Annotated in this window: 200 protein-coding genes, 2 tRNA genes and 2 riboswitches; of the genes, 93 read left to right on the forward strand and 109 right to left on the reverse strand. The window is 65.6% G+C overall.

All coding sequences use genetic code 11. The annotated features are described in order from the left end of the window. Positions 1–377 precede the first annotated feature (377 nt). Complete coding sequence (locus tag ACZ52D_RS06330) at positions 378–1,790, reverse strand: methyl-accepting chemotaxis protein (RefSeq protein ID WP_464442873.1); 1,413 nt, start codon at positions 1,788–1,790, stop codon at positions 378–380. 214 nt (positions 1,791–2,004) lie between these two features. Here ACZ52D_RS06330 and ACZ52D_RS06335 point away from each other — a divergent pair, with 214 nt between their 5' ends. Next, on the forward strand, positions 2,005–5,136 hold the full coding sequence (locus ACZ52D_RS06335; RefSeq protein WP_464442874.1) for a Hint domain-containing protein: 3,132 nt from the start codon (positions 2,005–2,007) through the stop codon (positions 5,134–5,136). A 589-nt stretch (positions 5,137–5,725) separates the two neighbouring features. Further along, a complete protein-coding gene (locus tag ACZ52D_RS06340; protein ID WP_464442875.1) occupies positions 5,726–8,683 on the forward strand; it encodes an ATP-binding protein in 2,958 nt (985 codons plus the stop codon). 38 nt (positions 8,684–8,721) lie between these two features. Here the strand turns inward: ACZ52D_RS06340 and ACZ52D_RS06345 are convergent, their stop codons facing one another. The 3 genes from ACZ52D_RS06345 to ACZ52D_RS06355 form a co-directional block, all read right to left on the reverse strand. Next, positions 8,722–9,561 carry an EamA family transporter gene (locus ACZ52D_RS06345; RefSeq protein WP_464442876.1) on the reverse strand — a complete coding sequence of 280 codons (840 nt, stop codon included), beginning with the start codon at positions 9,559–9,561 and terminating at the stop codon, positions 8,722–8,724. Positions 9,562–9,602: 41 nt separating this feature from the next. Beyond that, positions 9,603–11,279, reverse strand: coding sequence for a Na/Pi cotransporter family protein (locus ACZ52D_RS06350; RefSeq protein WP_464442877.1), 1,677 nt, complete (start codon positions 11,277–11,279; stop codon positions 9,603–9,605). 82 nt (positions 11,280–11,361) lie between these two features. Next, the gene (locus ACZ52D_RS06355; protein ID WP_464442878.1) at positions 11,362–12,123 is read right to left on the reverse strand and encodes a DeoR/GlpR family DNA-binding transcription regulator; all 762 of its coding nucleotides are present in this window, start codon (positions 12,121–12,123) and stop codon (positions 11,362–11,364) included. Between the two features lie 298 nt (positions 12,124–12,421). Between ACZ52D_RS06355 and ACZ52D_RS06360 the strand changes: the two genes are divergently transcribed. Then, the gene (locus ACZ52D_RS06360) at positions 12,422–13,681 is read left to right on the forward strand and encodes a glycerate kinase type-2 family protein (protein ID WP_464442879.1); all 1,260 of its coding nucleotides are present in this window, start codon (positions 12,422–12,424) and stop codon (positions 13,679–13,681) included. Positions 13,682–13,702: 21 nt separating this feature from the next. On the opposite strand, the gene hpaR is transcribed toward ACZ52D_RS06360, so the two are convergent. Next, positions 13,703–14,149: a homoprotocatechuate degradation operon regulator HpaR gene (hpaR, locus tag ACZ52D_RS06365; protein ID WP_222454682.1), complete on the reverse strand. Its 447-nt coding sequence runs from the start codon at positions 14,147–14,149 to the stop codon at positions 13,703–13,705. A 437-nt stretch (positions 14,150–14,586) separates the two neighbouring features. On the opposite strand from hpaR, the gene ACZ52D_RS06370 reads away from it, so the two are divergent. Both ACZ52D_RS06370 and ACZ52D_RS06375 read left to right on the forward strand, forming a co-directional pair. Continuing rightward, entirely contained in the window at positions 14,587–15,999 is a 1,413-nt protein-coding gene (locus ACZ52D_RS06370; protein ID WP_464442880.1) for a pyridoxal phosphate-dependent decarboxylase family protein, read from the forward strand. Positions 16,000–16,215: 216 nt separating this feature from the next. Next, positions 16,216–16,986: an aldolase/citrate lyase family protein gene (locus tag ACZ52D_RS06375; protein WP_464442881.1), complete on the forward strand. Its 771-nt coding sequence runs from the start codon at positions 16,216–16,218 to the stop codon at positions 16,984–16,986. A gap of 9 nt (positions 16,987–16,995) precedes the next feature. Here ACZ52D_RS06375 and ACZ52D_RS06380 read toward each other — a convergent pair whose 3' ends face one another. From ACZ52D_RS06380 to ACZ52D_RS06390, 3 genes are all read right to left on the reverse strand, one after another. Beyond that, on the reverse strand, positions 16,996–17,352 hold the full coding sequence (locus ACZ52D_RS06380) for a hypothetical protein (RefSeq protein WP_464442882.1): 357 nt from the start codon (positions 17,350–17,352) through the stop codon (positions 16,996–16,998). Between the two features lie 124 nt (positions 17,353–17,476). After that, a complete protein-coding gene (locus ACZ52D_RS06385) occupies positions 17,477–18,499 on the reverse strand; it encodes an aspartate-semialdehyde dehydrogenase (RefSeq protein ID WP_222454678.1) in 1,023 nt (340 codons plus the stop codon). An 82-nt stretch (positions 18,500–18,581) separates the two neighbouring features. Further along, complete coding sequence (locus ACZ52D_RS06390; RefSeq protein ID WP_369930188.1) at positions 18,582–19,754, reverse strand: MFS transporter; 1,173 nt, start codon at positions 19,752–19,754, stop codon at positions 18,582–18,584. Positions 19,755–19,872: 118 nt separating this feature from the next. Between ACZ52D_RS06390 and ACZ52D_RS06395 the strand changes: the two genes are divergently transcribed. After that, complete coding sequence (locus tag ACZ52D_RS06395) at positions 19,873–21,051, forward strand: DUF3095 domain-containing protein (protein WP_464442883.1); 1,179 nt, start codon at positions 19,873–19,875, stop codon at positions 21,049–21,051. 22 nt (positions 21,052–21,073) lie between these two features. Here ACZ52D_RS06395 and ACZ52D_RS06400 read toward each other — a convergent pair whose 3' ends face one another. Beyond that, the gene (locus ACZ52D_RS06400) at positions 21,074–21,724 is read right to left on the reverse strand and encodes a carbonic anhydrase (RefSeq protein WP_222454675.1); all 651 of its coding nucleotides are present in this window, start codon (positions 21,722–21,724) and stop codon (positions 21,074–21,076) included. 178 nt (positions 21,725–21,902) lie between these two features. On the opposite strand from ACZ52D_RS06400, the gene ACZ52D_RS06405 reads away from it, so the two are divergent. From ACZ52D_RS06405 to ACZ52D_RS06415, 3 genes are all read left to right on the forward strand, one after another. After that, a complete protein-coding gene (locus tag ACZ52D_RS06405) occupies positions 21,903–22,262 on the forward strand; it encodes a hypothetical protein (protein WP_222454674.1) in 360 nt (119 codons plus the stop codon). A gap of 109 nt (positions 22,263–22,371) precedes the next feature. Continuing rightward, positions 22,372–23,754 (forward strand): leucyl aminopeptidase family protein, encoded by a 1,383-nt coding sequence (locus tag ACZ52D_RS06410; protein ID WP_464442884.1) that lies wholly within the window; start codon positions 22,372–22,374, stop codon positions 23,752–23,754. Between the two features lie 5 nt (positions 23,755–23,759). Beyond that, a complete protein-coding gene (locus ACZ52D_RS06415; protein ID WP_464442885.1) occupies positions 23,760–24,584 on the forward strand; it encodes a C40 family peptidase in 825 nt (274 codons plus the stop codon). Between the two features lie 114 nt (positions 24,585–24,698). Here ACZ52D_RS06415 and ACZ52D_RS06420 read toward each other — a convergent pair whose 3' ends face one another. The 3 genes from ACZ52D_RS06420 to ACZ52D_RS06430 form a co-directional block, all read right to left on the reverse strand. Then, positions 24,699–25,043 (reverse strand): DUF2794 domain-containing protein, encoded by a 345-nt coding sequence (locus ACZ52D_RS06420; protein ID WP_464442886.1) that lies wholly within the window; start codon positions 25,041–25,043, stop codon positions 24,699–24,701. A 104-nt stretch (positions 25,044–25,147) separates the two neighbouring features. Further along, complete coding sequence (locus ACZ52D_RS06425) at positions 25,148–25,849, reverse strand: ArsR/SmtB family transcription factor (RefSeq protein ID WP_464442887.1); 702 nt, start codon at positions 25,847–25,849, stop codon at positions 25,148–25,150. A gap of 71 nt (positions 25,850–25,920) precedes the next feature. Next, positions 25,921–27,618: a Y-family DNA polymerase gene (locus tag ACZ52D_RS06430; protein ID WP_464442888.1), complete on the reverse strand. Its 1,698-nt coding sequence runs from the start codon at positions 27,616–27,618 to the stop codon at positions 25,921–25,923. Between the two features lie 123 nt (positions 27,619–27,741). On the opposite strand from ACZ52D_RS06430, the gene ACZ52D_RS06435 reads away from it, so the two are divergent. Further along, the gene (locus ACZ52D_RS06435; protein ID WP_369930174.1) at positions 27,742–28,218 is read left to right on the forward strand and encodes a c-type cytochrome; all 477 of its coding nucleotides are present in this window, start codon (positions 27,742–27,744) and stop codon (positions 28,216–28,218) included. Positions 28,219–28,254: 36 nt separating this feature from the next. On the opposite strand, the gene ACZ52D_RS06440 is transcribed toward ACZ52D_RS06435, so the two are convergent. Beyond that, on the reverse strand, positions 28,255–28,872 hold the full coding sequence (locus ACZ52D_RS06440) for a TetR/AcrR family transcriptional regulator (RefSeq protein WP_222454667.1): 618 nt from the start codon (positions 28,870–28,872) through the stop codon (positions 28,255–28,257). Positions 28,873–29,059: 187 nt separating this feature from the next. Here ACZ52D_RS06440 and mbfA point away from each other — a divergent pair, with 187 nt between their 5' ends. The 5 genes from mbfA (at position 29,060) to ACZ52D_RS06465 (ending at position 34,294) form a co-directional block, all read left to right on the forward strand. Then, positions 29,060–30,034 carry an iron exporter MbfA gene (gene mbfA / locus ACZ52D_RS06445; protein WP_464442889.1) on the forward strand — a complete coding sequence of 325 codons (975 nt, stop codon included), beginning with the start codon at positions 29,060–29,062 and terminating at the stop codon, positions 30,032–30,034. A gap of 356 nt (positions 30,035–30,390) precedes the next feature. Beyond that, positions 30,391–31,335: an AEC family transporter gene (locus ACZ52D_RS06450; RefSeq protein ID WP_222454665.1), complete on the forward strand. Its 945-nt coding sequence runs from the start codon at positions 30,391–30,393 to the stop codon at positions 31,333–31,335. Positions 31,336–31,471: 136 nt separating this feature from the next. Next, a complete protein-coding gene (gene fghA, locus ACZ52D_RS06455) occupies positions 31,472–32,305 on the forward strand; it encodes an S-formylglutathione hydrolase (protein WP_464442890.1) in 834 nt (277 codons plus the stop codon). A 28-nt stretch (positions 32,306–32,333) separates the two neighbouring features. After that, positions 32,334–33,839, forward strand: a complete 1,506-nt coding sequence (gene sthA, locus ACZ52D_RS06460) for a Si-specific NAD(P)(+) transhydrogenase (RefSeq protein ID WP_222454663.1) — start codon at positions 32,334–32,336, stop codon at positions 33,837–33,839. After that, positions 33,836–34,294, forward strand: coding sequence for a YaiI/YqxD family protein (locus ACZ52D_RS06465; RefSeq protein WP_222454662.1), 459 nt, complete (start codon positions 33,836–33,838; stop codon positions 34,292–34,294). Before sthA ends, ACZ52D_RS06465 begins: the two co-directional genes overlap by 4 nt. A gap of 56 nt (positions 34,295–34,350) precedes the next feature. On the opposite strand, the gene rpiB is transcribed toward ACZ52D_RS06465, so the two are convergent. Then, positions 34,351–34,800 (reverse strand): ribose 5-phosphate isomerase B, encoded by a 450-nt coding sequence (rpiB, locus tag ACZ52D_RS06470; RefSeq protein ID WP_222454661.1) that lies wholly within the window; start codon positions 34,798–34,800, stop codon positions 34,351–34,353. A gap of 288 nt (positions 34,801–35,088) precedes the next feature. On the opposite strand from rpiB, the gene ACZ52D_RS06475 reads away from it, so the two are divergent. Next, positions 35,089–36,051: a DMT family transporter gene (locus ACZ52D_RS06475; RefSeq protein WP_369930161.1), complete on the forward strand. Its 963-nt coding sequence runs from the start codon at positions 35,089–35,091 to the stop codon at positions 36,049–36,051. A 10-nt stretch (positions 36,052–36,061) separates the two neighbouring features. After that, entirely contained in the window at positions 36,062–36,709 is a 648-nt protein-coding gene (locus ACZ52D_RS06480; RefSeq protein ID WP_464442891.1) for an HAD family hydrolase, read from the forward strand. A 75-nt stretch (positions 36,710–36,784) separates the two neighbouring features. Here the strand turns inward: ACZ52D_RS06480 and ACZ52D_RS06485 are convergent, their stop codons facing one another. Continuing rightward, on the reverse strand, positions 36,785–38,038 hold the full coding sequence (locus tag ACZ52D_RS06485; protein WP_464442892.1) for an MFS transporter: 1,254 nt from the start codon (positions 38,036–38,038) through the stop codon (positions 36,785–36,787). A gap of 178 nt (positions 38,039–38,216) precedes the next feature. Here ACZ52D_RS06485 and zapE point away from each other — a divergent pair, with 178 nt between their 5' ends. Beyond that, positions 38,217–39,290 carry a cell division protein ZapE gene (gene zapE / locus ACZ52D_RS06490; protein WP_464442893.1) on the forward strand — a complete coding sequence of 358 codons (1,074 nt, stop codon included), beginning with the start codon at positions 38,217–38,219 and terminating at the stop codon, positions 39,288–39,290. Further along, on the forward strand, positions 39,287–40,192 hold the full coding sequence (locus ACZ52D_RS06495; RefSeq protein ID WP_464442894.1) for a bestrophin family protein: 906 nt from the start codon (positions 39,287–39,289) through the stop codon (positions 40,190–40,192). The genes zapE and ACZ52D_RS06495 overlap by 4 nt, the downstream gene beginning before the upstream one ends. A gap of 191 nt (positions 40,193–40,383) precedes the next feature. Here the strand turns inward: ACZ52D_RS06495 and ACZ52D_RS06500 are convergent, their stop codons facing one another. From ACZ52D_RS06500 to ACZ52D_RS06510, 3 genes are all read right to left on the reverse strand, one after another. Beyond that, positions 40,384–41,652 (reverse strand): bifunctional folylpolyglutamate synthase/dihydrofolate synthase, encoded by a 1,269-nt coding sequence (locus tag ACZ52D_RS06500; protein ID WP_464442895.1) that lies wholly within the window; start codon positions 41,650–41,652, stop codon positions 40,384–40,386. Between the two features lie 115 nt (positions 41,653–41,767). Further along, on the reverse strand, positions 41,768–42,724 hold the full coding sequence (gene accD / locus ACZ52D_RS06505) for an acetyl-CoA carboxylase, carboxyltransferase subunit beta (protein ID WP_222454654.1): 957 nt from the start codon (positions 42,722–42,724) through the stop codon (positions 41,768–41,770). A 63-nt stretch (positions 42,725–42,787) separates the two neighbouring features. Then, on the reverse strand, positions 42,788–43,696 hold the full coding sequence (locus ACZ52D_RS06510) for a lysostaphin resistance A-like protein (RefSeq protein WP_464442896.1): 909 nt from the start codon (positions 43,694–43,696) through the stop codon (positions 42,788–42,790). A gap of 205 nt (positions 43,697–43,901) precedes the next feature. Here ACZ52D_RS06510 and ACZ52D_RS06515 point away from each other — a divergent pair, with 205 nt between their 5' ends. From ACZ52D_RS06515 to ACZ52D_RS06525, 3 genes are all read left to right on the forward strand, one after another. Then, positions 43,902–44,699: a hypothetical protein gene (locus tag ACZ52D_RS06515; RefSeq protein WP_464442897.1), complete on the forward strand. Its 798-nt coding sequence runs from the start codon at positions 43,902–43,904 to the stop codon at positions 44,697–44,699. 82 nt (positions 44,700–44,781) lie between these two features. Beyond that, a complete protein-coding gene (locus ACZ52D_RS06520) occupies positions 44,782–45,543 on the forward strand; it encodes a DUF6478 family protein (RefSeq protein WP_222454651.1) in 762 nt (253 codons plus the stop codon). A 12-nt stretch (positions 45,544–45,555) separates the two neighbouring features. After that, on the forward strand, positions 45,556–45,933 hold the full coding sequence (locus ACZ52D_RS06525; RefSeq protein WP_464442898.1) for a hypothetical protein: 378 nt from the start codon (positions 45,556–45,558) through the stop codon (positions 45,931–45,933). A gap of 23 nt (positions 45,934–45,956) precedes the next feature. Here ACZ52D_RS06525 and ACZ52D_RS06530 read toward each other — a convergent pair whose 3' ends face one another. From ACZ52D_RS06530 to ACZ52D_RS06555, 6 genes are all read right to left on the reverse strand, one after another. Further along, on the reverse strand, positions 45,957–46,700 hold the full coding sequence (locus ACZ52D_RS06530) for an isocitrate lyase/PEP mutase family protein (protein ID WP_464442899.1): 744 nt from the start codon (positions 46,698–46,700) through the stop codon (positions 45,957–45,959). Further along, positions 46,697–47,761 (reverse strand): bifunctional transcriptional activator/DNA repair enzyme AdaA, encoded by a 1,065-nt coding sequence (locus tag ACZ52D_RS06535; protein WP_464443120.1) that lies wholly within the window; start codon positions 47,759–47,761, stop codon positions 46,697–46,699. Before ACZ52D_RS06535 ends, ACZ52D_RS06530 begins: the two co-directional genes overlap by 4 nt. A gap of 473 nt (positions 47,762–48,234) precedes the next feature. Further along, entirely contained in the window at positions 48,235–49,566 is a 1,332-nt protein-coding gene (locus ACZ52D_RS06540) for a S41 family peptidase (protein WP_222454647.1), read from the reverse strand. Between the two features lie 7 nt (positions 49,567–49,573). Continuing rightward, positions 49,574–50,707, reverse strand: a complete 1,134-nt coding sequence (locus tag ACZ52D_RS06545; protein ID WP_464442900.1) for a murein hydrolase activator EnvC family protein — start codon at positions 50,705–50,707, stop codon at positions 49,574–49,576. Beyond that, complete coding sequence (gene gpmI, locus ACZ52D_RS06550; RefSeq protein WP_464442901.1) at positions 50,704–52,221, reverse strand: 2,3-bisphosphoglycerate-independent phosphoglycerate mutase; 1,518 nt, start codon at positions 52,219–52,221, stop codon at positions 50,704–50,706. Before gpmI ends, ACZ52D_RS06545 begins: the two co-directional genes overlap by 4 nt. Before the next feature lie 86 nt (positions 52,222–52,307). Then, positions 52,308–55,295, reverse strand: a complete 2,988-nt coding sequence (locus tag ACZ52D_RS06555) for an error-prone DNA polymerase (protein ID WP_464443121.1) — start codon at positions 55,293–55,295, stop codon at positions 52,308–52,310. Positions 55,296–55,513: 218 nt separating this feature from the next. Between ACZ52D_RS06555 and ACZ52D_RS06560 the strand changes: the two genes are divergently transcribed. Continuing rightward, the gene (locus tag ACZ52D_RS06560) at positions 55,514–55,978 is read left to right on the forward strand and encodes a DUF1203 domain-containing protein (protein WP_464442902.1); all 465 of its coding nucleotides are present in this window, start codon (positions 55,514–55,516) and stop codon (positions 55,976–55,978) included. Positions 55,979–56,059: 81 nt separating this feature from the next. Here the strand turns inward: ACZ52D_RS06560 and ACZ52D_RS06565 are convergent, their stop codons facing one another. Both ACZ52D_RS06565 and ACZ52D_RS06570 read right to left on the reverse strand, forming a co-directional pair. Then, positions 56,060–56,989: an ABC transporter ATP-binding protein gene (locus tag ACZ52D_RS06565; RefSeq protein ID WP_222454642.1), complete on the reverse strand. Its 930-nt coding sequence runs from the start codon at positions 56,987–56,989 to the stop codon at positions 56,060–56,062. 89 nt (positions 56,990–57,078) lie between these two features. Continuing rightward, a complete protein-coding gene (locus tag ACZ52D_RS06570; RefSeq protein ID WP_464442903.1) occupies positions 57,079–58,125 on the reverse strand; it encodes a mechanosensitive ion channel family protein in 1,047 nt (348 codons plus the stop codon). A gap of 160 nt (positions 58,126–58,285) precedes the next feature. On the opposite strand from ACZ52D_RS06570, the gene ACZ52D_RS06575 reads away from it, so the two are divergent. The 4 genes from ACZ52D_RS06575 (at position 58,286) to ACZ52D_RS06590 (ending at position 62,663) form a co-directional block, all read left to right on the forward strand. Beyond that, entirely contained in the window at positions 58,286–58,480 is a 195-nt protein-coding gene (locus ACZ52D_RS06575; RefSeq protein ID WP_222454640.1) for a zinc-finger domain-containing protein, read from the forward strand. Positions 58,481–58,547: 67 nt separating this feature from the next. Further along, positions 58,548–59,033 (forward strand): flavodoxin family protein, encoded by a 486-nt coding sequence (locus ACZ52D_RS06580; protein WP_464442904.1) that lies wholly within the window; start codon positions 58,548–58,550, stop codon positions 59,031–59,033. A 153-nt stretch (positions 59,034–59,186) separates the two neighbouring features. Beyond that, positions 59,187–62,003 (forward strand): DNA polymerase I, encoded by a 2,817-nt coding sequence (gene polA, locus ACZ52D_RS06585; RefSeq protein ID WP_464442905.1) that lies wholly within the window; start codon positions 59,187–59,189, stop codon positions 62,001–62,003. Positions 62,004–62,399: 396 nt separating this feature from the next. Further along, on the forward strand, positions 62,400–62,663 hold the full coding sequence (locus tag ACZ52D_RS06590; protein ID WP_464442906.1) for a hypothetical protein: 264 nt from the start codon (positions 62,400–62,402) through the stop codon (positions 62,661–62,663). Positions 62,664–62,767: 104 nt separating this feature from the next. On the opposite strand, the gene ACZ52D_RS06595 is transcribed toward ACZ52D_RS06590, so the two are convergent. From ACZ52D_RS06595 to ACZ52D_RS06605, 3 genes are all read right to left on the reverse strand, one after another. Further along, positions 62,768–63,001: a DUF2798 domain-containing protein gene (locus ACZ52D_RS06595; protein WP_464442907.1), complete on the reverse strand. Its 234-nt coding sequence runs from the start codon at positions 62,999–63,001 to the stop codon at positions 62,768–62,770. 158 nt (positions 63,002–63,159) lie between these two features. Further along, positions 63,160–63,912 carry a hydroxypyruvate isomerase family protein gene (locus ACZ52D_RS06600; RefSeq protein WP_222454635.1) on the reverse strand — a complete coding sequence of 251 codons (753 nt, stop codon included), beginning with the start codon at positions 63,910–63,912 and terminating at the stop codon, positions 63,160–63,162. 109 nt (positions 63,913–64,021) lie between these two features. Then, the gene (locus ACZ52D_RS06605) at positions 64,022–64,642 is read right to left on the reverse strand and encodes a DUF1285 domain-containing protein (RefSeq protein ID WP_464442908.1); all 621 of its coding nucleotides are present in this window, start codon (positions 64,640–64,642) and stop codon (positions 64,022–64,024) included. A 64-nt stretch (positions 64,643–64,706) separates the two neighbouring features. Here ACZ52D_RS06605 and ACZ52D_RS06610 point away from each other — a divergent pair, with 64 nt between their 5' ends. Genes ACZ52D_RS06610 through ACZ52D_RS06625 form a run of 4 tightly spaced genes read left to right on the forward strand, consistent with a single transcriptional unit; the run spans position 64,707 to position 71,456 of the window. Further along, complete coding sequence (locus ACZ52D_RS06610) at positions 64,707–65,714, forward strand: AAA family ATPase (RefSeq protein WP_222454633.1); 1,008 nt, start codon at positions 64,707–64,709, stop codon at positions 65,712–65,714. Next, positions 65,711–66,604, forward strand: a complete 894-nt coding sequence (locus tag ACZ52D_RS06615; RefSeq protein WP_464442909.1) for a DUF58 domain-containing protein — start codon at positions 65,711–65,713, stop codon at positions 66,602–66,604. Before ACZ52D_RS06610 ends, ACZ52D_RS06615 begins: the two co-directional genes overlap by 4 nt. After that, positions 66,601–69,402, forward strand: coding sequence for a DUF4159 domain-containing protein (locus ACZ52D_RS06620; RefSeq protein WP_464442910.1), 2,802 nt, complete (start codon positions 66,601–66,603; stop codon positions 69,400–69,402). The genes ACZ52D_RS06615 and ACZ52D_RS06620 overlap by 4 nt, the downstream gene beginning before the upstream one ends. Positions 69,403–69,413: 11 nt before the next feature. After that, positions 69,414–71,456: a hypothetical protein gene (locus ACZ52D_RS06625; RefSeq protein WP_464442911.1), complete on the forward strand. Its 2,043-nt coding sequence runs from the start codon at positions 69,414–69,416 to the stop codon at positions 71,454–71,456. 185 nt (positions 71,457–71,641) lie between these two features. On the opposite strand, the gene pbpC is transcribed toward ACZ52D_RS06625, so the two are convergent. After that, positions 71,642–73,660: a penicillin-binding protein 1C gene (pbpC, locus tag ACZ52D_RS06630; protein ID WP_464442912.1), complete on the reverse strand. Its 2,019-nt coding sequence runs from the start codon at positions 73,658–73,660 to the stop codon at positions 71,642–71,644. Between the two features lie 128 nt (positions 73,661–73,788). After that, positions 73,789–79,248: an alpha-2-macroglobulin family protein gene (locus ACZ52D_RS06635; RefSeq protein ID WP_464442913.1), complete on the reverse strand. Its 5,460-nt coding sequence runs from the start codon at positions 79,246–79,248 to the stop codon at positions 73,789–73,791. 151 nt (positions 79,249–79,399) lie between these two features. On the opposite strand from ACZ52D_RS06635, the gene ACZ52D_RS06640 reads away from it, so the two are divergent. Beyond that, positions 79,400–81,748: an ATP-binding protein gene (locus ACZ52D_RS06640; protein ID WP_464442914.1), complete on the forward strand. Its 2,349-nt coding sequence runs from the start codon at positions 79,400–79,402 to the stop codon at positions 81,746–81,748. A gap of 320 nt (positions 81,749–82,068) precedes the next feature. Here the strand turns inward: ACZ52D_RS06640 and yaaA are convergent, their stop codons facing one another. The 3 genes from yaaA to ACZ52D_RS06655 all read right to left on the reverse strand — a co-directional run bounded on the left by yaaA (position 82,069) and on the right by ACZ52D_RS06655 (position 85,423). Beyond that, entirely contained in the window at positions 82,069–82,833 is a 765-nt protein-coding gene (gene yaaA / locus ACZ52D_RS06645) for a peroxide stress protein YaaA (protein ID WP_464442915.1), read from the reverse strand. 41 nt (positions 82,834–82,874) lie between these two features. Next, positions 82,875–84,932 carry a DNA helicase RecQ gene (gene recQ / locus ACZ52D_RS06650; RefSeq protein WP_464442916.1) on the reverse strand — a complete coding sequence of 686 codons (2,058 nt, stop codon included), beginning with the start codon at positions 84,930–84,932 and terminating at the stop codon, positions 82,875–82,877. A gap of 203 nt (positions 84,933–85,135) precedes the next feature. Next, a complete protein-coding gene (locus tag ACZ52D_RS06655) occupies positions 85,136–85,423 on the reverse strand; it encodes a YggT family protein (protein ID WP_222454624.1) in 288 nt (95 codons plus the stop codon). Between the two features lie 133 nt (positions 85,424–85,556). On the opposite strand from ACZ52D_RS06655, the gene ACZ52D_RS06660 reads away from it, so the two are divergent. From ACZ52D_RS06660 to ACZ52D_RS06705, 10 genes are all read left to right on the forward strand, one after another. Further along, entirely contained in the window at positions 85,557–86,105 is a 549-nt protein-coding gene (locus ACZ52D_RS06660) for an acyl-CoA thioesterase (RefSeq protein ID WP_464442917.1), read from the forward strand. Positions 86,106–86,155: 50 nt separating this feature from the next. Further along, the gene (locus ACZ52D_RS06665) at positions 86,156–87,520 is read left to right on the forward strand and encodes an MFS transporter (protein WP_464442918.1); all 1,365 of its coding nucleotides are present in this window, start codon (positions 86,156–86,158) and stop codon (positions 87,518–87,520) included. Further along, positions 87,517–88,386, forward strand: a complete 870-nt coding sequence (gene mepA, locus ACZ52D_RS06670) for a penicillin-insensitive murein endopeptidase (protein WP_464442919.1) — start codon at positions 87,517–87,519, stop codon at positions 88,384–88,386. Before ACZ52D_RS06665 ends, mepA begins: the two co-directional genes overlap by 4 nt. After that, entirely contained in the window at positions 88,359–89,273 is a 915-nt protein-coding gene (locus ACZ52D_RS06675) for an esterase-like activity of phytase family protein (protein ID WP_464442920.1), read from the forward strand. The genes mepA and ACZ52D_RS06675 overlap by 28 nt, the downstream gene beginning before the upstream one ends. Positions 89,274–89,504: 231 nt before the next feature. Further along, complete coding sequence (locus ACZ52D_RS06680) at positions 89,505–90,140, forward strand: queuosine precursor transporter (protein ID WP_464442921.1); 636 nt, start codon at positions 89,505–89,507, stop codon at positions 90,138–90,140. 260 nt (positions 90,141–90,400) lie between these two features. Continuing rightward, a complete protein-coding gene (gene arfB / locus ACZ52D_RS06685; protein ID WP_464442922.1) occupies positions 90,401–90,820 on the forward strand; it encodes an alternative ribosome rescue aminoacyl-tRNA hydrolase ArfB in 420 nt (139 codons plus the stop codon). 176 nt (positions 90,821–90,996) lie between these two features. Continuing rightward, on the forward strand, positions 90,997–92,025 hold the full coding sequence (locus tag ACZ52D_RS06690) for a P1 family peptidase (protein WP_464442923.1): 1,029 nt from the start codon (positions 90,997–90,999) through the stop codon (positions 92,023–92,025). Positions 92,026–92,134: 109 nt separating this feature from the next. Then, the gene (locus ACZ52D_RS06695; RefSeq protein WP_369930092.1) at positions 92,135–92,596 is read left to right on the forward strand and encodes a c-type cytochrome; all 462 of its coding nucleotides are present in this window, start codon (positions 92,135–92,137) and stop codon (positions 92,594–92,596) included. 147 nt (positions 92,597–92,743) lie between these two features. Continuing rightward, a complete protein-coding gene (gene idi, locus ACZ52D_RS06700; protein WP_222454616.1) occupies positions 92,744–93,286 on the forward strand; it encodes an isopentenyl-diphosphate Delta-isomerase in 543 nt (180 codons plus the stop codon). 88 nt (positions 93,287–93,374) lie between these two features. Further along, complete coding sequence (locus ACZ52D_RS06705) at positions 93,375–94,631, forward strand: flavin-dependent oxidoreductase (RefSeq protein WP_464442924.1); 1,257 nt, start codon at positions 93,375–93,377, stop codon at positions 94,629–94,631. A gap of 253 nt (positions 94,632–94,884) precedes the next feature. Here ACZ52D_RS06705 and glpK read toward each other — a convergent pair whose 3' ends face one another. From glpK to panB, 3 genes are all read right to left on the reverse strand, one after another. Then, positions 94,885–96,375, reverse strand: coding sequence for a glycerol kinase GlpK (gene glpK, locus ACZ52D_RS06710; protein WP_369930088.1), 1,491 nt, complete (start codon positions 96,373–96,375; stop codon positions 94,885–94,887). 153 nt (positions 96,376–96,528) lie between these two features. Beyond that, the gene (gene panC, locus ACZ52D_RS06715; RefSeq protein ID WP_464442925.1) at positions 96,529–97,389 is read right to left on the reverse strand and encodes a pantoate--beta-alanine ligase; all 861 of its coding nucleotides are present in this window, start codon (positions 97,387–97,389) and stop codon (positions 96,529–96,531) included. Between the two features lie 8 nt (positions 97,390–97,397). Further along, on the reverse strand, positions 97,398–98,228 hold the full coding sequence (panB, locus tag ACZ52D_RS06720; protein WP_464442926.1) for a 3-methyl-2-oxobutanoate hydroxymethyltransferase: 831 nt from the start codon (positions 98,226–98,228) through the stop codon (positions 97,398–97,400). Between the two features lie 164 nt (positions 98,229–98,392). Here panB and ACZ52D_RS06725 point away from each other — a divergent pair, with 164 nt between their 5' ends. The 4 genes from ACZ52D_RS06725 (at position 98,393) to ACZ52D_RS06740 (ending at position 103,428) form a co-directional block, all read left to right on the forward strand. Further along, a complete protein-coding gene (locus ACZ52D_RS06725) occupies positions 98,393–99,871 on the forward strand; it encodes an ABC transporter substrate-binding protein (protein WP_464442927.1) in 1,479 nt (492 codons plus the stop codon). 193 nt (positions 99,872–100,064) lie between these two features. After that, a complete protein-coding gene (locus tag ACZ52D_RS06730) occupies positions 100,065–101,012 on the forward strand; it encodes an ABC transporter permease (RefSeq protein ID WP_464442928.1) in 948 nt (315 codons plus the stop codon). Continuing rightward, positions 101,009–101,824: an ABC transporter permease gene (locus ACZ52D_RS06735; RefSeq protein WP_369930077.1), complete on the forward strand. Its 816-nt coding sequence runs from the start codon at positions 101,009–101,011 to the stop codon at positions 101,822–101,824. The genes ACZ52D_RS06730 and ACZ52D_RS06735 overlap by 4 nt, the downstream gene beginning before the upstream one ends. Further along, entirely contained in the window at positions 101,821–103,428 is a 1,608-nt protein-coding gene (locus ACZ52D_RS06740; RefSeq protein ID WP_464442929.1) for an ABC transporter ATP-binding protein, read from the forward strand. The genes ACZ52D_RS06735 and ACZ52D_RS06740 overlap by 4 nt, the downstream gene beginning before the upstream one ends. Before the next feature lie 158 nt (positions 103,429–103,586). On the opposite strand, the gene pncB is transcribed toward ACZ52D_RS06740, so the two are convergent. The 3 genes from pncB to pncA all read right to left on the reverse strand — a co-directional run bounded on the left by pncB (position 103,587) and on the right by pncA (position 107,896). Then, on the reverse strand, positions 103,587–104,876 hold the full coding sequence (gene pncB, locus ACZ52D_RS06745; protein WP_464442930.1) for a nicotinate phosphoribosyltransferase: 1,290 nt from the start codon (positions 104,874–104,876) through the stop codon (positions 103,587–103,589). A 62-nt stretch (positions 104,877–104,938) separates the two neighbouring features. Beyond that, positions 104,939–107,236: a PAS domain-containing hybrid sensor histidine kinase/response regulator gene (locus ACZ52D_RS06750; protein ID WP_464442931.1), complete on the reverse strand. Its 2,298-nt coding sequence runs from the start codon at positions 107,234–107,236 to the stop codon at positions 104,939–104,941. A gap of 57 nt (positions 107,237–107,293) precedes the next feature. Beyond that, positions 107,294–107,896, reverse strand: a complete 603-nt coding sequence (gene pncA, locus ACZ52D_RS06755) for a bifunctional nicotinamidase/pyrazinamidase (RefSeq protein WP_464442932.1) — start codon at positions 107,894–107,896, stop codon at positions 107,294–107,296. A 178-nt stretch (positions 107,897–108,074) separates the two neighbouring features. Here pncA and trhO point away from each other — a divergent pair, with 178 nt between their 5' ends. After that, complete coding sequence (trhO, locus tag ACZ52D_RS06760; RefSeq protein ID WP_464442933.1) at positions 108,075–108,986, forward strand: oxygen-dependent tRNA uridine(34) hydroxylase TrhO; 912 nt, start codon at positions 108,075–108,077, stop codon at positions 108,984–108,986. Positions 108,987–109,033: 47 nt separating this feature from the next. Here trhO and htpX read toward each other — a convergent pair whose 3' ends face one another. The 3 genes from htpX to ACZ52D_RS06775 all read right to left on the reverse strand — a co-directional run bounded on the left by htpX (position 109,034) and on the right by ACZ52D_RS06775 (position 113,363). Further along, positions 109,034–109,957 (reverse strand): zinc metalloprotease HtpX, encoded by a 924-nt coding sequence (gene htpX, locus ACZ52D_RS06765; RefSeq protein ID WP_222454603.1) that lies wholly within the window; start codon positions 109,955–109,957, stop codon positions 109,034–109,036. A 309-nt stretch (positions 109,958–110,266) separates the two neighbouring features. Next, complete coding sequence (gene gyrB, locus ACZ52D_RS06770; protein WP_222454602.1) at positions 110,267–112,684, reverse strand: DNA topoisomerase (ATP-hydrolyzing) subunit B; 2,418 nt, start codon at positions 112,682–112,684, stop codon at positions 110,267–110,269. A gap of 85 nt (positions 112,685–112,769) precedes the next feature. After that, a complete protein-coding gene (locus ACZ52D_RS06775; RefSeq protein ID WP_464442934.1) occupies positions 112,770–113,363 on the reverse strand; it encodes an NAD(P)H-dependent oxidoreductase in 594 nt (197 codons plus the stop codon). A gap of 107 nt (positions 113,364–113,470) precedes the next feature. Here ACZ52D_RS06775 and ACZ52D_RS06780 point away from each other — a divergent pair, with 107 nt between their 5' ends. Further along, a complete protein-coding gene (locus tag ACZ52D_RS06780) occupies positions 113,471–114,064 on the forward strand; it encodes a TetR/AcrR family transcriptional regulator (RefSeq protein WP_464442935.1) in 594 nt (197 codons plus the stop codon). Positions 114,065–114,070: 6 nt separating this feature from the next. On the opposite strand, the gene ACZ52D_RS06785 is transcribed toward ACZ52D_RS06780, so the two are convergent. The 9 genes from ACZ52D_RS06785 to ACZ52D_RS06825 all read right to left on the reverse strand — a co-directional run bounded on the left by ACZ52D_RS06785 (position 114,071) and on the right by ACZ52D_RS06825 (position 125,804). Then, complete coding sequence (locus ACZ52D_RS06785) at positions 114,071–114,691, reverse strand: LysE family translocator (protein WP_464442936.1); 621 nt, start codon at positions 114,689–114,691, stop codon at positions 114,071–114,073. Beyond that, complete coding sequence (recF, locus tag ACZ52D_RS06790) at positions 114,688–115,785, reverse strand: DNA replication/repair protein RecF (protein WP_464442937.1); 1,098 nt, start codon at positions 115,783–115,785, stop codon at positions 114,688–114,690. The genes ACZ52D_RS06785 and recF overlap by 4 nt, the downstream gene beginning before the upstream one ends. Positions 115,786–115,882: 97 nt before the next feature. Further along, on the reverse strand, positions 115,883–117,004 hold the full coding sequence (gene dnaN, locus ACZ52D_RS06795; RefSeq protein ID WP_222454597.1) for a DNA polymerase III subunit beta: 1,122 nt from the start codon (positions 117,002–117,004) through the stop codon (positions 115,883–115,885). A 228-nt stretch (positions 117,005–117,232) separates the two neighbouring features. Then, positions 117,233–119,683 (reverse strand): GcvT family protein, encoded by a 2,451-nt coding sequence (locus tag ACZ52D_RS06800; protein WP_464442938.1) that lies wholly within the window; start codon positions 119,681–119,683, stop codon positions 117,233–117,235. An 81-nt stretch (positions 119,684–119,764) separates the two neighbouring features. After that, complete coding sequence (locus tag ACZ52D_RS06805; protein WP_464442939.1) at positions 119,765–120,781, reverse strand: GlxA family transcriptional regulator; 1,017 nt, start codon at positions 120,779–120,781, stop codon at positions 119,765–119,767. Between the two features lie 26 nt (positions 120,782–120,807). Beyond that, on the reverse strand, positions 120,808–123,258 hold the full coding sequence (locus ACZ52D_RS06810) for a GcvT family protein (RefSeq protein WP_464442940.1): 2,451 nt from the start codon (positions 123,256–123,258) through the stop codon (positions 120,808–120,810). 70 nt (positions 123,259–123,328) lie between these two features. Then, entirely contained in the window at positions 123,329–123,901 is a 573-nt protein-coding gene (locus tag ACZ52D_RS06815; RefSeq protein ID WP_464442941.1) for a helix-turn-helix domain-containing protein, read from the reverse strand. A gap of 196 nt (positions 123,902–124,097) precedes the next feature. Beyond that, on the reverse strand, positions 124,098–124,553 hold the full coding sequence (locus ACZ52D_RS06820) for a GAF domain-containing protein (protein ID WP_222454592.1): 456 nt from the start codon (positions 124,551–124,553) through the stop codon (positions 124,098–124,100). 78 nt (positions 124,554–124,631) lie between these two features. Further along, positions 124,632–125,804: a thiolase family protein gene (locus tag ACZ52D_RS06825; protein ID WP_464442942.1), complete on the reverse strand. Its 1,173-nt coding sequence runs from the start codon at positions 125,802–125,804 to the stop codon at positions 124,632–124,634. A gap of 94 nt (positions 125,805–125,898) precedes the next feature. Here ACZ52D_RS06825 and ACZ52D_RS06830 point away from each other — a divergent pair, with 94 nt between their 5' ends. The 3 genes from ACZ52D_RS06830 to ACZ52D_RS06840 all read left to right on the forward strand — a co-directional run bounded on the left by ACZ52D_RS06830 (position 125,899) and on the right by ACZ52D_RS06840 (position 128,561). Further along, positions 125,899–126,243, forward strand: coding sequence for an STAS domain-containing protein (locus ACZ52D_RS06830; protein WP_222454590.1), 345 nt, complete (start codon positions 125,899–125,901; stop codon positions 126,241–126,243). A 35-nt stretch (positions 126,244–126,278) separates the two neighbouring features. Next, the gene (locus ACZ52D_RS06835; protein WP_369930044.1) at positions 126,279–126,728 is read left to right on the forward strand and encodes an ATP-binding protein; all 450 of its coding nucleotides are present in this window, start codon (positions 126,279–126,281) and stop codon (positions 126,726–126,728) included. Between the two features lie 258 nt (positions 126,729–126,986). Continuing rightward, on the forward strand, positions 126,987–128,561 hold the full coding sequence (locus tag ACZ52D_RS06840; protein WP_464442943.1) for a gamma-glutamyltransferase family protein: 1,575 nt from the start codon (positions 126,987–126,989) through the stop codon (positions 128,559–128,561). Between the two features lie 92 nt (positions 128,562–128,653). Here the strand turns inward: ACZ52D_RS06840 and hspQ are convergent, their stop codons facing one another. Then, positions 128,654–128,980 carry a heat shock protein HspQ gene (gene hspQ, locus ACZ52D_RS06845; protein WP_369930039.1) on the reverse strand — a complete coding sequence of 109 codons (327 nt, stop codon included), beginning with the start codon at positions 128,978–128,980 and terminating at the stop codon, positions 128,654–128,656. A gap of 86 nt (positions 128,981–129,066) precedes the next feature. On the opposite strand from hspQ, the gene ACZ52D_RS06850 reads away from it, so the two are divergent. Continuing rightward, entirely contained in the window at positions 129,067–129,954 is an 888-nt protein-coding gene (locus ACZ52D_RS06850; protein ID WP_417475379.1) for an AEC family transporter, read from the forward strand. 71 nt (positions 129,955–130,025) lie between these two features. Beyond that, entirely contained in the window at positions 130,026–130,613 is a 588-nt protein-coding gene (locus tag ACZ52D_RS06855; RefSeq protein ID WP_464442944.1) for a transglycosylase SLT domain-containing protein, read from the forward strand. 233 nt (positions 130,614–130,846) lie between these two features. Here the strand turns inward: ACZ52D_RS06855 and ACZ52D_RS06860 are convergent, their stop codons facing one another. The 4 genes from ACZ52D_RS06860 to ACZ52D_RS06875 form a co-directional block, all read right to left on the reverse strand. Beyond that, positions 130,847–131,422 (reverse strand): LolA family protein, encoded by a 576-nt coding sequence (locus tag ACZ52D_RS06860; protein WP_464442945.1) that lies wholly within the window; start codon positions 131,420–131,422, stop codon positions 130,847–130,849. Between the two features lie 81 nt (positions 131,423–131,503). Continuing rightward, positions 131,504–134,572, reverse strand: coding sequence for a DNA translocase FtsK (locus ACZ52D_RS06865; RefSeq protein WP_464442946.1), 3,069 nt, complete (start codon positions 134,570–134,572; stop codon positions 131,504–131,506). A gap of 112 nt (positions 134,573–134,684) precedes the next feature. Beyond that, positions 134,685–135,863 (reverse strand): aminotransferase class I/II-fold pyridoxal phosphate-dependent enzyme, encoded by a 1,179-nt coding sequence (locus ACZ52D_RS06870; protein ID WP_222454583.1) that lies wholly within the window; start codon positions 135,861–135,863, stop codon positions 134,685–134,687. A gap of 109 nt (positions 135,864–135,972) precedes the next feature. Further along, positions 135,973–137,304, reverse strand: a complete 1,332-nt coding sequence (locus ACZ52D_RS06875) for an amidase (protein ID WP_464442947.1) — start codon at positions 137,302–137,304, stop codon at positions 135,973–135,975. Between the two features lie 110 nt (positions 137,305–137,414). On the opposite strand from ACZ52D_RS06875, the gene ACZ52D_RS06880 reads away from it, so the two are divergent. Next, positions 137,415–138,641: an FAD-dependent monooxygenase gene (locus ACZ52D_RS06880; RefSeq protein WP_464442948.1), complete on the forward strand. Its 1,227-nt coding sequence runs from the start codon at positions 137,415–137,417 to the stop codon at positions 138,639–138,641. Between the two features lie 27 nt (positions 138,642–138,668). Here ACZ52D_RS06880 and ACZ52D_RS06885 read toward each other — a convergent pair whose 3' ends face one another. The 5 genes from ACZ52D_RS06885 to ACZ52D_RS06905 all read right to left on the reverse strand — a co-directional run bounded on the left by ACZ52D_RS06885 (position 138,669) and on the right by ACZ52D_RS06905 (position 142,342). Beyond that, positions 138,669–138,872, reverse strand: a complete 204-nt coding sequence (locus ACZ52D_RS06885; protein WP_222454580.1) for a Trm112 family protein — start codon at positions 138,870–138,872, stop codon at positions 138,669–138,671. Beyond that, entirely contained in the window at positions 138,869–139,513 is a 645-nt protein-coding gene (locus ACZ52D_RS06890; protein ID WP_369930022.1) for an LON peptidase substrate-binding domain-containing protein, read from the reverse strand. Before ACZ52D_RS06890 ends, ACZ52D_RS06885 begins: the two co-directional genes overlap by 4 nt. 27 nt (positions 139,514–139,540) lie before the next feature. Next, entirely contained in the window at positions 139,541–140,467 is a 927-nt protein-coding gene (locus tag ACZ52D_RS06895) for a tetratricopeptide repeat protein (protein ID WP_464442949.1), read from the reverse strand. Between the two features lie 210 nt (positions 140,468–140,677). After that, a complete protein-coding gene (locus ACZ52D_RS06900) occupies positions 140,678–141,466 on the reverse strand; it encodes an exodeoxyribonuclease III (protein WP_464442950.1) in 789 nt (262 codons plus the stop codon). 189 nt (positions 141,467–141,655) lie between these two features. Beyond that, positions 141,656–142,342 carry a response regulator transcription factor gene (locus ACZ52D_RS06905; RefSeq protein ID WP_039164198.1) on the reverse strand — a complete coding sequence of 229 codons (687 nt, stop codon included), beginning with the start codon at positions 142,340–142,342 and terminating at the stop codon, positions 141,656–141,658. Positions 142,343–142,513: 171 nt separating this feature from the next. Here ACZ52D_RS06905 and ribA point away from each other — a divergent pair, with 171 nt between their 5' ends. After that, a complete protein-coding gene (gene ribA, locus ACZ52D_RS06910; protein WP_417475386.1) occupies positions 142,514–143,602 on the forward strand; it encodes a GTP cyclohydrolase II in 1,089 nt (362 codons plus the stop codon). Next, positions 143,602–144,111, forward strand: coding sequence for a L,D-transpeptidase family protein (locus ACZ52D_RS06915; protein WP_464442951.1), 510 nt, complete (start codon positions 143,602–143,604; stop codon positions 144,109–144,111). Before ribA ends, ACZ52D_RS06915 begins: the two co-directional genes overlap by 1 nt. 51 nt (positions 144,112–144,162) lie before the next feature. On the opposite strand, the gene ACZ52D_RS06920 is transcribed toward ACZ52D_RS06915, so the two are convergent. Then, complete coding sequence (locus ACZ52D_RS06920; protein WP_417475388.1) at positions 144,163–144,813, reverse strand: YggS family pyridoxal phosphate-dependent enzyme; 651 nt, start codon at positions 144,811–144,813, stop codon at positions 144,163–144,165. A 122-nt stretch (positions 144,814–144,935) separates the two neighbouring features. Further along, complete coding sequence (locus ACZ52D_RS06925) at positions 144,936–145,919, reverse strand: porin (protein ID WP_464442952.1); 984 nt, start codon at positions 145,917–145,919, stop codon at positions 144,936–144,938. 293 nt (positions 145,920–146,212) lie between these two features. Here ACZ52D_RS06925 and ACZ52D_RS06930 point away from each other — a divergent pair, with 293 nt between their 5' ends. The 5 genes from ACZ52D_RS06930 (at position 146,213) to ACZ52D_RS06950 (ending at position 151,557) form a co-directional block, all read left to right on the forward strand. After that, a complete protein-coding gene (locus ACZ52D_RS06930) occupies positions 146,213–146,701 on the forward strand; it encodes a DUF3576 domain-containing protein (protein ID WP_464442953.1) in 489 nt (162 codons plus the stop codon). Positions 146,702–146,789: 88 nt separating this feature from the next. Then, the gene (gene leuS / locus ACZ52D_RS06935) at positions 146,790–149,354 is read left to right on the forward strand and encodes a leucine--tRNA ligase (RefSeq protein WP_369930006.1); all 2,565 of its coding nucleotides are present in this window, start codon (positions 146,790–146,792) and stop codon (positions 149,352–149,354) included. Beyond that, a complete protein-coding gene (lptE, locus tag ACZ52D_RS06940; RefSeq protein WP_369930004.1) occupies positions 149,341–149,853 on the forward strand; it encodes an LPS assembly lipoprotein LptE in 513 nt (170 codons plus the stop codon). Before leuS ends, lptE begins: the two co-directional genes overlap by 14 nt. Then, positions 149,850–150,878, forward strand: coding sequence for a DNA polymerase III subunit delta (gene holA / locus ACZ52D_RS06945; protein ID WP_222454568.1), 1,029 nt, complete (start codon positions 149,850–149,852; stop codon positions 150,876–150,878). Before lptE ends, holA begins: the two co-directional genes overlap by 4 nt. Before the next feature lie 88 nt (positions 150,879–150,966). Further along, complete coding sequence (locus ACZ52D_RS06950; protein ID WP_369930000.1) at positions 150,967–151,557, forward strand: glutathione S-transferase family protein; 591 nt, start codon at positions 150,967–150,969, stop codon at positions 151,555–151,557. Here ACZ52D_RS06950 and ACZ52D_RS06955 read toward each other — a convergent pair. Beyond that, entirely contained in the window at positions 151,530–152,738 is a 1,209-nt protein-coding gene (locus tag ACZ52D_RS06955) for a TIGR03862 family flavoprotein (RefSeq protein WP_464442954.1), read from the reverse strand. The two genes, ACZ52D_RS06950 and ACZ52D_RS06955, sit on opposite strands and share 28 nt — an antisense overlap. 79 nt (positions 152,739–152,817) lie before the next feature. Here ACZ52D_RS06955 and ACZ52D_RS06960 point away from each other — a divergent pair, with 79 nt between their 5' ends. After that, a complete protein-coding gene (locus ACZ52D_RS06960; RefSeq protein ID WP_222454565.1) occupies positions 152,818–153,123 on the forward strand; it encodes an HNH endonuclease in 306 nt (101 codons plus the stop codon). Positions 153,124–153,131: 8 nt separating this feature from the next. On the opposite strand, the gene ACZ52D_RS06965 is transcribed toward ACZ52D_RS06960, so the two are convergent. Together ACZ52D_RS06965 and ACZ52D_RS06970 are read right to left on the reverse strand one after the other, a co-directional pair. Then, positions 153,132–153,743 carry an enoyl-CoA hydratase/isomerase family protein gene (locus tag ACZ52D_RS06965; RefSeq protein ID WP_464442955.1) on the reverse strand — a complete coding sequence of 204 codons (612 nt, stop codon included), beginning with the start codon at positions 153,741–153,743 and terminating at the stop codon, positions 153,132–153,134. Further along, positions 153,740–154,489 carry an SDR family oxidoreductase gene (locus ACZ52D_RS06970; RefSeq protein WP_464442956.1) on the reverse strand — a complete coding sequence of 250 codons (750 nt, stop codon included), beginning with the start codon at positions 154,487–154,489 and terminating at the stop codon, positions 153,740–153,742. The genes ACZ52D_RS06965 and ACZ52D_RS06970 overlap by 4 nt, the downstream gene beginning before the upstream one ends. 135 nt (positions 154,490–154,624) lie before the next feature. Here ACZ52D_RS06970 and ACZ52D_RS06975 point away from each other — a divergent pair, with 135 nt between their 5' ends. The 5 genes from ACZ52D_RS06975 (at position 154,625) to lpxK (ending at position 160,704) form a co-directional block, all read left to right on the forward strand. Continuing rightward, positions 154,625–156,148 carry a DUF2125 domain-containing protein gene (locus ACZ52D_RS06975; RefSeq protein WP_464442957.1) on the forward strand — a complete coding sequence of 508 codons (1,524 nt, stop codon included), beginning with the start codon at positions 154,625–154,627 and terminating at the stop codon, positions 156,146–156,148. A 123-nt stretch (positions 156,149–156,271) separates the two neighbouring features. Further along, complete coding sequence (locus ACZ52D_RS06980; RefSeq protein WP_464442958.1) at positions 156,272–157,618, forward strand: TldD/PmbA family protein; 1,347 nt, start codon at positions 156,272–156,274, stop codon at positions 157,616–157,618. Further along, on the forward strand, positions 157,605–158,408 hold the full coding sequence (locus tag ACZ52D_RS06985; RefSeq protein ID WP_464442959.1) for an inositol monophosphatase family protein: 804 nt from the start codon (positions 157,605–157,607) through the stop codon (positions 158,406–158,408). The genes ACZ52D_RS06980 and ACZ52D_RS06985 overlap by 14 nt, the downstream gene beginning before the upstream one ends. Before the next feature lie 114 nt (positions 158,409–158,522). After that, positions 158,523–159,716, forward strand: coding sequence for a 3-deoxy-D-manno-octulosonic acid transferase (locus tag ACZ52D_RS06990; RefSeq protein WP_464442960.1), 1,194 nt, complete (start codon positions 158,523–158,525; stop codon positions 159,714–159,716). Beyond that, positions 159,703–160,704 (forward strand): tetraacyldisaccharide 4'-kinase, encoded by a 1,002-nt coding sequence (gene lpxK, locus ACZ52D_RS06995; RefSeq protein ID WP_464442961.1) that lies wholly within the window; start codon positions 159,703–159,705, stop codon positions 160,702–160,704. The genes ACZ52D_RS06990 and lpxK overlap by 14 nt, the downstream gene beginning before the upstream one ends. A gap of 63 nt (positions 160,705–160,767) precedes the next feature. Here the strand turns inward: lpxK and ACZ52D_RS07000 are convergent, their stop codons facing one another. Continuing rightward, complete coding sequence (locus tag ACZ52D_RS07000) at positions 160,768–161,439, reverse strand: DsbA family protein (protein WP_222454557.1); 672 nt, start codon at positions 161,437–161,439, stop codon at positions 160,768–160,770. Next, positions 161,436–161,963 carry a DUF721 domain-containing protein gene (locus ACZ52D_RS07005; RefSeq protein WP_222454556.1) on the reverse strand — a complete coding sequence of 176 codons (528 nt, stop codon included), beginning with the start codon at positions 161,961–161,963 and terminating at the stop codon, positions 161,436–161,438. Before ACZ52D_RS07005 ends, ACZ52D_RS07000 begins: the two co-directional genes overlap by 4 nt. Positions 161,964–162,047: 84 nt before the next feature. On the opposite strand from ACZ52D_RS07005, the gene mutY reads away from it, so the two are divergent. After that, complete coding sequence (mutY, locus tag ACZ52D_RS07010; protein WP_464442962.1) at positions 162,048–163,112, forward strand: A/G-specific adenine glycosylase; 1,065 nt, start codon at positions 162,048–162,050, stop codon at positions 163,110–163,112. A gap of 85 nt (positions 163,113–163,197) precedes the next feature. Then, entirely contained in the window at positions 163,198–164,331 is a 1,134-nt protein-coding gene (locus tag ACZ52D_RS07015; protein ID WP_464442963.1) for an alkane 1-monooxygenase, read from the forward strand. A gap of 19 nt (positions 164,332–164,350) precedes the next feature. Here the strand turns inward: ACZ52D_RS07015 and ACZ52D_RS07020 are convergent, their stop codons facing one another. The 4 genes from ACZ52D_RS07020 to ACZ52D_RS07035 form a co-directional block, all read right to left on the reverse strand. Then, on the reverse strand, positions 164,351–165,778 hold the full coding sequence (locus ACZ52D_RS07020; RefSeq protein ID WP_464442964.1) for an adenylate/guanylate cyclase domain-containing protein: 1,428 nt from the start codon (positions 165,776–165,778) through the stop codon (positions 164,351–164,353). Between the two features lie 187 nt (positions 165,779–165,965). Next, on the reverse strand, positions 165,966–167,069 hold the full coding sequence (locus tag ACZ52D_RS07025; RefSeq protein WP_464442965.1) for a DNA methyltransferase: 1,104 nt from the start codon (positions 167,067–167,069) through the stop codon (positions 165,966–165,968). 107 nt (positions 167,070–167,176) lie between these two features. Continuing rightward, positions 167,177–167,794, reverse strand: a complete 618-nt coding sequence (locus ACZ52D_RS07030) for a ribonuclease HII (RefSeq protein ID WP_464442966.1) — start codon at positions 167,792–167,794, stop codon at positions 167,177–167,179. Between the two features lie 124 nt (positions 167,795–167,918). Then, entirely contained in the window at positions 167,919–168,401 is a 483-nt protein-coding gene (locus ACZ52D_RS07035; RefSeq protein ID WP_464442967.1) for a hypothetical protein, read from the reverse strand. 167 nt (positions 168,402–168,568) lie between these two features. Between ACZ52D_RS07035 and ACZ52D_RS07040 the strand changes: the two genes are divergently transcribed. Then, positions 168,569–168,862, forward strand: a complete 294-nt coding sequence (locus ACZ52D_RS07040; protein WP_464442968.1) for a hypothetical protein — start codon at positions 168,569–168,571, stop codon at positions 168,860–168,862. After that, entirely contained in the window at positions 168,834–169,535 is a 702-nt protein-coding gene (locus ACZ52D_RS07045; protein ID WP_222454548.1) for a winged helix-turn-helix domain-containing protein, read from the forward strand. The genes ACZ52D_RS07040 and ACZ52D_RS07045 overlap by 29 nt, the downstream gene beginning before the upstream one ends. Positions 169,536–169,649: 114 nt before the next feature. Here ACZ52D_RS07045 and ACZ52D_RS07050 read toward each other — a convergent pair whose 3' ends face one another. From ACZ52D_RS07050 to ACZ52D_RS07085, 8 genes are all read right to left on the reverse strand, one after another. After that, a complete protein-coding gene (locus ACZ52D_RS07050; RefSeq protein WP_464442969.1) occupies positions 169,650–170,684 on the reverse strand; it encodes an ACP S-malonyltransferase in 1,035 nt (344 codons plus the stop codon). After that, on the reverse strand, positions 170,681–172,870 hold the full coding sequence (locus ACZ52D_RS07055) for a dehydrogenase E1 component subunit alpha/beta (protein ID WP_464442970.1): 2,190 nt from the start codon (positions 172,868–172,870) through the stop codon (positions 170,681–170,683). The genes ACZ52D_RS07050 and ACZ52D_RS07055 overlap by 4 nt, the downstream gene beginning before the upstream one ends. A gap of 172 nt (positions 172,871–173,042) precedes the next feature. Further along, positions 173,043–174,971 (reverse strand): 1-deoxy-D-xylulose-5-phosphate synthase, encoded by a 1,929-nt coding sequence (dxs, locus tag ACZ52D_RS07060; RefSeq protein WP_464442971.1) that lies wholly within the window; start codon positions 174,969–174,971, stop codon positions 173,043–173,045. Positions 174,972–175,021: 50 nt separating this feature from the next. Continuing rightward, the gene (locus ACZ52D_RS07065; protein WP_464442972.1) at positions 175,022–175,906 is read right to left on the reverse strand and encodes a polyprenyl synthetase family protein; all 885 of its coding nucleotides are present in this window, start codon (positions 175,904–175,906) and stop codon (positions 175,022–175,024) included. Positions 175,907–175,909: 3 nt separating this feature from the next. Beyond that, positions 175,910–176,152: an exodeoxyribonuclease VII small subunit gene (locus ACZ52D_RS07070; protein WP_222454543.1), complete on the reverse strand. Its 243-nt coding sequence runs from the start codon at positions 176,150–176,152 to the stop codon at positions 175,910–175,912. Then, a complete protein-coding gene (locus ACZ52D_RS07075; protein WP_464442973.1) occupies positions 176,149–177,087 on the reverse strand; it encodes a histone deacetylase family protein in 939 nt (312 codons plus the stop codon). Before ACZ52D_RS07075 ends, ACZ52D_RS07070 begins: the two co-directional genes overlap by 4 nt. Before the next feature lie 128 nt (positions 177,088–177,215). After that, positions 177,216–177,911, reverse strand: a complete 696-nt coding sequence (locus tag ACZ52D_RS07080) for a response regulator (RefSeq protein WP_369929965.1) — start codon at positions 177,909–177,911, stop codon at positions 177,216–177,218. An 11-nt stretch (positions 177,912–177,922) separates the two neighbouring features. After that, entirely contained in the window at positions 177,923–178,426 is a 504-nt protein-coding gene (locus tag ACZ52D_RS07085; RefSeq protein WP_369929964.1) for a MarR family winged helix-turn-helix transcriptional regulator, read from the reverse strand. 160 nt (positions 178,427–178,586) lie between these two features. Between ACZ52D_RS07085 and ACZ52D_RS07090 the strand changes: the two genes are divergently transcribed. The 3 genes from ACZ52D_RS07090 to ACZ52D_RS07100 all read left to right on the forward strand — a co-directional run bounded on the left by ACZ52D_RS07090 (position 178,587) and on the right by ACZ52D_RS07100 (position 181,726). Then, positions 178,587–179,453 carry a branched-chain amino acid aminotransferase gene (locus ACZ52D_RS07090; RefSeq protein WP_417475412.1) on the forward strand — a complete coding sequence of 289 codons (867 nt, stop codon included), beginning with the start codon at positions 178,587–178,589 and terminating at the stop codon, positions 179,451–179,453. A gap of 120 nt (positions 179,454–179,573) precedes the next feature. Further along, positions 179,574–180,047 carry an MgtC/SapB family protein gene (locus ACZ52D_RS07095; protein ID WP_222454538.1) on the forward strand — a complete coding sequence of 158 codons (474 nt, stop codon included), beginning with the start codon at positions 179,574–179,576 and terminating at the stop codon, positions 180,045–180,047. 122 nt (positions 180,048–180,169) lie between these two features. Continuing rightward, a complete protein-coding gene (locus tag ACZ52D_RS07100; RefSeq protein ID WP_464442974.1) occupies positions 180,170–181,726 on the forward strand; it encodes an alkaline phosphatase D family protein in 1,557 nt (518 codons plus the stop codon). Here the strand turns inward: ACZ52D_RS07100 and ACZ52D_RS07105 are convergent. Next, on the reverse strand, positions 181,695–182,567 hold the full coding sequence (locus ACZ52D_RS07105) for a LysR substrate-binding domain-containing protein (protein WP_464442975.1): 873 nt from the start codon (positions 182,565–182,567) through the stop codon (positions 181,695–181,697). The genes ACZ52D_RS07100 and ACZ52D_RS07105 overlap by 32 nt on opposite strands. 102 nt (positions 182,568–182,669) lie before the next feature. Between ACZ52D_RS07105 and ACZ52D_RS07110 the strand changes: the two genes are divergently transcribed. After that, entirely contained in the window at positions 182,670–183,368 is a 699-nt protein-coding gene (locus ACZ52D_RS07110; protein WP_464442976.1) for an SDR family oxidoreductase, read from the forward strand. Between the two features lie 33 nt (positions 183,369–183,401). On the opposite strand, the gene ACZ52D_RS07115 is transcribed toward ACZ52D_RS07110, so the two are convergent. Together ACZ52D_RS07115 and ACZ52D_RS07120 are read right to left on the reverse strand one after the other, a co-directional pair. Beyond that, positions 183,402–184,337, reverse strand: a complete 936-nt coding sequence (locus tag ACZ52D_RS07115) for a DMT family transporter (protein WP_464442977.1) — start codon at positions 184,335–184,337, stop codon at positions 183,402–183,404. Positions 184,338–184,445: 108 nt separating this feature from the next. Then, complete coding sequence (locus ACZ52D_RS07120; protein ID WP_222454533.1) at positions 184,446–185,081, reverse strand: cation efflux transmembrane domain-containing protein; 636 nt, start codon at positions 185,079–185,081, stop codon at positions 184,446–184,448. A 73-nt stretch (positions 185,082–185,154) separates the two neighbouring features. Here ACZ52D_RS07120 and ACZ52D_RS07125 point away from each other — a divergent pair, with 73 nt between their 5' ends. Beyond that, positions 185,155–185,571 (forward strand): MerR family transcriptional regulator, encoded by a 417-nt coding sequence (locus tag ACZ52D_RS07125; protein WP_417475417.1) that lies wholly within the window; start codon positions 185,155–185,157, stop codon positions 185,569–185,571. Between the two features lie 44 nt (positions 185,572–185,615). Here the strand turns inward: ACZ52D_RS07125 and aroC are convergent, their stop codons facing one another. Further along, positions 185,616–186,719, reverse strand: coding sequence for a chorismate synthase (gene aroC, locus ACZ52D_RS07130; protein ID WP_222454531.1), 1,104 nt, complete (start codon positions 186,717–186,719; stop codon positions 185,616–185,618). Between the two features lie 171 nt (positions 186,720–186,890). Next, positions 186,891–186,982: riboswitch (TPP riboswitch) on the forward strand. Positions 186,983–187,014: 32 nt separating this feature from the next. Here aroC and thiB point away from each other — a divergent pair. From thiB to ACZ52D_RS07145, 3 genes are read left to right on the forward strand one after another with little or no spacing between them, the layout of a single operon-like run. Further along, positions 187,015–187,992 carry a thiamine ABC transporter substrate binding subunit gene (gene thiB, locus ACZ52D_RS07135; protein WP_464442978.1) on the forward strand — a complete coding sequence of 326 codons (978 nt, stop codon included), beginning with the start codon at positions 187,015–187,017 and terminating at the stop codon, positions 187,990–187,992. Beyond that, positions 187,968–189,524, forward strand: a complete 1,557-nt coding sequence (locus tag ACZ52D_RS07140) for an ABC transporter permease family protein (RefSeq protein ID WP_464442979.1) — start codon at positions 187,968–187,970, stop codon at positions 189,522–189,524. Before thiB ends, ACZ52D_RS07140 begins: the two co-directional genes overlap by 25 nt. Next, positions 189,511–190,203, forward strand: coding sequence for a thiamine ABC transporter ATP-binding protein (locus ACZ52D_RS07145; RefSeq protein WP_464442980.1), 693 nt, complete (start codon positions 189,511–189,513; stop codon positions 190,201–190,203). Before ACZ52D_RS07140 ends, ACZ52D_RS07145 begins: the two co-directional genes overlap by 14 nt. Here the strand turns inward: ACZ52D_RS07145 and ACZ52D_RS07150 are convergent. Beyond that, on the reverse strand, positions 190,200–190,637 hold the full coding sequence (locus ACZ52D_RS07150; RefSeq protein ID WP_464442981.1) for a 6,7-dimethyl-8-ribityllumazine synthase: 438 nt from the start codon (positions 190,635–190,637) through the stop codon (positions 190,200–190,202). The genes ACZ52D_RS07145 and ACZ52D_RS07150 overlap by 4 nt on opposite strands. Positions 190,638–190,715: 78 nt before the next feature. After that, positions 190,716–190,865, reverse strand: a riboswitch (FMN riboswitch). A gap of 164 nt (positions 190,866–191,029) precedes the next feature. Between ACZ52D_RS07150 and ACZ52D_RS07155 the strand changes: the two genes are divergently transcribed. From ACZ52D_RS07155 to ACZ52D_RS07170, 4 genes are all read left to right on the forward strand, one after another. Then, positions 191,030–191,632, forward strand: a complete 603-nt coding sequence (locus ACZ52D_RS07155) for a glutathione S-transferase (RefSeq protein WP_464442982.1) — start codon at positions 191,030–191,032, stop codon at positions 191,630–191,632. Positions 191,633–191,857: 225 nt separating this feature from the next. Continuing rightward, the gene (petA, locus tag ACZ52D_RS07160) at positions 191,858–192,418 is read left to right on the forward strand and encodes a ubiquinol-cytochrome c reductase iron-sulfur subunit (protein WP_222454525.1); all 561 of its coding nucleotides are present in this window, start codon (positions 191,858–191,860) and stop codon (positions 192,416–192,418) included. A 12-nt stretch (positions 192,419–192,430) separates the two neighbouring features. Continuing rightward, a complete protein-coding gene (gene petB, locus ACZ52D_RS07165) occupies positions 192,431–193,762 on the forward strand; it encodes a cytochrome b (RefSeq protein WP_222454524.1) in 1,332 nt (443 codons plus the stop codon). A gap of 19 nt (positions 193,763–193,781) precedes the next feature. Then, positions 193,782–194,567: a cytochrome c1 gene (locus ACZ52D_RS07170; RefSeq protein WP_222454523.1), complete on the forward strand. Its 786-nt coding sequence runs from the start codon at positions 193,782–193,784 to the stop codon at positions 194,565–194,567. A gap of 343 nt (positions 194,568–194,910) precedes the next feature. Here the strand turns inward: ACZ52D_RS07170 and mtaB are convergent, their stop codons facing one another. Then, positions 194,911–196,173 (reverse strand): tRNA (N(6)-L-threonylcarbamoyladenosine(37)-C(2))-methylthiotransferase MtaB, encoded by a 1,263-nt coding sequence (gene mtaB, locus ACZ52D_RS07175; RefSeq protein ID WP_464442983.1) that lies wholly within the window; start codon positions 196,171–196,173, stop codon positions 194,911–194,913. After that, positions 196,170–197,012 carry a diaminopimelate epimerase gene (gene dapF, locus ACZ52D_RS07180; protein WP_464442984.1) on the reverse strand — a complete coding sequence of 281 codons (843 nt, stop codon included), beginning with the start codon at positions 197,010–197,012 and terminating at the stop codon, positions 196,170–196,172. Before dapF ends, mtaB begins: the two co-directional genes overlap by 4 nt. Before the next feature lie 187 nt (positions 197,013–197,199). Between dapF and ACZ52D_RS07185 the strand changes: the two genes are divergently transcribed. Then, positions 197,200–197,275: transfer RNA gene (locus ACZ52D_RS07185), tRNA-Lys, on the forward strand. Positions 197,276–197,399: 124 nt separating this feature from the next. Here the strand turns inward: ACZ52D_RS07185 and cobA are convergent. The 9 genes from cobA to ACZ52D_RS07230 form a co-directional block, all read right to left on the reverse strand. Next, a complete protein-coding gene (gene cobA, locus ACZ52D_RS07190) occupies positions 197,400–198,164 on the reverse strand; it encodes a uroporphyrinogen-III C-methyltransferase (RefSeq protein ID WP_464442985.1) in 765 nt (254 codons plus the stop codon). Between the two features lie 10 nt (positions 198,165–198,174). Beyond that, positions 198,175–200,805 carry a molybdopterin-dependent oxidoreductase gene (locus tag ACZ52D_RS07195; RefSeq protein ID WP_464442986.1) on the reverse strand — a complete coding sequence of 877 codons (2,631 nt, stop codon included), beginning with the start codon at positions 200,803–200,805 and terminating at the stop codon, positions 198,175–198,177. Then, a complete protein-coding gene (nirD, locus tag ACZ52D_RS07200) occupies positions 200,805–201,137 on the reverse strand; it encodes a nitrite reductase small subunit NirD (RefSeq protein WP_369929933.1) in 333 nt (110 codons plus the stop codon). Before nirD ends, ACZ52D_RS07195 begins: the two co-directional genes overlap by 1 nt. Further along, on the reverse strand, positions 201,134–203,575 hold the full coding sequence (gene nirB / locus ACZ52D_RS07205) for a nitrite reductase large subunit NirB (RefSeq protein ID WP_464442987.1): 2,442 nt from the start codon (positions 203,573–203,575) through the stop codon (positions 201,134–201,136). The genes nirD and nirB overlap by 4 nt, the downstream gene beginning before the upstream one ends. A 4-nt stretch (positions 203,576–203,579) precedes the next feature. Beyond that, positions 203,580–205,262, reverse strand: a complete 1,683-nt coding sequence (locus tag ACZ52D_RS07210; RefSeq protein WP_464442988.1) for an ABC transporter ATP-binding protein — start codon at positions 205,260–205,262, stop codon at positions 203,580–203,582. Between the two features lie 6 nt (positions 205,263–205,268). Continuing rightward, on the reverse strand, positions 205,269–206,342 hold the full coding sequence (locus tag ACZ52D_RS07215) for an ABC transporter permease (protein WP_464442989.1): 1,074 nt from the start codon (positions 206,340–206,342) through the stop codon (positions 205,269–205,271). Between the two features lie 78 nt (positions 206,343–206,420). Beyond that, entirely contained in the window at positions 206,421–207,788 is a 1,368-nt protein-coding gene (locus tag ACZ52D_RS07220) for a CmpA/NrtA family ABC transporter substrate-binding protein (protein ID WP_464442990.1), read from the reverse strand. A gap of 259 nt (positions 207,789–208,047) precedes the next feature. Then, positions 208,048–209,226 carry a CmpA/NrtA family ABC transporter substrate-binding protein gene (locus ACZ52D_RS07225; protein ID WP_464442991.1) on the reverse strand — a complete coding sequence of 393 codons (1,179 nt, stop codon included), beginning with the start codon at positions 209,224–209,226 and terminating at the stop codon, positions 208,048–208,050. After that, positions 209,223–209,807: an ANTAR domain-containing response regulator gene (locus ACZ52D_RS07230; protein WP_369929922.1), complete on the reverse strand. Its 585-nt coding sequence runs from the start codon at positions 209,805–209,807 to the stop codon at positions 209,223–209,225. The genes ACZ52D_RS07225 and ACZ52D_RS07230 overlap by 4 nt, the downstream gene beginning before the upstream one ends. 553 nt (positions 209,808–210,360) lie before the next feature. Between ACZ52D_RS07230 and ACZ52D_RS07235 the strand changes: the two genes are divergently transcribed. The 4 genes from ACZ52D_RS07235 to ACZ52D_RS07250 all read left to right on the forward strand — a co-directional run bounded on the left by ACZ52D_RS07235 (position 210,361) and on the right by ACZ52D_RS07250 (position 214,027). Continuing rightward, the gene (locus tag ACZ52D_RS07235; RefSeq protein WP_464442992.1) at positions 210,361–211,404 is read left to right on the forward strand and encodes a TRAP transporter substrate-binding protein; all 1,044 of its coding nucleotides are present in this window, start codon (positions 210,361–210,363) and stop codon (positions 211,402–211,404) included. 81 nt (positions 211,405–211,485) lie between these two features. Then, positions 211,486–212,067, forward strand: coding sequence for a TRAP transporter small permease (locus tag ACZ52D_RS07240; protein ID WP_369929919.1), 582 nt, complete (start codon positions 211,486–211,488; stop codon positions 212,065–212,067). After that, positions 212,064–213,569 (forward strand): TRAP transporter large permease, encoded by a 1,506-nt coding sequence (locus ACZ52D_RS07245; protein WP_369929917.1) that lies wholly within the window; start codon positions 212,064–212,066, stop codon positions 213,567–213,569. The genes ACZ52D_RS07240 and ACZ52D_RS07245 overlap by 4 nt, the downstream gene beginning before the upstream one ends. A 17-nt stretch (positions 213,570–213,586) precedes the next feature. Beyond that, positions 213,587–214,027, forward strand: coding sequence for an acyl-CoA thioesterase (locus ACZ52D_RS07250; protein WP_369929916.1), 441 nt, complete (start codon positions 213,587–213,589; stop codon positions 214,025–214,027). Positions 214,028–214,030: 3 nt separating this feature from the next. Here the strand turns inward: ACZ52D_RS07250 and ACZ52D_RS07255 are convergent, their stop codons facing one another. Beyond that, a complete protein-coding gene (locus ACZ52D_RS07255; RefSeq protein WP_464443122.1) occupies positions 214,031–215,134 on the reverse strand; it encodes a winged helix-turn-helix domain-containing protein in 1,104 nt (367 codons plus the stop codon). 101 nt (positions 215,135–215,235) lie between these two features. After that, complete coding sequence (locus ACZ52D_RS07260) at positions 215,236–216,261, reverse strand: LacI family DNA-binding transcriptional regulator (protein ID WP_222454505.1); 1,026 nt, start codon at positions 216,259–216,261, stop codon at positions 215,236–215,238. A 146-nt stretch (positions 216,262–216,407) separates the two neighbouring features. Here ACZ52D_RS07260 and ACZ52D_RS07265 point away from each other — a divergent pair. The 5 genes from ACZ52D_RS07265 to queF all read left to right on the forward strand — a co-directional run bounded on the left by ACZ52D_RS07265 (position 216,408) and on the right by queF (position 218,854). Further along, positions 216,408–216,484 (forward strand) — tRNA-Arg (locus ACZ52D_RS07265). Positions 216,485–216,614: 130 nt separating this feature from the next. Further along, a complete protein-coding gene (queC, locus tag ACZ52D_RS07270) occupies positions 216,615–217,316 on the forward strand; it encodes a 7-cyano-7-deazaguanine synthase QueC (protein ID WP_464442993.1) in 702 nt (233 codons plus the stop codon). Further along, a complete protein-coding gene (queD, locus tag ACZ52D_RS07275; RefSeq protein WP_464442994.1) occupies positions 217,316–217,669 on the forward strand; it encodes a 6-carboxytetrahydropterin synthase QueD in 354 nt (117 codons plus the stop codon). Before queC ends, queD begins: the two co-directional genes overlap by 1 nt. After that, positions 217,666–218,373, forward strand: a complete 708-nt coding sequence (gene queE, locus ACZ52D_RS07280; RefSeq protein ID WP_369929910.1) for a 7-carboxy-7-deazaguanine synthase QueE — start codon at positions 217,666–217,668, stop codon at positions 218,371–218,373. Before queD ends, queE begins: the two co-directional genes overlap by 4 nt. Positions 218,374–218,389: 16 nt before the next feature. Beyond that, positions 218,390–218,854: a preQ(1) synthase gene (queF, locus tag ACZ52D_RS07285; protein WP_369929908.1), complete on the forward strand. Its 465-nt coding sequence runs from the start codon at positions 218,390–218,392 to the stop codon at positions 218,852–218,854. Positions 218,855–218,967: 113 nt separating this feature from the next. Here queF and ACZ52D_RS07290 read toward each other — a convergent pair whose 3' ends face one another. From ACZ52D_RS07290 to ACZ52D_RS07335, 10 genes are all read right to left on the reverse strand, one after another. Then, a complete protein-coding gene (locus tag ACZ52D_RS07290; RefSeq protein ID WP_464442995.1) occupies positions 218,968–219,396 on the reverse strand; it encodes a YqaA family protein in 429 nt (142 codons plus the stop codon). 1 nt (position 219,397) lies between these two features. Beyond that, entirely contained in the window at positions 219,398–220,723 is a 1,326-nt protein-coding gene (locus tag ACZ52D_RS07295) for an MFS transporter (protein WP_464442996.1), read from the reverse strand. 7 nt (positions 220,724–220,730) lie between these two features. Continuing rightward, positions 220,731–220,988: a metal-sensing transcriptional repressor gene (locus tag ACZ52D_RS07300; RefSeq protein WP_464442997.1), complete on the reverse strand. Its 258-nt coding sequence runs from the start codon at positions 220,986–220,988 to the stop codon at positions 220,731–220,733. A 358-nt stretch (positions 220,989–221,346) separates the two neighbouring features. Beyond that, positions 221,347–221,790 carry a c-type cytochrome gene (locus ACZ52D_RS07305; RefSeq protein ID WP_464442998.1) on the reverse strand — a complete coding sequence of 148 codons (444 nt, stop codon included), beginning with the start codon at positions 221,788–221,790 and terminating at the stop codon, positions 221,347–221,349. After that, positions 221,790–222,071: a hypothetical protein gene (locus ACZ52D_RS07310; protein ID WP_464442999.1), complete on the reverse strand. Its 282-nt coding sequence runs from the start codon at positions 222,069–222,071 to the stop codon at positions 221,790–221,792. Before ACZ52D_RS07310 ends, ACZ52D_RS07305 begins: the two co-directional genes overlap by 1 nt. 67 nt (positions 222,072–222,138) lie before the next feature. After that, positions 222,139–222,834, reverse strand: a complete 696-nt coding sequence (locus ACZ52D_RS07315) for a copper-binding protein (RefSeq protein WP_464443000.1) — start codon at positions 222,832–222,834, stop codon at positions 222,139–222,141. Positions 222,835–222,874: 40 nt separating this feature from the next. Then, entirely contained in the window at positions 222,875–224,233 is a 1,359-nt protein-coding gene (locus ACZ52D_RS07320; protein WP_464443001.1) for a multicopper oxidase family protein, read from the reverse strand. Positions 224,234–224,247: 14 nt separating this feature from the next. Continuing rightward, positions 224,248–225,708, reverse strand: coding sequence for a TolC family protein (locus tag ACZ52D_RS07325; protein WP_464443002.1), 1,461 nt, complete (start codon positions 225,706–225,708; stop codon positions 224,248–224,250). Further along, positions 225,708–225,935, reverse strand: coding sequence for a hypothetical protein (locus ACZ52D_RS07330; protein ID WP_417475445.1), 228 nt, complete (start codon positions 225,933–225,935; stop codon positions 225,708–225,710). The genes ACZ52D_RS07325 and ACZ52D_RS07330 overlap by 1 nt, the downstream gene beginning before the upstream one ends. A gap of 83 nt (positions 225,936–226,018) precedes the next feature. Further along, positions 226,019–226,408 (reverse strand): hypothetical protein, encoded by a 390-nt coding sequence (locus ACZ52D_RS07335; protein WP_464443003.1) that lies wholly within the window; start codon positions 226,406–226,408, stop codon positions 226,019–226,021. Positions 226,409–226,528: the final 120 nt, after the last annotated feature.

Below are 226,528 nucleotides of genomic sequence, written 5' to 3' on the forward strand. Positions count from 1 at the left end.
CCTTTTTTGACATTCTGATGACTTTCCACGCAGAAAGTCTGAAATATCAAAAATAGCAATGACTTAACCCCTGCACAAAAGACGTCCCCCCTGCTCTTTCGAGGGGCGCTGGTGAAGGCTGCGCAATCCGCAAAACAAAGCGAACTCACCTCCCCACTAGATATAGAGGGGCGGACAACGTGGGGCACAAGACGCCAGACAGGGGCGACTCGCCGAACCAGCCTCCTCGCCTCGGGAATCGTGCCCGTCGGCGACTTTTGAGCCGCCGACCCCCTACCCTTGATCGCGGGACTGCCTGTCCCGAGGCGGGCCGAGGGCCGCCTGCAACGGATCGTGCCGGGCAGGACAGCGGTCATCCGCAGCAGCCGGTCGTGACTTCAGAAATCCTGCCAGCCCGCTGATGCGGCGGCGGGCGGCGTTGCCACCGGGATCGCCGCACCGGGACGCTGAAACGGCACGATCTCGGCCTGGCCGCCGACCTGCCCCCCGGGCTGGCCACCCTGGAACCGGGACACCTCGCGGGTCAACAGGCTCGCATCCTCAGCGAGCTGCTGGCTGGCCGACGAGGTCTCCTCCACCATTGCGGCATTCTGCTGGGTCACCTGATCCAGTTGCGATACGCCAAGGTTGATCTCGCCCAGCGCGGTGGCCTGCTCATTGGCACCGGCCGCGATGCGCCCGATATGGGCCGAGATATTGCCGACACTGTCGATGATCTGCTTCAGCTCCGCCCCGGTGCGCCCCACGAGGTCGACCCCGCTGGCCACCTGCTGCTTGCTCTGGCCGATCAGCTGCTTGATCTCCCCCGCCGCACCGGCGGATCGCTGGGCCAGGGCCCGCACTTCGGAGGCGACCACGGCAAAGCCCCGCCCGGCCTCGCCGGCGCGGGCGGCCTCGACCCCGGCGTTCAGCGCCAGCAAGTTGGTCTGGAAGGCGATATCGTCGATCATGCCGATGATCTTGGCGATCTCTTCGGAAGAAGCTTCGATCTGCGCCATCGCGGCAACCGCATCGCTGACCACCTGGCCACTGCGCTCGGCCGCCACCTGGGCGTCACTGACGATGGCCTCCACCTTGCGCGCGCCCTCGGCGGATGACCGGACCGTGGCGGTCAGCTCCTCGATCGCGGCGGCCGTTTCCTCCAGCGTGGCAGCCTGGCTCTCGGTACGCTGGGAGAGGTTGGCCGAGGAGGCCGAAATCTCGTCCGCGGTCCGCCCCACCGCACCGGTCACACGGCTGACCGCGCCGATCGCGGCCTGCAGCTGTTCAGCCGACTGGTTGAAGGCTTCGCCGAGGGCGGCAATATCCGGCTGCGTCGACAGCTCCACCCGTTGCCCCAGGTCACCGCGGCTCATCGCCTCGAGCCCGCGGGCGATTTCCTGCAACCCGAGCCGCCGGACGGTCACATCCGTGGCCACCTTGACCACTCGCTCCACCGCGCCCTCCGCGTTCAGGACCGGCGCGTAGGTTGCCTGGATCCAGATCGTCGCACCGGCCTTGGTCCGTCGCGGATACTGGTCGGTCAACGTCTTCCCAGCCGCCAGATCGGCCCAGAACTGCGCGTATTCGGAGCTGGCGGCAAGCTCCGCATCGACGAACATCGAATGATGCTGGCCGACGATCTCCTCGAGTTGATAGCCAAGCGCGTTCAGGAAATTCTGGTTCGCCAGCAGGATGGTTCCGTCGGGTTTGAACTGGATGGTCGCCTGGGTGCGGTCAACCATTTCGGCAATGATCTCGTCATTGCTGCGCTCACTGGACGTCTTGGCGGCCTTACTTCTGAAAAACAAAGAGCATCTCCACATAGCGGGTTCCCGGATGCAGAAGCGAAGTAGCGTCAAACCTTCACAAAAGGCTTAACCGCCCGCCGGATTCGCGCGGCGACCACCGCTTACGCTGTCTTAATCCCTTGGCCTTAGGGTGGAGCGGATTCGACTCGTGGCCCAACTGCTGGCGCCGCGCAGTCGAGCTGCTGTTATCGACCCTGCCGCCGGAGAGCCGACCATGCCAATCGAAATCCTTCCCAACGATCTCACGGATGCTGTTGGACCGCTCGATGACTCCGGCGCTGACATCGAACTCGAAGAAGACGAGCTGAACGCGCTCGCCCCTCACGTCCTTCATTCTTCTGTCTTCCAAGAAGAGGACGAACCCGAGGAGGAGGAAGAAGAGGAAGAAGACGAGGACGAGGATGAAGACGAGGATGAAGACGACGATGACGACCTTTTCTCCATCGTTGACGGCCTGTTGGACAACCTTGAGCTCATCCGAGGCAGCGAAGATGATGACGTCATAGAACTGGACCCGGCCGACAACTACGCGGCAGGGGAAGGCGGTGACGACAGCATCACAGGCTCGGCAGCCAACGACATTCTGTTCGGCGACTACGGCACCGGGGAAGGGGTCGGAATCGGCCAAGACGCTGACCCGCTGGTTCTGAACATTGATAACCTGCACAGCCAGTCCTACTATGGAAGCGACGCCCGAGAGGGCGACTGGGCCATCTACAACAACGTGGCCCAGCTGGACGACGGCCGCATGATCAGCGGTCGGCTGGTTCTGGTTGAAAAGTCAGACCCCTGGATGTCCGTCGATCTGGCCAGTGGGCGCGGCTATGAAATCCTGATGCAGGGCTGGGGAACAGGCGACACCGCCAAGTTCCGGCTGGAATTTTTCGATCCTGCCACCGGTGACCCCGTGGCGCTGAACTCGATGGCCACGTTCAACGACATCGACAGCAACGGCGGCCTGAACCACGAAGGCGTTCACCTGGACGCCGACAGTTTCACGGCGGTCGGAACAGCCGACAACACCAACCTGAATGTCTCGCAGAACGGTCAGACCGTTTCGGTCACCGGCACCACCTCCAACAGCCCTGATCAGGAAGAAGCCTGGTTCTCAGCCCGGTTCGAAGACCGCACCTTCATCGAATTCGACCTCGAGTCGCGCACGTCTCAATCCGGGTTCACCCTATCGGGGGCCGTCATTGCCGACGCGGTTTATACCGAGATCCAGGAGGGCAACGACACTCTCGAGGGCGGACTTGGCGATGACATCATCTTCGGCCAGAGCGGTGATGACGTTCTCGACGGCGGCGAAGGCAACGACAACCTGGTCGGCGGCAGCGGTGCGGACTTCCTGACCGGCGATGTCGGCGATGACACGTTGATCGGCGGCAGCGGCGGCGACACCCTGATGGGCGGGGACGGCAACGACTTCATCGACGGCGGCGAAGGCGACGACCTCTTGCGCACCGGCCTTGGCAACGACACCCTGCTAGGCGGCGAAGGCAACGACACGCTGATGAACTCGGCCGGGGACGACAGCCTGGTCGGGGGCACCGGCGATGACAGCATCGTCGCGACCGAGGGCAATGACACGCTCGAGGGCGGCGATGGCAATGACACGCTGATCGGCGGCCTGGACAATGACAGCCTCCTCGGCGGCGCGGGGCACGACCTGATGTACGGCGACGAGGGGCTGGACATCATGGCCGGCGGTCTCGGCAATGACACCATGTACGGCGGCATCAACACCGACACCATGGAGGGCGGCGACGGCGACGACCTGCTCTATGGCGAGGATGGTGATGACATCATGGCCGGCGGCGCCGGTAACGACCTGATGTATGGTGGTGCCGGCAACGACTACATGACCACCGGCACCGGTCACGACACGCTGTATGGCGGTGCCGGCAACGACACGCTGCGGAACTCCTCCGGCAACGACAGCCTGGTCGGCGGCAGCGGCGACGACAGCATCCACGCGACGGATGGTGACGACACCCTCAAGGGCGGCACCGGCAACGACACCATGCACGGTGGCGCCGACAACGACGTGCTGTACGGTGGCGAAGGCAACGACAGCATGACCGGCGGTGACGATTCCGACACCTTCGTGATCGAGGACAACTTCGGGCTCGACACGATTGCCGGCGGCGAACGCGGGATCGACTACGACACGATCGACCTTTCCGCCGTATCCCATCCGGTGAACGTAACCTTCAAAGCCGACGAGGCCGGCAGTATCACCAGCGGCACCAACGGCATTCGCTTCACCGAGATCGAACACATCAAGGGAACCTCCAGCAACGACAGCTTCGATGGCTCCATAACCAAGAGCGGCTTCAGCGTCGATGCCGGTGGCGGGGCGGATACCATCACGACCGGCCTTGGCAACGACACGCTGACCGGTGGCGCTGGCGACGACACCTATATCCTGACCTCCGGCGGTGGAACGGATTACATCAGCGACTACGACATCCTGGACAGCGACGGGAATGGCCTGCGGAACGACCAGTTCGACGTCTCCAACCTGAAGGGCGGCACCGGCTATCTCGGCAAGGTCACCTGGCGCGACGTCCGGGTCTCCGATGACGGTCACGGCAATGCCAAGCTGATCTTCCCCGAGGGCGAAACCGTCGTGCTCCACGGCGTGGCCCCGAGCGACATGACCAGCGAAGCACAGCTGCGTGCCTCGGGCATCCCCTGCTTCACCAGCGGCACCATGATCCTGACCCCCCGCGGCGAAGTGCCGGTGGAAACCCTGCGCCCGGGCGATCTGGTGACCACCCGCGACAACGGCCCACAACCGGTGCTCTGGGTGGCCTCCCGGGCGCTTGACGCGGCCGAACTGCAGGCCGGACCTGACCAGCGCCCGATCCGGATCGAGGCCGGCGCCTTCGGCCAGGACGCGCCGCTGATCCTGTCGCCGCAACATGGGCTGTTGCTGACCGGCCCGGATGGCCGCGACCAGCTGGTCCGCGCCCGCCACCTTGCCCAGCTGCGCGGCGGCGCTGTGCGTGTCATGAACGGCTGCCGCGAGGTGCAGTACTTCCACCTGTTGTTCGAAACGCATCAGCTGGTCTGGGCCAACGGGCTTCCCGCCGAGAGCTTCTATCCCGGCCCCATGGCCCTCGGCGGCCTGACACCGCAGTCCCGGGCAGCCTTGTTCGCGGACTTCCCGGGCTTTGCCCGCATTGAAACCCTCAGTGACAGTCGCAGCCAGTACGGAGCCCCGGTGGCGGAATACTCCCGCACCCGGTCGCTGCCGTCGCATGTCAACGACTTCCGCGCCACGCTGCACACCAGGATCAGCGCGCCCTCGGCGCCCTCCAGCTCCAGGAAAGTCGCCTGACAACCGCGCCCCACCTCTACGCAAGCCCGTCCTGCCCCGCCCGCTTCCCGGTGCCATCCGGGGGGCTTCGACGTCGCCAGGCCTGCGCCACGTGTTGCCAAGACGGCTCCGCGCGTGCCGGAGACCTGCGCCCCGCCTTCCTCGGCACCCGCACACCGCCCGCCTTTCGCCAGCAGTGCGCATCAACTTTCAAGGCATTAACGGTGCTGTAACGATATGCCGCCAGAATTTATCCTTATCCGCTCCAGAAACTGGTCAGCGGCTGGTGCCAATCCTCCCGCAAGTGGACGACAGCACCGAACGGTTAACAGGTGATGGGAGCCCGACCCAAATGACCCAACCGAAGACCTCACGACGGCCGCTTGGCCGGTTCCTTGCCGCGCCTCAGGCGCAGCGGTCCCGGCGTTGTCGTCCCGAGACCTTTGCAGACACCTGTGACCCTGCTGCAAGCCATGATCGCATTGCGCACACTGCCGGGCCCAGAATGGTTGCTTTTTCATCGCGAAATACCGCTTTTGGTGAAAACGCACGCACAAAACTGCCAGCTCAGACCTTCTGGGCACCACCCGGAACGCGCGAAGGAAGCTAAATGGACGCACCCCGTACCCTGCCGAGCTGGCTTCTGGCCCTGAAAAACCGCGCCTACCTGCCAACCATTCTCGCCCTCGTGGTGGTCTGTGTCGCCGTGCTCTACGCCGAGCAGCAGAACCGCACCATTCATCAACAATCGATGCGCGCGGAGGTCCAGCAGGCCGCGGGCCTGATCAAGTCCCGCCTCGAAGCGCAGCTGAATGGCGACTACCAGCGGATGCGGGGGCTCGCGGCCATGCTGGCCACAGAGCCGAAAATGTCCCAGGAGCGGTTTGCCCAGATCGCCAGCCACGTGCTGGAGGGCAAGACCGCCATCCGCCACTTCGCGGCCGCCCCCGACCTCGTTGTGTCGCTGGTCCACCCGATGGAAGGCAACGCCCGCGCCATCGGGCTGGACTACAACAAGAACGACGAGCAGCGCGCCGCCGCCTATCGGGTGCGCGACAGCGGCGACATGGTGCTGGCGGGTCCGGTGAACCTGGTTCAGGGGGGCACCGGTTTCATCTACCGGTTGCCGATCTTCACCGATGCGCCGGAAGGCCGGGCGTTTTGGGGCATCCTGTCCGCGGTCACCGAAACAAACACGCTCTACACCGCCGCGGGACTGCTGGAAGACAACGACGGCATCGAATATGCGCTCAACGGGCAGGACGGCACCGGCACCGCCGGCGGCCAGTTCTTTGGCGACAGCGCGGTCTTCGCGGGCGACCCGGTCCTGTTGGACATCAACCTGCCGGTCGGCAGCTGGCAACTGGCTGCGCGACCGACGGACGGCTGGAAAACCCGCCCCGACAACCTGTGGCGGCTGAGGCTTGGCCTCCTGGCGGCCGGCATGCTGATTGTCTTTCCCACGTTCCTTGCCGGCAAGCTCTCCGCCGCCCGGCAAACTGTCATCGGCCAATTGCGCCGCCGCGAAAGCGAGCTGGCCTCGGTCTCGCGGCGACTGGAGATCGCGGTCAAGACGTCCCGGGTGGGGATCTGGGAATGCAGCGCCCAGGACGCGCATTACACCTGGGACGATCGCATGCACGAGCTCTATGGCGTTCAGCAGAAGATCGGCGCGATCACCGGGGACGACTGGCTACAGCGCCTCCACCCGCAGGACCGGGAGCGCGTGACCCAGTCCTGGCAGCGGGCGGAAACCGACAAGACCCAGTTTTCCGAAGAATTCCGCATCATCATGGATGACGGTTCCATCAAGCATATCCGCGCCCTCGCCAGCAGTTTCACCGATCCCGAGGGCAAGGACTGGATCATCGGCGTCAACTGGAATGTGTCCGAGGACGTGCGCCTGCGCGAACAGCTGATCCACGCCAACGAGGCGCTGTCCCAGCAGAACAAGGAGCTGAATGCCGGCAAGCAGGCCCTGGAAGCCGCCCATGCAGCACTCCAGAAACAGCAGGCCGAGCTGCACCGCCTGTCGCTGGTGGCCAAACACGCCTCGGACAGCATCATTCTGACCGACGCCGACAAACGCATTCTGTGGGTGAACGAGGCCTTCACGCGTGCCACCGGCTACTTCCCGGCCGAAGCCATCGGGCGCACCCCCTCGGAGCTGCTGGACGGCAAGAACACCGACCCCAATGTGATCCGCGAGCTGAACCGCCACAAGGCCATGGGCAAGCGCTACCACACCGAGGTGCTCAGCTATACCAAATCCGGTGATGAGATCTGGATGGACACCAACATCGTTCCGGTCACCGGGCCGGACGGCAAGGTCGATCTCATCATTGGCATCGAGCGCGACATCACCCGCAGCAAGCAACGTGAACGTGAACTGGCCGAAGCCAAGCTGGCCGCCGAGAAGGCCGACCGCGCCAAATCCGAGTTCCTCGCGAACATGAGCCACGAAATCCGCACCCCGATGAACGGCATCATCGGCATGGCCGAACTGCTGGCAGAGGCGGACCTGGCCGCGGATGACCACCAGAACGTGGAAGTGATCCGCAGCTCGGCACAGGCGCTGCTGAAGATCATCAACGACATTCTTGACCTGTCCCGGCTCGAGGCCGGGAAGTTCTCGATCGTGGAAGAAGATTTCGACCTGCACGACTGCCTGAGCAGCGTGGCGGGCCTGTTCCGCCCCAAGGCGATCGAAAAGGGGCTGGCGCTGGACATCACCTTTGCCGAGGGCCTGCCCGAACGCCTGCGCGGCGACGACGGCCGCCTGCGGCAGATTCTGGTGAACCTGATCGGCAATGCGGTGAAATTCACCCATCACGGCCGGATCGACGTGCGCGTCTCCCACGCCGCGACCGATCCCTGCCGCCTGGTGGTGGAGGTCGAAGACAGCGGAATCGGTGTCTCGCCGACCCAGGCCCAACACATCTTTGACCGGTTCACCCAGGCCGACGGCGCCACCACCAAGGCTTTTGGCGGCACCGGGCTGGGGCTGACGATCTCCAGCATGCTGGCGCGGCGCATGGGGGGCACGATCTCGGTGCAGTCAACCCCGGGCCAAGGTTCCTGCTTCCGTCTCGAGGTGCAGATGGCCCCCGCCGCCACGATGGACGGGCCCCAGACGCTGCACTTGCCCGACAACCGCACCAGCCTGCGGCCATGCCGCATCCTCTTGGCGGAAGACAACCAGACCAACCGGCTGCTGATCCGCAAGTTCCTGCGCGGCCAGCCGGTCGAGCTTGTGGAGGCCGAAAACGGTCGTGCGGCGGTGGAGATCTGCCGGGAGCAGCCCCCCGACATCATCCTGATGGACATGTCGATGCCGGAACTCGACGGGCTCGCTGCGACACGGGAAATCCGCGACCTGCCGATCGTGCAACCGGTGATCATCGCGCTGACCGCCAATGCGTTTTCCAGCGACCGCGACGCCTGCCTCAAGGCCGGGATGGACCACTTCCTGACCAAGCCGGTGAAAAAGACGGTGCTGCTGCACACTTTGGCGACCGCGCAGAACGAGGATCCGGTCTGGCTCGATCCCCCCCGCGCCAGCGCCTGACCCTCCCCCGCCGCAGCCCTGCGACCCGACCGTCCCGGTCAGACCGCCAGTCCGATCAGCGCCACGCCCAGCGCAACCAGTACCGCCGCGCCCAGCCGCCGCATCCAGTTGCCTTCCTTGAGGAAGACAAAGCCGATCAGCGCCGCGAAGATCACCGAGGTTTCCCGCAGCGCCGACACCGCGCCCAGCGGCGCGAAATTCTTGGCAAACAGCACCAGCCCGTAGGCCGTCATCGACACCATTCCCCCGGCCAGCCCCAGCAACCAGACGCGCGCAGGCAGGCGGGTCAGCGTGTCCCGTTTGCGCCAGCCGACAAAGCCCGCGATGAACAGATGCAAAAACGCGCCCCAGGCCCAGTAGCTCAGCGTGTTGCCCGACAGGCGCACGCCGATCCCATCGACCACCGAATAGACGGAGATGCACAGGCCAGTGCCCGCGGCAAAGCCCAGCGCCGCACGCCCCACCCCTGACCGCAGCGCCTTCCAGCTGCTCAGCTGAATTGCAACAGCAATGACCGCGATCCCTCCCCAGGCCTGCAGCGGCAGCCACTCACCCGCGAACAGCAGCGCCCACAGCCCCACGAGTGCTGGCACGATCCCGCGAGCGATGGGATAGACGACGCTCAGATCACCATGCCGGTAGGCCTGGCCCAGCATGAAGAAATAGCCGAAATGCACCACCGTCGACAGCAGGATGTAGACAAAGCTCTCGGCCGACGGCAGCGGCAGCAGCACCACCATCACGGCGCCGGGAATGACATGTCCCAGCGCCACCAGGCCCAGGGTGGTCGTGCGATCAGCGGCCGTCTTGACGATGGCGTTCCAGACCGCATGCAGCAATGCCGCCGACAGGATAATGGCGATGACAAAGGGCGTCATGGTTTTGGGGGCCTTTCATGCCGTCGCGGCAATACGAGGGGTCAATCCGCGTCTTCCGACTGCAGATCGTTGATCAGGCGGGTCTCCAGCAATTGCCCGTTCTGATACAGCAACGGATAGGCCACAGCGGCGATGTGACTGTTGAACTCCCGCAGGGCGCGCAGCGTCTCCAGATGAATGTCGGAGGTGTCGAAACTGTCGCGCGCGCCGTTCTGCAGCCGCCTCAGGTGGCGCTTGCGGCTGTCGCGTTCCATCCGCTTCACTTCGGTCTTCTCCAGGCTCAACAGCCGTGCGCTTTCCAGGTCGTCCGAAATCAGCACGTTCGAAGCCAGCTGCATGTTGGCCAGGATCGCCTCGTGCATGCGGGTGATTTCCAGCCAGCCCTCGCGCGAAAAGCGCAGGTTCTTGCGGTTCAGATCCCCCGCCAGCACCGCCAGCCGTCGCGCCACCACATCACCTGCGGTTTCCAGCCGGATGGCATATTCCATCAAGCTGCGCGCGGTCTTCAGCTCCTCCCGGTCAAAGGCATCTTCGGGAATGGCGGCCACATAGCTGCGGATCCCCGAAAGGCAGGCGTTGACCTCCTCGTCCATCTTCTGCACCGCGCGGATCTGCTCCTTGGTCCCCTCCTCGTACAGGTCCAGCACCGGGCGGAACATCGCCCCCACCTGGTCCGACATGCGCAACAGCTCGCGCTTGAGGTTGGAGATCGCCAAGGCCGGCGAACCGTAGTTGCCCGGCTCCAGCGCGCTGATCGGCCGCCCCGGCTGGATCACCGTGGTCGGTGCCGGATCCGGGAACAAACGACAGAACAGATCACCCAGCGGGGTGCACAACGGCAGCGCCAGCACCAGGAGCGAAGCATTGAAGGCCAGGTGGGCGTTGACCAGCATCTGCCCGCCCTGCGGATCTCCCAACCAGCCCTGCCGCAGCGCCAGGTTGGCGCCAAAGAGGCAGATCACCGCCCAACTGCCCCGCAACGCCAGGTTGGCATAGGGGATGCGGCGGGCCGGCAGGTTCAGTCCCCGACTGAGCCAGACCGGAATGAAGGCCGATCCGAAATTGGCGCCAAGCACCAGCGACAACCCGGCGGCAAAAGGCAGCGCATCAATCTGCACCAGGGTCACGCACATCAGGATCGCCGCCACCGAGGAATGCATGACAAAGGCCAGCGCGCCTCCGACAAGAAAGGCGGTGATGTAGTCGCGCGCCAGGTAGCCCGCAACCGCGGGCAGGAAGGCACTGTCGCGGATCGGATCCATCGCCTCGCGCAGGAACCGGAGCGAAATCAGGATGAAGGCGATCCCCATCAGGATGCGCCCCAGCTGGCGCGCTTTCTTGGCCTCGGTCTTGACGAAAAGATAGCCGCCAAGCGCCAGCAACACCGGTACCAGCCAGTCCAGCTTGAACGACAGGATCTGAATGATCAGCGCCGATCCCAGGTCGCCCCCCAGCACGATCGCAAGCCCGGCCGGGAAGGTCAGGTAACCGCTCGCCGCAAACCCCGAGGTCAGCAGCGCCACCGCCGCCGAGCTTTGCAGAACGATCGCCAGCAGCAGCCCCATGGCCCCTGCCTGCAGATGGCTCTGCTTGCCGGTCAGCAAGCGCTGGAACGAGGCGCCGTAGCTGCGCTCGATACCGGTGCGCACCATCCGCACCGCATAAAGAAGCAGCATCGTGGCACCGGCCAGGCTGATGAGAAACGTCAGAATCGCCATGTCAGGTCTCGCCTACCGAATTTCTACCGCCACCCTCAAAGGCGGCGCGGTCCAGGGGTTTACTGGTCCCGTCTTGCATCAATCAGCCCTCCTGCTCATCCTCGGCCGCGACATGCAGGCGAATACCCCAGTCGGTCAGGGCCGCGCCGTGTTTCTTGCCCGGCGGGTGATCGGTGAACACATCGTCGATGCGCCGGGGATCGGGGCCGCAGTGCGGCGCGCTCTCGTCGAACTTGGGATGCGTGACAGCCACCGCCACCTGGTCGGCGCATTCGGCGGCCAGTCCCGCCAGCTGGGCCTCGGCGGCGCTGTGGTACAGGATCCCGCGCCGCGCCGAGAACCCGTCCGCCGACAGCACCGCGAGGTCCGGGGCGAACCGGCGCAGCTGCTGCTCGGTCACGAAGCCAAAGGTGCCGCGCTCGTTGCTCTCCAGCTCGCCGCCCAGCAGATGCACCCGGTTGCCGTTGTGCCCGGCCAAGGCCTGCGCCGCGCCCAGCGCATTCGTCACCACCACCAACCCGGAGTACCGCCGCAGCGCTTCGGCGACAAAGGCCGTGGTGGAGCCCACGTCCAGGAATACTGCCATCCCGTCGCGCACCCGCCGCGCCAGCGCCGCAGCGATGCGGGTCTTCTCCTTTTGATGCTCGCCGATCCGGCGGGCAAAGCCGCTGCCGCTCTGCGCCCCGGCCAGATAGGCACCGCCATGCACCCGTTGCACCGCCCCGGCCTTGTGCAGCGCCTTGATGGTGCGCCGCACGGTTTCCTCGGAAACATCCAGCATCTTGGTCAGCTCGGCACTGCGCGCGGAGCCACCCAGGCGCCGCAGCGCCTCCAGCAATTCCACCTCGCGACGCGAATGAGAAAAACGATCCGTCAAATTCCAACCCGCTTCTGGCCTTCCCTATCAGGTAGATAACAAATCTACGTTCACAGCAAGGCAAAACCCACAAAAACCCACAAAGATACCGCAAACACCCACAAATACGCCACTCAGCCCGCGATTGACGACACAGCCCCCTGTCGGGCACAAGTTAGCGCAAGCATTTGGGGCCATAACAACAGACGACGGACAGCCGGACAGCCCCGCCACGGCCCCCACTTGGCCGCGGCCCCATCACGGCACCGCCGACACGGAGACAGAGATGACCGAATTGCAGCACGCAGCCCAAAGCCTGTTCCAGGCCGCAGTCGACCGCGCCGACCCCGCTCGCGCCCTGCGGGCAGAGCTTTCGCAGAACCCGCTGCCCGAGGTTGCCTCCGGGGGACGGGACGTGCTGCTGGCGGTTGGCAAGGCGGCGGTGCCGCTGATGCGGGAGGCCCTGGCACAATTCCCGCACGCCAGCCAGGCACTGGTCGTCACCAATCCGGAAAACCGCGTCACGCTGGAGGGCGCCACGGTCATCTGCGGTGCCCATCCGGTGCCGGATGACAGCAGCGCCGCGGCAGGCCGGGCAGTGATGGAACTGGTCGGCTCCCTGGGCGCACAGGATCGGTTGATCGCGCTGATTTCGGGTGGCGGCTCGGCACTGATGGTGGCCCCGGCACCCGGCCTCACCCTGGCGGACAAGGCGGCGGTCAATGACCTGCTGCTCGCCTCGGGTCTGGAAATCAACCAGATGAACCTGATCCGGCAACAGCTCTCGGACCTGAAGGGCGGCGGCCTGCTGCGCCATGCTGCCCCGGCAGAGGTCCGGGCCTATATCCTGTCCGACGTCATCGGCGACGATCTGCGCGCCATTGCCTCCGGCCCCACCGCATCACCGATCGGAACACGCGCTCAGGCGCGCGAGCTGTTGCAGGAAACCGGCCTTTGGGCACGCCTTCCGGATGCCGTCCGGCACCATCTGGGCAGTGCCGAAGAGGCGCAGACCGCACCCGCCGAGGTCACCAACACGCTGATCGGTTCCAACCGGCACAGCCTGCAGGCGGTGCTCGAGGCCGCGAGCTCCGACTGGGAGGCACAGTTGGTCAGCGACCAGCTGGTCGGGGATGTGGCGGATGCCGCGGAAACCGTGGTTGCCGCCGCCCGGCAAGCGCCTGCGGACCGACCCGTGGCGCTGATCTTCGGAGGTGAGACGACCGTGCAGCTGCGCGGCAGCGGACTGGGCGGGCGCAACCAGGAACTGGCCCTGCGCGTCGCCAGACTGGGCGCGCAGCAGCTGGAGGGCAACTGGATCTTCCTGTCAGGCGGCACCGACGGCCGGGACGGCCCGACAGAGGCTGCAGGCGGGATTGTCACCGGCTCCACCTGGCAGGCCATCGCCGATGCGGGACAGGACCCGCAGGCCCTGCTGGACAACAACGACAGCCACGCCGCGCTGGCCGCCGCCAATGCGCTGCTGCACACCGGCGGGACCGGAACCAACGTGGCGGACGTGCAGATCTTTCTGCGCCGCCCCTAGGGCCACGCGGGGCCACAAGACCTACTCGGTTTCCGAAAGATCGATCTTGTCCAGCTCGTTCAGCAGGTCCAGCAATGCTTCGTAACGCTCCGCACCCATGCGCTGCCGGGTGCGGTCGATCAACTCGAGGCTGGCGTCGATGTTGTCGGCAATGACCTGTGCCCCCGCCTCGGTGATCTCGACCACCTGGCGGCGGCGGTCCTCCTGATCGCGGGTGCGGCTGATCAGCTGCTTTTCCTCCAGCTTCTGCAGGATCCGCGTCAGGCTGGGCAGCAGCAGACAGGCCTTTTCGGCGATCTGGGTCGGATCGATCGGGCCGCTTTCCTCGACCACCCGCAACACGCGCCATTGCTGTTCAGTCATGTCCGCGCCGCTCAAAAGCGCGCGGATCGGCCCCATCACCCGCTCGCGTGCGCGCAGCAGGGCAATAGGCAGGGAGCGGTCGGTGGACGGCATCATCTTGGTCATACCCGATTATCGCCCCGCTTGGGGATAAACGCAATTGCTGCCTCGCTTTCTGCGGGTTGACGTCCCGCAAAATAGCAATTGCCGCCAACGGTCGACAGGTCGCGAACAGCGGCCCCCGGCGCTGCAACAGCCGTTGCGACACTGTCGAAGCGCCGACCGGGGCAAGCCCATCACGCAGCAGAGCAGCCCAGCACTCTCCCACCCGCCCAGCGTCGCGGAAAAAAACAGGCTCTAAATAAAGGAAAACGTCTCTTTGCGCAGCCTCTTGGCCTAGCGAAGCTGCCGCTGATCCCCACGCCAACCCAGGGAACTCACAACCGCTCATTGCACCCAGCGGCAACACAGGACAGTCTCTGGCCCTGGAGCGGCGTGAAAGGCCCTCCCGGGGGTTTGCCTTGCGCTGACCACACCCCCGGCACCGACCTGAGGAACACACGATGAAATGGAATGAATTCTCCGAATGGGGGCGCCGGGTCGCCGACTGGGCACAGGACTATCACCTGACCGTGGGCGACCGCCCGGTGCGCGCCCGGACCCGCCCCGGCGAGGTGCTGAACGCCCTGCCCCAGACCCCGCCCGAACAGGGCGAGGAGATGGAAACGCTCTTTGCCGATTTTGAATCCACCGTGCTGCCGGGCATCACCCATTGGCAGCACCCGCGCTTCTTCGCCTATTTCAACTCCAACGCCGCCGCGCCCTCGGTACTGGCCGAGTTCCTCGCCTCCGCGATCGCGCCGCAATGCATGCTGTGGCAGACCTCGCCCGCCGCGACCGAGATGGAAACCCGGATGATGGACTGGCTGCGCCAGGCGCTCGACCTGCCGCAGGCATTCCAGGGCGTGATCCAGGACAGCGCCTCCTCCGCCACCCTCGCAGCGGTGCTGACCATGCGGGAGAAGGCGCTGAACTGGCAGGGCAACAATCAGGGTCTATTTGGGCAAAAGCAGCTGCGAATCTACTGCTCGTCCGAGGTTCACACCTCCATTGACCGCGCCATCTGGGTTGCGGGCATCGGCCAGCAGAACCTCGTCCGCGTGCCGATCAAGGGCGACTGGCGCGGCATGGACCCGACCGCGCTGGAGGCCGCCATCGAACAAGACATCGCCGCAGGCCACCAGCCCGCCGGCCTGATCCTCTGCGTCGGCGGCACCGGCACCGGCGCTACCGACCCGGTGGACCAGGTGCTGGACGTGGCCGAGACATACGGTCTCTACACCCATGTCGATGCCGCCTGGGCCGGCTCGGCCATGATCTGCCCGGAATACCGCCACTACTGGCCCGGCGTGGAGCGCGCCGACAGCATCGTCTTCAACCCGCACAAGTGGCTTGGCGTGCAGTTCGACTGTTCGGCCCATTTCCTGAAGAACCCGGATGATCTGGTCCAGACCCTCGCCATCAGCCCGGAATACCTCAAGACCCACGGCCACGACGGCATCATCAACTATTCCGAATGGTCGGTGCCGCTGGGCCGCCGTTTTCGCGCGCTGAAGATCTGGTTCCTGATTCGCACCTACGGGCTCGAGGGGCTGCGCCAGCGGCTGCGTAACCACGTGAACTGGTCCAGCCAATTGCACGACAAGCTCAAGTTAGAGCCTGATTTCCAGATCGTGACCCCGCCGATGTGGTCGCTCTGGACCTTCCGTTACACCCCCGAGGGCGCGACGGACCTCGACGCGCTGAACCTGCGGCTGGTCAATGCGATCAACGACGATGGCCGCATCTACCTGACCCAGACGCGCGTCGACGGCCAGTTGGTGATCCGCTTCCAGGCAGGCCAATTCGAGACCACGGAGGCCGACGTGATGATGGCCTTCGAGGTCATCACCGACATCGCGAGAAACCTGGCATAAGACGGCTTTCTTGCGCCGTGAGCTGCGGCTGACGGGATGGCGCTGCGGCGCCGTCCCGGGGAAGCGCCAGGAAAGGCCAAATATGGACAAAGGAACACGGGGGCGGGTACCGTGACCCCAAGCGTCTTCACCCGTCCGATCACACACCTGCCGGGCGCGAAAATTGCCGCTTCAGGCTCTGTTGCCATTCCCTTCGCCTGACACAGGAGGCCCCAAATGTCCGCGCCCAAGAACACCTTCAAACAGGCCCTCGCCGAGGGGAAGCGCCAGATCGGCTGCTGGCTCTGCTTTGCCGAGGCGTCGACAGCCGAGATCATGGGCACCTGCGGGTTTGACTGGCTGGTGATCGACGGCGAACACGCCCCCAACGACATTCGCTCCATCCGGGATCAGCTGATGGCGCTGGCCAACTCGACCAGCCACCCGGTCGTGCGACTGCCTGTAGGGGAAACCTGGATGATCAAACAGGTGCTGGATGCGGGTGCACAGACGATTCTGGTACCGATCGTGGAAAGCGCCGCACAGGCCCGCGAGCTGGTGCGCGCCTGCCATTACCCGCCCAAGGGCGTGCGCGGCGTCGGTGCCACGGCGGCACGGGCGACAGGCTTTGGCACTGTCAGCGACTACATTCAGACGGCTGATCAGGAAATCTGCCTGCTGGTGCAGGTGGAAAACCGCGCCGGGATCGCGGCGCTCGACGAGATCTTGGAGGTTGAGGGCATCGATGGTGTCTTCATCGGCCCTGCGGACCTTTCGACCGACTTGGGGTTCCAGGGCAATTCCGCCCATCCCGAGGTACGCGCGGTGATCGCCGATGCCCTGCATCGCATCAAGGCTGCCGGAAAGGCGCCCGGCATCCTCGGGACCACGGAGGAAGCAACGCAAAGCTACGCCGACATGGGCGCGCAGTTCCTGGCCGTGGGACTGGACGTCATGATCCTTGCCCGCAACGCCCGGGAGCTGGCAGCGCATTGGAAGGAGAAGTGATGCAAACGCTCAGGCCGCCTGGCGCTGTGGCTGCAGCGGACCAAAGCGCAGCTCCAGGTCGTCCCGGTCAAATCCCAGTCCGGCGCTGGAAATCAGCGGCCTGCCGCTGAGCGCATCGCAAACCCACAGCACGCCCTGATGCAGCTTCAGGCAGGCGCCGATGCAGCGCAGCCCGTGGCACAGGGAGAACCAGTCGTTCGCAGCCCGGAACCGGCCCGCCAGCTGCGTGCGCCGCGTCGTGGTCTTGGCGGCCTTGGCAGCTTGTGCCCGAGGTGCCGCCTGCCGCGTGATTCCCGCGGACCAGACGGCCTGCGGCGTACGCGGTCCGGCGGTGGCGGTCGTGGCGAAATCCTCAAGTGCGATCATGGCGGCGGTCCTTTGTCTTGGCTGTGCAACCAATGTACCCCGGACGCCACTGTCCAGACAGCCGGGCAAAAGAAAAGGGGGCCGCCTCTTTCGAAGCGCCCCCCTGTCCAAAAGGGTATAAGCCTCAGCCTTTTTTGAGCACTTCACGGCCCAGCAGCTCGGCGATCTGCACCGCGTTCAGCGCCGCGCCCTTGCGCAGGTTGTCGCTGACGCACCACAGGTTCAGGCCGTTGTCGATGGTCGAATCCTGGCGGATACGGCTGATGAAGGTGGCGAAATCGCCGACGCATTCCACCGGCGTCACGTAGCCGCCGTCCTCGCGCTTGTCGATCACCATGATGCCCGGCGCCTCGCGCAGGATGTCGCGGGCCTCGTCCTCGTCCAGGAAGTCCTCGAACTCGATGTTGATCGATTCCGAGTGGCCGACGAACACCGGCACCCGCACGCAGGTCGCGGTGACCTTGATCGACGGATCGACGATCTTCTTGGTCTCGGCGACCATTTTCCACTCTTCCTTGGTGGAGCCATCGTCCAGGAAGACATCGATGTGCGGAATGACGTTGAAGGCGATCTGCTTGGGGTAGACCTTCGGCGGCACGTCCTGCGTCGGGTTGTAGACTGCCTTGGTCTGGTCCCACAGCTCGTCGATCGCTTCCTTGCCCGAGCCGGACACCGACTGGTAGGTCGACACGACGACGCGCTTGATCTTGGCGCGGTCATGCAGCGGCTTCAGCGCCACCACCATCTGCGCGGTCGAGCAGTTGGGGTTGGCGATGATGTTCTTCTTGGAATAGCCATGCACCGCTTCCGGGTTCACCTCCGGCACGATCAGCGGGATGTCCGGGTCGTAGCGGTACAGCGACGAGTTGTCGATCACCACGCAGCCCGCCGCAGCGGCCTTGGGCGCGTAATCCTTGGTCGCGGCGGAGCCCACGGCGAACAGCGCCATGTCCCAGCCGGTGAAATCGAATGTGTCCAGATCCTGGGTAGTGAGTGTCTTATCGCCAAAGCTGACTTCAGTGCCGAGAGACCGGCGGCTGGCCAGCACAGCGATCTCATCCACAGGAAACTGGCGCTCGGCCAGGATGTTCAGCATTTCGCGGCCCACGTTGCCAGTGGCGCCAACGACGACGATGCGGTAACCCATTTATCTGTTTCTCCAGTTTTGCCCGGCCTCATGGCCGGCGCCGGTGTGATAAAGCTTCTGGAGCCAAGTTTAAAGGGGCGGATCAGTCCATGCTGTCGCGGCTGAGCAGATAAATCGCGCAACCAGCCCCCAAAAACACCAAAAAGAAGGCGAAAATGCCCGTATAGGGCAAGGATGGCTCCGCTCCGGCCAGGGTTTCATGAATGCGGCCGGTGGCGAACTGCATGATTCCCACTCCGCCGATGCCAAAGAGATTGAGCAGCGTGACGCCGCGCCCGGCCAGATGCGGCGGCACGAAGGCCCGCCCATGCGCCATGATCACCGGGAAGGTCGCCCCGAAGAATCCCACCGCCGCCATCATCGCCACCGGCATCCAGACCGGGCCACCGGTCACCAGGATCAATCCGCCAAGGCTGGCGCAGCCCAGCAGGTTGCCGATCAGGATCACCCATTTGCGGGTGCCCAGAACCCGGTCCAGCGGCCCATAGGCAAAGGTGCCCGCGATCATCGCCGCCCCCATCACCAGCGTTGCCAGCCCCACCTGCTGCGTGCTGAGCCCGTAGACATCCGTCAGATACGGCCCGCTCCACAGCCCCCGCAACGCCCCCGATGGCGCATAGGCCACCAGCATCAGCGGAAAGATGGCCCACATCACCGGCATTTTCAGCAGATCCAGAACCGACCCTTTCTGCGGATCTTCCGGCGGCTCCGGATCGCTGACCGTGAGGAAGATCCCGACCGCCACCGCGGTGGAGATTGCGGCAAGTCCCGCCAGGGTGCCGCGCCAGCCGAAGAGGTCGACCGCCAACGCCGTCGGATAGGAGGCCACCAGGTTGCCGACCGATCCCACGCCCAGCATCAACGCGGCCAGGGTGGCAAACCGCCGCGGCGGATACTGGCGGGCAAAGATGTAGTAGGACGCCATCAGCACCGGCGAGCAGCCGATGCCAATCAAGAACATCGCAAGGCTTACATGCAGCGGAGAGGTGGCCAGCGCGAACAGCGCCGCCCCACCGCCGCCGCCCAGCAACAACAGCACCGAGGCGCTCCGCCGGGGGCCGAGGTGGTCCAGCGCCCAGCCCACCGGCAACTGCATCACCGCGAAAGACAGGAACCACATGCCCGACGCAAAGGCCAGGTCATCGGGCGCGGCACCGATCTCCTGCTCCAGCACCCCGGACAGCACCGCCAGGAACGCGCGGAAGAACTGGCTCAGCACGTAAGCCAGGCACAACACAATCAATCCAGCCTGCATTCCCCGCCTCCCCTCGGATCACATACTGCGGCGCACAGCTTGCATGTTTGGCGCTGCGGTACAAATTGTTTAGGCATATCCGACAGATCGTAGCGGGACGCGAAGGGGCGCGCACAAGATGACCAGCAGCAGTTTCTACGCCAGCCTGCCCCCGGTTCGTGAATTCTCCCGGCTGACCGCGCCAGACGCCTTTACGCCGCTGCCCCCCGACTGGCACCTGTGTTGCACCGATATCGTTGATTCCACCGGTCTCGTGGCCGCCGGTCGCTACAAGACCGTGAACATGATCGGTGCGGCGGTGATCGCGGCCATGCGCAACGCCCTGTCGGGCGAGGCCTTTCCCTATATCTTCGGCGGAGACGGTGCCGCCTTTGCCGTGCCGGACCGCCACCGGGCGCTTGCCGCCCGGGTGCTCGCCGGTCTGCGCCGCTGGGCGGCGGAGGAATTCGACGTCGGCCTCCGCGCCGCGATCCTGTCGGTGCCGCAGATACGCAACGCCGGACCGGATGTGCGCGTCGCCCGCTACGCGGTCTCCGAACACGCGGATTTCGCCATGTTCAGCGGCGGCGGCCTGGCCTGGGCCGAGGCGCAGATGAAAGCCGGGCATTTTGCCATCTCGCCGGATCCGCAGGCGCCGGAGCCGGACCTCACCGGCCTCTCCTGTCGCTGGAGCAACACCCCCGCCCGCAATGGCATCATCCTGTCGCTGGTGGCCGAACCCGCATCAAGCGCCGAAGGCCCCCGTTTTGCCCAGCTCGCATCGGAACTGCTGACGCTGGCCGCAGAACTGGGAGGCAACGGCCATCCGATTCCCGAATCCGGGCCGCCGCTGCGCTTTCCGCCCGCGGGTCTCGCGCTCGAGGCCCGCAACATGCCGCGGCACATCCCCCTGATTTTCAGGAAAGTTTACCTTTTCGGCCTGTCGGCGCTGGCCGCGATTCTGCTGCGCCAGCGGCGGCCGGTGGGCGGATTCGACCCGGTCCATTACTTGTCGATGCTGCGCAACAACTCGGATTTCCGCAAGTTCGACGACGGTCTGAAGCTGACGCTCGACTGTTCACCCGACGTGCGCGACCGCATCCGGGCCCGGCTGCAACGGGCGGCAGAGGACGGGGTGGTGCGTTTTGGCCTGCACGAACAGGACGCCGTCATGGTCACCTGCATCGTGCCCTCGGTGGTGCGCGATGACCACGTGCATTTCGTCGATGGGGCGGCGGGGGGCTATACGCAAGCAGCCGCCAACATGGCGGCTGCGTTTGATTCCCGGCAGACCGGGCCGGGCCATCCCCAAGGGTAGCCCGGCTGACGTCAGACCGACATCAGACTTCGGCAAAAGTACCGGTCTTCGGGTCGTAGCATTCCAGACCGCCTTCACCGATATCGGTCCACAGACCGTGCAGGCTCAGCTGGCCGGCCTTCACCGCGCTTTCGATGAACGGGAAGGTCATCAGATTTTCCAGTGACGCCACAACGGCTTGGCGCTCGAACTGGCGGGCCTGCTCGACCGGATCCTCGATCGCGGCGACGCCCTCGAACTTCGGCTTCAGGATTTCCATCCAGCGGCCGACAAAGCTGGTTTTCTCTTCCAGCTGCGGCGCGTGGCCCTTGCACATGTCGATGCAGCCCTGCACGCCGCCGCACTGAGAATGGCCCAGCACGATCAGGTGCGACACCTTCAGCGCGGTCACCGCATATTCCACCGCGGCCGAGGTGCCGTGGTGATCGCCGTCCGGCGCATAGGGCGGCACCAGGTTGGCGATGTTGCGGTGGATGAAGAACTCGCCCTGGTCGGCCCCGAAGATCGAGGTCACATGCACCCGGCTGTCGCAGCAGGAAATCACCATCGCTCGCGGGCGCTGCCCTTCGGTGGCGAGGCGGCGGTACCAGCCCTGGTTTTCCTCATAGGATGTGGCCTTCCAGCCGTGATAGCGGGTCACCAGATAACTGGGGAGAGGTTTGGCAAATTCCATTGTCGAATCCTCCGATCGTTTGCGCGTTGACGGATGTGTTACCCTGCATTGTCCGTAAATTCGAGTGATTTGCGCCAAGTTTGGAAACCTTTTGAAAACCTGTACGTCGCAAATTGGCTGCTGTGCCGTGGGGGCATGATTACATTGGGTGATAGTGGTGGCTAATATTCTAACAGTGATGCACTCTGAGACAGTGCGCCTTGATCCGGACAAACTTACAGCGCTTTACGATCAGCTGGGGGAGGCCGGAGCCGAAGATGTCGTATGTCGCGCGGTCGAGGAAATGGCCGTTCGCCTGACGCATTGTGAGCGTCTGTGGCGACAGGACGACATGGAAAGCCTGCGCAAGAGCGCGCGTTCCCTGATCGCGATTGCAGACCAGATCGGAATGACCGCGCTGGCCTCGATCGCCGGTGACGTGACGCGCGCGATCGACGCCAAGGACCATCCGGCCATTGCCGCGATTCTGTTCCGGCTGATGCGGGTTGGCGAACGGTCTCTGACCGCGGTCTGGGATCAGCAGGACGTAACCATTTAGGCGATTCGGCGGGGCAATCCCTGGTCTGACAAGCTTCAGGGCTTGCAGGTGGTGCCGCGGCCGCTACTCTGGCGTTTCAATTACGATCCGCAACCGGAGTATCCTGCCGATGCCGCCTGTCTTTTCCGCCCCTGAAACAGACGCTTGCCCGTTGCATGTGATCGCAAGCGACGATGTCGATAGCTGGCTTTCGGGCCAGCCGCAGCGCGTTCAGGCCTGGGCCGCCGCCCAGCGCTTCACCGGTGCCTGCGGTCAGGCCATCGCGCTGCCCGGTGCCGACGGAACGCCGGAACTGGCGCTGGCCGGTTACGGCAACGCCAGCCAGCGTGCCCGGCGCCGGTTCATCCTGGCCGAAGCCGCCGCAAAGCTGCCCTCGGGCAGCTATCGCATCATGTCCGGCCTGCCGGCCGAGGACGCGGCCACCGAATGTCTGGGCTGGTTGCTGACCGGCTACAGCTTTGACCGCTACAAGGCCGCTTCGCCCAGCGCCGCGCAGCTGATCGCCCCCGAAGGCGTGGATGCGGCGGCGATCGAATCGCTCGCGGCGGCCGAATGCCTGACACGCGATCTCATCAACACCCCGGCCAGCGACATGGGACCGGCCGAATTGCAGGCCGCCGCCGAAGCCCTGGCCGCGACCTACTCCGCCGATGTCTCGACCATCGAGGGCGCGGATCTGCTGGCGCAGAACCTGCCGCTGATCCACACCGTCGGCCGGGCATCGGATCGTGCGCCGCGTCTCATTGACCTGCGTTGGGGCGACACCGGCCCCAGGCTGACGCTGGTGGGCAAGGGGGTCTGTTTCGACACAGGCGGGCTGAACCTCAAGCCGGGCAACAGCATGGCGCTGATGAAAAAGGACATGGGCGGCGCGGCCAATGTGCTGGGGCTGGCGCAGATGATCATGGCGGCGGGGCTGAACCTGCGGCTGCGCGTGCTGATCCCGGCGGTGGAAAACGCCGTCTCCGGCCCGGCCTTCCGCCCCGGCGACATCCTGACCTCGCGCAAGGGGCTGACGGTCGAGATCAACAACACCGACGCCGAGGGTCGGCTGGTGCTGGCCGACGCCCTCGCGCTCGCCTGCGAGGAGGCGCCGGACCTGCTGGTCTCCATGGCCACGCTCACCGGCGCGGCGCGGGTGGCGGTCGGCCCGGACCTGTCGCCGTTCTACACGGATCACGACAGCGATGCCGCGGCCCTGGCCGCCAGCGCCGCGCGCCAGGCGGACCCGGTCTGGCGGATGCCCTTCCACGCCCCCTACGAGCCGATGATCGAACCCGGCATCGCCGACCTCGACAACGCGCCTGCGGGCGGCTTTGCCGGCTCGATCACCGCGGCGCTGTTTCTGCGCCGTTTCGTCGATGAAACCCGCTACATGCATTTCGACATCTACGGCTGGACCCCCAGCGCCGCCCCCGGCCGCCCCAAGGGCGGCGCCCTGCAAGGCGCCCGCGCGCTGTTTGCCGCGCTGCCTGAGCTGCTGGAGGTGTAAATCCCATGCCGGACCGCCGCCGCACCCCCGTCAACAGCCGTGTTGCCGCCGCCAGTCTCGCCGAGGTCCCCACGGGGCTGACCCGCGTCGAGGGCAGCCCGGCCCGTGTCAGCCAGCCGGTGGTCGACCTGCTGCGGGCGCCGGAGGGGCCTCGCGACCGGCAGCTCATCTACGGTGAACCGGTGACGGTCTTTGAAACCCGGGACGGCTGGGCGTTCGTTCAGGCGGCAAAGGACGGCTACGTGGGCTACCTGCCCCAATCGGCCCTGGGTGCCGCCTTCGAGGCCAGCCATTGGGTCAGCGCCGCCGCCACCCATGTCTATACGGCGGATGACTTCAAATCCCCCGAGACCTGTGCCCTCAGCCATGGCAGCCGGGTGCAGGTGCTGGGCGGCAGCGGACGGTTCGTGGAGACCAACCTCGGCTTCCTGCCCGCCCGCCACCTGTCACCGCTTGGCGCGCACATGACCGATCCGGTGGCGGTGGCTGAGGTGTTTCACGGCACGCCCTACCTCTGGGGCGGCAACAGCCGTTTCGGTATCGATTGTTCGGGCCTGGTTCAGGCCGCCCTCTTGGCCTGCGGCATCCCCTGCCCCGGCGACAGCGACATGCAGGAGGCCGAGTTGGGCACCTCCGTCCCCGGCGGGGACCACCAGCGCGGCGACCTGCTGTTCTGGAAGGGGCATGTGGCCATGGTGCGGGACGCACAGACTCTGATCCACGCCAACGCGCATGACATGGCCGTGGCGGTTGAGCCCATCGCCGCCGCAATCACCCGGATCGAAGAACAGGGCGACGGCCCGGTCACCGCGCACAAACGGCTGGGCTGACACCTCGGGCGGTCCCATCCGCTTCTTCCCAACGAGGTCCGGAGAGGTAACAGGCGTCAGAGTGGCATCGGCTGCAGAAGAGCCTTGCCCCTCCGCTGCAGCGCGGCGGCGCGGCTAGTCGATGGGGCGGATCAGCTTGCGCTCCAGCACCCGCAGCACGGTTTTCAGCTCGGCACCGCGTTTCAGGATGTGGCCGTCCATGCCGACCACCGCATATTGCCCCTGCCGGTTGCGCAGCTTGGGACGTTTCTCGATGCGGTACAGCGGGTGCTCCGCCGTGCGCCGGAACACCGAGAACACCGCCAGGTCCCGCAGCGAGGAAATCCCGTAGTCCCGCCATTCCCCCGCAGCCACCATGCGCCCGTACAACGACAGGATCACCGACAGTTCGCGCCGGTCAAAGGAAACTTGCTGCGGGACGGGAGATCCGGGGAAAGGCTGCACCTGATCAAAGCTCATCCTTAAAAGGTTGCGCCGATTGGGCGGCAAATCAAGCCCCGTCACGGCGGATTTATCGGTTTCCCTTGCCGACCCGTCGCCATCGGGCAGACTGCGCGCCGCTCTCAGCCCGCCGCGACCCCGGCCAGCAGGTCGTCACAGCGCACCCCCAGAATTTGCTCCAGTGCCCGCCGCCCCGGCGCCGTCAGCTGCAATCCGCGCCTTTGTGCCTGCCGTTTCAACCAACCGGCCGCGAGCGCATGATCCAGCATCTGCCGCCCCATCGGCCCGGCCACATGCAGCCGTCGTTCGGTCCAGTCCAGGCAGGGCCGGGCAAACGGCTGGCGGCCCGAGCCGGTCGGCAGCACCACCCCCAGTTTTGACCAGTCGCCCGCCGGAACGGCGCGAAAGGCGCCCTGTTCCTCGACCAGCAGGCCGCGCGCCAGCAAGGCGTCGGTCATCGCCACCGCCAGCGGACCGGCCAGGTGATCGTAACAGCTGCGCACCTCGGCCAGCCCACCCGCCTTGCGCCGCTGGGCGCGGTGCAGGCTCTCGGTCGGTGCAATCGCCGCCAGCTGTTCCAACGCCTGCGCCACCTCCGGCCCCGCCAGCCGGTGATAGACGCAGCGACCGCGCTTTTCCGCCAGCACCAGCCCGGCATGCTGCAGTAGCCGCAGATGCGCGCTGGCAGTCTGCGGCGTCACCCCGGCAGCCGCAGCCAGCTCCTTGTTGGTATAGGCACGCCCCTCCATCAGCTCGCACAGCATGCGGGTGCGGCTGGCGTCGGCGAGGGCCTGGCCCAGAATGTCGAAACGAGGTGTGGTCATTCCCCTACCCTAGGCGAGCTGCGTGGCGGCGCCCAACAAAAACGCTTCGCTGCGGAACGAAGCGTGCCGCCTCAGGCAAAGCTGCCCTGGCAGAACCAGCCGGGTGACAGCGCCGCGCCATGGGCAAAGAACAGCCACAGCTTGGCCCCGCAGCAGCTCACCACCACCCAGTAATCGCGCACGCCGTTGCGCCAGTTCGGATCTTCCAGCCACCACTCCGGCGCGATCCGCTCCGGACCTTCTGCCGCTGCCACCTGCCAGTTGCGACCGCGCCAGCGGAACTCCGGCGGCAGGTCGGGGCGCGGAGCTGCGCTGACCAGCTCGGGGGGCCACAGCAGCAGCGGTCGCGGTCGCAGCGGCCGCGGCCACGGCTCCGCCGCCGGTTCGCTCCACGCCGCCGCCTGTACGCTAAATCGCTTTTCGGGGATGTGGCTGTCTGCCGGATGCAGGCGGGTGATCGCCTCCAGCCCCAGTCGCGCGCCCAGGCGGCCAACCAGGTCCTCCAGCGCGACGCCGTCCGGCTGCCCCTGCTGGCGCGCCCGGGCCGCCGCCCCCGCCTGAAGATGGCCAACAGGCGCGCGGGTGTGGATGGCCTCGGCCCGGGTCACCTCCAGCCGCAGCATGTCGATGCCGAAACCGGCGTCGATCTGCTCCAGCTTCATCGCCAGCAGCGGGCGGATCCGGTCCGGTTCCCGGCTGGCCCGCGCCAGGCCGGTGCTGACCGCCTCCATCGCCTGATCGCAGCGATGCGCTTCCAGCCGCAGCACCCGCGCGCCCTTGCCGCGCGCCGCAAGCCGGGCGCAGAGCCGCGGCAGCATCCGGTCCAGCGCCGCCAGCAGGTCCTCCATCAGCCCGATCGGCTCCGGCAGGGTCAGCCGCACCGCAAAATGGTCGGGCTCCCGCGCGGGCGAGACCGGCTCCGGCGCACTGCCCATCGCCTGGTCCAGCCGCGCCACCAGCCCGCGGCCAAAGCGCCGTGCCAGGCTGGACCGCGGCTGCGCCAGAAGATCGCCGATCCGCCGCAGCCCCAACCGGTTCAGCTGCGCCACCGTGGCCGCCTCCAGCCGCAGCGCCGCCACCGGCAAGGGGGCCAGCGCCGCACGGGTCTGGCCCGGCGCGGAAATTCGCGCCTGCGGTCCTTTTGCGGTTTCGCCTGCGGCCTGCACATGCACCTGCGGCGCGCGGCCGCCCCGGCTCCAGTGCCGCCGCTTCTGCGCCCGGGCGCGGGTGGCGCGCGCCTCCTGCTCGATGGCGTCACCGCTGCGCCCGCCGCCGGTTGTCGCCAGCGGCTCAGCGCCGCCGTAACGGGCCAGGGCCCAGGCCGCCCCCACCGTATCGGCAAGCCCCATGTGCAGGCTCAGCCCGATATCGGCGCAATCCTGCGCCACCGCCTGCGTCAGCGCCGTCTCGCCCCCGAACAGATGCGCGCAGCCGCTGATGTCCAGGGTCAACCCGTCCTCCCCCGCCTCTGCCACCCAGGGGGTAAACCGCCCGGCCCAGCGCCGGAGCGCCGCCAGGAAGGCCGCCTCCGCCGCCGGGTTGCGAGACCGCACCCGCAGCGTCGCGCACATCGCATGCGCGTCGCGCAACGACTGCCCCGGATGCAGCCCCGCGGCCTCCGCCGCCGCATTTAACGCGGTGATAACCTGACTGTTGGACACTTCTGCGGCCACGACCAGCGGCCCGGCAATATCGCCGCGCTCCGCCCGCAGGATGCGCTCCGCCCCAAGACGCGGAAACCAAAGCGACAGGATACGGCGGTGAGACATGAATCAAAGCGCAGAACTGGGTGGCCGAGGCCAGGTTTGCAGAACGGATGTGGAGGTATGGCAGGCTATGTTCTTATTTTGTTCCAATCTGACGATTCGGTCAATCCGCGCCGAGGCCCACCGATGAGCCGCCTGCCACACCGCGGCACACTGCTGCTCGCGCTCCTGCTGCTGCTCGCCACCGTCAGCACCACGCCGGTCACCGCCCGCAATGCCATCAGCACGCCTGTCAGCCAGCGCATCGCTTTGATGAGCGCCCAGAAAGCGGCGATGGAAGTGCTGACCGGCATGACCACCGGACGCACCGGTTTCGATCGCCGGAAAGCGCGCAACGCCCGCCGCCAGCTGATCCGCTCCACCGCGGCCATTCCCCGCCGCTTTCGCAAGCAGCATCTGGACCCGGCCTCGCACGCGCGCCCGACGATCTGGCCCAGCTGGCAAGACTTCAAGATCCGCGCCTCGCGGGCCGAAAAGGCCGCGCGCGCCCTCAACACCCGGTCCCTGACCGGCCTGCGCCGCACGCTGCCGACGCTGATGCAAAGCTGTCTCAGCTGTCACCAGACCTACCGGGAAACGCCCAACCGCTTCATCACCCACTGATCCCTGCCCGGGCACTGGCGCGGGGACGTCAGGCGGTCAGCTGCCGTAGCGCGCCATGAAGGTCTCGATCGCGCCGTCGATCACCCGCGCCAACTCGGCTTCTGTAAAGCTTTCGTCGATCTTGAACAGGAAGCGCAGGAAGACATCCGCCTTGCACATCTCCAGAAACTGCGCCGCGGCCAGATCGACATCGGCGATCCGCAGCTCCCCGCGTGAGACGGCAAGTTCGAGATAATCGCGCAGGTTCTCCTGCATCACCAGCGGGCCGTTGCGATAGAACATCGCCCCCAGCTCCGGGAATCGGTCAGCCTCTGCCACGAAGATCCGAAACAGGCGCAGGCTGTAGCCGCCCAGCAGCACCGCATGCAGCCGCTCGCCCGCAATCCGCAGCACCTCGCGCGGGCCACGACAGCCGGCCGCCAGCGACACCATGCTGTCCGCCTGCTCCACGCAGGCGGCGCGCACAACCTCCATGAACAGCTCCCGCTTGTCCGGAAAATAGCTGTAGAGCGTTGCCTTGGACACGCCAGCCACCTTGGCGATCTTGTCGACGCCGGCCCCTTCGAAGCCATCAGAGAGAAACACCTCGCGGGCGCCCTCCAGGACCTGGTCGAATTTCCGGCCCCGGCGCAGAATGCCGGTCTGATGATTCATCACGTGTCCTTTGGCTGTGGTCGGTGGGCTAAGGCGGCGGTCAGTACGGCTACGGTCAGCATCCAGATCTGCCCCTAATGTAATCCAGCCGTGGCGATTGCAACAGGTCTGCGACAACCGCTTGCGGTCGGGACGATCTGACGCCATATTTAGAACAATTCTAAATTGGATGCGAATGAGGCAACAGATGCAGCTCTTCACCCAGCGCAGACGCCTGGCCAGCCTGTCAGAGCAGGAAGTCCTCGCCCTGGCGATCTCCGCCGAGGAGGAGGACGCGCGGATCTACCGCAGCTACGCCGCCCGGCTGCGCGCGGATTACCCGGCCAGCGCCGCCCTGTTCGACGGCATGGCGGCCGAGGAGGACGACCACCGCGCCCGGCTGATTGCCCTGCATGAGGCCCGCTTCGGGACCGATATCCCGCTGATCCGGCGCGAGCATGTGGCGGGGTTTCACACCCGCCGCCCGGTATGGCTGCTGGATGGTCTCAGCCTGCCCCGCATTCGCGCCGAGGCGCAGGCGATGGAGGCCACCGCCGAACGGTTCTACGCCGCCGCCGCCCGCCGCTGCCAGGACGCCGCCACCCGCCGCCTGCTGGGCGACCTCGCCGCCGCCGAAGCCGACCACCAGGCCAGCGCAGGCCGTCTCGAGGATCGCCACCTGGACGTGGAAAGCCGGGCGCAGGAGGACCAGGACGCCCACCGCCAGTTCCTGCTGACCTGGGTGCAACCGGGGCTGGCAGGGCTGATGGATGGCTCGGTCTCGACGCTGGCGCCGATCTTCGCCACCGCCTTTGCCACCCAGGACACCTGGACCACCTTCTTGGTCGGCACGGCGGCCTCGGTCGGCGCCGGGATTTCCATGGGCTTCACCGAAGCCGCCTCGGATGACGGCCAGCTGTCGGGCCGCGGCTCACCGCTGAAACGCGGGCTGGCGTCGGGAGTGATGACCACGCTGGGCGGCCTGGGCCACGCCCTGCCCTATCTGATCCCCGAGTTCTGGACCGCCACCACGCTGGCGCTGCTGATCGTCTTCGTGGAGCTCTGGGCAATCGCCTGGATCCAGAACCGATTCATGCAGACACCGTTCTGGCGGGCCACCATGCAGGTGGTGCTGGGCGGTGCGTTGGTGCTCGGCGCTGGCGCATTGATTGGCAGCGGCTAGCCCCGGCCCGTCCTGCCGCGCGGGCGCATTGCGGCAAGGACGACAAGCGGGACCAGACAAGCGCTCCCGCCCGCGCCGCGGCAGTCACCGACTGCCCCTCCCGGTTGGGCCCGGCAGCGCTGGCGCGCTGCGGTCGGCGGCCTTGCGCGGCCCGCACCGTGCCCCGCACGGTGCCACGCCCAACTGAGACGGGCCTGCGCCAGCAGGTTCAGGATCAGGCGGGAGCCCCCCCCTTGCGGCAGTCGGCGACCGCCCGCCCCTGCGACGCTCCCGAGAACCGTCCGCATATGCTCGTCCCAAGGTCCGGGTAAAAAACGCCCTTTGCCAATTGGTCAAATCCGGTTACCAATCCGCAAATGGCTGAGATCTTTTTTCGCACCCTGCCCTTCTTCGCTATCATCGGCCTCGGCTACTACGCCGGGCGCAGCCGTTTCTTCACCGAGGAAGCCACCGCTTACCTGACGAAATTCGTTTTCTTCTTTCCCTTGTCGGCGATGATCTTTCGCTTCGCCGCCAATCTCTCCTTTGCCGAGATCTTCAACCCGACCCTGATCCTCAGCTACCTGGCAGGCACTCTGGCGGTCTACGTGCTGGTCACCGTGGTGGCGCTGGTGCGCGGGCTGGACATGCCCACCGCTGCGGTCGAGGCGCAATGCGCCGCCATCGGCAATGTCGGCTTTCTCGGATTGCCGATGATGGCGATCCTGTTCGGCCCGGCCTCGGTGGCGCCGATGATGGTGGTGCTGAGCGTCGACCTGGTGGTGTTCTCCTCGCTGATCGTCATCTTCATCAATGCCGGTCGGGGTCAGGGGCTGCGACTGGCGACCTTGAAACTGGTCGGGCTGGGGCTGCTGAAGAACCCGATGATCCTGTCGATCGTGGCGGGTCTCGCCTGGTCCGCTTCCGCCTGGACAATCCCGGTGCCAGTCAATGACTTCCTGACCATCCTCGGCGGAGCGGCGACACCGGGCGCGCTGTTTGCCATCGGTGCCTCGCTGGCCTCGAAATCGGCCGAGCGGGTGCAGATCGCGGGCTGGCTCAGCTTTGCCAAGCTGGTCCTGCACCCGGCCTGCGTGGCGGTATGCGTGCTGTGGCTGATCCCGGCCAGCCCCTATGCGGCGATGGTGGCCATCGCCGCTGCCTCGCTGCCGGTGGCGGGCAATGTCTACATGCTGGCGCAGCACTATGGCGTCGCCCCGCAGCGCGCCTCGGCGGCAATCCTGATCTCTACCGTGCTGTCGATCGTCACCGTGCCCGCCGTCATTGCCTGGGTCTCCGGACTCGCCACCTCCGGCGGCTGAAGCTGGCGCACCGCGACAGATTTGCGATTTCGCATCCCTTTCTGACGCAAAAACCGGTACAGCCGCCGCCCCGCTGCTGGACCCCGGCCCGCGCAAGCGGTAGCGATAGGGCAAAGCGATCCAAGGGAGCCTGACCATGGAAACCATCTCCGAAAATGCCGCCTTTGGCGGTATCCAGGGCGTATACAAACACGCCAGCACCGCCACCGGCTGCGACATGACCTTTGGCCTGTTCCTGCCCGAGGAAGCCAAGGACGGCCCGGTCCCGCTGCTGTGGTATCTCTCGGGACTGACCTGCACCCATGAAAACGCCATGACCAAGGCGGGCGCACAGGCCTGGTGCGCCGAACAGGGCATCGCCATCGTCTTCCCCGACACCTCGCCCCGCGGCGAAGGCGTGGCCGACGATGACGCCTACGACCTGGGCCAGGGCGCGGGCTTTTACGTCAACGCCACGCAGCAGCCCTGGGCCCCGCATTTCCGCATGTGGGACTATGTCGCCGAGGAACTGCCCGCGCTTCTGGGTGAAAACTTTGCCATCGACCTGGACCGCCAGGCGATCACCGGCCATTCGATGGGCGGCCACGGCGCACTGACGCTGGCGATGAACCTGCCGGGCCGCTACAAATCGGTCTCTGCCTTTGCACCGATCTGCAACCCCACCGCGTCGGACTGGGGCCGCAAGCAGCTGAGCGCCTATCTGGGCGACGACGAGGCCGCCTGGGCCAGGCATGACGCCAGCCTCCTGATGCGCGAGGCAGGCTTTGATGGCCCGGTGCTGGTCGACACCGGCACCGCCGACCAGTTCATCGATCTTCTGAAGCCCGAGGCGCTGGCCGCCGCCGTGGCCGAGCGCCGCCAGCAGGCCACCCTGCGCCTGCAGCCGGGCTACGACCACAGCTACTTCTTCGTATCGACCTTCATGGAGGACCACATCGCCTTCCATGCCGATGCGTTGTATCAGAACTGAAGCACCCCAGGGAAAAGGACCGCGGCCCATGAGCGACGAATTCGACTATGACCTGATCATCATCGGTTCCGGCCCCTCGGGCCGCACCGCCGCCATTCAGGCCGCCAAGCTGAAACGCCGGGTGCTGGTGATCGACCGCAAGGATCGTCTCGGCGGGGTGTCGGTGCATACAGGCACCGTGCCCTCCAAGACCCTGCGCGAAACCGTGCTGAACCTGACCGGCTGGCGCGAACGCTCGTTCTACGGCCGCGCCTACCGGGTCAAGGACCAGATCCGCGCCGAGGATCTGAAGGCGCGGCTGCACATGACCCTCGATCACGAGGTCGACGTGCTGGAACACCAGTTCAACCGCAACCACGTCGACATGCTGGCCGGCATGGCGCATTTCGTCGGTCCGAACGAGGTCGAGGTGGAGATCGAGGCGGGCGACACCACGCGGGTCACCGGCGAGAAATTCATCATCGCCACCGGCACCCGCACCTACCGCCCCGATTACGTGCCGTTCAACGGCAAGACCGTGGTCGACGGGGATGAGTTCCTGGAGATGGAGGAGATCCCGCGCTCGCTGATCGTGGTCGGTGCCGGGGTGATCGGGGTGGAATATGCCACCATGTTCTCGGCTCTGGACGTGCGCGTTACCCTGATCGAGCCGCGCGACACCTTCCTTGATTTCATCGACCGCACCCTGATCCAGGAATTCACCCATCAGATCCGCGAGAACGGCGTCGACCTGCGGCTCGGCTCCGCGATCGAAAAGATCGAGGACGAGGGCGAGCACATCGAGGTGACGCTGGCCAACGGTCGCCACGTGCGCGGCGAGATGCTGCTGTTCGCGGCCGGGCGCATGGGCAACACCGAGCGGCTGAACCTCAAGGCGGTGGGGCTGGAAACCGACCATCGCGGCCGCCTCGAGGTGACCCGCAAGACCTACCAGACCAAGGTTCCGCACATCTATGCCACCGGCGACGTGATCGGCCATCCCTCGCTGGCCTCGACCTCGCTGCAGCAGGGCCGCGTCGCCGCCTGCCACGCGATGAATGTCCCGACGGTCCCCGAAAGCCCCTGGTTCCCCTATGGCATCTATTCGGTGCCGGAAATGTCCACCTGCGGCATGTCCGAGGAAGAGCTGCAGGAGCGCGGCGTGCCATACGAGGTCGGCATCGCCCGCTTCCGCGAAACCTCGCGCGGGCACATCATGGGGCTGGAACATGGCATGCTGAAGATGCTGTTCTCGCTGAAGACCCGCCGCGTGCTGGGCGTGCAGATCGTCGGCGAAGGCGCGACCGAGCTGATCCACATCGCCCAGGCGGTGCTGAACCTGCAAGGCACGGTGGACTACTTCGTGCAGAACACCTTCAACTACCCGACCCTGGCCGAGGCCTACAAGATCGCCGGTCTGGATGCCTTCAACCGGATGCCGATCCCCGATGAATTCCGGGTCAAGAAGCCGGCCAGCCGCAAGGCCAAGCCCGCCGACAAGGCGGAGAAAACGGACAAGGCGGACCAGAAGGCAGAGAAGAAGGCGGCGGAGTGAGCGCGCTCTACATCGACGCTGACGCCTGCCCGGTCAAGGCCGAGGCCGAACGGGTCGCCACCCGTCACGGCCTGCGCATGTTCGTGGTCTCCAACGGCGGCCTGCGGCCCTCGGCCAATCCGCTGGTGGAGAACGTGATCGTGGATCAGGGGGCCGATGTGGCCGACATGTGGATCGCAGAGCGCTGCGGGCCGGGCGATGTGGTGGTGACCGGGGACATCCCGCTCGCCGCCAAATGCATCGAGGCCGGCGCGCGCGTGCTGCGCCACAACGGCGAACGGTTCACCGAGGCCAATATCGGCCAGCAGCTGGCGATGCGTGACCTGATGGCAGACCTGCGCGCCGCCAACCCCTTGGGCATGCAGGGCGGCGGCAAGGGCTTCACCAAGGCCGACCGCTCGCGGTTCCTCGACGCGCTGGAGCGCGAGCTGCGCGCCGCCAAGGCCCAGGGCTAGCCAAGGCTAGCAGGGCCGGGCGCTGACGCGCGCCCGACCCGACAGACAGGCTGTGCTCAGCCTTCGATCTCGGAGATCATCTCCACCCGCGTGCCGTGACGGCCGCCTTCGAATTCGGTGGACAGGAAGGCTTCGACGATCTCCAGCGCCAGGCCTTCGCCCACCACCCGTGCGCCGATCGACAGCATGTTGGCGTTGTTGTGCGCGCGGATCATCTTGGCCGAGAACGTGTCCGAGCAGACGCCGCAGCGGATGCCCTTCACCTTGTTGGCGGCCATCATGATGCCCTGGCCGGTGCCGCACAGCACGATGCCCAGCGGGAATTCACCCGAAGCCACACGCCGCGCCGCGGCCTCGCCGTGCTTGGGGTAATGGGTGCTTTCCGGGGTGGCGGGGCCGATGTCCTCGACCTCCCAGCCCAGCGAAGCGACATGGGCGGCAACGGCCTGACGCAGCTCGATGGCGGCGTGGTCGCTGGAAAGAACGATGCGTTTGCTGTCAGTCATGACGTTTTGGGTCCTATGTCTTGGGTACCCGGCCGGACGGCCTGCGGGCCGCTTATGGCGCTGGTCCGGGTCTCCAGGTTTTCAGATCAAAGGCGCGGGCCTCGCTGCCCTCTACCGCATCCGCTGCCGATGCCCAATGGCTTTGTGCGGCCGCTGCCCGGACATTTGCCCGCAGTGTCCCCCGTGGCCGCCCGGCACGGGCGGAAAATCTGAAATTTTCCGCCCCGCCCCATTGCCCCGTTTTGCCAGTTGCGCCACTGATGGCGGCACAACCGGAACGGAGCCCACATGAGCGCAGAGATCAGGATCAGCGTCCCCGGACTGTTGGCCGCGGCAGGGGCCGGCATCGCCTTTTCCGTCATCGACATGATCTTCAAGTTCCTGTCCGGCGACTACCCGCTTTACGAGATGGTGCTGTTCCGCTCGGTGGTGGCGATCTGCGTGATGCTGGCGATCATCATGCCGCTGGAAGGCGGCTACCACCTGTTGCGGACCCACCGCCCGCGCCTACACCTGCTGCGCTGTTGCATGGTGCTGCTGGCCAATATCTTCTTTTTCACCGGCCTCGCCATCATGCCGCTGGCCGAAGCGGTGGCGATTTCCTTTGCCACGCCGCTGATCGTCACCACCCTGTCGGCGCTGCTGCTGGGCGAACGCCCCGGCCCGTGGCGCTGGGGCGCGGTCTTTGCGGGCTTCCTCGGGGTGCTCATCATCATGCGCCCCGGCACCAGCGCCTTTCAGGCGGCGGCCGTGCTGCCCCTGTTGGGAGCCTGCGGCTATGCCGCGCTGCATGTGCTGACCCGCCGCGCAGGCAATGCCGAGGCCGGTGCCACCATGGCATTCTACCCGATGCTGGGCTTTCTGATCGTCAGCGCCCTCGCCGGGCTGCTGTTCGGCGACGGACGCTATGCCACCGGCAGCAGCCCGGCGCTCGACTTCATCCTGCGGGCCTGGATCTGGCCCGCCCCCGAGGACTGGCCCTATCTGATCGGCGTCGGCCTCGCTGGCTCCGTCGGCGGCTACCTGGTGACCCAGGCCTACCGCCTGAACGAGGCCACCCTGGCCGCCCCCTTCGAATATATCGCCATGCCGATGTCGGTGCTCTGGGGCGTGCTGATCTTCAACGAGTGGCCCGACGCCCCGGTCTGGATCGGCAGCAGCCTGATCGTCGCCTCCGGGCTGGTCTCCCTCTGGCGCGAGACCCGCCGCAACCGCCCCGCAACCCGTCCCCGCCCACGTGCAGAAGGATAAGAACTCCATCATGACCCCGGACACCGCAGCCACCGCCGCCCCGATCGACGCCGTCGTCTTTGACATCGGCCGCGTGCTGATCGAATGGGAGCCCGAAGCCTTCTACGACAGCCGCATCGGCGAAGACCGCCGCCAGCAGCTCTTTGCCGACGTCCCGCTGCACGATGTCAACCTCGAGATCGACCGGGGCGCCCCCTTCCGGCAATCGATCGAGGATCTGGCCGCGGAACACCCCGCCTGGAGCGAGGAGATCCGCTGGTGGCACGATTGCTGGCTGGACATGGTCCCGCGCGAAATCGCCCATACGGTGCGGCTGAAACAGGCGCTGCGCGCACGCAGCATCCCGGTCTTCGCACTCAGCAATTTCGGGGCCGACACCTTTGACATCGCCTGCGAACGCTATCCGTTCCTGCAGGAGTTCGACCACGCCTTCGTCTCGGCGCATCTGAAATGCATCAAGCCCGATGCCGAGATCTATACCATCCTCGAACGCGAAACCGGGGTTGCGCCGCAGCGCCTGCTGTTCACCGACGACCGCCCGGAAAACATCGCCGCCGCCGAAAGCCGCGGCTGGCAGACCCACCTGTTCACCACCCCCGCCCCCTTTGCGCAGCGGCTGGTGCAGCACGGGCTGCTGACAGCCGAAGAAGCCGCCTGAACCGCCGCGTCCGTCCGGTTGGGAATATGTCGGGGGCGGCCAGCAGCCGCCCCGGTTTCGCTGCTTCCGTCTGCCTCAGCCCGCCGCAATGGCCGCGTCGGCGCGCGGCAGCGGGCGTTCCTTCACCGGCAGATGCACGATGGCGCTGAACGCCCCGACACCGACACCGATCCACCACACCAGCGTGTAATCGCCATAGGCGTCATACATCCGCCCACCCAACCAGACGCCCAGGAAGCTACCCAGCTGGTGGCTGAAGAACACGATGCCATAAAGCGTACCCATGTAGCGCAGGCCGTAGATATGGGCGACCAGACCCGAGGTCAGCGGCACCGTCGCCAGCCACAAAGAGCCCATCGCCACCGAGAAGATGATGACGCTGAGCGGCGTGATCGGGAACAGGATGAAGGCCGCCGCCGCCAGCGTCCGCCCGGTATAGATCGCCGCCAGCAGGTATTTCTTGGAGTAGCGCTTGCCCAGGTAGCCGGCCAGCAGGGTGCCCCCCACATTGGCCGCCCCGATCAGCGAGATCGCAACCGCCCCCAGCGCCGAAGTCGAGGTGATGCCCATCGAATGCAGCATGCCGCCCGGCTGGATCGGCCCGCACATCTCGGTCACGAAGGCGGGGAAATGCGCGGTGACAAAGGCCAGCTGGTAGCCGCAGCTGAAAAAGCCCAGGAAGATCAGCGTGTAGGACGGATCCCTGAAGGCTTTCATCAGGATCGTGCCCATGCTCTCTTCCAGCTCGGCGCGGCTGGCGGGTTCGGGCGCGCGCATCAGCGGCAGCGTCAGGATCAGCGCCAGCACCACCCCGGCAAAAACCACGAAGATCGTCTGCCACGGCAGGAAAGTCAGCATCCACTCCGCCGTCGGCGCGCCGAAGATCTGCCCGGCAGAGCCCGCGGCGGTAACAATCGCCAGCGACATCGAGCGGTTCTCGTCAGAGCTGGCCCGGCCCACCACCGCCAGCACCACGCCAAAGCCGGTGCCGGCGATGCCAAAGCCCACCAGCCATTCATAGGCCTGCATCTCGAACGGCGTGGTCGAGACCGCGCTCAGCACCAGCCCGGCGGCATAGACCAGCGCCCCCAGCACGATCGCCTTGCGGTCGCCGATCTTCTCGGCCAGGGCGCCGAAAATCGGCTGGCCGATACCCCAGGCAAGGTTCTGAATCGCAATCGCCAGCGAGAACTCGGCCCGCAGCCAGCCGAATTCCTCGGCGATCGGGATCTGGAAGACACCGAAGGAGGCGCGCACCGCAAAGCTCACCATGATGATGATGCAGCCGACGATCAGAACGGGGGTAAACAGCGGCGCCGGACGGTCCATGGGTCTCTCCTGAAGTTTGCGCAGACCTTAGGCAAAACCCCGCCGCCGTCAAATCAGGATTATTGCGTGACCGGTTAAGGAGAATTGATGCGATGGACGCCACTCAGCCAGCGATTGCAAGCGCTTGCCTGCACGCACCCGCTTCCCATCCCCCGCGCCCCGCGCTATGGCTTGCCCCATGACCCATCTGACCACGCTCTACCGGCAGAAAATCGACGCAGGCGAGCTGCAGCCCGATCCGGCGCAGCAGGCCGTTCTGCCCCATTTCGACCGTATCGCCGAGGGGCTGATGGCCCCGCCGGTGAAACGCGGGCTGTTCCGCAAGGCGCAGTACCAGCCGGTCAAGGGGCTGTACCTCTGGGGCGGCGTCGGGCGCGGCAAGTCGATGCTGATGGACCTTTTCGTCGACAGCCTCGACGGGGTGCCCTCGCGGCGGGTGCATTTCCACGCCTTCATGCAGGAGATCCACGCCAAGATGCACGAAGCCCGCCAGCGCGGTGTCGAGGATGCGCTGGCGCCGGTGGCCGCCGAAGTGGCCGACTCGGTGCGGCTCCTGGCGTTCGACGAGATGCAGATCACCGACATCACCGACGCGATGATCGTGGGCCGCCTGTTCGAAGCGCTGTTTGCTGCCGGGGTCACCGTGGTGACCACCTCCAACCGGGTGCCGGATGATCTGTACAAGGACGGGCTGAACCGGCAGCTGTTCCTGCCCTTCATCGACCTGATCAAGGCGCAGATGGACGTGCATGAAATGGTCAGCCCGACCGACTACCGGCAGAACCGGCTGACCGGGGCGCAGGTCTATTTCACCCCTGCCGGGGCCGAGGCCCGCGCCCGCATCGATGCGATCTGGACCGACCTCACCGGCGGCCCGGCGCAGCCGCTGACGCTGGAGGTGAAGGGCCGCGAGGTGGTCCTGCCCGCCTTCCGCAACGGTGTTGCGCGCGCCAGCTTCTATGACCTCTGCGGCAAAATGCTGGGGCCGGGCGACTACCTTGCCATCGCCGAAGCGGTCAAGGTGTTGGTGCTCGAGGACATTCCCCGCCTCAGCCGCAACAACTTCAACGAGGCCAAGCGCTTCGTTACCCTGATCGACGCGCTTTACGAGGCCGAGGTGCGGCTGATCTGCTCCGCCGCAGCCGAGCCGGAATTGCTCTATGTCGAGGGTGAGGGCACGTTTGAGTTCGAACGCACCGCCTCGCGCCTGCGCGAGATGCAGGACAAGGATTGGGGAGCCGAGGCGCGATGATCGTCCGCGACACGCCCAGCCGCTGGCAGCTGTTCCTGATCCTGAAGGGATCGGTGGTACCGCAGATCCTGCCCAACATCATCGGCGCCGCGCTCTGGGCCCTTCTGGTGCTGGTCCTGGACCGCTACGTCATGGCAATGCCGACCATCTCGATCGGCGCCATGGGGGTCTTCGGCCTGTCGCTCTCGCTGTTCCTGGGCTTTCGCAACAACGCCGCCTACGACCGATGGTGGGAGGCGCGCAAGATCTGGGGCCGCATGGTCTCCGACGTGCGCAGCCTGGCGCAGGAATTGCGGATCTTCGCGGGCAAGGGCGAGGACGAAGAGTTCATCCTGACCCGCATCCTCGCCTTTCATCACCTGCACCGTGCCCAGCTGCGCGGGGACGAGGTGGCGCAGATCGTTCGCCACTGGGTCGGCGCGGATGCGGCGGAGCAGCTGATGCGGCAGGAAAACGGCCCCAACGCCGCCCTGCGCGATATCGCCACCCGGCTGCGCGAAATGGCAGAGGACGGGCGCATAGACGGCTTCGGCCAACGCGCCCTGGCCGAACGCCTGGCTGCCTTCCCGGCTGCCCAGGCCGGCAATGAACGGCTGCTGACCACGCCGCTGCCGTTCGTCTACTCGCTGCTGGTCTGGCGCACGACCTATCTCTATTGCCTGCTGCTTCCCTTTGCCCTGCTGGACAGCGCAGGCTGGTTCGAACCCTTGGTGGCCGCGGTGGTGGCCTACGTCTTTTTCGGCCTGGCGCAGGTCACCCATGAGTTGGAACACCCGTTTCGCAAACAGGCCAACGCCGTGCCGCTGAGTGCGCTGTGCCGGGTGATGGAAATCTCGGTCTGCAACGCCCTCGGGCGCGAGGTGCCGCCGCGGCTGGCGCCGGTGGACCACGTTCTGGACTAGCGGCCGCGCAGCCGAGAAAGGGCCAAGATGGGGCGCTGCCCCCTCGGCCTTGCGGCCTCACCCCCGGAGTATTTCAGGGAAAGATGAAAAGCGGCAGGCCGCGCCGCGCCAGCGGCGCCCGGCCCAACGGGGTGAGATCGGCAGATCGAAACCGGGCGGGAGTACGCCGCCGCCCGCCGCGGACCGGAGCCTCAGCCGTTTTCGCGCAGGATATGGCCCGCGAGGTAAAGCGAGCCACAGATCAGCACCCGCGCCTGCGGGTCCTGCGCGACAATCGCCTGGAGCGCTGCAAGGGTACTGTCCGCCGTGCTGGCCTCGATCCCCACCGACTTCGCCGCGGCTTCGGTTTCCTCGGCGCTCAGCGTGTTCACTTCGTCGGGGATCGAAATTGCCGTCAGGCTCGCCACATGCGGGGCCAGCGGCGCCATGTAGCCGCTGACGTCCTTGGTGTTGAGCATGCCGCAGATCAGGTGGGTGGGGCGCGGCGGCAGCCCCGCCAGCACCTCTGCCAGCGCCACGCCCGCCGCGGCGTTGTGGCCACCGTCCAGCCACAGCTCGGCCTCCGGAGCCGCCTCGATCAGCGGTCCGGTCTTCAGCTTCTGCATCCGCGCGGGCCATTCGGCGTTGACCATCGCAGCTTCGCAGGCGGCCTCGTCGGCGCCGAGGTGGCGCAGCGCCGCCAAGGCGGCACCGGCGTTCTGCACCTGATGCGCGCCCAGCAGGGTCGGCAGCGGCAGGTCCAACAGGCCACGTTCATCCTGGAACACCAGCCGACCGCGCTCCTGCGTGACGTGCCACTGCTGGCCGTAGGCGATCAGCGGCGCGCCGAGGCGGGCGGCGGTGGCCTCGATCACCTCCATCGCCTCCTCGGGCTGCGGGCCGACCACCACCGGCACGCCGCGCTTGATGATGCCCGCCTTCTCGACGGCGATCTTGGCCAGCGTGTTGCCGAGGAACTGTTCATGGTCGATCGAGATCGGGGTGATCACCGACAGTTCCGGGGTGATCACGTTGGTGGCATCCAGCCGACCGCCCAGGCCGACTTCCAGCAGCGTGTAATCCGCAGGCGTGCGCGAGAACGCCAGCAGGCCCGCCACCGTGGTGATCTCGAAATAGGTGATGTTCTCGCCGCCGTTCTTCTCATAGCACTCGTCCAGCACCTCGGTCAGATGCGGCTCGGAGATCAGCTCACCCGCCAGCCGGATGCGCTCATGGAAGCGCGCCAGATGCGGCGAGGTATAGGCGTGCACCGATTTGCCCCAGCCCTCGAGGCCTGCACGGATCATCGCCTGGGTCGAGCCCTTGCCGTTGGTGCCCGCGATATGGATCACGGGCGGCAGCTTGTCCTGCGGGTTGTCCAGCGCCGCCAGCAGCCGCCAGACCCTATCCAGCGTCAGGTCGATGATCTTGGGGTGCAGTGCCATCATGCGGGCAAGGATCGCGTCGGAGGTCTGGGTCATGGCAAGCTCTGGTTACAGGCGGTTGTCGGGGTCTTGATGCAAAAACGTCCCGCCCGGTTGGGGGCGGGACGAGTGCTGCCCGGCAGCGGTGCCGGACATCCTCTTCTACGGGCGGTTACTGCGCCGCTTCTTCGCTGGCAGCGGCATCCGCCGATGTGTTCGCGGCCTCGGCGCTGTCCGCCTCGGCGTCCTGCGGCGAGGGCAGATCGCCCACCACCTGCGGCGGCAGTTTCATCAGCATGCGGATGATGGTGATCAGCTCCTCGCGCATCTCGGTGCGCGGGATCACCCGGTCCAGCATGCCGTGATCCAGCAGGTACTCGGCGCGCTGGAACCCCTCGGGCAGCTTTTCGCGGATCGTCTGTTCGATCACCCGCGGCCCGGCAAAGCAGATCAGCGCGTTGGGCTCGGAGATCTGCACGTCGCCCAGCATCGCGTAGGACGCGGTGACGCCGCCGGTGGTCGGATGGGTCAGCACCACGATATAGGGCAGCCCCGCCTCTTTCAGCATCTGCACGGCAACGGTGGTGCGCGGCATCTGCATCAGCGACAGGATGCCTTCCTGCATGCGCGCACCGCCTGCGGCGGAGAACAGCACCAGCGGACGGCCCAGCTTCACGGCTTCCTCGGCGGCGGCGATGATGGCGTTGCCGACGTACATCCCCATCGAGCCGCCCATGTAGGAGAAGTCCTGCGCGGCCGCGACGATCGGCGTGCGGCCGATCTCGCCGGCGGCGACCAGCATCGCATCCTTTTCGCCGGTCTTCTTCTGCGCGGCCTTGATCCGGTCGGGGTATTTCTTCTGATCCTTGAACTTCAGCGGATCGGACAGCGGCTCCGGCACCGCCACCTCGGTGAAGACACCGCCATCAAACAGCGCGGTGAAACGGTCGCGCGGGGTGATATGCATGTGATGACCGCAGCTGGTGCAGACGTTCTGGTTGTCGCTCAGCTCGCGGTGAAACAGCATGGTGCCGCATTCATCGCATTTCTGCCAAAGGTTCTCGGGCACTTCACGGCGCGAAAAGATCGAGTTGATCTTGGGCCGGACGTAGTTTGTGATCCAGTTCATGTAGCTTGCCTCTCCGGGGGCGCGGTTTGCCCCCCAGATAAGGCCCATTGACGGCAATTGCAATCAGCGGCGTATGGCAAGCCGCGCCGCCAGCCAGCTGACCACCATCGTGGCGAAGTCAACCGCCATCCAGGGCCGCAGCCCCTGCACATCCGCCAGCTCGTAGGGTAGCAGGTACAGCGCCAGCCCGTTGAGACTGCTGGGCGAGGCAAACAGCAACAGCGCCGCCACGTTGTTGAAGAAATGCACCGCCATCGCCGGCCCCAAGGTGCCCGCCCGCGCCGTCAGATCCGCCATCAGCACGCCAAAGACCCCGGCCCAGAGCGCGATCAGCAGCGCGTTGTCGCCTGCCTCGGCGGGCAGGTAATGGCCCAGCGCGAACAGGCCCGAGGGCAGCAGGATCCACACCGCCGGATGCCGAAACCGCGCCGCCAGCGCCTGCTGGATGTAGCCGCGAAAGACGATCTCCTCCGACCCGGTCTGCACCAGCACGGCCAGCAGCGACAGCGGCAACAGCGCCAGCCAATGCCCGAACCGCAGGTTCGGCTCCATCGGCGCGCCCATGTCGTAGGGCGGCAGCAGCAGCAACAGCAGGCTCAGCCCCAGCAGGTAGAGGCTGACACGGCTGAACTGCCACACCAGCGGCGGCAGCGCGCCGATCACGCTGATGAGGCCCCGCCGGTGCAACAGCCGCGCCGCCAGCGCAACCCCGAGCGCCAGAAAGCCGAAGCTGCCGAGCATGACCAGCATCGCGCCGGGGCTGCTGCCCTGCGACAGCTCCGCCAGCCAGGCTCCGGGCGCCACCGCCACCAGCAGCATCTGCAGGCCGACGGTTGCCGTCAGGCTGACCAGCGTCACCAGCGCCACCCCCAGCAGCAAGCGCCACAGTTGCGGCTGCAGTCGCGCCGGGCGCACCAGCGCCTCATGGGCGCGGTAGCTGCCCCCGGGGGGCGGACGGCGGTGCTGCTGCATGTGTCCTCCGTGGCGGATGCCAAAGCTGCCCGCACAGCATTTGCATTGCTGCAACGCCAAGGCAAGCGGCAAGCACCGCGATTGGCTTGGCGCTTGCCGATGGGCGGGTCAACGCCTATGCCAAGGCCCTGAAGGAACCGCGGCAGGACTGAAATTGCGCAAGACAAACAACAACAAACCCGCAAGCCCCCCGGCCGCACGACAGGTGAGGACCCTCATCGCGGCAACGGCAACCGCCCTGCTGACCGGGTGCGGCCAGATGTCGAACGAGCTGGGATTTGCCGCCCTGGCCCCCGGCGCGGCCAGCGCCCCCGATGCGTCCGAATCCCGAACCCCGAGGCGCAAGCGCCCGGACGCGGCGCGGGCGGTGATGCCCTTTGCCGGCGGTCGGCTGCACCTCGTCGCCCCGCAGGGATATTGCTTCGACACCGAAAGCAGCCGGATCGAAGGCCAGGGCGGCTTTGCCCTGATCGCCCATTGCAGCCGGGTGCGCGGTGCCGGGTGGTTCGGCGCCCGCCGGGCCGCGGTCATCACCGCCAGCATCGGCCCCGCCATCCCGAATGTCGCCGCGCCGCAGGCCAGCGACATCGCCGCGATGTTCCCCGGCGCCCGCATCCTGGAAACCCGCGAGGACCAGCTGCTGCCGCTGGTGCGCCTGCAGGCGCCAGGCCCGCTGGTCACCGGCTCCAGTGCCCAGCACTGGCGCGGGGCCTTCATCCTGGACGACCATTTGGTCGCGCTGGCGCTCTACGCGCCGGACGGCAGCCAGGCGCTTGGCCATCAGGGGGCGGCGCTGCTGAACGAGTTGACGCACCGCAGCCTCGAAAGCTCCGTCCAGTCGCAACCGGTCGAAGCGGCGGCGCCGCGGTCGCATGACACCGCGGAAGCCCCCCGCCCGCAGTCGCGTCCCGACCGCCCCGCGCGCACGACCGAGACCGCGAGCGCCGACACGGCCCGTGAAAAACGCGGCCTGGGGCAGCGGATTGCAGGTTTATTTCAATAGCCCCCAAAGGTTACACTGACACAGGCACCCCGGCCCGAGAACGCCGGGGGATCAAGACCCGGATTTCGCAAGAGGGCGCGCAATGAGCAGGATACTGGACCGGCTGCTACACCTGCGCAGCCTGCGCCGCTGGCGCAGCGCTGCCGAGGCCGCGCCCCGTGCGCCACTGTCTGACCTGCGCCTGCAACGCAACCAGGCGCGGCAATTGCGCACCCACCTGGACCGCCTGATCCACACCGCCGAGGGGCGCCTGGCGCTGCCGCAGATCGGCTCCAGCTTCTTTCCTCGCCCGCATGGCACCGACTGGTCCTGGCGGCCCGAGCTGTGGCGCGGCCCGCTGGCCGTGCAAGGTCTGTGCCCGGCCCCGGCCGAGGCCCGTCTCAGCGACGAGGTGAAGCTGTTTCACGATTGCGCCGCCGGAGAGGTGAGCCTGCGCCAGATCAGAAACACCCGCGAGGAAGACCTCGCACCGTTCGGCCTGCGAATGGATGTGTACCAGTTCGAAGGCTCTTTCCTGTCGCTGGTCGTGGACCTGCCGCCCGCGGCCCTGCAGGGGCTCACCCGCGAGCATCTCCTGCGCGTCGACAGCATCCTGCAGACCGAAGCGCCCATCGACATCTTTGCCCGGCTCAACATCCGGCACGGCCCCAACACCGAGCAGATGGTGCGCCAGCTGCCCGCCGAGCGCGGCAATCTCCTGGTCGAGTTCGACTTGGCCTATTCGGACCTGAACGAAAAGCGGATGGAGAAGGCCTGGCTGGACCTGATCTTTGACGCTCCAGCCATGAATCAGGTCCTCCTGCGCGACCTGACGTTCTCGCGCCATCCGCGCGCCGCGATCTGAGGAACCCTGCCGATGAGCGACCTGACACTGACCAAGATCCGCTTTCGCAATGGCATCTGGGAAGGGTTGATCAGCAACGCCCCGGGCACTGGGGCGCGGCCGGACATCTCGGTGATGTTCCGAGATCAGCCGGTGCCGGGGGTGGAGCTGCACGAGGGCGAAACCGCCGGAGAATGGATCCTGCAAGTGCCGATCCCCGCGGAAGCAATTGCCGACGGGGTGCAATCCTTCGTTGTCTTCGACACCCCGAGTTCCACCCGACTGGGCGATTTCACCCTGATCGCGGGCGACGCGGCGAGCGACGATCTGCGCGCCGAGGTGGAGCTGCTGCGCGCCGAACTCGACATGTTGAAACGCGCCTTCCGCCGCCACTGCCAGGAAACCGGATGACACCGCCCACGGCCCGCTTCGGCCTACTCCAGGGCCTGGAAATGTTCCGCCAGCACTTGCATCAGCCGGGTATGCGGGATCGGCCCGTAGCTGGCGCGCGCCACCCCGGCCTGCCGCGCCTGCGCCAGTGTGACGCCGCGCATGAAGGCATTGACCGGCAGCGCGCAGCCCTCGCAGACCCGCGCCAGCAGATCCGGGTTCGACAGTCCCGGCACGAAGAAGCCATCAGCCCCGGCCTCGGCATAAGCGGCGGCGCGCTCCAGCGCCTCGGTCAGCAGGTCTGCATGTTTGCTGCTGTCTTTTTCCTTCAGAAACAGATCCGTGCGCGCGTTGACAAAAATGTCGGCATGGCCCGCGCGCACCGCGGCGACGCGCTCGGCCTGCTCCTCGAGGCAGTAGATCCGGTCGCTGCCGACCACCTGATCCTCGAAATTCAGCCCCACCGCGCCGGTTTCGGCCAATCGTCTCACATTGGCGGTCAGCTGCCGGGGCGCGCGGGCATAGCCGCCCTCGAAATCGATGGTCACCGGCAGGTCGATGCTGGCGATGATGCGGCGCGCATTGTCCAGCACATAGTCCAGCGGCACCTGCTCGCCATCCGCGAACCCCTGCGCCATCGCCACCGGATAGCTGCCGGTCGCCAGCGCACGCGCGCCTGCGCCGGCAATGGCGCGGGCACTGCCGACATCCCAGATATTGTAGAGCACCAGCGGATCGCCCGGCTGATGCAGGGCCGCAAAGGCCCTGGCGCGGTCGGAATATGTCATGCGGACACCCTCTGTCTGTAGCCTGTTTCAATCTCGATCAGCCGCTGCTTGCGCCACAGCCCACCGCCATAGCCGGTCAGCGACCCGTCCGCCGACAGCACCCGGTGGCAGGGCACCACTAGCGCCAGCTGGTTGCTGCCGTTGGCCCGCGCCACCGCCCGCGTCGCCGAGGCCCGCCCCAGATCGGAGGCAATCTGCGAATAGCTGCGCGTCTCGCCCGCCGGGATGGTCAGCAGATAGCGCCAGACCTCGCGCTCAAAGGCGGTGCCGTGCAGCGCCAGCGGGGTCTGGAACTCCGCGCTTTCCCCGGCAAAGAACCGGCGCAGCTCCGCGGCGATCTGCTGTGTCGGCGGCGGCCGACCAAAGCCCAAGCCTCCGGGCTGCGCCTTCTGCAGCCTGGCCACCTCGCGCGGCAGCGCCTTGCGGTCGGCAAATTCCAGCAGATGCAGCTGGTGCTTGCAGCTGATCGCGATCATCGCGCCCAGCGGCGTGTCGATCCAGTCCGCCAACAGCAGCGCATCGCGGCGAAAGGCGCCGGGCGCGATCCCCACCAGTTTCGCAAATGCCGCGCGAAAGGCGCTGGCGCTTTCAAACCCGGCATCGATCTGCGCCGCGATCACCGGCTCACCCGCGGTCAGCGCGGTGAAGCCTTCGCGCAGGCGGCGCTGACGCGCCATCTCGAGGAACGTCATCCCGAAATGCCGCTTGAAGGCCCGCCGCACGGTCGAAGGCTCTAGCCCCAGCCGTACCAGATCCCCCTCGCCCCAGCGGTAGGCGGGGCGGGCCTCCAGCCGGGCCAGCAGATCCTGCACCATCGGATCATCCCCGGCCGCCGCCGCCAGCGGCTTGCAGCGCTTGCAGGCGCGAAAGCCTGCCTCGATGCAGGCGCCGGGCGTGGCGAAGAACTGGCAGTTCTCGTACTTGGGCTTGCGCGCCGGGCAGGTCAGCCGACAGAAGATGCCGGTGGAGGTCACGCCGACATAGGCGCGCCCCTCGTAGGCGTCGTTTCGGTCCAGCAGGGCGTGATACAGGGTGTGGGAATCAGGCAGGTCAAACATCATGCCCCAGCATAGCCCCGCCTGCCCCACCTGTGCGCCGAAGATCGGGCGTTGATTGTCAAATTCCCGCCAGCTGCGCCCGCTCACGGGCCGGCGGCTGGGCTCCGCCCCCCCGTGTTGCGCCCCCGGCGTACGGCGGCTTCACGGAAACCTCATCCCCATGTGCCAGACTGTCTGCCGATCGATCACCCGCCATGGCCGAACGGCCGTGATACCAGGTGCAGGCATCTGTGGTGCTGCCTGCGCAACACACCCGGAGACCGGCCCCGATAAAAAGGGGGTCGCACAAGCCAGCTTGTCCGAGCAGCCCCCGCGGGGGCCTGTCCAACCTCCCCCGGCGGCGCCGCCACCTTCCTTACCGGCCCACCAGCGGAACGACCCGGACCCTTCGACCGACCGAGGGCAACCCCCTCGCCCAACATGAAAAAGGCCGCCCTCCCGGACGGCCCCTTTGCTGCTGGCTGCATGCAGCCGGATTATTTGGTTTCCAGCGCCACCATCCCTTTCAGGATGTCGATGGCATAGGCCAGCTGGTAATCCTGCTCGCGCAACTCCGCCGCCTTCTCGGCCTTTTCGCGCTCGGCTTCGATCTGGCGGATCTCGTCTTCGCTCAGCGAATCGTTGTTCAGGCTGCCGCGCAGATCTGCTTCGGAACGGGAGCGGCGGGGATTGTCCTCCTCCTCCTCATTCGCGGGCGAGCGACGCGGCTGCGCCACCACGATGTCCGGGCTCACGCCCAGCGCCTGGATCGACCGTCCCGACGGCGTGTAATACCGCGCCGTGGTCAGCCGCATCGCGCCTTCCCCCTTCAGCGGCATCACCGTCTGCACCGACCCCTTGCCGAAGGAGCGTGTCCCCACCACCACGGCGCGGCGATGGTCCTGCAGGGCGCCCGCCACGATCTCCGAGGCCGAGGCCGAACCGCCGTTGATCAGCACCACGATCGGCTTGCCCTCGACCAGGTCGCCCGGCGTGGCATTGAAACGCTCGCCGTCTTCCGGGTTGCGGCCACGGGTCGAGACGATCTCGCCGGAATCGAGGAAGGCATCCGCCACCTTGATCGCCTGGGTCAGCAGACCGCCGGGGTTGTTGCGCAGGTCCAGCACGATGCCGTTGACATTGTCCATGCCGCCGGCCTCTTCGATCTGCTTCTTCAGCCCGGCTTCCAGGTTCGGCGTGGTCTGATCGTTGAAGGTGGTGATCCGCATCACCACGGTGTCGCCCTCGGTGCGCGCCCGCACCGCGGTCAGCTTGATGGTGTCGCGGATGATCGACACGTCGAAGGGTTCCGGCTCGCCCTCGCGCACCACGGTGATGACGATCTCCGAGCCCACCGGCCCGCGCATCATGGTCACCGCCTCGTCCAGCGACAGGCCCAGCACGCTTTCGCCATCCACATGGGTGATGAAATCGCCGGCTTCCATGCCGGCCTCATCCGCCGGGGTGCCGTCGATGGGGGAGACGACCTTGACGAAGCCCTCTTCCTGCGTGACCTCGATGCCGAGACCGCCGAATTCGCCGCGGGTCTGCACCCGCATGCGGTCGGCGTCATCCGGCGACAGGTAGCTGGAGTGCGGGTCGAGCGAGGTCAGCATGCCGCCGATCGCCGCTTCGATCAGCTCCTTCTCGTCGACCTCTTCCACATATTGCGCCCGGATGCGTTCAAAGATGTCCCCGAACAGGTCCAGCTGCTCATAGACATTAGCCTCGCGCGCGCCCTCCTGCGCCAGCAAGGGGCCTGCGACATAGGTTGTTGCAACGATCCCTGCCAGCGTGCCGCCAATGGCGGCCATCGCAAATTTTTTCATCAAGCCTTCATCCACCTTTTCCAGTGCGGAACCAAGTTTCCGGGTCCACCGGGCTGTTGTCCATTCTCACCTCTATATAGAGCGTTTCTGTCCGGTCAGTTCCACCCCCTTCACCGCTTAGTGAAAGAATTGCGTCCGGCTTGGGATTTTCTCCGCTCATCAGCCCGACGGGGGTGCCCTCCGGAATCACCTCCCCCGCCTCGCCAAAGACCTCGGCCAGACCGGAAAAGATGAACAGCGTGTCCGGCTGCGGTTCCAGAATCACCACGTTGCCCAGGTCCAGAAGCGGCCCGCGATAGCGGATGGTGGCCGCCGTCGGCGCGGTGACCAGCGCCCGTGGACGCGCCGCCACCAGCAACCCCGGACGGGCAATGCCGGCCGCATCCCGCTCACCGTAGCCGCGCAGAACCAGCCCTTCGACCGGCAGCGGCAGGGTGCCGCGCAGGTCGCTGATGTCGGCGCTGCTGGCGGCAATCTCGCCCTCCGCGATATCGGCCAGCCCGTCGGCAAAGCCGGACAGCGTCTCGGTCGAGGAAATCAGGATCGCGGTCCGCACCGGGTCGGCGGTAAAGCGGCGCGGCAGGCTGGTGCGGTCGGCAATCGCCGTCGACAGCTGCACCCGCGCCGCCTGCACACCGCTCAGCCCTTCCTCCAGCGTGCGCGCGGCACTCTGTTGCAGCAGGCGCAGACTCTGCACCTCTTCCAGATCCGCCTTCAGTTCCTGCGCGCGGGCATGCAGGGCCGGGGTCACCTCGGCCAGCATCATCGCCGAGCGCGCCGCCCCCAGGGGGCCGGACGGATGCACCATCAGCACGGGCGGCGGCGAGGTTTCGATCGTCTGGATGATCCCCAGCAACCCCGAGACCTCGTCCCGCCGCGCCGCCAGCTGCGCCGACAATTGCGCCTCGCGCCGCGCCACCCGGCGCAGCCCGTCGCGCATCGCCGCCAGCCCCGCCTCGAAAGCCTGCACGGTGGAGGTCAGCGCCTTCACCCGATCGCGGGAGCTCTCTGCCTGTTGCAATTGCACCGACGCGGCTTCCAGCTGCGCCGCCGCCTCGCGCGCAGCCTCTGCCGGATCCGCCGCCAGGCGCAGCGGCGCGGCCAGCAGAACCAGCGACAGAAACGCCGCGCGCATGCTCATGACAGCAGGCTCTGCCCGGTCATCTCTTCGGGCTGCTCCAGCCCCATCAGCTCCAGGATGGTCGGTGCCAGATCCGCCAGCCGCCCGTCCCGCAAGCGGGCCCCCTCCGGCCCGCCAACCAGCGCCACCGGCACCGGGTTCAGCGTGTGAGCGGTATGGGCGCCGCCGGTTTCCGGGTCGACCATCACCTCGCAGTTGCCGTGGTCGGCGGTGACGATCATCGCGCCGCCGGCCTTCTCCAGCGCGGCGACGACCTGCGCCAGCCCCTGGTCCACCGCTTCGCAGGCCTTGATCGCCGCCGCCAGATCGCCGGTGTGGCCAACCATGTCGGGATTGGCGTAATTGGTCACGATCAGGTCATAGCCCGCCCCGATCGCCTCGACGAATTTCTCGGTCACCTCAGGCGCGCTCATCTCCGGCTGCAGATCATAGGTCGCCACCTTGGGCGATTTCGGCATGTAGCGATCCTCGCCCGCCTCCGGCTCTTCCTTGCCACCGTTGAGGAAGAAGGTCACATGCGGATATTTCTCGGTCTCGGCCAGGCGGAACTGGCGCTTGCCCTGCTTGGCCACCCAGGCCCCCAGCGTGTTGACGATCGCCGCCTTGGGATAGCATGTGGTCATATAGGTGTTGTGGCCCTCGGAATATTCCACCATGCCCAGCAGCGCCGCCAGCTTCGGGCGCTCGCCCACGTCGAACTCGGCAAAGCCCGGTTCGCCGATGGCGCGCAGGATCTCGCGGGCCCGGTCGGCGCGGAAGTTGAGGCAGAAGAACCCGTCCGCGTCCCGGATGCCCTCATGCCCCGGCAGGACGGTCGCGCCGATGAACTCATCGCTCTCGGACTGGTTATAGGCATGGTCCACGGCCCCATGTGCGCTGGCCGCCTTGCGCCCCTCGGCGCGCACCATCGCGGCATAGGCCTCCGACACCCGCTCCCAGCGGTTGTCGCGGTCCATGGCGAAATAGCGGCCGGTGACGGTGGCGATGCGCGCGCCCTCGGGCAGGCTGTCCTCCAGCTCGCTGAAATAGCCGTAGGCCGATTTCGGCGCCACGTCGCGCCCGTCGGTGATCGCGTGCAGCCAGACCGGCACCCCGGCATCGGTGATCGCGCGCGCCGCCGCAACGATATGGGTCAGATGCCCGTGCACGCCGCCGTCCGAGACCAGACCCATCAGATGCGCGGCACCGCCGCTGTCCTTCAACCGCGCGATGAAATCCTGCAACGCCTTGTTGTCAAAGAAGGATCCATTCTCGATCGCAAGGTCGATCTGGCCCAGGTCCATCGCCACCACCCGGCCCGCGCCGATGTTGGTATGCCCCACCTCGGAGTTGCCCATCTGGCCACTGGGCAACCCCACATCGGGGCCATGGGTGATCAGGCTGGCCACCGGGCCTTTGGCCATGATGGCATCGAAGGTCGGGGTATGGGCCAGATGCGGCGCATTGGCCGCGCCCGGCGCGCCGCTGCCCCAGCCATCAAGAATGCACAGGACAACGGGTTTGGGTACGCTCATCAGATCATCTCCGGGACAGGCTGTGTTGCCCACCTTCTAACGCCTCGCCGCGCCGGGGTGAACCGCCATTGCGGCCGCAGGCTGCCTTATCGGCGCGCCCGCCCGCGGGTTTGCCCCTGCCGCCGGGCTTCATCTTTCCCCAAATACTCACTCCCCGGGCTGCCACCGGCACCGCCGCCCGTGTTCTGCGGCGTCAGCAGATGCCGGATCAGCGCCACCGGATGGGCGCGCAAGGACAGCCGCATGGCGACGTAATCCTCCACCACCTCTTCGCCCAGCCCCATCTGCGGCAGATCGGCGGCGGGCTCGTAAATCCCCTCGCCCTCCAGTTCGCGGGCAAACAGCGGCAGCGGCTTGCGGGCGGTGATCGCCTTGGCCGCCCACAAGGCCTCGCGCCGGCTGAGGCCCAGCGCGGCAAAGGCATCCGCCTCGGCCAGCCGCTCGATCACCGGCGGCGCCAGCCCTGCCTTGCGCCAGACGTCCTCGACCTCGTGGTAGCCGTTGCCGCGCGCCGCCGTCAGCCAGGCGGCATCCTCGTCGCGCAGCCCCTTGATCTGGCGGAACCCCAGCCGCAGCGCCAGCCCGCCCTGGCCATCCGGCTCCATCACGTTGTCCCAGTAGGAGTTGTTGATGCAGACCGGCCGCACCTCGACCCCATGCGCGCGGGCATCCCGCACGATCTGGGCAGGCGCGTAGAACCCCATCGGCTGTGAGTTCAAAAGCGCGCAGGCAAAGATGCCCGGATGGTGGCACTTGATCCAGGCCGAGGCATAGACCAAGAGCGCGAAACTGGCGGCGTGGCTTTCCGGGAATCCGTAGGAGCCAAAGCCCTCGATCTGGGAAAAACAGCGCTCGGAGAACTCCGTGTCATAGCCGTTCTTTGCCATGCCGCGCAGGAACAGGCTGCGGAATTCGCTGACGCTGCCGTGTTTCTTGAACGTCGCGAGCGAGCGGCGCAGCCGGTCGGCCTGCTCGGGCGAAAACCCGGCGCCGACGATGGCGATCTGCATCGCCTGCTCCTGGAACAGCGGCACGCCGAGGGTCTTGCCCAGCACCTCGCCCAGCGCATCCGAGGGGAAATGCACCGGCTCCTCCTTGTTGCGGCGGCGGATGTAGGGATGCACCATGTCGCCCTGGATCGGGCCGGGGCGGACGATGGCGACCTCGATCACCAGGTCATAGAAACAGCGCGGCCGCATCCTGGGCAGGAAGTTCATCTGCGCCCGGCTTTCGACCTGAAAGACGCCGATGCTGTCGGCGCGGCACAGCATGTTGTAGACCTCGGGATCCTCCGGCGGCAGGGTGGCGAGGCTGTAGTCCAGCTGGTGGTGCTGCCGCATCAGGTCGAACGCCTTGCGGATGCAGGTGAGCATCCCCAGCGACAGCACATCGACCTTGAGAATGCCGAGCGTGTCGATGTCGTCCTTGTCCCAGCAGATCACCGTGCGCCCCTCCATGGTGGCGTTCTCGATCGGCACCAGTTCGTCCAGACGGCCTTGGGTGATGACAAAACCGCCGACGTGCTGGCTCAGGTGGCGGGGGAAGCCGATGATCTCCTCCACCAGCTGCAGGGTCAGCTGCAGGCGGCGGCTGTCCGGGTCGAGGCCGATCTCGCGCATGCGCTCGGCCTCCACCCCCTGGGTGCTGAAAAAGCCCCAGAGCTGCGAGGACATCGCCGAGATCGTGTCCTCGGTCAGCCCCATGGCGCGGCCGACCTCGCGGATGGCGCGTTTGCCGCGGTAGTGGATCACCGTCGCGCACAGCCCTGCGCGGTGGCGGCCGTAGCGTTCATAGATCCACTGGATCACCTCCTCGCGGCGCTCGTGCTCGAAGTCGACGTCGATGTCGGGCGGCTCGTCGCGGGCCTCGGAGACGAAACGCTCGAACACCATGGTGCCCAGTTCCGGGCTGACCGAGGTGACGCCGAGGCAATAACAGACCACCGAATTGGCAGCGGACCCCCGCCCCTGGCACAGGATCCCGCGGGAGCGGGCAAAGGCGACGATGTCGCGCACGGTGAGGAAATAGGGATCGTATTTCAGCTTGGCGATCAGGGTGAGCTCATGCTCCAGCAGCGCGCGCACCCGCTGCGGCGCGCCGCCGGGGTAGCGCCAGCTCAGCCCCTCCTCGGCCAGCCTGCGCAGACGCTGCGGCGGCGTCTCGCTCTCGCTGCCCTCGTCCGGGTAGTCATAGCGCAGCTCATCCAGCGAGAAGGTGAGCTGTGCTGCCAGCCGGGCGGCATTGTCCACCGCCTGCTCATGATCGCGCAACAGGCGGCGCAGCTCCGCCTCGGAGCGCAACCGCTGCTCGCCGTTGGCCATCGCGGCGCTGCCCAGGTCCTCCACCTTGCAGCGCAGCCGGATGGCGGTCAGCACATCGCCAAGGCAGCGGCGGCTGCCGTGGTGCATTTTCGGCGCGGCGCTGGCCAGAAGGGGCAGACCCAGATGGCTGGCCGCCTCTGCCAGCTGCGCAAACCGCGCCCGGTCGCCACCATCGTAGGCGGGCGCCATCATGAGGTGCATGCGGGCACCAAAGCGGCGCGTCAGCCGCTCCACATGCGGCCCCCACCCGCCCGCGCCGCCGGGCAGATGCTCCGCCTGCGGCACCAGCAGCAGGTGCAGCCCGTCCGCGAATTCCATCAGGTCGGAAAGCTGCAGGGTACAGCTGCCCTTTTCCGCCCTCAGCCGTCCGGTGGACAGCAGCCGGGTCAGGCTGCCCCAGCCGATGCGATCCACCGGCAGGGCGATCACCGGCGGCGCATCGGTGAAGACCAGCCGCGCCGCCGGGATCAGCCGCACGGTGCCGTAGACCGGAAAGGAGGGCGGCTGCGAAAGGCCCTCCGGGCGCGGCGGCCCGATCGGACTGTTCTGCCGGTCCCAGGCCTGCCGCTCCGCCACCCGGCGGGCAATGTCGCGACATTCCGCATGGGCGCGCACGATCCCCGCCACCGAGTTCTCATCGGCGATGGCAATCGCGCCGATCCCCAGCAGCAACGCACGGCGCACATATTCCTCCGGATGCGAGGCCCCGGTGAGGAAGGTGAAGTTGGACAGGCAGGCGAACTCGGCAAACATGACCTGCATGATATTCTTGTTTTGTTCTCATGTGGAGTCCTGCCGGAACGTGATCCCGCGCCGTGCGTCAGCACGGCGCCCGGCCCAACAGGCCAGGGGGCATTTTCAATGCCCGCAGGACTGGCGGGAGCCCCCCGCCTGTCTGCGGGATGCGCAGGATCCGGGTCGATTGCGGCGATGCGTGTCTGGCAAGGTTCAGCCAGCAAAGGAGACCCACGATGCCCAGAATCACCGCCCTGCCCACAGAGATCGTCCGCGCCCTGCAGGCGGGCGGCCCCGATGCCCACGGCCAGCAGCCGGAGCACACTGTATCAGACGGCGGCGGTAATCCCTGCCGCCACTGCCAGCGGTACATTCCCGAAGGCGCTGAAATGCTGATCCTCGCCCACCGCCCCTTTCCGCAGGCGCAGCCCTATGCCGAAACCGGGCCGATCTTCCTGTGTGCCGAGCCTTGCGCGCGGCATGAGGGGGACGGGATTCCGCAGGCCTTGGAGGGCTCTCCCGATTACCTGATCAAGGGCTACAGCGCCGACCACCGGATCGTCTATGGCACCGGCCTCGTGATCCCGCAGGCGCAGATGATGGCGCAGGCCGAAGCGATCTTTGCGGATCAGCGGGTGGCGTATATCCACGTCCGCTCCGCCCGCAACAACTGCTATCAGGCGCGGATTGACCGAGGATAGGCAGAGCTTCATGAGACAGCGGATGGCTCCGCCTGACCTCTCAGAATACAGAGGGCCGCGCCTCCCCTGCCAGGTCGGCCTTCAGGCGGATTTCGTCAGCGACAGGAACACGTCTTCCAAATCCGCTTCCTCGGTCTTCACGTCGCGGATGCTGATCCCGGCGGCATGGACCGCGGCCAGCACCTCCTCGGCGCTGGTCACCTGGCTGCGGTAGCGCAGCACCACGGCGCCGTCGTCACGCAGGGCGGCCTCGATGCCTTCGCCCTGCGGCAGCCGGTCCACCGGGGCGGCGGGCTGCACCACCATCGCCTTGGCATCCAGTCGACCCAGCAGGCTGGCGGTGGTGTCGCGGGCCACCACCTCGCCCTGGTTGATGATGGCGATCTCGTCGCACATCTCCTCGGCCTCCTCGAGGTAATGGGTGGTGAGGATGATGGTCATGCCTTGCGCGTTCAGCTTGCGGATGTTGTCCCACAGCATCTGGCGCAGCTCGATGTCGACGCCCGCGGTGGGCTCGTCCAGCACCAGAACCGAGGGGCGGTGCACCAGCGCCTTGCCCAGCAGAAGCCGCCGCCGCATACCGCCGGAGAGGGTGCGCGCATAGGCCTCTGCCTTGTCGGTGAGGCCGATCATCGCCAGGATCTCGTCGCTGTGGCGCTGCGCCTTGGGCACGCCGTATAGCCCCGCCTGCACCTCCAGCGCGCCGCGCGGGGTGAAGAAAGGGTCGAGGTTCAGCTCCTGCGGCATCACCCCGATGGCAGCGCGGCTCTGGCGCGGGTTCTCGTCCTGGTCGAAGCCCCAGATCGACACCTGGCCGGAGGTCTTGCGCACCAGCCCGGCAAGGATGTTGATGAGGGTGGATTTGCCCGCGCCGTTCGGCCCCAGCAGGCCAAAGACGGAGCCGCGCGGGATGTCCAGATCGATACCCTTCAGCGCCTCCTTGGCGGGGCTGCTTTTCTGGGCTGCATAGACCTTGCGAAGGCCCCGGATTTCAATCGCCGCCGTGTTCATTCCCGTCGCTCCCGTGACAAACCGCTGCGGCGCGCGACCGCTGACGCAACACGGGATACCCTGCATCGGCGCTGGCGGAAACCGGGAAATCAGTCGGCGCTGCCCTCGCCCTGCCGACCGTCCCGGCCCTGGCCGTCATCCTCCGCACGGCTGCGGCGCAGGGCGGATTCGATGCGGGCGGCTGCGGGCGGCTCGCCCTCGGGCGCGCGCGGCCAGCCTTCGCGCTGCTTGCCACGGATGCCGTCGGTTTCCTCGGTCTGGTCGTGGAACAGCAGCACCCGCGTCGGATAGGGCATGTCGACGCCGGCCTTGTCGAGCGCGTTGTAGACTTCCTTGATGACGCGGGCATAGGTGTGGCTGACCTCGGTGCGCACCGACTTGGTCCACCAGCGCAGCCGCACGGTGTTGCCGTCGGCATCCATCGACCAAGGCAGCGCCTCGGGGGCGGGATCGTCCAGCACGCCTTCGACGCCGGCGCAGGTCTCCTCCATGATCTTGCAGGCGGTGTCGAAATCATCCGAGCAGCCGATCTGCACCCCGTATTGCGAGCGCCGCTTGTCAAAGGCGGTGTTGACGATCACCGCGTCTGTATAGATGTCGGCGTTGGGGATCACCACGCGGCGGCCGTCATAGGTCTTGATCATGGTGGCGCGGGTCTCGATCCGCTCCACCGTGCCCTCGTAGCCGCCCGAGACGATCTGGTCGCCGACCTCGAACGGCTGGCGCAGCAGGATCAGGATGCCCGCCAGCATGTTCTGCAGGATGTCCTTGAAGGCAAAGCCGATCGCCACCGAGGAAATCCCCAGCCCGGCGAACAGGTCGCCCGGGGTGACCGAGGGGGCCACGATGGTGATCGCCAGCATGACGCCGACAATGATGATGGCCCAGCGCACCAGCGCGCCGCCGACCTCGCCCAGGCTGGGGCGGTCGCGGCGGTGGCCCATGCGGCACAGCAGCCGCCCGATGGCGCCGGCCGCGAACCAGAAGACCAGCAGCAGCACGAGGGCGATGCCGATGTTGGGCAGCAGCGAGAAGAAACCGTCGACCCAGGAATCGAGCTTTTCAAAGAAATTGCCGGTGTCGGCGTCGATCTCCTCGAGGCCGCTGTCGGTGGCACCGCTGTCATCGGGCTCCATGTGCATCTCCTTGGCCAGCCGCTGCTTTGCGCAACGAAATGGCCCGGTTAGCCGGTCGGTCAAGCGCCGCCGCCCCTCTTGCCCGTCTGCGGCACCGCCGCTATGGTTCGCCAAACCGCGCACCGGCACGGTGCGCAAAGCCAGTGAGACATAGCCAGACATGACCATCGCCCCGCCCGAAACGCGTATCGTCACCACAACCCGCGTCGCCTGTGACGGCGGCGAAGGTGCCCTGGGTCATCCGCGGGTCTACCTGCATATCCCCGAAGACCAGGGCTGGGTTGAATGCCCCTATTGCGACTGCAAGTTCATCCTCGCCGATGCGCAGGAAGAGGTCGCCAAGGCGGCGCAGTGACGCCTGCCATCCGCCGGACCCGTGATACCGGGCTTGATAGCGGGCCTGGGCGCCCCGGCGGCATCTGATGGCGCAGCTGCTGATCGTATACCACAGCCGCACCGGTGGCAGCCGCCAGATGGCGGAGGCCGCCTGCGACGCTGCGCGGGATGAGGCCGAGACCCTCCTGAAGCGCGCCGAGGACACCGGGCCGGAGGATCTGCTGGCGGCGGATGGTTATCTCTTCTGTGCGCCGGAAAACCTGGCAGCGCTGTCCGGCCCGATGAAGGATTTTTTTGACCGCTGCTATTACCCGGTGCTGGGGCAGCTGAACGGGCGGCCCTACGCGCAGATGGTCTGCGCCGGCTCGGACGGTGAGAACGCGGCGCGCCAATGCGCCCGCATCGCGCAGGGGTGGCGGCTGAAACCGGTGCAGGCACCCCTGATCATCTGCACCCACGCACAGACCCCCGAGGCGATCCTGGCCGAGAAGGTGATTCCCGGGGCCGAGCTGCAGACCTGCCGCGAGCTGGGCCAGGCGCTGGCGGCGGGGCTGGCGATGGGGGCATTCTGAGCCGCGCGGCCCGCCCCGGCCGGGCGCTTCGCGCCAAAGGGCGCCGAGCCGCCAGCCACGCCCGAAACTCCAATTGCCCTTCCTGTCCGGATCACCGATAACCGGGAAACAGAACACGAACGGATCTGCAAGCAAACGGGGGCGCGACAGGCCATGAGCGGGACAAAATTCGGCAAGGGCTGCCATCTGCATCTGATTGACGGCTCGGCCTTCATCTTCCGCGCCTATCATGCGCTGCCGCCGCTGACCCGCAAATCCGACGGGCTGCCGATCGGCGCCGTCTCGGGCTTTTGCAACATGCTGTTCAAGCAGGTCGAGGACAACAAGGGCCCCGATGCGCCCACCCATGTGGCGGTGATCTTCGACCACTCGGGCAAGTCCTTCCGCAACGAGATGTACGACCTGTACAAGGCCAACCGCCCGCCTGCGCCCGAGGACCTGGTGCCGCAGTTTCCGCTGACCCGCGAGGCCACCCGCGCCTTCAACATCGCCTGCAAGGAGATCGAGGGCTACGAGGCTGATGACATCATCGCCACCCTCGCCTGCCAGGCGCGCGAGGCCGGTGGGCGTGTCACCATTATCTCCTCGGACAAGGACCTGATGCAGCTGGTCGGCGGCGGGGTCGAAATGCTCGACGCGATGAAGAACAAGCGCATCGATGCCGATGGCGTGCGCGAGAAATTCGGCGTTGGCCCGGAACGGGTGGTGGACGTGCAGGCGCTGGCCGGTGACAGCGTCGACAACGTACCGGGCGCGCCGGGCATCGGCATCAAGACGGCGGCGCTTCTGATCAACGAATTCGGTTCGCTGGAAGACCTGCTGGACCGCGCCGAGGAGATCAAGCAGCCCAAGCGGCGGCAGACGCTGATCGAAAAGCGCGAACAGATCGAACTGTCCAAGAAGCTGGTGCAGCTTGACTGCAACATGGAGCTGGACTTCACCCTCGACGATCTCGAGGTGATGGAGCCTGACCCGGAAACCCTGCTCGGCTTCCTGTCGCAGATGGAGTTCCGCACCCTGACCAAGCGGCTCGCCGATCAGCTGGGCATGGACGCGCCGACGATCCCCGAAGCACCGGCCACCGCCGCCGCGACCGCCGCGGCAGCAGTCCCGGCACCGGAAGAGGTACCATTCGACCGGGACGGATACGAATGCGTGCGCGATGCCGCTGCCCTGCAGGTCTGGATCGATCGCATCCGGCACCGCGGCTGGGTGGCGGTGGATACCGAAACCACCGGGCTGGACGAAATGGTGGCGGATCTGGTCGGCATCTCGCTCTGCGTGGAGCCGGGTCAGGCCTGTTACATCCCGCTGGCGCACAAGGCCGGCGGCGATGACCTGTTCGGCGGCGAAGGGCTGGCCGAGGGGCAGATGCCGCTGGAAGAGGCCGTGGCGATGCTGAAGCCGGTGCTGGAAGATCCGGCGATCATGAAGATCGGCCAGAACATGAAATACGACGCCAAGATCCTGTACCGCTACGGGGTGCAGGTGGCGCCGATCGACGACACCATGCTGATGTCCTATGCGCTGCACGCCGGCCTGCACGGCCATGGCATGGACACGCTGTCCGAACGCTACCTCAACCACACGCCGATCCCGATCAAACCGCTGCTCGGCAGCGGCAAATCGGCGATCACCTTTGACAGGGTGACGATCGAGGATGCGGTTCCCTACGCGGCCGAGGATGCGGATATCACCCTGCGCCTGTGGCAGAAATTCAAGCCGCAGCTGCATCAGGAACGCGTCACCACCGTCTATGAGACGCTGGAGCGCCCGCTGGTGCCGGTGCTGGCCGAGATGGAGCGCAACGGCATCAAGGTGGACCGCGACACGCTCAGCCGCATGTCCAATGCCTTTGCCCAGAAGATGGCGGCGCTGGAGGCCGAGATCCACGAACTGGCGGGCGAGAGCTTCAACGTCGGCTCGCCCGCGCAGCTGGGCGAGATCCTGTTCGAGAAGATGTCGCTGCCCGGCGGCAAGCGCGGCAAGAACGGCAAGTTCTCCACCGGCGCGGACATCCTCGAGGATCTGGCGACCGAACACGACCTGCCCGCACGGGTGCTGGACTGGCGGCAGCTGTCGAAGCTGAAGTCGACCTACACCGATGCGCTGCAGGACCACATCAACCCGGAAACCGGCCGCGTGCACACATCCTACGCGCAGACCGGGGCCAGCACCGGCCGCATGGCCTCGACCGATCCGAACCTGCAGAACATCCCGATCCGCAGCGAAGAGGGTCGCCGCATTCGCGAGGCCTTCGTGGCGGAAGAGGGCAACGTGCTCCTGGCGCTCGACTACAGCCAGATCGAGCTGCGCATCCTGGCGCATATGGCCGACATCGACGCGCTGAAGCAGGCCTTTGCCGAGGGGCAGGACATTCACGCGATGACCGCGTCGGAGATGTTCAACGTGCCGCTGGAGGAGATGACGCCGGAAATCCGCCGTCAGGCCAAGGCGATCAACTTCGGTGTGATCTACGGCATCTCTGGCTTTGGCCTGGCACGCAACCTGCGCATCCCGCGCAAGGAGGCGCAGGGCTTCATCGACCGCTACTTCGAGCGCTTCCCAGGCATCCGCCGCTACATGGATCAGACGGTGGAATTCGCCAAGGAGCACGGCTATGTGCAGACCCTGTTCGGGCGCAAGATCCACACCGCCGAGATCAACGCCAAGGGGCCGAAGGCGGGCTTTGCCAAACGCGCGGCGATCAACGCGCCGATCCAAGGGACGGCGGCCGATGTGATCCGCCGCGCCATGGTGCGGATGCCCGATGCCATCGCCCATCTGCCCGCCCGGATGCTGCTGCAGGTGCACGATGAACTGCTGTTCGAAGTGCCTGAATCGGCAGTCGACGAAACCATCGAGATCGCCCGCCAGGTGATGGAAAACGCCGCCGACCCGGCGGTTCATCTGGACGTGAAACTTGTGGTGGAGGCTGGCCGCGGCCAGAACTGGGCCGAGGCCCACTGACCCCGCCCCCAGCCGCGCCCGCGGCAGCCAGCGCTCCCGCCCGGCTTCGATTTTGCGATCTCATCCCGTTGGGCCGGGCGCCGCTGGCGCGGCGCGGCACCACCGCTCAGCGGAAGCACAACGCCGCCTCGCCGGGTCAAGGGAGCCGCCAGGCTCCGCGCGACGCGCGGCTTGCCCTTGACGCGGACCGCCGCAAAAACACTGGACAACGCCCCTCAAGGGCAGGCCTGCCCTTAGGGGCTTCTCAGCCAATAATCTGACCCGCGCAGCAGGGCCGAGGCGGCAGCCGGGACACGCCACATTGACATCCCGCGGGCGGGCGGGGAAGTCTTAGGCAGGCGTTCCGGCACCGCCCGGCGGGCCGCTCTTTCAACCGTTTATTTTTGGTGCAAGACATTGAAACAGATCCTCTTTGCCTGCCTGCTGGCCGCCGTCGGCGGTTGCGCGCATCACATCAAACCTGCCGTGACGCACTACAACGGCGACAGCGTCACCGTTGCCACCCAGCAGCATCACAAGCGCCGCTGGGCGCTGGCCGCCGCCAGCGGCGAGGCCGACCGGGTCTGCCAGCAGGGCCATGGCAAACGCGCCGAACATGCCTCCACCCGCAAGGATGGCGCGGCGGGGCGGAATTACGACCTGTTTCTCTGCCTGAACTGAAGGCGCAGCAGGCGCCAGCCGCACCGCGCCAGCGGTGCGCGGCCCAACCGCGGTGGCGGCATCTTTGATGCCGCGGGCCGCGGGCGGGAGCGCTTCCCCTTCGCTCAGCCCTCAGACGGCTGGCGCACCAACCGCGCCACCATGCGCCGCACCATCGGCGCGACCACCAGCACGGTCGGAAAGGCCACCGGCCAGCTGAAGCTCCAGGCCGCCATCCAGGCAGTCGCGAAACCGTCGAGCCCGGTCACGCGCAGGGTGGCAATGCCCGAGACGATGCAGGACATCATTCCCGACAAGAGCAGGGCAAACAGAATGGGGGCGAAACGGGCTGGCAGCATGGCGGTCTCCTTCTGGCAGCGTCGGGCGGCAGCGGCCGGAACCACCTGCCGCGATCTTCCTACGCAGGGCTTCATATGCAGGCATAGCCCGGAAAAGGAAACTGCCGTGGCGCACAGGGGGCTGCGCGGCCGCGCCTGCGCTGTCAGCCGCGGCGGCCTCAGCGCATCCAGCCGAGGCTGTCCTCGGTGCGCCGGGTTGTTGGAGTGTATTCGGCGCTCACCCAGCCGTCGTAACCGCTGGCGTCGATCGCGGCGAACAGCTCCTGGAAGTCCACCGGCCCGGTGCCCGGCTCGCAACGCGCAGGCGCCGCGCCGATCTGCACATGCACCGCATGGGCGCCGAACTCCTCCCAGACCCGCGCCGCATCGCCGTGGATCAGCTGGGCGTGGTAGGCGTCGTACTGCAGGCCCACATTGGGCCGGTCCACCGCCGCCAGCACCTCCATCGCGAGGTTGTAGTCATCGAGGAAATAGCCCGGCTGGTCGCCGCTGTTCAGCGGCTCGATGGTGAACTGCTGCCTGGGGGCGCGGTCGGCGGCCCATTGCAGGTTCTGCACGAAGGTGGCCTGCGCCGCAGCCCCTTTGGCATAGCCGGCCATCACGTGGATCTTTCCCGCCTTCAGCGCCTCGGCATAGCGCAGCACCCGGCGGATGTCGCGCTGGAAGCGATCGACGCCCTCAGGCAGCGCGGCATAGCCGGGCATGCCACCGGTATAATTGGGCGGCGGCGCATTGATCAGCAACAGCTCCAGCCCGTTGGCCAGCAGCGCGCGCTGGGTTTCCTTGGCCGCAAGCTCGTAGGGCGCAAGGATCTCCACGGCCTCGAAGCCGGCGGCGGCGGCGGCGGGGAAACGGTCGAGATAGGGCAGCTCGGCAAACAGCATCGAGATGTTGGCGGCGAATCTGGGCATATCGATCTCCTGGCGTCATGGTGGTTTAGGCCGCGACGGCGGCGAAGGCCAAGGGCCAGAAAACGGCGGATTTTCGCTTTTCTTCCTAAGAATGCGCCGCGGCCGACGGCTAATCCGCCTCCAGCTCGGCCGAGGGGATCAGGCCGAAGAACGCGCCCTGCGACCAGACGCCGAACCATCCGTCGTGGTGCTCGCCCAGCTCCGCCAGCCGGTAGAAGCTTTTGCGGTCAATCAGCGCCTCCAGCCCGGCGCGCACCATCACATACGGCGAGGGCTCGCCACTGGCGGCATCGCGCGTCACCCGGATCGGGTGCTCGGGCCCGGCCGCGGCGGTGTCGCCGATATTGGTGGTAAAGGTGATGACCTGGTCGCGTCCCTCGCCCGCAACCTCGAAATCCACCGCCACGAAGGGTGCATCCTCCACGGTGATGCCGACCTTTTCCGCAGGCGTCACAAGGTAGTAGCGCCCGTTTTCCAGCTTCAGGATCGAGGCGAACAGCTTCACCAGTTCGAACCGGGTAAAGGGCGTGCCGAGGTAATGCCAGCTGCCGTCGCGGGCGATGCGGATGTCCAGATCGCCGCTGAACGGCGGGTTCCACAGGTGCACCGGCGGCAGGCTCCTGGCCTTGCCAGGCGCCTGACCCGCCGCCTCTTCCGCCGCCCGCGTGGCCGCTTTTGCCGCCGCTGCGAGGCCCTCGGCATCGGGAGTCACAGGATTTTGTCCGCTCATTGCTTTTGCCATTTCCTGTCAGCACGATAGAGTAACACCATACATCCGGGAAGCGAGGAATGTCATGTCCGAAACAGACGATCTGCTGGCCGCCATCGAATCGCTGGAAGCCAAGCTGCAGGAGGCGCGTGCCTCGATCACCCGGCGCTTCATCGGCCAGGAGCGGGTCGTGGACCTGACCCTGTCGGTGCTGTTGTGCGGTGGCCACGGGCTGCTGATCGGCCTGCCCGGCCTCGGCAAGACCCGGCTGGTAGAGACGCTGAGCACGGTGATGGGGCTGGACGGCAACCGCATCCAGTTCACCCCCGACCTGATGCCCGCCGACATTCTGGGCTCCGAGGTGCTGGACACCGCCGCCGACGGCCACCGCTCGTTCCGCTTTGTGCCGGGGCCGGTGTTCTGCCAGCTTTTGATGGCGGATGAGATCAACCGCGCCAGCCCGCGCACCCAGTCGGCGCTGCTGCAGGCGATGCAGGAGCGGATGGTGACGGTGGCGGGCGAGGACCGCCCGCTGGGGGTGCCGTTCCACGTGCTGGCCACCCAGAACCCGATCGAGCAGGAGGGCACCTATCCGCTGCCCGAGGCGCAGCTCGACCGCTTCCTTTTGCAGATCGACGTCGCCTATCCCGACCGCGCGACCGAGCGCGACATCCTGCTGGCCACCACCGGGGCCGAGGAGGCCGAGGCCTACCCGGTCTTTACCGCGGACGAGCTGATCGCGGCGCAGACCCTGTTGCGGCGGATGCCGGTAGGAGAGTCGGTGGTGGAAATGATCCTCGACCTGGTGCGCGCCTTCCGCCCCGAGGAACCGGGCGTGTCGGACCGGGTGGCGCAGACCGTGGCCTGGGGCCCCGGCCCGCGGGCGGCGCAGGCGCTGATGCTGGCGGTGCGCGCGCGGGCGCTGTTGCAGGGTCGGCTGGCCCCCGGCGTCGAGGATGTTCTGGACATGGCGCAGCCGGTGCTGAGCCACCGGATGCAGCTGAATTTCGCCGCCCGCGCGCGCGGCGACAGCCTGGCGGCATTGATCGCCGACACCGCCGCCGACCTGGCCCGCAGCGGAGCCGCCGCGTGACCAGACCCGCCGCCCATCCCGCAGCCAGCGCGCTGCGGCACCGCGCCGAGGCCGAGGCCAGCGCCCTGCCGCCGCTGCTGGTGCAGGCGCGGCAGCTGGCAGGCGCGGTGCTGATGGGCGAGCACGGCCGCCGCCGGGCCGGGACCGGCGATGATTTCTGGCAATACCGTCCGGCGCAGCCGGGCGACAGCCGCCGGATGATCGACCACCGCCGCTCGGCCCGTGGCGATGTGCAATTCGTCCGCGAGCGCGAATGGCAGATCGCCCAGACGGTGCATCTGTGGGTCGATGCCGGCGCCTCGATGCGCTTTGCCTCCGGCGCGAAACTGCCGCAGAAGGCCGAGCGCGCGCGGCTGTTGGGGCTGGCGGCGGCGGTGCTGATGGTGCAGGGCGGCGAGCGGGTCGGGCTGACCGGCGGCAGCCTGCCGCCGCGGCGCGGCAACGTGCAGATCCTGCGGCTGGCCGAAGCGCTGATGGACGACGCGGCAGAGGATTATGCGCCGCCCAACGACCGCGCCCTGATCCCGCATGCGCGCGCCCTGTTCATCTCGGACTTTCTGGGCCCGTTCGACGCCCTGGAACAGGCGCTGTCCAAGGCTGCCGCGCGCGGCGTGCGCGGTGTGCTGTTGCAGGTGCTGGACCCGGCGGAGGAAGCCTTTCCCTTTGCCGGGCGTACCCTGTTCGAAAGCATCGGCGGCGCTGTCACACATGAAACACTGAAGGCCTCGGCGCTGCAGACGCGCTACCTGGACCGGCTGGCAGAGCGCCGCGCCGCGCTGGAGCGGCTGTGCCACGAGGCGGGCTGGCGCTTTGGTCGGCACCACACCGGCGATCCGGCGCAGGCGGCGCTGATGTGGCTGTACCACGCATTGGAAAGAACCGCGCCATGACAACGATTGCAGGCATCGGCTTTACCGCGCCCTGGCTCTTGCTGGGTCTGCTGGCGCTGCCGGTGCTGTGGTTCCTGCTGCGCGCGGTGCCGCCGGCGCCGAAGCGCCAGCTGTTTCCGGCGGTGACGCTGCTTCTGGGGCTGAAGGACGACCAGAGCCTCTCTGACCGCACGCCCTGGTGGCTCTTGCTGCTGCGCATGGCGGCGGTGGCGGCGGCGATCCTTGGCCTTGCCGGGCCGGTGCTGAACCCCAGCACCGAGGACACGGCCGCCCGCGCGCCGCTGCTGGTGGTGCTGGATGCCAGCTGGGCGGGAGCGGCCGACTGGCAGCAGACCAGCGCCCAGCTGGCGCAGCAGCTGGAGGATGCCGGGCGCGCCGAACGCCCGGTGGCGCTGCTGCGGCTGACCGCACCCGAGCCCCTGCAGTTCCGCGCCGCCAGCAGCTGGCAGCGGCAGCTGGCCGGGCTGGAGCCGTTGCCCTGGCAACCGGGCGAGGCACAGCTGCAGGCCGCCACCGAGGCGCTGGCCGTAGCCCAGGGCGCGTTTGACACGGTCTGGTTCAGCGACGGGCTGGACTACCCCGGCCGCGACGGGCTGATTGCCACGCTCAGCGAGCGCGGCGCCATCGAGGTCTATGAACAGCCCGCACCGGTGCTTGGGTTGCGCCCCGCCAGCTACACCACCGACGGCATCGAGATCACCGCGCTGCGCAGCCGCGCCGGACCCGCGCAACAGATCACCGTGCTGGCCCAGGGCCGCGACCCCGGCGGCACCGCCCGCACGCTCGCCACCCTGCCGCTGCGCTTTGGCGATGGCGCGGTCGAGGCCAGCGCCGGGCTGTCGCTGCCGGCCGAGCTGCGCGCGCGGCTGACCCGGTTCGAGATCCAGGGGCTGCGCAGCGCCGGGACGGTGGCGCTGACCGACGATTCCCTGCGCCGCCGCGAGGTGGCGCTGGTCGCCGCCCAGAGCGAGGACGAGGGGCTCGCGCTGCTGTCGCCGCTGCATTACCTGCGCCAGGCGCTGGAGCCCTCGGCCGAGCTGCTGGAGGGCGCGCTGCCGGATCTTCTGCCCGCAAACCCTGATGTGATCGTGCTGGCGGACGTGGCGCAGCTTGCCCCCGACCAGGAAGCCGGGGTCATCGAATGGGTCGAGAACGGCGGCCTTCTGTTGCGCTTTGCCGGGCCGCGACTGGCAGCCAGCGACACCGCCCGCGCGGGCGAAGCGCCGCTGATGCCGGTGCGGCTGCGCATCGGCGGCCGCAGCATCGGCGGCGCCATGAGCTGGGGCGAACCGAAGACGCTGGCGCCCTTCGCGGAAGGCTCGCCCTTTTACGGGCTGGAGGTGCCGGATGAAGTCGCGGTCACCTCGCAGGTGGTGGCGCAGCCCGATCCGCAGCTGGCCGAGCGGGTGATCGCCGAGCTGGCCGACGGCACCCCGCTGGTCACCCGCAAGACGCTGGGACAGGGCCAGGTGGTGCTGTTCCACGTGACCGCCAACGCGGAATGGAGCAGCCTGCCGCTGTCGGGCCTGTTCGTGTCGATGCTGGAGCGGCTGGCGGTGTCTTCCTCTGCCGCAGTTCCCAGCGCCGAGGATCTGGAGGGCACCACCTGGACCCCGGTCGAGGTGCTGGACGGCTTTGGCCGCAGCGAAACCGCGGGCACGCTGCCGGGGGTCAAGGGGCCGGACCTGGTGGCCGCCGCCGCTGGTCCCGAGCTGCGCCCCGGCGTCTACTCCGGCGGGCGGCGGGTGCTGGCGCGCAACGTGCTGCGCCCCGACGACGCGCTGCAGGCGGCGCGCTGGCCTGCCACGGTGGACGTCAGCGCCTATGGCGCGCCGCAGGAACAGCCCTTGGGCGGCGCCTTCCTGACCCTGGCGCTGGCGCTGCTGGCGCTGGACGTGCTGGGCACGCTGCTGGTCTCCGGCCTGCTGGCGCCGCGCCGCGCGGCACTGATGCTGGCGGGTGCGCTGGCGCTGGCTGCCGCGACAGCGCCGCAGGAGGCGCGCGCACAGCAGGCAGCCGCACCGCCGTCCTCCGCCGCCGAGGATGCCCGGGCCGCAGATCTGGCGGCCGAGCTGGTGCTGGCGCATGTGCTGACCGGCGACGCCGAGGTCGACCGCATCGCCGCCGCCGGCCTGCGCGGCCTGTCCGACACGCTGTTCTTCCGCACCTCTGTCGAGCCGGCCGAACCAGCGGGCGTCGATCTGGAGCGCGATGAGCTGGCGTTCTTTCCGTTGCTCTACTGGCCGGTTACCCGCGACCAGCCGCTGCCCTCGGCGGCGGCCTATGCCAAGCTGAACACCTACCTGCGGGCGGGCGGCATGATCCTGTTCGACACCCGCGACGCGGATCTCGCGGGCGCTGGTGCCAGCAGCCCGGCGGCGCGGCGGCTGCAACAGATTGCTTTGCCGCTGGACATCCCGCCACTGGAGGTGGTGCCGCCAGACCATGTGCTGACCCGCGCCTTCTACCTGCTGCAGGATTTCCCCGGCCGCCACACCCGTGGCCCGGTCTGGGTCGAGGCCGCGCCCCCGGATGCCGAGCAGGCCGAGGGGATCCCCTTCCGCAACCTCAACGACGGGGTGACGCCGGTGGTGATCGGCGGCAATGACTGGGCCGCGGCCTGGGCGGTTGACGGCAACGGGCGGCCCCTGCTGCCGGTCGGGCGCGGCTATGCCGGCGAGCGGCAGCGCGAGCTGGCCTTCCGCTTTGGCGTCAACCTGGTGATGCATGTGCTGACCGGCAACTACAAATCCGACCAGGTACATGTGCCGGCCCTTTTGGACCGGCTGGGGCAATAGGGGCGCGCGCGATGACACAGACAATCCTGTTCGACCCGCTGGTGCCCTGGCCGGTGCTCTGGGCTGCCGTCGCGGTGACGCTGGCGGCGCTGCTGCTGGCGCTGTGGAAGCGGCTGCCGGGCTGGGGCCTGCGGGCGCTGGCGGCGCTGGTGCTGCTGGCCGCCCTCAGCGGACCGGTGCATCAGAGCGAGGACCGCGCTGCGCTGGATGACATCGTCATCGTCGCCGAGGACCAGACCGCCAGCCAGCAGCTGGGCGATCGCCCGCAGCAGATGGCCGAGGCGCGAGCGGAGCTGAAGGCGGCGCTGGACGCCCGCCCCGGCACCGATGTGCGCTGGATCACCGTGCCGGATGGCGTCGGCGACGAAGGCACGCGGCTGATGGGCGCCATTGCCCAGGCGCTGGCGGATGAGCCGCGCGCGCGGGTGGCCGGCATCATCGCGCTGAGCGACGGCCAGGTGCATGACGCCGAGCCGCCGCTGGACCTGCCCGCGCCGATGCACCTGCTGCTGTCGGGCCGCGAGGACGACTGGGACCGCCGCCTGATCGTGAAGAACGCGCCGGGCTTTGGCATCATCGGCGAGCCGGTCACGCTGACGCTGCGGATCGAGGACCAGGGGGCTGCGCCCTCGGAGCGCGGCCTGGCGGTGCTGGAGGTTTCCGTTGCGGGTGGCGCGCCGCAGCGCTTTACCCTGCCGGTGGGCGTCGATTTCGAGCTGCCGATGGTGCTGCAGCATGGCGGTCGCAACGTGATCCGCTTCAGCGTGCCGGAAGAGCCGGGCGAGCTGACCGCGCGCAACAACTCCGCCCTGGTGCAGATCAACGGCGTGCGCGACCGGCTGCGGGTGCTCCTGGTGTCGGGCGAGCCGCATGCCGGCGGGCGCACCTGGCGCAACCTGCTGAAATCCGACAGCGCCGTGGACCTGGTGCATTTCACCATCCTGCGCCCCCCCGAGAAACAGGACGGGGTGCCGGTTGAGGAACTGTCGCTGATCGCCTTCCCCACCCGCGAGCTGTTCCTGGAGAAGATCGAGGATTTCGACCTCATCATCTTTGACCGCTACAAGCGGCGCGGCATCCTGCCCGCGATCTACCTCGACAACGTGGCCAATTACGCGATGGGCGGCGGCGCGGTGCTGGTGGCGGCGGGGCCGGATTTTGCCAGCGCCGACAGCATCTACCGCTCGCCGCTGTCGCTGATCCTGCCGGCCGAGCCGTCGGCGCGGGTGCTGGAGCAGGCCTTCCGCCCTGCCGTGACCGATCTGGGGCGCCAGCATCCGGTGACCTCGGGCCTGGAGGGCGCCGGGGACTGGGGCCGCTGGCTGCGCCAGATCGACCTGCGCACGCCCGAGGGCCAGGTGCTGATGAGCGGCGCTGATGAACGCCCCCTCCTGGTGCTGAACCGGGTCGGGGAAGGGCGGGTGGCGCTCTTGGCCTCGGACCACGCCTGGCTGTGGAGCCGCGGTTACGAGGGCGGCGGGCCGCAGCTGGAGCTGCTGCGGCGGCTGGCGCATTGGATGATGAAGGAGCCGGAGCTGGAGGAAGAGGCGCTGTGGGCCGAGACCACGGGCCAGCGCATGCGGATCCTGCGCCGCACGCTGGCGCCGCAGGCCGGGCCAGTGACGGTGACCAATCCTGATGGCAGCACGGTGGAGCTGAACTTGCGCGAGACCGCGCCGGGCCAGTGGGAGGCGCGCTACGAGGGGCCAGAACAGGGGTTGTACCGGCTGCAGGACGGCGACCAGAGCGCGGTTGTCGGCCTTGGCCCCGCCGCGCCGCGGGAGTTCGAGCAGACGCTGGCCACCGGAGACGTGCTGGCGCCGGTGCTGGCACCCTGGCGCGGCGGCATTCTGCGGCTGGAGGACGGGCTGCCGTCGCTGCGTAACACCCGCGCGGGGCGTCCCGCAGCCGGGCGCGGCTGGATCGGCCTCACCCCGCGCGAGGCTTACGAGACGCTTTCGGTCAGCCAGGCGCCGCTGCTGCCCGGCTGGCTGGCGCTGCTGCTGGCGGCGTTCTTCATCACCGCAGGCTGGCTGCGCGAAGGGCGGCGGTAACGCCCTCCCCTCCGCTGCATTGTGTCATTTCTGGCGGTGGGGCTCCCGCCCGCAGCGGGCGCCCCTGCGGGCCGCCCTGTGCCGTTGGGCCGCGCGCCGCGCCAAAGGCGCGGCGCGGATCGCTTCGGGCAAAGCCCGAAGCGAAATACCTCTCCACCGCCGAGCCAGATCCTGTCGGGTTGTCGTCAATCGATCCGCAGGTCTACCCGGTCGGAGCGGCCTGCCCCATCCACCACCACCAGCGAAGAAAATCCGGCGCCGGGGCTGGGCAGACTGATCTCCCGGCTGCGCGCGCCGCTGAGCACCGGCGCGCCATTGGCCAGCACCAGAAACGGCGCGGTGCCGCCACGCAGCTTCAGCGTCAGTTCGCCGCCCGCCAGCGCCAGCCGGGCGCCCTGCGGCGGGAAGATCAGCTCGGGCGCAGCGGCATCGGCGGCAAAGGCGGCGTCCCGGGGCCGGAAGCGGCGCAGCGGCGGCGGCAGCTCGGCGGCGCTGACGATCAGCGTGGCGGGGGGCGGCGGCGGCAGCGGCTCCAGCGCCGACTTCAGGCGGCCGAAGGCCTCGAACAGCACCGGGGCGGCCAGGTCGCCGCCGAAGATGCCCGGCACCGGCGTGCCGTCGGCGCGGCCCATCCAGATGCCGATCACGTGGCGGCCGTCCCAGCCGATCGCCCAGGCGTCGCGGTGGCCGTAAGAGGTGCCGGTCTTATAGGCGATGCTGCCCGCGCGCGCGCCCGGCGGCACCGGCAGGCCACGCAGGATGTCGCCCAGGTGCCAGGCCGCCTCGGGTGACATCAGCCGCGCGGGGGCGGCGGACGTTTCGCCCTGCAGCACCTGCAGCCCCGGCCCCTGCCCGCCTGCCGCCAGCCCGGCGTAAAGCTGCACCAGATCCGCCAGGCTGACCCCGACGCCGCCCAGCGCCAGCGCCAGCCCCGGCGCGCCGCCGCCGGGCAGCTGCGCCTCCGCGCCGCCCGCCCGCAGCGCACCCAGCAGGCGGGCCGGGCCAAGCTCCTGCGTCAGTTTCACCACGGGAATGTTGAGCGATTGCTGCAGCGCCTCGCGCAGGCGGATATCGCCGCGGAAGGCACCGTCGAAGTTCTGCGGCGCGTAACCTGCGAAATTCACCGGCCCGTCATGGATCAGGGTTTCGGGATGCGCCAGCCCCTGGTCGAAGGCTAGCCCGTAGACCAGCGGTTTCAGGGTCGAGCCGGGCGAGCGGATGGCGCGGGTCATGTCGACAAAGCCGCGCCGCGCGGTGGCGCTGTAATCGGGGGAGCCGACCATGGCCAGCACCTCGCCGGTCTGGTGATCGGCCGCAATCAGCGCCGCCGAAAGGTGCGGGCCGCCCTGCCGGGCCGCGTCGGCCAGCAGCAGCTGCATCCGCGCCTGCGTCTGGCGGTCCACCGTCAGCTGCAGCCTGCGGAGGCCGGGGCGGGCGGCGGTCACGTGATCGGCCAGATGCGGCGCCAGCTGCGGCAGCGCCGCCAGACGGTGCGGCAGCGGGGTGCGGCGGGCGGCCTCGGCCTGTTCCGCGCTCAGCAGTCCCTGGCGCTGCATCCGCGCCAGCACCCGGTCACGGGCCTGCGCGGCGGCTTCGGGAAAGCGGTCCGGGCGGCGGCGCTCGGGCGATTGCGGCAGCGCCACCAGCAGGGCCGCCTCGGCCGGGGTGAGGCGCGCAGGTTCCGTGCCGAACCAGCCCAGAGCGGCGGCGCGGATGCCCTCGACCGCGCCGCCGTAGGGCGCGTGGGTGAGGTAGAGCGTGAGGATCTGCGGCTTGCTGAGGCGGCGCTCCAGCGCCAGCGCCACCCGCATCTGGCGCAGCTTGCCCGCCCAGCGACCGGTGGTGCCGTCCTCCAGCAGCCGCGCCACCTGCATGGTCAGGGTCGAGCCGCCGGAGACCGCGCGGCCGCTGCCCAGCGCCTGGCCCGCGGCGCGGATCAGTGCCAGAGGATCAACGCCGGCGTGGTCGTAGAACCGCTTGTCCTCGTAACGCAGCAGCATGGCGAGGAAATCAGCGTCGACCTGATCGGGCCGCACCGCCAGCCGCCAGAGGCCGTCCTCCACCGGATAGGCGCGCAGCAGCCGGCCGTTGCGGTCAAGGACTTCGGTGGAGGTTTCGGTGAGCGTGAGGGGGAGGTCGGTGCGGTCGATCCAGGCGTCGAAGGCGCGCCCCGCGATGAAGACAGACAGGCAGAGCACAGTCAAAAGAACCGCACACCATCGCAGCGGCCCGCCCGGCCGATAGGCCGGGCAGCGCCCGGCCCTCCCCACGGGAGGGCGCTTCGCCCCCTCCCAGGGCCGGGCGCTGCCCTTGGCTCTGTTGAACAGGCGTTTCACCTGACTTCCACGCGCCCGGTCCCGGTGCGGGCACGAAAGGCGGGGCGGTACATGTCCTCGACCGAGGCGGCGGGGTGGTGAAAGTCGCCCGGCGTCACCGCCCGGGCGATATAGGCCAGCGTCACCGGCTTGGCCTCGCGCAGGTCCAGCGCCGCCAGGAAGCGGTCGCTGCGGAACTCGGCATGGGTGGCGGCGGCGGGCTTCAGCCAGTCCAGATCACGCAGATCGCCGGAACGCAGCAGGTTGGGATTGTCGATCTCCACCCCGGCGGGCAGCGGGTCATTGACCATCAGCCGCGCGCCGGTTTCCTCATGCGGGGTGACCTCCAGCACGGTGACGAATCGGGTGCCGACTTCCAGCGTTTGCAGGTCCAGAGGCTCGCCCTCCAGCGTGTAGTGGCTGCGGCTGATCGTATAGCCCATGCCGCCCGCGGGCAGCGGCGCCTCGGGCACGCCGAGGGTGGTCAGGGTGATCTCGGCACTGCGGCCGCTGGCGGCGGTCAGCGCCAGATCCTGCACCTGCGCCCCGTCCGAGGCATGAACGAACGGCCCCGACACCGGCTGGCCGTTGACCAAGAGGCCGGAATCCTCGGGCGTGCGGGTCAGGGCGTGGGCGGCAAGCAGCGTCCAGGCAGCCTCCTGGGTGGAGCGGCGGCCCTCGGCAGCGGCCAGGCGGGCGGTGAAGGCCGCGCGGTCCACCGCCTCGGATCCGGCCTCGGCCGCCAGCGCCAGTACGCCTGCGGTGTCGCGCAGACCGGTGCCGAAATCAGCGCGCCAGAGACGGCTGTCGCCCTGCCCTTCGGTTGCAATCATCTGTGCGGAGCGGGCGAACATGCGGTCCGCGCGGCGCTGATCGCCATAGGCCGCCAGCGCCGCGCCTAGCTGGGCCGCGGCCAGCGGGGTGGCGAAGGCATCGCCCTTCACGTCCGCATAATAGCGCAGATCACCCATCTGCGCGGCGCCTTCACGGGCCAGCACCAGCAGCGCATAAGCGATATCCGCGCCGCCGCGGTCGAAGTCGGGGGCATAGTTGATGCGGTTGCGCAGGTTGTCCATCGCCTGGGCAAAGGCCTGCGGCGGTACCTCATGCCCCTGCGCCCGCGCGCGGCTGAGGAAGTCGCTGGCATAGGCATCAAGCCAGAACTCACCGCTCTCGGCCTGCCACAGGCCGAAGGCGCCGTTGGGGGCCTGGCGAGTCAGCACCTTGCGGATGGCGGCCTCGATGCGCGCGTTCACCGCCGGGCCGTCGCCCAGCCCCGCGGCCTTGGCCACGCTGCTGAGGTACAACAGCGGCATCGCCTGCGAGGCCACCTGTTCGGTGCAGCCATAGGGATACTGGTCGAGTTCGGCGAGCAGCCCCGGCACGTCGAACCGCGCCAACGGCCCGGTCGAGATCGTGGCGCGCGCGGTGCCGGGGCGCAGGCCGACAAAGACATCCTTGCTGAACAGGAAGCTGTCGCCGCCTGCCAGCGTGAAGCGGCGGGTCTGCGCCGCCACCGGATCATTGGCGCGCACCGGCAGCCGCAGCTCCTGGCGCAGCTGCTGCCCGTCCGGGGTGGTGAGCGTCAGAGCCAGCGTGTGGTCGCCCACGGTTTGCGCGGTGATCGGCAGCTCCAGCACCGCCTTGCCCTGTTCGGCCAAGGTGACGGAGGCAGGCAGACCGCCCAGCGCCAGCCCGCCCGCAGCTTTGGCAGAAAGCGCCATCGCACCCGCCGGGCCGTCGGCGTGGACGATCTCGATCCGCGCGCGGCTGCTGTCGCCGGGGGCGAGGAAGCGCGGCAGCGCGGCGGTGACCACCACCGGGTCGCGCACCAGCATGTCGGCCTCGGCCTGGCCCACGGCCTTGCCCGACCACGCCACCGCCATCAGCCGCAGCGTGCCATTGAAGGCCGGCAGCTGCATGGGGAAGGACGCCTCGCCATTGGCGCCGACCTGCACGGGGCCGGAGAACAGCGCCACCAGATCCTGCGTCGGCGGCGGTGACTGCATCTTCATGCCGCTGTCCGCATCGCCGCCCGAACGGATCCGCCCCATCGCCCCGTTGCCGGGGTCGATCAGGCGGCCGTAGACATCGCGCAGCTCCATCCCAAGCCGACGCTGGCCATGGTAGTGGGCGCTGGGATCGGGGCTGGCAAAGCCGGTGAGGTTGAGAATGCCGACATCCACTGCCGCCACGGTGAGCCAGACCTCCTCTCCCGCCGCGGCACCTTCGACGCGCAGCTGGGCGGTCTGGGTGCTGCGCGGGCGGACCACATCCGGCACGTCGATCGTGACCGAGAGCTGCTGGCCGGGCTGGGCAACGGCGGCATGGGCCAGCCCCAGCGCGCGCAGCGGACTGCGGCCGGTCTTGCCCGCAACCGGCTGGATCACCGTGGCGCTGACATAGGCACCGCTGCCCCAGTCGGCGGTCACCTCCAGCGGGATCACGGTTTCACCTGCGCCGACCTCCACTGCCATGCGGTGGATCAGCCGGTCCGACATCACCGAGACCAGCGCGGTGCCGGCGGCGGGCGGCACGATGCGCAGCCGGGCGGTCTCACCGGGGGCGTAGGTTTCGCGGTCCAGCGACAGTTCCAGCCGGGCGGGGGTTTCGCTGCTGCCCGCGGGCGCGTACCAGCCCGCGTAGAAATCATAGGCCGCGGCGGCATAGGCACCGTCGAGGCGCTCCACCACCAGTTCGTACCGGCCCCAGTCCACCGGCTGCGCCAGCGGCAGGGGGTTGGTGCCCAGCTGCGCCTCGCCGGTGGCGATGCGGCTGCGGCGGGTCACAGGCTCCCAGTTCCAGCTGCCGTAGAGCTGATACCACTGGTAGCGGGTCTCGACCCGGTTCAGGGTCCATTTCACCCGCATCGGCACCGGTTCGAGGTCCGGCGACAGGGCGATCAGCTCGAACCCGGCCTCGGAGCCTTCGGCGGCGACCTCGTCAAACTGCGGCTTGATGCCGATCACCGGGCCTGCGGGGCGCACCGGCAGCTCGAGGCTGCGCTCCACCGGGCGGGCAGAGCCATCGGCGACGCGGGTGATCAGGGTGGCGGTCAGCGGCTTGCCCTCGGCGGGCAGGCGGGCGGGCAGCGGCACCTGCAGGGCGGCGCTGCCGTCCGGGCCGGTCTGCGCGCCGCCGAAATATTCGGTCTGCACCGCGGCGGGCTCGTCATAGCGGCCAAAGCGGTAGCCGGGCCACTGCGCCAGCGTGTCAGCGGCGCCAAGGCGCAGCTCGCCCTCGATCTTCAGCCCGGCGCCGGGCGCGCCGAACAGGTAGTCGGCCTGCAGCGACAGCCGGGCAGCGCCGCCGGGCTGCAGCGCATCGGCATTCGCGACTTGGGGCGTGAAATCTATACGCTCGGGCAGGAAGTCCTCGACCAGGATCTGGCGGCTGGCGAGCGGCGGCGCGCTGAGGTCGGAGAGGATCTCCACCCGCCAGGTGCCGCGCGGGGCGGCGGCATCGGTGGCCAGCGCAAAGACATGGCCGCCCTGGTGCCCGCGGGCGGAGGTCTGGCGGCTGTATTCCACCCCGTCGGGGCGTTTCAGCACGGCGGTCAGCGGCAGGCCCTCGATGGCCTGCGCGCGGCTGTCGCGGGCCAGCGCGGTGACATGCACGGTTTCGCCCGCGCGGAAGGCATCGCGGGTGATCGCAAGGAACACGTCCACCGGCCCCGGCGCGGGCCGTCCGGCCACGCCGCGGTCGGACAGATCAAAGGCGGCATCGGTCAGCGACAGGAAGGTGAAATCCGTCTCCTCCGCCGCATCCCCGGTGCGGGCTGTGACCAGCGCAGGGGCCGCGCCGCCGCTGCCGCGGATCAGACCGGGCGCAAAGCGGACATAGCCGCTGGCGTCGCTGACCTCGGTCGCCATCACCTCGTTCGCGGCGGAGATCAGGCTGACCTCGGCACCCGGGCGCGGGGCGGCATCGGCCAGCCCCTGCACCTGCACATGCAGCCCGTCGCTGCCCGACAGGGTGCTGAGACCCAGCGCGGTCATCACGAACCACTGGGTGGCCCCTGCGTCCTCCTGCGGGTCGCTCCCCGGCACCCGCGCGCTGAGCGCGTAGAGACCCGGCTTCTGCCCCGCCAGCGCCTGCTCCAGCGGCAGGCGGCTGGTCATCACCTGGTTGAGCGCGCTGTCCACCTCGGCGCTGCCCTGCCAGATGTCCTCGGCGATCTCGGCGGCAAAGTGATCCTCCTGCCATTGCGACAGCGGACGGGCGAAATAGCCCTCCTGCAGGGTGCGCAGCACGTTGCGGCTGCTGACGCGGCGCAGGCGCAGGTCCAGCCCGGTCAGGTTCACGGTCTCCACCGGCACGGCTGCCTCGCCGCCCGCGGGCAGCACATAGGCACGACCCGGAAAGCGCACCTGGGGGGCACGGTCGCGCACGTAATGGGTCAGCTCGGTATCCTTGTAGAGCTGCTCGCCATTGGCGGCGGGCAGGCCGCGGCGCAGGGTGATGCGGTAGCGCTGGCCATGTTCGGCACCGTCGAGGCACAGCTGCCGCCCCGAGACGGTGACCGCCAGCGCCGCGCCGTCGAGACGCACGTAGTTTTCATACTCGGTGCCCGCCTGTTCCAGATCCTCGCTGAACTCGGCGCAGATCCGCGGCGCGGCGCTGTCGCTTTCAACCGAGGAGCCGGTGACGCGGAAGCCGTATTTGGCAATCGCAGCCTCCAGCCGTTCTGCGGGCAGCAGGCCCGGCGCGGTGTCCTCGGCCAGGCGCAGGAGATGCAGCATGTCCCTCCCGTGACCGCGGGCCTCCTGTGCGTCGGCAGCAAGGGCAAGGGCGTCGGCCTGCCCCGCAGGCGCCGCGGCGCGCAGGTAGCTGTTCAGGGCCGCGAGATAGGCGTCCTCGTTGTGGCGGTTGCGCGCCGAGCGGCTGGCGGCGTCGCGGGCAGCACGCAGGTGGTAGGCGGCAAAGCGGTTCCAGTCATCGGCGCTGTCCGACAGCACCACCGCCTGCCCCATCCAGTACAGCGCCCCCAGCGCATCGCCCGCAGCAATCCGGGCGCGGGCGGCCGCGGCGGCCTCGGCCGGATCGGTGGTGGCCAGGGGATAGCGCAGCCCCAGCATCTGTGCCTGGCGGCCGACCCGCTCGAGATCCGCCGCAGCCGCCGCCCCGAGACGGGCTGCACGCTGGTCGGCGGCCGCTTTCTGTGCCTGCTCAACCGGTTGTTTCAGGACCGCCATCGCCCCGTCGAAGGGGCTGGCTTGATGCATTGCGGACTTGGGAAAGCAGGAATTTGTGCGTTGGTTGAAAACAAATCCGACACACTCTGTCTGGGCCGAACAGGCGCGCGCGCAGGACATGATATCGCTATCAAAGAGCGGTTGCAGGTCCGCACCGTAAAAATCCTTGTTGGCAAAGGACTTGTAACGAAAATCCGGCAGGGCGGGATCACTCGCAACGGCAGGTGATACAAACAGTTTCGCGGCAAGACAGAAGAAAAATAAAGCAAACAAACGCGGCATGGCACCCTCCAAAACTGGCGACAGGCTGGCACGCGCTTAACGTCATGGCAAGATTCCCCGGCGTAACACCAAGAGAGCAGCATTCCTGCTTGCGGACGCGGATTTTTCCCGTGCGACGTTTGATGTTAATAGATTGCCGGAGTTTGCAGGGATGAGCCTTGCTGAAAAATTGGCGGAGGAGCGGCGAGCAAGACTGGCCGCAGAACGGTTGCTTGAACTGAAGCAGGCCGAACTGTCCGCTGCCAATCGCAAGCTGGGCCGCCACGCACTGGCACTGACCAAACAGATCGGCCAGACACAGGCCGAGGTCGCCACCGTCCGCGACGAAAACGCCAAGGTCAAATCAGACCTCACCACCGCCAACGAGAAGATCGAAACCGCCGAGCGGCGGCTGTGGCATTCGATCCAGGCCTTTCAGGACGGCTTTGCCTTCTTTGATTCCAACAGCAAGCTGATCGGCGCCAATACCGCCTACCTGAACATCTTTGACGGCCTCGAGGAGGTGGCGCCGGGGATCTCCTACATGCGGATCCTGCAATTGATGACCGACGAAGGGCTGGTCAACACGGGCGAACTGGCCGCCGATGCCTGGCGCGACATGATGACGGATCGCTGGCTGTCGGATTCGCCCGCGCCGATCATGGTTCAGCTGTGGGACGAACGCTATCTGCGGCTGATCGACCAGCGCGGCCACGGCGGTGACATGGTGTCTCTGGCGCTGGACATCACCTCGACCGTGCGGCACGAGCATGAGCTGCGCGAAGCCCGCGCCCGCGCCGAGGAGGCCAACCGGGCCAAGTCTGCCTTCCTTGCCAACATGAGCCACGAAATCCGCACCCCGATGAACGGTGTCGTGGGCATGGCCGAATTGCTGAGCGACACCGGCCTGGACGAGGAGCAGCGGCTTTATGCCGATACCATCAAGAGCTCGGGGGAGGCGCTGCTGGTCATCATCAACGACGTGCTCGACTACTCCAAGATCGAGGCCGACAAGCTGGAGCTGCACCCCGAGCCCTTCGATCTGGAGCGCTGCCTGCATGAGGTGGTGATGCTGCTGCAACCCACTGCGCGCGACAAGGGGCTGGCGCTGGTGGTGGATTACGACCTGTTCCTGCCGACCCGGTTCACCGGAGATCCCGGCCGGATCCGCCAGGTGCTGACCAATCTGGCGGGCAATGCGGTGAAATTCACCAAGGAAGGGCACGTCACGCTGCGGGTGACCGGCATCAGCGCGCCCGACAGCGAGATCTGCTCGGTGCATATCACCATCGAAGACACCGGAATCGGCATCCCCGCCGAAAAGGTCGACCACATCTTTGGCGAATTCAACCAGGTCGAGGACGAGCGCAACCGCAAGTTCGAGGGCACCGGACTGGGTCTGGCGATCTCCAAGCGGCTGATCGAATTGATGGGCGGTGAGATCTGGGTCGACAGCGAAGAGGGCAAGGGCTCCTGCTTTGGGCTGCGGGTGCCGCTGCCGCTGGAGGGCGATGGTGGCAACACGCTGCCGGAACTGCCAGAGACGCTGCGCCATGTGCTGCTGGTCGACGACCGGCCGCTGAACCGCGAAATCCTGCAGAAACACCTGTTGATGCTGGGCATCCAGGTGACGACGGCCGACAATGCTGCCGCTGCGAGGGCGGCGATCGGCAAGGATATCGACCTGGTCATCAGCGGACATAATCCCCCCGCGCTGGACGGGGTGGAGCTAGCCCGTGACCTCAAATCCGGCCCGCGGCACCATGTGCCCCTGTTGCTGCTGAACTCCAGCCCGCAGGCCTGCAACGGGCTGCAGGTGGGGGATCTGGTCAGCGGCATTCTGCAATATCCGACGCCGCGCTCGGACCTGTTCGACCATCTCGCCCGGCTGGGCCGGGAGGCCGCGGCACCGGCCTGCGACACCCCCGACCCGCATGGGGAACAGCAGGCAACGCCAGCTGCGGCAGGCGCCACGCAGGACCACGCGGACAACACGGGGCCCGGTCAGCGCGACCAATCCGCAGAGGATGTCACCGCGCTGCAGGCCACTCCGCCGCAGGCGGACAACGCACCGGACGCGCCCGCGCCGGTGTTGCGCCGCATGCGGGTGCTGGCCGCCGAGGACAACAAGACCAACCAGTTGGTGTTTCGCAAAATGGTCAAGGACCTCGATATCGAGCTGCGATTTGCCAACAACGGGATCGAGGCGGTGGAAGCGTTCAAGGCGTTCGAGCCTGATCTGGTCTTCATGGACATCTCGATGCCGATGATGGACGGCAAGGAGGCCACGGTCGAAATCCGCAAGATCGAGGCGGACACCGGGGGCCATGTGCCGATCGTGGCGCTGACCGCACATGCGATGACGGGCGATTCAGACGCGATCCTGGCCGCCGGTCTGGACCACTACCTGACCAAACCGCTCCGCAAGGCGCTGATTCACGAGAAGCTGCACGCCTTTGCGCCCGCCGACGCGCTGCCCCTCACGCCCGCCACGCCGCCCGCGGCTGCCGAAGCCTCCTGACCTCCAGCGACGTGAATTTCGGCGTCTGGCGGCGTCCGGCACGACATTACAACGGCAGGATTGCATCCCGCCCCGCACGCGGCCCAGCGGCAATGGTGCGCAAACAACGTGAGGCCTCAGCCCACGTCGCGTCGCTGCAGCCGCGCTTGTTCTCTCGGTTTTCCGAAATTCTCCCGCGCCCGCGGGCGCATCGGCTGCGCCGACACGCCCCTTGTGCGGCCTTGGGCCCGGCAGCGCGCAAGGCGCGCTGCCGGGCCCAACCGGGACGTTGCATTCCCTGAATGCGGCGGACCGGGCGGGAGGCGACCCGCCCCTGCGGGTCAAGCGCGGCGCAGGAAAACCGGCTTGTCCGGTTCCGACAGATCCGGCTGATAGGCATAACCGCCAGCGTCGAAATCCTTGAGGCTGGCGGCGTCGTTCAGGCGGTGCTGAATGATGTAGCGCGCCATCGCGCCACGGGCGCGCTTGGCGTAGAAGCTGACCACCTTGGGCGTGCCGTTCTTGTCTTCCATGAACACAGGCGTCACCACCCGCAGCTTCAGCGCCGACAGGTCCACCGCGCCGAAATACTCCTGGCTGGCACAGTTCACCAGCACCTGGGCGCCGGTGGCGGCGGCCTGTTCGTTCAGCGCCTCGGAAATCCGGCTGCCCCAGTATTCGTACAGGTTCTTGCCGCGCGGATTTTTAAGACGCGAGCCCATCTCCAGCCGGTAGGGCTGCATCGCGTCCAGCGGCCGCAGCACGCCGTAAAGACCCGACAGGATGCGCAGGTGGTCCTGCGCCCAGGCCAGTTCCTCCGCATCCAGCGAGGCGGCCTCCAGCCCCTGGTAGGTGTCACCGGCAAAGGCCAGCACTGCCGGTCGGGTGGTCTCCGTCGCGGGGTCTGCGGCAAACTCCTGAAAACGCGTGTAATTCAGCTGCGCCAGATCAAGACTGATGTGCATTAGCTTCATCAGTTCGGCCACCGTCAGCGCGCGTGCCACCTCTGCCAGCGCCACCGCGTCGTCATGCAGCGCGGGCCAGGTCATGTCCTGATCCCGTTCCGCCCAGTCCAGCTTCTTGGCCGGAGAGGTCACTACCAGCATGTCTGCCCCCGAATATCTGCCCTATGATCCTTGGCGCGATCTTATCCCGCGCCGCGCAAGACGTCCAGAAACGCCGATGCGAAACGTTCCGCGCGGCGCTCTCCCAGCAGCCGGGTCAGCCCGGCCTCGTCATCGGGGCGCATCTGCGCAACCTTGGCCAGAAGCGAGGCCGAGCAGGTCAGCGGCTTCAGCGTGCCGCATTCACCGCGGGCCAGCTGCGCCTGCACCTCCAGAAGCCGGTCATAGGCGGAGCCCGCATCGCGCCCGGCCAGCTTGCGCCGCGCCGGATGCAGCTGCTCAACCGCGCCGGTGATGACACCGAGGAAATCATCGCCGTAGCGTTCCAGCTTCTTGGCGCCGACACCGCTGATCCGCGCCATCTGGTCGAGGGTGTCGGGCCGCCTCTCGGCCATCTCGATCAGGGTGCGGTCGGGGAAGATCACATAGGCCGGCACTTTCTGCGCCTCGGCCAGCGCGCGGCGCTTGGCCTTGAGCGCCGACAAGAGCGGCGCGTCTTCCTCGGACACCAGCGCCTTCACCGCCGGGCGGCGGTCGGCCGACTTTATGGTGTCGCGGCGCAGCTCGATCGTCTGCTCGCCGCGCAGGATCGGCAGCGCAGCCTCGGTAAAGCGCAGCGCGCCATGGCGTTCCGGGTCGGGGCGCAACAGGTCGTAGCCCATCATCTGGCGGAACACCGCCTGCCACTGGCGTTTGCCGAATTCCTTGCCGCAGCCATAGACCGACAGCTGGTCATGACGCTTGGCCCGGATGCGGTCGTTGTCGACGCCAAGCAGGATGTCGATCAGATGGCCGGAGCCGAACCACTCCTCGGTCCTGAGCACGGCCGAGAGCGCCTTGCGCACCACCGTGGTGCCGTCGAACACATCCGCCGGGGTATCACAGAGGTCGCAGTTGCCGCAGGGCTCTGCCTCTTCGCCGAAATAGCCCAGCAGTTTCTGGCGCCGGCAGTGCAGCGCCTCGGCCAGCCCCAGGAGGGCGTTCAGCCGGGCGTGATCGGCGGCGCGACGTTCCGGCGGGGCGAGCCCCTCATCCACCTGGGTGCGGCGCAGGCGGATGTCATCGGGGCCAAACAGCGTCAGGGTTTCGGCGGGAGCGCCGTCGCGGCCAGCGCGGCCGATTTCCTGGTAGTAGGCCTCGATGGATTTCGGCAGGTCGGCGTGGGCGACCCAGCGGATGTCGGGCTTGTCGATGCCCATGCCAAAGGCGACGGTGGCCACCACGATCAGACCGTCCTCGCGCGCAAAGCGGGTCTCGACGATGCGGCGGTCCTCAGCCTCCATGCCGCCGTGGTAGAAACAAGCGGAATGCCCGTCTTCGCGCAGCGCTGCCGCCAGCGCCTCGGTCTTGGCGCGGGTGCCGCAGTAGACGATGCCGGATTGCCCCTTGCGGGCGGCGGCGAACTCGAGGATCTGGCGGCGGGGATTGTCCTTGGCGGCAAAGGCGAGGTGGATGTTGGGCCGGTCAAAGCCCCGCAGGAAGCTGCGGGGGGCCTCGCCATCGAACAGCTTTTCGACGATTTCCGCTCGGGTTTCCTGATCCGCCGTCGCGGTGAAGGCGGCCAGCGGCACGTCCAGCGCGCGGCGCAACTCGCCGATGCGCAGGTAATCGGGGCGGAAGTCATGGCCCCATTGGCTGACGCAATGCGCCTCGTCGACCGCGATCAGGCTGACACCGATGCGGCGCAACATGCCCATGGCCGCCCCCGAGGCGAGCCGCTCGGGCGCCATATAGAGGAGTTTCAGCTCGCCTGCCTCGATGGCGTTCCAGACCGCTTCGGTTTCCTCATCCGTGTTGCCGGAGGTGAGCGCACCGGCGGTGACACCCGCCTCCTGCAGGGCGCGGACCTGGTCTCGCATCAGCGCGATCAGCGGCGAGATCACCACCGTGACGCCATCGCGCAAAAGGGCAGGCAATTGGTAGCACAGGGATTTGCCGCCGCCGGTGGGCATGATCGCCAGCACGTTTTCGCCCGCGGTGACGGCGTCGACGATCTCCTCCTGACCGGGGCGGAAGGCGTCAAAGCCAAAGATCTCGCGCAGGATCGGGGTCGCGCCTGGCAGGGCTGCGGTGGCTATCATGGGGGCGGGTGGCCTCGGTGTGGTGTCTGCTCTTGCTTGGCAGGCACAATCCCACAGGAGGCATGGGGCGGCAAGGGGCGTTGAGGGGGCGTTTTCACGCTCAGGGCTGCGCCCGAGCCTGGGAGGCGGCGCAAGCACCCTGCCGTGGGGAGGGTCGGGTGCAGCCCGGCCTGTCGGCCGGGCGGTACGTCATTTGCGCAGTGTCAGTAGAACGCCGCGACGTTGTTCACCAGGATGATGCGCAGCGCGTAGACCGCGATCAGCACCACCAGCGGCGCCAGATCGAGACCGCCCATGTTGGGCAGGATCCGGCGCACCGGCGCATAAAGCGGCTCCAGAATGCGGTTCAGCCCGTACCAGATCTGCCCGACCAGCTGCTGGTGCAGGTTCAGAACCTGGAAGTTGATGAGCCAGCTCATGATCACATGGGCAATGATGAAGAACCAGACGATGTCGAGGATCAGCATCAGGATTTGGAACAGCGAGACCATCTGTGTTTCCTTCTTTAAATCAGCCTCACAGGTAAGCAGACAGCGCAAAATGTGCAAGGGTTCCGCAAGGTTGCGGTTGACGGGCTGTAAACGGGTGGCATCACGGATACATCTCATCAAGGAGCGTGTGCCGATGTACCCGATTTTCCGTCTGATCAAGGACACCATTCTCGCCAGCCGGATGGAGCCGCTGCCGATCACCGGCCTGCATGTCTCGCACCATATCTGCTGGCCCTGGGATCTGGACATGTGGATGGAGCTGAACAACGGCCGCACAATGACGCTTTATGACCTGGGGCGCACCATGCTGGCGCAGCGCGCCGGGCTGATCGGGGCGCTGAAGAAGAACCGCTGGGGGCTGACGGTGGCGGGTTCGTCGGTGCGCTATCGCCGCCGCATCCGCGGGTTCGAGAAATTCGAGATGCGCAGCCGCGCCGCGGGCTGGGACGAGAAGTTCATCTACGTCGAGCAATCCATGTGGAAGAAGAACGGCGACTGCGCCAGCCACGTGATGCTGCGCACCGCGGTCACCGACCGCAATGGCATCGTGCCGCCCGCCCGGGTGCTGGCGGCGCTGGGACAGGCCGACACGCCATCGCCCGAGTTGCCGAAATGGATCCTTGACTGGTGCGAAGCGGATGCCGGCCGACCCTGGCCGCCGATGCAGGACGGGCTTGCCTGACCCCCTGCCCGGCTGTCATACCTGAAGGCAACTATAACAAGAGGCCGGGTATGCAGCAGGTATCCACGCGCAAGCGGATCTGGGGGTGGTGGTTCTTTGACTGGGCCAGCCAGCCCTATCACACGCTGCTGGTGACCTTTGTCTTCGGCCCGTTCTTTGCAGCCGTTGCCACCGACCACTTCATCGCGCAGGGGCTTGCCGGAGAGGCCGCCAAGGCCGAGGCGCAGACCATATGGTCCCTGTGCCTGACGGTGACCGGGCTGATGATCGGACTGGGCGCGCCCTTCATGGGGGCGTTGGCCGATATTTCGGGGCGGCGGCGGCCATGGATCCTCGCCTTCTCGGCGATGTATGTGCTGGGCGCGGCAGGGCTGTGGTTCACCGATCCCGGCGGCAGCAACCTGTGGTGGATGCTGGTCAGCTTCGGGCTCGGCTTCATCGGAGCCGAATTCGCGCTGATCTTCGTCAACGCGCAGCTGCCCTCGCTGGCCGGGCGCGACGATGTCGGGGATGTGTCGGGATCGGGCTATGCCTTCGGCTATCTCGGCGGTGTGCTGTCGCTGTTCATCATGCTCCTGCTGTTTGTCGAACAGGCCAGCGGCAAGACCCTGATCGGTCTCAGCCCGCTGTTCGGGCTGGACCCGGCGGCGCGCGAGGGCACCCGGGCGGTGGGGCCGTTCACCGCGCTGTGGTTTGCCCTGTTCATGGTGCCCTATTTCCTGTGGGTGCGCGAAGGCCGCGCCACCGGACAGCGCGGCACGCTGGGCCAGGCAGTGGCGCTGGTGGTACAATCGGTAAAGAACCTGCGCCACCGCGTCAGCCTTGCCAGCTACCTCGGCTCGTCGATGCTGTACCGCGATGCGCTGAACGGGCTCTATGGCTTTGGCGGCGTTTATGCCAAGCTGGTGCTGGGCTGGCAGATCACCCTGATCGGCGTCTTCGGCATCGTCGCGGCGCTGGCGGCCACGGTGTTCTGCTGGCTGGGCGGCAAGGCGGACCGGCGGTTCGGCCCCAAGCCGGTGATCACGGTGTCGATCCTGGTGCTGAGCCTGGTCTGCCTGACCATCGTCAGCATGTCGCGGACGCAGATCTATGGCATCGCGCTACCGGAGGGGTCCAGGCTGCCGGACGCGGTGTTCTTTGCCTGCGGCGTGCTGATCGGCGGTTTCGGCGGCATCCTGCAATCGGCGAGCCGCAGCCTGATGGTGCGCCACACCGACCCGCTGAAGGCGACCGAGAGCTTTGGCCTCTACGGCCTGTCGGGCCGCGCCACCGCCTTCCTCGCGCCGGCGCTGATTGGCCTCGCCACCACTGTTACCGGCAGCGCCCGGCTGGGGATCACCCCGGTGATCGCGCTGTTTGCTGCCGGGCTGTTCCTGTTGTTCTGGGTAAATGGAGAAGGAGACCAAGGGTGAAACTGTTACTTGCCATCTGTCTGTCGGTGATCGGGTTCGCGGTTCCGGCAAGCGCGCAGACCCCGGCCAAGGCGCTGTTCGGTGCCAAGCCGGACGCCTCGCAGCAGCGGCCCGCGCCGTTTGGTTCCTACTCCAAGGGCTGCGTGGCCGGCGCTGTGCAACTGCCCGAGACCGGCCCCACCTGGCAGGCGATGCGCCTCAGCCGCAACCGCAACTGGGGCCACCCCGAGACGATCGACTTCATCAAGGATCTGAGCCAGTTCGCGGCCCGGCAGCGGGGTTGGAACGGGCTCTATATCGGTGACATCAGCCAGCCGCGCGGCGGGCCGATGCTGTCGGGCCACCGCAGCCATCAGATCGGGCTCGATATCGACATTTGGATGCGCCCTGCAGACCGCCTGAACCTGAGCCGCAAGGCGCGCGAGAACATCTCCTCGATCTCGATGCGGCGGGCCAAGGGCGCCTATGTGAATTCCAGCTGGACCCGCGCCCACCACGAAATCCTGAAGGCCGCCGCCAAGGACCGGCGGGTGGCGCGAATCTTTGTCTTTCCCGGCGCCAAGGTTCAGATGTGCAATGACGAGAGGGGCAACCGCAACTGGCTGCGCAAGATCCGGCCCTGGTGGGGACACCACTATCACTTCCACGTGCGGCTGAACTGCCCGCGCGGCGCGCGCGGCTGTGTCGAGCAAGCCCCGCCCCCCAAGGGCGATGGCTGCGCCGAAGCCCGGCAGTGGGTTGCCAATATCCTGAACCCGCCGCCGCCGAAACCGGTTGACCCCAGCGCTCCAAAGCCTAGACCGAGACGTGATTACACCCTTTCGGACCTGCCCCAGCAATGCGCCGCCGTTCTGCAATCAAACTGATCCTGCCACTGCTGGCCGCGGCCGGGCTGGCGGCGGCCGCCTATGCCGCCAAGCGCCCGGCGGACGCCGCGGTGCAACAGGCCCGGTATCTGGGCAGCTACAGCTGGCACCTGAAGCAGCCTTGGTTCGGCGGATTTTCGGCCCTGAAGCTGAGCGACAACGGACAGGCGCTGACCGCCCTCAGCGACCGGGCGACGTTGGTCACCAGTCGCATCCGCCGCCGCGACGGCCAGATTGCCGCCATTTCGGTCACCGCCGCCCATCCGCTGCTCGCTTCGAGCGGCAAGGTGCTGAACGGCCCCTCCGGTGACAGTGAAGGGCTCGCGGTGGCCGCCGACGGGGTGCGCTACATCTCGTTTGAAGGCACCGCGCGGGTGGCACGGTATCAACACCCGCAGGACCGGGCCGAGGTGCTGCCCCGCCCCGGCGCCTTTCGCAAGCTGCCGCGCAACAAGTCGCTGGAAACCCTGGCGATCGATCGGCACGGTCATCTCTACACGCTGCCCGAACGGGCATTGGACCAGCAGGGGCAGATCCCGGTCTGGCGCTGGAACGGGCGCAAGTGGTCACGGCCCTTCAGCCTTCCGCCGCGCGGAGGATTTCTTCCGGTGGATGCGGATTTCGGCCCCGACGGGCGTTTCTACCTGCTGGAACGCGACCTGACGCTGCTGGGCTTTCGCAGCCGCCTGCGCCGGTGGGACATCACGGCGGAAGGGCCCGGGAACGAGGTCACGCTGTTTCAGACTGCGGCCGGCACCCACGACAACCTCGAAGGGCTGTCGATCTGGCGCGACTCCACGGGCGGGCTGCGCGCCACCATGATCTCGGACGACAATTTCCTGCCCCTGCAACGCACAGAGCTGGTGGAATACGCATTGCCGCGCTGACCGGATGCGCCCCCTGCGCCGCGCCAGCGGCGCCCGGCCCAACCGAAAAGGCGCAATCGCAGATGCGCCGTCTTCGGGCGGGAGCGCACGCCCCCGCGTCTCCGCCAACTGGTCGCGCCGTGCAACCGCGATATGTAATCCTTGCAGCAGCAGCCCAGCCGGTGTAGGAGGGCCAGTCTTTCGCTTCGGCGGAACAAGTCTCCGCGACCTTGTATAAAAAACGGATCCAAAATGACCCGCACTTACCTTCCCGGCATTCTTGCCATGGCCGCCGTCGTTGTGGCCTCCAACATCCTGGTGCAATTCCTGTACGGCCAATGGCTGACCTGGGGCGCCTTCACCTATCCCATCGCCTTCCTCGTCACCGACGTGATGAACCGCGTCTATGGCGCGGCGGCGGCGCGGCGGATCGTGGCCGTCGGCTTTGTCGTCGGGGTGATCTGCTCGCTGATCGGCACCCAGATCATGTTGCAAGGCGACGGCTATACCTATCCGGCCGTCACCCTGCGCATCGCGCTCGGCTCTGGCCTCGCCTTCCTGACCGCGCAGATGCTCGACGTGGCCGTGTTCTCGGCCCTGCGCGAGGGCAAGTGGTGGCGCGCGCCGCTGGCCTCGACGCTGGTCGGCTCCTCCGTCGACACCGCGCTGTTCTTCACCATCGCCTTCTCCGGCGCGCTGAGCTGGCTGGAGCCGGGCAATGACGTCTCCTGGGCCGGCGAGATGCTGCCGCTCCTGGGCAGCGGGCCGATGGCGCCACTGTGGGTGTCGCTGGCCCTGGCCGACTGGATGGTGAAATTGTCGCTGGCGCTGCTGGCGCTTGTGCCCTTCCGCATCATCGTGCGTAAACTCAGCGCAAGTACCACATGATTTTGTTTTGACATCTGCCGAATCTATGGCAGGCTGAGGTCACACGAAACATTCAGAAAGGAGGTGCCCATTGTCTAGAGAAGCTATGGAGAGCAGTACCGGAACAGTTCAGAAGGAGTGCGGCCGAGGCAGCCCTTGGCGCGTATAGAACTCTGAATTGGTGCTGACCTAACCGGTGCACCTCCTATCATCTCGAAGGGCTGTTCCCGCGTGTGGGAACAGCCCTTTCGATTCCTGCCCCCCCGGGCCATAAAGACCCCATGATCCGCATCAACGACCAGATCACCCTGCAAGACTGGGAAATGACCGAGAGCTTCATGCGCGCCTCGGGGCCCGGCGGGCAGAATGTGAACAAGGTGGCCACCGCCGTCGAGCTGCGGTTCGAGGCCGAACGCTCGCCCGCGCTGACGCCCTCGGTCAAGAATCGGCTGAAACGGCTGGCCGGGCGGCGCTGGACCAAGGACGGCGCCATCCTCCTGCAATGCGACGAGACCCGCTCGCAGCAGCGCAACCGCGAGATCGTGCGCGAGCGGCTGGCCGAGCTGGTGCGCAAGGCGCTGGTCGCGCCCAAGCGGCGCATCGCCACCAAGCCCACCCGCGGCTCCGTCCGCCGCCGGTTGGACGCCAAGAAACAGCGCGGGGCGCTGAAGGCCAACCGCGGCAAGGTTGACCCCGATTGACGGGCACCGCACATCCAGAGATTGCACCCGCCCGCGCTTCGGACCATGCTGCCGCAAACCACTCGGGAGAATGACATGCTGCGGGCAAGTGACACATCCAGGCGAGCAACCGGGCGCACCGCCTGCAGAATCCGGGACCGCGGGCTGATTTCCCCGTCCGCCGTGGGAGACCGCGCATGACCCCGGGCCCCCGCAACCTGATCACCGATGTTTCGGGCCTGCGCGTTGGCAACGCCGAGGACCGCGCGTTGAAATCCGGCACCACGGTGCTGACCGCGGATACGCCCTTCACGGCCTCGGTACAGGTGATGGGCGGCGCGCCCGGCTCGCGTGAAACCGATCTGCTGGCGCCCGACAAATCCGTCGCCAAGATCGATGCGCTGGTGCTCTCCGGGGGATCTGCCTTTGGGCTGGAGGCCTGTTCCGGCGTCACCGAAGCGCTGCGCGCGCAGGGCCGCGGATTCGCGGTTGGACCGGCCCGGGTCCCGCTGGTGCCGGGCGCAATCCTGTTCGACCTGCTGAACGGCGGCAACAAGGACTGGGAGCAGAACCCTTACGCGGCCCTGGGGCGCCGCGCCTTCGAGGCGGCGGCGGAGACCTTCAGCCTCGGCACTGCCGGTGCGGGCTGCGGTGCGTTGACGGCCATGGTCAAGGGCGGGCTGGGGTCCGCTTCGCTGGTGCTGGACAGCGGCGTCACGGTGGGGGCGCTGGTGGCCGCAAATCCGATTGGTGCCGTGACCACCCCCGGCGAGCAGCACTTCTGGGCCGCCCCTTTCGAGATCGACGGAGAATTCGGCGGGCTGGGCGTGGACACCTCTGTCGGCCTTGGCCGCGACCTTTCCAGCCGCCGCATGGAGGCGATGCAGCGTCTGGCGGATGGCGCCAAACTGCCCGACGAGCGCGCCAATACCACGATTGCCATCGTTGCCACCGATGCGGATCTGTCAAAGGCGCAATGTCAACGCATGGCCAGCGCCGCCCATGACGGCATCGGCCGCGCCATCGTCCCCGCCCATATGCCCGGCGACGGGGATCTCATCTTTGCCGCCAGCACCAATGCGCGCCCCATGGGCGACCCCTCCGAATTGGCCGCGATCACCCATGCCGCCGCGCTGTGTCTCAGCCGGGCCATCGCACGCGCGGTCTGGCTGGCCCGGCCGGAACCGGGCGACCTGCTGCCCTGCATCAGCGAAATCGCACGCTGACCCCCTCCCCACGCCCGCTGTCAGCATGCCGCGCGTCAAACTGCCGGTTGACTCCGCGGGCAATTAAACGATGAGTCTCCTCTGCCAACTCAGAACTGGAGCAAGCAAAATGAGACCTCTCGTAACCGCCGCCATCCTTGGCCTCCTCGCTGCCCCCGCCCTTGCCGCGGGCGATCCGGACAAGGGAGAGAAGGGGTTCAACAAGTGCAAGGCCTGCCACACCGTCACCTCTGATGCGGGCGAGGTTATCGTGAAGGGCGGCAAGACCGGTCCGAACCTGTGGGGCATCGCAGGCCGCACAGCCGGGTCCGTCGAGGGCTTCAACTACAGCAAGGACCTCGTTGCCGCGGGCGAAGCCGGGCTGGTCTGGGACGAAGAGAAATTCGTCGCCTTCACCGCCGATCCGCGCGCGTTCCTGCGGGAAGAGACCGGCAACTCCAAGGCCAAGTCGAAAATGTCGTTCCGCCTGAAGAAGGGCGGCGAGGACATCTACGCCTTCCTGGCCAGCCACGGCCCTGTCGCCGAGGAGGCTGCCGCCGCCGAAGAAACGACCACGGCGCCATCTGAATAAGCAGCGGCCTGCACCAGGCCAGCCCCGAGGCCGCGGCATTTTCGCCGCGGCCTTTCGCGTAATTGCTTTCGTAAGCCACAGGCGTTAGCGGTAGGAGCCGGGGTGCCCTGCGGGCAGCCACGCCGACGCAACCGTCACGGACACAACATGAGCCATATGATCCCCGCCTGGGTGAACGGCGATTTGACACCGGTGGACAAACTGGCCGCACATGAACGCGGTCTGAAGCACAAGGCGGTCTCCGTCTTTGTGGTCAAAGGCGTGGAAATCCTGATGCAGCGCCGCGCCATGACCAAGTACCACACGCCAGGCCTCTGGGCGAACACCTGCTGCACCCACCCGATGTGGGAAGAACAACCCTCGGCCTGTGCGGTGCGCCGCATGCGCGAGGAATTGGGCATTACCGGTCTTTACCCCGAGTTCCGGCACCACCTGGAATACCGCGCCGACGTCGGCAACGGGCTGATCGAGCATGAGGCGGTGGATGTGTTCCTCGCCCATGTGCACCGCCCGCTGAAAGTCACGCCGAACCCGGCCGAAGTGATGGAAACCCGCTGGGTCGACTACCACGACCTGCTGGCCGAGGTCAGCCGCCACCCGGAACGCTTCACCCCCTGGCTGAAGATCTACCTGCACAGCTATGCCGACGTCATCTTCGGCCCGGACCTGATCATCGCGGGTCGCCGCTAGCCTCCCCAACAGCCCCCCCTCCGCTTAAGTCTTGCCCTGCGCGGCGGGCTGTGGTTCTGTGCCACGGAAATTGGGAGGTATACTTATCATGTCCATCCTCATCGCCGGCGGCGGTATCGCCGGGCTGTCACTGGGGCTGACCCTGCACCAGATCGGGGTGCCGTTTCACATCTATGAATCCGCGGCGGAGCTGAGGCCGATGGGCGTTGGCATCAACCTGCAGCCCAACGCGGTACGGGAGCTGCTGGACCTCGGGCTGGGAGAGGAGCTGGAGGCGATCGGGGTGCAGACCCGGCAGCTGGGGTTCTACAGCAAGCTGGGCAACACCATCTGGGAAGAGCCGCGCGGCCGCGGCGCTGGCTACGCCTGGCCGCAGTATTCGGTCCACCGCGGCGCGTTGCAGATGATGCTCTACCGCATCCTGCTGGAGCGCGCAGGCCCGGGCTGCATCACCACCGGCACGCGCGCGGTCGGCTTCGAGACCACCGCCGAGGGCGCGGCGCTGCTGCTGGCGGGCGGCACCCGCGCCGAGGGGACGCTGGTGGTTGCCGCGGATGGCATCCACTCGGCGCTGCGCGCGCAGATGGTCCCGGATGAGGGCGCGCCCATCTGGAACGGCCGCATCCTGTGGCGTGCCACCACCCGCGCGCCCGAATTCAAGGGAGGCGCGGCGATGGCAATGATCGGCCACGACCAGCTGCGACTGGTGGCCTATCCGATCTCGGCCCCTGACGCCGATGGGCTGGTCACGATGAACTGGATCGCGGAAAAGAGTTTTGACCCCGCCGCCCCCTGGCGCCGCGAGGACTGGAACCGGCCTGCCGACATCACTGAATTCCTGCCCGATTTCGAGGATTGGCAGTTCGACTGGATCGACGTACCGGCGCTGATCCGCGGCGCCGATGTGGTCTATGAATACCCGATGGTGGACCGCGACCCGCTGGCACACTGGACCATCGGCCGGGTGACACTGATGGGCGATGCAGCGCATCCGACCTACCCGATCGGGTCCAACGGAGCCAGCCAGGCCATCGTGGATGCCCGGATCATCGGCGCGCAGCTCTTGGCCCATGGCCTCACCCCGACCGCCTTGCAGGCCTACGAGGACGCCGTTCGTCCGCTGGCCACGGCCGTTGGCCGCGCCAACCGGGCAGGCGGCGGACCGGACGCGGTGCTGCAACGTGTGGAAGATCTCTGCGGCGGCGCCTTTGACCACATCGATGAGGTCATCCCGACCACCGAACTGGCCGCCCATGCCGCCCGCTACAAATCCATCGCAGGCTTTTCCATCGAAGAACTGAATGCCCGCCCGCCCACCATCGCCGCAGGCGCGCGGCTGGCCTGACGCCCCCCCGGCCAGCGCCGGGTCAAGGGCGGCACAGCCGCCGTGCCGCAGGCACGGTTCACCCTTGAGGCGGGGATGGGCGGCCCCACACTGGGGCAGGCGCGTTCAAGGGCAGATCTGCCCTTGAACCGCTTCTCGGCAGGCACCTGCGCCGTGCGAATGCACGGCGCCACGCCCAACTGTACAGGTCATTCCGCAAGGAATGCGCCGGAGCAGGCGGGAGCCTCTTCTGGCGGGCTGGTGGCGGGCTGGCTTAGATACCGATCACGGCCTGCACCGCCCGTTTCCAGCGGCCATAAGCCGCTTCGCGCATCTCCGGCTGCATCCGGGGGACGAACTGGCGATCCAACCGCCAGGTTTCGGCGAAACCGGCCTGGTCCGGGTAGACCCCGGCCCGCATCCCCGCCAACCAGGCAGCCCCCAGTGCGGTGGTCTCCTGCATCACTGGCCGGTCGACCGCAGCCCCCAGGATGTCCGACAGGCTCTGCATCGCCCAGTCGCTGGCGCTCATGCCGCCGTCGACGCGCAGGGTCACCGTGTGGTGGCTGTCGTCCTCCCAGTCGGCGCGCATCGCCTCGTAGAGGTCCCGGGTCTGGTAGCCAACGCTTTGCAGCGCCGCGCGGGCGAACTCCGCCGGGCCGGAATTGCGGGTCAGCCCGAACATGCCGCCGCGACAGTCGGGCTGCCAGTAGGGCGCGCCAAGCCCCGTGAAGGCGGGCACCAGGATCACGTCCTGGCCCGGATCGGCCTTGTCCGCCAGCACGCCGCTCTCAGACGCCTTGCCGATGATGCCCAGCCCGTCGCGCAGCCATTGCACCGCCGCACCGGCAATGAAGATCGAGCCTTCCAGCGCATAGGTCGGCTTGCCGTCCAGCTGGTAGGCGATGGTTGTCAGCATCCGGTTCTTCGACACCACCGGCGCGTCGCCGGTGTTCAGCAGCGCAAAGCAGCCGGTGCCGTAGGTGGATTTCATCATCCCCGGCTTGAAACAGGCCTGGCCGATGGTGGCCGCCTGCTGGTCCCCCGCCACCCCCAGGATCGGAATGGCGCCGCCCAGGATCTCTGGATCGGTGATGCCAAAGTCGGCGGCACTGTCCTTGACCTCGGGCAGCATCTGCTGTGGCACCTCCAGCAGATCGCTGATGGTGCGGCTCCAGCGGCCCTTGCGGATGTCATACATCAGCGTGCGCGCGGCATTGGTGGCATCGGTCACATGCGCGGCACCGCCGGTCAGCCGCCAGATCAGGAAACTGTCCACCGTGCCGAACAGCAGCTCCCCCGCGGCGGCACGCGCCCGGGCGCCCTCGACCGTGTCGAGGATCCATTTCACCTTGGTGCCCGAGAAATACGGGTCCAGCAGCAGACCGGTGCGGTCGGCGACCATCTCCTCATGGCCGTCAGCCCGCAGCGTCTCGCAGATGGCAGCGGTGCGGCGGTCCTGCCAGACGATGGCATTGTGGATCGGCTTTCCGGTCTCGCGGTCCCAGACCACCGTGGTCTCCCGCTGGTTGGTGATGCCGATCCCCGCGATATCAGAGGCCGCCACCCCGAGATCCGCCATCACCTGGCGACAGACAGCCAGAGTGCTGTCCCAGATGTCCTCCGGGTCGTGTTCGACCCACCCCGCCTGCGGGTAATGCTGGGTGAATTCCTGTTGCGCGGTACCGGCCACCTGCATCGCCCCGTCGAACAGGATCGCGCGGGTGGACGTGGTGCCCTGATCAATTGCCAGAATATAGGTCATCTGCTGCCTTCCAGTCTCCTCTGACCGCAGACAATAAACGCAAATCCGGTACCGCTACCAGTCCCTACTATATCTTTAGTACAAAAACCGCGCCGCGGTTGATCGCCGACTGCGGCACGGTCAGCGCAGATCGCACAGCCCGGCACAGGCGCTTCAGCGCTGCACCTGCGCCACTTCGATATTGTCGATCAGGCGGATATCGCCCAGCCACGCGGCCGCCAGCAGCCGGGCCGGACGGTCAGGGTAGTCCAGCGCCTCGAGGCTCTCGGCGCATCGGAGGTCGAAATACTCGACCTCGCCGAAACCGGCCGCAGCCAAGGCACGCCGGGCTTCGGCCTCCAGAGCCGACCAGGGCTCTCCTTGTGCCGCGCCCGTGGCAGCGGTCTGCATCGTCGCATAGAGCGCCGCGGCCTGGGTCAGCGCCGCCTCGGACAGGCGCAGGTTGCGCGAGGACATGGCCAGGCCGGAGGCCTCGCGCACGGTGGGACAGCCCACCACCTCGATCGGGATATCCAGGTCGCGCGCCATGCGGGTCACCACCATCAGCTGCTGATAATCCTTCTGACCGAAGAACGCCTTGTCGGCGCTGGTCTGCAGGAACAGCTTGGCCACAACCGTGGCGACGCCCTCGAAATGGCCGGGGCGGAAGGGGCCCTCCATGACGTCGGTGATGCTGCCGGTGACGGCGACGGTGCTGGCAAAGCCATCCGGGTAGATCTGGTCCGGGTCGGGAACGTAGATCGCATCGACACCGTAGGGGGCGAGCTTGGCCGCGTCCTCGTGCTCGGTCCGGGGGTAGTTGGCCAGGTCCTCGGCGTTGTTGAACTGCTTCGGGTTCACGAAGATGGTCACGATGACCCGGTCGCAGGCGGCCTTGGCGGCCTCGACCAGAGACAGATGACCTGCGTGCAGTGCCCCCATCGTGGGCACCACGGCAATGGTTTCACCGGCACGGCGCCACGCGGCGGTGCGGGTGCGCAGACCGTCGAGGCGGCGCAGGATCGGGGCGGTCATGGGAGTCGTCATCCTTTGGAGGGCGCCTGATCGGCAAACACGTGTTCAGGGGCCGGAAAGCTGCGGGCGCGGACCTCGGCAGCGTATTCGGCAATCGCCGCCTCGGCGTTCTGGCCCAGATCGGCGTAGCGTTTCACGAATTTCGGTTTGAAGGCGGTAAAGAAGCCCAGCATGTCGTCGACCACCAGGATCTGCCCGTCGCAGCCGGCACTGGCGCCGATGCCGATTGTCGGAATGGCCACCTCGGAGGTGATCCGGTCGGCCAGCCCCTGGGGCACCTTTTCCAGCACCACCGAAAACGCCCCGGCATCGGCAACGGCATGGGCGTCAGCCATCACCGCATCGGCCTGCGCGTCACGGCCCTGCACCTTGTATCCGCCAAGGGTGTTGATGGATTGCGGCGTCAGCCCGATGTGCGCCATCACCGGGATCCCGCGCTTGACGAGGAAACGGATGGTCTCGGCCATCTCGACCCCGCCTTCCAGCTTGACCGCGCCTGCGCCGGTTTCCGCCATCAGCCGCGCCGCGTTGCGAAACGCCTGCGCCGGGCCTTCCTCGTAGCTGGCGAAGGGCATGTCGATGACCATCATCGCGCTGGACAGGCCGCGCGCGACGGCTTTTCCGTGCAGGATCATCATCTCCATGGTGACACCCAGCGTCGAGGGCAGCCCGTGCAGCACCATGCCGACGCTGTCGCCGACCAGCACGAAATCGCAGTGGCTGTCCATCAATCGGGCCATCGGCGTGGTATAGGCCGTCAGGCTGACCAGCGGCGTGCCGCCCTTGCGGGCACGAATATCTTCGGCGTTGGGGGCCTGTTTCCTGGCTGTCGCGCTCATGGCTTCCTGTCCGCTGTTCACACTCCGCACGGAGTACCAAGTTACGCCGCGCGCTTCCAGTGCGCGAAATGTCTCTCTGGTCTTGATTACGCTTGGGAAAACGGGAAACTCGTTTCCGATAGGCGCCGGAAACAGGCGCAGAAATGGATTCAGGGAGTATTGAGATGGCGTTGAGATCACTTGTTCTGGCGGCAGGATCCGCGATTGCACTGATGGCGGGTGGCGCCTGGGCAAAGGATAGCGTCACCATCGCCATGCAGCTGGAGCCACCGCATCTGGATCCGACCAGCGCCGCCGCCCAAGCCATCGATTCCGTGGTTTACAGCAACATCTTCGAAGGATTGACCCGGTTCCAGGGCGATGGCTCGGTGGTGCCGGGGCTGGCCGAAAGCTGGGAAATTTCCGGGGACGGCACCGTCTACACCTTCCGTCTGCGCGAGGGCGTGACCTTCCACGACGGCAGCAGTTTTGACGCGGAGGACGTGAAGTTCTCGCTCGACCGGGCGCGGGCGGAAGACAGCACCAACGCGCAAAAGGCGCTGTTTGCCGGTATAACCGCCGTCGATGTGGTGGATCCGCAAACCGTCAGGATCACCCTGGACGCGCCCAACGGCGCCTTGCTGTTCAACCTGGCCTGGGGCGACGCGGTGATCGTGGCGCCGGAAAGCATCGACAGCATCAAGACCAATCCGATCGGCACCGGGGCCTACAAGTTCCAGAACTGGGTGCAGGGCGATCGCATCGCCCTGACGCGGAACGAGAACTACTGGGGAGAGCCGCCCGCGCTGGAAAAGGCCACGTTCAAGTTCATCTCTGACCCCACCGCCGCCTTTGCCGCCCTGATGGCCGAGGACATCGACGCCTTCGACAACTTCCCGGCGCCGGAGAACCTGCCCCAGTTCGAGGCCGATCCACGGTTCCAGGTGCTGGTCGGCTCGACCGAGGGGGAAACCATCCTCGCGATCAACAACAAGCAGCCGCCCTTCGACGATCTGCGGGTCCGCCAGGCGGTGGCCCATGCCATCGACCGGCAGGCGATCATCGACGGTGCGATGTTCGGCTATGGCACCCCGATCGGCAGCCATTTCGCGCCGCATCACCCGGCCTACAAGGATCTGACCGCCAATTCTGCCCATGACCCGGAAAAGGCGCGGGCCTTGCTCGCCGAGGCGGGGTTGCCGGACGGGTTTGAGACCACGCTGCACCTGCCGCCGCCCTCCTACGCGCGGCGCGGCGGCGAAATCGTCGCCGCCCAGCTGGCAGCGGTCGGCATCAAGGCCGAGATCATCAACGTGGAATGGGCGCAGTGGCTGGAAACCGTGTTCCGCGGCAAGACCTTCGGCCTGAGCATCGTCAGCCATACCGAGCCGATGGACATCGGCATTTATGCGCGGCCCGACTACTACTTCCAGTATGACAACCCGGCGTTCCAAGCCTTGATGACACGGCTGGAAGCGAGCAGCGATCCGGCCAGCCGCACCACCCTGCTGCAGGAAGCCCAGGCCATGATCGCCGCCGACCACGTCAACAGCTACCTGTTCCAGCTCGCCAAGCTGGGCGTGGCCAAGGCCGGGCTGGAAGGGCTGTGGGAGAACGCGCCCACCGCTGCGATTGATCTCAGCGCGCTGCGTTGGGCCGAATAACGGCCGCCCGCCATCTCGTCGGGCGGCCGCGCCTGCCCGACGACCACAGCCGGTGGAACCTGTGCGTCTATCGCCCAAAACCTGACCCTGTTCAGGCCACAACGCATTAACAGAGAACAATTTTTCAGACATTCCGGCAATTTCCTCTTCTGCCCTCTGGACCCCTGCCAAATGGCCTCCTAACGTCACGCTCATGCTGCGCTACGCTCTCAAACGTCTGCTTTCCCTGCTGCTCAGCCTGGCGGTTGCCTCGCTGGTGATCTTTCTGGTGGTCGAAGTCGCCCCGGGAGATCCGGCCTCCTTCATGCTGGGCGTCAATGCCCAGGCCGATACCGTCGCCGCGCTGCGCGCCGAACTGGGGCTGGATCAGGGCCAGGTCGCCCGCTACCTGTCCTGGGTTGCCGGCATGCTGGGGGGCGATTTCGGCACCTCCTACACCTACCGCACGCCGGTGGCCGAGATGATCGCCGACCGGCTCTGGGTCTCGCTGCCGCTGGCGGTCTACGCGCTGGCCCTGTCGACGCTGATCGCCTTTCCCGCCGGCATCTACGCCGCCGCACGGCGTGGCCGCGGCGGTGACATGGCGGTGATGGGCGCCACCCAACTGGGCGTGGCGGTCCCCAATTTCTGGTTTGCGATGATGCTGGTGCTGATCTTTGCCATCAACCTGCGCTGGTTCGGTGCCGGCGGCTTTCCGGGCTGGGAGGCTGGCATCGGCGCGGGCCTGCATGCGCTGACCCTGCCCGCGATCGCGCTGGCGCTGCCGCAGGCGGCGATCCTCACGCGGGTGATGCGCTCGGCCCTGCTGGACATTCTGGGCGAGGATTTCATGCGCACCGCCCGCGCCAAGGGGCTGAGCCGTCGCCAGGCGCTGTGGCGGCACGGGCTGCGCAATGCGCTGATCCCGGTGCTGACCATCATCGGGCTGCAGTTTTCCTTCCTGCTGGCGGGCGCCATCATCATCGAGCAGGTGTTCTACCTGCCCGGCCTGGGGCGGCTGGTGTTCCAGGCGATCTCTGCCCGCGATCTGATCGTGGTGGAGTCGGTGGTGATGCTGCTGGTGTTTGCCGTCATCACGGTGAATTTCCTCGTCGATCTGGCCTATGCGCTGGTCGACCCCCGGCTGAGGAGCCGCACATGACCCGCAATCTGATCCTCGGCGGCGCCTTGTCGGCGCTGGTGGTGCTGGCGGCCCTGATCTCGTTCCTGTGGACGCCGTATGATCATGCGGTGATGAACATCCCGGCCAAGCTGCAATCGCCCAATGCACAGCACTGGCTGGGCACCGACCATTTCGGGCGCGACCTGATGTCGATGATCATGGTCGGTGCGCGCACTTCGATCGCGGTGGCGCTGGTGGCGGTTGGCATCGGCATGGGGGTTGGCGTGCCGCTGGGGCTGACGGCGGCGGCTCGCAAGGGCAGCTGGCTCGACGAGGTGATCATGCGCGGCAATGATCTGGTCTTTGCCTTCCCGTCGCTGGTGATCGCCATCCTGATCACCGCCGTGCTGGGAGCCGGCGCGATCAACGCCATCATTGCGATCGGCATTTTCAATATCCCGGTCTTTGCCCGCATCACCCGCAGCGCGGCGCTGTCGCTATGGGAGCGGGAGTTCATCCTCGCGGCGCGGGTGTCCGGCAAAGGCGCAGCGCGGATCTCGGCCGAGCATATCCTGCCCAATGTAACGAACCTGCTGATCGTGCAGGGCACCATCCAGTTTTCGCTGGGAATTCTGGCCGAAGCGGGCCTGTCCTACGTCGGTCTGGGCGCCCAGCCGCCCACCCCGAGCTGGGGGCGGATGCTGGCGGATGCGCAGACCATGGTCAGCTTTGCGCCGCATTTGGCACTGGTGCCGGGCTGCGCAATCATCGTGACGGTGCTGGGGCTGAACCTGCTGGGCGACGGGCTGCGCGACCATCTGGATCCGAAACTGCGGGTGGCACGCACATGACACTGCTGGACATCACCAACCTGTCGCTGAGAATCGGTGGTCTCAGCGTCCTGCGGGACGTGTCGCTGACAGTCGACCCCGGCGAGGTCGTCGCCGTGACCGGCGAGAGCGGATCCGGTAAATCGATGACCGCGCTGGCGGTGATGCAGCTTCTGCCCGAGCGGGCGCGGACCAAGGGCTATGTCACGCTGGAAGGCACCCAGCTGCTGGAGCAAAGCGAGGCGCAGATGTGTGCCATCCGCGGCCGCTCGGTGGGCATGGTCTTCCAGGAGCCGATGACGGCCTTGAACCCGCTCAAGACCATCGGCGAACAGGTGATGGAGACGATCCTGATCCACCAGGCGATGCCGCGCGCCGAAGCGGAAGTCCGCACCTGCGAGGTGCTGGAGCGGGTTGGCCTGCCGCAGGACCGGTTCCCCTTGAGCCGCTTTCCACACGAGCTGTCGGGCGGGCAGCGCCAGCGGGTGGTGATCGCGATGGCCATCGCGCTGCGTCCGCGGCTGTTGATTGCCGATGAGCCGACAACGGCACTGGATGTCACCACCCAGGCGCAGATCCTCGAGCTGCTGAAGGATCTGGTTCAGGAATACGGCATGGGGCTGCTGATCATCACCCATGACCTGGCAGTGGTGGCGGATCTGGCCGATCGCATCGTCGTGATGCGACATGGTGAAGTGGTCGAGACCGGTCAGACGCAGTGGCTGCTGCGCAATATGCGCCACCCCTATACCCGGATGCTGTTTGCCGCCTCGAACCACCAGGTCACCCTGCCCGACACCCCGGCGCAGCATCCCTTGCTGGAGGTGCGCGGGGCCGTGCGCGACTACAAGACGCCGCGCGAATCGCTGTTCGGCAAGCCGGGTCGATACCGGGCCGTAAACAACGTCAGCTTCACGCTGCACCGCGGTGAACGGCTGGGACTAGTGGGTGAGTCGGGTTGCGGAAAATCGACCCTAACACGGGCGATTCTTGGCCTTGAGCCGCTACAGGAAGGCGAGATTCGCCTGGCAGGCACTGCCGTCACCCCAGATCTGAAGCCCGCGATTCGCCAAAAGATGCAGGTGGTCTTCCAGGACCCCTATGGCAGCTTCAACCCGCGCCACCGGGTCGCGCGACTGGTCAGTGAGCCGTTCCACCTGCTCGATGATGCGCCAACCGGCAGCGCCCGCGCCGACCTGATCGCCGAAACGCTGACCGCGGTGGGCCTGAAACCCGAAGACGGGCAGAAGTACATTCACCAGTTCTCGGGCGGGCAGCGCCAGCGCATCGCCATCGCCCGCGCGCTGATCACAAGACCGGAGCTGATCATCTTTGATGAGGCGGTTTCGGCGCTGGACGTCTCCGTCCGGGCCCGCATTTTGGACCTGATGGCCGAGCTCTGCTCAGCCTACGACCTGAGCTACCTGTTCATCAGCCACGACCTCAGCGTCGTGCGCACGATCACCGACCGCTGCCTGGTGATGCAGCGTGGCGAGATCGTCGAACAGGGGGCGACCGAGGACATCTTTGCCAATCCCCGGCACCCCTATACGCAGCAGCTGATTGCCGCCGCGCCGGTCTTGCCCGAGATCCCGGAACAGAACGCACATTCCCAGCAAGCCTGAACGCACCGGGCCCGGCAGGCCTGAGGGCACCGGGCCAAACCGGCCCAAGATGGATGCCCATAGCGGCGGCGTGCAGGGTTCTATGCCCAGCCTGCGAAACCTGCCACACCGTTCCCCGCCGCTGACGGACGCGTGGTCGGCCAGCGCCGACCCTAACCTCAGACGATGACGTCCTGACGCTCCTGCGCGCCGACGCTGAAGACGCGCTTGTACCGCTCGATCTCCGCCGCCGGTCCCATTGCCTTTTCCGGGTTGTCCGACAGTTTCACCGTCGGACGGCCATTGGCCGAGATCGCCTTGCACACCAGCGAGAAGGGAGCCAGCGCGTCATCCGGCACCAGACCACGGAAATCATTGGTCAGCAGCGTGCCCCAGCCGAACGACACCTTGGTGCGGTCAGCGAATTGCGCGTGCAGCTCGCGGATCTGCTGGACGTCCAGACCGTCAGAGAAGATCACCCGCTTTTGCGCCGGATCTTCGCCCCGGTTCTTCCACCAGTTGATCGCCACTTCGGCGCCCTTGGCGGGATCCCCACTGTCGATGCGGATGCCGGTCCAGCCCGCCAGCCAGTCGGGCGCGCGATCAAGGAAGCCTTCGGTGCCGTAGGTGTCGGGCAGGATGATGCGCAGGTTGCCTTCATGCTCGTCATGCCAGTCGGACAGCACGTCATAAGGCGCCTGGGCCAGCTCGGCGTCGCTTTCGGCCAGCGCCGAATAGACCATCGGCAGCTCATGCGCATTGGTGCCGATCGCCTCGACCTCGCGGCGCATGGCGATGAGACAGTTGGAGGTGCCGGTGAACTTGTCGCCCAGCCCTTCGATCATCGCCTGCACACACCAGTCCTGCCACAGGAAGGAATGGCGGCGGCGGGTGCCGAAATCCGCGATGGAGAGGCCATCGATCTCACGCAGTTGTTCGATCTTTTCCCAGACGCGGGTCATGGCGCGGGCATACAGCACCTGCAATTCGAACCGGCCCATGCTGTTGATGACAGCCCGGCTGCGCAGCTCCATCAGGACCGCCAGCGCCGGGATCTCCCACAGCATGACCTCGTGCCACTTGCCTTCAAAGGTCAGCTCGTACTGGTCGCCCTTGCGTTCGAGGTGGTAGGGCGGCAGTTGCAGCCCTTCGAACCACTCCATGAAGTCGGGGCGGAACATCTGCCGTTTGCCATAGAAGGTGTTGCCGCGCAGCCAGGTGCTTTCACCACGGCTCAGCGACAAGGAGCGGATGTGATCGAGCTGTTCGCGCAGCTCGCCCTCGTCGATCAGCCGCGCCAGGGGCACGTGGCTCGAACGATTGATGAGCGAGAAGGTCACCGTGGTGTCCGGCTTGTTGCGAAACACCGACTGACACATCAGCAGCTTATAGAAATCGGTATCAATCAGCGAGCGGATGATCGGGTCGATCTTCCACTTGTGATTGTAGACGCGGGTTGCAATGTCCACCGGCGGCCTCTCTCCTCAGGGTCAGGGATTGATAGGACACCCGCTGCACGAGAGCAAGGCAGTCAACCGGCGCAGCGCGGCCGGGTTGCCAGTTTCTCAAGCAGTTCAACCAGCTTGCGGCGACTGACAGGCTTGCTCATGAAGTCGTCCATCCCCGCCGCGAGGCAGGCCTCGCGGTCCGAGGCAAAGGCATTCGCCGTCAGGGCCACGATGCTCGGCTGCGGCAACGGCAGGCGGCGGATGGCCCGGGTGGCCTCCAGCCCATCCATTTCGGGCATCGACATGTCCATCAGGATGACATCCGGGGCTGTCGCCTCGAACTGCTGCACGGCCGCCCGCCCGTTCTCGGCAAACCGCAGGTCCACGTCCACCGAGCGCAGGAACTTTTCCACCAGCTTGCGGTTCAGGAGGTTGTCCTCGGCCACGAGAACCCTCAGCCCCTTGAGCGACGGCAGTTCGCCAACGTCGACCTCGGCCATCGCGGCATGCGGCACCGGGGCTGCCAGACAAGGTTGCAGCATCAGCTGCACGGTGAAACAGGTCCCTTCTCCGAGTGTGGATTGCGCGGTTATCCCGCCACCCATCGCCTCGGCCAGGCCGCGGCTGATGGTCAAGCCAAGGCCGGTGCCGCCAAAGCGCCTGCTGATGGCGGCGTCGGCCTGCGAAAACCGTTCGAACACGCTGTCCAGATGTTCGGGCGCGATGCCGATGCCGGTGTCGGCGACCGAAAACACCACGCCAACCGGCTGCTGCCCATCCACCTTCTGGGCCGCATCGCGGGCATCCGCAGCCGTAAGATCCAGATCCAGGGTCACCTGTACCCGCCCCTCGGGGGTGAACTTGATGGCGTTGCCGAGCAGGTTCATCAGGATCTGGCGAATGCGGCGGTCATCACCGTGCAGGCGCCGGGGGACTGTTTTGCCGATCTCCAGCACCAGCTCCAGCCCCTTGGCCTCCGCCTGCGGCTGCAGCAGCCGGACCGTGGAGCGAAAACAGGCGTGCAGGTCGAAATCAACGCAGTTGAGGACGATGCCCTCGGCCTCCATCTTGGAATAGTCCAGAACGTCATTGATCAGCGCCAGCAGGGTGTCCGCCGAACTGAGGATCGCGTCGGCATAGGATTTCTGTTCCGCGTTCAGCCCGCTGTCCCGCAGCAGCTGGGCCATCCCGACCACCCCGTTCATCGGCGTGCGGATTTCGTGGCTCATGGTGGCCAGAAAATCCGCCTTGGCGCGGTCACCCTCTTCGGCAGCGATGCGCGCCTCCTCCAGTTGCTGGGCATGTCTCTTGGCGGCGGTGACGTCACGCTCCACGGCCAGCAGGGACTCGAGCTCTCCCTCGCGGTTCAGCACCGGCACCTGGCTGGTCTCGATCCAGATGTCCTGCCCGTCCTTGCGCCGATTGCAGACCTCGATGCGGACGGGCTGGGCGGTTCGGATACCTTGCTGAAGCTTGCGGATGGTCTCCGGATCGGTGTCCGGGCCGTTCAGAAGATCCCCGGGAAAGGTCCCAACGGCCTCTTCGAAGGTGTAACCGGACAGCCGCGTAAAACTGTCATTCACCCAGGTAATGCGCCCTTCCCTGTCCATCAGCATGACACTGTCATGGGCATTCTGCGCCACCAGAGCCAATCGTCGCGCCTGCATCTGCTGCTCGGTCAGCCGATGATGGGCCTGTTCCAGCTCTTCCTGTTGCTGCGCCTGCGCCAGGCTCCGCTCGCGGCCACGGTCGAAGTTGCGCAGGATGAACTGCAGGAACCAGTAACCCGATACATAAAGCACCAGCAGCCCGCCCAGATGCAGATAGTGCATCGGCACCAGACTGGGTGCGGTGATGAAATCGTGAACCAGCATCAGCACTGGCAAGGAGGCGTAGACCCCCAGCTTGAGGAACACCGCCCGCGGGTTGTAGGGCATCACCATGCCGGTGTTCAGCGCCGCACCGAGGACAAGGCCAACGGTGAACAGCGGCCCGTTGTGCGTGTTCGGCGGCAGGTTCGGCAGCTCGATCCAGTAGGGCGCCAGCGCCGCAACCGAAAACGTCATGGCCTGCACCAACCCGGTCAGGCAGCTCAGCCATTGCAGGTGCCCGACCCGCATGCCCCGCCGCAGGAGGCTGCCGACACGGGACAACAGCAGCGTGTCAAGCACATCCCCCGCCAGGGAAATCGCAAATGCCAGCAACGCGAGGATCGGTGGCGCGACCAGCGCCAACACCGCAAATGCAGCGAACATGCAGAACTGGCGCGCCCAGAAGGTGCGCACGCGACCGGTCGCGTAGCTCTGCAAAAGCGCGGCCGGGTCGTAGCGCATGTAGAAACTGGCCAGCGGCCCGGAGGCGGCGTCGTTCGTGCTGTTCATCACGTCATCCTGCCGACAGGGTATGAACACAGTCTAACCCGGTGACAGTTTATTTTACTACACTCGTGATTGCAGCTTGACGCCACTTGACTCCATATGAGTGAGAGCGGCGGCCAAAGAGCCGTCCATGTCGATGGCGCGACAGGCCGCCAGGTCCACGGTCACCGCAAAGCCCAGCCGGGCGGCATCCAGCGCGGTGTAGGCCACGCAGAAATCCGTGGCCAGTCCGGCAAGCGTCAGCGCGGTGATGCCACGGCTGCGCAGATAGCCCTCCAGCCCGGTGGGGGTGGCCTGATCGTTCTCGAAGAACCCGGAGTAACTATCGACGTCCGGCCGGAACCCCTTGCGGATGATGAGATCGCCATCGGTGCGCAGATCGGCATGGAAATCGGCACCCGTTGTCCCCTGCACACAGTGGTCGGGCCACAGCACCTGCGTGCCATAGGGCATCTCGATGCTCTCGAACGGATTTTTGCCCGGATGCGACGAGGCAAAGGACGAATGCCCCGCAGGGTGCCAGTCCTGGGTCAGAATCACCGCATCGAAACGGTCCATCATCGCATTGATCGGGGCGACCACCTCATCCCCGCCAGGCACTGCCAGCGCGCCTCCGGGACAGAAATCATTCTGCACATCCACGACGATCAGCGCCTCAGTCATTTGCGGCTCCTCCGGTTGAAACATACAAAATGTAGCGTCTTCAGCGGGGATTGGAAATCCGCCCCCGGTGAAATGGGGCCGACACGTGCAAAGATGCCTCTGAAACACGCATTTTAATGCCGTGGCCAGCCGCCTCTCGCCTCTTGAATTACTGGCGCGAGGGTTCTAAGGCCGAGCCATGTACAGGATTGCCGCGCTTTACCACTTCACCCGTTTCTCCGATCCCGCTGCGATCAAGCCGCCGCTTCTGGCGCTTTGCCAGGCGGAAGGCGTCAAGGGATCTCTGCTGCTGGCGCAGGAGGGAATAAACGGCACCATCGCCGGGTCACACAGCGCCATAGACGCGGTTCTGAACCACATCCGCGCCCTGCCCGGCTGTGCCGATCTGGAGTGGAAAGAGGCCACCGCCACCGAGCCCCCCTTTGGCAAGATGAAGGTGCGCCTGAAGAAAGAGATCGTCACCATGGGTCAGCCGGATGTCGACCCGCGGGCGAACGTCGGCAATTACGTCGAACCCGAGGACTGGAATGACCTGATCCAGCAGGACGACGTGGTGGTGATCGATACCCGCAATGATTACGAGGTGGCGATCGGCACGTTTCAGGGCGCGATCGACCCAAAGACCGAGAGCTTCCGCGACTTCCCGGCGTGGTGGGAGGAGAACAAGGCGCGTTTCCACAACAAGCGCGTGGCGATGTTCTGCACCGGCGGCATCCGCTGCGAGAAGTCGACCAACTACCTCCTGGGTCAGGGGGTGGAGGACGTCTACCACCTGAAGGGGGGCATTCTGCGGTACCTCGAGGAAGTGCCCCCGGAAAACAGCACCTGGCAGGGGGAGTGTTTCGTCTTTGACAACCGGGTGTCGGTCGGACACGGGCTGGTCGAAGGCCCGCATGAGCTGTGCCACGGTTGCCGCCGCCCGATCCTGCCGGAGGACAAGTCGCGCCCCGAGTTCGAGCAGGGCGTGAGCTGCCATCAGTGCATCAACGAGACCACCGAGGCCGACAAGGCCCGGTTCCGCGAGCGCCAGAAGCAGATGCAGCTGGCCCGTGAACGCGGTGAAGAACACCTCGGAAACATACCGCTCTAAGCATCACCCGGCTGGCGGCGCGCGTCCAAAGACGGTCGTGCCTGGCCTCAGCCCCAGGGACCGATATCACGACGTCCGGGCGCTTGCGACCGACCGCGGCGGGGGCCGGGCTGCAGGCCGGGACCCGGGGTATGTCCGCCCTGCCGCGCCATCGCGCGCAACGCCGCCACGCGGTTTTCCGTCGCGGGATGGGTGGCAAAGAGGTTGTCATGCTTATGGGCATGCAGGGGATTGATGATGAACATATGCGCCGTCGCCGGATTGCGCTCGGCCGCATGGTTGTCGATGCGCGCGGCCCCCAGGGCGATCTTCTCCAGCGCCGAGGCCAGCCACAGAGGCTCGCCGCAGATTTCGGCACCGGCCTTGTCGGCAGCGTATTCCCGGGTGCGACTGATGGCCATCTGCACCAGAGCCGCGGCCAGAGGTGCCAGGAACATCATCAAAAGCGTCCCGATCAACCCCAGGCGCTCCCGCGAGCCGCCAAAGAACATCGCGAAATTCGCCAACATGGAGATCGCACCGGCAAATGTCGCGGTCACGGTCATGATGGCGGTGTCGTGGTTGCGGATGTGGGCCAGCTCATGCGCGATGACGCCGGCCACCTCTTCCCGTGACAGGCTTTGCAACAGGCCGGTGGTCACCGCGACGGCGGCATTCTCGGGGTTGCGACCGGTCGCAAAGGCGTTGGGCTGCGGCGTGTCGATCAGATAGAGCTTGGGCATAGGCAGGTTCGCATTCTGCGCAAGCGTAGCGGTCAGCTCGTGCAGCCCCATCCGGTCGCCAGCGGGAACCGGTTGCGCATTGTGCATGCGCAACACCATGCGATCGGAATTCCACCAGGTGAACAGATTCATGGCCGCGGCCACAACCAGCGCAATCACCGCTCCGCTCGCGCCGCCGATCAGGTAGCCCACCCCCATGAAGAGCGCGGTCATCGCTGCCATCAGCATCGCTGTCTTCACATAGCCCATCGTCGCCTCCCGCACCTTACCGTGACGTCTTGAACGAGATATGGGGCGGCGGGGGCCCTGTGCAAGATTTTGACAGCACGCCGAGCGGCAAACCGGAGCCGAACAGGCGCTGCAACACCGACAGGAGCCGCACGTGCCCAATCGAGGGAGTGCCCCTGAGCGGCCATCACCCGCGTTGCCTTTCCCGAAAGGCCGTGAGCGCCGCCTGCCTGCGGCTTGCACGGCGCGCGCTCTGCACGCCGCGCAAGATGGGCGTCATTCTGCCCGAGACAGGCGCCGGCGTGCGGTTTGCCGGGCTGTCACACCGGATCAGAAATCCAGGTTTTCGACGCTCAGCGCGTTTTTCTGGATGAATTCGCGGCGCGGCTCCACCACATCTCCCATCAGCTTGGTGAAGAGATCGTCTGCCTCGACCATGTCGTCGATGCGGACCTGCAGCAGGGTGCGGGCATCCGGGTCCAGCGTGGTTTCCCACAGCTGGTCGGGGTTCATCTCGCCAAGACCCTTGTAGCGTTGCAGGGTCAGCCCCTTTTCGCCCTCCTCCAGGATTGCCTTAAGCAGCCCCAGCGGGCCGTGGATGAGCTGGTTGCGGTCGCGACGGACCAGCTGGGCGGTGGTGCCGTAGACCTCCTGCAGGCTTTGGGTGAAGCTACCGGTACGGCGTGCCTCGCCCGAGCGCAGCATCGGGCCGTCAAGGGTGCGCACTTCCTCCACCCCGCGCAGGATGCGGGCCAGACGGATACCATGATCCTGGGTGATCCGGCCCTGCCAGCCGCGCTCATACTCCAGCGCGATAAGGTCGAGACGCTGTGCCACCTTGTCGGCCACACCTTGCAGATCCGCATCGACCGCACCCGGCACAAAGGCACCGGCCACGGCAGCCTGCTCGAGGATATGGCGCGGGTAATGGGTCGGGAAGGCGTCCAGAACCCGTTTCAGCTGGCGCGCCTCGTCGACCACGCGGGTGAGATCGGCACCGGCCATTTCAGAGCCGTCACCCAGTTTCAGCACCGCGCCGTCGACGCCCTGGTTGATCAGGTAGTCGTCCAGCGCCGCCTGGTCCTTGAGGTAGACCTCGGACTTGCCGCGGGCCACCTTGTAGAGCGGCGGCTGCGCGATGTAGAGATAGCCGCCTTCGATCAGTTCCGGCATCTGCCGGTAGAAGAAGGTCAGCAGCAGCGTGCGGATGTGGGCGCCGTCAACGTCGGCGTCGGTCATGATGACGATCTTGTGGTAGCGCAGCTTGGAAATGTCGAACTCGTCCCGGCCGATGCCGGTGCCAAGCGCCATCACCAGGTTGCCGATTTCCTGGCTCGACAGCATCCGGTCAAAGCGCGCGCGCTCCACGTTCAGGATCTTGCCGCGCAGGGGCAGGATGGCCTGGGTCATCCGGTCGCGTCCGGTCTGGGCCGAACCGCCCGCCGAGTCACCCTCGACGAGGAAGACTTCGGTTTTCGAGGGATCCTTCTCGGAGCAATCCTTGAGCTTGCCCGCGAGGTAGTTCACGTCCATCGCGGTCTTGCGGCGGGTCAGCTCGCGCGCCTTGCGCGCGGCCTCGCGGGCCAGCGCGGCCTCGATGATCTTGCCGACGATCTGCTTGGCCTCGTTCGGGTTCTCTTCAAACCACTCGGCCAGCTTCTCGCCGACCAGGCTTTCGACCACCGGGCGCACTTCCGACGACACCAGCTTGTCCTTGGTCTGGCTGGAGAATTTCGGATCAGGCACCTTCACCGACAATACGCAGGTCAGGCCTTCGCGGGCGTCATCCCCCGTGAAGGAAACCTTTTCCTTCTTGGCGATGCCCGAGGACTGCGCATAGGCATTGATGGTGCGGGTCAGCGCACCACGGAAGCCCGCGACATGGGTCCCCCCGTCGCGCTGCGGAATGTTGTTGGTAAAGGGCAGCACCGTCTCGTGGTAGCTGTCGTTCCACCACATGGCGATCTCGACACCGATCTCGTCCTTTTCGCCCACGATGTAGACCGGGGTATCCATGACCGGTGTCTTGTGGCGGTCGAGGTATTTGACGAATTCCTTGACGCCGCCCTCGTAGAACAGCTCAACCTCGAGCCGCTCGGCCGGGCGCTCGTCGATCAGAATGATGCGGACGCCTGAGTTCAGGAACGCCAGTTCGCGCAGGCGTTTTTCCAGCGTTTCAAACGAATATTCCAGATTGGAGAAGGTGTCGGTGGAGGCGAGGAACCGGACCTCGGTCCCGGTCCGGTCGCCGCAGTCGCCGACCACGGTCAGATGCTTAGCGGTTTCGCCGCGCTCGAACCGGGCGACGTGTTCCTTTCCGCCCCGCCAGATCCGCAGCTCCAGCCAATCGGAGAGCGCGTTCACCACCGAGACACCCACGCCGTGCAGGCCGCCGGAGACCTTGTAGGAGTTCGAGTCGAACTTTCCGCCGGCGTGCAGCTGGGTCATGATCACCTCGGCTGCGGAGACACCTTCCTCGGGATGGATATCAACCGGAATCCCGCGCCCGTTGTCGCTGACGGAGACGCTGGAGTCGGCATGGATTTTCACCGTCACGTGGTCAGCATGACCGGCGAGCGCCTCGTCAATGCCGTTGTCCACGACTTCGTAAACCATATGGTGCAGGCCCGAGCCGTCATCCGTGTCCCCGATGTACATGCCGGGGCGCTTGCGCACTGCCTCCAACCCTTTGAGAACCTTGATGGAATCCGCGCCATATTCTGCGGGAGCCTGCTCGTTTCCGGACATTCGCATCTTCCTGTCTTTGCTTCAGGATTTTATACGAAGTCTGGCCGGGATTGTCACGCGCAAGCCCCTTTTTTTCTGGGCTGTTTCACGCCGCCCTGGCCCCCAGACCACGGGCGGTTTGCAGCCAGGCCTCGACCTTGTCGTCCGGCGCGTCGGTCGCAGGGGCAAAGGTGGTGAACCGCGTCGGCCTGATGCCGATAAAGCCGAGAATCTGGCGGCTGAGAAAGCGCTTCACCGCATTCCCGTAAAACAGCCAGAGCCACAAGGCGGGGGTGTCAGAGGTCAGCAGTACCCGGGCTGTCTTCCCCGTCAGCATGGGGGCAGGCAACCCCATGAAGTTGACGTTCCGAGGGTCGAAGGTGTGCCCCGGCAACAGCGCCCTGTCAAAGACCCCCTTCAGCTTGGCCGGGATCGCGCCCCACCAGAGCGGCGCGGCCATCACGACATGCTCGGCCCATTCGAGATCCTCGAGAAACGCCGCGAGGTCCGGCTCCAGGGGTTTGGGATTCTTATAGCCACTCTGCCCATAATCCATGTCGAACTGCATTTGCGAGACATCGTGGTAGCGGATTTGATGGCCCGCCTGCTCCGCGGCGGCCTGGTAGGCCGTGCACAGGGATTTCGACAAGGACGCCGGGCCGGGGTGGCCGTTCAGTACCATGATTTTTCGGGCAGACATTTCGCGCTCCGCAAGCTAAGTTGACCATGGTCATTTATTGAATCAAAAATGACCGCGGTCAACTATTAAAGTGACCGCGGTCAATAAAAGGATCGTGAGGTAGAGGCATGACACGCGCCCCTCAGAAGCGGCGGCTGGAAACGCGGGCGAAACTGCTGGACGTGGCCGCCACCATCGTGCGGGAGCAGGGCTACAGCGGCCTGCGGGTAGAAGAGGTGGTAGCGCGCGCAGGCGTGGCAAAAGGCACCCTGTTTTCCCATTTCGGGGACAAGGACGGATTGCTGGCGGTGCTGATCGGCGCAGACGTGATGGGCCTGCTGGACGAAATGGAAACACGCGATGCCCCCGCGGATGCGGAGGAGCTGGCGGCTCGGCTGGCGCCGCATATGGACTACGTGGCCCAGGACCGGGTGATCTTTGATTTGCTGCTGCGCTATTCCGGCGCCACGACCACCCCTCCGGATGAGGTCGTTACCGCCAGCTTCCTGCGCCAGGTCGCACTGCTGTCCGACTGGATTCGCCCGCTGCAGGCAGCGGGAAAGATCCGTCGCGACCAACCGCCCGAACTGCTGGCAGAAGGGATTCAGGCCTTCGCGAACCATGTGCTCGGCCTGTGGTTCTGCAGGGAGCACGATACCGTTCCCCCGCCAGCACAGGCGCTCGCGCCCTATCTGCAGGCATGGCTGCAACCAGCGCCCTAGTGGCGCTCAGGTGAAGGGGATCACCAGCCCGACGCAGATCAGAAGCGCGCCGGAAACGAGGTTGACCCGCCGCCGGATCCGCGGGGATGTGACCGCGCGGCGCACCCGGTGGACCATTCCGGCCAGCGCCAGATTGCCCAGCAGCGGGATCAGGAAGGACAGCACGACGATTGCCGCGACATCACCTGCCGTGGTGGCCGAGAGGTCAAAGAAACCGGGCAGCACGCCCATGTAGAACAGGATGGCCTTGGGGTTGCCCAGGATGGCTGCGATCCCGGCCATGAACCCCGCCCAGACGCCGGGACGGGTCAACGCGCGGTTTTCCTCTACCGCCGCGCCAGCGTGCCGGATCAGCAGGTATCCCATGCCCAGGAACATCAGACAGGCCACCCAGCGCAGCAACGTCATGAGGCCGGTGAACTCGGACACCACCCAGGACATGCCCGCGACGGCAATCAGCGGCCACAGGATGTCACCGACCGCAACCCCCACCGCCAGCGGCCAAGCGGCGGGAAAACCGCCGGAAACCGAACGCGCGACCAGCGCCAACCACACCGGACCCGGTGTCAGGAACAACACCAGCAACGCTCCGGCGTAGAGCGTCAGGTCCCAGGCCGAGACTGTCATACCTGCGAAATCTCCGACGTTCCGCCACTGTCGGAGACCTCCAGCAGCTGTGCGCGGCCCGCCAGTTCGGCAAACAGCTCCGCGCCGGTACCCGTCATCCAGGCCTGGGTGCCAAGGGCGCAGATCTCGTCATAAAGTGCGGCACGGCGCGCGGCGTCGAGGTGCGCGGCGACCTCGTCCAGCAACAGGATCGGCGGCGCGCCTTCGCGCGCGGCCAGAGCCCGCGCATTGGCCAGGATCAGCGAGACCAGCAGCGCCTTCTGCTCGCCGGTGGAACACTCCCTCGCCGGGATGCCCTTGGCACGGTAGGTGCCGATCAGATCGCTGCGGTGCGGCCCGACCAGGGTACGCCCGGCCGCCAGATCGCGAAACCGGCTCTCCTCCAGCGCCGCTTTGAAATCCGCCTCGCTGCCGGGCATGCTGCCCTCGGACTGGATCAGCTCCAGTTCGGCGGCGGGAAAAGCGGTCTCAGCCTCGGTCTGCGCCTGCTGCAACAGGTCCACCGCCGCGACCCGCGCCGTGTGCACCCGGTGGCCTGCGGCCGCCATGCGGTCCTCCAGAACCCGGTACCAGGCGGCGTCGCGCACCTGCTCCTTCAACAGCCGGTTGCGCTCGCGCATGGCCTTTTCATATTCCAGCGAGGCCTCCGCATGGGCGGGCTCGAAGCTGAGCGCGATGCGGTCCAGGAAGCGCCGCCGCCCTTCGGCGGCCTCGATCCACAGCCGGTCCATCGCCGGGATCAACCAGACCACCCGCACCACCTGTCCCAATGCGACCTGGCTGGCGGACTTGTTGTCGATCTTCACCTGCCGGGCGTTGCCGCCCTCGGACCAGGTTTCCAACTCATAGGCCTGGCTTGGGGCTTGCAGGGTGGCCTTCAGCTTCCAGCCCAAGGCCTCGGGCTGACGAGCCATGTCGGCGGCACTGGCACGGCGCAGCCCGCGTCCGGGGGAGAACAGCGAAACCGCCTCAAGGATGTTGGTCTTGCCCGCACCGTTGTTGCCGTAGATGGCCACCGGCCGCCCGTCCAAATGCAATTCCGCCCGCAGATGCGAGCGGAAATGAGACAGGGTCAGGGCAGTCAGGGCCAGCACGCGGCGCGCTCCCTTTTCATCTTTCCAAAAATACTCGGGGCCGACCGCCCGGCAAGCGGATCCGCCGCCGGGAGGGGAGGCCGCGCGGTCAGGCGCGTCAGACCCGCATCGGCATCACGACGTAGACGGCGCTTTCGTCGTTGCCTTCGCGCATCAGGGTCGGATCGCCGGAAGAGTTGAACATGAACACGGCGTTTTCACGGTCCACCTGGTTGGCGATCTCCAGCAGGTACTTGGCGTTGAAGCCAATTTCCAGCCGTTCATCGCTGTAGGCCACCGCCAGTTCTTCCTCGGCGGCACCGCTGTCAGGGGCGTTCACCGACAAGATCAGGCGGTCTTCCTCCAGTTGCAGCTTCACCGCGCGAGAGCGCTCGGAAGACACCGTGGCAACCCGGTCCACGGCCTGCGCGAATTCAGCCGCGTCCACCTCGAGACGGCGGGTGTTGCCGGCGGGAATCACCCGGGTGTAGTCCGGGAAGGTGCCATCGATCACCTTGGAGGTCAGGGTGATGTTCGGGGTGGCAAAGCGCACCTTGGTTTCCGAGACCGACACCGCGATATCCATGTCGTCGTCATCGAGCAGCTTGCGCAGTTCGCCCACGGTCTTGCGCGGCACGATCACGCCGGGCATGTCCTCGGCGCCCAGCGGCAGCTCGGCATCGATGCGGGCGAGACGGTGACCATCGGTGGCCACGGCACGCAGCGCCTTGCCGCCTTCGGCAGCATTGGACACATGCAGGTAGACACCGTTCAGATAATAACGGGTCTCCTCGGTGGAGATGGCGAATTTCGACTTGTCGAACAGGCGCCGCAGCACCGCCGCCTTGGCCGAGAAGTTGGAGTGATACTCCGAGGAGGCCATCACCGGGAAATCCTCACGCGGCAGCGTCGCCAGCGAGAAGTTGGAGCGCCCGGCCTCGACCGTCAGGCGGCCGGTGGCGGCATCGGCGCTCAGCGTGACCAGCGCGCCATCCGGCAGCTTGCGCACGATCTCGTGCAAGGTGGTCGCGGCCACGGTGGTGGCGCCGGCGCGCTCAACCTGGGCGGGGGCCTTGTCGACCACCTCGATGTCCAGGTCGGTGGCGCGGAACTGGACGCTGTCGCCCTCGGCCTCGATCAGCACGTTCGCCAGAATCGGAATGGTATTGCGGCGTTCCACCACCGACTGCGCCTGCGCGACGGCCTTGAGAAGCGTGCCGCGTTCGATGCTGATCTTCATGTCCCAAATCCTCTTCGTCTGGCCCTGTCAGTAGCCGGGACAAGCAACCTAGCGGTTTACCCCTGCCATACAAGGCTTTTTATGGATTTCTCCAAGGGATTTCAGGCGGGGTCAAGAGGCCGCGCGCGGGCAGCTTCCGAAACCCGAGGATTCGTTGCAACAGAACCCGCACTGCGGCGACAGCGACCGCAGCCCTGCCACCGCCTGGGGCGACGGCAGGGCTGCGCCTCACAGCTTCACACGCTCGGACTTCGGATCATACATCGGCTTCAGCGAGACTTCGGCGGGCACACGCACGCCGCAGACGTCGATTTCATAGGTCGAGCCGAGCACATCCGCCGCACTTTCGCCTGCACAGGGCACGTAGCCCAGGCCGATGGCGGCCCCCAGCGTGTGCCCATAATTGCCTGAGCTGAGGTAGCCAACATATTCCCCGTCGCGGAGGATCGGCTCATTGTGGAACAGCAGCGGCTCGGCATCGGTGAGCTTGAATTGCAGCAACCGGGTTTTCGGTCCGCTTTCCTTGCGCTCCAGCACAGCGGCCTTGCCGATGAAGTCGTCCTTGTCCGTCTTCACCGCGAATCCAAGCCCGGCATCGATCACGTGATCCTCGCAGGTGATGTCATGGCCGAAGTGGCGGAAGCCCTTCTCGATCCGGCAGCTGTCCATCATGTGCATGCCGCAGAGCTTCAGTCCCATGTCCTGCCCTGCCTCCCACAGGGTTTCAAACGCGTGGCCCGCCATGTCGGCGCTGACGTAGACCTCCCAGCCGAGCTCGCCCACGTAGGTGACGCGATGCACGCGGGCGAGCCCCATGCCCAACTCGATCTCCTGCGCGGTGCCGAAGGGGTTGGTGTCGTTGGAGAAGTCGTTGGGGGAGACCTTTTGCAAGAGCTTGCGCGCATTCGGGCCCATCACGGCGAGCACACCCTCGCCCGCAGTTACATCGGTAATCACTACGCGGCGGTCCCCCACATGGCGCAGCATCCAGGTCTGGTCGGCCAGCCGCGTGGCGGCGGGGGTGACCACGAGATAGGCGGTCTCCGACAGGCGGGTCACGGTCACGTCCGCCTCGATCCCGCCGCGGGGGTTGAGGAACTGGGTATAGGTGATCTTGCCCGCAGGCACCGAGAGATTGGCGCCGCAGATATAGTTCAGGAAGGCTTCGGCATCGGGACCTTCGACGCGGATCTTGCCGAAGGAGGACATGTCGTACATGCCGACGTTTTCGCGCACGGCGCGGTGTTCGGCGGCGGAGTTCTCGAACCAGTTCTGGCGCTTCCAGCTGTAGCGGTATTCGCACTCCTGGCCTTCGTTCGCGAACCAGTTGGCGCGCTCCCAGCCTGCCAGCTCGCCGAACACCGCGCCCTGCTCTTTCAGGTGGTGATGGAACGGCGTGCGGCGGACACCGCGGGCGGTGGCTTTCTGGCGGTAGGGGAAGTGGTCGGCGTAAAGCAGGCCAAGGGTCTCCTTGGAGCGTTCGAACAGGTAGTGCTTGTTACCCTGGAATGGCTGCATCCGGGAGATGTCGACATCGCCGAGGTCGAAGGGCTTCTGGCCGTCTTCCATCCACTGCGCCAGCGCCATGCCAGCGCCGCCCGCGGACTGGATGCCGATGGAGTTGAAACCTGCCGCGACCCAGACATTGTCCATCTCGGGCGCGAGGCCGAGGTGGTAAGCGTCATCGGGGGTGAAGCTTTCGGGGCCGTTGAAGAACGTGTGGATACCGGCCTCCGCCAGCATCGGCATGCGGTTGCAGGCGGCCTCAAGGATGGGTTCGAAGTGATCGAAATCCTCGGGCAGCTGGTCGAACTCGAAACTGTCGGGGATGCCGTTCATCGCCCAGGGCTTGGCGTTCGGCTCAAAGGCGCCGAGGAGGATCTTGCCGGCGTCTTCCTTGTAATAGGCGCATTCGTCCGGCACCCGCAGCACCGGCATCTGGGTGAGGTCTTTGATGCCCTCGGTCACGATATAGAAATGCTCGCAGGCGTGCAGCGGCACGTTGACGCCCGCCATGCGGCCAACCTCGTGGCCCCACATGCCGGCGCAGTTCACCACCATGTCGGCCTGGATGTGGCCCTGCGACTGGCCGTCGTCGCTGATCCAATCGACGCCGGTGACGCGGCGACCCTCTTTGGCGATGCCGGTCACCTTGATGCGCTCCTTCACCACCGCGCCGCGCTGGCGGGCGCCCTTGGCCAGCGCCAGAGCGATATTGGCCGGATCGCCCTGCCCGTCCTTCGGGAGCCACACACCGGCGGTGACGTCATCGATATTGAGATGCTCGTATTTCTCTTTCACCTCGGCCGGAGAGATTTCCTCAACCTCGACCCCGAAGGCGCGGGCCATGGCGGCCTGGCGGAAGATCTCTTCCTTGCGCTCCTCGGTCAGGGCCACGGTGATCGAGCCGCAGCGCTTGAAGCCGGTGGCTACACCGGTCTCCGCCTCCAGCGCGCCGTAGAGCTCCTGGCTGTACTTCGCGAGTTTGGTCATGTTGGCGGTCGCGCGCAGCTGCGCGATCAGCCCGGCGGCGTGCCAGGTTGTGCCGGATGTCAGCTGCTTGCGCTCCAGCAGCACCACGTCCTGCCAGCCCAGTTTGCTTAGGTGATAGGCCACCGAACAGCCGATGACGCCGCCGCCGATGATGACCACGCGGGCCGAATTGGGAAGATCGTTCATTTCATCGCTCCGGGTTGCAGTCAGCTAGAACTACCACGGCAAGGCGGCGAAAAATGTATCATAAACGTCAGCCTGCCCCGGCTATTCAGCGTCGCCTTCGTTTTTCGATCCGGTCGTGCTGCTCGGTCGGCGGCGCTTGCGCAGGGTCAGCGGGGTGATTCCGAAGACCTGCCGGTAAAGCGTGGAAAATCCGTTCGGAAAGCCGCAAGCGAAGCCGATTTCCCGCACGCTCATGCTGGTGTTGAGCAGCAGGTTATTGGCGCGCGACAGGCGCATCTCGCGGTAAAAACCGTTCGGCGTGGTGCCCAGGTAGCTGCGGAACTTGCGTTCCAGCGAGCGGGTGGAGATGTCCAGCTGCGCCACCAGGTCGCTGATCGGCACCGGCTCTTCGATGTTGTCCTGCATCACGCGGATACAGTGATCCAGATCGCGGTCGCCGGTCACCGTTGGCCGCACCCCGGCGAAGGGCTGCAGGGAGCCAAGATCGCGCACCCGCTCGTGCAGCAGGATGTCGCTCACCGCCACCTGCGCGGCAGCCGAGGTCAGTCGCCCGACCAGCGCCAGCACCACGTCCAATGTTGCGTTCATCCCCGCGCATGTGACCAGCTGCCCATCCTCGCTGGCCAGCGCATGACTGGCATCGGAAAGCCCAAGCCGTTCCCGCAAAAGCGTGGAGTTCTCCCAGTGGGTGGTCAATCGCCCGCCGCCTCCGCCCTGATCGCGGATATAGCGCGCCGCGGCCTCGGCCAGCAAGTAGACCTTGGTTCCGCGGCTCGTATAGCTGGAAATCGCACGTGCGTCGGCAAGCCCCGGGTGATCCGGGTCCGAATTGCCGAGGAAGAAGGCAAAGTCGGCATCCGCGCGCTTTGGCAACGGTTCGGTATCGGCGCGCAGCCCGGCACGACAGCCGACCTGACCGCCTGCGGCAGAGCGCAAGGTCCAGACAAAAGGCGGCTGCGCCAGCACCCGGTTGGCGATCCGCAGCACTTCGACCAGAGCGGAAAACTCCGTCAGCACGAAACCTTCGCACAGGATGATATCAAATCGCCAGATCCGGTTTTCCCCGGATCTGGCCTGCTGCTGTGTACGTTCAGCCACCTCTTTGCGCATGTGCGGTCGCGGCCTCAGGCCCGCAGACGGCTGTTGTCGGGATCCCACAGCGGCTGATCCTCCTGCACCACGGCGGGATATTTCCGGCCATAGATCTCCACCTCCACCTCAGTGCCGGGCACGGCCAGGTCGGCACGTATCATTCCCAAGGCGATGGAGGCATTCACGCGATAGCCCCAGTCGCCACTTGTGGTTTCGCCGATGATTTCGCCGTCCTTCCAGATGCAGGACATATAAGGGGCATCGGCGTCGCCAGCCTCAACGATCAGGGTAACGAACACTTTCTTCACCCCCTCCTGTTGCTCCCGCAGCAAGGCCGCCTTGCCCGGGAAGTCCTGAGGTTTGTCCAGTTTGACAAACCGGGCCAGCCCCCCTTCCAGCAGCGAATAATCCGTGCTGAGATCGCCCTTCCACGCGCGGTAGCCCTTCTCGATCCGCAAACTGTTCAGCGCATACATGCCAAAGGGTTTGGCCCCCGCCGACAGAATCGCCTCATAAATTTCCGGCTGGTGCTCATTGGCGCAATGCACCTCCCAGCCCAGTTCGCCTGCAAAGGACACCCGCGCCAGCGCACAAGGGTGGCCCGCGACGGTGGCAGGCTGGTGCGACAGCCAGGGCAGCGACAGGTCGGCCTCGGTGCCGATTGCCTGAAACAACTCGCGCGATTTGGGGCCCGTGACGATCATGGTGGCATAATCCGCCGTGTGGTCGGTCAGGCTCAGGCTCTCGGGCAGCGATTTGCGCAGAATGTCAAAGTCATGCCATTGCGCGGCACCTGCGGTGATCAGGGTGAAAAAGTCCTCGTCGTGGCGCAGGCAGGACATCTCCGTCAGGATGCGCCCCCGGTCATCGGCGATATAGATCAGGTTCATCCGGCCCACCTTGGGCAGACCGCCCGCGATCAGCCCGCGCAGGGCTTCGGCTGCACCGGGACCCGAGAGGTTGAAGCGCGAGAACCCCGGCAGGTCCAGCACGCCGACGCCATCGCGCACCGCCTCGCACTCCTCGCGGATGCGCGGCTGCCACGGCCCGGCGCGGCCCCAGGTCTGGGTCGCCGCCTCAGAGGTGTCGTCGCCTGCTTTCGCAAACCAGTTGGCCCGTTCCCAGCCGTTATAGACGCCCATCTGGCCGCCCAGCTCAACAATCCGCTCATGCACCTGGCTGACCTTCTTGTTGCGCGCGGCCGGCCATTCGTGGCGGGGGAAGTGCATGGCGTATTCGTTGCCGTAGACCTCCATGCCCTTTTGGTTGCAGTAGTCCTGATCGGTGTAATCGGTGTAGCGACGCGGATCGACGGCCCACATGTCCCATTCGGTCCGCCCGTCCACGATCCATTCCGCCAGCACCTTGCCGGCGCCGCCGCCCTGCGCGATGCCAAAGGTGAACACGCAAGCCTCGAACGCGTTGTCCACGCCCGGCATCGGCCCCAGCAGCGGCAGCCCGTCCGGCGCATAGGGGATCGGTCCGTTGATGACGCTGGAGACACCGGTGGTCTGCATCAGCGGCACCCGCTCCATCGCGTCGGCAACGATGTCTTCGATCCGGTCGAGATCATCGGACCAGAGCTGGAACGAGAAGTCGTCGGGCATCTGATCATCCGGTGTCATCCAATGGCCGCGGCAGTTCGGCTCATAGGGGCCGAGGTTGTAGCCGTTCTTCTCCTGGCGCAGGTAGTAGGAGACGTCGACGTCGCGGATCAGCGGAAGCTTCTTGCCGGTCTGCTTGCTGTGCGCCTCGATCTCGGGGATCTGTTCGGTCAGCAGGTATTGATGGCTCATCACCATCATCGGCAGGGTGCGACCGCCATAGGGTTTGAACCACTCGCCCACGCGCTGCGCGTAGTAGCCGGCTGCGTTCACGACGTAGTCGCAGGCGATGTCGCCCTTCTCGGTGTGTACGATCCAGGTCTTGTCCGGCTGCTGCGTCACCCCGGTTGCCGGGCAGAAACGCAGGATCTTTGCCCCCATGTCGCGCGCGCCCTTGGCCAAGGCCTGGGTCACCTGCGCCGGGTCGATGTCGCCGTCGGAAGGATCCCACAGCACACCTTTCAGGTCGTGGATCTCCAGAAACGGGTAGCGCTCCTTGGCCTGTTCCGGCGTCCAGATCTCCATGCCGATGCCCTGGTAACGGCCCATGGAGCAGGCGCGTTCGAACTCCTGCATCCGCTCCTCGCCATGCGCCAGCCGGATCGAGCCGGTCTGGTGATAGTTCATCGGGTAGTCCACCTCCTCGCCGAGGCGCGCATACAGCTCGGTCGAGTAGCGCTGCATGTTCATGATCGACCAGGAGGTGGAGAAGGTCGGCACATTGCCCGCCGCGTGCCAGGTCGAGCCTGCCGTCAGCTCGTTCTTTTCCAGAAGCACGCAATCGCTCCAGCCCTTCTTGGCCAGATGGTAGAGTGATGAGCAGCCCACGACGCCGCCGCCGATGATGACCACACGGGCCTTGCTTGGAAAATCGGACATGATTGCTCCCTGTTCTTGTCTGTCAGTCCTGTTGCGGCGCTGCCGCCGCTGTTCTTTTTCGAATTCGGTGTCAGTAGACCGGCGGCGCGATCACCCAGACCGCCACAGCCGGTTCATCGTACGGGTTGGCCCATTGGTAGGGTTCGTGCCGGATGCGGAAACTGTCGCCCGGACCGACCGTGAAGGCACGACCGCCGATCACCAGGTCCAGTTGCCCCGAGATCATGTAGCCCACCTCCTGCGTTGGCCGGTTCGCCGGTGTCTGCATGCGCGAGCGGGGACGAAAGGTGGAATGCACCATCTCGAAATCATCGGTCAGATCCGGCGACAGCAGTTCCTCGATCAGCCCTTCCTCGCCCGATCCCATCGGGCGGCGACTGCCCGCCCGCACCACATAACCATGCTCGGCCGCGGGTGCCTCGGAGTGGGCGAACAGCATCGACATCGGCACGCCCAGCGCCTTCGCGATCTGCCGCAAGTCAGAGATCGACGGTTCCGACAGGTCGCGCTCAACCTGGCTGAACCATCCGACGGAGCGATTGAGCCGCGCCGCGATCTGCGCAAGCGTCAGCCCGCGCGCTTTGCGCAATGCGCGAATATCCGCCCCCAATGTCGCTCCGGCCCGCACCTGTTCGTTCACCATCTCGCTCCGAATCTCGTGAAAAAATCATCTCGAATTTCATCATGGCCTGCGGACATGAAATTTCAAAGCATTTTTTCACGAACATTCTCAAATGCAGAAAACCTCCCGGCACTTGCTGGCGCCGGGAGGTTTCGATCTGGTCAGTGATTTTGCTGCGGGTCGGCGGAAACCTGGGTTCTGCCGGGCCCAGGTGCCGTCAGAGCCGACCGAACACCTGCGCCAGGATCGCTGTCAGCTGCTCGGCATCTTCCTGGGTAAAGGCGTCGGGTTGATCGCTGTCGATGTCAAAAACGCCGATCAACGCCCCCTGCCCGTTCCACACGGGCAGGACCAGCTCCGAGCGAGTCGTGGATGCGCAGGCGATATGCCCCGGGAAGGCATCGACATCCGCCACCAGCTGAACCTCGCCGGTGCGGGCAGCGGCACCGCAAACGCCCCGGGAGAACGGAATCTGCAGGCACCCGTGCCCACCCTGATACGGGCCGATCTTCAGCAGTTCCGGAGCAACGACGCGGTAGAACCCCGTCCAGTCAAAGCGGGAATCGGCGTGATGCACCTCGCAAGCGAGCGTGGCCATCAGCGCCACTTCATCGGTCTCGCCTTCGGTCAGCGACGCGATGGTCTTGGCCAGGGTGTCATAGTCGGCGCGCATGGGCTGTTCTCCTGAAACGTAACAGAGGGGGCTGTCTGCCCCCTCCTGGTCTTGCGGTCAATTGCTCTGTGCGGCTGATCAGACCCGCTCGATCGCGATGGCCGTGCCTTCGCCGCCACCGATGCAGATCGCTGCCACACCGCGTTTCAGCCCACGTTTTTCCAGCGCGTTCAGCAAGGTGACCATGATCCGTGCACCGGAGGCGCCGATCGGGTGGCCCAAGGCACAGGCACCGCCATTCACATTCACCTTGTCGCGGGAGATGCCCATTTCATGCATGAAGGCCATCGGCACCACGGCAAAAGCCTCATTCACTTCCCACAGGTCGACATCCTCGACGCTCCAGCCGATGGATTTCAGCAGCTTCCGCGCCGCGGGCACCGGCGCGGTGGTGAACCAGCCCGGCGCCTGGGCGTGGCTGGCGTGGCCGAGGATACGCGCGCGCACATTCAGACCCTGCGCTCTCGCTGCCTCGGACGAAGCGAGCACAAGCGCCGCCGCGCCATCGGAAATCGAGGACGCATTGGCCGCGGTCACCGTGCCATCCTTGCGGAAGGCCGGTTTCAGGGTCGGGATCTTCTCGGGGCGCGCTGATTTGGGCTGTTCGTCAGCGTCGGTCACCACGTCGCCCTTGCGGGTCTTTACCGTCACCGGCGTGATCTCACCGTCGAAGGCGCCGCTCTGCTGCGCGTCCAGCGCGTTGGACAGCGACTTCAGCGCGTATTCATCCTGTGCCTCGCGGGTGAACTGGTATTTCTCGGCACAGTCCTCGGCGAAAGTCCCCATCAGGCGCCCCTTGTCATAGGCATCTTCCAGCCCGTCGAGGAACATGTGATCGATCACCTGACCGTGGCCGAGACGCGCCCCGCCCCGCATCTTGGGCAGCACGTAGGGGGCGTTGGTCATGCTTTCCATGCCGCCTGCCACCATGGTCTCCGCCTGGCCCAAGGCAATCTGGTCAAAGGCGATCATCGCCGCCTTCATGCCCGAGCCGCACATCTTGTTCAGCGTCGTGGCCGGCACCTCCTCGCCCAGCCCTGCTGCAAAACCGGCCTGGCGGGCGGGGGCCTGGCCCTGCCCTGCAGGCAGCACGCAGCCCATCAACACCTCGTCCACGGTGCGGGTGCCAGCCCCTTCCAGTGCCGCCTTGATGGCCGCGCCGCCGAGCTCCGACGCCGTCACACCGTCATACATGCCCTGAAAACCGCCCATCGGCGTCCGGGCGGCACCGGCAATAACAACATCTTTCATGCAATTTTCCTCCAAGTTTCGGAACAACACCTACAGAATAGTAAGCTTTGCAGTCTAGAGTGCTGTTGAGACACACAAGAACCAGGGGAATACCATGAGCCTGACAACCACCATGACGGACGGTGCCCAAATCGTCAAAGTCAATGCCGAGCGCATTGACGCCGCCATGGCCATCCAATTCAAGGAGGACATGCGCACCGAGACCGAGAGCGGGCCTGACCGTGTCATCTTGGATCTGTCCGAGGTGCAATTTATTGATTCCAGTGGTCTGGGCGCTATCGTCGCAGCGATGAAGCAACTGGGAAGCGGTCGCAAGCTGGACCTTGCCGGGCTGACCCCCATGGTCGAGAAGGTGTTCCGGCTGACCCGCATGGACACGATTTTCGACCTCTACGCATCGCTCAGCGACGCGACCGCCCCGGCAGACGCCAACTCCTGACACCGACCGCGCAGGACGCGCAAAGCGAGATATTGATGGTAAAAACATTTGCCTGCTCGTTCACAGCCACGAATCTGGATGCCCGGTCGGGGATAACTTCAGTCGTGGAGGAGCTGCGCTCCCTCGGAGTGCCAGGTCCGCGTGTTGACGAAGTTCAGATCGCCCTGACCGAGGCCGTGAACAACGTGGTCGAACACGCCTATGCCGGAAGCGCGCCCGGTGATGTGCGAATTCGGGGGGAACTGCATCCCGAACGCCTGTGGATCAGTATCCAGGACGCCGGGGCGCCCTTTCAGGCCGGTATCCTGCCTGAAGGTCGACCAGCTGACGTGGATGTGCCGATCGAAGATCTGCCCGAAGGCGGCTTTGGCTGGTTCCTAATTCGCGAGTTGGCCAGCCAGGTGCAATACGAGCGAACCGACGGAAACAACAACCTGTCCCTCTGTTTTGAAATCCAGGTGACGGGACAGTCGGCCGACGCCTGAACCCGCACACCTCCCCGTTGCGCCGCGGCCACCTCTGACCGGGTTGCCCAGCAGGTCTTTTCCTGTTGGCATTATGCCCAGACGCCACGCATTGCGCCCTCTCGTGCAAGGTCTGGCACTGCCGTGCGCATGACCGCGTGACCCCTCTTTCCGTTCCGAACACCGCCCTTCCGACACCTGCTGCGACCTTTTCGTGACAGCTTGAGCTTCGATCACGGTGGCCATAGGCTCCGCGCAACAACAGCGAGGAGCAGGTTCATGCGCGATTTCCACTATCCCGGCCGGTCCGCCGTGATTGCCACAAACGGCATGTGCGCGACATCACATCCGCTGGCGGCGGGAGTCGCAGTGGACATTCTCAAACGCGGCGGCAACGCGATGGATGCTGCAATCGCGGGGGCCGTTCTGCTGGGAATCTGCGAACCACAGATGACCGGCATCGGTGGCGACTGTTTTGTACTGCAGTCCCGCCCCGGCGAGCCGGTACGGGGGCTGAACGGATCCGGTTGTGCGCCGACAGCCGCAAATGCAGCAGCGTTGCGAAATCGTGGCCTCACGACGATACCGCTGCGCAGCGCAGATGCGGTGACCATCCCATGCGCGATAGACGCCTTTTGTCAGCTGGCCGAACGCGAGGGGAAACTCGGGCTGGACGCGCTCTTGCAACCGGCCATTCACTACGCCGAGGCGGGAGTTCCGGTCGCCGCGCGAACCGCCTTTGACTGGAAGAAAGACGCCGCCGCACTGCAGGGGGCGGCGCGACGCCATTACCTGAAGGATGGCAATCCGCTGAAAACGGGCGAGCTGTTCCGCGCGCCGGGACAGGCGGAGGTGCTGCGCCGCATTGCCCGCGATGGGCGGGACGGGTTCTACCGTGGCGAGGTCGCGGAGGACATGATCGCCACGCTGCATGCACATGGCGGCGTGCATGCAGCGGAAGATTTTGCTGCGGCGCGCGCGTTTGCCACGGAACCCGTGGACGGCAGCTACCAGGGGTATGAGCTGTCGGAGCATCCTCCAAACGGACAGGGGGCCACGGCGCTGCTGCTGCTGAACATCCTGAAGCATTTCGACATTGCCGCGATGGACCCGCTGGGTGCAGAACGCGCGCATATCGAGGCCGAAGCGGCCAAGCTGGCCTATGATGCGCGCAACCGTTTCCTGGCAGACCCGGACCATACCACGCGGCTCGCGCATATGCTGGCGCCGGAAACGGCCGCTGGTCTCGCCGCACTGATCGACACCAAACGCGCGATGCCCGCTGCCGCACCGCTGAGCGAGGCCATCCACAAGGACACCGTCTACATCACGGTCGTCGACCGCGACCGGATGGCGGTCTCGCTGATCTACTCGATCTTCCATGGCTTCGGCTCGGGCATCGCATCCGAGAAATTCGGCATTCTGCTGCAAAACCGGGGCGCAGGTTTCAGCCTCGAAGAGGGCCACCCAAACGAATTGGCGCCAGGCAAGCGGCCAATGCACACGATCATTCCGGCAATGCTGAAGCAGGGCGGCGACGTGATCATGCCTTTCGGCGTGATGGGCGGCGGCTATCAGCCCACAGGCCATGCGCGGCTTGTCAGCAACCTCAGCGATTTCGGCATGGAGCTGCAATCGGCCATCGATGCGCCGCGCTGTTTTGCCGACGGTGGGGTGTTGAAGGTGGAACGCGGATATGATGCCGCGGTGCGCCAGGCATTGGCGGATCTCGGTCACAAGATCGACGTGCCTGACACCCCCTTGGGAGGGGCGCAGGCCATCCGCATCGATGCCTCAGGCGTGCTGATTGGCGGCAGCGATCCGCGCAAGGATGGCTGTGCGCTGGGGTATTGAGCCGCGCATCGTCGCCTTTGCCTCAACAAGGAAGGCGGGCCGGGTCACGGTCCGCCACCAAGTGCACAAAGGGGCCTGTCAGTTGGGGCTTGTCAGTTCAGCGGGTAATGCAGCGCATAGGCGGCGCCATCGAAATTTCCGAACATCTCTGGCACGTCCGGATGACCGACAGGCTCCCCCGAATAATCGGCGACCAGATTCTGTTCCGAGACATAGGCGACGTAATAGGTCTGATCGTTCTCCGCCAACAGGTGGTAGAACGGTTGATCCTTGACCGGGCGGCTGTCCTCGGGGATTGCCTCGTACCATTCTTCGGTGTTGGCAAATTCCGGGTCGACATCAAACACAACGCCACGAAACGGGTGCTTGCGATGGCGGACGACCTGCCCGAGATTGTATTTTGCGCGTGTTCTCATCATGGTCATGTCTGCCTTTGTACATAGTAAATAGCGCGCCCACAGGGCAATTGTCCAACAGTTGACATAAATTTTCAGGGAAACAGACTGTGAACCTCGCCTTGACAGTGCTGGAAATAACAGCGCCCGTCTTTCTGCTCGCGCTTGTCGGCTTTACCTGGGTGAAGCTGGGATTCGAGTATCGCACCGATTTCGTGACCCGCCTCGCCATGACCCTGGCGGTGCCCTGTCTGATCTTCACCGCCTTGATGCAAACCAGTCTGGACAAGGCGGCCCTGGGCCATTTCATGCTGGCCGCGCTGCTCGGCCATGGCATTCTGGCGGTGGCGGGCGAAATCCTCTGCCGCAGCGCCGGGCTGGATCGCCAAACCTTTCTGGCACCCTTCATTTTCGGCAACACCGGCAACATCGGTATTCCACTGTCGCTCTTTGCCTTCGGCGACGCGGGGCTGGGCTATGCGGTGGTGATGCTGGCGGTCTCGGCGATCCTGTCATTCACCTATGGCATCTACCTCGTGGCGGGTCACAGCGCGGGCAGCAAGGCGATCCGCGAACCGATGGTCTGGGCAACACTGCTTGGCGGGCTGTTCCTGTGGCAGGACTGGCAGACACCGCCTTTCCTAACCAACACGCTGTCATTGATCGGGCAGATGGCCGTGCCGCTTATGCTGATCACCTTGGGCACCGCGGTGGCGCGGCTGACCCCGGGGCGCACGGGCACCGCGGTGGCGCTTTCCCTGGTCAAATTCGTGGTCAGCGCCGCGACCGGCTGGGGGCTGGCGGTGGCCTTCGGCCTCGACGGGACCGCCGCGGGCGTGCTGATCCTGCAGTTGGCCACTCCGGTTGCCGTGACCGCCTATCTGCTGGCCGAGAAATTCAAGGCGGACTCGCAGGCGGTGGCGGGGCTGGTGGTGGTCTCCACCCTGATGGCGGCACTATTGCTGCCACTTTTGCTCGGGCTGGTGCTGGAAATGTGATTTCCCCCGCAACCGCGATCCGCTAGACTGCACCAAAAGAAAATCACAGGCACAAATCACGGGCAGAGGTCATGAGCAGACTTATCAGCGCCCTTATCCTCCTCTTGGCTGTTGCGTCTTGTGGAGGCGGGTACAATACGCCACCGCGCAACCTGGACAATGCGTGCAGCATTATCCAACAGCGCCCCGAATACCTGAAAGCATTCCGCAAGACCCAGAAGCGCTGGGGCGTGCCGGTACATGTGCAGATGGCGACGATCTACCACGAGAGCCGTTTCCGCGGCGATGCACGTACGCCGCATCAATATGTGCTGGGGGTGATCCCGGTAGGCCGTCAGTCCAGCGCCTATGGCTACAGCCAGGCTCTGGACGGGACCTGGGACGATTACCGGCGCGAAACCGGAAACCGTCGGGCCAAGCGCGACCGCATCAGCGACGCCACCGACTTCATGGGTTGGTACATGCGCAAGAGCTACGAGCGGAATGGCATCGCCCTTTATGATGCGCGCAACCAATACCTCGCCTACCACGAGGGGCACAGTGGATTTGCCCGCGGCAGCCACCACGCCAAACCCTGGCTGATGCGCGTCGCAGCACAGGCCGAGGCGCGCGCGCAGATGTACCAGGCCCAATTGGCAACCTGCCGGAAGTTCCGCTGACCGGCCGCAGGAACGACACTATCTCAGGCGGCGGCAATCCCGCCTGAGAGGTCAATTTTCTGCAAGACGTATTCCCCATAGGCCCCGCACTGCGCTAGGGCGCGTTCATGGTTTCGCCCATCGTTTCGGCGTAGCCCATTGTTTCGCAAGAACATCCACTGCGACAGGCCAACGGGGGGTAGCCCGTCAGCGCATCACATGGCGCAAAGGTCGCGATCTTACCGACCGATCCGTCAGGGAGAGGTGCTGAACAGTCTCGACGGCAGCTTCTTTCCGGTTTCCAGCGGCCCCAGCACAACCGTGGTCTGGCTGCCGGAGCTGTCGTGGAGCACCCATTTGCGCAGTTCGACAGGATTGCTGGTGAACATCAGTTCGATACTGCCGTGTTCGGGGTTCTCCGGATCCTGCGCGCGAACCACCGTGGACGTCCCGTCAAACCCGTGCCCCACAACCATGTTGGCCCGTCCCAGGTTGACCTGACGTGCCAGAATGATCGACAGCGGCGTCCGCTTCAGCGGATAGGTCTCCGGCGGCTGGTTCGATTTGGGGTCCTTGATGACCACGGCACCAGCGCCGGCAATGACGGTGCCGCCTGCTTTGCCATCATATTCGAACCGCATCCGCCCAGGGCGATGTATGTACAGCTTGCCGGTGGACAGGCTGCCGTCATCGTTGATCTGGGTAAAGGAGGTTGTGGCCGTGGTGATCCCGTTCAGATAGCGCGAGATCTCATTCAGGCTCAGCTTCTCTGCGGCCCAGGAGGCCGGGGCGCAAAGGGTGAGGGCAAGGGCAAAGGCAATGCGTTTCATACCCTTGAACATAGGCAGGCTGTGGCAGATGTGAAGATGCCGGGCGCAACCTGCACCCGGCATCGGCAAAAATCCGACAGTTTACTGTTCGGGAACCAGAATTTCCCGCTTGCCGACGTGGTTGGCGGCAGAGACGACGCCCTCGTCTTCCATCTGTTCAACCAGTCGCGCGGCCTTGTTGTACCCGATCGCCAGCTTGCGCTGGATGTAGGAGGTGGAACACTTGCGATCCTTGATGACGATGGCGACCGCCTGGTCATAGAGCGCATCCTCGCCATTGGTGTTGCCACCCGTGTTCAGCCCCAGGACCGCATCGATATTGTCCGCCTTGTCGTCGTCGGGGCCGTCCAGCACCCCGCCAACGTAATCCGGCGGGCCGAACTGCTTGAGGTGGTTGACCACCTCCTCGACCTCTTCATCCGAGACGAACGGACCATGGCAACGGGTGATCTTGGCACCGCCCGCCATGTACAGCATATCGCCCATGCCAAGCAGCTGCTCGGCGCCCATCTCGCCCAGAATCGTGCGGCTGTCGACCTTGGAGGTGACCTGGAAGGAGATCCGGGTCGGGAAGTTCGCCTTGATGGTACCGGTGATCACGTCGACCGAGGGACGCTGGGTCGCCATGATCAGGTGGATGCCCGAGGCCCGCGCCATCTGCGCCAGACGCTGGATGCAGGCCTCGATCTCCTTGCCGGCGACCATCATCAGGTCTGCCATCTCGTCGACGATGACCACGATGTAGGGCAGCGTCTTGGGCTCGAACTCTTCGGTCTCGAACACCGGCTCGCCGGTCTCGTCGTCAAAGCCGGTCTGCACGGTGCGGGAGAACATCTCTCCCTTGGACAGGGCCTCCTTCACGCGACCGTTGTAGCCCGCGATGTTGCGCACGCCCATCTTGGACATCTTGCGATAGCGGTCCTCCATCTCGCCGACCACCCACTTCAGGGCCACGACCGCCTTTTTCGGATCGGTCACCACCGGCGACAACAGATGCGGAATGCCGTCATAGACGCTGAGTTCCAGCATCTTGGGGTCGATCATGATCAGTCGGCATTCCTCCGGCGTCAGCTTGTAAAGCAGCGACAGGATCATGGTGTTGATCGCCACCGATTTACCCGAGCCGGTGGTACCCGCGATCAGCAGGTGCGGCATCTTGGCGAGGTTCGCCACCATTGCGTCGCCGCCAATGTCCTTGCCCAAGGCCAGCGGCAGCGCGTGGTTGCCGTCGCCGAAGTCACGCGACGACAGGATCTCGCGCAGGACCACCTTCTCGCGGTTCTCGTTCGGCAGTTCGATGCCGATCACGGTGCGGCCCGGCACCGTGGAGACCCGCGCCGACAGCGCCGACATGGAGCGCGCGATGTCATCGGCCAGACCGATCACGCGGCTGGCCTTCAGACCCGGCGCCGGCTCCAGCTCATACATCGTGACGACAGGGCCGGGGCGGACCGAGACGATCTCGCCCTTGACGCCGTAGTCATCCAGCACCGATTCCAGCATGCGCGCGTTCTCCTCCAGCGCTTCGTCGCTGAGGTGGTGGCGCTCTATGCTGGCCGGGTTGGTCAACAGGCTGAGCGGGGGCAGTTCGAAACCACCATCGCTATCGGCAAAGGCCAAGTCGGGTTGCGCCTCGGCCTTGGCCCGGCTGGAGGGCTGCACCGGCTTGCGCACGGGCTTTTCCACCACGGCGCGACGTGGCTCTGCCACCGGCAGTTCCATGGCAGGTCGAGCGGCCTGTTGGGGTTCCGGGGCCGCGACCGGCTCCTGTTGCGGCTGCGGTGGGCGGGCGGAGAGTTCCGGCAAACCTTCGCTGGCCACGTGATCCGGTGCCAGCATCGCCGCCGGGGTCGACGGCGAAGGTTGCGCAGCAGCAGCCGAAGGAGAGGATTGCGGCGCTGGCTCAAAGGGCTGAGGTTCCGCAACCGCTGAGGGCGCAGGGGGGACGGCATGTGCGGTGGGTTGCGCCACGCTCAGCGGTGGCTCCTGCCGGAGCGGCACGCCACCGGACGTCAGCGGCGGCTCCGGCGGCAGCCCCCCTTGCGCCGGGCCCGCATTGAAGATCAGCGGCGCCGGGCGTCGACCGCGCCCCTTGGTCAGCGGCAGGTTCGGATCTTCCTCAGGCGGCACATCGGCAGCGCGCCGAATACGCACGGCATTGGCAATTTTTTCTGAAATCCGGTCGCGGCTGCCTTCGGCGCCATCCGTCAACGGCTCTGCGCCGTCGCCGTAAAGGGCGGTTTCAGTCGGCTCCACCGCCGGTGCGCGGCGGATCAGTCCCGGAACCCGTGCCAGCAGGCCGGGCTTGGACACTGGCGCAGCGCCGGGATCCAGCTCGGGGGCCTGCACCAGCGGCTCCTGCTGGTACACCGTCTCGGGATAGTCTTCGAAAACATCCACCTCGGGCTCGGCGTCCGGGTCGTACCCCGCGCCGGGCGCATCCTGGGCCGTCACCCGGTCACGCCGGTAGGTCATTGCCGCCTGCAAGCCGCTGGAGGCGCCACGCCCGAGCAAGGCCGCAACAGCGCCATAGCCCAGGATCAGGCCAATCATCACCTTGTGCAGCCCCTTGCGGACCTCTGGCCAGGTGAACCCGAGCACCGTGCACCCCAACGCCAACATGCCCACCGCACTCAGCAGCGACATGATCTTGACCATGAAGTGCAGACCCACCGGCAACAGCGCCAACAAGGCGCCAAGGAAGGTGTAGCCGACCATTCCCCCAAGGCCGAAATCGTAGTTCTGCTGCCATGTGGTGCTGGCGTTCAGGGTCTCCATGTGCAGGGACACCACCAGAAGCCATGGCACCGACAGAAGCAGCGGCCAGACCACCCGGTCCTCGCCCCGGTGCAGTACAAAGCGCAGCCCCCAAGCGGTCAGAAACACCGGCAGCGCCCAGCTGGCCTTGCCGAAAAGGGTAATCAGAATGAACGACACCGAGGCACCGGGACGACCCAGCCAATTCTGCACCGGCGCATCGGTGGAGACGGTCCAGTTCGGATCCTCCACCGTATAGGACCCCAGCATTGCCGCGAACATCAGCCCCGCCAGGATCAGCGCCAGACCGATCAGTTCCTTGCCGCGCTTTTCAATGGCCGCCTGCATGTTGCTGTCAAGCAGCGGGTCGCGGCTGCGGGTTTGAAATGCCATGCCTACCTCAGTTCCGTTTCTGCTCGCCCTGCCCGGCTGTTGACCGCCGGGTCACGGGTCTGTTCGTTTGTTGCTCTTGGCCGCGCGCCCCGTTCGGGCCGCGCCGCTTGGGTCAATAAAGGCAGTCCCGCAAGGCCACCAACGCCTTGCGAGTGTCCTCTGCGGGGGCAACCAGTGCCACCCGAATGTAGCCTTCACCGGGGTTTTCGCCAGCCCCACCTTGCGCCAGATAGGCGCCGGGCAGCACCCGGATGCCGGTCTCTTGCCACAGTTTCAGCGCCGCCTGCTCGCCGTTTTCGACCGGCAGCCACAGGAAGAAACCCGCCTCGGGCGGCATGTAACCTTCAAGCCCGGCAAAGACCTCGTCCGCGATTGCGTATTTCTGCTGATAGAGCGCGCGGTTCTCGGCCACATGCGCCTCATCCGCCCAGACCTTGGCCGCGGCGGCCTGCAGTGGTCCGGGAATGGGGGCGCCGGAATAGGCGCGCAGCTGCTTCACCCGGCGGATCGTCTCTGGACCGCCGGCGATCAGCCCTGCGCGCAGTCCCGGCAGGTTCGACCGTTTGGACAACGAGTTGAACAGCACCACCCGTTCGGGATCCGCGCCCAGTTCCTGCGCGACGCTGAGCGCACCGGTCGGCGCTGCATCGCGGTAGATCTCGGAGTAGCATTCATCGGCAAAGATGCGGAAATCGTGTTTTTCCGCCAGACGGATCAGCCGCGTCCAGTAATCGCGCGAGGCCACCGCCCCCTGCGGGTTTGCGGGCGAGCAGATATAGGCCACCGCGGTGCGGTCCAGCACGTCTGCGGGCAGGCTTTCATAATCCGGCAGGTGGCCTGTGGCCGCGGTGGCGGGCACAAAGACCGGCTCTGCCGCGACCGACAGCGTGGCCACCATGTAGACCTGGTAGAAGGGGTTCGGGATCAGCACCGCGGGACGCTGGCCGTTTTTCTGCTCCGGGCACAGGGCCATGGCGGCGTTATACAGCCCCTCGCGGGTGCCGTTCAGCGCCATCACCTGCGATTCGGGATCCATCGCCACGCCGTAACGGCGCTGGACCCAGTCGGCCATGGCACCGCGCAGCTCCGGGGTGCCGTCGTTGTTGGGATACTGGTTAAACCCGGCGGCGTTTTCGGCGATCACATCGGTGACCCAGGCCGGAAACGCGTGTTTCGGTTCGCCAATGGTCATATGCACCACATCCCCGCCAGGGGTGTGATGGTCCAACAGCGCCCGCAGACGCGGAAATGCGTAGGCCGGCAGGTTCGAGAACCGCTCAGGAAAAGTCATGTTTTGTGCCTCGGTCACGGGATCATGGGCGCCCCGTTTGCGCCATAGGTTACAAGGGGCGGGCGGATGCGTCCACCCGCTGCATGGTCCGCCCGGCCAGATGTGGCTTTCAGGCCAAGGCGGTCTCGATCGCGGCGCCGGTGCGCAGCAGCGCTTCCTCACTGTTCGCCGCGCCCAGAACCTGCAAGCCACAACTCGGCGTACCGGTTGGCAACGACAGACCGCAAAGCCCCATCAGATTGCCAATCCTCGTATTGCGCAGCGCCATCAGGTTGGAGCGCACGTAGTAGTCGTGATCGCTTTGCAGCCGGTCCAGATTGGGCGGCAGAATCGGCGCAGCCGGGGTGAGAACTGCTTCATACCCCGCCACCGCCTGCGCCCAGATCTTGCGCAGCCGCTCAAGCTGCTGCCAAGCGGCGACGTAGTCCGCTCCGCTGAACTGCGCCCCGGAGCGGAAGCGTTCCAGGATCTCAGGATACATCAGGTGCGGCGCGTTTTCGATCACATCCTTCCACAAGCCATAGGCTTCGGTGGTGAACAGGATAGGGCTCAGCCCCATCGCGTCTTCCAGCTCCGGCACCTCCAGCGGCAGGATTTCCGCGCCAGCGTCACGCAGCCGATCTAGTGCCGCCTGATGGGCTGCGGCAACCACCGGGTCCAGATCCGCCTGCGCCACGGTCTGCAGATCAGCAAAGCGGCGGCCGCGCAACGGGGCGGGATTGCGCAGGTCCGGGCCCGCACCCCCTTCCAGCAACCCCAGCAGCAGTCCCGCATCCTCGACCGAGCGGGCGAGCGGACCGATGGTGTCGAACTTCAGGCACAGCGGGACCACGCCCTCCAGCGGGATCCGCCCGGCGGTGGTCTTGAGGCCGACCAGATCATTCCAGGCCGAGGGGATACGCACCGAGCCGCCAGTGTCCGACCCGATTGCCCCCGCCGCGAGGCCAAATGCCACCGAGGCCGCCGCACCAGAAGACGACCCGCCCGGTGCCGCCGCAGCATCATTGATGCAGGGCGGGGTCTGCTTGACCGGGTTGTAGCCGAGGCCGGAAAACGCCAGCTCGCTCATATGGGTCTTGCCGAGGCAGACCGCGCCCAACTGGGTCGCGTTCCGAAGCACCAGCGCGTCGCGGTCCGGCACCCGTCCCTTCAAGAGGTCAGAGCCGGATTCGGTGGCCACGCCTGCACTGTCGAACAAGTCCTTCCAGCTCAGCGGCACCCCATCCAGCGGGGAGCGGCGCAGGCCCGCGTGGGCGCGCTCCTCGGCCGCCTGAGCCTCGGCCATAGCGCGGTCGGGCGTGACCTCGGTATAAATTCGCTCACGCTCGGGGTGCGCATCGATGGCATCCAGATAGCAGCGCGTCAGCGCCAGCGGGCTGATCCGGCCCTCCGCGATTCCCCGCCCCAGATCGGCAGCGGTCATTGTCAGCCAGTCTTGCATCCGCATCCCTTCCAATTCGTTTTCGGCGCGACGGTAACTGCAGCGCGCCAGTGGTACAATCCCGCCTGTGCCGCATGGACAATTCCTCCTGCAAGCGCATAGTGCGGGGCATGAAGAACATTTCGGATATCCTGATCGTGGGAGGCGGGCTGAACGGCCCGGCCCTGGCGCTGGCACTGGCACAGACCGGTCACAGCGTGACCATTGTCGATGCATTGCAGCCCGAACAGCAGGCCGAGGACGACTTTGACGGTCGCGGCTACGCTCTGGCACTGGCCTCCCAGCGGCTGCTGCAGCGAATCGGCGTCTGGCAGCACGTCGCCGATCACGCCCAGCCGATGCTGGACATCAAGGTCACCGACGGCCATGCGGGCCAGGGACCTTCCCCCTTCTTTCTTCACTTCGACCATACCGAGCTGGAAGAAGGCCCGATGGGCTACATGGTCGAAGACCGCTTTTTGCGCCGCGCCTTCCAGAAGGCGATGAGCGAGACCCCGGGGATCTCCCGGATCAATGGCCGAAAAGTTCTATCCCAGGCCAGCGACGCCAACGCAGTTGATGTTACGCTGGATGACGGGACCGAATTGCGCGGACGGGTCCTTGTCGGGGCCGACGGGCGACGCAGCGGAACCGCGCAACGCGCCGGTATCAAGCGCACGGGCTGGGATTACGGGCAAACGGCGCTGGTCTGTGCCATTCACCACGAAAAGGCGCACAACGGTGTTGCCCATCAGTTCTTCATGCCCGCCGGACCATTGGCGATTCTGCCCCTGCCCGGCAACATGTCCTCCATCGTGTGGAGCGAGCGCACCGAAACCGCCAAGGCCATCCACGCGCTGGATGACCAGAGCTACCTGCAAGCGCTGCGACCACGATTCGGCGATTTTCTCGGAGAGATTTCGCTGGCGGGCAAGCGGTTCACCTATCCCCTCGGGCTGAGCCTTGCCAACAACTTCGTTGCGCCTCGTCTGGCGCTGGTGGGCGATGCCGCACATGGGATGCACCCGATCGCCGGTCAGGGGCTGAACGCAGGCTTGCGCGATGTTGGCGCCCTTGCGGAAGTTCTCACCGAGGCCACCCGCCGCGGCGAGGACATCGGGGCAATCCCGGTACTGGAGCGCTATCAGCAGTGGCGCCGCTTCGACACTGCCACGCTGGCGGCGGCTACGGATGCCTTCAACCGGCTGTTTTCCAACGACAACCCGGTGCTGCGCCTGGGCCGCGACCTGGGGCTTGGGCTGGCAGGCGCCATTCCGGGCCTGCGGCGCAATTTCATGCGAGAAGCAGCCGGCCTCACCGGCGACTTGCCCAAGCTTCTGAAAGGCGAGATGATCTGAAGGCGGAGGCCCACGCCGCGCTGGCGGTCACTCCAGCGTGCGCGCCTCATCCACCAGCATCACCGGGATACCGTTGCGGATCGGAAAGGCCAGATTGGCCGCGCGCGAGATCAGTTCCTGCGCCTCGGCATCATATTCCAGCACGGTCTGCGTCAACGGGCAGACCAGCGCCTCCAACATCCGCCGTTCAAAAGTCGGCGTCTGCGCATCACTCGCCTTTGTTTCACTCATTGCAGGGTTTCCTCCTGAGAGCCGCCACGCAGGGCGAATTCGATCAAGGTGACCAGGGTTTCCCGCCTTGTGGCAAGGCAAGGCGCCTCAAGCAAGGCCTGTTTATCCTCGGGGTCGAACTCCAGCAGCATCGCCAGTGAATTGATCAGAAGCTCATCTTCGGCCTCTCTCAGCGCTTCCCAGTCGGTTGACAGGTTCTGCGCGGCAAAGAAGCGCTCCAGAAGGTTCAGGAAGGGGCCACGATCCAGGGTCTCATCCGCTTCGCTGCGACCAAGATCGCGGTCAAATCCCTGCCAGCACACATCAAAGCGCTGATAGGGCGTGAAGCCGCTCGCCTCCTGACTGAGACGAAACCGCGAAACCCCCGACAGGGTCACCAGGTACCGGCCATCTTCGGTTTCGGAGAACTGGGTCACCCGCCCGGCGCACCCGATGCTGTGCAGCACCGTGGCCCCGTCGCGCTCACCGGGTACAGGCTGCACCATACCTATCAGGCGATGCCGCGTTTTCAGCGTATCTTCAAACATTTGCAGGTAACGCGGTTCGAAGATATGCAACGGCAAGCGTGTCCGGGGCAGCAAAAGCGCCCCGGGCAATGGGAACACGGGTATCGTGTCCGGCAGGTCAGCGGCCTGGATCATGTTCCAGAGTGTAGTGCGGGCCGGATGTTAGGCAAATATCATCGAGCTGAGCTTGCGCCGCCCGTTCAACACCACCGGATCACTCGGCTTGAGCGCGTCGAAAATGGTGAACAGCTGGGTCTTCGCCGCGCCGTCGTTCCATTCCCTGTCACGCCGGAAAATTTCCAGCAGCTCGGCCACCGCCGCTTCGGCATCCCCGGCCGCGTGCAACGCCTGTGCGAGGTCGAACCGCGCCTGCAGATCATCTGGATTGGCCTCGACCGCGGCGCGCAGCTCGGTTACCGGCCCCGCGTTTTCCGCCTGCCGTGCCAGAGCGATCTGGGCATGCGCCGCCTCGATTTCCGGCGCATCGGAGATCTCTGCCGGGGCGCCGTTCAGAACTGCCTCCGCCTGGTCCAGCTCCCCGAGCGCGATATGCGCCCGCGCAAGACCACCGTAGGCGGCCGCATTCTTGTCGTCTTCACCGAGAATCGCGGCAAAGGTCTGCGCCGCGTCCGCCACGGCCCCTTCCGCCAGCATCTGTTCGGCCGCCTCCAGCGCCTCGCCAAGGCCACCATCCGCGCTGACGCCCGCGGCCTCGGCCACGCGCTTCACAAAGGCATCGATTTCCGAGGCCGGAATGGCCCCCTGGAACATGTCCACCGGACGCCCCTGCACAAAGGCCACAACCGCCGGAATCGACTGCAGCGGCAATCCCTGCTGCGCCAAAGCCTGCGCCAGTCGTTGGTTTTCATCGACGTTGATCTTGGCCATCGTCACCGCGCCCTTGGCCTTGGCAACCGCGGCCTCCAGCATCGGCCCGAGGGTCTTGCAGGGGCCGCACCACGGGGCCCAGAAGTCGACGATAACCGGTGCCTTCATTGACGCTTCTACAACGTCCTGCATGAAGGTGGCTTCAGATACGTCCTTGATCAGATCGGCCGCCGGTGCGGCTCCGCCCAGTATTTCGCTCATCAGTCTGTTCTCCGCTTGGAACTTGCCCCCTATATGGATTCCCGCGCGCCGGAAACCAAGGGTGGAGTTAAGGCGCCGGTGTTTCCCGTATACCACCGCCCGGGGCTGACGGGCCGCACTGTGCGCCAGCACAGTGCCCGGCCCAACCGGACAGGCGCCTCCGGCGGAGGCGCCGAAACGGGCGGGAGCGCCACCTGCCGACGTTGCGATCTACAGATCAAAGGTGGCAAAGACCGGCGCGTGATCGCTGGGTTTTTCCCAGCCGCGTGCACCCCGCAGAATGCGGCTGGAATGGGCCGCGTTGCGAATGTCCGGTGTCGCCCAGATGTGATCCAGGCGCCGCCCCTTGTCGGCGGCATCCCAATCCCTGGCGCGGTAGCTCCACCAGCTGTAAAGCCGCCCGTCAGGGATGTCGTTGCGGGTCACGTCGCTCCAGCCGCCCGCTTCCATCACGCCGCTGAAATGCTCGACTTCGATGGGCGTGTGGCTCACCACCTTCAGCAGCTTCTTGTGGTCCCAGACATCATCCTCGCGCGGTGCGATGTTCAGGTCGCCCACCAGGATCGATTTTTCCGGCTTTTCCGCGTGGAACCAGTCGCGCATCTCGGTCAGGTAATCCAGCTTCTGGCCGAATTTCTCGTTCTGTTCGCGGTCCGGCACGTCGCCGCCTGCAGGCACGTAGAAATTGTGGATCACGGTGCCATTCTCCAGCCGCCCGGCAACGTGGCGTGCGTGCCCGAGGCCCGCGAAATCCTTGTCGCCCACGTCCTCGATCGGCAACCGCGACAGGATCGCCACGCCGTTGTAGCCCTTCTGGCCGCGCGCGATCATATGGGTGTAGCCAAGTGCCGCAAAGCCCTCCAGTGGGATCTTCTCCACCGGGCTTTTGCACTCCTGCAGGCACAGCACATCCGGGGCTTCCTCCTGCAGAAGCTTCTGCACGATCGGCTCGCGCAGGCGGACAGAGTTGATGTTCCAGGTGGCAAGGGTGAAGGGCATTGCGGCTCTCATCATGAAATTCGGGTTGGCCGCGATACTGCCCGCCCCGGCCGCGAAGGACCAGAGCCGATTTTCCTGGCCGCCGCACAAACAAAAAAGACCGGGCGCAAGGCCCGGCCAAGTCCAACAGGGAGGTGCATGCCGTGACCCGGGCATGCGCGGGATCGGTTCGCCGTTCGGCCAACCAGGTCAGGCCACCAGCCGGTAGCCCCCCGATTCCGTCACCAGAAGCCGCGCGTTGGAGGGATCCGGCTCGATCTTCTGGCGCAGGCGGTAGATATGGGTTTCCAGCGTGTGCGTGGTAACACCGGCGTTGTAGCCCCAGACCTCGTGCAGCAGCACATCGCGCGGCACCACCCCATCGCTGGAGCGGTACAGGAATTTCAGGATATTGGTTTCCTTCTCCGTCAGCCGGATCTTGCGGTCGTCTTCGGTGATCAGCAGCTTCATCGACGGCTTGAAGGTGTAGGGCCCCAGCGCAAACACCGCATCCTCGGACTGTTCGTGCTGGCGCAGCTGGGCGCGGATGCGGGCCAGCAGCACTGGGAACTTGAAGGGCTTGGAGACGTAATCATTGGCGCCGGCATCCAGGCCCAGGATGGTGTCGGCATCGCTGTCATGGCCGGTCAGCATCAGAATCGGTGCCTTCACGCCCTGCTTGCGCATCAGGCGGCACAGCTCACGCCCGTCGGTGTCGGGCAGGCCGACATCGAGAATGATCAGGTCGTACAGGGCTTCCTTGGCGCGCTCCATCGCACTTTGGCCGTTCTCCGCCTCGAAGACATCGAAATCCTCGGTCATCACCAGCTGCTCGCTCAAGGCTTCGCGCAGGTCTTCGTCGTCATCCACCAGCAGAATTTTCTTCAGTTGCGCCATTGGCTAACCCTCCTGTTCACAGGTTCACACATGCGCATCCCTTGCGCCCGCGGCAAGATATGCTGCATTACTTTCACGCCGTCGTGTCCCGCAGGCCAAAAATGTTTCACATCCGTTGCATTTGAGCGTAAGGACAGCAAGGCTTGTTACACAATAACATCGGACTGCCGCATGAGCCTGATGCCCACCACGATCGAACTTCTGGCCCGCGCGCGGGTGGATCTGCGCATGGGGCTGCCCGTGGTCTTGACTGGCGGCGGCAGCGCAGCGCTGGCCATCGCAGTCGAAGCCCTCAGCGAACCGCGGCTGGCCGAGATGCGGGCGCTCGGCGACTTGTCCCTGGCGCTGACGGCCCGCCGGGCAGAAACGCTGAAGGCACGGGTCTACGATGAGGACATCAGCCGCGTCACCGTCCCCGCGGACGAAGGGCTGACCTGGATCCAGTCGCTGGCAGACCCTGCGGATGACCTGAACGTTCCGCTGAAGGGACCGCTCACCAGCCTGCGCGGCGGCAGTGCCGACCTGCACCGGCTGGCAATCGCGCTGGTGAAATCCGCCCGGCTGCTGCCCGCCGCAGCGCTGGTGCCGCTGGAGGAACCCGCAGGATTCGCCGCCGCCCACGGCCTCACAACCATCTCGCAGTCCGCCGCCGAACCTCTGCTAACTGCGAGCTCGCCGCTGCACCCGGTGGCCGCTGCCCGCCTGCCGATGGACGCGGCCGAAGCCGGGCGGCTGCATATCTTCCGCCCCGACGACGGAGCCGAAGAGCATTACGCAGTGGAAATCGGTCGTCCGGACCGCAGCAAACCGGTTTTGGCCCGCCTGCATTCGGCCTGCTTTACCGGCGACGTGCTGGGCTCACTGAAGTGCGACTGCGGCCCGCAGCTGCGCGGCGCGCTGACCCAGATGGGCGAGGCTGGATCCGGGGTTCTGCTCTACCTCAACCAGGAAGGACGCGGCATTGGCCTCGCCAACAAGATGCGCGCATATTCGCTGCAGGATCAGGGATTTGATACGGTCGAGGCCAATCACAGGCTGGGCTTCGAGGATGACGAGCGCGACTTCCGTCTAGGTGCCGCGATTTTGAAGAAGCTCGGATTTTCCAAGGTCCGGTTGCTGACGAACAACCCCAACAAGATCGCGATGATGGAAAAGACCGGTATCGAGGTCGCGGAACGGGTTGCCCTCAAGGTTGGCGAAAACGCCCATAACCGACACTACCTTGCCACCAAGGCCAGCAAATCCGGACATATGCTGTGATGTCACCCGCCGATCTGGTGCTGACACGGTCGGGATTGCGCTTCATGGGACGACGCTTTCCCTGCTCCATCGGCAAAGGCGGAGTGACCAGGGTCAAACGCGAAGGCGATGGCGCCACGCCCAGCGGCGTCCTTCGGATCACGGGCATGCTGTTCCGCCCAGACCGCCTGTGCCGCCCCACCTCATGGGCCACCCCCATTGGCCCGCATGACCTGTGGTCCGACGACGCGGGAGATCCACAGTACAACCAGCTTGTACGGGCGCCGTACACTGGCAGTCACGAGCGGTTGCGCCGGGCGGATCCCCTGTATGATTTGGTGCTGCTCACCGATTGGAACTGGCCCAATGCCCGCCCCGGGGACGGCTCGGCCATCTTTTTGCATCAATGGCGGCGTCCGGGCTATCCGACCGAAGGGTGCATCGCCTTTTCGCGGCAGGACTTGCACTGGATAGCCGCCCGGATTGAGCCCGGCACACGGGTCATCGTGCCTGGGCGCCTGGAAAGCTGACGCTCCCCAAGCCTTTTGGCAACATCCCGCGAGGCCTTACGGTCTACTCGCTCAGTAACTGCGCTCACCGAAAATAGCGGATCCGACGCGCACATGGGTGGCACCAAGCGCGATGGCCTTCTCGAAATCACTGCTCATGCCCATGGACAACCCGTCCAGCCCGTTGCGCGCAGCGATTTTCGCCAGCAGGGCAAAATGCAGGCTCGCCTCCTCATCCACCGGCGGAATGCACATCAGCCCACGAACCGGCAAATCCAGCTCGCGGCATTCGGCGATGAAGGCATCGGCTTCAGCAGGCAGCACTCCGGCCTTCTGCGGCTCCTCACCGGTGTTCACCTGCACGAACAGCTCGGGGCATTTGCCCAGTTCCTGTGCGAGCCGTGCCAGCGTCTTGGCCAGTTTGGGACGATCAACGGAATGAATGCTGTCAAACAGCTCCATCGCCTGGCGCGCCTTGTTGGTCTGCAACGGGCCGATCAGATGCAGATCAACGCCAGGAAACTGCGCCCGGAAATCAGGCCATTTTCCTGCCGCCTCCTGCACCTTGTTTTCACCAAAGCACCGATGGCCCTGCTCCAGCACGGCGGCGACGCGTTCATTCGGCTGCACCTTGGATACCGCGATCAGTTGAACGCTGCCGGGCGCACGGCCTGCCTTTTCTTCGGCCTTGGCAATTCGGGATTTGATGTCGTCAAGCGGCATGGTCGGGCCTCATGTCTGTTTTGGCGCAGAAAAACACGGATTGTGCGCAAATGTTAAGAGGCAAAAGAAAAGGGCGGGCTCCCGAAGGAACCCGCCCAAGAACCAAGGTGGTTCAGGTCAGCTTAGAAGCTGAACTGAGCACCGAAGTCTGCAACGGTGGTGGAGTCACCGGAGCCAACACGCTTGGTGCCGACTGCGCCACGCAGGGAGACGCCGCCGCCCAGGTCATGCACAGCACCCAGACCGATGTGGCGGGTGTCGCCGTCGCCGGAACCGTCGCCGTAGGCGAAGTTCACCGAGGTCGCGGAGGACACTGCGTAGGATGCCGACACACCGTAGAAGGTGTCGGAAACTGCGGTGTTCAGAGTACCGGCTGCGTTGTTCACGTCTTCGTCACCAACCATGGCTGCAACGGACAGCGGGCCGAAGTCACCCTGCAGGGTCAGGACGGTCATTTCCTGCGACACGGTGGTGTCGGTTTCACCATATGCCAGAGCGGCGGTCAGGTTGCCGAAGGAGTAAGCCGCGTGGATGTCCCAACGGTCGCCGTTGGTCGCGGTTGCGGTGTTCGCGGGTGCGCTGTCGTAGGCGGCCGCAACTGCGAAGTCACCGATTGCGTAACGCGCATACACACCGTTGTGGGTGCCACCGGTCGAGCTGTAGCCGATGAAGCTATAGTCATTACCGGAGTACATGCCGAAGGTGCCTTCCAGGCCCGGCTCGAAGCCGTAGTAGCCCGGCAGGTTGTCGATGGCGCCAGCAACGTTGCCAGCTTCAACACGCAGGCCGCCGTTTTCAACGAAGAAACGTGCAGCGTTCAGACCAGCTTGACCAGCTTCGCCGTTTGCAGCGGTTTCGTCAGCCTGCATACGCACGCGAGCACCGAAACGAACGCCGCCATCGGTTTCTGCGTCGGCGTCGATGGTCAGACGGAAGCGGCTGACGATCACGGTGTCGGACACGCCGTTGGTGGTCGCGGTGCCAGCTGCGCCACGGTCTTCAACGTAGCCCAGACCAAAACGGCCGTAGCCGGAGAAGGTCACGTCAGCGGCTGCAACGCTTGCGGTGGCGACCAGAGCGGTCGAAGCGAAGAGAATCTTTTTCATTGTTTTCCCTCGGGTTTAGATTTCCGATCTCAAACCTGCGCAACCCGCACCGATCTGAGTACGCACTCCGTGTCGCTCTTTTTGGGGGCCGGGTGCAAGCATCCTGAGAATGCGCCGCTGCAATCCCCCCCAAGTTGGTGCATGGATGCCACAGTGTCCCGCAGGCGCCCGGCGCTTTACCCTATATAAAGTGCCGTGACGCCCTGATCCTGCGGCAAGATTTGGCTTGTTGCAGGGCCAACCCTTGTCTAGGACTGTGCGCACCACATGCGAATTAAAGGAACAGGCCCGAGATGCGCTGGTTGAAGATTCTGGGAATCATTTCATTGTCCGCGGCAGTCTCCGCCTGCGGTGCCCTTGGCGGCAAGGATGACCGTAAACCCTCCACCTACAATGAAAACGTGATCGGCGGTAATCCTCGTGACCCCGAAAATGTCGAAGGCAGCAAGATCTGGGACATCTTCAAGCCCTCCACGGCGGAGCGCGAAGTCCAGGTCAACCGCTACCTGTGGACCGCCAGCCTGGATGTGCTGAACTTTTTGCCGATACAGTCGGTGGACCCGTTCACCGGGCTGATCGTCACCGGCTACGGCACCCCGCCGGGCGGCGGGCGCGCCTACCGCGCCACCGTGCACATCAAGGACCCGGCGCTGGATGCACGTTCGCTGAGCGTTGCGCTGCAGTCCAAGGGCGGACCGGTCAGCGCCAGCACCACCCGCGCCGTCGAAGACGCGATTCTGTCCCGCGCCCGGCAGCTAAGGATCGCGGACAAGAAGTTCTGACCCGCTGCGCACTGGAAACAACAGCCAAACCCCATTATCAGAAGCGCCGGGCCATTTGCCCGGCGTTTTCATGCAAAGGACCGCTCTGATGTCGCGTTACTCCGCCACGGAAATCGAAGCAAAATGGCAGGAAGCCTGGAACAAGGCCGGGATTTTTCAGGCCAAGCGCAGCGGCGACAAGCCGAAATACTATGTGCTGGAGATGTTCCCCTACCCTTCGGGCAAGCTCCACATGGGACATGTGCGCAACTACACCATGGGCGACGTGATCGCGCGCTACAAGCTGGCCACAGGGCACAATGTCCTGCACCCGATGGGGTTTGACGCCTTTGGCATGCCCGCTGAAAACGCGGCGATGGCCAGCGGCGGACATCCGAAAGACTGGACCTACGCCAACATCGACACGATGGTCGAGCAGATGAAACCGCTTGGCCTGTCGCTGGACTGGAGCCGCATGTTCGCCACCTGCGATCCGGAATATTACGGCCAGCAGCAGGCGCTGTTCCTCGACTTCCTGGAAAAGGGGCTGGTCTACCGCAAGAACGCCGTGGTGAACTGGGACCCGGTCGACATGACGGTTCTGGCCAACGAGCAGGTCGAGAACGGCCGCGGCTGGCGCTCCGGCGCGCTGGTGGAGCGGCGCGAGCTGACGCAGTGGTTCTTCAAGATCTCCGATTTCTCGGAAGAGCTGCTGTCGTCGCTGGATGATCTGGAAAACTGGCCCGCCAAGGTGCGGCTGATGCAGGAAAACTGGATCGGCAAGTCGCGCGGACTGCAGTTCGCCTTTGAGCGCACCGACGGTGGCGAAGCGATCGAGGTCTACACCACCCGCCCCGACACGCTGATGGGCGCATCCTTTGTCGGCATTTCCCCCGATCACCCGATTGCCAAGCAGCTGGAAGCCGAATCGGAGGAGGTCGCAGCCTTTGTCGCCGAATGCCGCAAGGGCGGCACCACCGAGGAAGCCATTGAGACCGCCGAGAAACTGGGCTACGACACCGGCATCCGCGTGAAGCATCCGCTGAACCCCGACTGGGAGCTGCCGGTCTGGATCGCGAACTTCATCCTGATGGATTACGGCACCGGCGCGATCTTTGCCTGCCCGGCGCATGACCAGCGCGACCTCGACTTCTGCCGCAAGTATGACCTCCCGGTCACCAATGCCTTCTTCACCCTGGGCGATGACACCCCGGTGGCCGATGAGGCTCTGGTACCGCCGAAGACCGAAAAAGTCCGCTGGGTCGATCATTTCGCCGGGCTGACGGAGGCGACCGGCGAAGAAGCCATCAATGCCACGGTCGATTTCGCCGAGAAGGCCGGCTGGGGCAAAGGCGTCACCAAGTACCGGCTGCGCGACTGGGGCCTGTCGCGCCAACGCTACTGGGGGTGCCCGATTCCCGTGGTGCACTGCGACGCCTGCGGCGTGGTGCCGGAGAAGAAAGAAAACCTGCCGATTGCCCTGCCTTATGACGAGGGCGGCAAGCCGATCGATTTCTCGGTGCCGGGCAACCCGCTGGACCGCCATCCGACCTGGCGCGACTGCGCCTGCCCGTCTTGCGGCAAACCCGCCAAGCGCGAAACCGACACGATGGACACCTTCGTGGATTCGTCCTGGTACTTCGCCCGCTTCACCGCGCCCCGCGCCGAGACCCCGACCGACATGGCCGAGGCCGAATACTGGATGAACGTCGACCAGTACATCGGCGGCATCGAGCACGCGATTTTGCACCTGTTGTATTCGCGCTTCTTTGCCCGCGCGATGCAGATCTGCGGCCACCTGCCTGAGAAATCCATCGAGCCGTTCGACGCCCTGTTCACCCAAGGCATGGTCACCCATGCGATCTACAAGACCACGAACGATCAGGGGCGGCCGGTCTACCACTACCCTGAAGAGGTGGAGCTGCGCGACGGCAAGGGCTTCCTCAAGGATGGTACCGAGGTGGAGATCATCCCCTCGGCCAAGATGTCCAAGTCGAAGAACAACGTGGTCGACCCGCTGCACATCATTTCCTCCTTCGGAGCCGACACGGCGCGCTGGTTCGTGCTGTCCGACTCGCCGCCCGAGCGGGACGTGGAATGGACCGCCGCCGGGGCCGAGGCTGCCTACAAGCACCTCAACCGCGTGTGGAACCTGAACGACCGCATTGCAAAGATGGACCCGGATGCGCCGGGACAAGGCGACGAGGATCTGCTGCGCGAGATGCACAAGGCCATCCGGGACGTGACCCTGGGTGTCGATTCCTTCGGCTTCAACGCCGCCATCGCCAAGCTGTATGCCTTCACCAACACGCTGGCCAAATCCAAGGCCAGCGCCAAGGTGCAGAAACAGGCCATCATGACGCTGGCGCAGTTGATGGCCCCGATGACCCCGCATCTGGCCGAAGATATCTGGAGCCACCAAGGGGGCGAAGGTCTTTGCGCGACAGCCCCCTGGCCGGTCGCGGACGAGGCGATGCTGGTCGAGGACACCGTCACCCTGCCGATCCAGATCAACGGCAAGCGCCGCGGTGAAATCGAGGTCGCCAAGGATCTGGACAAGGCAGAGGTTGAAAAACTGGCGCTCGCGCACGAAGCTGTGCAAAAGGCGCTGAATGGCGGCGCTCCGAAGAAGATCATCGTGGTTCCGGGCCGGATTGTGAATGTCGTTGCTTAATCTCCGCTCCCTGCTGTTGGCGCTGCCGCTTCTTGCGGCCGCCTGCGGCTTCAGCCCTGTCTACAGCCCCGGTGGCTCGGGCGCGGCGCTGCATGGCCAGATCGCTGTCCAAAGCCCCGAGGCCATCCGCGGGGCCAGCGGCACCGACGCCTATTTTCTGGTGCGCAGCCTGGAACAGAGACTGGGCCGCGGCGGCAGCGCCTATCAGCTGGACCTGACCCTGCGCACCAGCGAAGAAGGCCAGGCCATCACGGCCGACAACGACATCACCCGCTACTCCGTTCTGGGGACAGCCGATTTCGTGCTGACCCGAAACGCTGACGGCAAGGTGGTTGCCAGCGGGACGGTCAACAACTTCACCGGCTATTCCGCCACCGGTTCAACCGTCGAGACATTGGCGGGTGAACGCGACGCGCGTGAGCGGCTGATGGTCATTCTGGCCGATCAGATCACGGCCCGGATTCTGGCCACCGCGGACCTGAGCACGGCGGCGGAATGAAGCTCTCCCCGCGCGAGGCAGACAGCTATTTCGCCAAGCCGGATCCTGGCAAGACCGGCCTGTTGATCTATGGGGCCGATGCCATGCGGGTGTCGCTGAAACGCCAGCAGGTCCTGGCCGCCCTGCTGGGCCCCGGTGCCGAAGAAGAAATGCGGCTGACCCGCCTGCCCGGGGCGGACCTGCGCAAGGATCCGGCCCAGTTGCTGGACGCAATCAAGGCTGTGGGCTTTTTTCCCGGACGGCGAGCGGTCTTCGTGGAAGGCGCGAATGAGACCGCCACCCCTGCCATTACCTCGGCGCTTCAAGACTGGCAGCCGGGTGATGCGCAGCTCGTGGTGACCGCCGGGCAGCTCAAGGCCACCTCCAAACTGCGCAAGGCATTTGAGGGTCACAGTAACGCCTATGCCGTCGGCATCTATGATGACCCGCCGTCGCGCGCCGAGATCGAGCGTATCCTCGCCGAGGGCGGCATCCGCGACGTGCCCGGTGACAGCATGTCGGCGCTGACCGATATCGCCAATGACATCGGTCCCGGCGACTTCTCGCGGATGATCGACAAACTGGCACTTTACAAGCACGGCGACACCAGCCCGCTGACCCTCGAGGACATCGACGCCGTCGCCCCGCAATCGACCGAGGCAGCGCTGGATGACATGCTGAACGTGGTCGCCGAAGCCCGCAGCGCCGAAATCGGTCCGTTGATGCGGCGGCTTCAGGCGCAAGGGACCAATGCCGTCACTTTGTGCATCGGCGCCACACGGCATTTCCGAACTCTTTATACCATCGCTTCCGCCCCCGGTGGCCCGGCGCAGGGCATCGGCCAGTTGCGGCCGCCACTGTATGGAAAGCGCCGCGACCGAATGCTGCGGCAGGCGCAGAACTGGGGCGCGGACCGGCTGCAGACCGCGCTCACGATCCTGACGGACACCGACCTGCAATTGCGCTCCGCCGGGCAGACCGCCCCTGCGCTGGCCCTGATGGAACGCGCCCTGATCCGCCTGTCGATGCTCGGTCGCAGCCGCTGACAGCGGCTTCTGAAACGCGGCCTCGACGCAGCGCTTGATCCGCTGCCTGTTCCTGCGCATCCTTGCCGCACAACAGAGGAGGCACGACATGTACACCGTCATCGGCATCCCGCAGACCCGCACCTTTCGCGTATTGTGGGCGCTCGAAGAAATCGGCACCGACTACGAGCTGCAACCGCACCCGCCACGCAGCCCTGAGGTTCAGGCGCTGAACATTTCGGGCAAGGTGCCGGTGCTACAGACGGACGGAGAGATCATCACCGATTCGACCGCGATCCTCACGTTCCTTGCTGATCGGCACTCGGATCTGACGGCACCGGCCGGCACGTTGGCGCGCGCCCGGCAGGACGCCCTGACCCATCTGGTGCTGGACGAATTGGATGCGGTGCTGTGGACCGCTGCCCGGCACAGCTTCATCCTCCCGGAGGAGCGCCGCGTGCCCGAGGTCAAGGACAGTCTGAAGTGGGAATTCGCGCAGAGCCTCGACCGGTTGGCGGAGCGGATGAGCGGACCGTTTCTGACTGGCAAGGACTTCACCATCGCCGACATCATTTGCACCCATTGCTTGAACTGGGCGCGCAACGCCAAGTTCCCGGTCGAGAATGAAGCGATGCTGGACTATGGAAAACGCATGCGCGCACGTCCGGCGTTTCAGCGCGTAACGGCGCTGGTCAAGTAACGGTCAGCTCCCTGGCCCGCCCAGCGACCGGTCGCCAGACAGGCGGTCAAGAGATAGCCGCCTGTGGGCGCCTCCCAGTCCAGCATCTCGCCCGCGCAGAAGATGCCGGGCCGGGCCTTCAGCATCAGCGTGTCATCCACTGCTTCACGACGAACGCCGCCTGCCGTCGAGATCGCCTCGTCCATCGGGCGCAGCCCCTCGTGGCGCACCGGCAGCGCCTTGATCAGCGCCGCCAGATCCGCGGGATCCTGCAGCAGGGGCCGGGCAAACTCCTGCAACACGGCCATGCGCGCCGCCCCCAGCTTCAAGACCTTGCGCAAGTGATTGGACAGGCTCGCCTTGCCCTTAGGGCGCGACAGACGACGCGCGACCTCGGCTTCGGCGAGGTCCGGTAGCAGGTCCACATGCAACGCGGCACCTTCGCGCACTGCGGCACAGACGGAATATACGCCGCCGCCCTCCAACCCGCTCTGGGAGATCACGGCTTCGCCCCGCGAGGACAGATCGCCTGCACGCAGGGCAATCCCCTTCAGCGGCTGGCCAAACTGCGCGGCCATGTGGGTGGACCACGGCACCAGCACCCCTGCATTGGCCGGTTTGAAAGGCGCGAGCCCGACCTCTTGTTGCGCCAGCTTTGCAGCCCAGGCGCCGTCCGATCCCAGCCGCGCCCAGCTTGCCCCACCAAGCGCCAGCACCGCCGTATGCGCAGCCACCTGCTGCCGCCCCTGCGGCGTTTCAAACGCGAACCTCAATGGCTGCCCTTGCGCCCAATCCATCCAGCGCCACCGAGTGCGGATCTGGACGCCGTTGCCCTCCAGCCTGGCCAGCCAGGCGCGCAGCAGCGGCGAGGCCTTCATAACCTTTGGAAACACCCGGCCCGTGGAGCCCGTGAACAGTTCAATGCCCAGTCCAGTTGCCCAGTCCTGCACCGCCTGGGCATCAAAATCCTGAACCATCGGCGCCAACCAATCCGCCGCCGCCCCGTAGTGGGCGATCAGCTGCGCGTAGGGTTCATTCTTTGTCAGGTTCAGGCCAGACTTGCCGGCCATCAGGAACTTGCGCGCGACCGAGGGCTTCGCCTCTGCGACCAGCACGCGATGCCCGGCACGGGCCAACTCCTCGGCGGCCATCAGCCCCGCGGGCCCGGCGCCCACCACCACTGCATCCCATGTTTCCGTCATGCCGTTTCCATGCCAATCTCTTGCCAGCGCTGCGCGCCTGCGCTTCCATTCCGCGTATCAGATCACAGAGGCCATCCCCATGCCCGATCCGGTCTGCCCGCTGTGCGGGCGCGACATTCCCGAAGATGCCCCACAAAGCCTGCACCATCTGATCCCAAAATTGAAAGGAGGCAAGGGCGGCCCGACCGTGCTGCTGCACGACATCTGTCACCGTGAAATCCACGCGACACTGACCGAGGCCGAACTGGCCCGCAGTTTCAATACGCCCGAGGCGCTGCGAAGCCACCCTCGCTTGGCGAAATTCATCGCCTGGGTCCAGAAACGCCCGCCCGGCTTTCGCTCTCGCGTGCCCGGCAAGCGACGGACACGTCCAGGCCGGGGCTAGGCGCGCTTTCAGCGGCAGCTCTGCAGGATGCCGCGCGCAATCTCCGGATCAGCCGACAGCGCATGGGCGAGCAAATCCTGCGCGGTGGGCATCAGGTCCTCTGGTTCCACAATGCGGTCCACCAAGCCAAAATCATACGCCTCCTGCGCGGAAATCTTCTGTCCCGCCGCCAGCAGCAGCTTGGTGCGGGCCGGGCCGATCAGGGCCGCCATCCGCCCCGCATCCGACGGCTGCGGCAGGTAGCCGAGCTTCATCACCGGATAAAAGAATCGCGCGCCTGGCACCGCGATGCGCAGATCGCAGGCCAGCGCCATACCGTTGGCGCCGCCCGCCAAGGTGCCGTTCAGCGCAGCCACCTTCAGGCAAGGCAGCGCAGCCAGTGCCCCGGACAACCGCTCCCAGAGTGGCGAGGTTGCCAGGCCAGCATGTGCTTCCTCGAGATCGGCGCCGGCGCTGAACACCTTGCCAACCCCGGTCAGAATGAGCCCGCGTGCGGCCTGGGCACCCTCCGCAATCTCTGCGAGCTCCGTCAGCATCGCCGCGGTCAGCGCGTTTGCCTTTTCAGGCCGGTTCAGGGTGACGGTCCACAGTCTGCTGTCAGCAACCTCCAGCTGGATCATATCAGTCCAACCCGCTTGCGAATGCCCTCATCCCGCAACGAGATCTCCTGGCCGATATGATCGTCGGCATCCGCACTGCACATCCACAGCAGCGCCCGCGCGGGCCATTCGGCTGGAATGTGGTCTTCCCAGTCCAGCTCGCTCACCGGATTGATCCCGCTGGCCTTGATGTCGCGCTGCATCTGGGTCGCCACGGTTCCCGGCGACAGGCCCATTGCCCGGATGCCATTCGCGCGCTCCTCCAGATCCAGTGCCCGCGTCAGCATCGCCGCCCCGGCCTTGGAAGAGCAGTAGGCGCTCCACCCTTCCAGCGCATTATGTGCCGCCCCGGAACTGACCGTGATGATGGTGCCGCCGCCCGCGGGCTTCATCAGCGGCAACGCGGCCCGGATGCCGTTGAAGACACCGGTAAGGTTGATATCGATCAGCTTGGCCCAGGCCGCGGGGTCGGCGTCTTCCAGCCGCGCGATCGGCTCGATCACCCCGGCGTTGTTGATCAACACGTCCAGGCTGCCGAACCTCTGGTGCGCCTTGCCCAGCGCCTCTGTCACCGCGGCATGGTCAGACACGTCACAGGCCGCCACCAGCACGTTTCCGCCGATCTCTGCTGCAAGATCGTCCAGTGCCTCCGCGCTCCTTGCCAGCAAGGCCAGATTGGCCCCGGCGGCCGCGAATTGCCGTGCGGCATCGGCGCCAATGCCGCGGCTGGCACCGGTGATCACCACCGTTTTCCCATTGAAATCCATAGCCTGTCCCTCCAAGTGACATTTTATCCAAGTGGTACTGCGCTTAGGGGGAACGGTCCAGCCCATGGCCCCCTTGACCGCAGCGGGCCTCGGGCCGACCATAAAAGCAATTATCTCTCAGAGAAGGGTTCTCGCATGTCCGTTTTTCTAGCGCGCGGTAGCGTCGCAGCGGCGATTTTGGTTGTTTCAACTCAGGCCGCACTGGCCGATCTCAGCGCCCAGGAGGTCTGGAAGGACTGGAAGGCATATCTTGCCAGCACCGGATACGAGGTCTCGGGGACCGAAAGCCAATCCGGGAGCACCCTGATCGTCTCCGACATCTCGATGACCTTGCCCGTTCCCGAAGGCGACGTGGTCGGCACCCTCACCTTGCCAGAGATCAAGTTCGTCGAGAACGGCGACGGCACTGTCAACGTACTGCTGCCGCAGGAATTCCCCTTGGGGTTCGAGTTTTCCGAAGAAGGTGAGGACTTTGCCGGCACGCTGATCTACGCTCATGACGGCAGCCCGATGAAGGTTGCGGGCGACGCCGGCAACATGAGCTACGACTACAGCGCCCCCAAGGTCAGCGTGACCCTGGACAGCCTGCGCGCCGATGGCGAGGCCATTCCCGCCGACGTCCTGAAGGCCCAGATTGTCTTGAATGACGTTGTCACCAAGACCGCAATGACGATTGGCGCGGTACGCGCCTACGACCAGAACCTGACCGCCTCCAGCCTCAGCTACGATTTCGCCTTCAAGGATCCGGAAAGCGACGATCACGGCGTTTTCAAAGGCATGCTTCAGGGCCTCGGCTTCAACGGCACCAGCACCGTGCCCGTCGATGTCGACAGCGGCGACATGCAAGCCCTGCTGGCCGCCGGGTTCGCCTTTGACGGCGCCTTTACGTTCACCGGTGGCAATGGCTCGGTCTCGGGCGCCGAAGGGCGTGAGACGTTCAGCATGGAAAGCACCTCCGAAGGTGGCGAAATTGCCGTCGCAATGGACCGCAAGCACCTGAGCTATGACCTGTCCCAGACGGGTGCGACGGTGAACATTTCCGGCTCCGACATCCCCTTCCCGCTCGCGCTCAGCATGGCGGAAGCCGGGATTAAGCTGATGCTGCCACTGGAAAAATCCGAGGACGAACAGGATTTCGCCCTCGGCATCACCCTGCGTGACTTTGCGGTGCCGGACATGCTGTGGGCCATGATCGATCCCAACGGCCAGCTGCCGCGTGACCCGGCCACGCTGATCGTGGACCTCGCCGGAAAGGGCAAGGTCCTGTTCGACATGTTCGATCCCAAGGCCATGGAAGACGTGGAGAAGGGCAAGACCCAGCCGGGCGAGCTGAACGCGCTGACGGTGAAACAGTTGCAAGTTTCGGCGGCGGGCGCGGAGCTGACCGGAACCGGCGATTTCACTTTCAACAATGACGACCTGACCAGTTTTGACGGCATGCCTGCCCCATCCGGCACGGCCAATCTGAAGCTGACAGGCGCCAACACATTGATCGACAAGCTGATCCAGATGGGCCTGATGTCGGAGAGCGACGCCATGGGCGCGCGGATGATGATGGGCATGCTGGCGGTGCCGGGCGAGGGCGAGGACACGCTGACCTCGAAGATCGAGATCTCCGAGGACGGCCAGATCCGCGCCAACGGCCAGCGGATCAAGTAACCCAATCCAGAGCGAACCATCGCTGTGGGGGGCTGCCGCGCGCAGCCCCCTTTTTTGCGGCCTGCTCTTGCGGCAGGCGGCCGCACTGGATAGCTCTTTTACAGAGCAGAACAGAAGGTGCCCATGACACAATCCCCCGAAGCGCTTTGCCACGCCCTGATCGATGCCGCCAAGAAAGCCGGTGCGGATGCCGCCGACGCGATGGCCGCAGAGGGCAGCTCTCTCAGCATCGAGGTCCGCAGCGGCAAACTCGAACATGCCGAGCGCTCCGAGGGAACGGATCTGGGATTGCGCGTGTTCGTCGGCAGGCGCCAGGCGTTGGTCTCGTCCTCCGATATGCGCCCCGAAACCATCTCCGCCATGGCCGAACGTGCCGTGGCGATGGCCCGCGAGGCGCCAGAAGACCCCTATGCGGGCCTTGCCGATCCGTCCCAGCTGGCGAAAGACTGGGATCTGGCCGCGCTGGAACTGGAAGACCCGGCGGCCGAGCCGGAGCCTGCCGCCCTGCAGGCGGATGCGCTGGCCGCAGAGGCCGCCTGCCAGGCGGTCGATGGCATCACCCAGGTTCAGTCCGCCGCCGCCGGCTATGGCCGTCACGCGGTGCATCTGGCCGCGACCAACGGCTTCTCCGGCGGCTACCAGCGCACCGGTCGATCGCTGTCCTGCACCGGCATCGCGGGCAGTGGCACCGGCATGGAGCGTGACCATGATGGCGATTCGCGCACGTTCCAGGCGGATCTGCGCAGCGCCGAGGATATCGGCCGCACGGCAGGCGAACGCGCCGTGGCCCGGCTGGGCGCGCGCAAGCCCAAGACCGGCAGCTTCCCGGTGCTGTTCGACGAGCGCATTTCCTCGTCCCTGATCGGGCATCTTCTGTCCGCCGCCAACGGTGCCGCGATCGCGCGCGGTTCGTCGTGGCTGAAGGATTCGCTGGGCAAGCAGGTGCTACCTGACAGCCTCTCGGTAATCGAAGATCCGCACCGCCCGCGCATTTCCGGCTCGCGGCCGTTTGACGGCGAAGGCCTGGCAACCCGCCGCCGCACCGTGGTGGACAAGGGCGTGCTGACCGGCTGGACGCTGGATCTGGCCTCGGCCCGCAAGCTGGGGCTGGAAAGCACTGCCAACGCCGCCCGCGGCATCGGCGGCGTGCCCTCGCCCTCGACCTGGAACATCGCATTGACGCAAGGCGACGCCAGCCGCGAAGAGCTGCTCGCGCAGATGGGCACCGGGCTGCTGGTGACGTCGATGATCGGCTCGACCATCAACCCCAACACCGGAGACTATTCGCGCGGCGCCTCCGGCTTCTGGGTGGAAAACGGCGAGATCGCCTATCCGGTCAACGAATGTACCATCGCGGGCAACCTGCATGACATGCTGCGCAGCATCGTTCCCGCCAATGACGCGCGCCAACATTTGTCGACCGTGGTACCCTCGCTACTGGTCGAGGGGATGACCCTTGCCGGCAACTGACCTTGACCTGCTGGTAGACGCCGCCAAACAGGCGGGCGACATCGCCTGCCGCTACACGGGGGCAACGGCCAGACGCTGGGACAAGCCGGACGGAACCGGACCGGTGACAGAGGCCGATCTGGCAGTCAACGCCATGCTGGAGGACAAGCTGCAGCAGGCCAGGCCGGATTACGGCTGGTTGTCCGAGGAAACCGAGGACACCCCTGACCGCATGGATCGCAACCGGGTCTTCATCATTGACCCGATCGACGGCACCCGCAGTTTCGCTGAAGGGGCCAGCACCTGGGCACATTCCCTGGCCATCGCAGAAGCGGGCGAGGTGATCGCAGCGGTCATCTACCTGCCGCAGCGCCAGCTGCTCTACAGCGCGGCCAAGGGGCACGGCGCGACATGCAACGGTCAGCCGATCCAGGTTTCGCCGGTCGACGACCTGTCCGCCGCCGAGGTGCTGGCCGCCAAGCCTAGCCTGGTGGCGCAGAACTGGCAGAACGGCACGCCACCCGCCTTCATCCGCATGCATCGCCCCTCGCTGGCCTATCGACTGGCGCGGGTTGCTGACGGGCGCTTTGGCGCGATGCTGACGCTGCGCCCCAGTTGGGAATGGGACATCGCGGCCGGCGCGCTGATCCTGCAGGAGGCAGGCGGCGTCATCACAGATCGTGCCGGTGACAGGCTGCGGTTCAACAACGTGCAGCCCCGGTTGAACGGGGTGGTGGCGGGCAATCCGGCGTTGCACCACGCGATCATCACCGCACTTGCGCCCGCGCAAACCGGCCCGACTGGACATTGAGCTCTGCGGCCCGTAAGCCGCGCGCAGCACCAGCAGCCCCCACGGCTTGCAGATTTTCACAGACAGGGGCACGTGTTGCCGATACCTTTGGTCGGCAAAATCGGATCGAACCAGATGCAACGGCGAACCACAGGCACCCATCGGCATGCAAACCCGCAGCCCCGTCCCAAGGGTGAGCTGCTGTGGGTCCATGCGACCACGCCGGAACGCTACCAAGCGCTGTGTGATATCGGGCGTCGCCTGAAGTCTTTGCGTCCAGACCTGTCGGTTCTGGCAAGCTGGGATTCCGAGCTGCGTCTGACCGGGACCGTCGGATGCGATCTGCCGATTGGGCCGCTGGCCGAGGACACCACCGCCGAAACGCGGGCGTTCCTCGACCACTGGCAACCGGATGTCTGCATCTGGACCGGCCCGCCGACACGGCGCAACTTGCTGCGCCAGTTGCGTGAACGGAGTATCGGGGTCCTGCTGGCCGATCTGACTGAGGCCGAAGTTCCCAACCGCGCCAGCCGGTGGTTGCCCGACCAACGCAAGCGCCTGCTGGAAGGACTGAACTGTATCCTGACCCCGTCTCCGGCAGTGCAGGATACGCTGGTGCGGGCAGGCTACCCGGCGGAGAAGATCGAGATTGCCGGCCCCCTGCGGATGTCGGCAATTCCTCCCGGCTGCAACCATGACGAACTGACGGCCCTGCAACAGGCTCTCGGCAGCCGCCCGGTCTGGCTGGCAGCTCATGTAAAGCGCAGCGAACTGCCGGCCGTGCTGGACGCGCACCGCAAGGCCCTGCAGCTGCTGCACCGCTTGCTCCTGGTGGTTGCCATGGACAGCTATGACGATCTTGGCAAAGCCCGCCAACAGGTGCGCGACAGCGGCTTGTCGGTCGCCGACTGGGAGGCCGGGGAAACGCCTGAGGATCACAACCAGGTGCTGTTGGCCGATGGCGACGATCTGGGTTTGTGGTACCGCCTGTCCCCGGTTGCCCTGGTGGCCAGCAGTCTCAACCCGGCGGCCTTGGGCCAGTCGCCGCTGGATGCCGCGGCTTTGGGGTCAGCCATTCTGCATGGGCCGGGCATCCATGCCCACCGCGACCTTTATGAACGGCTGACCGCGGCCGGAGCCGCCCGCGCCATTGGCACGGAAGATGCGCTGAGCGATGCCGTGGTGGATCTGTCGGCCCCGGACAAAGCCGCCCGAATGGCGCTTGCGGGCTGGCAAAGCGTCACCGAAAGCGCCGCGACCACCGACACACTGATGGAAAAGGTCCAAGACCTTCTGGATCAACGCGAGGACAGCCATGCGGGCGCCTGACTTCTGGCACAAGCCACCGACCCAATTCGACCTGCGCGCGACGTTGCTGGCACCGGTCGGCCACCTCTATGCCCGGGCCACAGCCGCGCGGTTGGCCGGGGGCGTCCCGGAGAAGGTCGATGTCCCCGTGATCTGCGTCGGCAATTTGAACGCGGGCGGGACCGGCAAGACACCCACGGTGATCTGGCTGCTCGAAACGCTGCGCGCCATGGGACACGAACCGCATGTGGTCAGCCGCGGCTTTGGCGGCTCCTTGCAGGGTCCCGTCCAGGTCGACCCCGCCCGCCACAAAGCCGCGCAAACCGGCGACGAGCCCTTGCTTCTGGCCGCCTTTGCCGATGTCTGGGTTGCGCGCGACCGCGCCGCCGGGGCACGTGCGGCCACCGCCGCTGGCGCCACGGTGATCGTACTGGACGACGGTTTCCAGAATCCCGCGCTGACCAAGGATCTGTCCCTGATCGTAGTCGATGCGCGGCAAGGCTTTGGAAATGGCCGCTGCCTGCCAGCAGGCCCGCTGCGCGAACCCGTGCCGACCGGCCTGAAACGCGCCGATGCCGTGCTGTCGTTGGGTGACACGGCTGCTCAGCACGACTTTCAGGCCGCCTGGGGCACGCAGTTGCAAGCGCTGCCTCATTTCACCGGCGCGCTGGAGCCCTTGCAGACCGGGATGCCGTGGCACGGCACCCGCGTGCTGGCCTTTGCCGGCATCGGGCAGCCGCAGAAGTTCTTTGCCACCTTGCGTGGCCTTGGGGCCGAGATTGTCCGGGCGGAACCGCTGGACGACCACCAACCCCTCACGAGCGCTTTGATGAGCCGGTTGGAAAACGAAGCCGCCCTGCTGAATGCGCAGCTGGTCACCACCGAAAAGGATGCGGTCCGGCTCCCGGGAAGCTTCCGGCGCAAGGTCATAACCCTACCGGTACGGTTGAAAATATCCGACGACGAGCGCCTCAAGCAGATGCTGCGTCAGGTGGCCCCCGTCCGCTGAATGCGGGCGGGAGCGTAATGTCGAAGATCGGCGGCACCGAAGCGTGCGGCGGCGCCGCCTGTCTCAGCCTTCCAGTTCGGCGTCGATCAGTTTCTTGAAGTCCGCGTAGGACTGGTTGGAGATCTTCTCGCCGTTCAGGATGAACGAGGGCGTGGATTCGATGCCATGCTCGGTGGCGTTCTCCTGGTACCAGGTAACCAGGGTCTGTGCCTTTGTCCCGTCCTGCAGGCAGGCTTCCAGCTGGTCGTTCTCCAGTCCCGCCAGGCGGCCGATCTTGCGCAGTTCGTCAACAATTTCGCTTGCGCCACCAGCCCGCGCCCAATCCGACTGCCCCTTGTAGATCAGATCGGTGATGCCGAAGAATTTCTCCGGTCCGTTGCACCGCGCAATCATCGAAGCCCACAGGCCGTAGCGGTCGAAATAGACCTCGCGGTAGATGAACTTGACCTTGCCGGTGTCGATGTAATCCGCCTTCAGCTTCTTGAAGGTATCATTGTGGAAGTTCGCGCAATGCGGGCAGGTGTAGGAGGCGTATTCGATCAGCGTGACCGGCGCATCCTCCGCTCCCAGCGTCATCTCGGTGATGGTCGAGGTGTCGACTTCGGCTTCCTGCGCAATCGCAGCACCGACCAACGGGTTGTTCGGCAGGTTGCTCTGACTATTGAAACCCGACAGGGCATAGCCCCCCGCAACAACCGCAACCGCGGCAAAGACACCAGTCATCAAACGGGTCATTTGAACCCCTTTCTTTGCGTTTTCTGTTTTGTCAGCACGTTGCGCCCAAGACGCTCAAGGGCGGCGCGCAGTTCTTCGTTTTCAACCACTTCGGCAACTTTGCTGGCCTCGGCCGCATCTTGCGGATCGGGCTGCAGCGGTGGCTGCACCTTGGGGGCGTACTTGAATTCAACGTGACCGTCGGAAAATCCCGTCGGTGCAGTCTGGGTGATCCGCACCTTGGAGATCGCATTGAACCCGTAGACCGCGTTCACCCGCTCGCGCAGGCGCTCCTTCTGCATTTCGAGCATGGGCGCATTCGCACCGGTGGTCAGCACCGTCAGTGTCGCGCCAAAGGAGCCACGCCCGTAACCGATGTTGACGGGCCGAGCTATTGCCGCCAGGTCCGGTCCGGCGATTTCCTCCCAATGGGTCAGCAACCGTGAGACCGCGAAGCCGCGGCTTTCGCCTGCCTTGCGGATCTGCTCGCTGAGGAGCTTTGAGGTCCGGGAAAACCCGCGTGTTGTGCTACGCCTGAATGCCATGCTCTAGCTTTTGCTCGACTGCCTGCCCTATTGTAAAGAGCCTCGGAGCAGGCACCAGCCAAACCATTGTCCAAGGAATAACGAATGCGTGACTTGAACGGCTGCTCGGGCAGTCTCAGCGATGAGCTGCTGGAGTGGTATGACCGCCATGCCCGCGACTTGCCCTGGCGTGTCTCTCCTGCAGCCCGAAAAGTCGGCGAACGCCCGGATCCTTACCGGGTCTGGTTAAGCGAGGTGATGCTGCAACAGACAACCGTCGCTGCGGTGCGCGACTACTTCCTGCGCTTCACCACACGCTGGCCCAGCGTTGCGGACCTGGCAGCCGCCGCGGACGCAGATGTGATGGCGGAGTGGGCCGGGCTGGGCTACTACGCCCGTGCCCGCAATCTTCTGAAATGCGCACGCGTGGTCGCGGATGATCTGGGCGGCCAGTTTCCTGACAACCACGATGCGCTGCTGAAGCTGCCGGGAATCGGGCCTTATACCGCGGCAGCCATCGCCTCGATTGCCTTTGACGAACCCGTGGCGGTGCTCGACGGAAACGTGGAGCGCGTGATGGCGCGGCTGCACGACATCCATGACCCGCTGCCGGGCGCGAAGCCCCTGCTCCGCGACCATGCGGCCGCGTTGACCCCGGATGAACGTCCAGGGGACTATGCCCAAGCGGTGATGGACCTCGGCGCCACCATCTGCACCCCGCGCAAACCCGCCTGTGGCATCTGTCCCTGGCAAACCCCTTGCGCGGCGCGTAAGGCCGGTACCGCGCCGGATTTGCCGAAGAAGATGCCGAAGAAGCCCAAGCCGACCCGCCATGGAATCGTCTATCTGGCCCGCTCCGCGACGGGCACATGGCTGCTGGAGCGTCGACCGGACAAGGGGCTCCTTGGGGGAACACTCGGCTGGCCCGGCACCGACTGGACCGATGCGCCCACGCCCAATCCCCCGTTCACCGCAGACTGGCAGGAGCTCGAGGGCGAAGTACGTCACACCTTCACGCATTTCCACCTGGTGCTGCGGGTGCAAAGCGCGCGGCTTCAGGCAGGCTTCAATCCGGCGCCCAATCAGGAACTGGTCCCCGAAGAAGCGTTTCGCGCCACCGACCTGCCCACGGTCATGCGCAAAGCGTATGAGCTGTACGCGAACCGTTAGGTCACGCGAGGTCGCTCTTGGGTTTCCAGATCTTTGGGCATAGGCTCTTTGGCAAACGCGCGCCAACTGATCTGGGAGACCCGGCATGATTGCTTCCGCAACCCTTGCCCGCTGGCAAAGCGCCCTGCCATTCTGGATGTCCTTCCTTCTGCTGCCGCTGGTCTGGATCGCTGCGCTGTTCGGCGGCTGGGCGCTGCTGTTGCCACCGCTGGCGACCTGGCATCTGTTCGCGGTGCTGGACGGCGTTTTCGGACTGAACCTCGACAACGAAGACCCGAACACGCCCGACAGCGATCTGACCTGGTACAAGGCGCTGACCTTGGCATGGGTGCCGCTGCAATTCCTGACACTGTTCGGACTGATTTTCTATGTCAGCGACGCCAGCCACCTGAATGGATTCGAAAAATTCGCGGTGTTCTTCGGCGTCGGCGTCGTCACCGGTGCCGTCGGCATCAACTACAGCCATGAGCTGATGCATCAATCCAGCCGGGCGGAACGCTGGATGGCGGACATCCTGCTGGCGATGGTGCTCTACTCCCATTTCCGCTCGGAGCACCTTCTGGTGCACCACCGCTATGTCGGCACCCCGCGCGATCCGGTCACCGCGCGCTACAACGAGGGTTTCCATCGCTTCTATCCACGGGTTCTGCGCCAGTGCTTGCATTCCGCCTTTCAGGCCGAAAAGCGGAAACTGGCACAGAAAAACCGGCCCTGGACTGATCTGGCCAACCCGTTCTTCCGCTATTGGGCGCTGCAGGCGGCAATGCTGCTCTTGGCAATCTTGCTGGGTGGGTTAACCGGGCTTCTGCTGTTCCTCGTGCAGGCAGGGGTTGCGATCTGGCAGCTGGAGCTGGTGAACTACGTCGAGCATTACGGCCTGACCCGCAAGCACCTGGGCGATGGCAAATATGAACCCGTCCGCCCGCGCCACTCGTGGAATGCGGCGCACAAGGCGTCGAACTGGCTTCTGATCAACCTGCAGCGCCATTCGGACCATCACTACAAGCCCAACCGTCGGTTTCCGCTGCTGCAGAACTATACCGAGACCGACGCGCCGCAGCTGCCCTACGGCTATCCGGTGATGACGGTGGCAGCGATGATCCCGCCGCTGTGGCGCCGGATCATGAACCCACGGGTGCGCCGCTGGCGGCAGAAATACTACCCCGAGATCACCGACTGGAAACCCTACAACAAGGCGCAAAACCCGCTGCCTCGCTGACACCGCCCCCGCGCGCCGTTCAGTCCCAGGAAAGCACAGTCATCACCCGGTCCAGCCCGCGCACCTGCTGGTCCGGACGTCGGCGGCCGCCCTCCAGCAGATGCTGGCTGACCTTTTCCGCCTTGACCTGCTGCGCCACGGTCTCGCTGATGACAATATCCGCCTGCAGCTTTCGGGTCAGCTGCTCAAGTCGGGCGGCGACGTTGACCGTCATGCCCAGCACCGCGAACTCCAGTCGGTTGGCGCCGATGTCGCCAAGAACCGCCTCGCCGTAGTGGATGCCGATACCGGCCCTGATCTCCGGCTTGCCCTGGCGCGTGCGCTCGGCGTTCCATTTCGCCAGGGAGGCCCGCATTGCATGGGCGCAGGCAAGCGCATTGCTGGCGTCCTGAGACCCAGCCACAGGGGTGCCGAACGTCGCCATAAGCCCGTCGCCCAGGTATTTGTCCAAGGTGCCGTGATGCCGGAACACCTCGCGTTCCATGCGTCCATGAAACTCGCGCAGGAGGTCGATCACGGCGCGCGGGTCCAGATCCGCGGTCAGCCGGGTAAAGCCAACGATGTCGATGAACAGCACCGCCACATTCTCGCTGCGCACCTGCTTCAGCGGCTCGTCGTTCTGCGACAGCTGATCAACCACATTGGGCGAGAAGTAGCGCGACAGGTTCGCACGCTCCCGTTCGAGGCTGGCGTTGCTGCGCAGCAGCCCGTTGAAACGCCGCACCGAGAACCCGAGCGTGATGGCCACCAGCAGAAAGATCAGCGCCTCTTGCACCCGCAGGCTGGGCACGAAACTGTTGGGATCAAAGAATTCAGCCAATTCGGGCTGGGTCGCCAGCGCCGCCTGCACCGCTTCGGACAACTCCGGCAAGGGCTCGGAAAACCACATCGCCAGCACCAAGGCCGCAAGCCACATCGCCGCCGTCCAGGTTCCGATGGCGATCACCGTGCGCCAGGAATAGGCCATGGTACCGGCCGCCAGTATCACGAAGAAATACTGAAAGTTGTCAAAGCGGTAGTGCATCGCCAGCGGGAAGTCATGCTGGCTGAGCGGGTTGGGCGTCACCATGCCCACGGTCAGAATCAGCAGGTCGAGAAAGATCAGGAACAGCTCCATCTTGGAGCGACCGACCTTGCCTGCGCGGCTGATGAACCAGCCGTTCACGCACAGCAGCAGCAAGAAGCCGTGATAGTACAGAACCTCGATGCCGGGGATGATGAAGGTAATGAACAACCCGATCAGGGGCATCATGATCCAGCGCGCCTGAACCGCCAGCTGCAACCCGCGGCGTTTATGGGCGTCCAACGCGGCCTCGGCGAACCTGTTTTCGAACACCGATCCCTCGAGCCCGAGATCCCGCTGTTTGGCCCGCTCCTTTTCCCGCGCCAGCACTGCGTCATCCAAATTCTTGGCTATCGCGGCACCTGCGAGCGCGGTTTCAGTCATCGAAAAGCCTTTCGTTGCGGACGGAGTGCAGATGCGCTTCCAAGATAAGGTCGCTGTGCGATCGCGGGAATAGCGCACCCCTGATAAAAAAGCAAAAAACCCCGCCTGTTGGAGGCGGGGCAAGGTGTGCGCCTGTACCGCAGTACAGGCGCCAGCAATTCAGTCTGGCTGTTCGGGACTGCCGGAATCAGTTCTGCATCTCGGCACGGATCTGCTGGCGCAGCACGTCGATGGGCACGGTCTTGCCCTCGCGCTTGAAGCACCAGTAGGTCCAGCCGTTGCAAGACGGCGCGTTTTCCAGATGCGCGCCGACCTGGTGGATCGAGCCCTTGACGTTGTCGCCGACCAGCGTGCCGTCGGCGCGCACCTTGGCCTTGTGGCGGCGGTTCATCGAGTAGAGTTCCTCACCGGGGCGCAGCATGCCGCGCTCGACCAGCTGGCCAAAGGGCACCCGCGGAGCCGCCCGCTTGCTGGCCGAAACCTCCAGCGCCTCGCGGTCGTATTTGCGCACCGACTTGATGCGCTTTTCGGCGACCTTGCGATAGGCTTCCTCGCGTTCGATGCCGATGAATTCGCGGCCCAGCATCTTGGCAACGGCGCCGGTGGTGCCGGTGCCGAAGAACGGATCCAGCACCACGTCACCCGGGTTGGTCGCCCCAACGAGAATCCGGTGCAGCAACGCCTCCGGTTTCTGGGTGGGGTGTGCCTTCTCGCCGTTTTCGTCCTTCAGCCGTTCATGGCCGGTGCAGATCGGCAGCACCCAGTCGCTGCGCATCTGGATACCTTCGTTCAACGCCTTCAGGGCTTCATAGTTGAAGGTATACTTTGCGCCTTCGGATTTGGACGCCCAGATCATCGTCTCATGCGCGTTGGTGAACCGCTTGCCGCGGAAGTTCGGCATCGGGTTCGACTTGCGCCAGATCACGTCGTTCAGCACCCAGTAGCCCTCGTCCTGCAGGACGGAGCCAACCCGGAAGATGTTGTGATAGGAGCCGATCACCCAGATCGATCCGTTCGGCTTCAGCAGGCGGCGCGCCGCCTTCAGCCAATCGCGGGTGAAGTTGTCATAGGCCTGGAAACTGGAAAACTGGTCCCAGTGATCGTCCACCGCGTCAACCTTGGAATTGTCGGGGCGGTGCAGCTGGCCTTTCAGCTGCAGGTTATACGGCGGGTCCGCAAAGATCATATCGACCGAATTGGCCGGGAGGCTGTTCATCACCTCCACACAGTCGCCGCCAATAATCGTGTTTAAAGGGAGCGCTGCCGCGCCCTTTGTGATGGTTGTATTCATTGCTCTGCCTCAAAACCACGGCGCATTTTTGCGCTCATTAGGTTGTCCACAGGATGAGTCATCGCGGATTCGAGGTCAATTTGTTTTTTAGAACAACACCCTGCGGTTCACTCTTGATACAAGATGTTGTGTACGGGCTTAAAGGATCGCCGATGATGTGGGGTCACCCCCAGTTCAACTAGCGCATCGCGATGCTGTTTCGAGGGGTAGCCCGCGTTTTTCTCCCAGCCATATCCCGGAAACTGTTGCGCCAAATCCACCATCACCCTGTCACGTGCCAGTTTGGCAACGATCGAGGCCGCTGCGATCGAGACTGATTTGCCGTCCCCCTTGACCACTTCTTCGGCCGGCTGGGTCAGCCCCTTCGGAATCAGATTGCCGTCGATCAGCAAGTAATCCGGCGGAGGATCCAACGCCGCAACCGCGCGCTCCATCGCCAGATGCGACGCCCGCAAGATGTTGAGGGAATCGATCTCCTCGACGGTGGCATGGGCTATGGCGACTTCTGCGGACCCGAAGATATCGGCTTCCAGCGCCTCGCGCCGTTTCAGGCTCAACTTCTTGGAATCGTTCAGACCTTCGGGGATCGCCTCGGCATCCAAAATCACCGCCGCCGCCGTCACCGGACCGGCCAGCGGCCCGCGACCGACCTCGTCAACACCCGCGATGCGGAGAAATCCCTTGGCCCTGGCGGCCTGCTCGTAACTGTAATCTGGCTGGGTCATGCCCTGACAAACCCAATTCGCAGCTCAAATGCAACCGCCCGGTCAACGCCGCCAGAAGACGCAAGGCTGGGCACATGGAAAAAAGGGGGGCTCTCGCCCCCCAGTCTGCTCGATTGCTGTGAATTCAGCGCAATACCATCCGATAGCCATGCTTGCGCAGGCAGTTCGGCTTGAAGCCGACACGGTGGTTCCTGCCGTTCCAGAACCGCACCTTGCAGGCTGCGGGCAGAGCGCGGGTGCTGCCGTAGTGACGCTTCAGGCACAGGTTGCTGGCCAGCGGATAGGTCTGGCTGTAGTGCGGGAAATACTGCACGCACTGGGCCGGAAGGTTGTACTTGTGCAGTTTGGGCGGCAAGGGGCGGACCTGGCCGCCGGGATGATGCGGCTTGTGCGGGTAGTAATGGGGTTGTGTCACCGTGCGGTCATTCTTGCGCGCGTCGTTGATGGCAGCCCCAAGAATACCCAGGAGAGCCATCCCGGCGATGAACTTCGCCACGTCCTCATCCGCGCGGGCGGGAGCGGCGGAAAAGCCGGTGATGGCGATCGAGGTTGCCACGATGAAAGCAATGAATTTGCGATGAGCGGTTTTTGCGGGTGTCTGGGCCATGCCGGAACCTTTCAATCGGGTTGTGCAGCGCATCCGGTGCGCCAGGATATCAAAACCTTCGCCCCGCCCCCGCCAGACAGGCAATATCGCCCCGCTGTTATCGAATATCAGTGGCTCAAACCCCTGCGGTTATTGAATTTCGCCCCCTCACCACGCAGGATGGCAGCATGAAACAGCATCTCCTTATCCCCGCCCTTGCGGCTGCCCTGCTGGGCCTGTCTGGCCCGGCACTGGCGGCGGAGTGTTACGCCGACTACAAGGCCAAGCAGGACAATCCCCTGCGACTGCACTATGGGGTGGTGCAGCTTGATGGCAGTTGCAGAATACAGGCCGCCCGCGCCGAGATCAGCAGCCGTCTGGCTCCGTCAGGCTGGACCCTGCTGAATGTGCTGTCGGTCTTTGGCCCGGAGGGGTTGCAACAAAGGAAGGCCGATGCCGGACCCTATTTTCTCCGTTTCTGACGCCCGCACTGCCGGCAGCCGGGTGATCGCCTTCGGCATAGCCGCGATCGTCGCCCTGCTGGCGATTGCGGGCACGTTGCTGCTGCTGACGCTGCCCGATGCCAATGCCTTTAACGCGCGGGTGGAACGGTTGTTCGTCGAGAACGACCTGACCAAGCAGGCCGAGATCAAGTTGCTGGAGATCCTGGCGCAGTCCGGCACTGCTTTTGCCGACACCCTGGCCAGTTATCGCGCTGTGATCTTCGTTCTGCTGGTTTTTGCCGCCGCGATGATGGTGGCGGCGCTGACGGTTCTGGGCATGCTGGTGATGCTGAACCGGCGCATGGCGCAGATCGAACGGGCCGGCATCCAGGTCAACGAACTTCTGATCAGCCGCGACGAGAACACCGTCTACCTCAACAACATGGGTTTCAAGCTGACCCCCGCCGCGATGGAAACGCTGTCGGTCCTGGCGGAAGCCCGGCTGGATGACGACGTCTTGTCCGGCGCCGAGATCGAATCGGTGATTTCCGGGCGTGCCGCCTCGGATTGCGAGGAAGCGGCCGGCGCCACCCGGATCAAGCGGCTGCGCGATACACTCGGAAACCAGATGGTCAGTGAACTCCTGGTCAAGAACATCGCCAAACGCGGCTACGTCCTCTCTATCAGCAAGGACGTTATCCGCATGGTCTGAGCGCTTTCGCCAACCATGCTTCATAGGGGGAGCCAAGCCCCGGGGATGCTCTCAGAAACATCCTCGGGCAGGCAACGGGCGCGGGGCGCCGCGCCCGTGCGGTCACTCCGGACCCTAGGCCGTGACCAAGGCTCGCTGAGCCGGATCGCCCATTGCCGCCAGCAAGGGATTGGCCGTTTGCCGGGCCTGAAAGGCGTCCTTGTCAATCAGCCCCTGCCAACCCAGTTGCACCAGAGATTGGCCCACAGCGCCGCCCAGCGTCGTACCGGGACCGGTAATGATGAAGAGATCCGGCGCGAACTCTCGTGCCGCGGTTTGCACGGCGCGGGTGAAATCATAGGGCGCCACCACCTGATGGCCCAGCGTGTAGTCCCACAGCCGTGCGGTGTCGCTGGCGCCCGGCCACCAGATCTGCCCGCGCCCGTCGATCAGCGGCACATCCGGCTGGCGGAACATCTCCGCCGCGAGCCGCCTGCGCCCCTCCGCCGCAACGGGCTCCTGCAGGGGCGTGTGGAAGGCAGCGTGATTGGCCAGCCGCATCGGGAAGCGCTCGGCCACCACCGGCACCGCGGCCTCGAAGGCCGCAAGACCGGCCTCATTGCCGGCCAGCACCAACATGCCACCGAGATCGATCGACAGGGCCAGATCATGCCCGGCGCGCCCGGAGATCTCTGCCACCAGCGCCAGCAGCTCGGCCTTGCGCTGCGGATCGTTGCGCCAGTCCGCCCCGGCAAACGGGTAGACCAGCTGGCCACCGATCAGCTGTTCCTGCATCAGGGTGCCCATGGTGTTCACCACCGTGAAGCCGTCCGCAGCACTCAGCGCTCCGGCGGCGGCCAGCGCGATGTACCAGCCCATCGAATTACCGGTCACTGCGACCACCTCGATGTCCTCCGCCAAGCTGCGGGCATCCGCCAGGGCCGAGGCATAGATCAACGGCGACGCCACGTCCCCGCGCGAGTATTTCGACACCGAGAAGCGCGTTGCACCGTCGAGCGACGTGACCTCCTCCTGTCCGGCGGCCGCCCGTTGCGCGTCAAAGTCCGCAAGAAGCGCGCCCTTGTCCGCATGGTGGCGGTGCAGGTAGCCCAGCTCGGCCTTGTTGTAGGTGCCCCGTCCGGGGCAAATCAGAACAGCGGTACGGGTCATGACGCGCCTTTCACGAGGGTCAGGGCGGCCTCGACGATGCTGTCCTTGGACGGCAGTGTGGCGCCATAGGCCGGGCCGGTTGCAATGAAACAGTCGCTGGCGGCAATCCGCGCCGCGGGCACTTTGCCCCGTTCGGCGAACAGCGCCATCAGCGCCTCTGACTGGCTGCCGGTGGTGCGGCATTCGTCGACGATCAGCACATGCTTGCAGCCCTCCGTGGCCGCCAGAAGCGCCTCGGCCGGCAGGGGTGCCAGCCAACGCAGGTCGATGATCCGCGCCTTCACGCCCTGTTCCGCCAAGTCCGCCTGCGCCTGTGCCGACAGGTAGCGGCCATTGCCGTAGGTCACGATCGCCAGATCGCTGCCATCCCCATGCACACCGACCTCGCCCAGAGCAATGCGCTGGTCCGGTGCAGGATAGCTGCGCATCCAGCCACCGTCCTTGGCGGCGTGCAGATCCCGCATTGGATAGAGCGCAATGGGTTCGACAAACACTACCACCCGCTGCTCTTCCCGCGCCAGCCGCACGCATTCGCGCAGCATCATCGCCGCCTCGGCCCCATCCGACGGGCAGGCGATCACCAGCCCCGGAATGTCGCGCAGCACCGCCAGCGAGTTGTCGTTGTGGAAATGCCCGCCAAAGCCCTTCTGATAGCCAAGCCCGGCGATCCGAACCACCATCGGGTTGGCAAACTGCCCGTTCGAGAAGAACGGCAACGTCGCCGCCTCACCGCGCAGCTGGTCCTCGGCGTTGTGGAGATAGGCGAGGAACTGGATTTCAGGGATCGGCACGAAACCGTTGTGCCCCATGCCGATAGCCAGCCCGAGGATCGACTGCTCATCCAGCAGCGTGTCGATCACCCGGTCCGGCCCGAAGCGCTGCTGCAGCTTCTGGCTGACGCCGTAGACGCCGCCCTTGCGGCCCACGTCCTCGCCCATCATGACGATCTCGCCATGCTCCAGCATCAGATCGGTCAGTGCCCAGTTGATCAGCCGGGACATCGGCTGCGGCTCTTCCATCGCGCGCAGGTCGCTGCCAAAGACCGCCGCGCGTGCCTCGGCACTGGGGCCATTGGTGGCAGCGCAGGCGCGCTTGGGCGGGATCAGGCTGGCGGCCACGTCATCGGCCGTTTTCAGATGCGGGCGGGTCACCGCCTCGCCGCGAACCCGCTCCACCCGCGCGCGGGTGTCATTGTAAATCTTCAGCGCCGCATCGGGCGTCAGCGCCCCGGCCTGCCCCAGCAGCCGCACGGAATGCAGCAGCGGATCATTTGCCTCATCCGCCTCCACCTCAGCCTTGCTGAGGTAGGTGGTCGGGACATCCGCGCCCGCGTGGCCATAGAGACGCACCGTGCGCAGATGCAAAAACGCGGGCTTGCGGCGGATGCGCACGTATTCCGCCGCCTCCTGTCCCACCCGGTAAGCGTCATAGATGTCCAGCCCGTCGGCCTTGAAATACTTGATGCCGGGCCGCCCCGCCATCGAGGCCTCAATCCAGCCCTTCGGGGTTTTCACCGAAATGCCGATGCCGTTGTCTTCGCAGACGAACAGCAAGGGCAGCGGCGTCGACTGGACCGAGGTCCAGCCCGCGGTGTTGATCGCGCCCTGCGCGGTGGAGTGATTGGCCGAGGCATCCCCGAAGGAACACATCACGATGGCATCATCCGGCAGCAGCTGATGCTCCGGCCGATGCCGCCTTGCCGCCCCGATGGAATAGGCCGCGCCCACCGCCTTGGGCAGGTGGCTGGCAATGGTCGAGGTCTGCGGCGGAATCATCAGCGCCTTGGAGCCCAGCACCTTGTGCCGCCCGCCGGAGGTCGGATCCTCCGCAGAGCAGGCAAAGGACAGCAGCATGTCCCAGGTGATTTGCTGGCCCGGCACCTGATCCGCCCGGGCGATCTGAAACGCCGCATCGCGGTAGTGCAGAAAGGCCATGTCCGTAGGGCGCAGCGCACGGGCGACCGCCGCCATGCCCTCATGTCCGGAGGAGCCGATGGTGTAGAACCCCTCTCCCGCCTTCTGCATGGCGCGGCTGGTCAGGTCCAGCGCCCGGCTCAGCACCTGGGCGCGGTAGGTGGCCACGGCCTCGGCCGCTTCTAGCGGCCCGGCAGGATCACGGCCCGGCGGCAGTTGCCCGGACTTTACCCGGTCGAGGAAATTCTGATGCACGATCTGAGCGCGGTCCATGCGGCCTCCTTGGGACGAAACGGCGCAAATATCGACGCTTCGACCGCGGATTGCCACTGAGAACGGCGACTGCAATCATTCCGAAACGGAATGATTTATGCGGCATTCAATCCAAATTCAGACAAGACCGCACCCGAAGCAAAGCCGGGTGCGGGTGCCACCAACCCAGATCTCAGGCGCGTTTTTCACCCAAGGTGGCGATGCCCAGCACCTCCAGCACCTTGGCCTCGATCTGCGGCGCGTTCATCGCGGCCACGTCATACATGTCCGCCGGGCTGGCCTGGTCGATGAAGATATCCGGCAGCACCATCGAGCGGTACTTGAGGCCCGTGTCAAAGACGCCTTCCTCTGCCAGAAGCTGCGCGACATGCGAGCCGAAACCGCCCACGGCCCCCTCTTCGATGGTGATCAGCGCTTCGTGGTCGGCGGCCAGTTGCAGGATCAACTCGCGGTCCAGCGGCTTGGCAAAGCGGGCATCGGCGATGGTCGGCGTGATGCCCTTGGCGGCCAGCGCCTCGGCGGCCTTGCGGACCTCGCCCAGACGGGTGCCAAAGGACAGCAGCGCCACGCGCTTGCCCTGCTGCACCATCCGCCCCTTGCCGATCTCCAGCACCTGCGGCTGCTCCGGCATCTCGACGCCTTCGCCCTCGCCACGCGGATAGCGGAACGCAATCGGCCCGTCGTCATGGGCCGCAGCGGTAGCGACCATGTGAACCAGCTCGGCCTCGTCGGCGGCGGCCATCACCACCATGCCCGGCAGGTTGGCCATGAAGGCGATGTCGAAACTACCCGCATGCGTGGCGCCATCTGCGCCGACCAGCCCAGCCCGGTCGATGGCAAAGCGCACCGGCAGCCGCTGGATCGCCACGTCATGCACAACCTGATCGTAGCCGCGCTGCAGGAAGGTGGAATACATCGCGCAGAAAGGCTTCATCCCGCCTGCCGCAAGGGCGGCCGAGAAGGTAACGCCGTGCTGTTCGGCGATGCCCACGTCGAAGGTGCGGGAGGGGTAGCGCTCGGCCATCAGGTTCAGCCCGGTGCCATCGGGCATCGCCGCAGTCACCGCACAGATCTTGTCGTCCTGCGCGGCGAGCTTCACCAGCGTATTGCCGAAAACAGACGTATAGGAAGGCGCGTTGGAGGGCGCTTTTTTCTGCTCGCCGGTCACCATGTCGAACTTGGCAGTGGCATGGCCCTTGTCACGGGCGCGCTCGGCAGGGCCATACCCCTTGCCCTTCTTGGTCAGCACATGGATCAGGATCGGGCCGGTCGCGCGCGCCTTCACCGTGCGCAGTACCGGCAGCAGCTGGTCCATGTCGTGGCCGTCGATCGGACCCAGGTAGGAGAACCCGAGCGCTTCGAACAGCGTGCCCCCCACTGCCATGCCCTTCAGCATGTCCTTGGCGCGCTTGGCGCCTTCACGGAAGGGTTCCGGCAGCAGCGAAACTGCGCCCTTGGCGGCGGCCTTCAGTTCCTGGAACGGCTCACCCGCGTAGAGGCGCGACAGGTAAGAGGACAGCGCCCCGACCGGCGGTGCGATCGACATTTCATTATCGTTCAGGATCACGATCAGCCGCTTGCCCAGATGGCCTGCATTGTTCATCGCCTCGAACGCCATGCCCGCCGACATCGAGCCATCACCGATCACCGCGATGGCATCGCCGTTGCCCTCGGGGATCACACCGCCAAGGTCGCGCGCCACGGCAAAGCCAAGCGCAGCGCTGATCGAGGTGGAGCTGTGGGCAGCGCCGAAGGGATCATAAGGCGACTCGGAGCGCTTGGTGAAACCGCTCAGCCCGCCCTTCATCCGCAGCGTGCGGATGCGGTCACGGCGGCCCGTCAGGATCTTGTGGGGATAGCACTGGTGGGAGACATCCCAAATCACCTTGTCCCGCGGGGTGTCAAAGACCGCATGCAATGCCGTGGTCAACTCCACCACGCCAAGCCCCGCACCCAGATGGCCGCCGGTGACAGAGACCGCAGAGATGGTTTCCTGCCGCAGTTCCTGCGCCACCTGGGTCAGCTGGGCGTCGGTCAGCCCCTTCAGATCGGCCGGACGGCTGATCTGGTCAAGAAGCGGAGTATGGGGCCGTTCGGACATGGTGCCTCCTTGGGCTGCGGGCCGCCCCGCGGGGAGCGTTGCGCGCTGGGTTAGCTGTCGCGCGAGATAACGAAGCGCGCGGCTTCCTTCAAGGTTTCCGCCTCGGCGCCATAGGGGGCCAGGGCGGCGCAGGCCTCCTCGCACAATGCCTTGGCACGCGATTTTGCCGCATCCAGCCCAAGCAGCGACACGAAGGTCGCCTTGCCAGCCTCTGCATCCTTGCGCACGGCCTTGCCAACCTTATCCGCGTCGCCCTCCACATCCAGGATGTCATCCGCGATCTGGAAGGCAAGCCCCAGCGCCGTCGCATATTGGCGCAAGCGCGCGGGATCATCGCCCGCAAGCACGGCGCCGGCGGTGGCCGACCATTCGATCAGGCAGCCGGTTTTGCGGCTTTGCAGCAAGGTGATCTGGTCTAGCGTCAGCGGCGCCTCGGCGGTCTCGGCGGCGATATCCAGCATCTGCCCCGACACCATGCCATCCTTGCCCGAAGCCAGCGCCAGTCCTCGGATCAGCGGCAACGCCTGCGGTCCCAGCGCCGGGTCGGCCAGCAGTTCAAAGGCAAAGCACTGCAGGCTATCGCCTGCCAGCACGGCCATGGCCTCGTTCCATTTGCGGTGCACCGTAGGCTGGCCGCGGCGCAGGTCGTCGTCATCCATGCAAGGCAGATCGTCATGCACCAGAGAATAGGCGTGGATACATTCGATCGCCAACGCCGCCTGTAACGCGGCGGCATGCGGCACGCCGTGCAGCCGGGCGCTTTCCAACACCAGGAAGCCGCGCAGCATCTTGCCGCCGGTGATCGCGTAACGCATCGCGGCGTGCAGCTCGTCGCCACCGGCCAGCTGCGCCTCCATATGGGCGGTGATCGCGGCCTGGGCCTGTTTCAGCGCCTGCGCAAAGGGGCGCGCCTGAATGTCTGCGGCGGCGTTCATGGCTCAGCCGGCGTCCAGCGGCTGGGTGCCCTTGGGGGTGCCGTTGGCATCCAGAGTGATGGCAGCGACCTTTTCCTCGGCGCGCTTCAGCTCGTCCTCGCAGCGTTTCTTCAGCTCGGCGCCGCGCTCGTACAGCGCGATCGACGCATCCAGCGCCACGTCGCCGCGCTCCAGCTGGTCCACCACGCCCTCCAGCTCACGCATTGCCTGTTCAAAGCTCATCTGGTCCACAGGGGTCTCTGTCATGCCGGTGCCCTTATCAATTCTTCCACATGTGCGCGCGCTGCCGCGGCAAGCGCGTTCAGATCATATCCGCCCTCCAAAGTCGAGACGATACGGCCGCCGCAGAGCTCTGCCGCCAGTGCGCACAGCTGTGCCGTCAACCAGGCGAAATCGGCGGTGCTCCAGTTCAGATTGGCGAGCGGGTCGTCCTGATGGGCATCGAAACCGGCGGATATGATGATCAGCTCCGGCCGGAAGGCGCGCAGGCGGGGAAACGCCTGCCCCTCATAGGCCGCCTGCATCTCTGCCCGGCCCGACTCCGGTGGCAGCGGCAGGTTCAGGATCTGGCCGTGGGCGCCGTCTTCATCGGCGCGGCCGCTGCCCGGCCACAGCGGCATCTGCTGGCTGGTGATCACCAGCGCGCGCGGCTCGTCCCACAACAGATCCTGGGTGCCATTGCCGTGGTGGACGTCGAAATCCACCACCGCCACGCGGTCAAGCCCGTGATGGTCCAGCGCGTGTTTTGCCGCCAGCGCCGCATTGCCAAACAGGCAAAACCCCATGGCGGTGTCGGTTTCGGCGTGATGGCCCGGCGGGCGCACCGCGGCAAAAGCGTTCTGTACTTCGCCGCCCAAAACCATGTCGACGCCACGCACCACGGCACCTGCCGCGCGAAATGCCGCGTCCAGCGAACCCGGCGACAGGAAGGTGTCGCCATCGATCTGCGCCCAGCTTTCCGCCGGAGAGGCCCGTCGCAACCCCGCCAGATAGGCCGCCGGATGAATGCGCAGGATGTCGTCTTCGGCCGCCATCGGGGCGGTGACACGCTTCAGCTCCAATGGCTCCAGCGCATGCAGCACATGCTCCAGCCGGGCCACTCGTTCGGGATGGCCCTCCGGGGTGACGTGGTTCAGGCAATCGGCGTGGGTGATCAGGGCAGTGGTTGGGGCGGCGGTCATCAACTGGGTCCTCCTGCGGCCAGGTCTGGGGCGAGCCTAGGAGGCGGCAGGCGACAGCTGCAAGCGGTTTTGCCGGACACGGCCCCGGACCGGACAGGATTTGCCGAAGAAGCGAAAAGCGGCGCGGATCAGTCCGGCGCGAGCATGTAGCCGGCACCGCGCACCGTTTGCAGATATTGCGGCTGTTTCGGGTTCGGCTCGATCTTGCGGCGCAGGCGGGTGATCTGCACATCCACCGCGCGCTCCTGCGCCTGGCCGCGGTCGCGGCCCAGATCCTCGACCAGCTTGGAGCGGCTGACGGGCTCGCCGGGCTGCGCCGAGAAGATCCGCATCAGTTGGCTTTCGGTGGCAGTCAAGCGGATCAGCTCCTCACCCTGCCACATTTCGCCGCGCTCGATATCATAGCGGATGGTCCCGAGATGGAGTACCTTGGGCGCACTATCCTGTGCCGTGGTGTCCGGGATGCGCCTCAGGATCGCATTGACCCGCAAAAGCAGCTCCTTTGGTTCGAAGGGCTTGGGCAGGTAATCATCCGCCCCCGCCTCCAACCCGGCGATCCGGTCCTCTGTCTCGCCCTTGGCGGTCAGCAGCAGCACCGGCGTCGTCATCTTTTCGCGCAGGTCACGGGTCAGCGAAATGCCGTCCTCGCCCGGCATCATGACGTCCATAATGATAAGGTCGAACTCGAGCCCCGCCAGCACCCGGCGGGCATGCGCCCCATCGCGCGCCGCAGTTACCAGAAAACCTGCCCGCATCAGGAATTTCTTCAGCAAACCACGGATGCGTTCATCATCGTCGACGATCAGCAGGTGGGCATCGCTCATGGTGTGGCCTTTCAGTCCCGAAGCTTGGCATAGGCGCGGCGCATGTCCGCATCCATCATCGCCTCCAGCACCTTCTTGAAGCCCTGCACCGCCTCCGGCCCGGCCTCCTTGTAGGCGGCGCGCATCCGGGCGCGCTGCGCATCCGAAAGCTTGGCCTCCAGCGCCTCGCCTTCCTCGGTGAGGTAGAGGTGCCGCTCACGCTTGTCCAATTCCCCAACCTTGCTGATCACCAACCCGTCACCGATCAACGTGCGCAGCACCCGGTTGAGCGACTGTTTGGTCACCCCAAGGATGCTGAGAAGGTTGTTCACCGTGGTTCCCGGCGAGCGGCTGATGAAATGGATGGCCCGGTGGTGCGCCCGACCGTAGGCCAGCTCGGCCAGGATCCGGTCCGGATCCGCAGTGAAGCCCCGATAGGCAAAGAACATCGCCTCGATGCCCTGGCGCAGCTGCTCGTCGGTCAGAAACAACAGGCTGGATCCGCCGTGTCCCTGCCCTGATCGCCCTTCCGGCATATGTCTTCCCTCGTCTGAACTTCCCGGCAGTTTATGTCAGCCTTGTTGACATTCCAAGGGTGAAGATGTATCGAATCTCAGCTTTGGCGCAAGATTGTGACCGCAACGGCCCTAAATTGCGCAACTATTGAAAATACTGCAAGGTGTAGGAGGCTGCGGCATGGCTGGCTATGACGACCGGGATGGTCTGATCTGGATGGATGGAGAATTGGTCGAATGGCGGGATGCCAAGGTGCATATCCTGACCCATGCGATGCACTATGCCTCTTCCGTGTTCGAGGGTGAGCGCGCCTACAACGGCAAGATCTTCAAGAGCCGCGAGCACTCCGAACGGTTGATCGCCAGCGCCGAGGCGCTGGACATTCCGATGCCCTACACCGTCGACCAGATCGAGGCTGCCAAGGAAGAGACCCTGAAAGCCTCCGGCCTGCAGGACGCCTATGTGCGGGCGCTGGTCTGGCGCGGCTCGGGCGAGGACATGGGCGTGGCCTCGGCAAGGAACCCCGTGCGCATGGCCATCGCGGTCTGGGGCTGGGGTGCCTATTATGGCGACGCCAAGATGAAAGGCGCCAAGCTGGACATCGCGGAGTGGAAACGCCCGAGCCCGGAGACCATCCCGGTGCATGCCAAGGCGGCCGGTCTCTACATGATCTGCACCATTTCCAAGCACAAGGCCGAAGCCAAGGGGTGCTCGGATGCGCTGTTCATGGACTACCGCGGCTACGTGGCCGAGGCGACCGGTGCGAATGTATTCTTCGTCAAGGACGGCGAAGTCCACACGCCGCTGGCTGATTGCTTCCTCAACGGGATCACGCGTCAGACCGTGATCCAGATGCTGAAAGACAAGGGCATCACCGTGCATGAGCGCCACATCATGCCCGAGGAGATGGAAGGTTTCGAGCAGTGCTGGCTGACCGGCACCGCCGCCGAAGTCACCCCGGTGGGCGAGATCGGCCCCTACAAGTTCGAAGTCGGTGCGCTGACCCGCGAGATCGCCGCAGACTACGAAAAGCTGGTACGCGCCTGAGCCGCCGCCAGTCTCTGGAATTACCGAACCCCCGCCACTGCGCGGGGGTTTTTCGTTGCCCGAACCTCCGAATGCTGCAACCCTGCCCTTTGCCCCGAACAGTGGCGCAGGGAGAACACGGTGGAACACGACACGGCATATGTCAGCTATCTGGAACTGGGCTTGCGGCTGTTGTGTGCGGCGGTTGCCGGAGCCATCATGGGATTGGACCGGGAGCTGCGCGAGCGTCGGGTCGGGATGCGGACCTACATGATCGTGGCGCTCGGCTCGGCCGGTTTCACGCTTATCACCATGGAATTGTCCCTCGAGGCGCTGCAATTCGAGATGGGATCGGACCCGACCCGCATCATGCAGGGGCTGGTGGGGGCAATCGGTTTTCTGGGGGCCGGAGCAATCATCCAGGGCAAACAGAGCGTCGGGGGCATGGCAACCGCGGCCAGCCTGTGGGTGGCGGGTGCCGTCGGTATGGCCTCCGGGCTTGGCTACTACGTCCATGCGCTGATGCTCTCGGTGATCGCTGCAGGAATTCTGGCGCTCAGCCACGTGATGGACAAACGGGGCAGTGCCGACCGGCCGGATCTGGACGGCGAGTGACGATCTGACACGCGCTCCGTCGCAAAAGATTTGCGATAGTTTCATCGGACTGAAGAGCAGCAGTTACAGTTCGCCTCCAAGACGCGCTCACCTATCCCTTTCCTTTTCGACAGGTGAGCTTCATGTCTTCAATTCGTTTTCCGCGTCCGACCCGCCGCGCCTTTCTGGCGGGCGGCACCGCCTTCGCGACCTCTCTGGCGCTGCCCGCAATTTCCCGCGCCGCCGCCCGGCCGCAGTTCACGCATGGGGTGCAGTCCGGCGATGTCGACGCCACTTCCGGCATGATCTGGACCCGCACCGACCGTCCGGCGAAAGTCATGATGGAGGTCTCCACCACCGAAAGCTTCGCCAACGCCCGCCAGCTGGCACCGATGAGCGCGCTGCCCAACCACGACATGGCCGTGAAGCGCCTGGTCGACGGTCTCCCCTCGGATCAGGACATCTTCTACCGCTTTGTGGCGGCGGATCTGAATGACATCAACGCCGTGTCCGAACCCGTCGTGGGCCGGTTCCGCACCGCCCCCTCGGCGCGTCGTGACGTGCGGTTTGCCTGGTCGGGCGACACGGCCGGCCAGGGCTGGGGCATCGATGATGACGGCATGGCCACCTATGCCACCATGGCGCAGCACCGCCCCGATTTTTTCATCCACTCCGGTGACACCATCTATGCCGACGGGCCGATGCAGGACGAGGTCGAAAAGGACGGCCAGCTGATCTGGAAAAACACCACGCTGATCGATGAAAAGCGCAAGGTGGCCGAAACCCTGGACGAGTTCCGCGGCCAGTGGAAATACAACCTGCTGGACGAGCACGTACGCGCGATGAACGCGGTCTGCCCGACCTTCATGCAGTGGGACGACCACGAGGTGGTGAACAACTGGTCCTCCTCGCGCAGCCTGATGGAGGATGACCGCTACTCCGAGAAATCCATCCATGTTCTGCAGGCCCGCGCCACCCGCGCCTTCCACGAAATGACGCCGCTGCGCATCACCCCGTCCGAGCCGGGGCGCGTCTACCGCAAGATTTCTTACGGTCCGATGCTGGACGTGTTTTTCCTGGATCTGCGCAGCTATCGCGGGCCCAATACCGAGAACCTGCAGGCCGAGCTGACGGACGAAAGCCGCATACTGGGTGCCGAGCAGATGGCCTGGCTCAAGCGTGAGCTGGCCAATTCCGATGCCACCTGGAAAGTTATTGCCTCCGACATGCCGATCGGCCTGGTGGTCGGCGGCGGCCAGGAGGCAATCGGCAACGGCGACAACGGCAGCGCCAAGGGGCGCGAGCTGGAGATCGGCGAACTCTTGCGCTTCATCAAGACCGCCAAGATCCACAACACCGTCTGGTTCACCGCCGACGTGCATTACACCGCCGCGCATTACTACAACCCCGACAAGGCCGCCTTCCAGGAGTTCGAACCGTTCTGGGAATTTGTCTCCGGGCCGCTGCATGCGGGCACCTTCGGCCCCAATGACCTCGACATGACCTTCGGGCCGGAGGTCAAGTACATCAAGGCACCGACCGAGCAGCAGGGCCAGAACCTGCCGCCCTCGATGGGGCTGCAGTTCTTTGGCCTGGTGGACATCGACGGTGCCACCCAGCAGATGAAGGTGCGGCTGATGGACCGCGCCGACAAGGAGCTGTGGAGCGTCACGCTGGATCCGGTCGGCGCGTCGATCTGATCCCGGGCTGCGCCAGCAGCCAGTCAACCACCGCTTTGGTCCGGCCATCCGTGCCGGGCCAAAGCACATGGAACCCCAGATCGTCCTGCGGCGGTGCCTGCCACAGGATCCTCAGCGGCTGCGCGCCCAGAAAGATCCGCGGCACCAGCGCGATGCCCTGGCCGTTCAGCGCTGCATCCATCGCCAGCGCGGTCTGATTGAACTGAAGCAACCGCCCGGTGGTGGCCAGCCCCGCCTGCCGCAGCAGCCGGTCCCAGTGCCGGTGCCCGTCCTGTATCAGCGTCATTCGCGCCAGATCCGCAAGGTCCGGCGAATCTCCCAGTGTCAGAGCCGCATCTGCCGCCGCCACTGCGACCAGCTCCACCGGTGCCAGCAGCGCGGACTGCAAGCCGGCCTCCCGCGGTCTGGCCCCCTGGCGGATGGCGATATCGATGCCGTCACGCTTGAAATCTGTCAGGCTTTCCTCCGCCACCACCCGCAGGTCAAGATCCGGATGGGCAGCCTCGAACTCCGGCAACCTGGGTACCAGCCACTTGGCCGCAAACGAAGGCGGCACCGACAGGGTGACCCGCTGCACCGTCGGCGCCAACTTGTCGGTCGCATCGCGGATCAGCGCCAGCGCCTGGCGCACCGGCGCGTGATAGCTGCGCCCCGTATCGGTCAGCGTCAGTCCACGGGCGTGACGGTGGAACAGCTTATGCCCCAAATCGGCCTCCAGCCGCCGCACCTGCTGCGCTACCGCGCCCTGGGTTAGGTGCAGCTCTTCGGCCGCGCGGCCGAAATTCAGGTGGCGGGCAGCGGCATCAAACATCCGCAAGGCATTCAGATTGGGCAGGCGCATCGGGGTTCAGCCAGTAGATTTTCTACAGCCTTGCGCGATGAGACATGATTGGTCAAGCGCCCGCGCCCGCATCATGCTGTGGGCAGCAGAAGGAGTAACACCATGACCAAGACAGCCCTGTTCACCGCCGCCGGCAGCGGCATGGGCGCCGACGCGGCCCGCCACCTGCACGCCCAAGGCTACGAGGTGGCGATCCTGTCCTCCTCCGGCAAGGGCGAAGCCCTGGCCGAAGAGCTGGGCGGCATCGGCCATACAGGTTCTAACCTCGTGCAAAAAGACCTGCAGGCGCTAGTGGACAAGGCGATGGGTCGCTGGGGGCGGATCGACGTGCTGGTCAATTCGGCCGGCCATGGCCCCAAGGGCGATGTGCTGGAAATCAGCGATGACGACTGGCATCTGGGGATGGAATACTACTTGATGAACGTGATCCGTCCGACCCGCCTGGTGGCGCCGATCATGGCGGCGCAGGGCAAGGGGTCGATCATCAACATCTCGACCTTTGCGGCGTTTGAACCCGATCCGCTGTTTCCGACCTCGGGTGTTTTCCGGGCCGGTCTGGCCAGTTTCACCAAGCTCTTCGCGGACAAATATGCCGCAAAAGGCGTGCGGATGAACAACGTGCTGCCCGGTTTCATCGACAGCCTGCCCGAGACCGAGGACCGCAAGGCGCGGATCCCGATGGGCCGCTACGGCACTGCCCGCGAAGTCTCGGCGCTGATTGCGCATCTTGCCTCGGACGAGGCTGCCTATACCACCGGGCAGAACATTCGCATCGACGGCGGGCTGACCCGCGCGGTCTAGGCGAAAGCGGCGAATATGCCTTGTTAGAGCCTGTTATCCGCCCTTGGGATCGATCATCGGCTTGGCCTTGCCCCGCTGAAGGCCAAGCCGGTGCTCGCGCCAGATCACCAACGCATTGCCCGCCACGACCAAGGCGGCCCCTGCCAGCATCACCAACGTCGGCCACTCGTTGAACCAGACATAACCGATAATGATGGCAAAGATCATCGAGGCGTAGTCATAAGGCGCCAGCATCGAGGCCGGGGCAAACCGGTAGGAGGAGGTGACCAGGATCTGCGCCACCCCGCCGACCAGCCCGGCCGAGACCAGCAGCGCCAGCACGCGCGGCTCCGGCATCACCCAGCCGAACGGCGCGGTCAGCAGTGCCAGCACCGAGGCCGTGAGCGAGAAATAGAACACGATGGCGGCGGTATGCTCCGACTGCACCATGCGGCGGATGTGGATTTGCACGAAGCCGCGCGCCACCGTCGCTGCGACGACCAGCAGCACCCCCAGCATGGCGCCATCCTCCAGATCGCCGCCGAGCCGTGGCCAGATCATGATCAGAACTCCCAGCAGGCCGATGGCAACCGCGGTGATCCGCACCATGCGGATGGTCTCGCCCAGAAACAGCGCTGCCAGGATCAGGGTGAAGATCGGCGTGGCATAGCCGATTGCGGTGACCTCGGGCAGCGGCAGCAACGCCAGCCCCATGAAGGTCATCGCCATCGCCGATGTCCCCACCAGCCCGCGCCAGACATGGTACATCGGCCGCTTGGTGATCAGCCCGTGCCGCAGCTCGCCCCGCGCGGCCAGCCAGACCACGATCACCGGGATCGCGAAGAAGGAGCGGAAGAACACCGCTTCGCCTGCGGGCACATGCGCAGAGGTGGCCTTGATGATCCCGGACAGGGCGGTGAACAGCGCGATGGCCAGTACCTTCAACAGGACTGCCAGCACAGGTCGATGCGATGTTAACGGTTTTGCCATGGCGCGACCCTGCGCCCAAGCGCCGCAAAGATCAATGGGCTGATTGCGCCCCGGCGGCCGATCGTGCGGTCTGCGCCCCGCCGCAGGCGTCGGCGCAGACCGTGGGCGTCAGTGCTGATGCGCGGCCTGCACCGCCTCGCTGCGCCATTCCTTCAGCGCCTGCATCAGGATCTGAAAGGCGGAGCTGAGGAACAGGCCGCCCATGATACCGGCCACGATCAGGTCGGGCCAGCCGCTGGCCGTGCCCCAGACCCCCAGTGCCGCGATCATCACCGCGACGTTGCCGATGGCGTCATTGCGCGAACACAGCCAGACCGAGCGCACATTGGCATCCCCGTCCTTGTAGCGTGCCAGCAGCATGACCGAGATCAGGTTGGCCGCCAGCGCCATGAACCCGATCCCGCCCATCACATGCGCCTGCGGCACGCCGATGTAGAACACCTGATAGATGGTCGAGCCGAACACCCACAGCCCCATCAACAGCAGGCTGACGCCCTTGCCCAGGGCCGCAAGCGCGCGGGTGCGCAGGGAGGCGCCGATCACCGCCAGTGAAATGCCATAGGTCAGCGCATCGCCGAGGAAATCCAGCGCGTCCGCCTTCAGCGCCTGGCTGCCGGACAGCTGGCCTGCCCCCATCTCCACCGCGAACATGCCCGCGTTGATGGCGATCACCGCCCATAGCCTGCGTTTGTAGTCCGCCGAGACCCCGTCGAATTTTGCTTCGTGATTGCAGCAGCCTGCCATTTCTCTTGTCCTCGTTCTTGATTCGAGGTCAACCTAAGTGCTCTAGTCACTAGAGCTTCAAGAGGGGCTTCGCATGTTTTCCATCGGCCAGCTGTCCAAGGCAACGGGCGTGAAGGTGCCCACCATCCGCTATTACGAGGAGATCGGCCTGCTGCCGCAGCCGGGCCGCAACGCCGGCAACCAGCGCCGTTATGGGCAGGACGGGATGGATGCGCTGGGGTTCATCAAACATGCCCGCGACCTCGGCTTTTCGCTGGAGGACATCAGGGCGCTGATGGGGCTGGATGGACAGCTGGGCGAGGATTGTGCCGAAGCCGACCGCATCGCCCGCAGCCAGTTGGCCAACGTTCGTGACCGCATCCGCAAATTGGAACAGCTGGCGACCGAGCTGGAGCGGATCAGCCACCTGTGCGACGGCGGCAACGGTGGCTGCTGCAAGGTGCTGACGGCGCTTGGCGATCACAGCCAATGCGCCACCGAACACGGCTAGACGGCTCGGAGCTGCTGGAAAGCTCCCTTGTTAGAGCCTGAGAGTCAGCCGATACGGCCCTGATTCTCGCCGATCTGGCCACGGTGCAGCAGCAGGTGGTCCAGAATCACGCAAGCCATCATCGCCTCCGCCACCGGCACCGCGCGGATGCCGACGCAGGGGTCGTGGCGGCCCTTAGTGATGACCTCGGTGGCGGTGCCATCCTTGCGGATCGACTGGCGCGGAGTGAGGATCGAGGAGGTCGGCTTGACCGCGAAACGCACCACCACGTCCTGCCCGGTGGAAATGCCGCCAAGAATGCCGCCGGCATGGTTCGAGGAATAGACCGGCGCGCCGTCATTGCCCATGAAGATCTCGTCGGCGTTCTCCGATCCCTTTAGCCGGGCGGCGTTCATGCCCTCGCCGATCTCGACGCCCTTCACCGCGTTGATCGACATCATCGCCGCGGCCAGATCAGTGTCCAGCTTGCCGTAAATCGGTGCGCCAATGCCTGCGGGCACGCCGCGCGCGACCACCTCGACGACCGCGCCGACCGAGTCATGCGCCTTGCGCAGGCCCTGCAGATAGTCTTCCCAGTCCTGCACGGCCCCGGCATCCGGGATCCAGAAATCGTTCTGGTCGATCGCATCCCAGTCGAACCGGCTGCGGTCGATTTCCATCTCGCCCATCCGGGTCATGTAGCCCTTGATCTCCAGACCAGGCACCAGTGTCTTGATTGCTTCACGTGCAACACCGCCCGCCGCAACCCGCGCCGCGGTTTCGCGCGCCGAGGACCGGCCGCCGCCGCGGTAGTCGCGGTTGCCGTATTTCTGGAAATAGGTGATGTCGGCGTGGCCCGGACGGAAGGTCTGCGCGATCTCGCCATAGTCCTTTGAGCGCTGGTCGGTGTTCTCGATCATCAGCTGGATCGGCGTGCCGGTGGATTTGCCCTCGAACACGCCGGACAGGATCTTCACCGCGTCGGGTTCATTGCGCTGGGTGGTGTTCTTGTTCTGCCCCGGACGGCGCTTGTCCAGCCACTGCTGCAGCATTTCCGGCTCCAACGGGACGTTCGGCGGGCACCCGTCGACGGTAGCGCCAAGCGCGGGCCCGTGGCTTTCGCCCCAGGTGGTAACGCGGAAGAGGTGTCCAAAGCTGTTCATCGACATCGGGAAGGGTCTCCTTTGGGCCGTGCTTAGCGGGCGGGGGGCGCTCTCTCAAGGGGTTTCCTGCTGCGGCACAGGCGACCGGCACCGACCCCGGCGGCTCCGCCGGGATTTGGCGGCGCAAGACAGGCGGCGGAGTTTGCCTTGTCATTGCGGCGTACGGGGAATACTCTGCGCGCCACCTCGGGGTGCGCGCAGGCGCTGAGATGACACCCGTTGAACCTGAACCGGATCACACCGGCGGAGGGAAGGTACTGGACAGCCTCCACCCTTGCCCAAAGCCGCAAAGGAGGATGGCATGAAACATCTTGCATTTGCAGCGGGACTGCTGGGCGCCTCGGCAGCCTTTGCCGACACGCCCGAACTCACCGTTTATACCTATGACAGCTTCGTCTCCGAATGGGGCCCCGGCCCGGCCGTCGAGAAGGCGTTCGAGGAAGTCTGCGGCTGCGACCTGAAACTGGTCGGCGCAGGCGATGGCGCGGCACTGCTTGCGCGCATCAAGCTGGAGGGCGCACGATCCGAGGCCGACGTGGTTCTGGGCTTGGACACCAACCTGACCGCCGCTGCCAAGGCGACCGGCCTGTTCGCCGAGCATTCGGTCAGCGCCGACTACAGCCTGCCGGTTGAGTGGAACGACGCGACCTTTGTGCCCTACGACTGGGGCTACTTCGCCTTTGTCCACAACGCTGATGCCGCGGCGCCTGCCGATTTCAAGGCGCTGGCCGCCAGCGACAAGAAGATCGTGATCCAGGATCCGCGCTCCTCGACCCCCGGTCTGGGTCTGCTGATGTGGGTCAAGGCGGCCTACGGCGATGAAGCCCCCGCGATCTGGGAAGGGCTGGCCGACAACGTGGTGACGGTGACCAAGGGCTGGTCCGAAGCCTACGGCATGTTCCTGGAGGGCGAAGCCGACATGGTGCTCTCCTACACCACCTCTCCGGCCTATCACCTGATTGCCGAAGAAGACGGCACCAAGGCGGCTGCCGCGTTTGACGAGGGCCATTACATGCAGGTCGAAGTGGCCGGCAAGCTGGCTGGCTCCGACCAGTCGGAACTGGCCGACCAGTTCCTCGACTTCATGGTCTCCGATGCCTTCCAGTCGATCATCCCGACCACCAACTGGATGTACCCTGCCGTGACCCCGGCGGAGGGTCTTCCCAAAGGGTTTGAGACCCTGGCACAGCCGACCAAGTCGCTGCTGCTGTCCGAGGACGAGGCCGCCGCCGTGCGGGATACGGCGCTGGACGAATGGCTGAACGCGCTCAGCCAATAAGGGCAACGGCCGGGATCGGCGCGGCGCTTCTGGTTGCGGCGCTGATCCTGGGCACCCTCGCGGCGGTGGCCCTCAGGGCAGAAACCGGCAGCGGCCTTGCGACCAGTGACTGGTCCGCGCTGCGCTTTACCCTGACACAGGCCAGCCTGTCCGCGCTGCTGAGCGTCGGCCTCGCCATCCCGGTGGCCCGCGCGCTGGCGCGGCGGCGCTTTGCCGGGCGGCGGCTGCTGATCGCGCTTCTGGGCGCGCCGTTCATCCTGCCGGTGATCGTGGCGATCCTCGGTCTGCTGGCGGTGTTCGGACGCGCAGGCTGGCTGAGCGCGTTGCTGGGTCTGTTCGGGCTGGAGCCGGTGCAGATCTACGGGCTCCACGGGGTGGTGCTGGCACATGTCTTTTTCAACCTGCCGCTGGCCACCCGGCTGATCCTGCAGGGCTGGCAGGAAATACCGGCCGAGCGCTTCCGCCTCGCCGCCCAGCTGGATGCCGGACCGCTGGCGATGTGGCGGCTGCTGGAGGCGCCGATGCTGCGCCGCGTCGCCCCGGGCGCGCTGGCGGTGGTTTTTGCCATCTGCCTTTCCAGCTTTGCGGTGGCGCTGACGCTGGGCGGCGGACCGCGGGCCACCACGATTGAGCTCGCGATCTATCAGGCTTTCCGCTTTGATTTCGACCTTGGCCGCGCCGCACTTCTGTCGGGTCTGCAACTCGTGCTCACCGGTGCCGCTGCGCTTGTGGCGCTGCGGGTCTCGACGGGCAAGGGTTTCGGTGCCGGACTGGACCGCGCGGTGCAGCGCTGGGACGGCCAAAGCGCCCTCGCGCGCGGGCTGGATGCGGGCTGGATCCTGCTGGCCGCTGCCTTTCTGCTGCTGCCGCTGGCCGCGATCGTGCTGGCCGGGCTGCCGGGGTTGGCCACGCTGAAAAGCTCTATCTGGCAGGCGGCGGGCAATTCGGTTCTGGTGGCGGCGCTCAGCACCGCGTTGCTGCTGGTGCTGGCGCTGCCGATGGCTGCTGCGGCGGCGGCCGGGCGCGGAAGGCTGGCGGAGCTCTCTGGAATTCTCGGGCTTGCGGCCTCGCCACTGGTGATCGGCACCGGGCTGTTCATCGTGATCTACCCGTTCGCCAGCCCGTTTGCTCTGGCCCTGCCGGTCACGGCTTTGGTGAATGCGGTGATGGCGCTGCCCTTTGCGATGCGCATCCTGACGCCGCGCGCGCAGGAAGTGCTGGGGCGCTACGGCCGCCTGTCACTGTCGCTGGACATGCGCGGCTGGCATTTCGTGCGCCACGTGTACCTGCCCCGGATGCGAGCGCAGACCGGATTTGCCGCGGGGCTTGCGGCGGCGCTGTCGATGGGCGATCTCGGCGTGGTGGCGCTGTTTGCCGACCCGGAATTTGCCACCCTGCCGCTGCAGATCTACCGGCTGATGGGGGCCTACCGGATGGAGGCGGCGGCGGCAGCCGCGCTCTTGCTGCTGACGCTGTCGATGGGTGCCTTCTGGATACTGGACCGCGGAGGCCGCTGGCATGCTGAAACTTGAAGATTGCCGGATCCTGAACGGCGGCTACGCGGTGGAGGCGGATCTGGAGATCCAAGCAGGCAGCTGCACCGCGGTGATCGGCCCGTCGGGCGCAGGCAAGTCCACGCTGGTGGAGGCGATCGCAGGCTTTCTGCCGCTGACCCGTGGCAAGATCCGCTGGCAGGGCACGGACATGGCCGACCAGCCGCCGGGCAAGCGGCCTGTGGCGATGCTGTTTCAGGACGGAAACCTGTTTCCGCATCTGAGCGCAGCGCAGAACGTGGGCCTGGGTCTGCGCGCCAGCCTGCGGCTGTCAGATGAGGACTGGCAGAAGGTGGAGGCCGCGCTGGCGCGGGTCGGCCTTTCTGGAATGGGCGCGCGCAAGCCCGCGGCCCTGTCCGGCGGCCAGCAAAGCCGGGTGGCTTTGGCAAGGGTGCTGGTGCAGGGGCGCGATATCCTGCTGCTGGATGAACCCTTTGCCGCGCTTGGCCCCGCCCTGAAGGCCGAGATGCTGGATCTTGTGGCAGAGCTGGCGCACGAAAGCGGAGCCACGGTGTTGATGGTCAGCCATGAGCCTGCAGATGCCCGCCGCATCGCGGATCAGGTGGTGCTGGTGGCGGAGGGCCGCGCCCATCCGCCACAGCCGACGGCAGAGTTGCTGGACAACCCGCCGCCGACCCTCAAGGCCTATCTGGGCTAGGCGGCCAGCGCCGCCTTGCGGGTTTCGGTGATCATCAGCGCGGCGCGCGCGGCTTCGCGGCCCTTTTCCACGAAATGATCGCGGTAGATCGCCATGTGGTGGTCGGTCTCCTGGAAATGATGCGGCGTCAGCGACACCGACAGCACCGGCACGCCGGTGTCCATGCCGGCCCGCATCAGCCCGTCGACCACGGCCTGCGCGACGAAGTCATGCCGGTAGATGCCACCGTCGACCACCAGCGCGGCACAGGCAACCGCAGCGTATTTGCCGGTCTTGGCCAGCTCCTGCGCCAACAGCGGCATCTCGAATGCGCCGGGCACATCAAAGACGTCGATCTGCTCAGCCGGGATCAGCTGCTGGAACCCCTCCAGCGCGCGGTCGACGATATCAGTATGCCATTGGGCCTTGATGAAGGCATAGCGGGTGTGTGTCATATCGTAATCTCCATAGGTTCTGACACGTCACCCAAGGCGATCACGGACAGACGGGCGCACCTCTGGCGTCGCCCTTCTGCACGTTCTCTTTCATCCGGACTGTGACCGTCGGCTCTGGTGTCGCACCAGATCTGCTGACACTTCCGACATCCGGAAGCCGCTCGCGGGCTTGCGGGATCTCGCCCGCTTACCGCCGGTGGGGAATTCCGCCCCGCCCTGAGAACGCGGTGAACCTGCCAGCCTTTGCGACCCGACGCAAGAGCCGGCGGACAGTCGCCCGGCGCCACACGCCTTTTGCAAAAAGTCTTGCCAAATGTTTTGCGAAACTCTTGGGTAACTAGGGTCAGCGGTGCAATGCCCGCACGGCAGCGGATACGGCAGAGGAGACCGGCATGAAACTCTATGCAGCGGCGGCGTCGCCCTTTGTGCGCAAGGTCATGGTGGTCCTGCATGAGACCGGGCAGCTGGACTCCGTTGAAATCGTGCCGGTGGTCACCTCGCCGGTGCAGCCCAGCGGCGCGGTGCAGGCCAGCAACCCGCTGGCCAAGATCCCGGCGCTGGAGCGCGGCGACGGCCCGGCGCTCTATGACAGTCGGGTGATCTGTGCCTATCTGGACCAGCGCGCGGGCGGGCGGCTGTACAACCGCGGCTGGGAGAGCAAGATCCTGGAAGCCACCGCCGACGGCATCATGGATGCGGCGGTGCTGATGTCCTATGAAAAACGGCTGCGGCCGCAGGACAAACAGTGGGACGGCTGGCTGGACGCGCAGCTGGACAAGGTTCTGGGCGGCTGCGCGGCGCTGAACGCCCGCTGGATGAGCCACCTGCAGGGGCCGCTGGACATCGGCCAGATCGCCGTAGGCTGCGCGCTTGGCTATGTCGATTTCCGCCACCCCGACGCAGGTTGGCGCAACGGAAACCCGGCGCTCGCGCAGTGGTATGCTGCCTTCGAATCGCGCCCCAGCATGCAGGCCACCCAACCGCGCGACGCCTGATTAACAAAACCTTGCCGCACACGGGGCCATTCGGCCCCGGCCCGGCGCCCCAGTGTGGCATTGTCACACGCGCGTGACAGAAAGTTGTACGTGCGGCTTTCTGCGCGCCTATGACCGCTGGACGAACGCCCTTTGCCCCGCTAGATACGCGCCAGAGTCACCGCGAGCGATCGCGGTGCATGCGCATGTTTGCCCTAAACGGGCGCTGGAATTGGAGAAAACCTCGTGTCCCACGCAGAAGACCACGAAGGAACCCGGAGAGATTTCCTCTACTACGCCACTGCCGGCGCCGGGGCAGTGACCGCGGGTGCCGCCGTATGGCCCCTGGTCAACCAGATGAACCCCTCCGCCGACGTGAAAGCGCTGTCTTCGATCCTGGTCGATGTCAGCGGCGTGGAAGTTGGCACGCAGATCTCGGTCATGTTCCTCGGCAAGCCGGTGTTTATCCGCCGTCGCACCCAGGAAGAGATCGAGGAAGCTCGTGCTGTGGAGCTGTCCGAGCTGATCGACCCCCGGTCGGAGAACCCCAACAAGCCGGGCACTGACGCGGCAGACGCGAACCGCACCCTGGACGAGGCCGGCGAATGGCTGGTGATGATGGGTGTTTGCACCCACCTCGGCTGTGTGCCGCTGGGCGATGGCGCCGGTGAATTCAATGGCTGGTTCTGCCCCTGCCACGGCTCGCACTACGACACCGCAGGCCGTATCCGCAAAGGTCCGGCGCCGGAGAACCTGCACGTGCCTGTCGCCGAGTTCGTCGACGCTAACACCATCAAGCTGGGATAAGGAAACGCGCTCATGTCCGGTATTCCGCACGACCATTACGAGCCGAAGACAGGCGCAGAGAAGTGGCTGCACAGCCGCCTGCCCATCGTCGGCCTGATCTATGACACCATCATGATCCCCACCCCCAAGAACCTGAACTGGTGGTGGATCTGGGGCATCGTCCTGGCTTTCTGCCTGGCGCTGCAAATCGTCACCGGCATCGTCCTGGTGATGCACTACACCCCGCATGTTGACCTGGCCTTCGCCTCCGTTGAGCACATCATGCGCAACGTGAACGGCGGCCATATGCTGCGCTACCTGCACATGAACGGCGCTTCGCTGTTCTTTGTTGCCGTCTACATCCACATCTTCCGCGGCCTGTACTACGGTTCCTACAAGGCGCCCCGCGAGATCACGTGGATCGTCGGCATGCTGATCTACCTCTTGATGATGGGCACCGCCTTCATGGGCTACGTGCTGCCGTGGGGCCAGATGTCCTTCTGGGGTGCGACCGTGATCACCGGCCTGTTCGGCGCGATCCCGTTCATCGGCGAGGCGATCCAGACCTGGCTGCTGGGCGGACCGGCGGTGGACAACGCCACCCTGAACCGCTTCTTCTCGCTGCACTACCTGCTGCCCTTCGTGATCGCGGCACTGGTGATCGTGCACATCTGGGCCTTCCACACCACTGGCAACAACAACCCCACCGGTGTTGACGTCCGCCGTGGCTCCAAGGAAGAAGCCAAGAAAGACACCCTGCCCTTCTGGCCCTACTTCGTGATCAAGGATTTCCTCGGTCTGGCCGTTGTGCTGGTCGTGTTCTGGGCCATCGTCGGCTTCATGCCGAACTACTTGGGCCACCCGGACAACTACATCGAAGCCAACCCGCTGGTGACGCCTGCGCACATCGTGCCCGAATGGTACTTCCTGCCGTTCTACGCGATCCTGCGTGCCTTCACCTCCGAGGTCTGGGTTGTGCAGTTCGCCTCCTTCATCACCGGCGGCATCATCGACGCGAAGTTCTTCGGCGTGATTGCCATGTTCGGCGCGATCCTGGCCATGGCGCTGGCGCCTTGGCTGGACACCTCCAACGTGCGTTCGGGTCGGTATCGCCCGATGTTCAAATGGTGGTTCGCGCTGCTGGTCGTCGACTTCTTCGCCCTGATGTGGCTGGGTGCGATGCCCGCGGAAGAGCCCTATGCCTCGTTCTCGCTGATCGCTTCGGCCTACTGGTTCGGCTACTTCTTCGTGATCCTGCCGCTGCTGGGCGTGATCGAGAAGCCGCTGGCACAGCCTGCCACCATCGAAGAGGATTTCGACGCCAAATACGGCAAGAAGTCTTCCGAAGCCACTCCTGCCGAGTAAGAAGAAGGAACACCTAGCAATGTTCAAGAAACTGGCAACCGGTGCCGCCTTCGCTCTGGCCCTGATCCCTGCTGCGTCCTTCGCAGCAGGCGGGGCAGGCCACATCGAAGACTACGACTTCTCCTTCGAGGGTCCGTTCGGCACCTACGACCGCAACCAGCTGCAGCGTGGCTTGCAGGTCTACACCGAGGTCTGCGCGGCCTGCCACGGTCTGAAACTGGTGCCAATCCGCACCCTGTCGGACGAAGACGGCCCGAACATGCCCGAGGACCAGGTCCGGGCGTATGCGGCGGACAACTTCACCGTTTATGATCCCGAGCTGGACGAGGACCGCCCGGCCAAGCCCGTGGATCACTTCCCGGAGAACAACAACGCTGGCGCGCCGGACCTCAGCATGATGGCAAAGGCGCGTGCGGGCTTCCACGGCCCCTACGGCCTGGGCCTGAACCAGCTGTTCAAAGGTATGGGCGGTGCGGAATACATCGCCTCGCTGCTGGCGGGTTACACCGGCGAAACCAAGCAGGAAGCCGGCACCACCTTCTACGAGAACACCGCCTTCCCGGGCGGCTGGATTTCGATGGCGCCGCCGCTGTCGGATGAGCAGGTGGAATATGCCGACGGACACCCCAACGACGTGGAATCCATGTCCAAGGACGTCGCGGCCTTCCTGATGTGGACCGCCGAGCCCAAGATGATGGCCCGCAAGCAGGCCGGTTTTGTCGGCGTGCTGTTCCTGACGGTTCTGTCGGTGCTGCTGTATCTGACCAACAAGAAGCTCTGGGCGCCCGTGAAGGGCAAAGACTGAACCCAGGTCTGCTGACACCGTGAAATAGAAGTCCCCGCAAGCGATCTTGCGGGGACTTTTTTCGTGTGAAGACTATCGGGCTTGGCGAAGATCACACCACGCGGCACGGCGGCCCCGGCGTTGAAGAATTTTCCGGCAGAGTTTCGCGCTGTTTGAGAAGCCACATCACTTGGACAGAAGCAACTTTGGCGTCGCCACGTGCGACAGGCCACTCGGGATTGCTTCCACCTGGCCTACTTGCCTTCATGCAGGTGGGATCCGGGTACCTGGTCTGGGCCTACTCCGAGCACCCGTGTACCCAGATGAACCTCTCACCGACGCCCTGAAGCAGTCAGAACTGATTTCAAGCCGTCAGCTGGGATCCCGCAAGACCGGTGATGACCGCCGTGACGATGCTGCCCTCTGTCTGCGCCGCAGCAAAGGATACCTCGGTGAATTGCTCGGTCCGGCCCATATGCGGATTCTCCATCAGAATGCGGTGCGTCCGGCCGACCTGTGCCGCCAGATGGCGCGCCACCTGCTGATCCCCTGCCGCACGCAGGCGGGCGGCACGTTCCTTGATGACGTTACCGTTCACCTGCTTCGGGATCTTCGCTGCCGGGGTTCCCTCGCGTTTGGAGTAGGGAAAGACATGCAGCCAGGTCAGGTCGCAATCACTCACCAGCTTGAGAGAATTTTCGAAATGCGCATCGGTTTCGGTCGGGAACCCGGCGATGATGTCGGCGCCAAAGGTCATTTCAGGCCGCAGTTTGCGGGCCTCTTCGCAGAAGCGAATCGCATCGTCGCGCAAATGCCGACGGGCCATGCGCTTCAGAATCATGTCGTCGCCGTGCTGAAGGGACAAATGCAGATGCGGCATCAGGCGCGATTCGGTGGCGATGGCCTGCATCAGGTTGTCATCTGCCTCGATCGAATCAATCGAAGAGATTCGCAAGCGGGGCAAATCAGGCACCAGCTTGAGGATTCGCATCACCAGATCCCCAAGGCGCGGCTGTGCGGGCAGATCGGCACCCCATGAGGTCAGATCAACGCCGGTCAGCACCACCTCATTGTAGCCCTTGTCCACCAGCCGCTTGATCTGGTCGATGACCACACCCGCAGGCACCGAGCGAGAGTTGCCGCGGCCATAAGGGATGATGCAGAAGGTGCAGCGGTGGTCACAGCCGTTCTGCACCTGCACATAGGCGCGGCTGCGGGTGCCGAAGCCGTCGATCAGGTGGCCAGCCGTCTCGGTCACCGACATGATGTCGTCGACCTGTACCTTTTCGGTGGTGCCGATGAAATCCGGCCCCTTCGCGATTTGCTGCCAGGTTTCCGGCTGCATCTTTTCTGTATTGCCGATGACGCGGGTGACCTCTTCCATCGCGGCAAAGGTCTCTGGCTCGGTCTGGGCGGCGCAGCCGGTGACAATGATCGGTGCTTCCGGATTCTCCCGGCGCAGCTTGCGGATTTCCTGCCGGGCCTTGCGCACGGCCTCTGCCGTCACGGCGCAGGTGTTCACCACCACGGCGTTCTCCAACCCCGCCTGCTGGCTCAGCTCCTTCATCGCCTCGGTTTCATAGGCGTTCAGGCGGCAGCCCAGAGTGGTGAACTTGGGCGCGCTCATTCGAGGCTCTCCAGGAATTGGCGGGTGAAGGTGCCGTTGAACACATGCATTGTCTCACCCGTCATCCAGACACCATCCTCGGCCCAATCGATCCACAGGGTGCCACCATCAAGGTCGATCTGCACCTTGCGGCCCGTCAGCCCGCGCCGGGCGGCAGCAACAGCGGTGGCACAGGAGGATGACCCAGAGGCCAGCGTCACGCCCACACCGCGCTCCCAGACCCGCATGCGGATGCGGTCCGGGCCGGTCACCTGCGCGACCTGAACATTGGTCCGCTGCGGATACAGCGGGTGGTGTTCATAGCGCGGGCCGAATTCCTCCAGCGGGATCACCTCGGCGTCCTCGACAAAAAAGGTGCAATGCGGGTTGCCCATGCCGGTGGCGGTCGGCCCGCCCTCGATCGGGAGTTCCAGCGTGTCCGTGTCCTCGGACAGGGGAATGTCCCGCCAATCCAGCTGCGGCGCCCCCATGTTGACAGAGGTCAGCCCGTTGCCCGCGTCGCGCGCATACAGATCGCCGCGATCGGTGGTCAGGTGCAGCTCCTGCTTGCCACTTTCCACGATCAGGTGGCGGGCGATACAGCGCGTGGCATTGCCGCAGGCCGCCGAGGTGGAGCCATCGGCATTGTAGAACGTCAGATGCGCATCCCCCGCCCCGTCAGAGATGACCGTCAGCTGGTCAAAGCCGACTCCGAATTGGCGGTGCGCGATTCCCTGTGCCATCGCCGGGGTCACGGCAAAATCTTGTGCACGCGCATCGACCACGACGAAGTCGTTGCCTAGCCCATGCATCTTCATGAAGGGAATTGCGGTATCTGCGGTGATGCTCATGGCGGGCATATAGACCCCGCGCAGCAATGAATCCAGCCTTGGGTGAGAAAAGTTGAAAAAAGGGGTTGACCCCCCGCCAAACTCCCCCTAGATACGCCGCCTATCGGGACAGCAAGTCACACGGTGACAAACGGTTCCGAAGCGAAATAAGTGCTTGAACCTTCTGGGAAAAACACTTAGACAGCGACGAAGAAGTGGGCCGTTAGCTCAGTTGGTAGAGCAACTGACTTTTAATCAGTGGGTCGCAGGTTCGAATCCTGCACGGCTCACCACTTCCTCCCCAAAGACACTGATAGACGACGCCGAAGAGCGCACACCGCGATACGCGGCGGCGCGATGGGCAGCATGCCTGTTGGCGGGCTTCGGGTTACGTTTCTGATGCGGTGACTGCGACGGTCAGGGCACCGCCGCCAGCCGCTGCGTCTGCGCCTTGGGATAGGTGACAATGATCGTCGCAACCCCCATGACCCCGTGCTGCGCCAGCGTTTGTGGCAGCGCCGCCAGATCGCAGAACAATGTGCGCGCGCCAGGCTTTGATACATCCACCGCAACCGTCACCGGCGCGGTAGGCGGCATCCCCTGCCCCAACAGCCCATCTCGCAGTCGGTCGGCCTGCCGCACGGCCATGTAGAACACCATGGTGGTGCCCGGCTTGGCATGGCGGGTGCAGTCGGGCAGCGGATCGCCGGCCCGGCAGCGCGCCGTGGTCAGCACCAGCGTGTCCGAGACCCCGCGTTCCGTCAGCGAAATACCGTTCGCTGCAGCCGCGGCGCAGGCGGCGGTGACGCCCGGCACCACCTCGGCCTCGATTCCGGCCGCGTGGGCGGCGGCCAGCTCCTCAGCCACGCGGCCGAAAATGCCCGGATCTCCGGATTTCAGCCGCACCACGCGGCGGCCCTTCAGCGCCTCCGCCACGATCACCGCGTTGATCTTGTCCTGCGGCCAGGAGTGCGCACCGACGTGCTTGCCGACAAACACGCGACGGGCAGAGGGCGGTGCCAGCGCCAGCACCTCATCATCCACCAGCCGGTCGTAAAACACCGTGTCGGCCTGCTGCAGCCGCTGCATGGCGCGCAGGGTCAGAAGATCGCGCGCGCCGGGGCCGGCCCCGACCAGTGACAGCAGTCCCGCAGCAGCGGGATTCGCGGGGGTGTTGGTCATCTCGGCGCTCCTATTCTGCCGCCTGCCGGAACCGGGTCCGGGCCAAAAGATCTGCAATATCCGGGCGGCAGGAGCCGCAGTTGCTGCCCGCCTGCAGCGCGGCGCCGACCTCGGCAACGCTCAGCAGGCCATCGCTTTCGATCGCTTGCAGGATGGTATTGGCGCCGACGTTGAAGCAGGCGCAGACCGTCGGGCCGGGGTCGGGCCGGTCCGCGGTCGGCAGGCCGCTGAGCACGCCATCGGCGCAGCTGCCCGGCAGATCCGCCAGGTAGCTGCGGCTGACTGCCACCGGCTCCGGCGCGGTGAACAGCGCGGCCATCAGGCGACCGTCCTCGATCAGCGCCAGCCGGGCAATGCCGCGGCGGCTGTCTGTCATCATCTGCACCTCGGCGCCGGGCAAATCAAACAGCGCCCGCGCCGCGGCCTCCGGGTTGGCCAGCGGGTCCTGCCCCGCCAGCTCGGCTCGGTAGCCCGCCCGGGTGCGCGACACCGCCCAATACTCCGCCTGCGGCGCCATGGGGCGGCAGGAGACCGCAAAGCCGTACCAGGCGGGCTGCCAGCGCTCTGCCGCGACAACGGCCGCCTTGCTTTCGGGCTGGCCCGAGACCGGATCGGTCGCGGCGGCAACCAGCTGGTCGATCCGGGCCGAGGGCGCGGTTTCGCCGGTCCAGTGGATCGGCACGAACAGATCCCCCGGCTGTACGTCCGCGGTGATACGAGCGCGCAGGATGGCCTGCCCTTGCGGGCTGCGCAGGCGCAGCAGATCGGCAGGCTGCACCCCCAGCCGCGCGGCGTCCTGCGGGTGGATGTCGGCGAACGGCTCCGCCAGATGCCCCGACAGGCGCGGCGCAAGGGCGGTGCGGGTCATCGTGTGCCACTGGTCGCGGATGCGCCCGGTATTGAGCCGGAAGGGATACTTCCGGCCCGGCGCCGCTGCAGGCGCGCGGTGACGGACCGGCAGCATGCGCGCCTTGCCATCGGCATGATAGAAACCGCCGCTGCCAAAGAACCGCCCGCCATGGCGCTGCCCCGTGACCGGCCAGCGCTGCGGCTCCAGCGCGCCGTACTCATCGTCGGACAGCTGCGAAAGGCCGGAGATGTCGAAATCAAGGCCAAAGCCGCCGGCAATCCCCGACAGCGCGGCATGTTCGCGAAAGATCTGCGCCGGGGTCTGATAGTCAAAGGCCTCATCCCAACCCATGCGGCGGCCGACCTCGGCCAGGATCTGCCAATCAGCGCGGGCCTGGCCCGGCACGGGCAGCGCCGCGCGTTGGCGACTGATGGTGCGGTCCGAGTTGGTGACGGTGCCGTCTTTTTCGCCCCAGGCGGCGGCAGGCAGCAGCACATCGGCCAGCCGGGCCGTGTCGGTTGCGGCGGTGATGTCGCTGACCACGGTGAATTCGCAGGCGCGGATCGCCTCCGCCACGGCTCCGGCCTCGGGCATGGTGACAGCGGGGTTGGTGTGGATGATCCACAGCGCCTTCAGCCGCCCGTCGCCCGCGGCCCGGAACAGGTCGACCGCCTTCAGCCCCGCCTGCTGCGGCATCGCGGGCGCCTGCCAGAAGCCCTGCACCGCATCACGGTGGCGGCTGTCCTCCAGCGCCATGTGGCAGGCCAGCATAGTGGCCAGGCCGCCCACCTCACGCCCGCCCATGGCGTTGGGCTGGCCGGTCACCGAAAACGGCCCGCAGCCGGGCTTGCCGATGCGCCCCGTGGCGAGGTGGCAATTCAGGATCGCGTTCACCTTGTCCGCACCGGAGGTGGACTGGTTCACCCCCTGGCTGAACACGGTCACCACCTTTTCGGTGCGCCGCCACAGCGCGCAGAAGGCCTCCAGCTCTTCCGCCATCAGGCCAGTAACCGAGGCGTCCTCCGCATGGGCTGCCGCCAGCGTCTCCTCCAGCCCGCTGACGTGGCGCAGGTAGTCCGCGTCCAGCGCACCATCCGCGTCCAGCCGCGCCAGCAGATGGTTGAACAGCGCCACGTCGCTGCCCGCGCGCAAGCGCAGGTGCATATCCGCCTGATCGCAGCTGGCGGTGCGGCGCGGGTCGATCACCACCAGCTTGGTGCCGCGCGCCGCGCGGGCGGCCAGCACGCGCTGGTGCAGCACCGGATGGCACCAGGCCAGGTTCGAGCCCACCAGCACGATCAGATCCGCCTCCTCCAGATCCTCGTAGGTGCCGGGCACGGTATCGGTGCCAAAGGCGCGCCGGTGACCCGCCACGGTCGAAGCCATGCAAAGGCGCGAGTTGGTGTCGATATTGGCCGAGCCGATGAAACCCTTCATCAGCTTGTTGGCGACATAGTAATCCTCTGTCAGCAGCTGCCCGGAGACGTAAAAGCCGACACTGTCCGGGCCATGATCGCGCACCGCGTCGCGGAACTTGCCCGCCACCAGATCCAGCGCGCTGTCCCAATCGGTTTCGCGGCCCCCAACCCGCGGCGACAGCAGTCGCCCCTCCAGCCCCAGGGTTTCCCCCAGCGCCAGCCCCTTGGAGCACAGCCGCCCGCGGTTGGCAGGATGATCCGGATCGCCGCGCACCTCCAGCCCTGCCGCGCCGCTGCGGCGCAGAAGCACGCCGCAGCCGGTGCCGCAGTATGGGCAGGCAGAGCGGATCTCGTCTGGCCCGGCGCCGCGCATCAGGCAGCTCTCCGCTTGCCGAGAACGGCCTCGGCAATCAGAACGCGGCCGCCTTCGACCTGAACGGGGTAAGTCTCGATCCGGCCCTCGTCCGCGCCCTGCGCCTCGCCAGTATTGAGGTCAAAGACCCAGTTGTGCAGCGGGCAGGTCACGCTCTGGCCGTGCACGATGCCCTCCGACAGCGGGCCGCCTTTGTGCGGGCAGCTGTCAGCGGCCGCAAAGACCTCGGCCTCACCGGTACGGAACAGGCCGATGCAGCCCAGCGGGGTCTTCACCACCCGCGCGCCGCGCAGGGGGATGTCGTCGATGTGGCAGATGTCGATCCAGTTCATTCCGCAGCCTCCAGTGTCAGATTGGCAACCGGCGCGTATTGCGCCCGCGTGGTGGTGTCCTGCGCGTGTTCGGCCCAGGGATCCTTGCGGTAGATCGACTGCGACAGCTGGAACCGCTCGGCCAGCGCCTTGCGGTTTTCCACGTCGTCAACGATCTGCGCCCTGACCCAGTCCAGACCGACGCGATCCAGCCATTTGTAGATCCGGTCGAGATAGCGGGCATTCTCGCGGTAGATCTGGGTCATGGCCGAGATCACCTCGATCGCTTCCTCCTCCGTGGCGACCTTGCACAGCAGCTCGGTGCCCCTGATCTCCATGCCCGCGGCGCCGCCGACGTGGATCTCATAGCCGCTGTCGACGCAGACCACGCCGATGTCCTTGCAGGTCGCTTCGGCGCAGTTGCGCGGACAGCCGGACACGGCGAGCTTCAGCTTGTGCGGCGTCCAGGAGCCCCAAAGGTGCTTTTCCAGCTTGATGCCCAGCCCGGTCGAGTCCTGGGTGCCGAACCGGCAATGGTCAGTACCGACGCAGGTCTTCACGGTGCGCAGACCCTTGGAATAGGCATGGCCCGAGACCAGCCCGGCCCGGTTCAGATCGCCCCAGATGCTGGGCAGATCCTCGCCCTTTACACCCAAGAGGTCGATACGCTGGCCGCCGGTCACCTTGACAGTGGGGACGTCGTATTTGTCCGCGGCATCGGCGATGGCGCGCAGCTCATCCGGGGTGGTGATGCCGCCCCACATGCGGGGCACCACCGAAAAGGTCCCGTCCTTCTGGATGTTGGCGTGCTTGCGCTCGTTCACGAAACGGCTTTGCGGGTCGTCGCGATATTCCAGCGGCCAATCCGCCAAAAGGTAATAGTTCACCGCTGGGCGGCAGACATGGCAGCCGTTCAGGGTGATCCAGCCAAGCTCTTGCCAGACCGCCGCCTGGCTTTTCAGCTCCTTGGACTTAATCAGCCGGCGCAGGTCGTCGTGGCTGTGGCTAGTGCAGCCGCACATGGGCTGCGCCTGCGGCATCTGGAAGTCATCGCCCAGCGTCACCTGCAGCAGCTGTTCCACCAGCCCGGTGCAGGTGCCGCAGGAGGCGCTGGCCTTGGTTGTGGCGCGGATGGCGCCGAGGTCTGTTGCGCCGCCTTCGATGGCGCTGGTGATCTGTCCCTTGCAGACGCCGTTGCAGCCGCAGATCTCCGCATCAAGCGGCAAGGCTGCAACGGCTGACAGAGGGTCCGCGGAGGCGCCCCCCTGAAACGCCGGGCCAAAGATCAGCGTCTCGCGCATCTCGTCGATATCGGTGCCGTCCTTGATCAGGCCAAAGAACCAGCTGCCGTCAGCGGTGTCGCCATACATCACCGCGCCGACCAGCCGGTCGCCCTCGATCACCAGCCGTTTGTAGATGCCGCGGGCGGGATCACGGAAGACGATGTCCTCGCGTCCTTCGCCCTCGGCGAAATCCCCGGCACTGAACAGATCGCAGCCTGTGACCTTGAGCTTGGTCGCCAGCTCCTTGACCACGAAGGCGTTGGGCTGATCCAGCAGGCTGTCCGCGAGAACCTTGGCCTGATCATAAAGCGGTGCGACGAGGCCAAACAGATGGCCATCGAACTCCACGCATTCGCCCAGCGCATAGACATCCGGGTCGCTGGTCTGCATCTGCGCGTTCACCTCGATGCCGCGCGCGACGTCCAAGTGGGCGTCATTGGCGAGCCGGGTTTCCGGGCGGATGCCCACGGCCATCACCACCAGGTCTGCCCCCAGCGTCTCGCCGCTTTCCAGCAGCACCGCCTCGGCGCGGTCCTCGCCCAGGATCGCCTTGGTCGAGGCCTGGGTTTTCACGGTGATGCCGCGTGCCTCCAGATCCTTGCGCAAGAGATACCCCGCGGCTTCGTCCAACTGGCGTTCCATCAGGTGGCCCATCAGGTGCAGCACAGTTACATCCATGCCGCGTTCCTTCAGGCCCGCAGCCGCTTCCAGCCCCAGCAGGCCGCCCCCGATCACCACTGCCTTGCCCCCTTTGGCGGCGGCCTCGATCATCGCGTTGGTGTCGTCGAGGTCGCGGTAAGAAATCACCCCCGGCAGGTCGTGGCCCGGCACCGGAATGATGAAAGGGGCAGAGCCGGTGGCGATCACCAGCTTGTCATACGAGACGGTGCCGTTTTCGCCGGTGACTGTTCTGGCATCGCGGTCGATAGCGGTGACATGCTCGCCAAAACGGCAGGTGATGCCATGCTCCGCGTACCACGCGTCGGAATGGGTGACGATTTCCTCATAGGTTTTGTCACCCGACAGCACCGGGCTCAGCATGATGCGGTTGTAGTTGCCGCGCGGCTCGGCGTTGAACAGGGTGATATCGTAGGCGTCCGGGGCTGTGTCGAGCAGATGCTCGATCACCCGGCCAGAGGCCATGCCAGCCCCGATGATGACGAGTTTCTGAGTCATGGTCTTACTCCGCTGCTATCTTCTCTGCGGCTGGTTTGGGGGCCGGTTTGGCCCCGTGCTCGTATTCCTCCAGGAAATCGAGCACCTCCTGCCGGTAGGTGTAGTAATCCGGGTGCTCCAGCAGCGCCTTGCGGGTGCGCGGGCGCGGCAGGTCGACCTCGGTGATCTTTCCGATGGTGGCCTGCGGGCCGTTGGTCATCATCACCACCCGGTCGGCCAGCAGGATCGCCTCATCGACATCGTGGGTGACGCAGATCGCGGTCACCTTGGTGCGGCTCCAGACCTCCATCAGCACCTCCTGCAGCTCCCAGCGCGTCAGGCTGTCGAGCATGCCAAAGGGTTCATCCAGCAAGAGCAGCTTGGGCGACAGGGCAAAGGCGCGGGCGATGCCAACCCGCTGCTGCATACCGTTCGACATCGCATGCGCGGGCTTGTCCATCGCATCGCCGAGGCCGACGCGCTCCAGGTAGTATTCCACCACGTCCTGCCGCTCCGCCTGGCTGGCCTTGGGGTAGACCTTGTCGACACCAATGGCGCAGTTTTCCCGCGCCGACAGCCAGGGGAACAGGTTGGGCGACTGAAACACGACGGCGCGTTCCGGGTCGGCGCCCTCCACGTGGCGGCGGTCCAGCTTGATCGCGCCCTTGGAGATCGGGTTCAGCCCCGCGGCCATCGTCAGCACGGTGGATTTGCCGCAGCCGGAATGGCCGATCAGCGAGATGAACTCGCCCTTGTTGATCTTGAGGTTGAAATCTTCGACCACGGTCAGCGGCCCCTTGGGGGTCGGGTAGATCTTGTGCAGCTGCGAGAAGTCGAGGAAGCGCTCCTCGGTCATGGTTTTCGACGCCTCAGCCACCGCCGCGGGCAGCCCATGGATCGGGGTCACGTCCGGCAGGCTGCGGGAGCCTTCGATGCGGGCCGCGATGCCTGCGTCCATCAGGTAGGAGGTCACGTCGGCGCGCAGACGTTTGAAGCTGTCATTTGTGTTCATGGCAGAGCGGTCGCGCGGGCGGGGGATGGAGACCTTAAACTCCTCGCCCAGGGTGCCGTCCGGATTCAGCGCGATGATGCGGTCGGCCAGCAGGATTGCCTCGTCCACGTCATTGGTGATCAGCACGCAGGTCTTCTTGTCCGCCTGCCAGATCGCCTCGATCTCATCGGCGAGGTTGGCGCGGGTCAGCGCATCCAGTGCCGACAGAGGCTCATCCAGCAACAGCACCTCCGGGTCCATCGCCAGGGCGCGCGCCACGTTGACCCGCTGGCGCATGCCGCCAGACAGCTCCGCCGGGCGCCGGTGCGCAGCGTGGCTGAGACCGACCATGCCGACATAGTGATCCACCTTGGCCTGTTTCTCGGCACGGGCCATGCCGGGAAAGATCGTGTCCACCGCCAGCGAGACATTGCCGTTCACCGTCAGCCAGGGCATCAGCGAGTAGCGCTGGAAGATCACGCCACGCTCCGGGCCGGGACCGGTGATCGCCTTGCCGCGGTAGGTGGCCGAGCCGCTGGTGGGCCGGTCCAGCCCGGCCATTAGGTTGATCAGCGTGGTCTTGCCGGTGCCGGAAAAGCCCAGGAGCACAAGGAACTCGCCCTCCTGAACCTGCAGGTTGATGTTTTTCAGAACATCGGTGCGGGCGGTGCCTTCACCAAAGCTCTTGGAGACGTTTTTGAACTCGAGAACACTCATGGCGGATCACCGGTTGTTCGTGAAGGTAAACAGCGACTGCAGCGCGAACATCACCCGGTCCAGCAGGAAGCCGATGATGCCAATGGTCAGCACCGCAACGATGATCTTGGCCAGCGACTGGGAGGAGCCGTTCTGGAATTCATCCCAGACGAATTTGCCCAAGCCGGGGTTCTGCGCCAGCATCTCGGCGGCGATCAGCACCATCCAGCCCACGCCCAGCGACAGCCGCAGCCCGGTGAAGATCAGCGGCAGCGCCGAGGGCAGCACCAGCTTGGTGATCTTGGTATAGGTGTTCATTTTCAGAACCTTGGAGACGTTGACCAGATCCTTGTCGATCGAGGCCACCCCCAGCGCGGTGTTGATCAGCGTCGGCCATAGCGAACACAGCGTCACCGTGATCGCCGAGACTAGGAAGGATTTGGCAAACAGCCCGTCGTTGCTGGCATAAAGCGCCGAGACGATCATGGTGACGATCGGCAGCCAGGCCAGCGGCGACACGGGTTTAAAGATCTGTACCAGCGGGTTGATGGCGGAATTGGCCACCGGCGACAGTCCCGCCAGAATGCCCAGCGGAATGGCCACGGCAGAAGCGATCAGAAAGCCGAAGAACACCGTCTGGATCGAGGTCCAGATCTGCTGATAGTAGGACGGCGCACCGGTATAGGGGATGTCCTTCACCCGCTCGGGCTGGCCGCGATCGATGAAGCGCTGGTTGCGGGCCTCGACCTTCTCGTAGTGGGCGCGCTCCTTGACGGCCTTGGCCTGGGCGTCGTGGTGCAGGTTGACGGCCTCGGCCCAGACCGCGACGGGGCCGGGAATGGCGCCGAGCGAGGTCTGCACCTTGGGCGCCAGGCTGCCCCACATCAGCAGAAACGCGGCGATGGCAATCAGCGGCACCGCCAGCAGGCGCCAGATTTCCTTCATCTGGGCACGGGGGTTGTCGCCGGCGGCGGCCTTCAGAACCGGGGTGATCCAGGCCAGGCCAAAGACCTGGAACCAGGCATCCAGCTTGTTGATCCGGGTAAACAGCCGCGCGCGGCGGGCGTCAGAGCTAAGCGTGTCGGGGTCGACGGTGGTCATAACGGGGTCCTTTTCGGGGAATGCTGCGGCCGGGCGGCGGCAACGGCCTTGGCTGGCCGCGCCGCGCGCCTGCCGGGGTCAGCCCTGTACGGCGCTGCCGACGACGGTCTGCCCGGCCTTCAGGCCGATTGGCAGGCTGTCGATATAGGCGTTGGGGGTTTTGCCATCGAAGGGGATGCCGTCGATGATGTCTTCAGCCGGGGTCGGCGCCTTGTAGCCATCGCTGTCCCAGGGGAAGTCGGCGGCATCGGCGAGCCCTTCATCGACCAGCATCTGTGCCGCTTCGAGGTAGATCTCGGGCTTGTAGACCGAGCGCGCGACCTCGTCATACCAACTGTCAGGCTTGGCCTCGCCGATCTGCCCCCAGCGGCGCATCTGGGTCAGGTACCAGACCGCGTCCGAGTAGAAGGGATAGGTGGCGTTGTAGCGGAAGAACACGTTGAAATCCGGCACTTCGCGCTTGTCGCCCGGCTCGTATTCAAACGTCCCGGTCATCGAGTTGGCGATCACTTCCGGGTCGGCACCGACGTAATCGGGGCGCGACAGGATCTCGACCGCCTCGGCGCGGTTGGCGTTGTCGTTTTCATCCAGCCACATGGCGGCGCGGATCAGCGCCTTAACCACGGCGCGGGTGGTGTTGGGGTTTTCCTCGGCGAACTCGGCAGTGATGCCGAACACCTTTTCCGGGTTGTTCTTCCAGATCTCGAAATCGGTGATCACCGGCACGCCGATGCCCTTGAACACCGCCTGCTGGTTCCACGGCTCGCCCACGCAGTAGCCGGAGATGGTGCCTGCCTCCAGCGTCGCGGGCATCTGCGGCGGCGGGGTCACCGACAGGAAGGCCTCGGCTCCGATCTGGCCGGTCACGTTCTCGGGGGAGTAATAGCCGGGGTTGATGCCGCCCGCCGCCAGCCAGTAGCGCAGCTCGTAATTATGGGTGGAGACCGGGAACACCATGCCCATGTTGAAGGGCTTGCCCTTGGCGTTAAAGTCCTCGATCACCGGCTTGAGGTAAGAGGCAGAGATCGGATGCGCGATCTTGCCATCCGCGTCCGTGGGCAGGTTGGGCTTCATCATCTCCCAGACCTCGTTGGACAGGGTGATGCCGTTGCCGTTCAGATCCATGGAAAACGGCGTGATGATGTGTGCCTCGGTACCATAGCCGATGGTGGCGGCCAGCGGCTGGCCCGCCAGCATATGGGCGCCGTCCAGGGTGCCGTCGATGACGCCGTCCAGCAGCACTTTCCAGTTGGCCTGCGCCTCCAGCGTCACGAACAGCCCCTCGTCGTCGAAAAAGCCCTGCTCATAGGCCACTGCCAGCGGCGCCATGTCCGTCAGCTTGATGAAGCCGAAGGTCAGCACGTCCTTTTCCAGCTCCAGCGTCTGCGCCAGCGCCGGTCCGGCAAGGGCAGAGGCCGCGGCAAAGGCAAAAGTCAGTTTCTTCATCGGGTCGTTTCCTTATTCCTAGCTGCGTCCGGACACGGGGGGACCGGAACGGAAAAAGCCGCCGACACGCACCGCCGGAAGGAGAGGCGGAGTGTCGAGCGGCTTTGCTCAGTGAAACCCGGATCGTCGGGAAAATCAGTTGGCCAGCGCCATTGCCGGCCTGGGTTCAGCCTGACCTAGCGAAGGGCTGACGCCAAGGCTTTTTCGCAGTTGCAGCATTGAAAGCCGGTTGGGGGCCGCGCCATTGCCCGGTTTTTCATCACAGCGCCGCGAGGGGATCAAAAACGCGGCCATCGAAGAACCGGTTCGGCAGCAGGCGCAGGCTTTGCGATTCCCCTGCCACGGCCATTTCACCGTCCACCGCCCCCTCCAGCTTCAGCGAGGCCGCGGGCAATTGCGCGCCGGTGCCGCGCATGGCGGCACGGTACAGATCACTGCGGAACACCCCCTCCGCACGCTCAAACGCCACACGCGGGTCCAACCCGTTGCAGCGGGCCATCTGCAGCGCAATCCACTGCGCCTGGCTGCGCCACGGGAAGCCCGCGGCGCCATCGTGAAACTCGACAAACCGGGACACCTGCCGCTGCAGGCCCTGCGGCGTCACCGTGATACGCCCGGTCAGCGCGCGCTCGATAATCTCGGCCGGCAGGTCCAGATAGCGGCGCGCCGACAGGATCTCTGCCGCCAGCCCGCGCGACGAAGGCTCCGCCAGCCAGCGCCCGGCCCGCCACAGCGCCCGGATCAGCCGCCCGCCCAGCGCGCGCTCGCGCTCGGCCCACCCGCTGCGCACCGCCAGCACCTTTTCCGGCGCAAAGGACCAGATCGCGGTGCCCGGCAGCAGCAGCGCGCCATCGCCCCGCTCCACCGCCAGCGAGCCCCAGGGCTCGCCAACGCAAAAGGCGTCGATCTCGCCGCTGCGCATCGCCTGCGCCATCAGCGGCGGCGGCACAGTGCGGATCGAGACCCGCTGCACCGCATCACCGCCCAGCCCCTGCAGCCAGTAGTTCAGCAGCTCCGAATGCATAGAGAACGGAAACGGCACCCCGATGCGGATCATCCCGGCCTCCGCCGCGAACAGCGCCCGGCCCGCGGCCACGGCGTCATCGAAGGCAAAATCATACCCTCCCGACGCCAGCGCCGCCGCAAGCCGACGGCTGACACCGATGACGGTTCCATTGACCGACAGCACCGACAGCACTGCGAACCGGCTGCCCGCACCGCCCAGCCCCAGCGCGGCCGCCAGTGGCAGGGGGGCCAGCATCTGCGCCGCATCCACTTGGCCGAAGGCCAGCATGTCGCGCAGCGCCGACCACGAGGCCGCCTTGCGCAGATCCAGCGCCAGCCGCTCTTCGGCGGCAAAGCCCATTTCCTGCGCCACGATCAGCGGCGCCGCATCGGTCAGCGGCAGGAAACCGGCGGCAACGGGTGTCGTGGTCATGACAACAGCCCCGCCGCGGTCACCAGCGCCTGCGCCACTTCGGCGACACGCTTGTTCTGGTCCATCGCCGCCTTGCGCAGCAACGCATAGGCCTCATCCTCGCCGATGCCGCGAGCCTTCATGATCATGCCCTTGGCGCGGTCGATCACCTTGCGTTCCTCCAGCGCGCGCTTGGTCTCGGCCAGTTCGGTGCGCATGCGCTGAAACAAGCGGAAGCGGGCAATGGCCGCGTCCAGCACCGGCTTCAGCCGCGCGGGCTGCAGCCCATCCACGACATAGGCCGACACCCCCGCCTCCACCGCCGCCGAGGACAGGCCCTCGGCGCTGCGGTCCACGAACATCGCCACCGGGCGTTCCTGCGGGCCGGAGGCCAGCGCCAGTTCCTCCAGCACATCGCGGGAGGGGTTTTCGATATCGATTAGCACCACGTCCGGATCGCGTAGCTGGATCTGCCGCGCAAGGCCAGAGGGATCAGCGATGACATGAATGTCAAAATCGCCAGCCTCGCGCAGCCCGTCCACAATCATGAAGGCGCGTTCACGGTCGGCTTCGACCACTATGATGGACAGGGCATCCGGCATGCCGCAGAGCATTCCGACCGCAGGCAACAGCTGTAAAGCCACGGCGTGCCCGAAAGGCAACCGCGCGCCCTTGCCGCTGAAGTTTTAAGCAATGCGCCCAAGCATTGGGCAGTCTGCGACAGCGCTGCGCAAATGCGGCCTTCAACACACGACCGTCGCCGCCAGATACTTTTCAGAAGCCTGCCGCCCCTCCGTCAACCGTTCAATACCGAACAGGTGGGAAATGAGGCTTGCAGGCGAGAACACAGGCAGCAAGGATAGGATTGTTGTTGCCATGACAATGATGAAAAACGTATCAATAACTTGCGACACAAGAAATTTGTGTAACATATCGACCGACTTACACGCCTAGGTGGAAAGCCGGATTTGATGAGTCGAAAATGCAGGATCCGCGGTTGATAGTTACAAACGCACCCAATAGCAGGAGGACGATAGGTTCGTTAAACGAACCATTTTGGGGGATCTGGCAACAGAAATGAAAACAAATGGGCGGGCAAGCGCAGCATAATTACAGCGCAGCTCTCCGTCTTGAATGGTCAAAGGGAGGACTGACATGACCACGCGCAGAACGTTCATGGGGGCGGCCGCTGCCGTCGCCTTGGCAGCAATGGGGGCCGCACCGGCCTTTGCACAGGAAGTAACACTCAAACTTCACCAGTTTCTGCCAGCTCAGGCCAACGTGCCCAAGCTGATCCTGGATGTCTGGGCCGACAAGGTCGAAGCGGACTCGGAAGGGCGCATCAAGATCGACCGTTTCCCGTCAATGCAGCTGGGCGGCAAGCCGCCGGAGCTGATGGACCAGGCCATCGACGGCGTGGCCGACATCGTCTGGACCGTGGTTGGCTACACGCCCGGCCGCTATCCCTCGACCGAGGTGTTTGAACTGCCCTTCATGATGACCAATGCGCGCGCCGTTTCGCACGCCTATTGGGAAATGTTCGAAAAGCACATGAAGGACACCGAGTTCAAGGATGTGCACATCCTGGCCACCTGGGTGCACGGCCCCGGCCTGATCCACTCGGCCGATCCGGTGGAAACCCCTGAAGACCTGGTGGGCATGAAGATCCGCGGCGGCGGCCGGTCGGTCAACGCGCTTCTGGAAGAGCTGGGTGCAACCCCGGTTGGCATGCCGGTCCCGGCCATCCCCGAGGGCCTGTCCAAAGGCGTGATCGATGGCACCACCATCCCGTGGGAGGTGACCTCGGCCCTGAAGGTGCCTGAGCTGGTGGAGAACCACACCGAGTTCACCGGCAAGGCGCTGTATACGCTGACCTTTGTTCTGGCGATGAACAAGGACAAATACGAAAGCCTGCCGGAAGATCTGCAGAAGGTGATCGACGACAACTCCGGGCTGGAGTTCTCGGTCTTTGCCGGCGGCACCATGGCCGATGCCGACGACCCCTCGCGCGAGTTTGCGCTGGACAATGGCAACAACGTCATCACCCTGGACGAAGAGCAGACCGCCGTGTGGCGCGAGCGCGCCCAGCCGATCTATGACAAATGGGTTGCCGACATGGCGGAGAAGGGCATCGACGGCCAGGCGCTGCTCGACGAGGCCACTGCCCTGATCGAAGAATATACGCCGCAGTACCAGTAACGCGGCCTGACCGAAATCTGCACCGGGCTGCGAGGCTGTACACCCAGCGGCCCGGTGCAAATCAAACAAGGCACTGTAACCATGCACAAGCTCATGACATGGCTGGCCAGATCAATGGCCTACCTGGGCGGTGCGGTCCTCGCTCTTCTTATCATCCTGACCTGCGTGTCGATTGCCGGGCGTCTGCTCAACGGCTTTTTCCATGGTGATCTGATGACGGCGATCGCGCCTGGATTTTCGGACTGGATGCGCAGCTGGGTCGGCCCGGTGAACGGCGATTTCGAACTGGTCGAGGCCGGCGTTGCCTTTGCCATCTTCGCCTTTCTGCCGCTGTGCCAGATCACTGCGGGCCATGCCTCGGTGGATGTGGTCGCCAATGCCTTTCCACGCGGCGTGAAGCGATTTCTGCGCATGGTGACCGAGATCCTGTTTGCCGCGGTTCTGGTGCTGATCGCGTGGCGTCTGGGCGCAGGCCTTGCCAGCAAATACGCCAACGGCGAGACGTCCTTCCTGCTCGAATTTCCGATCTGGTGGGCCTATGCCATCAGCATGGTAGCGGCCGTCGTCGCCGCCATCGTGGGCCTCTACATGGCCACGGTGCGCACAATTGAATTCTTTACCGGCAGGATCCTTGTCTGGGACGGCGTGGAGGGCGAACAGTGACGGCTCTTGAAATTGGCATCGCCTCCTTTCCGGTTCTGATGCTTCTGATCTTTCTGCGGGTGCCCATCGGGCTGTCGATGTTCCTGGTCGGCCTGGGCGGCCTGATCCTGGTGACCGATGGCACCCAGGTCGCCTTCGGGCGGCTCAAAAGCGAAACCTACACGACCTTCTCGTCCTATTCGCTGACCATCGTGCCGATGTTCCTCTTGATGGGGCATTTCGCGACGCTGGGCGGCATGTCCACGGCGCTGTTCAAGGCGGCGGAGGGCTTCTTAGGCCACCGCAAGGGCGGGGTCGCCATGGCCTCCATCGGCGCCTGCGCGGGCTTTGGCGCGATTTGCGGCTCTTCCTTGGCCACTGCGGCCACCATGGGCCGCGTCGCCTTGCCGGAGCTGAAGCAATACGGCTATGCCGGCGGTTTTTCGACCGCAACGCTGGCGGCGGGCGGCACGCTGGGCATCCTGATCCCGCCCTCGGTGGTGCTGGTGATCTATGCCATCCTGACCGAGCAGAACATCGCCAAGCTGTTCCTGTCGGCCTTCATCCCCGGCCTGCTGGCCGCATTGGGATATGTGATCGCGATCTCGATCTACGTGCGCATGTACCCCGAAAGCGCAGGCACCCGCCCGCCGGTGCCGATGCGCGAGCGTTTTGCCGCGCTGTTCCATGTCTGGCCGGTGCTGCTGGTCTTTGGACTGGTGGTCGGCGGCATCTACCTTGGCTGGTTCACCCCGACCGAAGGTGCCGCCGTGGGTGCCTTCGGCACAGGTTTCATCGCCTGGACCAATGGCGGGCTGAACCGCGAAACGCTCGCCGACAGCTTCCTCGTGACCGCGCGCTCGACCGCGATGATCTTCTTCATCGTGCTGGGCGCGGGCTTTTACAACGGCTTCCTGGCGCTGACCAAAGTGCCGCAGGAACTGGCGGATTACGTCGTCAGCATGGGGCTCAGCCCGTGGATGGTGCTGGCGATGATCCTCGCCTTCTACCTCCTGTTCGGCTGCCTGATGGACAGCCTGTCGATGATCCTGCTGACCATCCCGATCTTCTTCCCGGTGATCTCCGCCATGGACTTCAACCTGCTGTCGCTGCCCGCGATGCAGGCGGATGCGGCGATGGAGGTGCTGAAGGCTGGCGTGCCCGAGGGCATGGGAGCCGAGATGCTGGCGTCGATCAAGGACGCCATCGCCAGCGGCGCCGAACTGACCCGCGAGCAGATGAAGGAGCTGGGCATCCGCGTCACCGAAGGCCGGGTGAACCGGATCGAGGCGGAGTATGTCGCCATCTGGTTCGGTATCCTGGTGCTGATCGTCGTCGAAGTCGGCCTGATCACCCCGCCGGTGGGCATGAACCTGTTCATCATCAACGCGATGGACCGGCAGACACGCATGATCGACACCTACAAGGCGGTGATGTTCTTTGTCGCCTCGGACCTGATCCGGGTGGTCATCCTGGTCGCCTTCCCGGTGATCACGCTGCTGCCCCTGATGCTGATGAACTGAGGGGGGGGGGCAGCCAGATGACACATGACACCGGAGAGGCCAAAGGCTTTGTGCACGAAATCCGCGTCGGATGGGGCGATTGCGACCCGGCGCGGATTGCCTACACCGGCCGCCTGCCCGCCTTTGCGCTGGAGGCGATCGACGCCTGGTGGGAACACCACCTGAACGGCGACGGCTGGTACCAGATGGAGCTGGACCGCGGCACCGGCACGCCGTTTGTGCATATGAGCATCGATTTCCGCTCGCCGGTGACCCCGCGCCACCGGCTGGCCTGCGAGGTCTGGCCAGCGGCATTGGGCGAAAAATCGGTGACCTTCCGGGTCAACGCCCGCCAGGACGGCAAGCTGTGCTTCGAGGGGAAATTCGTCTGCGTGTTCATCGCGCCCGAGACCTTCACCACCCGCCCCGCACCGCAGGACTACCGCGCGGTGATTGAGGCCCAGCTGCGCCCGGAATAAGCGTCAGCGCAGCCAGCCATGGGCAAAGCTGACGCTGTCCAGCCCGGCAAAGCGTGCCACCCGCTCCAGCTCGGCCTCCAGCCGCCGGGTGCGGGCGGGGGACCATTTCACGTCCCGCTCCGGCCACAAGGCGGTCACCCGCAGCACGCCCGCGTCGCGGTCGGCCTTCATGTCGATACGCCCCACCAGCCGCGCTCCCTCCAGCAGCGGAAAGACGTAATATCCGTACTGGCGTTTCTCGGCGGGGGTAAAAACCTCGATCCGGTAGTGAAAGCCGAACAACCGCTCTGCCCGCTTGCGGTCGCGCAGCGCCGGATCAAAGGGGCTGAGCACCCGCATTCGCCCCGGCGGCGGCCCCAATTCCGCGGCAGCCTCTGCCGTGCCGGGGCGGGCAAAGACCTTGCGCAGCCTGCCGTCCGCCTGCGTGACCTCGATCTCCTCCAGCTCGCCCAACCGCAGCTGCTCGGCGCACCATGCCTTGGCTTCGGCGGGCGTCGCGGTATCCCAGAACGCCGCCAGCTCCCCCGAAGTGGCAAAGCCCAGCCGCTCCAGCGCCGCCGAACACAGCCAATGCACCGTTGCTTCGACATCGACGGGATGGGATCCGGGGCGCAGATGCGCCTCGATCACCCGTTCGGTCAGGTCGTATTGCTTCTGAAACCCGCTGCGCCCCACCACCGTCAGCGCGCCGCTGCGCCACAGGTATTCCAGCGCGGTCTTGGACGGATGCCAATCCCACCAACCGCCCGAGCCCTTCTTTTCGTCCTTGCCAACATCGGAAGAGCTGACCGCCCCATGATCACGCACATGCTGCAGCACCGCGTCGAACCGCGCCTCGAACCCGTCACGCCGCCAGTTGCGCCAGCGTTTGCGCAGCATTTCGGTGTCGCGCTGGAACCGCAGATGCCACTGCGGATAGAATGCCATCGGGATCACCGCGGCGTCATGGGTCCAGTGTTCGAACAGGCCACGGTCGCGTTCATACAGCTGTTTCAGGTGCTTGGCGCGGTAGGCCGGGCGACGCGCATAGAGGATCATGTCATGAGCGCGGGCCACGGTGTTGATACTGTCCAGCTGCACGAACCCCAGCCGCTGGATCAGCGCCAGAAGATCGGCCCCCTTGGCGGGGCCTGCGGGCTGCTCAAGCAGCGCGTGGCGGTCCAGAAAGAGCCGCCGCGCCGCCGCATTGTCCAGCCGCTGCAGCGCCATCAGCGCCGCTTCAGCGTGTCACCATAGGTGATGGTGGGCGACAGGGTGATCTGGCGCTCGATCTCCGCTTCCGGATCGGCCAGCTGATCGGCGATGATCTGCGCCGCCCTGCGCCCGATTTCCAGTCGGCAGGCGTCCATGGTCGCCAGCTTGCGCGGCAGCCCTTGCAGCAACTCCACCCCGTTGAAACCGGCCAGACCGATCTGCCCCGGCACGTCGATGCCCTGCTCCAGCAGGTACAGCATCCCACCGGCACCGATCATATCATTGGAATAATACAGAAAATCCAGTTCTGGCGAGCGTTCCAGCATCGCCGCCGTCATCTCCCGCCCCTTGGCCAGCGCCGAGCCGCCGGAATAGAATTCGCGGTCCTCAATCTCGACACCTTCCTTGGCCAGCGCCTCGGTGAAGCCTTCAAAGCGTTTGCGGGCACGGTGGTCCAGCGGCATCTTGGTGCCCATGAAGCCGATGTGGCGGTAACCCGCTTTGAGGATCGCCTTGGCCATCTCGCGGCCCGCGCGACGGTGCGAGATACCGACCATCGCGTCCACCGGCTTGCCGTCGGTGTCCATGATCTCGACCACCGGAATGCCGGAGCTGTTCAGCATCGCCCGCGCAGCCTCGGTGTGTTCCAGTCCGGCGATGATCACGCCGGAAGGACGCCAGGACAGCATCTCGTAGAGGACTTTTTCCTCCTTCTCGGGCTGGTAGTCGGTGACCCCGACCACCGGCTGCAGCTCGGTATTTTCCAGCACCTGGTTGATGCCTGTCAGCACCTCGGGGAACACCATGTTGGACAGCGACGGGATGATCACCGCCACAAGGTTCACCCGGTTAGAGGCCAGCGCCCCGGCGATCTTGTTGGGCACATATCCCAGCTCCTTGGCCGCGGTCAGAACCTTGGTGCGGGTTTTTTCCGACACGTCGCCGCGGTTGCGCAGCACGCGACTCACCGTCATTTCGGAGACCCCGGTTGCTTCGGATACGTCGCGTAGGGTGAGCGGTCGCTTATTGTCCGTGGTCACGTTGCTGAGCCTCATCATTACTGCTATCGCGAGGTTAGCGCAGACACTATATGCTGCACAATGGAAACCGGGAGGGCAAAAGCCTGCGCCGACCGGTCCATACCATTGTGATCGCTATAGGGATTTGCTATCGCGGTGCCAGGCGCGGCCCCGTGGCTCAACTGGATAGAGCAGCCCCCTCCTAAGGGGCAGGTTGCAGGTTCGAATCCTGCCGGGGTCGCCAATACTGCCCAAGTGTCCATGACCGGCATCGCCGCCCCGGCAGCCGATGCCACTTGCATTCTTTACCCTTTTTGCAGTAAGCCGCCCCATCCGGTCGCAGCCTACCCGGACATCAAAACAAGGGCCCCAAAATGAAAACACTTGTCATCTGCTCGGGCGGACTCGATTCCGTGTCGCTCGCGCATATCACCGCCGACGAGCATGAGCTCACCCGGCTCGTCTCCTTTGACTATGGCCAGCGCCACCGCAAGGAGATCGATTTCGCCGAAGCCGCAGCCAGGCGGCTGGGCGTTCCATTCCACCTGATCGACATGCGCGGTATCGGCGCGGCCCTCTCGGGCTCGGCGCTGACCGATGACATCGACGTCCCCGACGGCCACTACGCCGAAGACACGATGCGCATCACCGTGGTTCCCAACCGCAACGCGATCATGCTGTCGATCGGCTTCGGCATCGCCGCCGCCCAAGGCGACGACGCGGTGGCAACCGCCGTGCACGGCGGCGACCACTTCATCTATCCCGACTGCCGCCCCGGCTTCACCCGCGCTTTTGACGCGATGCAGCAGGCGGCACTGGACGGCTACGCCGAGGTGCGACTGCACACGCCCTTCGTCGAACACAGCAAGGCCGAGATCGTCCGCCAGGGCGCGCAGCACGGCACACCCTTCGTCGAGACCTGGTCCTGCTACAAGGGCGGCGCGGTGCATTGCGGGCGCTGCGGCACCTGCGTCGAGCGGCGCGAGGCCTTCCACCTCGCCGGGGTCAGCGACCCCACGACCTACGCCGACCCGGACTTCTGGTCCGCGGCGGTTGCGGGCAAGGAGGCGGGCTGATGTTCCGTATCCGCAAGGAGTTCCACTTTTCCGCGTCGCACCAGCTGACCCACCTGCCCGCCGACCATCAGTGCGCGCGGCTGCATGGGCACAACTACATCGTCGTGGTCGAACTGGCTGCCGAAGCGCTGAATGCCGACGGGTTCGTGCGCGACTACCACGACCTGAAGCCGCTCAAGGCCTACATCGACGACAACTTCGATCACCGCCATCTGAATGATGTCATGGACGGCCCCTCCACGGCCGAAAACATGGCGCGGCATTTCTATGACTGGTGCGCCGAACGCTGGCCCGAAACCTGCGCGGTGCTGGTCAGCGAAACCCCCAAGACCTGGGCGGAATACCGGCCATGACCCTGCGCATCGCCGAAATCTTCGGTCCCACGATCCAGGGCGAAGGCGTCCTGATCGGGGAGCCGACCGTCTTTGTGCGCGCAGGCGGCTGCGACTACCGCTGCAGCTGGTGCGACAGCCTGCATGCGGTCGACAGCGAAAACCGCCACAGCTGGGCCGCGATGCAGACCGAGGCCGTCTGGGAGGAAGTCCAGCGGCTTTCCGGCGGGCAGCCGCTGACTGTCTCGCTGTCGGGCGGCAATCCCGCGATCCAGGACTTTGGCCCATTGATCGAGCTTGGACGCGCCGCGGGCTACCGCTTTGCCTGCGAGACGCAAGGCTCGGTGGCGCGGCCGTGGTTTGCCGCTCTCGACACGCTGGTCCTGTCGCCCAAGCCGCCGTCCAGCGGCGAGCAGGTGGATTGGGAGGCCTTTGACGCCTGCCGCCAAGCCGGGGCCGGAGCGCGCCAGCAGGTCATGAAGATCGTGATCTTCGACCAGGCGGACTATGATTGGGCGCGCGAGGCGCACAGTCGCCACCCCGATCTGCCGCTCTATCTTCAGCCCGGCAACCCGGAAGTCGATCCCGCGGTCCCCGTTGACCTGCAAGCGCTGGCCGACCGCCTGCGCTGGCTGACCGAAAAGGCAATGGCCGACGGCTGGTTCGCCGCCCGTATCCTGCCGCAGCTGCATGTCCTGATCTGGGGCAACAAGCGCGGCGTCTGAAATGATGGAACCCACCATGTCCGAAAACATCTACAGCAATCTCAAGCAACTCGGCGGCGAAACCCGCATTCCCGCCAGCCCCGAAGAGGCCGAGCTGGAGCGGGTGCCCAACCCGCAGGCCGACGTCGCCTACAACGTGCGCTTCACCGCACCGGAGTTCACCTCTCTCTGCCCGATGACCGGCCAGCCGGACTTTGCCCATCTGGTGATCGACTATGTCCCCGGCCCCTGGCTGGTGGAGTCGAAATCACTCAAGCTGTTCCTGACCTCGTTCCGCAATCACGGCGCGTTCCACGAGGACTGCACGATTTCGATCGCCCGCCGCCTGGCAGAGTTTCTGGAGCCGCAGTGGCTGCGGATCGGCGGCTATTGGTATCCGCGCGGGGGTATCCCCATCGACGTTTTCTGGCAGACCGGACCTATGCCAGAAGCGGTATGGATCCCGGACCAGGGCGTTCCGCCCTACCGTGGCAGAGGCTGATACCCCGGGGTGAGGTCGACCCAACGCGGCCGGGTTGCGCCGAGCAGGCTCGACGCATTCCTCACCCCGCATTTGCAACGTTCACAGGCCGCCTGACCACCAGTTTGCCCGTGTCAGGCGGCGGCAATCGTGACCCCTGCAACAGCAAGATACCTGCCGCCCTTTGCAATCGTGACAATGAGGGTGAAGCGCCACAACGGTTCACGCAGGAGACCTGCCGCCAGCGTCAGCGGATCTCCGATCACGGGCACCCAGGACCCGAGAAGACTCCAGCGTCCCCATTTGCCGTACCAATCCGCCGCCTGATCCAGCCGCGCACGCGATACCGGGAACCAGCTGCGGTCGGAGAAATGCATGAGATACCGTCCGGCCGCCCAGTTGAGGATTGAACCCAGGACATTTCCAGCCGTCGCAACCGCCAGAAGCAGCCATACCGGGTGGCTGCCGACAACCACCATTCCGGCGAGCACGGCCTCTGACTGTGCAGGCAACAGTGTTGCGGCCACCAGGGCCGCCGTGAACAGACCGGCGAGGGACAACATGTCAGGAGCGCATGGGCCAGCTGCGGTGCAGATCGTCTATGATGACTGCGTGTTTGTGCCCCATCGCTCCGTGTTCCCGCAAATGCGGGTGATCAGGCGGCAGATCATCGTGCGTGTGCTCGATTTCCCCGGCGGTTTCGCCGGGCCACTGCACCAGACAGGCCACGATCCCAATTCCCGCTAGCCCGGCCAAGGCAATCAGCGCGGGGATGGCACCGAACTGTGTCATCAGCCAGCCCGATAGCGGATAGGTCACAAGCCAGCAGGCATGCGACAGGGCGAATTGCGCCGCAAATACAGCGGGCCTGTCCTCGGGGTGCGCCGACCGCTTCAGCAGCCGCCCTGAAGGGGTCAGCACCGCGGAATAGCCGAAGCCGACAAGCAGCCATGTGAACAGCAGCCCGCCCCAGTTCAGACCCGATGCGGCAGTGACCCAGGCGAGTCCAAGCAAGGAGAGGATCATGAGGCCCGCACCCGAAAGCATAACTGGACGGTCGGAAACCCGGTTCAGAAGTCTTGGCAGCAGCAGCGCCGCTGCCATGGAGCCCGCGCCGAAGGCGAACATCGTCCAGGCCAGCGCGCTTTCCGGCAGGCCAAGCAGGCCGCGCACCAGCACCACCGAGTTGACCAGCACCATCGCCCCGGCTGCCGAGACCGCAAGATTGAGCGCAAGCAGGCCGCGCAGCCGAGGGGTTGCCAGATAGATCCGCAGTCCACGCGTTGTGCGGTCGTAAATTCCCCGCGGCTCCGCAGCCTGTGGGCTCGGCAGCATCACGGACACCACCAAGAGCGCGGAAGCTGCAAAGCCTGCCACTGTGCCCAGGAACAGGGTATTGTAGCTCATCAGTGCCAGCAGCAGCGCCGCCAGTGTCGGGCTGATGATGTTTTCCAGATCGTAGGCCAAACGCGAAAGTGAAAGCGCACGGGTGTAGCGCGCCTCGTCGGGCAGCACATCGGGGATCGTGGCCTGGAAGGTGGGCGTGAAGGCCGCCGAGGCAGACTGGAGCAGGAAGATCAGCACGTAGACCTGCCAGACCTCGGTCACGAAGGGCAGCGCCAGCGCCACGGCAGCACGCACCAGGTCCAGCACGACAAGCAGGCGGCGGCGGTTCACCCGGTCCGCAAAGGCCCCTGCAACCGGGGCAATGCCCACATAGGCCACCATCTTGATGGTGAAGACCGTGCCCAGCACCATTGCTGCGCCGTCTCCTGCCAGATCGTAGGCCAGCAGCCCAAGCGCGACAGTTGCAAGGCCGGTTCCCAGCAGTGCCACAACCTGCGCCAGGAAGAGGTGCCGATACGTGCGGTCGGAAAGGACATCCAGCATGGCAGCCTCATAAATAGCGCGAGATGGCCTTGAGTTCGGCCCGGTCGGCTTCGGAGTTTTCGCCGTCGAGACAGTGATCCATGTGATCGTGGATCAGCGCCTGTTTGGCGTTGCGGACCGCTTTTTCCACCGCCTGAAGCTGCTGCGCGATCTCGACGCAGGGGCGCCCGTCTTCGATCATGCCGATGACCGAGCGCAGATGCCCTTCGGCGCGTTTCAGCCGGGCGGTGAGCTTGGGGTGGCTTGCATGCTGGTGTGGTTCCATCAATAGCCAGAACTATCCCCCCCAGGGGGGATAAAGCAAGGCAGCGTTTCAGAGGGCCGCGAAGAGGACATAGTGCAGGCACGGGTTCGAGGCAGACCTCACCCGGGCATTGCACGGTCACAGCCACGACAAATCCGTTCATGATCCGGTCCCGCACTGCGCTTGCGCGCGACCAACGCCGATGCATTGAACCTGACCGAGGACGATATTTCAGGGAAACAACCCCTTTGGCAGCCTGACAAGGTCTATCGTCACGAACGCCCCCGCCGCGTTTGGATGTCCTGAAAGCTTCACAGAACATGTCCAGACCAACGGGCATGTCTCACAGGCCGACGGATAGCCGACCACGGGTGTATACCTACTCTATCCCATTGGCACGTTGCAGCTCTCGCACGTAGCGAGTGATGCCCTGCACATCCGCATCGGTCAGCCCCTGTTGGGGCGGCATGTTGCCGAAGTTCCAGTGGTGCGCGCGCACTCCGTTTCGGACAGCCAGCAAAAAGGCAGCGTCCGCGTGATGCGACGGCTCGTAGATCTTGTGAACCAGCGGCGGCCCCATGCCATTCCGCCCGGCAGCATTGTCGCCATGGCACTCGGCGCACACTGCATCATACGCCCGCTTGCCAATCTGCGCAGCTTCGCTGAACGTGGTCGGCACTGCGACCTGCACCAGGCGTTCGCCGACTTCCTGTGATGCCCGATTGCTGTCTTGCCCGTTTCTGTCGGGACTGCCGGAGTAGAGATAGACAGCCAGAGCGGCTACGAGTGCGACCGCAGCGCTTATTCCAAGGGTCTTGTTCATCAGACACTCTCTTGACGTTCGGATGGTTCGATATTGAAGGCTGCCGGAAGCAACCCCATTGAAGCGCTGCAAGACAGGAATAGCGGTAGCATCTGCATCACCTCCTGCCCCGGTCCGGTCACCACCTCTGTGTAATCCTTAAAAACCGTGCTCACGATCAGCTTTGTCAATTCGCGGGTTATGTAGACGACCAACATCGCCGACAGGCTGGGCTGCACCCGCTTAATCTTCGGCTGACCGGTCGCGCGCAGCGTATGGCAGGCAGGATCTGCTTCCAGCACGGGGCGAGTGCAGCGTCACCGTGGAAAACCCAAAGGGGAGGCCGACAAAGCGACCTCCGCCAGTGCCTTACTTCACCGCGACGACGGTCAGCTTGCCCTTGATGCGCTGCGCGACGAATTCGATCGCGTCGCCCGCCTTCAGCTGGTCCAGCATCGCGTCATCGGCAACCCGAAACACCATGGTCATCGCCGGCATATCAAGATCCACAAGCTCCTCGTGCTTGATGGTCACCTTGCCGGACTTGGGATCGACCTTCTTCACCATTCCCGCGGTGAAGGTCGTATCACCTTGAAGCACGGTCACCGGCCCATGCATACCGGATTCGTAGTGGCCGGGGATCAGACACGCAAACTCGAACGTGCCCGCGTTGGAGAAGGTCCAGACGATCTCCCCCGTGGCGCCGGGATCCAGACGCACCGAATTCGGGTCGTCATGCTCCATGTCCATCTTCGCCATCAGCTCCTTGTGGTGGACGTTGCGCTCTGGCGTATCCAGCACGAATTCATGCTCCAGTTCGCCCTCGTTGGAAATAACGAACTTGACCGTCTCGCCCGCGGAGAAGGAGAGGTTGGCAGGCTCGAACAGCATTTCGCCGTCATCGGTTTCTTTCATGATGACCACGACCTCGCGGTCTGCATGTGCAGCGTCGCCGGGTTTGCCGACCTCCATTTCATCATGGTGGCCGCCGCCGTGGGTGCCGCCCGCAAAGGCCGGCGCGGCGAAAAGGGTTGCGATCAGGGTCGTGGAAAGAATCTTGTTCATGTCTGTTTCCTCGTCAGTTCTGGTTAAAGCCAGAGGCCGGTCAGCCCTTGGCGGCGGGTTTCGGGGTAATGCGGGTTTGGGCGTCTTCGACACGGGTCGGTTCCGGCAGTGAGCCGGTCCACTCGTAGGCCTCGGTGCCGGGCGGGTTTTCATACCAGCCCGGGTCGCTGTAATCGTCGGCGTCGATGCCCTCGCGTACTTTGACGACCGAGAACATGCCGCCCATCTCCAGCGGCCCGTGCGGCCCCCAGCCGGCCATCATCGGCACGGTGTTGTCGGGCAGCGGCATGGACATCTCGCCCATGTCGGCCATCCCGGCGGTGCCCATCGGCATGTATTCCGGCTGCAGCTTGCGGATCTGGCCGGTCAGCTTGCGCTTGTCGGTGCCGATGAAGGTCGGCACGTCGTGGCCCATCGCGTTCATCGTGTGGTGCGACTTGTGGCAGTGGATCGCCCAGTCGCCCGGATGCACCGCGTCGAACTCATAGGCGCGCATGGCCCCGACCGGGATGTCGATCGACACTTCCGGCCAGCGGGCGGTTTCCGGCACCCAGCCACCGTCGGTGCAGGTCACCTCGAAGTCATAGCCGTGCATGTGGATCGGGTGATTGGTCATCGTCAGGTTGCCGACCCGCACCCGCACCCGGTCGCCCTGGTTCACCACCAGCGGGTCGATGTCCGGGAAGAGGCGACTGTTCCAGCACCACAGGTTGAAGTCCGTCATCTCCATCACCCGGGGCACGTAAGAGCCGGGATCAATGTCGAAGGCGTTCAGCATGATCAGGAAGTCCCGGTCCACCGGCATGAAGGACGGATCCTTGGGATGCACGATGAACATGCCCATCATGCCCATCGCCATCTGCACCATCTCGTCTGCGTGCGGGTGGTACATGAAGGTGCCAGACTTGGTCAGGTCGAACTCGTAGACAAAGGTCTTGCCGGGCGGGATGCCCGGATGGCTGAGGCCGCTGACCCCGTCCATGCCGGAGGGCAGGATCAGCCCGTGCCAATGCACCGAAGTATGCTCCGGCAGCTTGTTGGTCACGAAGATGCGGACCCGGTCGCCCTCCACCGCCTCGATGGTGGGGCCGGTGGACTGGCCGTTGTAGCCCCACAGATGGGCGATCATGCCGTCGGCCAGCTCACGCTCGACCGGTTCGGCCACCAGGTGAAACTCCTTCACCCCGTTGTTCATCCGGAACGGCAGGGTCCAGCCGTTCAGGGTGACGGTCGGATTGTAGTCCGGCCCGGTGGTTGGGGCCAGCGGCGGCTGGGTGGCCGCGGTGTCCATGCTGGCGGCTTCGGGCAGGCCCATGTTGGAGGTCTTGCCCCAGGCCTGGCTGGAGACCAGCGCGGCACCCGCGGCGCCGGCTCCGAGTATTTGACGTCGGTTCATCATGTCATGTGGTCCTTTCAATGGCCAGCACCGCCGCCAGCGGCGATTTCCGCGCCGCCGCCCTGCGGGGCCGATCCTGTGCCGCCGCCGTAGATCGCCGCGGTGACATTGGCCTGCGCCAGCCAAAAATCGCGTTTGGCATTGGCCGCTTCCAGCAAGCTGGAGAGCTTTTCACGCACATCGGTCAGCAGTTCGAAGGTATTGGTGATCATGCCGTTGTAACTCAGCAGACCTTCTTCCTCGATCATCTGGCGCAACGGCACCAACACATCGCGATAGTGGCGGGCGATTTCATACGAAGAATAATAGGCCAGCTCCGCGCTGCGGGCCTCCGAGCGGACATTCACGGCCCGTTCTGCCAACGCATTGGCGGCTTGCATGTAGGCCAGCTCCGCCTTGCGCATCCGCGCCTTGCCGGTATCGAAGATCGGAATGGCAAATTCCAGCTCCAGCTGCGGCAGGGGCTCGGTGTGGGTTTCCCCATCCTCGCGTTCACGTTCCGACTCGACGCCAGCGATCAGCTCCAGATCGGTGACAAGCCGTGTTCTGTCGGTCAGGCCAAAGGCGCGCGCCTGTGCTTCCAGACCCAGTTTGGCAACCTGTAGATCGACGCGATTCTGCAACGCGGTCTTTTCGATGGCGGGCAATTTGCGCAGCGACTTCGGCAGCGCTGGCAACGCATCCGGCACATAGTAGTTGGCATCGCTGCCCCACAGCCCCATCAGCCGTGTCAGCTCTTCCTTGGCCAGTTTGGCATCCAGCCGCGCCCGGGCAACCTGGCCTGCCAGTTCCGCGTTGAAGGCAAACTCCCGCGCCTGCCCTGCCTTGTTCAGCGCGCCGGTCTTGCCCAGCTGGCTGGCCAACTCGGCGCTCGCCGCGGCAGTCTCGCCGGCCTTGCGCAGGTAGCTGAGACGCTCGAACGCCGCCACTGCGTTGATCCAGGCCTGCCGCGTCTCTGCGGCCAACGCCAGCGTGTCGTTCACCGCATTCAGCTGGGCCTGCTGGAACTGGGCCTCGGCCACCGCGATACGTTGCTTGCGGTTTTTCACATCCAGCAAGTTCACGGCAACGGAGGATTCCAACGCCCGGTAGAGACCCAGTTCAGGCGCACCGATGCCCATCAGCCCAATCGAGACCACCGGGTTCTCCGGTGTCATCTGTTGCCAGGCTTCGGCCGCCGAAAGCCCAACCGCCGCATAGGAAGCTTGCAGACCTTTGTTGTTCAACAAGGCTACCTGCACCGCGGTATCGGCCGAGATCGTCTTGCCATGAACAAGGCTGCGAACTTCCTTGGCGAGCGCCTCGTTTTCAGCTTGCGTCTGGGCAAAGGCGGTACGCTTGCCGATCGCCGTCGAAGTCCGGCTGACCACCTCCTGAAAACCAGCCTTGGGATTGGTGTATTTTTCGGGAACCGCTGTCGCGCAAGCCGCAAGCGCGACCGGGCAAGCGAGGACCAACCGCCACGTTTTCATACGCATCAATGGTGGCCTCCCTGCTGCTGCTCATTCACGCCGCGCCAGGACCCGGGGCCGCTGGGTTGGTGGCGTTCGTAGCCCCTGAAGGGGTCCTCATAGGCAAGGGTGCGATAGGGGCCAGTGGGCTGCGACGCGCGCTCCAACGCTGCGGTTTCGGGCAGCGGCGTTGGTGTCCCGACGCACGCTCCCAGCAGCAGGGCGCCCGCCCCGGCCAGAAAGTAGGATTTCATGTGAATATTCCGAGAATGATCTGAACTGCTCCTGCATGTGCACGCAGGAGCGGGCTAAAAACCGCCGAAACGGTTCAGATGTCTCAGTGTCTCGGAGGACGCAGCAGTGCGATCTGCTCACGCGAGGGCAATTGCGAATCCCTTTGCGCCCAGCGCTCGGACTGCTTCAGCACAATTTCCGTTGGCTGCAGGGAAAGCACCGCAACCGCCATACAGGAGCCTGCGCAGCAATTCGTGGTGTCCAGGTCATCAACGGTGCCGTGGCTGTCCTGCGCTGTCACGTGGTGGGCATTGGCCGCATGCACCGCGCCCGGTACTCCAGCATGTGTATCTTCAGCATGGGCAAGGTGCGGAGCATCGTGGTGGCCAGCAAAAGCATGCGCGGCTGACGGCAGGGAAAATAGCATCCCCAGAATCACTGCGTAGGCAGTGACCATTCTGAAGATCCAAGAGATTTGCGCCAGACGCTCCATGACAGCATTTCTCATGGCCCGGGTCGGCTTCGTCAAGATGGCAATCCTGTGCGACCGGCACAAATTTTCGTGTGCCGGACGGGGTCGGCAGATTTGCCCTTTGGCCGCCGAATGACGCGC

Source organism: Leisingera sp. S2M4 (assembly GCF_055398055.1).

What these genes read in the sequence shown, in the direction of transcription:
- ACZ52D_RS06895 (WP_464442949.1), bottom strand. Translation starts at nt 140,467, where the DNA reads ATGAGCGAAATACTGGGCGGAGCCGCACCGGCGGCCGATCTGATCAAG.
- ACZ52D_RS07195 (WP_464442986.1), bottom strand. Translation starts at nt 200,805, where the DNA reads ATGCGCGGCGCCGGGCCAGACGAGATCCGCTCTGCCTGCCCATACTGC.
- ACZ52D_RS06725 (WP_464442927.1), top strand. Translation starts at nt 98,393, where the DNA reads ATGGCGTTGAGATCACTTGTTCTGGCGGCAGGATCCGCGATTGCACTG.
- mutY (WP_464442962.1), top strand. Translation starts at nt 162,048, where the DNA reads ATGCGTGACTTGAACGGCTGCTCGGGCAGTCTCAGCGATGAGCTGCTG.
- nirB (WP_464442987.1), bottom strand. Translation starts at nt 203,575, where the DNA reads ATGACTCAGAAACTCGTCATCATCGGGGCTGGCATGGCCTCTGGCCGG.
- ACZ52D_RS07110 (WP_464442976.1), top strand. Translation starts at nt 182,670, where the DNA reads ATGACCAAGACAGCCCTGTTCACCGCCGCCGGCAGCGGCATGGGCGCC.
- ACZ52D_RS06750 (WP_464442931.1), bottom strand. Translation starts at nt 107,236, where the DNA reads ATGAACAGCACGAACGACGCCGCCTCCGGGCCGCTGGCCAGTTTCTAC.
- petB (WP_222454524.1), top strand. Translation starts at nt 192,431, where the DNA reads ATGTCCGGTATTCCGCACGACCATTACGAGCCGAAGACAGGCGCAGAG.
- ACZ52D_RS07085 (WP_369929964.1), bottom strand. Translation starts at nt 178,426, where the DNA reads ATGCCGGAAGGGCGATCAGGGCAGGGACACGGCGGATCCAGCCTGTTG.
- ACZ52D_RS07220 (WP_464442990.1), bottom strand. Translation starts at nt 207,788, where the DNA reads ATGAAGAAACTGACTTTTGCCTTTGCCGCGGCCTCTGCCCTTGCCGGA.
- ACZ52D_RS06420 (WP_464442886.1), bottom strand. Translation starts at nt 25,043, where the DNA reads ATGAGCTTTGATCAGGTGCAGCCTTTCCCCGGATCTCCCGTCCCGCAG.
- leuS (WP_369930006.1), top strand. Translation starts at nt 146,790, where the DNA reads ATGTCGCGTTACTCCGCCACGGAAATCGAAGCAAAATGGCAGGAAGCC.
- ACZ52D_RS06430 (WP_464442888.1), bottom strand. Translation starts at nt 27,618, where the DNA reads ATGTCTCACCGCCGTATCCTGTCGCTTTGGTTTCCGCGTCTTGGGGCG.
- ACZ52D_RS06860 (WP_464442945.1), bottom strand. Translation starts at nt 131,422, where the DNA reads ATGAAACGCATTGCCTTTGCCCTTGCCCTCACCCTTTGCGCCCCGGCC.
- htpX (WP_222454603.1), bottom strand. Translation starts at nt 109,957, where the DNA reads ATGGGCTATGTGAAGACAGCGATGCTGATGGCAGCGATGACCGCGCTC.
- ACZ52D_RS06345 (WP_464442876.1), bottom strand. Translation starts at nt 9,561, where the DNA reads ATGACGCCCTTTGTCATCGCCATTATCCTGTCGGCGGCATTGCTGCAT.
- aroC (WP_222454531.1), bottom strand. Translation starts at nt 186,719, where the DNA reads ATGTCGATGAACAGCTTTGGACACCTCTTCCGCGTTACCACCTGGGGC.
- sthA (WP_222454663.1), top strand. Translation starts at nt 32,334, where the DNA reads ATGAGCGACGAATTCGACTATGACCTGATCATCATCGGTTCCGGCCCC.
- ACZ52D_RS06960 (WP_222454565.1), top strand. Translation starts at nt 152,818, where the DNA reads ATGCCCGATCCGGTCTGCCCGCTGTGCGGGCGCGACATTCCCGAAGAT.
- ACZ52D_RS06785 (WP_464442936.1), bottom strand. Translation starts at nt 114,691, where the DNA reads ATGACAGTCTCGGCCTGGGACCTGACGCTCTACGCCGGAGCGTTGCTG.
- ACZ52D_RS06980 (WP_464442958.1), top strand. Translation starts at nt 156,272, where the DNA reads ATGACACAATCCCCCGAAGCGCTTTGCCACGCCCTGATCGATGCCGCC.
- ACZ52D_RS07090 (WP_417475412.1), top strand. Translation starts at nt 178,587, where the DNA reads ATGGCTGGCTATGACGACCGGGATGGTCTGATCTGGATGGATGGAGAA.
- ACZ52D_RS07170 (WP_222454523.1), top strand. Translation starts at nt 193,782, where the DNA reads ATGTTCAAGAAACTGGCAACCGGTGCCGCCTTCGCTCTGGCCCTGATC.
- ACZ52D_RS06970 (WP_464442956.1), bottom strand. Translation starts at nt 154,489, where the DNA reads ATGGATTTCAATGGGAAAACGGTGGTGATCACCGGTGCCAGCCGCGGC.
- ACZ52D_RS06930 (WP_464442953.1), top strand. Translation starts at nt 146,213, where the DNA reads ATGCGCTGGTTGAAGATTCTGGGAATCATTTCATTGTCCGCGGCAGTC.
- ACZ52D_RS06605 (WP_464442908.1), bottom strand. Translation starts at nt 64,642, where the DNA reads ATGAGCGGACAAAATCCTGTGACTCCCGATGCCGAGGGCCTCGCAGCG.
- cobA (WP_464442985.1), bottom strand. Translation starts at nt 198,164, where the DNA reads ATGACCAACACCCCCGCGAATCCCGCTGCTGCGGGACTGCTGTCACTG.
- ACZ52D_RS06835 (WP_369930044.1), top strand. Translation starts at nt 126,279, where the DNA reads ATGGTAAAAACATTTGCCTGCTCGTTCACAGCCACGAATCTGGATGCC.
- ACZ52D_RS06385 (WP_222454678.1), bottom strand. Translation starts at nt 18,499, where the DNA reads ATGGGTTACCGCATCGTCGTCGTTGGCGCCACTGGCAACGTGGGCCGC.
- ACZ52D_RS07250 (WP_369929916.1), top strand. Translation starts at nt 213,587, where the DNA reads ATGACACATGACACCGGAGAGGCCAAAGGCTTTGTGCACGAAATCCGC.
- ACZ52D_RS06405 (WP_222454674.1), top strand. Translation starts at nt 21,903, where the DNA reads ATGCACTCTGAGACAGTGCGCCTTGATCCGGACAAACTTACAGCGCTT.
- ACZ52D_RS06340 (WP_464442875.1), top strand. Translation starts at nt 5,726, where the DNA reads ATGGACGCACCCCGTACCCTGCCGAGCTGGCTTCTGGCCCTGAAAAAC.
- glpK (WP_369930088.1), bottom strand. Translation starts at nt 96,375, where the DNA reads ATGACCTATATTCTGGCAATTGATCAGGGCACCACGTCCACCCGCGCG.
- ACZ52D_RS06545 (WP_464442900.1), bottom strand. Translation starts at nt 50,707, where the DNA reads ATGAGCATGCGCGCGGCGTTTCTGTCGCTGGTTCTGCTGGCCGCGCCG.
- ACZ52D_RS06475 (WP_369930161.1), top strand. Translation starts at nt 35,089, where the DNA reads ATGAGCGCAGAGATCAGGATCAGCGTCCCCGGACTGTTGGCCGCGGCA.
- ACZ52D_RS07055 (WP_464442970.1), bottom strand. Translation starts at nt 172,870, where the DNA reads ATGGACCGCGCTCAGATCGTGCATCAGAATTTCCTCGACCGGGTAAAG.
- panB (WP_464442926.1), bottom strand. Translation starts at nt 98,228, where the DNA reads ATGAGCGCGACAGCCAGGAAACAGGCCCCCAACGCCGAAGATATTCGT.
- recQ (WP_464442916.1), bottom strand. Translation starts at nt 84,932, where the DNA reads ATGATAGCCACCGCAGCCCTGCCAGGCGCGACCCCGATCCTGCGCGAG.
- ACZ52D_RS06965 (WP_464442955.1), bottom strand. Translation starts at nt 153,743, where the DNA reads ATGATCCAGCTGGAGGTTGCTGACAGCAGACTGTGGACCGTCACCCTG.
- ACZ52D_RS06925 (WP_464442952.1), bottom strand. Translation starts at nt 145,919, where the DNA reads ATGAAAAAGATTCTCTTCGCTTCGACCGCTCTGGTCGCCACCGCAAGC.
- ACZ52D_RS07065 (WP_464442972.1), bottom strand. Translation starts at nt 175,906, where the DNA reads ATGAACGCCGCCGCAGACATTCAGGCGCGCCCCTTTGCGCAGGCGCTG.
- ACZ52D_RS07215 (WP_464442989.1), bottom strand. Translation starts at nt 206,342, where the DNA reads ATGACCACCGTCGACCCCGACACGCTTAGCTCTGACGCCCGCCGCGCG.
- ACZ52D_RS06370 (WP_464442880.1), top strand. Translation starts at nt 14,587, where the DNA reads ATGAAATGGAATGAATTCTCCGAATGGGGGCGCCGGGTCGCCGACTGG.
- ACZ52D_RS06865 (WP_464442946.1), bottom strand. Translation starts at nt 134,572, where the DNA reads ATGGCATTTCAAACCCGCAGCCGCGACCCGCTGCTTGACAGCAACATG.
- gyrB (WP_222454602.1), bottom strand. Translation starts at nt 112,684, where the DNA reads ATGTCCGGAAACGAGCAGGCTCCCGCAGAATATGGCGCGGATTCCATC.
- ACZ52D_RS07335 (WP_464443003.1), bottom strand. Translation starts at nt 226,408, where the DNA reads ATGGAGCGTCTGGCGCAAATCTCTTGGATCTTCAGAATGGTCACTGCC.
- ACZ52D_RS07230 (WP_369929922.1), bottom strand. Translation starts at nt 209,807, where the DNA reads ATGCCGGATGCCCTGTCCATCATAGTGGTCGAAGCCGACCGTGAACGC.
- ACZ52D_RS07305 (WP_464442998.1), bottom strand. Translation starts at nt 221,790, where the DNA reads ATGAACAAGACCCTTGGAATAAGCGCTGCGGTCGCACTCGTAGCCGCT.
- ACZ52D_RS06880 (WP_464442948.1), top strand. Translation starts at nt 137,415, where the DNA reads ATGAAGAACATTTCGGATATCCTGATCGTGGGAGGCGGGCTGAACGGC.
- ACZ52D_RS06440 (WP_222454667.1), bottom strand. Translation starts at nt 28,872, where the DNA reads ATGAATCATCAGACCGGCATTCTGCGCCGGGGCCGGAAATTCGACCAG.
- ACZ52D_RS07240 (WP_369929919.1), top strand. Translation starts at nt 211,486, where the DNA reads ATGCACAAGCTCATGACATGGCTGGCCAGATCAATGGCCTACCTGGGC.
- ACZ52D_RS06510 (WP_464442896.1), bottom strand. Translation starts at nt 43,696, where the DNA reads ATGCAGCAGCACCGCCGTCCGCCCCCCGGGGGCAGCTACCGCGCCCAT.
- ACZ52D_RS06730 (WP_464442928.1), top strand. Translation starts at nt 100,065, where the DNA reads ATGCTGCGCTACGCTCTCAAACGTCTGCTTTCCCTGCTGCTCAGCCTG.
- ACZ52D_RS06915 (WP_464442951.1), top strand. Translation starts at nt 143,602, where the DNA reads ATGTCACCCGCCGATCTGGTGCTGACACGGTCGGGATTGCGCTTCATG.
- ACZ52D_RS07300 (WP_464442997.1), bottom strand. Translation starts at nt 220,988, where the DNA reads ATGGAACCACACCAGCATGCAAGCCACCCCAAGCTCACCGCCCGGCTG.
- ACZ52D_RS06525 (WP_464442898.1), top strand. Translation starts at nt 45,556, where the DNA reads ATGAGCGACCTGACACTGACCAAGATCCGCTTTCGCAATGGCATCTGG.
- queC (WP_464442993.1), top strand. Translation starts at nt 216,615, where the DNA reads ATGAAAACACTTGTCATCTGCTCGGGCGGACTCGATTCCGTGTCGCTC.
- holA (WP_222454568.1), top strand. Translation starts at nt 149,850, where the DNA reads ATGAAGCTCTCCCCGCGCGAGGCAGACAGCTATTTCGCCAAGCCGGAT.
- arfB (WP_464442922.1), top strand. Translation starts at nt 90,401, where the DNA reads ATGATCCGCATCAACGACCAGATCACCCTGCAAGACTGGGAAATGACC.
- ACZ52D_RS06540 (WP_222454647.1), bottom strand. Translation starts at nt 49,566, where the DNA reads ATGAAAAAATTTGCGATGGCCGCCATTGGCGGCACGCTGGCAGGGATC.
- ACZ52D_RS07075 (WP_464442973.1), bottom strand. Translation starts at nt 177,087, where the DNA reads ATGACCGCCGCCCCAACCACTGCCCTGATCACCCACGCCGATTGCCTG.
- ACZ52D_RS06450 (WP_222454665.1), top strand. Translation starts at nt 30,391, where the DNA reads ATGGCTGAGATCTTTTTTCGCACCCTGCCCTTCTTCGCTATCATCGGC.
- ACZ52D_RS07145 (WP_464442980.1), top strand. Translation starts at nt 189,511, where the DNA reads ATGCTGAAACTTGAAGATTGCCGGATCCTGAACGGCGGCTACGCGGTG.
- ACZ52D_RS07330 (WP_417475445.1), bottom strand. Translation starts at nt 225,935, where the DNA reads ATGAAATCCTACTTTCTGGCCGGGGCGGGCGCCCTGCTGCTGGGAGCG.
- zapE (WP_464442893.1), top strand. Translation starts at nt 38,217, where the DNA reads ATGACCCATCTGACCACGCTCTACCGGCAGAAAATCGACGCAGGCGAG.
- ACZ52D_RS06665 (WP_464442918.1), top strand. Translation starts at nt 86,156, where the DNA reads ATGCAGCAGGTATCCACGCGCAAGCGGATCTGGGGGTGGTGGTTCTTT.
- ACZ52D_RS06570 (WP_464442903.1), bottom strand. Translation starts at nt 58,125, where the DNA reads ATGGAGCCCGATGACAGCGGTGCCACCGACAGCGGCCTCGAGGAGATC.
- ACZ52D_RS06425 (WP_464442887.1), bottom strand. Translation starts at nt 25,849, where the DNA reads ATGACCACACCTCGTTTCGACATTCTGGGCCAGGCCCTCGCCGACGCC.
- dnaN (WP_222454597.1), bottom strand. Translation starts at nt 117,004, where the DNA reads ATGAAGATCAGCATCGAACGCGGCACGCTTCTCAAGGCCGTCGCGCAG.
- ACZ52D_RS07290 (WP_464442995.1), bottom strand. Translation starts at nt 219,396, where the DNA reads ATGTTGTCCCTCGCCGGTCTGTTCACGGCGGCCCTGGTGGCCGCAACA.
- trhO (WP_464442933.1), top strand. Translation starts at nt 108,075, where the DNA reads ATGTACAGGATTGCCGCGCTTTACCACTTCACCCGTTTCTCCGATCCC.
- ACZ52D_RS06480 (WP_464442891.1), top strand. Translation starts at nt 36,062, where the DNA reads ATGACCCCGGACACCGCAGCCACCGCCGCCCCGATCGACGCCGTCGTC.
- ACZ52D_RS07315 (WP_464443000.1), bottom strand. Translation starts at nt 222,834, where the DNA reads ATGAACAAGATTCTTTCCACGACCCTGATCGCAACCCTTTTCGCCGCG.
- ACZ52D_RS06600 (WP_222454635.1), bottom strand. Translation starts at nt 63,912, where the DNA reads ATGCCCAGATTCGCCGCCAACATCTCGATGCTGTTTGCCGAGCTGCCC.
- gpmI (WP_464442901.1), bottom strand. Translation starts at nt 52,221, where the DNA reads ATGAGCGTACCCAAACCCGTTGTCCTGTGCATTCTTGATGGCTGGGGC.
- ACZ52D_RS06680 (WP_464442921.1), top strand. Translation starts at nt 89,505, where the DNA reads ATGACCCGCACTTACCTTCCCGGCATTCTTGCCATGGCCGCCGTCGTT.
- ACZ52D_RS06735 (WP_369930077.1), top strand. Translation starts at nt 101,009, where the DNA reads ATGACCCGCAATCTGATCCTCGGCGGCGCCTTGTCGGCGCTGGTGGTG.
- ACZ52D_RS06640 (WP_464442914.1), top strand. Translation starts at nt 79,400, where the DNA reads ATGAGCCTTGCTGAAAAATTGGCGGAGGAGCGGCGAGCAAGACTGGCC.
- idi (WP_222454616.1), top strand. Translation starts at nt 92,744, where the DNA reads ATGAGCCATATGATCCCCGCCTGGGTGAACGGCGATTTGACACCGGTG.
- ACZ52D_RS06950 (WP_369930000.1), top strand. Translation starts at nt 150,967, where the DNA reads ATGTACACCGTCATCGGCATCCCGCAGACCCGCACCTTTCGCGTATTG.
- ACZ52D_RS06415 (WP_464442885.1), top strand. Translation starts at nt 23,760, where the DNA reads ATGCCGGACCGCCGCCGCACCCCCGTCAACAGCCGTGTTGCCGCCGCC.
- polA (WP_464442905.1), top strand. Translation starts at nt 59,187, where the DNA reads ATGAGCGGGACAAAATTCGGCAAGGGCTGCCATCTGCATCTGATTGAC.
- ACZ52D_RS06400 (WP_222454675.1), bottom strand. Translation starts at nt 21,724, where the DNA reads ATGGAATTTGCCAAACCTCTCCCCAGTTATCTGGTGACCCGCTATCAC.
- ACZ52D_RS07210 (WP_464442988.1), bottom strand. Translation starts at nt 205,262, where the DNA reads ATGAGTGTTCTCGAGTTCAAAAACGTCTCCAAGAGCTTTGGTGAAGGC.
- ACZ52D_RS06410 (WP_464442884.1), top strand. Translation starts at nt 22,372, where the DNA reads ATGCCGCCTGTCTTTTCCGCCCCTGAAACAGACGCTTGCCCGTTGCAT.
- ACZ52D_RS06660 (WP_464442917.1), top strand. Translation starts at nt 85,557, where the DNA reads ATGTACCCGATTTTCCGTCTGATCAAGGACACCATTCTCGCCAGCCGG.
- yaaA (WP_464442915.1), bottom strand. Translation starts at nt 82,833, where the DNA reads ATGCTGGTAGTGACCTCTCCGGCCAAGAAGCTGGACTGGGCGGAACGG.
- ACZ52D_RS07080 (WP_369929965.1), bottom strand. Translation starts at nt 177,911, where the DNA reads ATGAGCGATGCCCACCTGCTGATCGTCGACGATGATGAACGCATCCGT.
- ACZ52D_RS06435 (WP_369930174.1), top strand. Translation starts at nt 27,742, where the DNA reads ATGAGCCGCCTGCCACACCGCGGCACACTGCTGCTCGCGCTCCTGCTG.
- nirD (WP_369929933.1), bottom strand. Translation starts at nt 201,137, where the DNA reads ATGAACTGGATCGACATCTGCCACATCGACGACATCCCCCTGCGCGGC.
- ACZ52D_RS07030 (WP_464442966.1), bottom strand. Translation starts at nt 167,794, where the DNA reads ATGACCCAGCCAGATTACAGTTACGAGCAGGCCGCCAGGGCCAAGGGA.
- ACZ52D_RS06495 (WP_464442894.1), top strand. Translation starts at nt 39,287, where the DNA reads ATGATCGTCCGCGACACGCCCAGCCGCTGGCAGCTGTTCCTGATCCTG.
- ACZ52D_RS07150 (WP_464442981.1), bottom strand. Translation starts at nt 190,637, where the DNA reads ATGACACACACCCGCTATGCCTTCATCAAGGCCCAATGGCATACTGAT.
- ACZ52D_RS06890 (WP_369930022.1), bottom strand. Translation starts at nt 139,513, where the DNA reads ATGATCCAGGCCGCTGACCTGCCGGACACGATACCCGTGTTCCCATTG.
- ACZ52D_RS06955 (WP_464442954.1), bottom strand. Translation starts at nt 152,738, where the DNA reads ATGACGGAAACATGGGATGCAGTGGTGGTGGGCGCCGGGCCCGCGGGG.
- ACZ52D_RS06885 (WP_222454580.1), bottom strand. Translation starts at nt 138,872, where the DNA reads ATGAGTGAAACAAAGGCGAGTGATGCGCAGACGCCGACTTTTGAACGG.
- ACZ52D_RS07070 (WP_222454543.1), bottom strand. Translation starts at nt 176,152, where the DNA reads ATGACAGAGACCCCTGTGGACCAGATGAGCTTTGAACAGGCAATGCGT.
- accD (WP_222454654.1), bottom strand. Translation starts at nt 42,724, where the DNA reads ATGAACTGGATCACAAACTACGTCCGGCCCAAGATCAACTCGATCTTT.
- lptE (WP_369930004.1), top strand. Translation starts at nt 149,341, where the DNA reads ATGTCGTTGCTTAATCTCCGCTCCCTGCTGTTGGCGCTGCCGCTTCTT.
- ACZ52D_RS07100 (WP_464442974.1), top strand. Translation starts at nt 180,170, where the DNA reads ATGTCTTCAATTCGTTTTCCGCGTCCGACCCGCCGCGCCTTTCTGGCG.
- ACZ52D_RS06620 (WP_464442910.1), top strand. Translation starts at nt 66,601, where the DNA reads ATGACAACGATTGCAGGCATCGGCTTTACCGCGCCCTGGCTCTTGCTG.
- queF (WP_369929908.1), top strand. Translation starts at nt 218,390, where the DNA reads ATGTCCGAAAACATCTACAGCAATCTCAAGCAACTCGGCGGCGAAACC.
- ACZ52D_RS06485 (WP_464442892.1), bottom strand. Translation starts at nt 38,038, where the DNA reads ATGGACCGTCCGGCGCCGCTGTTTACCCCCGTTCTGATCGTCGGCTGC.
- ACZ52D_RS07005 (WP_222454556.1), bottom strand. Translation starts at nt 161,963, where the DNA reads ATGGCATTCAGGCGTAGCACAACACGCGGGTTTTCCCGGACCTCAAAG.
- ACZ52D_RS06360 (WP_464442879.1), top strand. Translation starts at nt 12,422, where the DNA reads ATGACCGAATTGCAGCACGCAGCCCAAAGCCTGTTCCAGGCCGCAGTC.
- ACZ52D_RS06350 (WP_464442877.1), bottom strand. Translation starts at nt 11,279, where the DNA reads ATGGCGATTCTGACGTTTCTCATCAGCCTGGCCGGTGCCACGATGCTG.
- ACZ52D_RS07015 (WP_464442963.1), top strand. Translation starts at nt 163,198, where the DNA reads ATGATTGCTTCCGCAACCCTTGCCCGCTGGCAAAGCGCCCTGCCATTC.
- ACZ52D_RS06655 (WP_222454624.1), bottom strand. Translation starts at nt 85,423, where the DNA reads ATGGTCTCGCTGTTCCAAATCCTGATGCTGATCCTCGACATCGTCTGG.
- pncA (WP_464442932.1), bottom strand. Translation starts at nt 107,896, where the DNA reads ATGACTGAGGCGCTGATCGTCGTGGATGTGCAGAATGATTTCTGTCCC.
- ACZ52D_RS06675 (WP_464442920.1), top strand. Translation starts at nt 88,359, where the DNA reads ATGCGCCGCCGTTCTGCAATCAAACTGATCCTGCCACTGCTGGCCGCG.
- ACZ52D_RS06535 (WP_464443120.1), bottom strand. Translation starts at nt 47,761, where the DNA reads ATGATGTTTGACCTGCCTGATTCCCACACCCTGTATCACGCCCTGCTG.
- ACZ52D_RS06920 (WP_417475388.1), bottom strand. Translation starts at nt 144,813, where the DNA reads ATGCCGCTTGACGACATCAAATCCCGAATTGCCAAGGCCGAAGAAAAG.
- ACZ52D_RS07050 (WP_464442969.1), bottom strand. Translation starts at nt 170,684, where the DNA reads ATGACCCGTACCGCTGTTCTGATTTGCCCCGGACGGGGCACCTACAAC.
- dxs (WP_464442971.1), bottom strand. Translation starts at nt 174,971, where the DNA reads ATGTCCGAACGGCCCCATACTCCGCTTCTTGACCAGATCAGCCGTCCG.
- ACZ52D_RS06900 (WP_464442950.1), bottom strand. Translation starts at nt 141,466, where the DNA reads ATGCCCTTCACCCTTGCCACCTGGAACATCAACTCTGTCCGCCTGCGC.
- ACZ52D_RS06775 (WP_464442934.1), bottom strand. Translation starts at nt 113,363, where the DNA reads ATGTCTGCCCGAAAAATCATGGTACTGAACGGCCACCCCGGCCCGGCG.
- ACZ52D_RS07045 (WP_222454548.1), top strand. Translation starts at nt 168,834, where the DNA reads ATGCCGGACCCTATTTTCTCCGTTTCTGACGCCCGCACTGCCGGCAGC.
- ACZ52D_RS06375 (WP_464442881.1), top strand. Translation starts at nt 16,216, where the DNA reads ATGTCCGCGCCCAAGAACACCTTCAAACAGGCCCTCGCCGAGGGGAAG.
- ACZ52D_RS06560 (WP_464442902.1), top strand. Translation starts at nt 55,514, where the DNA reads ATGCCCAGAATCACCGCCCTGCCCACAGAGATCGTCCGCGCCCTGCAG.
- ACZ52D_RS06595 (WP_464442907.1), bottom strand. Translation starts at nt 63,001, where the DNA reads ATGCTGCCAGCCCGTTTCGCCCCCATTCTGTTTGCCCTGCTCTTGTCG.
- ACZ52D_RS06820 (WP_222454592.1), bottom strand. Translation starts at nt 124,553, where the DNA reads ATGCGCGCCGACTATGACACCCTGGCCAAGACCATCGCGTCGCTGACC.
- ACZ52D_RS06555 (WP_464443121.1), bottom strand. Translation starts at nt 55,295, where the DNA reads ATGTTTGCCGAGTTCGCCTGCCTGTCCAACTTCACCTTCCTCACCGGG.
- ACZ52D_RS06975 (WP_464442957.1), top strand. Translation starts at nt 154,625, where the DNA reads ATGTCCGTTTTTCTAGCGCGCGGTAGCGTCGCAGCGGCGATTTTGGTT.
- ACZ52D_RS06695 (WP_369930092.1), top strand. Translation starts at nt 92,135, where the DNA reads ATGAGACCTCTCGTAACCGCCGCCATCCTTGGCCTCCTCGCTGCCCCC.
- ACZ52D_RS07105 (WP_464442975.1), bottom strand. Translation starts at nt 182,567, where the DNA reads ATGCGCCTGCCCAATCTGAATGCCTTGCGGATGTTTGATGCCGCTGCC.
- ACZ52D_RS06335 (WP_464442874.1), top strand. Translation starts at nt 2,005, where the DNA reads ATGCCAATCGAAATCCTTCCCAACGATCTCACGGATGCTGTTGGACCG.
- ACZ52D_RS07295 (WP_464442996.1), bottom strand. Translation starts at nt 220,723, where the DNA reads ATGCTGGATGTCCTTTCCGACCGCACGTATCGGCACCTCTTCCTGGCG.
- ACZ52D_RS07235 (WP_464442992.1), top strand. Translation starts at nt 210,361, where the DNA reads ATGACCACGCGCAGAACGTTCATGGGGGCGGCCGCTGCCGTCGCCTTG.
- ACZ52D_RS07225 (WP_464442991.1), bottom strand. Translation starts at nt 209,226, where the DNA reads ATGACCACGACACCCGTTGCCGCCGGTTTCCTGCCGCTGACCGATGCG.
- ACZ52D_RS07025 (WP_464442965.1), bottom strand. Translation starts at nt 167,069, where the DNA reads ATGAATACAACCATCACAAAGGGCGCGGCAGCGCTCCCTTTAAACACG.
- ACZ52D_RS06520 (WP_222454651.1), top strand. Translation starts at nt 44,782, where the DNA reads ATGAGCAGGATACTGGACCGGCTGCTACACCTGCGCAGCCTGCGCCGC.
- queE (WP_369929910.1), top strand. Translation starts at nt 217,666, where the DNA reads ATGACCCTGCGCATCGCCGAAATCTTCGGTCCCACGATCCAGGGCGAA.
- ACZ52D_RS06990 (WP_464442960.1), top strand. Translation starts at nt 158,523, where the DNA reads ATGCAACGGCGAACCACAGGCACCCATCGGCATGCAAACCCGCAGCCC.
- ACZ52D_RS07035 (WP_464442967.1), bottom strand. Translation starts at nt 168,401, where the DNA reads ATGGCCCAGACACCCGCAAAAACCGCTCATCGCAAATTCATTGCTTTC.
- ACZ52D_RS06810 (WP_464442940.1), bottom strand. Translation starts at nt 123,258, where the DNA reads ATGTCCGATTTTCCAAGCAAGGCCCGTGTGGTCATCATCGGCGGCGGC.
- ACZ52D_RS06625 (WP_464442911.1), top strand. Translation starts at nt 69,414, where the DNA reads ATGACACAGACAATCCTGTTCGACCCGCTGGTGCCCTGGCCGGTGCTC.
- ACZ52D_RS06690 (WP_464442923.1), top strand. Translation starts at nt 90,997, where the DNA reads ATGACCCCGGGCCCCCGCAACCTGATCACCGATGTTTCGGGCCTGCGC.
- ACZ52D_RS06580 (WP_464442904.1), top strand. Translation starts at nt 58,548, where the DNA reads ATGGCGCAGCTGCTGATCGTATACCACAGCCGCACCGGTGGCAGCCGC.
- ACZ52D_RS07120 (WP_222454533.1), bottom strand. Translation starts at nt 185,081, where the DNA reads ATGGCAGGCTGCTGCAATCACGAAGCAAAATTCGACGGGGTCTCGGCG.
- ACZ52D_RS06875 (WP_464442947.1), bottom strand. Translation starts at nt 137,304, where the DNA reads ATGCAAGACTGGCTGACAATGACCGCTGCCGATCTGGGGCGGGGAATC.
- ACZ52D_RS06705 (WP_464442924.1), top strand. Translation starts at nt 93,375, where the DNA reads ATGTCCATCCTCATCGCCGGCGGCGGTATCGCCGGGCTGTCACTGGGG.
- ACZ52D_RS06740 (WP_464442929.1), top strand. Translation starts at nt 101,821, where the DNA reads ATGACACTGCTGGACATCACCAACCTGTCGCTGAGAATCGGTGGTCTC.
- ACZ52D_RS06380 (WP_464442882.1), bottom strand. Translation starts at nt 17,352, where the DNA reads ATGATCGCACTTGAGGATTTCGCCACGACCGCCACCGCCGGACCGCGT.
- thiB (WP_464442978.1), top strand. Translation starts at nt 187,015, where the DNA reads ATGAAACATCTTGCATTTGCAGCGGGACTGCTGGGCGCCTCGGCAGCC.
- ACZ52D_RS07125 (WP_417475417.1), top strand. Translation starts at nt 185,155, where the DNA reads ATGTTTTCCATCGGCCAGCTGTCCAAGGCAACGGGCGTGAAGGTGCCC.
- ACZ52D_RS06610 (WP_222454633.1), top strand. Translation starts at nt 64,707, where the DNA reads ATGTCCGAAACAGACGATCTGCTGGCCGCCATCGAATCGCTGGAAGCC.
- ACZ52D_RS06870 (WP_222454583.1), bottom strand. Translation starts at nt 135,863, where the DNA reads ATGACTTTTCCTGAGCGGTTCTCGAACCTGCCGGCCTACGCATTTCCG.
- ACZ52D_RS06855 (WP_464442944.1), top strand. Translation starts at nt 130,026, where the DNA reads ATGAGCAGACTTATCAGCGCCCTTATCCTCCTCTTGGCTGTTGCGTCT.
- mbfA (WP_464442889.1), top strand. Translation starts at nt 29,060, where the DNA reads ATGCAGCTCTTCACCCAGCGCAGACGCCTGGCCAGCCTGTCAGAGCAG.
- hspQ (WP_369930039.1), bottom strand. Translation starts at nt 128,980, where the DNA reads ATGATGAGAACACGCGCAAAATACAATCTCGGGCAGGTCGTCCGCCAT.
- ACZ52D_RS07040 (WP_464442968.1), top strand. Translation starts at nt 168,569, where the DNA reads ATGAAACAGCATCTCCTTATCCCCGCCCTTGCGGCTGCCCTGCTGGGC.
- queD (WP_464442994.1), top strand. Translation starts at nt 217,316, where the DNA reads ATGTTCCGTATCCGCAAGGAGTTCCACTTTTCCGCGTCGCACCAGCTG.
- ACZ52D_RS07325 (WP_464443002.1), bottom strand. Translation starts at nt 225,708, where the DNA reads ATGCGTATGAAAACGTGGCGGTTGGTCCTCGCTTGCCCGGTCGCGCTT.
- panC (WP_464442925.1), bottom strand. Translation starts at nt 97,389, where the DNA reads ATGACCGCCCCGATCCTGCGCCGCCTCGACGGTCTGCGCACCCGCACC.
- ACZ52D_RS06905 (WP_039164198.1), bottom strand. Translation starts at nt 142,342, where the DNA reads ATGGCGCAACTGAAGAAAATTCTGCTGGTGGATGACGACGAAGACCTG.
- ACZ52D_RS06840 (WP_464442943.1), top strand. Translation starts at nt 126,987, where the DNA reads ATGCGCGATTTCCACTATCCCGGCCGGTCCGCCGTGATTGCCACAAAC.
- ACZ52D_RS06575 (WP_222454640.1), top strand. Translation starts at nt 58,286, where the DNA reads ATGACCATCGCCCCGCCCGAAACGCGTATCGTCACCACAACCCGCGTC.
- ACZ52D_RS07320 (WP_464443001.1), bottom strand. Translation starts at nt 224,233, where the DNA reads ATGATGAACCGACGTCAAATACTCGGAGCCGGCGCCGCGGGTGCCGCG.
- lpxK (WP_464442961.1), top strand. Translation starts at nt 159,703, where the DNA reads ATGCGGGCGCCTGACTTCTGGCACAAGCCACCGACCCAATTCGACCTG.
- ACZ52D_RS07000 (WP_222454557.1), bottom strand. Translation starts at nt 161,439, where the DNA reads ATGACCCGTTTGATGACTGGTGTCTTTGCCGCGGTTGCGGTTGTTGCG.
- ACZ52D_RS06395 (WP_464442883.1), top strand. Translation starts at nt 19,873, where the DNA reads ATGACCAGCAGCAGTTTCTACGCCAGCCTGCCCCCGGTTCGTGAATTC.
- ACZ52D_RS06780 (WP_464442935.1), top strand. Translation starts at nt 113,471, where the DNA reads ATGACACGCGCCCCTCAGAAGCGGCGGCTGGAAACGCGGGCGAAACTG.
- ACZ52D_RS06530 (WP_464442899.1), bottom strand. Translation starts at nt 46,700, where the DNA reads ATGACATATTCCGACCGCGCCAGGGCCTTTGCGGCCCTGCATCAGCCG.
- ACZ52D_RS06500 (WP_464442895.1), bottom strand. Translation starts at nt 41,652, where the DNA reads ATGACCCAGACCTCCGACGCGATCCTTGCCCGCATGATGGCACTGCAC.
- hpaR (WP_222454682.1), bottom strand. Translation starts at nt 14,149, where the DNA reads ATGACCAAGATGATGCCGTCCACCGACCGCTCCCTGCCTATTGCCCTG.
- rpiB (WP_222454661.1), bottom strand. Translation starts at nt 34,800, where the DNA reads ATGACTGACAGCAAACGCATCGTTCTTTCCAGCGACCACGCCGCCATC.
- ACZ52D_RS06815 (WP_464442941.1), bottom strand. Translation starts at nt 123,901, where the DNA reads ATGGTGAACGAACAGGTGCGGGCCGGAGCGACATTGGGGGCGGATATT.
- ACZ52D_RS06830 (WP_222454590.1), top strand. Translation starts at nt 125,899, where the DNA reads ATGAGCCTGACAACCACCATGACGGACGGTGCCCAAATCGTCAAAGTC.
- ACZ52D_RS06825 (WP_464442942.1), bottom strand. Translation starts at nt 125,804, where the DNA reads ATGAAAGATGTTGTTATTGCCGGTGCCGCCCGGACGCCGATGGGCGGT.
- ACZ52D_RS07020 (WP_464442964.1), bottom strand. Translation starts at nt 165,778, where the DNA reads ATGACTGAAACCGCGCTCGCAGGTGCCGCGATAGCCAAGAATTTGGAT.
- ACZ52D_RS06800 (WP_464442938.1), bottom strand. Translation starts at nt 119,683, where the DNA reads ATGAACGATCTTCCCAATTCGGCCCGCGTGGTCATCATCGGCGGCGGC.
- ACZ52D_RS06565 (WP_222454642.1), bottom strand. Translation starts at nt 56,989, where the DNA reads ATGAACACGGCGGCGATTGAAATCCGGGGCCTTCGCAAGGTCTATGCA.
- dapF (WP_464442984.1), bottom strand. Translation starts at nt 197,012, where the DNA reads ATGCCCGCCATGAGCATCACCGCAGATACCGCAATTCCCTTCATGAAG.
- ribA (WP_417475386.1), top strand. Translation starts at nt 142,514, where the DNA reads ATGAGCCTGATGCCCACCACGATCGAACTTCTGGCCCGCGCGCGGGTG.
- ACZ52D_RS07115 (WP_464442977.1), bottom strand. Translation starts at nt 184,337, where the DNA reads ATGGCAAAACCGTTAACATCGCATCGACCTGTGCTGGCAGTCCTGTTG.
- ACZ52D_RS07140 (WP_464442979.1), top strand. Translation starts at nt 187,968, where the DNA reads ATGGCTGAACGCGCTCAGCCAATAAGGGCAACGGCCGGGATCGGCGCG.
- mtaB (WP_464442983.1), bottom strand. Translation starts at nt 196,173, where the DNA reads ATGAGCGCGCCCAAGTTCACCACTCTGGGCTGCCGCCTGAACGCCTAT.
- ACZ52D_RS06390 (WP_369930188.1), bottom strand. Translation starts at nt 19,754, where the DNA reads ATGCAGGCTGGATTGATTGTGTTGTGCCTGGCTTACGTGCTGAGCCAG.
- ACZ52D_RS06635 (WP_464442913.1), bottom strand. Translation starts at nt 79,248, where the DNA reads ATGCCGCGTTTGTTTGCTTTATTTTTCTTCTGTCTTGCCGCGAAACTG.
- ACZ52D_RS07155 (WP_464442982.1), top strand. Translation starts at nt 191,030, where the DNA reads ATGAAACTCTATGCAGCGGCGGCGTCGCCCTTTGTGCGCAAGGTCATG.
- fghA (WP_464442890.1), top strand. Translation starts at nt 31,472, where the DNA reads ATGGAAACCATCTCCGAAAATGCCGCCTTTGGCGGTATCCAGGGCGTA.